221 protein-coding genes, 1 tRNA gene and 1 other RNA gene (2 of these 223 only partly in view) are annotated in these 230,686 nt (G+C 39.4%); 133 read left to right on the forward strand and 90 right to left on the reverse strand.

What is annotated here, in order from left to right:
* From NMG86_RS12940 to grrP, 5 genes are all read right to left on the reverse strand, one after another.
* Positions 1 to 48, reverse strand: partial view of a pentapeptide repeat-containing protein gene (locus tag NMG86_RS12940; protein WP_071783085.1) — the 5' end (the start) only. Its footprint begins 780 nt before the window's first position; only the first 48 of its 828 coding nucleotides appear in the window; it begins with the start codon at positions 46 to 48; its stop codon lies off the left edge, out of view.
* 81 nt (positions 49 to 129) lie between these two features.
* Positions 130 to 2,436: a phosphodiester glycosidase family protein gene (locus tag NMG86_RS12945; RefSeq protein WP_026797801.1), complete on the reverse strand. Its 2,307-nt coding sequence runs from the start codon at positions 2,434 to 2,436 to the stop codon at positions 130 to 132.
* 172 nt (positions 2,437 to 2,608) lie between these two features.
* Positions 2,609 to 2,815 carry a hypothetical protein gene (locus NMG86_RS12950; RefSeq protein WP_026786607.1) on the reverse strand — a complete coding sequence of 69 codons (207 nt, stop codon included), beginning with the start codon at positions 2,813 to 2,815 and terminating at the stop codon, positions 2,609 to 2,611.
* Between the two features lie 102 nt (positions 2,816 to 2,917).
* Complete coding sequence (locus tag NMG86_RS12955; RefSeq protein ID WP_026786606.1) at positions 2,918 to 3,220, reverse strand: HigA family addiction module antitoxin; 303 nt, start codon at positions 3,218 to 3,220, stop codon at positions 2,918 to 2,920.
* Positions 3,221 to 3,343: 123 nt separating this feature from the next.
* Positions 3,344 to 4,240: an extracellular substrate binding-like orphan protein GrrP gene (grrP, locus tag NMG86_RS12960; protein WP_036833627.1), complete on the reverse strand. Its 897-nt coding sequence runs from the start codon at positions 4,238 to 4,240 to the stop codon at positions 3,344 to 3,346.
* Positions 4,241 to 4,348: 108 nt separating this feature from the next.
* On the opposite strand from grrP, the gene grrA (NMG86_RS12965) reads away from it, so the two are divergent.
* The 3 genes from grrA (NMG86_RS12965) (at position 4,349) to grrM (ending at position 6,421) form a co-directional block, all read left to right on the forward strand.
* On the forward strand, positions 4,349 to 4,654 hold the full coding sequence (gene grrA, locus NMG86_RS12965; protein ID WP_043938632.1) for a GrrA/OscA1 family cyclophane-containing rSAM-modified RiPP: 306 nt from the start codon (positions 4,349 to 4,351) through the stop codon (positions 4,652 to 4,654).
* A 140-nt stretch (positions 4,655 to 4,794) separates the two neighbouring features.
* Positions 4,795 to 5,145: a GrrA/OscA1 family cyclophane-containing rSAM-modified RiPP gene (gene grrA, locus NMG86_RS12970; protein ID WP_026786604.1), complete on the forward strand. Its 351-nt coding sequence runs from the start codon at positions 4,795 to 4,797 to the stop codon at positions 5,143 to 5,145.
* Positions 5,146 to 5,245: 100 nt separating this feature from the next.
* Positions 5,246 to 6,421, forward strand: a complete 1,176-nt coding sequence (gene grrM, locus NMG86_RS12975; RefSeq protein WP_026794056.1) for a cyclophane-forming radical SAM/SPASM peptide maturase GrrM/OscB — start codon at positions 5,246 to 5,248, stop codon at positions 6,419 to 6,421.
* A 113-nt stretch (positions 6,422 to 6,534) separates the two neighbouring features.
* On the opposite strand, the gene NMG86_RS12980 is transcribed toward grrM, so the two are convergent.
* Positions 6,535 to 6,837 carry a hypothetical protein gene (locus tag NMG86_RS12980; protein WP_026786602.1) on the reverse strand — a complete coding sequence of 101 codons (303 nt, stop codon included), beginning with the start codon at positions 6,835 to 6,837 and terminating at the stop codon, positions 6,535 to 6,537.
* Positions 6,838 to 7,014: 177 nt separating this feature from the next.
* On the opposite strand from NMG86_RS12980, the gene NMG86_RS12985 reads away from it, so the two are divergent.
* A complete protein-coding gene (locus NMG86_RS12985) occupies positions 7,015 to 7,521 on the forward strand; it encodes a hypothetical protein (protein WP_036842334.1) in 507 nt (168 codons plus the stop codon).
* Between the two features lie 28 nt (positions 7,522 to 7,549).
* On the opposite strand, the gene NMG86_RS12990 is transcribed toward NMG86_RS12985, so the two are convergent.
* The gene (locus NMG86_RS12990; RefSeq protein WP_026794058.1) at positions 7,550 to 8,218 is read right to left on the reverse strand and encodes a hypothetical protein; all 669 of its coding nucleotides are present in this window, start codon (positions 8,216 to 8,218) and stop codon (positions 7,550 to 7,552) included.
* Positions 8,219 to 8,360: 142 nt separating this feature from the next.
* On the opposite strand from NMG86_RS12990, the gene NMG86_RS12995 reads away from it, so the two are divergent.
* The 5 genes from NMG86_RS12995 (at position 8,361) to NMG86_RS13015 (ending at position 13,061) form a co-directional block, all read left to right on the forward strand.
* A complete protein-coding gene (locus NMG86_RS12995; RefSeq protein ID WP_026797802.1) occupies positions 8,361 to 9,245 on the forward strand; it encodes an ABC transporter permease in 885 nt (294 codons plus the stop codon).
* Between the two features lie 4 nt (positions 9,246 to 9,249).
* Positions 9,250 to 10,119, forward strand: a complete 870-nt coding sequence (locus NMG86_RS13000; protein WP_043938630.1) for an ABC transporter permease — start codon at positions 9,250 to 9,252, stop codon at positions 10,117 to 10,119.
* 97 nt (positions 10,120 to 10,216) lie between these two features.
* Positions 10,217 to 11,299, forward strand: a complete 1,083-nt coding sequence (locus NMG86_RS13005; RefSeq protein WP_026797804.1) for an ABC transporter substrate-binding protein — start codon at positions 10,217 to 10,219, stop codon at positions 11,297 to 11,299.
* A 22-nt stretch (positions 11,300 to 11,321) separates the two neighbouring features.
* Positions 11,322 to 12,437 carry an ABC transporter ATP-binding protein gene (locus tag NMG86_RS13010; protein ID WP_026797805.1) on the forward strand — a complete coding sequence of 372 codons (1,116 nt, stop codon included), beginning with the start codon at positions 11,322 to 11,324 and terminating at the stop codon, positions 12,435 to 12,437.
* 195 nt (positions 12,438 to 12,632) lie between these two features.
* Positions 12,633 to 13,061, forward strand: coding sequence for a hypothetical protein (locus tag NMG86_RS13015; protein ID WP_026786596.1), 429 nt, complete (start codon positions 12,633 to 12,635; stop codon positions 13,059 to 13,061).
* Between the two features lie 61 nt (positions 13,062 to 13,122).
* Here the strand turns inward: NMG86_RS13015 and NMG86_RS13020 are convergent, their stop codons facing one another.
* Positions 13,123 to 15,423: a cation:proton antiporter domain-containing protein gene (locus NMG86_RS13020; RefSeq protein WP_026797806.1), complete on the reverse strand. Its 2,301-nt coding sequence runs from the start codon at positions 15,421 to 15,423 to the stop codon at positions 13,123 to 13,125.
* Positions 15,424 to 15,567: 144 nt separating this feature from the next.
* On the opposite strand from NMG86_RS13020, the gene NMG86_RS13025 reads away from it, so the two are divergent.
* From NMG86_RS13025 to NMG86_RS13035, 3 genes are all read left to right on the forward strand, one after another.
* On the forward strand, positions 15,568 to 16,434 hold the full coding sequence (locus NMG86_RS13025) for a M23 family metallopeptidase (protein WP_043938627.1): 867 nt from the start codon (positions 15,568 to 15,570) through the stop codon (positions 16,432 to 16,434).
* 385 nt (positions 16,435 to 16,819) lie between these two features.
* Complete coding sequence (locus tag NMG86_RS13030; RefSeq protein ID WP_141292963.1) at positions 16,820 to 16,981, forward strand: ribbon-helix-helix protein, CopG family; 162 nt, start codon at positions 16,820 to 16,822, stop codon at positions 16,979 to 16,981.
* 240 nt (positions 16,982 to 17,221) lie between these two features.
* Positions 17,222 to 17,758 (forward strand): late competence development ComFB family protein, encoded by a 537-nt coding sequence (locus NMG86_RS13035; protein ID WP_026786593.1) that lies wholly within the window; start codon positions 17,222 to 17,224, stop codon positions 17,756 to 17,758.
* A 277-nt stretch (positions 17,759 to 18,035) separates the two neighbouring features.
* Here the strand turns inward: NMG86_RS13035 and psb29 are convergent, their stop codons facing one another.
* From psb29 to hemF, 4 genes are all read right to left on the reverse strand, one after another.
* Entirely contained in the window at positions 18,036 to 18,734 is a 699-nt protein-coding gene (gene psb29, locus NMG86_RS13040; RefSeq protein ID WP_026786592.1) for a photosystem II biogenesis protein Psp29, read from the reverse strand.
* Positions 18,735 to 18,820: 86 nt separating this feature from the next.
* On the reverse strand, positions 18,821 to 19,987 hold the full coding sequence (locus tag NMG86_RS13045; protein WP_026786591.1) for an RNA-guided endonuclease InsQ/TnpB family protein: 1,167 nt from the start codon (positions 19,985 to 19,987) through the stop codon (positions 18,821 to 18,823).
* Positions 19,988 to 20,295: 308 nt separating this feature from the next.
* The gene (locus tag NMG86_RS13050; RefSeq protein ID WP_026786590.1) at positions 20,296 to 20,658 is read right to left on the reverse strand and encodes an STAS domain-containing protein; all 363 of its coding nucleotides are present in this window, start codon (positions 20,656 to 20,658) and stop codon (positions 20,296 to 20,298) included.
* Between the two features lie 55 nt (positions 20,659 to 20,713).
* A complete protein-coding gene (gene hemF, locus NMG86_RS13055) occupies positions 20,714 to 21,682 on the reverse strand; it encodes an oxygen-dependent coproporphyrinogen oxidase (RefSeq protein WP_425311504.1) in 969 nt (322 codons plus the stop codon).
* Between the two features lie 383 nt (positions 21,683 to 22,065).
* Here hemF and NMG86_RS13060 point away from each other — a divergent pair, with 383 nt between their 5' ends.
* Together NMG86_RS13060 and NMG86_RS13065 are read left to right on the forward strand one after the other, a co-directional pair.
* Positions 22,066 to 23,127 carry an Mrp/NBP35 family ATP-binding protein gene (locus NMG86_RS13060; protein ID WP_026797809.1) on the forward strand — a complete coding sequence of 354 codons (1,062 nt, stop codon included), beginning with the start codon at positions 22,066 to 22,068 and terminating at the stop codon, positions 23,125 to 23,127.
* A gap of 210 nt (positions 23,128 to 23,337) precedes the next feature.
* On the forward strand, positions 23,338 to 23,520 hold the full coding sequence (locus tag NMG86_RS13065) for a hypothetical protein (protein WP_026797810.1): 183 nt from the start codon (positions 23,338 to 23,340) through the stop codon (positions 23,518 to 23,520).
* A gap of 93 nt (positions 23,521 to 23,613) precedes the next feature.
* Here NMG86_RS13065 and NMG86_RS13070 read toward each other — a convergent pair whose 3' ends face one another.
* The 5 genes from NMG86_RS13070 to NMG86_RS13090 form a co-directional block, all read right to left on the reverse strand.
* Positions 23,614 to 24,000, reverse strand: coding sequence for a HEPN domain-containing protein (locus NMG86_RS13070; RefSeq protein WP_026797811.1), 387 nt, complete (start codon positions 23,998 to 24,000; stop codon positions 23,614 to 23,616).
* A gap of 13 nt (positions 24,001 to 24,013) precedes the next feature.
* Positions 24,014 to 24,334 (reverse strand): nucleotidyltransferase domain-containing protein, encoded by a 321-nt coding sequence (locus NMG86_RS13075; protein ID WP_026797812.1) that lies wholly within the window; start codon positions 24,332 to 24,334, stop codon positions 24,014 to 24,016.
* A gap of 47 nt (positions 24,335 to 24,381) precedes the next feature.
* A complete protein-coding gene (locus NMG86_RS13080) occupies positions 24,382 to 24,654 on the reverse strand; it encodes a hypothetical protein (RefSeq protein ID WP_043938623.1) in 273 nt (90 codons plus the stop codon).
* Between the two features lie 50 nt (positions 24,655 to 24,704).
* Entirely contained in the window at positions 24,705 to 24,878 is a 174-nt protein-coding gene (locus NMG86_RS13085; RefSeq protein WP_158442153.1) for a hypothetical protein, read from the reverse strand.
* 146 nt (positions 24,879 to 25,024) lie between these two features.
* Positions 25,025 to 26,422, reverse strand: coding sequence for a helix-turn-helix domain-containing protein (locus NMG86_RS13090; protein WP_026797815.1), 1,398 nt, complete (start codon positions 26,420 to 26,422; stop codon positions 25,025 to 25,027).
* Positions 26,423 to 26,662: 240 nt separating this feature from the next.
* On the opposite strand from NMG86_RS13090, the gene NMG86_RS13095 reads away from it, so the two are divergent.
* Positions 26,663 to 27,958, forward strand: coding sequence for a hypothetical protein (locus NMG86_RS13095; protein ID WP_052338715.1), 1,296 nt, complete (start codon positions 26,663 to 26,665; stop codon positions 27,956 to 27,958).
* A 130-nt stretch (positions 27,959 to 28,088) separates the two neighbouring features.
* The gene (locus NMG86_RS13100; RefSeq protein ID WP_026797816.1) at positions 28,089 to 29,309 is read left to right on the forward strand and encodes a hypothetical protein; all 1,221 of its coding nucleotides are present in this window, start codon (positions 28,089 to 28,091) and stop codon (positions 29,307 to 29,309) included.
* 138 nt (positions 29,310 to 29,447) lie between these two features.
* Here NMG86_RS13100 and NMG86_RS13105 read toward each other — a convergent pair whose 3' ends face one another.
* Entirely contained in the window at positions 29,448 to 30,773 is a 1,326-nt protein-coding gene (locus tag NMG86_RS13105) for a tetratricopeptide repeat protein (protein ID WP_036833685.1), read from the reverse strand.
* A 154-nt stretch (positions 30,774 to 30,927) separates the two neighbouring features.
* Here NMG86_RS13105 and NMG86_RS13110 point away from each other — a divergent pair, with 154 nt between their 5' ends.
* From NMG86_RS13110 to NMG86_RS13130, 5 genes are all read left to right on the forward strand, one after another.
* Positions 30,928 to 32,061, forward strand: coding sequence for an esterase-like activity of phytase family protein (locus NMG86_RS13110; protein ID WP_051319798.1), 1,134 nt, complete (start codon positions 30,928 to 30,930; stop codon positions 32,059 to 32,061).
* Between the two features lie 70 nt (positions 32,062 to 32,131).
* Positions 32,132 to 32,722 (forward strand): chromophore lyase CpcT/CpeT, encoded by a 591-nt coding sequence (locus tag NMG86_RS13115; RefSeq protein ID WP_026786583.1) that lies wholly within the window; start codon positions 32,132 to 32,134, stop codon positions 32,720 to 32,722.
* A gap of 58 nt (positions 32,723 to 32,780) precedes the next feature.
* Complete coding sequence (locus NMG86_RS13120; protein WP_026786582.1) at positions 32,781 to 33,938, forward strand: NAD-dependent epimerase/dehydratase family protein; 1,158 nt, start codon at positions 32,781 to 32,783, stop codon at positions 33,936 to 33,938.
* A gap of 112 nt (positions 33,939 to 34,050) precedes the next feature.
* Entirely contained in the window at positions 34,051 to 34,479 is a 429-nt protein-coding gene (locus tag NMG86_RS13125; protein ID WP_026786581.1) for a hypothetical protein, read from the forward strand.
* Between the two features lie 4 nt (positions 34,480 to 34,483).
* Entirely contained in the window at positions 34,484 to 34,957 is a 474-nt protein-coding gene (locus NMG86_RS13130; RefSeq protein WP_026786580.1) for a DUF6575 domain-containing protein, read from the forward strand.
* A gap of 199 nt (positions 34,958 to 35,156) precedes the next feature.
* Here the strand turns inward: NMG86_RS13130 and NMG86_RS13135 are convergent, their stop codons facing one another.
* Together NMG86_RS13135 and ccsB are read right to left on the reverse strand one after the other, a co-directional pair.
* Positions 35,157 to 35,519, reverse strand: a complete 363-nt coding sequence (locus tag NMG86_RS13135; protein WP_051319797.1) for a KGK domain-containing protein — start codon at positions 35,517 to 35,519, stop codon at positions 35,157 to 35,159.
* Positions 35,520 to 35,563: 44 nt separating this feature from the next.
* Positions 35,564 to 36,592, reverse strand: coding sequence for a c-type cytochrome biogenesis protein CcsB (gene ccsB, locus NMG86_RS13140; protein WP_026786579.1), 1,029 nt, complete (start codon positions 36,590 to 36,592; stop codon positions 35,564 to 35,566).
* Positions 36,593 to 36,777: 185 nt separating this feature from the next.
* On the opposite strand from ccsB, the gene NMG86_RS13145 reads away from it, so the two are divergent.
* Together NMG86_RS13145 and NMG86_RS13150 are read left to right on the forward strand one after the other, a co-directional pair.
* Positions 36,778 to 37,275, forward strand: coding sequence for a 2TM domain-containing protein (locus NMG86_RS13145; RefSeq protein WP_026797817.1), 498 nt, complete (start codon positions 36,778 to 36,780; stop codon positions 37,273 to 37,275).
* A gap of 203 nt (positions 37,276 to 37,478) precedes the next feature.
* Positions 37,479 to 37,628 carry a hypothetical protein gene (locus tag NMG86_RS13150; protein WP_162832328.1) on the forward strand — a complete coding sequence of 50 codons (150 nt, stop codon included), beginning with the start codon at positions 37,479 to 37,481 and terminating at the stop codon, positions 37,626 to 37,628.
* Positions 37,629 to 37,798: 170 nt separating this feature from the next.
* On the opposite strand, the gene NMG86_RS13155 is transcribed toward NMG86_RS13150, so the two are convergent.
* The gene (locus tag NMG86_RS13155) at positions 37,799 to 38,485 is read right to left on the reverse strand and encodes a diacylglycerol/polyprenol kinase family protein (RefSeq protein WP_026797818.1); all 687 of its coding nucleotides are present in this window, start codon (positions 38,483 to 38,485) and stop codon (positions 37,799 to 37,801) included.
* A gap of 268 nt (positions 38,486 to 38,753) precedes the next feature.
* On the opposite strand from NMG86_RS13155, the gene NMG86_RS13160 reads away from it, so the two are divergent.
* Positions 38,754 to 39,212 carry a phosphate-starvation-inducible PsiE family protein gene (locus NMG86_RS13160; protein WP_026786576.1) on the forward strand — a complete coding sequence of 153 codons (459 nt, stop codon included), beginning with the start codon at positions 38,754 to 38,756 and terminating at the stop codon, positions 39,210 to 39,212.
* Positions 39,213 to 39,351: 139 nt separating this feature from the next.
* Positions 39,352 to 42,963: a Yip1 family protein gene (locus NMG86_RS13165; protein WP_026797819.1), complete on the forward strand. Its 3,612-nt coding sequence runs from the start codon at positions 39,352 to 39,354 to the stop codon at positions 42,961 to 42,963.
* Positions 42,964 to 43,189: 226 nt separating this feature from the next.
* On the opposite strand, the gene NMG86_RS13170 is transcribed toward NMG86_RS13165, so the two are convergent.
* The 3 genes from NMG86_RS13170 to NMG86_RS13180 all read right to left on the reverse strand — a co-directional run bounded on the left by NMG86_RS13170 (position 43,190) and on the right by NMG86_RS13180 (position 45,516).
* Positions 43,190 to 43,960 carry an exosortase-dependent surface protein XDP2 gene (locus NMG86_RS13170; RefSeq protein WP_026797820.1) on the reverse strand — a complete coding sequence of 257 codons (771 nt, stop codon included), beginning with the start codon at positions 43,958 to 43,960 and terminating at the stop codon, positions 43,190 to 43,192.
* Positions 43,961 to 44,274: 314 nt separating this feature from the next.
* Entirely contained in the window at positions 44,275 to 45,045 is a 771-nt protein-coding gene (locus tag NMG86_RS13175; protein WP_026798656.1) for an exosortase-dependent surface protein XDP2, read from the reverse strand.
* A gap of 261 nt (positions 45,046 to 45,306) precedes the next feature.
* Positions 45,307 to 45,516: an Hfq-related RNA-binding protein gene (locus tag NMG86_RS13180; protein ID WP_026794080.1), complete on the reverse strand. Its 210-nt coding sequence runs from the start codon at positions 45,514 to 45,516 to the stop codon at positions 45,307 to 45,309.
* 119 nt (positions 45,517 to 45,635) lie between these two features.
* Here NMG86_RS13180 and dapF point away from each other — a divergent pair, with 119 nt between their 5' ends.
* Entirely contained in the window at positions 45,636 to 46,481 is an 846-nt protein-coding gene (dapF, locus tag NMG86_RS13185; protein WP_026797821.1) for a diaminopimelate epimerase, read from the forward strand.
* A gap of 39 nt (positions 46,482 to 46,520) precedes the next feature.
* Entirely contained in the window at positions 46,521 to 47,687 is a 1,167-nt protein-coding gene (locus NMG86_RS13190) for a hypothetical protein (RefSeq protein WP_026797822.1), read from the forward strand.
* A gap of 76 nt (positions 47,688 to 47,763) precedes the next feature.
* On the opposite strand, the gene NMG86_RS13195 is transcribed toward NMG86_RS13190, so the two are convergent.
* Positions 47,764 to 50,397, reverse strand: a complete 2,634-nt coding sequence (locus NMG86_RS13195; RefSeq protein ID WP_499103709.1) for a calcium-binding protein — start codon at positions 50,395 to 50,397, stop codon at positions 47,764 to 47,766.
* A 16-nt stretch (positions 50,398 to 50,413) separates the two neighbouring features.
* Here NMG86_RS13195 and NMG86_RS13200 point away from each other — a divergent pair, with 16 nt between their 5' ends.
* A complete protein-coding gene (locus NMG86_RS13200; protein ID WP_499103710.1) occupies positions 50,414 to 50,635 on the forward strand; it encodes a hypothetical protein in 222 nt (73 codons plus the stop codon).
* A gap of 1,225 nt (positions 50,636 to 51,860) precedes the next feature.
* Here the strand turns inward: NMG86_RS13200 and NMG86_RS13205 are convergent.
* Complete coding sequence (locus NMG86_RS13205) at positions 51,861 to 57,161, reverse strand: DUF4347 domain-containing protein (RefSeq protein ID WP_499103711.1); 5,301 nt, start codon at positions 57,159 to 57,161, stop codon at positions 51,861 to 51,863.
* A 314-nt stretch (positions 57,162 to 57,475) separates the two neighbouring features.
* Here NMG86_RS13205 and NMG86_RS13210 point away from each other — a divergent pair, with 314 nt between their 5' ends.
* From NMG86_RS13210 to groL, 4 genes are all read left to right on the forward strand, one after another.
* Positions 57,476 to 58,465 carry an Rpn family recombination-promoting nuclease/putative transposase gene (locus tag NMG86_RS13210; RefSeq protein ID WP_026798654.1) on the forward strand — a complete coding sequence of 330 codons (990 nt, stop codon included), beginning with the start codon at positions 57,476 to 57,478 and terminating at the stop codon, positions 58,463 to 58,465.
* Positions 58,466 to 58,518: 53 nt separating this feature from the next.
* Positions 58,519 to 59,490 carry an Rpn family recombination-promoting nuclease/putative transposase gene (locus NMG86_RS13215; protein WP_026798653.1) on the forward strand — a complete coding sequence of 324 codons (972 nt, stop codon included), beginning with the start codon at positions 58,519 to 58,521 and terminating at the stop codon, positions 59,488 to 59,490.
* A 426-nt stretch (positions 59,491 to 59,916) separates the two neighbouring features.
* Complete coding sequence (gene groES, locus NMG86_RS13220; RefSeq protein ID WP_026794087.1) at positions 59,917 to 60,228, forward strand: co-chaperone GroES; 312 nt, start codon at positions 59,917 to 59,919, stop codon at positions 60,226 to 60,228.
* Between the two features lie 116 nt (positions 60,229 to 60,344).
* Positions 60,345 to 61,982 (forward strand): chaperonin GroEL, encoded by a 1,638-nt coding sequence (gene groL / locus NMG86_RS13225; RefSeq protein WP_026797824.1) that lies wholly within the window; start codon positions 60,345 to 60,347, stop codon positions 61,980 to 61,982.
* Between the two features lie 171 nt (positions 61,983 to 62,153).
* Here groL and pgsA read toward each other — a convergent pair whose 3' ends face one another.
* From pgsA to NMG86_RS13240, 3 genes are all read right to left on the reverse strand, one after another.
* On the reverse strand, positions 62,154 to 62,690 hold the full coding sequence (pgsA, locus tag NMG86_RS13230; RefSeq protein ID WP_026797825.1) for a CDP-diacylglycerol--glycerol-3-phosphate 3-phosphatidyltransferase: 537 nt from the start codon (positions 62,688 to 62,690) through the stop codon (positions 62,154 to 62,156).
* A gap of 320 nt (positions 62,691 to 63,010) precedes the next feature.
* Entirely contained in the window at positions 63,011 to 64,777 is a 1,767-nt protein-coding gene (locus tag NMG86_RS13235) for an acetate and sugar kinases/Hsc70/actin family protein (protein WP_042152197.1), read from the reverse strand.
* A 30-nt stretch (positions 64,778 to 64,807) separates the two neighbouring features.
* A complete protein-coding gene (locus NMG86_RS13240) occupies positions 64,808 to 67,228 on the reverse strand; it encodes a hypothetical protein (protein WP_026797826.1) in 2,421 nt (806 codons plus the stop codon).
* Positions 67,229 to 67,494: 266 nt separating this feature from the next.
* On the opposite strand from NMG86_RS13240, the gene NMG86_RS13245 reads away from it, so the two are divergent.
* From NMG86_RS13245 to NMG86_RS13270, 6 genes are all read left to right on the forward strand, one after another.
* Positions 67,495 to 68,205 (forward strand): Crp/Fnr family transcriptional regulator, encoded by a 711-nt coding sequence (locus NMG86_RS13245; protein ID WP_026786569.1) that lies wholly within the window; start codon positions 67,495 to 67,497, stop codon positions 68,203 to 68,205.
* A gap of 41 nt (positions 68,206 to 68,246) precedes the next feature.
* The gene (locus NMG86_RS13250; RefSeq protein WP_026797827.1) at positions 68,247 to 68,996 is read left to right on the forward strand and encodes a DUF2232 domain-containing protein; all 750 of its coding nucleotides are present in this window, start codon (positions 68,247 to 68,249) and stop codon (positions 68,994 to 68,996) included.
* Positions 68,997 to 70,109 carry a nicotinate mononucleotide-dependent phosphoribosyltransferase CobT gene (cobT, locus tag NMG86_RS13255; RefSeq protein ID WP_026797828.1) on the forward strand — a complete coding sequence of 371 codons (1,113 nt, stop codon included), beginning with the start codon at positions 68,997 to 68,999 and terminating at the stop codon, positions 70,107 to 70,109.
* Positions 70,110 to 70,157: 48 nt separating this feature from the next.
* Positions 70,158 to 70,240 (forward strand) — tRNA-Leu (locus NMG86_RS13260).
* 680 nt (positions 70,241 to 70,920) lie between these two features.
* Positions 70,921 to 71,265: a hypothetical protein gene (locus NMG86_RS13265; RefSeq protein ID WP_026797829.1), complete on the forward strand. Its 345-nt coding sequence runs from the start codon at positions 70,921 to 70,923 to the stop codon at positions 71,263 to 71,265.
* Positions 71,262 to 71,441, forward strand: a complete 180-nt coding sequence (locus tag NMG86_RS13270) for a hypothetical protein (RefSeq protein WP_026786566.1) — start codon at positions 71,262 to 71,264, stop codon at positions 71,439 to 71,441. The genes NMG86_RS13265 and NMG86_RS13270 overlap by 4 nt, the downstream gene beginning before the upstream one ends.
* 216 nt (positions 71,442 to 71,657) lie before the next feature.
* On the opposite strand, the gene argF is transcribed toward NMG86_RS13270, so the two are convergent.
* Both argF and NMG86_RS13280 read right to left on the reverse strand, forming a co-directional pair.
* Positions 71,658 to 72,581 carry an ornithine carbamoyltransferase gene (gene argF, locus NMG86_RS13275; protein WP_026786565.1) on the reverse strand — a complete coding sequence of 308 codons (924 nt, stop codon included), beginning with the start codon at positions 72,579 to 72,581 and terminating at the stop codon, positions 71,658 to 71,660.
* 473 nt (positions 72,582 to 73,054) lie between these two features.
* Positions 73,055 to 74,188, reverse strand: a complete 1,134-nt coding sequence (locus NMG86_RS13280) for a histidine kinase (protein ID WP_026786564.1) — start codon at positions 74,186 to 74,188, stop codon at positions 73,055 to 73,057.
* 246 nt (positions 74,189 to 74,434) lie between these two features.
* Between NMG86_RS13280 and NMG86_RS13285 the strand changes: the two genes are divergently transcribed.
* A complete protein-coding gene (locus tag NMG86_RS13285; RefSeq protein ID WP_026798652.1) occupies positions 74,435 to 76,117 on the forward strand; it encodes a DUF2079 domain-containing protein in 1,683 nt (560 codons plus the stop codon).
* A gap of 78 nt (positions 76,118 to 76,195) precedes the next feature.
* Here the strand turns inward: NMG86_RS13285 and NMG86_RS13290 are convergent, their stop codons facing one another.
* The 4 genes from NMG86_RS13290 to bchD all read right to left on the reverse strand — a co-directional run bounded on the left by NMG86_RS13290 (position 76,196) and on the right by bchD (position 81,367).
* Positions 76,196 to 77,959, reverse strand: coding sequence for a mechanosensitive ion channel family protein (locus NMG86_RS13290; RefSeq protein WP_026794094.1), 1,764 nt, complete (start codon positions 77,957 to 77,959; stop codon positions 76,196 to 76,198).
* Between the two features lie 222 nt (positions 77,960 to 78,181).
* Positions 78,182 to 78,889: a hypothetical protein gene (locus NMG86_RS13295; RefSeq protein WP_043938618.1), complete on the reverse strand. Its 708-nt coding sequence runs from the start codon at positions 78,887 to 78,889 to the stop codon at positions 78,182 to 78,184.
* A gap of 21 nt (positions 78,890 to 78,910) precedes the next feature.
* Positions 78,911 to 79,348, reverse strand: a complete 438-nt coding sequence (locus tag NMG86_RS13300; RefSeq protein WP_026797830.1) for a deaminase domain-containing protein — start codon at positions 79,346 to 79,348, stop codon at positions 78,911 to 78,913.
* 39 nt (positions 79,349 to 79,387) lie between these two features.
* Entirely contained in the window at positions 79,388 to 81,367 is a 1,980-nt protein-coding gene (bchD, locus tag NMG86_RS13305) for a magnesium chelatase ATPase subunit D (RefSeq protein ID WP_026797831.1), read from the reverse strand.
* A 76-nt stretch (positions 81,368 to 81,443) separates the two neighbouring features.
* On the opposite strand from bchD, the gene NMG86_RS13310 reads away from it, so the two are divergent.
* Complete coding sequence (locus tag NMG86_RS13310) at positions 81,444 to 81,992, forward strand: pentapeptide repeat-containing protein (protein ID WP_233422972.1); 549 nt, start codon at positions 81,444 to 81,446, stop codon at positions 81,990 to 81,992.
* On the opposite strand, the gene NMG86_RS13315 is transcribed toward NMG86_RS13310, so the two are convergent.
* Positions 81,993 to 82,211: a hypothetical protein gene (locus tag NMG86_RS13315; protein ID WP_026786557.1), complete on the reverse strand. Its 219-nt coding sequence runs from the start codon at positions 82,209 to 82,211 to the stop codon at positions 81,993 to 81,995.
* Between the two features lie 208 nt (positions 82,212 to 82,419).
* On the opposite strand from NMG86_RS13315, the gene NMG86_RS13320 reads away from it, so the two are divergent.
* Complete coding sequence (locus NMG86_RS13320; protein ID WP_043938617.1) at positions 82,420 to 82,932, forward strand: DinB family protein; 513 nt, start codon at positions 82,420 to 82,422, stop codon at positions 82,930 to 82,932.
* A gap of 110 nt (positions 82,933 to 83,042) precedes the next feature.
* Here NMG86_RS13320 and NMG86_RS13325 read toward each other — a convergent pair whose 3' ends face one another.
* Positions 83,043 to 83,294, reverse strand: a complete 252-nt coding sequence (locus NMG86_RS13325) for a hypothetical protein (protein ID WP_026797833.1) — start codon at positions 83,292 to 83,294, stop codon at positions 83,043 to 83,045.
* Between the two features lie 67 nt (positions 83,295 to 83,361).
* Positions 83,362 to 83,922 carry a GNAT family N-acetyltransferase gene (locus NMG86_RS13330; RefSeq protein WP_026797834.1) on the reverse strand — a complete coding sequence of 187 codons (561 nt, stop codon included), beginning with the start codon at positions 83,920 to 83,922 and terminating at the stop codon, positions 83,362 to 83,364.
* A 435-nt stretch (positions 83,923 to 84,357) separates the two neighbouring features.
* Here NMG86_RS13330 and NMG86_RS13335 point away from each other — a divergent pair, with 435 nt between their 5' ends.
* The 4 genes from NMG86_RS13335 to NMG86_RS13350 all read left to right on the forward strand — a co-directional run bounded on the left by NMG86_RS13335 (position 84,358) and on the right by NMG86_RS13350 (position 88,949).
* Entirely contained in the window at positions 84,358 to 85,185 is an 828-nt protein-coding gene (locus NMG86_RS13335; protein WP_158442156.1) for a DUF4384 domain-containing protein, read from the forward strand.
* A gap of 81 nt (positions 85,186 to 85,266) precedes the next feature.
* The gene (locus NMG86_RS13340; protein WP_052338720.1) at positions 85,267 to 86,283 is read left to right on the forward strand and encodes a tetratricopeptide repeat protein; all 1,017 of its coding nucleotides are present in this window, start codon (positions 85,267 to 85,269) and stop codon (positions 86,281 to 86,283) included.
* 15 nt (positions 86,284 to 86,298) lie between these two features.
* Positions 86,299 to 88,224 (forward strand): CHAT domain-containing protein, encoded by a 1,926-nt coding sequence (locus NMG86_RS13345; protein WP_026797836.1) that lies wholly within the window; start codon positions 86,299 to 86,301, stop codon positions 88,222 to 88,224.
* A 119-nt stretch (positions 88,225 to 88,343) separates the two neighbouring features.
* A complete protein-coding gene (locus NMG86_RS13350) occupies positions 88,344 to 88,949 on the forward strand; it encodes an SRPBCC family protein (RefSeq protein ID WP_043938615.1) in 606 nt (201 codons plus the stop codon).
* Positions 88,950 to 88,978: 29 nt separating this feature from the next.
* Here NMG86_RS13350 and NMG86_RS13355 read toward each other — a convergent pair whose 3' ends face one another.
* Positions 88,979 to 90,148 (reverse strand): type IV pilus twitching motility protein PilT, encoded by a 1,170-nt coding sequence (locus NMG86_RS13355; RefSeq protein ID WP_237157146.1) that lies wholly within the window; start codon positions 90,146 to 90,148, stop codon positions 88,979 to 88,981.
* A 264-nt stretch (positions 90,149 to 90,412) separates the two neighbouring features.
* On the opposite strand from NMG86_RS13355, the gene NMG86_RS13360 reads away from it, so the two are divergent.
* The 4 genes from NMG86_RS13360 (at position 90,413) to NMG86_RS13375 (ending at position 93,832) form a co-directional block, all read left to right on the forward strand.
* Complete coding sequence (locus NMG86_RS13360) at positions 90,413 to 91,594, forward strand: DUF58 domain-containing protein (protein ID WP_026786550.1); 1,182 nt, start codon at positions 90,413 to 90,415, stop codon at positions 91,592 to 91,594.
* 128 nt (positions 91,595 to 91,722) lie between these two features.
* On the forward strand, positions 91,723 to 92,085 hold the full coding sequence (locus NMG86_RS13365; RefSeq protein ID WP_026786549.1) for a ferredoxin-thioredoxin reductase catalytic domain-containing protein: 363 nt from the start codon (positions 91,723 to 91,725) through the stop codon (positions 92,083 to 92,085).
* 98 nt (positions 92,086 to 92,183) lie between these two features.
* Positions 92,184 to 92,597 carry a DUF309 domain-containing protein gene (locus NMG86_RS13370; RefSeq protein ID WP_026786548.1) on the forward strand — a complete coding sequence of 138 codons (414 nt, stop codon included), beginning with the start codon at positions 92,184 to 92,186 and terminating at the stop codon, positions 92,595 to 92,597.
* Positions 92,598 to 92,758: 161 nt separating this feature from the next.
* Positions 92,759 to 93,832, forward strand: a complete 1,074-nt coding sequence (locus NMG86_RS13375) for a D-alanine--D-alanine ligase family protein (protein ID WP_026797839.1) — start codon at positions 92,759 to 92,761, stop codon at positions 93,830 to 93,832.
* A 56-nt stretch (positions 93,833 to 93,888) separates the two neighbouring features.
* On the opposite strand, the gene hpsU is transcribed toward NMG86_RS13375, so the two are convergent.
* From hpsU to NMG86_RS13400, 5 genes are all read right to left on the reverse strand, one after another.
* Positions 93,889 to 94,455, reverse strand: coding sequence for a hormogonium polysaccharide biosynthesis acetyltransferase HpsU (gene hpsU, locus NMG86_RS13380; protein ID WP_026786546.1), 567 nt, complete (start codon positions 94,453 to 94,455; stop codon positions 93,889 to 93,891).
* Positions 94,456 to 94,458: 3 nt separating this feature from the next.
* A complete protein-coding gene (locus NMG86_RS13385; protein WP_026797840.1) occupies positions 94,459 to 95,385 on the reverse strand; it encodes a glycosyltransferase family 2 protein in 927 nt (308 codons plus the stop codon).
* Positions 95,386 to 95,429: 44 nt separating this feature from the next.
* Positions 95,430 to 96,374, reverse strand: a complete 945-nt coding sequence (locus NMG86_RS13390) for a glycosyltransferase family 2 protein (protein WP_026797841.1) — start codon at positions 96,372 to 96,374, stop codon at positions 95,430 to 95,432.
* A gap of 64 nt (positions 96,375 to 96,438) precedes the next feature.
* Complete coding sequence (locus NMG86_RS13395; protein ID WP_026797842.1) at positions 96,439 to 97,047, reverse strand: DUF3611 family protein; 609 nt, start codon at positions 97,045 to 97,047, stop codon at positions 96,439 to 96,441.
* Between the two features lie 86 nt (positions 97,048 to 97,133).
* Positions 97,134 to 98,171 (reverse strand): AI-2E family transporter, encoded by a 1,038-nt coding sequence (locus NMG86_RS13400; RefSeq protein ID WP_042152227.1) that lies wholly within the window; start codon positions 98,169 to 98,171, stop codon positions 97,134 to 97,136.
* Positions 98,172 to 98,189: 18 nt separating this feature from the next.
* Here NMG86_RS13400 and NMG86_RS13405 point away from each other — a divergent pair, with 18 nt between their 5' ends.
* Positions 98,190 to 99,125, forward strand: coding sequence for a WD40 repeat domain-containing protein (locus NMG86_RS13405; protein ID WP_026797843.1), 936 nt, complete (start codon positions 98,190 to 98,192; stop codon positions 99,123 to 99,125).
* Between the two features lie 68 nt (positions 99,126 to 99,193).
* On the opposite strand, the gene NMG86_RS13410 is transcribed toward NMG86_RS13405, so the two are convergent.
* Both NMG86_RS13410 and pyrG read right to left on the reverse strand, forming a co-directional pair.
* A complete protein-coding gene (locus NMG86_RS13410) occupies positions 99,194 to 99,613 on the reverse strand; it encodes a hypothetical protein (protein ID WP_026786541.1) in 420 nt (139 codons plus the stop codon).
* A 248-nt stretch (positions 99,614 to 99,861) separates the two neighbouring features.
* Positions 99,862 to 101,532, reverse strand: a complete 1,671-nt coding sequence (gene pyrG / locus NMG86_RS13415; RefSeq protein WP_043938614.1) for a CTP synthase — start codon at positions 101,530 to 101,532, stop codon at positions 99,862 to 99,864.
* 272 nt (positions 101,533 to 101,804) lie between these two features.
* Between pyrG and psbP the strand changes: the two genes are divergently transcribed.
* Together psbP and NMG86_RS13425 are read left to right on the forward strand one after the other, a co-directional pair.
* On the forward strand, positions 101,805 to 102,350 hold the full coding sequence (psbP, locus tag NMG86_RS13420; protein ID WP_026786540.1) for a photosystem II reaction center PsbP: 546 nt from the start codon (positions 101,805 to 101,807) through the stop codon (positions 102,348 to 102,350).
* A gap of 9 nt (positions 102,351 to 102,359) precedes the next feature.
* On the forward strand, positions 102,360 to 102,983 hold the full coding sequence (locus NMG86_RS13425) for a Maf family protein (protein ID WP_026797844.1): 624 nt from the start codon (positions 102,360 to 102,362) through the stop codon (positions 102,981 to 102,983).
* Positions 102,984 to 103,108: 125 nt separating this feature from the next.
* Here NMG86_RS13425 and NMG86_RS13430 read toward each other — a convergent pair whose 3' ends face one another.
* The 5 genes from NMG86_RS13430 to NMG86_RS13450 all read right to left on the reverse strand — a co-directional run bounded on the left by NMG86_RS13430 (position 103,109) and on the right by NMG86_RS13450 (position 108,371).
* Positions 103,109 to 104,116, reverse strand: coding sequence for a homogentisate phytyltransferase (locus NMG86_RS13430; RefSeq protein WP_043938612.1), 1,008 nt, complete (start codon positions 104,114 to 104,116; stop codon positions 103,109 to 103,111).
* Positions 104,117 to 104,250: 134 nt separating this feature from the next.
* A complete protein-coding gene (gene glmU / locus NMG86_RS13435; RefSeq protein WP_026797845.1) occupies positions 104,251 to 105,615 on the reverse strand; it encodes a bifunctional UDP-N-acetylglucosamine diphosphorylase/glucosamine-1-phosphate N-acetyltransferase GlmU in 1,365 nt (454 codons plus the stop codon).
* Positions 105,616 to 106,078: 463 nt separating this feature from the next.
* Positions 106,079 to 106,960, reverse strand: a complete 882-nt coding sequence (locus tag NMG86_RS13440) for a tRNA (5-methylaminomethyl-2-thiouridine)(34)-methyltransferase MnmD (RefSeq protein WP_087882162.1) — start codon at positions 106,958 to 106,960, stop codon at positions 106,079 to 106,081.
* A gap of 45 nt (positions 106,961 to 107,005) precedes the next feature.
* Positions 107,006 to 107,191, reverse strand: a complete 186-nt coding sequence (locus NMG86_RS13445; RefSeq protein WP_052338722.1) for a hypothetical protein — start codon at positions 107,189 to 107,191, stop codon at positions 107,006 to 107,008.
* Positions 107,160 to 108,371, reverse strand: a complete 1,212-nt coding sequence (locus NMG86_RS13450) for a CHASE2 domain-containing protein (protein WP_052338723.1) — start codon at positions 108,369 to 108,371, stop codon at positions 107,160 to 107,162. Before NMG86_RS13450 ends, NMG86_RS13445 begins: the two co-directional genes overlap by 32 nt.
* Before the next feature lie 66 nt (positions 108,372 to 108,437).
* On the opposite strand from NMG86_RS13450, the gene rnpB reads away from it, so the two are divergent.
* The 3 genes from rnpB to NMG86_RS13465 all read left to right on the forward strand — a co-directional run bounded on the left by rnpB (position 108,438) and on the right by NMG86_RS13465 (position 110,683).
* An RNA gene (gene rnpB / locus NMG86_RS13455) (RNase P RNA component class A) lies at positions 108,438 to 108,801 on the forward strand.
* A gap of 54 nt (positions 108,802 to 108,855) precedes the next feature.
* Positions 108,856 to 109,587 carry a ribonuclease III gene (gene rnc / locus NMG86_RS13460; protein WP_026786536.1) on the forward strand — a complete coding sequence of 244 codons (732 nt, stop codon included), beginning with the start codon at positions 108,856 to 108,858 and terminating at the stop codon, positions 109,585 to 109,587.
* A gap of 88 nt (positions 109,588 to 109,675) precedes the next feature.
* Positions 109,676 to 110,683: a Gfo/Idh/MocA family protein gene (locus NMG86_RS13465; RefSeq protein WP_026786535.1), complete on the forward strand. Its 1,008-nt coding sequence runs from the start codon at positions 109,676 to 109,678 to the stop codon at positions 110,681 to 110,683.
* Between the two features lie 74 nt (positions 110,684 to 110,757).
* Here NMG86_RS13465 and NMG86_RS13470 read toward each other — a convergent pair whose 3' ends face one another.
* Complete coding sequence (locus tag NMG86_RS13470) at positions 110,758 to 111,588, reverse strand: SulP family inorganic anion transporter (RefSeq protein ID WP_306439070.1); 831 nt, start codon at positions 111,586 to 111,588, stop codon at positions 110,758 to 110,760.
* A complete protein-coding gene (locus NMG86_RS13475; protein WP_199918657.1) occupies positions 111,584 to 112,168 on the reverse strand; it encodes a SulP family inorganic anion transporter in 585 nt (194 codons plus the stop codon). The genes NMG86_RS13470 and NMG86_RS13475 overlap by 5 nt, the downstream gene beginning before the upstream one ends.
* A 241-nt stretch (positions 112,169 to 112,409) precedes the next feature.
* Between NMG86_RS13475 and NMG86_RS13480 the strand changes: the two genes are divergently transcribed.
* Complete coding sequence (locus NMG86_RS13480) at positions 112,410 to 113,774, forward strand: NAD-dependent succinate-semialdehyde dehydrogenase (protein WP_026797847.1); 1,365 nt, start codon at positions 112,410 to 112,412, stop codon at positions 113,772 to 113,774.
* Positions 113,775 to 113,803: 29 nt separating this feature from the next.
* Positions 113,804 to 115,441, forward strand: coding sequence for an acetolactate synthase large subunit (locus NMG86_RS13485; RefSeq protein WP_026797848.1), 1,638 nt, complete (start codon positions 113,804 to 113,806; stop codon positions 115,439 to 115,441).
* Positions 115,442 to 115,452: 11 nt separating this feature from the next.
* Here NMG86_RS13485 and NMG86_RS13490 read toward each other — a convergent pair whose 3' ends face one another.
* Positions 115,453 to 115,575 (reverse strand): hypothetical protein, encoded by a 123-nt coding sequence (locus NMG86_RS13490; RefSeq protein ID WP_272944384.1) that lies wholly within the window; start codon positions 115,573 to 115,575, stop codon positions 115,453 to 115,455.
* 235 nt (positions 115,576 to 115,810) lie between these two features.
* Between NMG86_RS13490 and NMG86_RS13495 the strand changes: the two genes are divergently transcribed.
* The 3 genes from NMG86_RS13495 to rpmF all read left to right on the forward strand — a co-directional run bounded on the left by NMG86_RS13495 (position 115,811) and on the right by rpmF (position 117,540).
* Positions 115,811 to 116,455 (forward strand): hypothetical protein, encoded by a 645-nt coding sequence (locus tag NMG86_RS13495; RefSeq protein ID WP_026797849.1) that lies wholly within the window; start codon positions 115,811 to 115,813, stop codon positions 116,453 to 116,455.
* Between the two features lie 25 nt (positions 116,456 to 116,480).
* The gene (xth, locus tag NMG86_RS13500; RefSeq protein ID WP_026797850.1) at positions 116,481 to 117,266 is read left to right on the forward strand and encodes an exodeoxyribonuclease III; all 786 of its coding nucleotides are present in this window, start codon (positions 116,481 to 116,483) and stop codon (positions 117,264 to 117,266) included.
* Positions 117,267 to 117,360: 94 nt separating this feature from the next.
* A complete protein-coding gene (gene rpmF / locus NMG86_RS13505) occupies positions 117,361 to 117,540 on the forward strand; it encodes a 50S ribosomal protein L32 (protein ID WP_026786530.1) in 180 nt (59 codons plus the stop codon).
* A 182-nt stretch (positions 117,541 to 117,722) separates the two neighbouring features.
* Here rpmF and NMG86_RS13510 read toward each other — a convergent pair whose 3' ends face one another.
* The 3 genes from NMG86_RS13510 to NMG86_RS13520 all read right to left on the reverse strand — a co-directional run bounded on the left by NMG86_RS13510 (position 117,723) and on the right by NMG86_RS13520 (position 122,111).
* Positions 117,723 to 118,934: a HetZ-related protein gene (locus NMG86_RS13510; protein ID WP_026794120.1), complete on the reverse strand. Its 1,212-nt coding sequence runs from the start codon at positions 118,932 to 118,934 to the stop codon at positions 117,723 to 117,725.
* Positions 118,935 to 119,334: 400 nt separating this feature from the next.
* The gene (locus NMG86_RS13515; RefSeq protein ID WP_026796362.1) at positions 119,335 to 120,600 is read right to left on the reverse strand and encodes an IS701 family transposase; all 1,266 of its coding nucleotides are present in this window, start codon (positions 120,598 to 120,600) and stop codon (positions 119,335 to 119,337) included.
* A gap of 419 nt (positions 120,601 to 121,019) precedes the next feature.
* Positions 121,020 to 122,111, reverse strand: coding sequence for an ISAs1-like element ISPlr1 family transposase (locus NMG86_RS13520; protein WP_026795269.1), 1,092 nt, complete (start codon positions 122,109 to 122,111; stop codon positions 121,020 to 121,022).
* 272 nt (positions 122,112 to 122,383) lie between these two features.
* Between NMG86_RS13520 and NMG86_RS13525 the strand changes: the two genes are divergently transcribed.
* On the forward strand, positions 122,384 to 123,802 hold the full coding sequence (locus tag NMG86_RS13525) for a helix-hairpin-helix domain-containing protein (protein ID WP_026797851.1): 1,419 nt from the start codon (positions 122,384 to 122,386) through the stop codon (positions 123,800 to 123,802).
* A gap of 54 nt (positions 123,803 to 123,856) precedes the next feature.
* On the opposite strand, the gene NMG86_RS13530 is transcribed toward NMG86_RS13525, so the two are convergent.
* Complete coding sequence (locus NMG86_RS13530; protein ID WP_052331177.1) at positions 123,857 to 126,268, reverse strand: ATP-dependent helicase; 2,412 nt, start codon at positions 126,266 to 126,268, stop codon at positions 123,857 to 123,859.
* A gap of 50 nt (positions 126,269 to 126,318) precedes the next feature.
* Here NMG86_RS13530 and NMG86_RS13535 point away from each other — a divergent pair, with 50 nt between their 5' ends.
* Positions 126,319 to 127,200: a DUF4349 domain-containing protein gene (locus NMG86_RS13535; RefSeq protein ID WP_043937001.1), complete on the forward strand. Its 882-nt coding sequence runs from the start codon at positions 126,319 to 126,321 to the stop codon at positions 127,198 to 127,200.
* Positions 127,201 to 127,348: 148 nt separating this feature from the next.
* Here NMG86_RS13535 and NMG86_RS13540 read toward each other — a convergent pair whose 3' ends face one another.
* The 4 genes from NMG86_RS13540 to NMG86_RS13555 form a co-directional block, all read right to left on the reverse strand.
* Complete coding sequence (locus NMG86_RS13540) at positions 127,349 to 128,443, reverse strand: RuBisCO accumulation factor 1 (RefSeq protein ID WP_026786526.1); 1,095 nt, start codon at positions 128,441 to 128,443, stop codon at positions 127,349 to 127,351.
* 52 nt (positions 128,444 to 128,495) lie between these two features.
* Complete coding sequence (locus NMG86_RS13545) at positions 128,496 to 129,833, reverse strand: hypothetical protein (protein WP_026786525.1); 1,338 nt, start codon at positions 129,831 to 129,833, stop codon at positions 128,496 to 128,498.
* A 37-nt stretch (positions 129,834 to 129,870) separates the two neighbouring features.
* On the reverse strand, positions 129,871 to 130,650 hold the full coding sequence (locus NMG86_RS13550) for a photosystem II electron transport protein, Sll1252 family (RefSeq protein ID WP_026786524.1): 780 nt from the start codon (positions 130,648 to 130,650) through the stop codon (positions 129,871 to 129,873).
* Between the two features lie 64 nt (positions 130,651 to 130,714).
* Complete coding sequence (locus tag NMG86_RS13555; RefSeq protein ID WP_026786523.1) at positions 130,715 to 131,230, reverse strand: hypothetical protein; 516 nt, start codon at positions 131,228 to 131,230, stop codon at positions 130,715 to 130,717.
* 278 nt (positions 131,231 to 131,508) lie between these two features.
* Here NMG86_RS13555 and serA point away from each other — a divergent pair, with 278 nt between their 5' ends.
* From serA to NMG86_RS13580, 5 genes are all read left to right on the forward strand, one after another.
* Positions 131,509 to 133,092: a phosphoglycerate dehydrogenase gene (serA, locus tag NMG86_RS13560; RefSeq protein WP_026797853.1), complete on the forward strand. Its 1,584-nt coding sequence runs from the start codon at positions 131,509 to 131,511 to the stop codon at positions 133,090 to 133,092.
* A 93-nt stretch (positions 133,093 to 133,185) separates the two neighbouring features.
* A complete protein-coding gene (gene prmA, locus NMG86_RS13565; RefSeq protein WP_026786521.1) occupies positions 133,186 to 134,076 on the forward strand; it encodes a 50S ribosomal protein L11 methyltransferase in 891 nt (296 codons plus the stop codon).
* A gap of 94 nt (positions 134,077 to 134,170) precedes the next feature.
* A complete protein-coding gene (fni, locus tag NMG86_RS13570; protein ID WP_026797854.1) occupies positions 134,171 to 135,208 on the forward strand; it encodes a type 2 isopentenyl-diphosphate Delta-isomerase in 1,038 nt (345 codons plus the stop codon).
* A gap of 46 nt (positions 135,209 to 135,254) precedes the next feature.
* Positions 135,255 to 137,078, forward strand: a complete 1,824-nt coding sequence (gene sppA, locus NMG86_RS13575) for a signal peptide peptidase SppA (RefSeq protein ID WP_026797855.1) — start codon at positions 135,255 to 135,257, stop codon at positions 137,076 to 137,078.
* Positions 137,079 to 137,179: 101 nt separating this feature from the next.
* Positions 137,180 to 138,043, forward strand: coding sequence for a Tab2/Atab2 family RNA-binding protein (locus NMG86_RS13580; protein ID WP_026786518.1), 864 nt, complete (start codon positions 137,180 to 137,182; stop codon positions 138,041 to 138,043).
* A 54-nt stretch (positions 138,044 to 138,097) separates the two neighbouring features.
* Here the strand turns inward: NMG86_RS13580 and NMG86_RS13585 are convergent, their stop codons facing one another.
* Positions 138,098 to 138,259, reverse strand: a complete 162-nt coding sequence (locus tag NMG86_RS13585; protein ID WP_141292963.1) for a ribbon-helix-helix protein, CopG family — start codon at positions 138,257 to 138,259, stop codon at positions 138,098 to 138,100.
* 541 nt (positions 138,260 to 138,800) lie between these two features.
* Here NMG86_RS13585 and NMG86_RS13590 point away from each other — a divergent pair.
* Together NMG86_RS13590 and NMG86_RS13595 are read left to right on the forward strand one after the other, a co-directional pair.
* A complete protein-coding gene (locus NMG86_RS13590; protein WP_026786517.1) occupies positions 138,801 to 139,463 on the forward strand; it encodes a Uma2 family endonuclease in 663 nt (220 codons plus the stop codon).
* A gap of 24 nt (positions 139,464 to 139,487) precedes the next feature.
* Entirely contained in the window at positions 139,488 to 140,159 is a 672-nt protein-coding gene (locus tag NMG86_RS13595; protein ID WP_026786516.1) for a Uma2 family endonuclease, read from the forward strand.
* A gap of 44 nt (positions 140,160 to 140,203) precedes the next feature.
* Here NMG86_RS13595 and NMG86_RS13600 read toward each other — a convergent pair whose 3' ends face one another.
* Positions 140,204 to 142,135 (reverse strand): heavy metal translocating P-type ATPase, encoded by a 1,932-nt coding sequence (locus NMG86_RS13600; RefSeq protein ID WP_306439102.1) that lies wholly within the window; start codon positions 142,133 to 142,135, stop codon positions 140,204 to 140,206.
* Between the two features lie 247 nt (positions 142,136 to 142,382).
* Between NMG86_RS13600 and NMG86_RS13605 the strand changes: the two genes are divergently transcribed.
* The 8 genes from NMG86_RS13605 to secF all read left to right on the forward strand — a co-directional run bounded on the left by NMG86_RS13605 (position 142,383) and on the right by secF (position 151,073).
* Positions 142,383 to 143,333: a metal ABC transporter solute-binding protein, Zn/Mn family gene (locus tag NMG86_RS13605; protein WP_026786514.1), complete on the forward strand. Its 951-nt coding sequence runs from the start codon at positions 142,383 to 142,385 to the stop codon at positions 143,331 to 143,333.
* A 19-nt stretch (positions 143,334 to 143,352) separates the two neighbouring features.
* A complete protein-coding gene (locus NMG86_RS13610) occupies positions 143,353 to 144,147 on the forward strand; it encodes a metal ABC transporter ATP-binding protein (RefSeq protein ID WP_081694481.1) in 795 nt (264 codons plus the stop codon).
* 210 nt (positions 144,148 to 144,357) lie between these two features.
* Positions 144,358 to 144,588, forward strand: coding sequence for a hypothetical protein (locus NMG86_RS13615; protein ID WP_026797856.1), 231 nt, complete (start codon positions 144,358 to 144,360; stop codon positions 144,586 to 144,588).
* Positions 144,585 to 144,857 (forward strand): type II toxin-antitoxin system RelE family toxin, encoded by a 273-nt coding sequence (locus tag NMG86_RS13620; RefSeq protein WP_026797857.1) that lies wholly within the window; start codon positions 144,585 to 144,587, stop codon positions 144,855 to 144,857. The genes NMG86_RS13615 and NMG86_RS13620 overlap by 4 nt, the downstream gene beginning before the upstream one ends.
* Positions 144,858 to 145,283: 426 nt before the next feature.
* Positions 145,284 to 147,272, forward strand: a complete 1,989-nt coding sequence (locus tag NMG86_RS13625; protein ID WP_026797858.1) for a serine/threonine-protein kinase — start codon at positions 145,284 to 145,286, stop codon at positions 147,270 to 147,272.
* A gap of 241 nt (positions 147,273 to 147,513) precedes the next feature.
* Positions 147,514 to 148,494: an alpha-ketoacid dehydrogenase subunit beta gene (locus NMG86_RS13630; protein ID WP_026797859.1), complete on the forward strand. Its 981-nt coding sequence runs from the start codon at positions 147,514 to 147,516 to the stop codon at positions 148,492 to 148,494.
* Between the two features lie 117 nt (positions 148,495 to 148,611).
* Entirely contained in the window at positions 148,612 to 150,018 is a 1,407-nt protein-coding gene (gene secD / locus NMG86_RS13635) for a protein translocase subunit SecD (protein ID WP_026797860.1), read from the forward strand.
* An 86-nt stretch (positions 150,019 to 150,104) separates the two neighbouring features.
* Entirely contained in the window at positions 150,105 to 151,073 is a 969-nt protein-coding gene (gene secF, locus NMG86_RS13640) for a protein translocase subunit SecF (protein WP_026797861.1), read from the forward strand.
* 124 nt (positions 151,074 to 151,197) lie between these two features.
* Here the strand turns inward: secF and aroH are convergent, their stop codons facing one another.
* From aroH to NMG86_RS13670, 6 genes are all read right to left on the reverse strand, one after another.
* A complete protein-coding gene (aroH, locus tag NMG86_RS13645; RefSeq protein ID WP_026786505.1) occupies positions 151,198 to 151,587 on the reverse strand; it encodes a chorismate mutase in 390 nt (129 codons plus the stop codon).
* Between the two features lie 135 nt (positions 151,588 to 151,722).
* Complete coding sequence (locus NMG86_RS13650; protein WP_026786504.1) at positions 151,723 to 153,045, reverse strand: TIGR03279 family radical SAM protein; 1,323 nt, start codon at positions 153,043 to 153,045, stop codon at positions 151,723 to 151,725.
* Between the two features lie 89 nt (positions 153,046 to 153,134).
* Positions 153,135 to 154,079 carry an undecaprenyl-diphosphate phosphatase gene (locus NMG86_RS13655; protein ID WP_043936998.1) on the reverse strand — a complete coding sequence of 315 codons (945 nt, stop codon included), beginning with the start codon at positions 154,077 to 154,079 and terminating at the stop codon, positions 153,135 to 153,137.
* A gap of 21 nt (positions 154,080 to 154,100) precedes the next feature.
* Positions 154,101 to 154,763 (reverse strand): tRNA (adenosine(37)-N6)-threonylcarbamoyltransferase complex dimerization subunit type 1 TsaB, encoded by a 663-nt coding sequence (gene tsaB / locus NMG86_RS13660; protein WP_026786502.1) that lies wholly within the window; start codon positions 154,761 to 154,763, stop codon positions 154,101 to 154,103.
* A 16-nt stretch (positions 154,764 to 154,779) separates the two neighbouring features.
* Complete coding sequence (locus tag NMG86_RS13665; RefSeq protein WP_026786501.1) at positions 154,780 to 156,513, reverse strand: serine/threonine-protein kinase; 1,734 nt, start codon at positions 156,511 to 156,513, stop codon at positions 154,780 to 154,782.
* 126 nt (positions 156,514 to 156,639) lie between these two features.
* Positions 156,640 to 156,891 (reverse strand): Ycf34 family protein, encoded by a 252-nt coding sequence (locus NMG86_RS13670; RefSeq protein WP_026786500.1) that lies wholly within the window; start codon positions 156,889 to 156,891, stop codon positions 156,640 to 156,642.
* 112 nt (positions 156,892 to 157,003) lie between these two features.
* On the opposite strand from NMG86_RS13670, the gene NMG86_RS13675 reads away from it, so the two are divergent.
* Positions 157,004 to 158,248 (forward strand): tRNA nucleotidyltransferase/poly(A) polymerase-related protein, encoded by a 1,245-nt coding sequence (locus tag NMG86_RS13675; RefSeq protein ID WP_026797862.1) that lies wholly within the window; start codon positions 157,004 to 157,006, stop codon positions 158,246 to 158,248.
* Positions 158,249 to 158,373: 125 nt separating this feature from the next.
* On the opposite strand, the gene NMG86_RS13680 is transcribed toward NMG86_RS13675, so the two are convergent.
* From NMG86_RS13680 to NMG86_RS13690, 3 genes are all read right to left on the reverse strand, one after another.
* Positions 158,374 to 160,650, reverse strand: coding sequence for a GumC family protein (locus NMG86_RS13680; protein WP_026797863.1), 2,277 nt, complete (start codon positions 160,648 to 160,650; stop codon positions 158,374 to 158,376).
* A 198-nt stretch (positions 160,651 to 160,848) separates the two neighbouring features.
* The gene (locus NMG86_RS13685) at positions 160,849 to 162,471 is read right to left on the reverse strand and encodes an SLBB domain-containing protein (RefSeq protein WP_052338724.1); all 1,623 of its coding nucleotides are present in this window, start codon (positions 162,469 to 162,471) and stop codon (positions 160,849 to 160,851) included.
* A 61-nt stretch (positions 162,472 to 162,532) separates the two neighbouring features.
* A complete protein-coding gene (locus NMG86_RS13690) occupies positions 162,533 to 162,706 on the reverse strand; it encodes a ribbon-helix-helix protein, CopG family (protein WP_144018150.1) in 174 nt (57 codons plus the stop codon).
* Between the two features lie 404 nt (positions 162,707 to 163,110).
* Here NMG86_RS13690 and NMG86_RS13695 point away from each other — a divergent pair, with 404 nt between their 5' ends.
* The 3 genes from NMG86_RS13695 to NMG86_RS13705 all read left to right on the forward strand — a co-directional run bounded on the left by NMG86_RS13695 (position 163,111) and on the right by NMG86_RS13705 (position 165,550).
* Positions 163,111 to 164,925 carry an FAD-dependent oxidoreductase gene (locus tag NMG86_RS13695; protein ID WP_026786496.1) on the forward strand — a complete coding sequence of 605 codons (1,815 nt, stop codon included), beginning with the start codon at positions 163,111 to 163,113 and terminating at the stop codon, positions 164,923 to 164,925.
* 91 nt (positions 164,926 to 165,016) lie between these two features.
* Positions 165,017 to 165,244 carry a heterocyst-inhibiting protein PatX gene (patX, locus tag NMG86_RS13700; RefSeq protein ID WP_026797864.1) on the forward strand — a complete coding sequence of 76 codons (228 nt, stop codon included), beginning with the start codon at positions 165,017 to 165,019 and terminating at the stop codon, positions 165,242 to 165,244.
* A 63-nt stretch (positions 165,245 to 165,307) separates the two neighbouring features.
* Entirely contained in the window at positions 165,308 to 165,550 is a 243-nt protein-coding gene (locus NMG86_RS13705; protein WP_026794148.1) for a lipopolysaccharide assembly protein LapA domain-containing protein, read from the forward strand.
* A 24-nt stretch (positions 165,551 to 165,574) separates the two neighbouring features.
* Here the strand turns inward: NMG86_RS13705 and NMG86_RS13710 are convergent, their stop codons facing one another.
* Entirely contained in the window at positions 165,575 to 166,366 is a 792-nt protein-coding gene (locus tag NMG86_RS13710) for a Crp/Fnr family transcriptional regulator (RefSeq protein WP_026786494.1), read from the reverse strand.
* 320 nt (positions 166,367 to 166,686) lie between these two features.
* Here NMG86_RS13710 and NMG86_RS13715 point away from each other — a divergent pair, with 320 nt between their 5' ends.
* The 7 genes from NMG86_RS13715 (at position 166,687) to NMG86_RS13745 (ending at position 172,233) form a co-directional block, all read left to right on the forward strand.
* Positions 166,687 to 167,802 (forward strand): sulfate ABC transporter substrate-binding protein, encoded by a 1,116-nt coding sequence (locus tag NMG86_RS13715; protein WP_043936993.1) that lies wholly within the window; start codon positions 166,687 to 166,689, stop codon positions 167,800 to 167,802.
* Positions 167,803 to 167,851: 49 nt separating this feature from the next.
* Positions 167,852 to 168,178, forward strand: a complete 327-nt coding sequence (locus NMG86_RS13720; RefSeq protein WP_081694482.1) for an NIL domain-containing protein — start codon at positions 167,852 to 167,854, stop codon at positions 168,176 to 168,178.
* A 43-nt stretch (positions 168,179 to 168,221) separates the two neighbouring features.
* Positions 168,222 to 169,094, forward strand: a complete 873-nt coding sequence (cysT, locus tag NMG86_RS13725) for a sulfate ABC transporter permease subunit CysT (protein WP_043938609.1) — start codon at positions 168,222 to 168,224, stop codon at positions 169,092 to 169,094.
* A 31-nt stretch (positions 169,095 to 169,125) separates the two neighbouring features.
* Positions 169,126 to 169,962 carry a sulfate ABC transporter permease subunit CysW gene (cysW, locus tag NMG86_RS13730; RefSeq protein WP_026797866.1) on the forward strand — a complete coding sequence of 279 codons (837 nt, stop codon included), beginning with the start codon at positions 169,126 to 169,128 and terminating at the stop codon, positions 169,960 to 169,962.
* Positions 169,963 to 170,074: 112 nt separating this feature from the next.
* Entirely contained in the window at positions 170,075 to 171,100 is a 1,026-nt protein-coding gene (locus NMG86_RS13735) for a sulfate/molybdate ABC transporter ATP-binding protein (RefSeq protein WP_026797867.1), read from the forward strand.
* Between the two features lie 339 nt (positions 171,101 to 171,439).
* A complete protein-coding gene (locus NMG86_RS13740; RefSeq protein ID WP_026797868.1) occupies positions 171,440 to 171,760 on the forward strand; it encodes a hypothetical protein in 321 nt (106 codons plus the stop codon).
* A 269-nt stretch (positions 171,761 to 172,029) separates the two neighbouring features.
* Positions 172,030 to 172,233: a hypothetical protein gene (locus tag NMG86_RS13745; protein ID WP_026786487.1), complete on the forward strand. Its 204-nt coding sequence runs from the start codon at positions 172,030 to 172,032 to the stop codon at positions 172,231 to 172,233.
* Positions 172,234 to 172,847: 614 nt separating this feature from the next.
* Here the strand turns inward: NMG86_RS13745 and NMG86_RS13750 are convergent.
* A complete protein-coding gene (locus NMG86_RS13750; protein ID WP_026797869.1) occupies positions 172,848 to 173,531 on the reverse strand; it encodes a matrixin family metalloprotease in 684 nt (227 codons plus the stop codon).
* Between the two features lie 248 nt (positions 173,532 to 173,779).
* Here NMG86_RS13750 and NMG86_RS13755 point away from each other — a divergent pair, with 248 nt between their 5' ends.
* Positions 173,780 to 175,729 carry a diguanylate cyclase domain-containing protein gene (locus tag NMG86_RS13755; RefSeq protein ID WP_052338725.1) on the forward strand — a complete coding sequence of 650 codons (1,950 nt, stop codon included), beginning with the start codon at positions 173,780 to 173,782 and terminating at the stop codon, positions 175,727 to 175,729.
* A 79-nt stretch (positions 175,730 to 175,808) separates the two neighbouring features.
* Here NMG86_RS13755 and NMG86_RS13760 read toward each other — a convergent pair whose 3' ends face one another.
* Both NMG86_RS13760 and cofH read right to left on the reverse strand, forming a co-directional pair.
* On the reverse strand, positions 175,809 to 176,411 hold the full coding sequence (locus tag NMG86_RS13760; RefSeq protein WP_026786485.1) for a class II aldolase/adducin family protein: 603 nt from the start codon (positions 176,409 to 176,411) through the stop codon (positions 175,809 to 175,811).
* 360 nt (positions 176,412 to 176,771) lie between these two features.
* The gene (gene cofH, locus NMG86_RS13765) at positions 176,772 to 177,920 is read right to left on the reverse strand and encodes a 7,8-didemethyl-8-hydroxy-5-deazariboflavin synthase subunit CofH (RefSeq protein WP_026797870.1); all 1,149 of its coding nucleotides are present in this window, start codon (positions 177,918 to 177,920) and stop codon (positions 176,772 to 176,774) included.
* Between the two features lie 132 nt (positions 177,921 to 178,052).
* On the opposite strand from cofH, the gene NMG86_RS13770 reads away from it, so the two are divergent.
* Positions 178,053 to 179,282: a tetratricopeptide repeat protein gene (locus tag NMG86_RS13770; RefSeq protein ID WP_052338726.1), complete on the forward strand. Its 1,230-nt coding sequence runs from the start codon at positions 178,053 to 178,055 to the stop codon at positions 179,280 to 179,282.
* 698 nt (positions 179,283 to 179,980) lie between these two features.
* On the opposite strand, the gene tgt is transcribed toward NMG86_RS13770, so the two are convergent.
* Positions 179,981 to 181,144, reverse strand: coding sequence for a tRNA guanosine(34) transglycosylase Tgt (gene tgt / locus NMG86_RS13775; RefSeq protein WP_026797872.1), 1,164 nt, complete (start codon positions 181,142 to 181,144; stop codon positions 179,981 to 179,983).
* A 26-nt stretch (positions 181,145 to 181,170) separates the two neighbouring features.
* Positions 181,171 to 181,623: a hypothetical protein gene (locus NMG86_RS13780; protein ID WP_026797873.1), complete on the reverse strand. Its 453-nt coding sequence runs from the start codon at positions 181,621 to 181,623 to the stop codon at positions 181,171 to 181,173.
* 381 nt (positions 181,624 to 182,004) lie between these two features.
* On the opposite strand from NMG86_RS13780, the gene cobS reads away from it, so the two are divergent.
* Both cobS and NMG86_RS13790 read left to right on the forward strand, forming a co-directional pair.
* Positions 182,005 to 182,799 (forward strand): adenosylcobinamide-GDP ribazoletransferase, encoded by a 795-nt coding sequence (gene cobS / locus NMG86_RS13785; RefSeq protein ID WP_026797874.1) that lies wholly within the window; start codon positions 182,005 to 182,007, stop codon positions 182,797 to 182,799.
* Between the two features lie 197 nt (positions 182,800 to 182,996).
* Positions 182,997 to 183,830 carry a HEAT repeat domain-containing protein gene (locus NMG86_RS13790; RefSeq protein WP_052338727.1) on the forward strand — a complete coding sequence of 278 codons (834 nt, stop codon included), beginning with the start codon at positions 182,997 to 182,999 and terminating at the stop codon, positions 183,828 to 183,830.
* A gap of 92 nt (positions 183,831 to 183,922) precedes the next feature.
* Here NMG86_RS13790 and NMG86_RS13795 read toward each other — a convergent pair whose 3' ends face one another.
* Positions 183,923 to 185,146 carry a hypothetical protein gene (locus tag NMG86_RS13795; protein ID WP_026797875.1) on the reverse strand — a complete coding sequence of 408 codons (1,224 nt, stop codon included), beginning with the start codon at positions 185,144 to 185,146 and terminating at the stop codon, positions 183,923 to 183,925.
* Positions 185,147 to 185,378: 232 nt separating this feature from the next.
* Here NMG86_RS13795 and NMG86_RS13800 point away from each other — a divergent pair, with 232 nt between their 5' ends.
* The 8 genes from NMG86_RS13800 to NMG86_RS13835 are packed head-to-tail and all read left to right on the forward strand — an operon-like array spanning position 185,379 to position 191,730.
* Positions 185,379 to 186,020 (forward strand): Uma2 family endonuclease, encoded by a 642-nt coding sequence (locus tag NMG86_RS13800; protein ID WP_026797876.1) that lies wholly within the window; start codon positions 185,379 to 185,381, stop codon positions 186,018 to 186,020.
* Between the two features lie 60 nt (positions 186,021 to 186,080).
* Complete coding sequence (locus tag NMG86_RS13805; protein ID WP_026797877.1) at positions 186,081 to 187,205, forward strand: GNAT family N-acetyltransferase; 1,125 nt, start codon at positions 186,081 to 186,083, stop codon at positions 187,203 to 187,205.
* Positions 187,202 to 188,071 carry a hypothetical protein gene (locus NMG86_RS13810; protein ID WP_026797878.1) on the forward strand — a complete coding sequence of 290 codons (870 nt, stop codon included), beginning with the start codon at positions 187,202 to 187,204 and terminating at the stop codon, positions 188,069 to 188,071. The genes NMG86_RS13805 and NMG86_RS13810 overlap by 4 nt, the downstream gene beginning before the upstream one ends.
* Entirely contained in the window at positions 188,071 to 188,535 is a 465-nt protein-coding gene (locus NMG86_RS13815; protein WP_026786477.1) for an ASCH domain-containing protein, read from the forward strand. Before NMG86_RS13810 ends, NMG86_RS13815 begins: the two co-directional genes overlap by 1 nt.
* 23 nt (positions 188,536 to 188,558) lie before the next feature.
* Positions 188,559 to 190,193, forward strand: a complete 1,635-nt coding sequence (locus NMG86_RS13820) for an McrB family protein (protein WP_043936990.1) — start codon at positions 188,559 to 188,561, stop codon at positions 190,191 to 190,193.
* Positions 190,194 to 190,201: 8 nt separating this feature from the next.
* On the forward strand, positions 190,202 to 190,348 hold the full coding sequence (locus tag NMG86_RS13825) for a hypothetical protein (RefSeq protein WP_498607909.1): 147 nt from the start codon (positions 190,202 to 190,204) through the stop codon (positions 190,346 to 190,348).
* Entirely contained in the window at positions 190,335 to 191,537 is a 1,203-nt protein-coding gene (locus NMG86_RS13830) for an McrC family protein (RefSeq protein ID WP_026786476.1), read from the forward strand. Before NMG86_RS13825 ends, NMG86_RS13830 begins: the two co-directional genes overlap by 14 nt.
* A 4-nt stretch (positions 191,538 to 191,541) precedes the next feature.
* Positions 191,542 to 191,730 (forward strand): zinc-binding metallopeptidase family protein, encoded by a 189-nt coding sequence (locus NMG86_RS13835; RefSeq protein ID WP_043936989.1) that lies wholly within the window; start codon positions 191,542 to 191,544, stop codon positions 191,728 to 191,730.
* Between the two features lie 205 nt (positions 191,731 to 191,935).
* Here the strand turns inward: NMG86_RS13835 and mnmE are convergent, their stop codons facing one another.
* On the reverse strand, positions 191,936 to 193,345 hold the full coding sequence (mnmE, locus tag NMG86_RS13840) for a tRNA uridine-5-carboxymethylaminomethyl(34) synthesis GTPase MnmE (protein WP_026797880.1): 1,410 nt from the start codon (positions 193,343 to 193,345) through the stop codon (positions 191,936 to 191,938).
* A gap of 137 nt (positions 193,346 to 193,482) precedes the next feature.
* Positions 193,483 to 194,301, reverse strand: coding sequence for a squalene/phytoene synthase family protein (locus tag NMG86_RS13845; protein WP_026786474.1), 819 nt, complete (start codon positions 194,299 to 194,301; stop codon positions 193,483 to 193,485).
* A gap of 179 nt (positions 194,302 to 194,480) precedes the next feature.
* Between NMG86_RS13845 and NMG86_RS13850 the strand changes: the two genes are divergently transcribed.
* Positions 194,481 to 195,635, forward strand: a complete 1,155-nt coding sequence (locus NMG86_RS13850; protein WP_026794166.1) for an ABC transporter ATP-binding protein — start codon at positions 194,481 to 194,483, stop codon at positions 195,633 to 195,635.
* A gap of 136 nt (positions 195,636 to 195,771) precedes the next feature.
* Here the strand turns inward: NMG86_RS13850 and NMG86_RS13855 are convergent, their stop codons facing one another.
* Positions 195,772 to 196,392, reverse strand: a complete 621-nt coding sequence (locus NMG86_RS13855; RefSeq protein ID WP_026797881.1) for an aspartyl protease family protein — start codon at positions 196,390 to 196,392, stop codon at positions 195,772 to 195,774.
* Positions 196,393 to 196,582: 190 nt separating this feature from the next.
* On the opposite strand from NMG86_RS13855, the gene NMG86_RS13860 reads away from it, so the two are divergent.
* From NMG86_RS13860 to NMG86_RS13910, 11 genes are all read left to right on the forward strand, one after another.
* Positions 196,583 to 197,512 carry a tetratricopeptide repeat protein gene (locus tag NMG86_RS13860; RefSeq protein WP_026797882.1) on the forward strand — a complete coding sequence of 310 codons (930 nt, stop codon included), beginning with the start codon at positions 196,583 to 196,585 and terminating at the stop codon, positions 197,510 to 197,512.
* 67 nt (positions 197,513 to 197,579) lie between these two features.
* Complete coding sequence (gene pseB / locus NMG86_RS13865; protein WP_026797883.1) at positions 197,580 to 198,569, forward strand: UDP-N-acetylglucosamine 4,6-dehydratase (inverting); 990 nt, start codon at positions 197,580 to 197,582, stop codon at positions 198,567 to 198,569.
* The gene (gene pseC, locus NMG86_RS13870) at positions 198,566 to 199,738 is read left to right on the forward strand and encodes a UDP-4-amino-4,6-dideoxy-N-acetyl-beta-L-altrosamine transaminase (RefSeq protein WP_026797884.1); all 1,173 of its coding nucleotides are present in this window, start codon (positions 198,566 to 198,568) and stop codon (positions 199,736 to 199,738) included. The genes pseB and pseC overlap by 4 nt, the downstream gene beginning before the upstream one ends.
* Before the next feature lie 49 nt (positions 199,739 to 199,787).
* Positions 199,788 to 200,027, forward strand: coding sequence for a UPF0175 family protein (locus NMG86_RS13875; RefSeq protein WP_199918655.1), 240 nt, complete (start codon positions 199,788 to 199,790; stop codon positions 200,025 to 200,027).
* On the forward strand, positions 200,020 to 200,478 hold the full coding sequence (locus NMG86_RS13880; protein ID WP_026797886.1) for a PIN domain-containing protein: 459 nt from the start codon (positions 200,020 to 200,022) through the stop codon (positions 200,476 to 200,478). Before NMG86_RS13875 ends, NMG86_RS13880 begins: the two co-directional genes overlap by 8 nt.
* A 100-nt stretch (positions 200,479 to 200,578) precedes the next feature.
* Complete coding sequence (locus tag NMG86_RS13885) at positions 200,579 to 201,961, forward strand: pseudaminic acid biosynthesis-associated methylase (RefSeq protein ID WP_199918653.1); 1,383 nt, start codon at positions 200,579 to 200,581, stop codon at positions 201,959 to 201,961.
* 13 nt (positions 201,962 to 201,974) lie between these two features.
* Positions 201,975 to 203,129: an N-acetyl sugar amidotransferase gene (locus tag NMG86_RS13890; protein WP_071783086.1), complete on the forward strand. Its 1,155-nt coding sequence runs from the start codon at positions 201,975 to 201,977 to the stop codon at positions 203,127 to 203,129.
* Positions 203,130 to 203,138: 9 nt separating this feature from the next.
* The gene (gene hisH, locus NMG86_RS13895) at positions 203,139 to 203,756 is read left to right on the forward strand and encodes an imidazole glycerol phosphate synthase subunit HisH (RefSeq protein ID WP_026797888.1); all 618 of its coding nucleotides are present in this window, start codon (positions 203,139 to 203,141) and stop codon (positions 203,754 to 203,756) included.
* 6 nt (positions 203,757 to 203,762) lie between these two features.
* The gene (gene wbuZ / locus NMG86_RS13900; protein ID WP_026797889.1) at positions 203,763 to 204,521 is read left to right on the forward strand and encodes a glycosyl amidation-associated protein WbuZ; all 759 of its coding nucleotides are present in this window, start codon (positions 203,763 to 203,765) and stop codon (positions 204,519 to 204,521) included.
* 33 nt (positions 204,522 to 204,554) lie between these two features.
* Entirely contained in the window at positions 204,555 to 204,836 is a 282-nt protein-coding gene (locus NMG86_RS13905; RefSeq protein WP_026797890.1) for a hypothetical protein, read from the forward strand.
* A gap of 180 nt (positions 204,837 to 205,016) precedes the next feature.
* Complete coding sequence (locus tag NMG86_RS13910; protein WP_087882160.1) at positions 205,017 to 205,256, forward strand: hypothetical protein; 240 nt, start codon at positions 205,017 to 205,019, stop codon at positions 205,254 to 205,256.
* A gap of 116 nt (positions 205,257 to 205,372) precedes the next feature.
* Here the strand turns inward: NMG86_RS13910 and NMG86_RS13915 are convergent, their stop codons facing one another.
* Complete coding sequence (locus NMG86_RS13915) at positions 205,373 to 206,284, reverse strand: IS5/IS1182 family transposase (protein ID WP_026788241.1); 912 nt, start codon at positions 206,282 to 206,284, stop codon at positions 205,373 to 205,375.
* Positions 206,285 to 206,383: 99 nt separating this feature from the next.
* Here NMG86_RS13915 and NMG86_RS13920 point away from each other — a divergent pair, with 99 nt between their 5' ends.
* From NMG86_RS13920 to NMG86_RS13960, 9 genes are all read left to right on the forward strand, one after another.
* Positions 206,384 to 207,049, forward strand: coding sequence for a class I SAM-dependent methyltransferase (locus NMG86_RS13920; RefSeq protein ID WP_272944393.1), 666 nt, complete (start codon positions 206,384 to 206,386; stop codon positions 207,047 to 207,049).
* Positions 207,050 to 207,078: 29 nt separating this feature from the next.
* On the forward strand, positions 207,079 to 208,569 hold the full coding sequence (gene pseG, locus NMG86_RS13925) for a UDP-2,4-diacetamido-2,4,6-trideoxy-beta-L-altropyranose hydrolase (RefSeq protein WP_071783087.1): 1,491 nt from the start codon (positions 207,079 to 207,081) through the stop codon (positions 208,567 to 208,569).
* A 9-nt stretch (positions 208,570 to 208,578) separates the two neighbouring features.
* Positions 208,579 to 209,658, forward strand: a complete 1,080-nt coding sequence (gene pseI, locus NMG86_RS13930; protein WP_043938604.1) for a pseudaminic acid synthase — start codon at positions 208,579 to 208,581, stop codon at positions 209,656 to 209,658.
* An 18-nt stretch (positions 209,659 to 209,676) separates the two neighbouring features.
* Positions 209,677 to 210,135, forward strand: coding sequence for a hypothetical protein (locus NMG86_RS13935; protein ID WP_026797893.1), 459 nt, complete (start codon positions 209,677 to 209,679; stop codon positions 210,133 to 210,135).
* 65 nt (positions 210,136 to 210,200) lie between these two features.
* Positions 210,201 to 211,727 (forward strand): tetratricopeptide repeat protein, encoded by a 1,527-nt coding sequence (locus tag NMG86_RS13940; protein ID WP_026797894.1) that lies wholly within the window; start codon positions 210,201 to 210,203, stop codon positions 211,725 to 211,727.
* 211 nt (positions 211,728 to 211,938) lie between these two features.
* On the forward strand, positions 211,939 to 214,194 hold the full coding sequence (locus NMG86_RS13945) for a glycoside hydrolase family 99-like domain-containing protein (protein ID WP_071783088.1): 2,256 nt from the start codon (positions 211,939 to 211,941) through the stop codon (positions 214,192 to 214,194).
* 50 nt (positions 214,195 to 214,244) lie between these two features.
* The gene (locus NMG86_RS13950) at positions 214,245 to 215,120 is read left to right on the forward strand and encodes a glycosyltransferase family 2 protein (RefSeq protein ID WP_026797895.1); all 876 of its coding nucleotides are present in this window, start codon (positions 214,245 to 214,247) and stop codon (positions 215,118 to 215,120) included.
* A 43-nt stretch (positions 215,121 to 215,163) separates the two neighbouring features.
* Positions 215,164 to 216,402, forward strand: a complete 1,239-nt coding sequence (locus NMG86_RS13955) for a class I SAM-dependent methyltransferase (RefSeq protein WP_026797896.1) — start codon at positions 215,164 to 215,166, stop codon at positions 216,400 to 216,402.
* 111 nt (positions 216,403 to 216,513) lie between these two features.
* Positions 216,514 to 217,992, forward strand: coding sequence for a sulfotransferase family 2 domain-containing protein (locus NMG86_RS13960; RefSeq protein ID WP_026797897.1), 1,479 nt, complete (start codon positions 216,514 to 216,516; stop codon positions 217,990 to 217,992).
* 47 nt (positions 217,993 to 218,039) lie between these two features.
* On the opposite strand, the gene NMG86_RS13965 is transcribed toward NMG86_RS13960, so the two are convergent.
* Entirely contained in the window at positions 218,040 to 220,142 is a 2,103-nt protein-coding gene (locus NMG86_RS13965) for a tetratricopeptide repeat protein (protein WP_052338729.1), read from the reverse strand.
* Positions 220,120 to 220,323, reverse strand: a complete 204-nt coding sequence (locus NMG86_RS13970; protein ID WP_026797898.1) for a hypothetical protein — start codon at positions 220,321 to 220,323, stop codon at positions 220,120 to 220,122. The genes NMG86_RS13965 and NMG86_RS13970 overlap by 23 nt, the downstream gene beginning before the upstream one ends.
* Positions 220,324 to 220,780: 457 nt before the next feature.
* Here NMG86_RS13970 and NMG86_RS13975 point away from each other — a divergent pair, with 457 nt between their 5' ends.
* The 10 genes from NMG86_RS13975 to NMG86_RS14020 all read left to right on the forward strand — a co-directional run bounded on the left by NMG86_RS13975 (position 220,781) and on the right by NMG86_RS14020 (position 226,599).
* A complete protein-coding gene (locus tag NMG86_RS13975; RefSeq protein WP_026797899.1) occupies positions 220,781 to 221,080 on the forward strand; it encodes a hypothetical protein in 300 nt (99 codons plus the stop codon).
* A 153-nt stretch (positions 221,081 to 221,233) separates the two neighbouring features.
* On the forward strand, positions 221,234 to 221,635 hold the full coding sequence (locus tag NMG86_RS13980) for a type II toxin-antitoxin system VapC family toxin (RefSeq protein ID WP_026786452.1): 402 nt from the start codon (positions 221,234 to 221,236) through the stop codon (positions 221,633 to 221,635).
* 400 nt (positions 221,636 to 222,035) lie between these two features.
* Positions 222,036 to 222,176, forward strand: coding sequence for a hypothetical protein (locus tag NMG86_RS13985; RefSeq protein WP_227366195.1), 141 nt, complete (start codon positions 222,036 to 222,038; stop codon positions 222,174 to 222,176).
* Position 222,177: 1 nt separating this feature from the next.
* On the forward strand, positions 222,178 to 222,408 hold the full coding sequence (locus tag NMG86_RS13990; protein WP_026786451.1) for a DUF433 domain-containing protein: 231 nt from the start codon (positions 222,178 to 222,180) through the stop codon (positions 222,406 to 222,408).
* Positions 222,405 to 222,740 carry a DUF5615 family PIN-like protein gene (locus tag NMG86_RS13995; protein ID WP_026786450.1) on the forward strand — a complete coding sequence of 112 codons (336 nt, stop codon included), beginning with the start codon at positions 222,405 to 222,407 and terminating at the stop codon, positions 222,738 to 222,740. Before NMG86_RS13990 ends, NMG86_RS13995 begins: the two co-directional genes overlap by 4 nt.
* A gap of 217 nt (positions 222,741 to 222,957) precedes the next feature.
* On the forward strand, positions 222,958 to 223,683 hold the full coding sequence (locus NMG86_RS14000; protein WP_026797900.1) for a Uma2 family endonuclease: 726 nt from the start codon (positions 222,958 to 222,960) through the stop codon (positions 223,681 to 223,683).
* A gap of 345 nt (positions 223,684 to 224,028) precedes the next feature.
* On the forward strand, positions 224,029 to 224,478 hold the full coding sequence (locus NMG86_RS14005; RefSeq protein ID WP_036833930.1) for a DUF29 domain-containing protein: 450 nt from the start codon (positions 224,029 to 224,031) through the stop codon (positions 224,476 to 224,478).
* Entirely contained in the window at positions 224,475 to 224,846 is a 372-nt protein-coding gene (locus NMG86_RS14010; protein WP_026786447.1) for a nucleotidyltransferase family protein, read from the forward strand. Before NMG86_RS14005 ends, NMG86_RS14010 begins: the two co-directional genes overlap by 4 nt.
* Before the next feature lie 213 nt (positions 224,847 to 225,059).
* The gene (locus NMG86_RS14015; protein WP_087882159.1) at positions 225,060 to 226,229 is read left to right on the forward strand and encodes an RNA-guided endonuclease InsQ/TnpB family protein; all 1,170 of its coding nucleotides are present in this window, start codon (positions 225,060 to 225,062) and stop codon (positions 226,227 to 226,229) included.
* A 25-nt stretch (positions 226,230 to 226,254) separates the two neighbouring features.
* The gene (locus NMG86_RS14020) at positions 226,255 to 226,599 is read left to right on the forward strand and encodes a ribonuclease toxin HepT-like protein (RefSeq protein ID WP_329603306.1); all 345 of its coding nucleotides are present in this window, start codon (positions 226,255 to 226,257) and stop codon (positions 226,597 to 226,599) included.
* Positions 226,600 to 226,641: 42 nt separating this feature from the next.
* Here the strand turns inward: NMG86_RS14020 and NMG86_RS14025 are convergent, their stop codons facing one another.
* Positions 226,642 to 227,286 (reverse strand): Uma2 family endonuclease, encoded by a 645-nt coding sequence (locus NMG86_RS14025; protein WP_026786446.1) that lies wholly within the window; start codon positions 227,284 to 227,286, stop codon positions 226,642 to 226,644.
* A 91-nt stretch (positions 227,287 to 227,377) separates the two neighbouring features.
* On the opposite strand from NMG86_RS14025, the gene NMG86_RS14030 reads away from it, so the two are divergent.
* The gene (locus NMG86_RS14030; protein WP_052338731.1) at positions 227,378 to 228,571 is read left to right on the forward strand and encodes an FkbM family methyltransferase; all 1,194 of its coding nucleotides are present in this window, start codon (positions 227,378 to 227,380) and stop codon (positions 228,569 to 228,571) included.
* Between the two features lie 87 nt (positions 228,572 to 228,658).
* Here NMG86_RS14030 and NMG86_RS14035 read toward each other — a convergent pair whose 3' ends face one another.
* A complete protein-coding gene (locus NMG86_RS14035) occupies positions 228,659 to 229,123 on the reverse strand; it encodes a DUF29 domain-containing protein (protein ID WP_026794178.1) in 465 nt (154 codons plus the stop codon).
* A 308-nt stretch (positions 229,124 to 229,431) separates the two neighbouring features.
* Between NMG86_RS14035 and NMG86_RS14040 the strand changes: the two genes are divergently transcribed.
* A complete protein-coding gene (locus NMG86_RS14040) occupies positions 229,432 to 229,710 on the forward strand; it encodes a hypothetical protein (RefSeq protein ID WP_207184698.1) in 279 nt (92 codons plus the stop codon).
* Here the strand turns inward: NMG86_RS14040 and NMG86_RS14045 are convergent.
* Both NMG86_RS14045 and NMG86_RS14050 read right to left on the reverse strand, forming a co-directional pair.
* The gene (locus NMG86_RS14045; RefSeq protein ID WP_042152442.1) at positions 229,707 to 230,570 is read right to left on the reverse strand and encodes an SPFH domain-containing protein; all 864 of its coding nucleotides are present in this window, start codon (positions 230,568 to 230,570) and stop codon (positions 229,707 to 229,709) included. The genes NMG86_RS14040 and NMG86_RS14045 overlap by 4 nt on opposite strands.
* A gap of 93 nt (positions 230,571 to 230,663) precedes the next feature.
* A protein-coding gene (locus tag NMG86_RS14050) for a S9 family peptidase (protein ID WP_026797903.1) crosses the window boundary here: on the reverse strand, positions 230,664 to 230,686 show its 3' end. Its footprint extends 1,858 nt past the window's final position; 23 of the gene's 1,881 nt are visible here — the last part of the coding sequence; the start codon falls outside the window, past its right edge — the gene reads right to left on this strand; the stop codon is at positions 230,664 to 230,666.

Consider the following 230,686-nt stretch of genomic DNA (forward strand, 5'->3'; position numbering starts at 1 on the left):
CAGATCTAACACTTTATAATAGTAATTCAACTCACTGGGAGTGATCATGGCAGGAGTCCGCAATTAAGAATTTAGCTAACAATCTATATTAGTGCTACAGCTTAACATACATTTCTAGCTTGGGTTTTTTTATCGGCGAAATACCCCCAAACCATTGTGAACTGGGGCGGCGGTATCGGGGATGCGGTTTAAAAGTTGACCTCCTAAGACTAAATTCGTCGAACTTCCCCCGTCTAAATTTAACGCATCAGTGGCTCCTAATTGCTGCATTAAGAGTGCCATTTCGGTTAATTTGGCCCCCACCCCTCCGACGCGGTTATGGACGGTGGCAATCAACCATTCCCCCTTGGCGGTGATCCCGACACTACTGCGAATGGCAGACTGATCCGCAAAGGCAGGACTAAACCCTTCAGCGATCGCATCTACCACCACTTGCCCGTTTTGTAATAATAATGGCCCGCCGCCTAAAATATGGGGAAAGGAATTAAAATCTGAAGGGGTAGTTTGAGATTTAATTTCAATAGATGTACCCACAGAAAACGAATTTAAAGCACTACGAAATGATCGCAAGGTTAATAAATAACCGTTTTTAGGAATGGGAATAGCGGCGGTCGTATTTGTTTGTTCGAGTTGTTGTTTAACAATATTATTTTCTACCAGAATCACAATTTCATTCGCGGTTAATGGAGTATAATTTTCTCCCCATTCAGGAGTATAGCGAGCAATTCCCGCTTTCACATATCCGGTATTGAGTAATTCACAGTCTAGGGTCTGTCCCGATGATGGAATTAAGGTTTCTTTTAAAGTTAAACGGGCAAATTTTACCTGTCCCGAGTCATTCCAAGCGATCGCTCCTCGGTTTAAAATTGGCCCCGAAAACCATTTGTTTTCCCGCCGAATTGCTCCTAAAGGGAAAAGATTATTCCGGTTAAAATATCCGGCATTAATTGCCCCTATACATTGACTATTATCAACGGTTTTGGCTAAACTGTCAATGCCTTTCATTCCCGTTTGACTTGCCCAAATTGGTCGTAAAGTCAAGCCAAAATCCGAATTTACAATTAACCAAACTACGGGAAAACGGCTATTATTTAAAGTTATATATTGTTGTCGCCATCGCAATCCTTTTGTCCAAGTAATATCTCTTTCTATTAAGGAATCCTGGCGTAACTCAATTAAAATCCGATTTGGATTATTCAATGTAGAAACTTTCACCCCATAACCATCGGGTAAAGTTCCTTGAATTATAGTTTGATTATTCGTAATTTTTACCAAAGGACGAGATGGTTTTTGAGTTGTTACTGCGGTTTCTCCTTCATTTTGCTGTTCGGAAGTTCCAGAAGTGGGTGTGGGTTGAGTCGGGTCTTGAAAGGGTTTAGCAATTGTCGGATTTGTAATTCCATCGACCACTACTTCCCATTGGGTATTTTGTTGATAAATTTCCCAGGGAGTCGGTTGATTTAATGTTATTGTCATTTGAGAAATATTAGCACGTTCTTCAAAATTTATGGCTTGAATAGTACCTAGTTTAGAAATAATATTAAGGGTATTTTCTTGAATTTCCAAATCCCAGGCTGATAATTCTGCTAATTGATCAATTTTTAGATAACGATATTCGGCATCAAAAAAAGTCCCCGGAGTTGAATGCAAAGCAAACCAATTCAAGGGTTGAAGACTAAATTCCGTTGTATTTAAGGGATTAATTCCTAAAACTTGGATAATTCCTTTATCACTAATTCCGGTATTTGTAGCAATTCCTGAATTCCATTGACTCCAGGGTAATTTCCATTTTCTCCCATTAACAGAAAGATGGGTTCCTGTTTTAATAATTCCGGGGTGAGCTAAGGATATAATATAGGGACAAATAATTGGATTAACTTTTTTTAGTAACACTAAAGCCTGATAGATAATACTAACCACTTCTCCCCGAGTTGCATTAGAATTAGGATTAAAAAGTTGGGGATAGGGGTAATTAACTACCAATTCACAACGAGTGGCTGTAATCATGGCCTGAGTCCCATAGCTAGGAATGGTATCCCCATCTTCATAAATATTTTTTAAGTTTAAACTCTCTCCTTGAGGTAAATTCAAACCCGAAACTAAAGCCAATAAAACCTGTAAGCGAGTCACCGGACTTTGAGGAAGAAACTGTCCATCAGGAAACCCCGAAATAAAGCCAGATTGATAGGCAATTTTAATTGCTTCCGCCGCCCAAAACTCCTTGGGTACATCCTTAAATGGAATATATTCACGTTTAATAGAAGTGGGAAATGCCACTTTTAAAATAGTAGCAAATTCCCCACGGGTTAGATTTTGATTAGGGCGAAATGTGTTATCTTTAAATCCACTAATTAAACCTTGAGCTTGCAAACGTTGAATAAACGGACGCGCCCAATGTTGGCTAATATCTGAAAACAACGGTTGTGAACTGGTCATATTATTAAGGGAATAGGGAATAGGGAATAGGGAGAAAAGATTGTACTATCTAGGTTTAATTAACTGAAAAAACTGTAGGGTTTGGAGACTAAACCCAAAGCACGAATAGGGTTGGAACTCCAAAACCTTACAAGAAGATATTACAACCTATTTTAAGATTACTAAATAACTATCAGGATTCTTGATTTTCCATAACTTTTTGCAGTTTCTCAGCAATATCTTGCCAGTTTTCAGCTAAATCTGTACTGCGATCTTGCCGCAAAAATTCTGCTTCTTTGAAACAATGATTGGCTAAAGAATGGACAAGATTTTTAATCCCATGTTCCTCAATTAATTGATTTAAAGCCCGAGTTAACTTTTCGCTTTTAGGTTCAGTCATATTCTGATCAACTCATAATTCAGTGGTTACAACTTCTATAATACCGCTATTTGTTACCCGATAGATACCCCATAACCCCCTTTTTATAATACAATCAAGAATTTACTGGCTATAGGAATAAGGGTTAATCTGATTTAATTTTTCTCCTAATTTTCGTTTAGCTTCCATAATTTCATAGGTATTTTGTAATCTTAAAAAATATCCTTCTGAAAGTCCAAAATAACGACATAAGCATAAATCTATCTCAGCCGTCACTGGACATTCTCCCTTAATAATAGCATGAATTTTATTAGAATCAACATCAATTGCCGATGCCAAAGTGTTTTGATTAATTCCTAATTCTTCTAAAAATTCATGTTCTAAGATATCTCCAGCATGGGGATTATAGAGTAAAATTTCATTCATGATTTTTATTAGTTGTAAGTAGATGTTTATAATTATTTGAACAGATAAAAAAGTTTGTTGTTGCTGCAAAGCCCCTAACTAGAGAGCGCTAAAGCGCAACAACGAACAGTTATAATCACCTACTTAGTTAAGTTTGATTTGTTCCCTGGAGTTAATCACACCTTGAAAGTAATTTTTGATTAAATCATTATCTATTGTGATCACACCATCTTTTCCAAACCATTGATCGACAATAGCCACTGATTCTTTATCTCCCATGACATAACCTTGCATCAATTTTACGATCGCAAAATTTACCCGATCTAAAAAAGCAGAATTATTTTCAGGGACAATACAAGCAATTCCTTCCCGGGCATAGGGAAGATTAGGAACTACTTCTAAAGCATCACGGTTAGGGAGGGTTTGTCGAGCTCCTTCTAGCAAAACCCCATCGGAACCAAAAGCATCAATTTTACCCTGTTCTAAAGCGGCAATTCCCTCGCCAATAGTCTTAAATTTGACTATTTTGGCTTGGGGTTGTACGACTTGTATAGTTGATTCACTGCTGCCATTTTCTAATACACCAATTTGCCGATTTACTAAGGATTCTGGTGTGCCTAAATTACTTCCTTTTTTAACTAATAACCGGGTTCCTGTAACCCCATAACTCACAGAAAAATCGACATAGCGATCGCGATTCCAGGTAAAAGTCACATCCTCACAGACAATATCAACATCCCGCGATAATACCTTGGGAATCCGATCACCGATGGTAATCGGAACCAGTTCTAAAGTAATTTCCCGTCCTAAATCCTTGGCAAGTTGGGCTTTAATTTGATTCAGAATATCAATGGAATAACCAACTAATTCATCCTGATCATTGACATAGGAAAGGGGAATAAAATCCGTCTGAACTCCGGCGGTTAATACCCCAGTTCGGGCTACTTTTTCCATTACTGTTTCTGCAAATGCAGCACTCGATAGACTTAGGGAAAAAACAGCACCCAAAGCAGCGATCGCAATTTTTTTAGATAAAATCATTTTTTTCCTCACACAACTTTAATCAAGTTTTCTTAAGAAAACCCACCCGATTATATCAAAATTTATGTTATAGTGCAATAAAAATTATCAATAAAAGGATTAACCATTTTGAACATTAGTACAAAAACTGGATTAGTGGGCTTTTTCTTGGCTCTTGGCGCTTTAAATATTCCTACGGCGAATGCTATAGTTAAAACCCCAGTTTCTATAACAATTGAGTCCCGTTTGTCAAGAATTACAGAGACTTTAAGAGAGCGAGAAAACCAATTACAAGAAAAACCGGAAGTCCTAAAACCAGGAGAACAAATTGCCGGAGCCTGGGGGAATGGTAGTGGTGGGTTCGTCAATCGTGGTGGCGGTGGAAACTGGCGCAATGGTTGGGCCGATGGGGGCCGTTTTATCAATTCCCGTTAGTTCTGTTTAGATATTATCCTGATCTTGAAAAAGGTGTTGCGATCGTGACCAACGGTAAATTTTTTATCCTTTTTAAATCAATTGATATCAAAATTTATGCTATAGTGCCATGAAATTTATTAATAAAAGGAGTAACCATTTTGGAAATTAGCACAAAAATAGGATTAGTTGGCTTTTTCTTGGCTCTAAGTGCTTTAAATATTCCGGCGGCTAATGCTACAGTTAAAACCCCTGAATCTACAACTATTGAGTCCCGTTTGTCAAGAATCACAGAGACTTTAAAACAGCGAGAAAATCAATTGCAAGAAAAACCGGAAGCACTACAACCCGGAGAACAAATCGCCAGGGGAGCCTGGGGAAATGGTGGAGGACGGGGAGGCTGGATTAATCGCGGAGGTGGCGGCTCCTGGGGAAATGGGGGTAGTTGGCGCAATGGGAATAACTGGCGCAATGGTTGGGGTGATGGGGGTCGCTTTATTAATTCCCGTTAGTTCTATTTAGATGTTATCATGTTTTAAAAAAGGCGTTGCGATTTCAGGCAGCGCTGATTTTTTTTAACCCTTTTAAATCTATTAAAATCTATTAAAATCAATGACAAATCCAACTTTATTAAATCCTAAAAAGATTGATCTTAGCAAATTTGGCCCGATTAATTTAGTCGTAATTCAAGGCACATCTTTTTGTAATCTCAATTGTGATTATTGTTATTTACCTAACCGAGACTTGAAAAATACCCTATCCTTAGATTTAATAGAACCTATCTTTAAAAATATCTTCACCTCTCCGTTTCTCGGTGATGAATTTACCGTTTGTTGGCACGCTGGAGAGCCTTTGGCGGTTCCGATTTCTTTTTATGAATCGGCATTTCAACTAATTCAAGAAGCCGATCAAAAATATAATCAAAAACAAGCAAAAATTTGGCATTCAGTTCAAACAAATGGCACATATATTAATCAAAAATGGTGTGATTTTATTCAAGAACATAATATTTGTGTTGGGGTGAGTTTAGATGGGCCGGAATTTATCCATGACGCCCATCGCCAAACCCGTAAGGGAACAGGAAGTCACGCCCAAACTATGCGAGGAATTTCTTTCTTACAAAAAAACGATATTCCTTTTTATGTGATTTCCGTTATTACTCAAGATTCGCTTAATTATGCCGATGAAATCTTTAATTTTTTCAGGGAAAATGGAATTTATGATGTGGGATTTAATTTAGAAGAAATTGAAGGTGTGAATCAATCATCTACCTTAGAAGAAATTGGCACACCGGAAAAATATCGTGCGTTTATGCAGCGTTTTTGGGAATTAACCTCAGAAGTGCAGGGAGAATTTAACCTTAGAGAATTTGAAGCTATTTGTGGTTTAATTTATTCTAATACCCGTTTGACCCAAACGGATATGAATAACCCTTTTGTTTTAATTAATATTGATTATCAAGGGAATTTTTCTACCTTTGACCCCGAATTATTATCGGTGAATATTGAACCTTATGGCAATTTTATTTTAGGAAATGTATTAAAAGATAGTTTTGAATCAGTTTGTGATACAGAAAAATTCCAGAAAATTTATGCAGATATGCAGGAAGGAATTAAATTATGTAGTGAAACCTGTGAATATTTTGGAGTTTGTGGGGGCGGTGCGGGAAGTAATAAATATTGGGAAAATGGAACTTTCGCCTGTAGTGAAACCATGGCCTGTCGTTATCGAATTAAAGTTGTAACCGATATTATTTTAGAGCAATTAGAAAACTCTTTAGGGTTATAGTTGAAAACTGTTAAGTTGTTAAGCATCTAAATTATTATAGTGCTACCCATTGGAAAACTTCTGATGTTGTTTTTAATTTCAGTTAACACCAGAAGTAATACAGTTTAGTCAAATTAAACCGTTAACTGACACTGAGGACAATTACATCCTCTAATTGGGCTGTTGCTGTGATCAGTTGTCCAGTTCGAGGCTAAGGTAGGAGAGATTTGATTGAGACTCAAAGATGGTTTAATGATGGTTTGAGAAGGAATTTGAGGGGTTAGAAATACAATTTTAGCGGGAATAATGGGCATAGATTGAGCAATTAACCTATGAGTCTGGCGAGAGGCGAATATCGGTTGTGTAAGTGTCAAAACCGAGATAATAAAAACACTCAATGCTAAAGTAAAAATCGGAAATTTTTTGAGCAATTGCATAGGGAAAATGATCACAATATTGTGTTTTAACCTGTTACCTATTTGGGCAAATTGGATCAGGATGATACATTGATTATAGAACAATTATCAATATTCTATCCTTAAATTGATAATTTAGCTTAAACTGGTTCACATCAACTGATCATAAATTTTGTAAAGATTAAAGGACAACGAATCATGAAAGCAACTGTATCCCGTTTGATCGTCTTAATACTTGCTATTGGTGAAGTGTTTACAAGTCTATCGGCGATCGCCTTAGCAGGTGGCCCTCCTCCTGGGAAACCCTCACGACCCCAAGCCGCCCCTGCAACTACCCAACCCAATTCTAACTCTAATTCAGAAAAAGATGATCTTCCCCCTAGATTTCCCTTACCCAGTGCGAGAGTTGGTGCTGTAAATGGAATAGTCACTATTAAGTTAATTAATAACAGTAATACACCCATTCAATATCAACTAATTGGAGGAACTCGTCAAGAATTATTAGCCAAAAATGCCACAATTCAAGTCCAAGGTTCACCCCCAATTACACTTACCTATCAACGCCAGGATGGAGGTTCTTTATTAGTCATACCTAAGCAAACTTCTCCTGGAGTTTTAGAAGTGCAATTTGAAGTCACAAACAATTTTAGTCTTGATACAAGATCCATGAATATTACAGAAGCAGGATCGGTATTTTTAAATTAATTTAGATTCGGCTACCGCACCTCTAAATTTAAGACTTTAAAATCTGTTGATTGACATCGGGATCTGGGGTAAAAATTGGGCTATTTTCATTGAAATAAATTTCCCGAATATCAGCAGGTAAACTTTCATCTAAGGTGCGATAGCCTCCTTTTAAGAGTTCTTTGACTTCATTCGGAGAAACCAACTCACCTTCAGCTTGTAAATAAGCAGAAATTCGAGTTTCACTCCAATGAAAGGTTTGTGCCATTACCAGAATTAACCTTAATAAAGGTTCCATTCTATCTAACACTAATCCGACATAACACCACAGAGGAGGAGGCGCTGCTGATAAAGAATATTGGATAGATTCCACAGGAGGTAACTCCCCTTGATTAATACAAACTGCGGTAACATTAATTAACCAATTTTGTAGGGTATTTCCCCCCTCTGTGCTGTCTTGTTCTCTTAAATTTAACGGACGCATTTCATAAAAAATATGTCGCCAGGTTTGAGAGAATAAATAATCCGCTTGTACAGGCGATCGCACTGAATGACGAATTAAAGTATAGACAATTAAACCGTAACGGCAGAAAATAGCAACAAAGTATTTCCCCTGATCAGGATAATTCTGAAACAGAGTTAACAATTCCTGGTCTTTATGATGAAATAGGGATTTGACCAGTGGATGACCAGATTCGGGTATTTGAAGCGTTTGCACGGCAACTCACAGCAAATTTTAGCTGGATAGTGTTTTCCGGTTGCATCATAGCTGATCTTGGAGCTAAAATCAACTCTTGAACCTTTATTCGTCATTTGTTGAGGTTATAACCGATTTAATTCAATATTATTGATTTTAATTTATGGATTTTTTACTCAAAAAACAGTCCCCTTCCACCCTAGAAACTCGAAAGACCAGAAACCTATTGATCCTATTACTTCCTGCTACAATTTGGTTACTAATTTTCTTTATTATTCCTCTGATTATTGTCTTAGTTTATAGTTTTTTAGAACGAGGAACCTATGGGGGAGTTACCTGGGAATTTACCTTAAAAAATTATCAACGATTAGTCAATGATTTATACCTGAATATTTTTTGGCGATCGCTAGGACTTGCCTCCTTAACCACCTTAATTTGTTTAATTATTGGTTATCCCTTAGCCTTTTTTATTGCCACTTCTTCGACCCGTTGGCGAAACCTGTTATTATTTTTAGTGATTATTCCTTTCTGGACAAACTTTCTAGTTAGAACCTATGCGTGGATAATTATTCTTCGTTCTGAAGGAATGATTAATACCATTTTACAAAGTTTAAGTTTAATTCAAGAACCTCTGAATTTACTTTTTACTCCCTTTGCCGTTATTGTTGGTTTAATTTATGGTTATTTACCCTTTATGATCCTACCATTATATGCTACCATTGAACGATTAAACTTTTCTTTAGTTGAAGCGGCTCAAGATTTGGGTGCAAACCATATTAGAACGTTTTTTAGAATTATTTTACCCCTAACTTTACCCGGAATTATCGCCGGATCTATTCTGGTTTTTATCCCGGCTTTAGGTGCATTTATTACCCCGGATATTCTAGGAGGCGCAAAAACAGTTATGGTTGGAAATTTAATTCAAAATCAATTTTTACAAGCCCGAGATTGGCCCTTTGGCTCGGCTTTATCAATGGGATTAATGGTATTAGTATTAATTCCTGTTATGATTTATTTTAGAAGTTCTAACACAGATAATTTATCTTAAAACTATGAATATTAAAACCCTAGATAATTTTATTCATACTTGGGGGGAAACCGGATTAAAAATACAGGCTACCCTAGTCTTTTCGTTTCTTTATTTACCGATTTTAATTTTAATCATTTATTCCTTTAATGACTCTCGATTTAATTCAAATTGGACAGGATTTACGTTAAAATGGTATCAAAAGTTATTCAGTGGCTTAACAGAAAGTACCGCCGATATTTCTACCCAAAGTCTCTGGAATTCCTTACAAAATAGTTTAATTATTGCGATCGCTTCCACCTTAATAGCCTCCATTTTAGGAACAATGGTAGCCTTAGCTTTAGAGCGCTTTCGATTTCCAGGATCTAAATTATTAGAAGCATTATTATTATTACCAATTATTATTCCTGAAATTACATTAGGCGTTTCCCTATTAGTCTTTTTTACCTTAGTTTTTAGAATCCTAGAAAATCTTACCGGAATTCACTTGACTTTAGGCTTACCATCGGTAATTATTAGTCATGCCACCTTTAGTATTGCCTTCATTACTATTACGGTTAGGGCGCGTTTATCCGACTTAGATCCAGCTTTAGAAGAAGCAGCATTAGATTTAGGAGCTAATGAATGGAAAACCTTTTGGCGAATTACCTTTCCCTTAATTTTCCCCGCTATTTTAAGTGGTGCATTATTAGCTTTTACAATCTCCTTGGATGATTTTGTTGTCACCTTTTTTACAACTGGAGTAGGTGCAACTACCCTACCTTTATTTGTATATGGAATGATTAAATTATCCGTCAGTCCAGTTATTAATGCGATTTCAACTTTAATGTTACTAGCTTCTCTTTTTTTGGTAATATCATCTTTGAAATTACAAGATGGAGTTAAGGTAAAATAGTAAGGGAGGATACTTGCACTGCTTGTATTTATACCGATTAAGTTTAAAATAAATCAATCCATAACTCACCCTAAACGTTGATATTAATTTATAGAACATGAAACGAATTTTAACCTTAATTCTGCTATTTTGTTTGGGTGTATTTTTACCCTTTGGCTGCACAGCTAATCAGTCCAGCACACCCCCGACTGCGCCTACAGCAAATGTTCTCAATATTTATAACTGGTCAACCTATATTGACCCAGAAGTTATTAAAGCCTTTGAACAAAAATATCAAGTTAAAGTTAATTATGATACTTATGATAGTGCCGAAAGTCTTTATGCTAAATTAAAAGCCGGAAACCCCGGTTATGATGTGGCATTTCCCCCTGACTATATGGTTAAAATTATGGTAAAAGAGCAAATGTTAGAAGAATTAGATTCGGCTAATATTGCTAATATTAAAAATGTCGAACCTAAATTTTTAAATCCTCCTTATGATCCAGGAAACAAATATAGTATTCCCTATCAATGGATCACGTTAGGAATTGGCTATAATCTTAAAAAAACCGGAGAAGAAATTAACAGTTGGTCAGCCTTAATTGATCCCAAATATAAAGGTAAAGTTGCTTTATTAGATGATATGCGCCATACGATGGGAGCAGTTTTAATATATTTGGGATATAGTCCCAATACAAAAAACCCCGAAGAAATCAAAAAAGCCCAAGATTTCCTAATTAAAAATAAAGATAATATTGCCGCTTTTGCCCCCGATACAGGTCAACAATTATTAAATCAAGGAGAAGTTAATTTAACCATGGAATATAGTGGCGATATTTTTCAAGTTATGAAAGAAAATCCCGATTTGCGATATGTTATTCCCAAAGAGGGAAGTATTATTGGGATGGATAATATGGTTATTCCCAAAGGCGCACCCAATAAAAAACTCGCTGAAACCTTTATTAACTTTATTTTGGAACCAGAAAATAGTGCTAAAATCTCTAATTTCATTGATTATGCTTCCCCCAATAAAGTTGCTATTGATCAAAAATTAATTGACGCTGAAAACTTAAAAAATCCTGGGATTTATCCTCCCCCAGAAGTTTTTGAAAAGCTCCAATATCTCCAAGATGTAGGAGAAGCCACCCAATTATATGATCAAGCTTGGACGGAAGTTAAAGCGGGTGTGGGGAATGGGTAATAGGTAATGGGTAATGGGTAACATGAATGCTGCTGTTGAATTATTGAACGTTTCTAAATTATTTAAGGGATTAAATAGCAAGGATTTCTTAGCTGTTAATCAACTTAATTTGCAAATCAAAACCGGAGAATTTTTCTCCTTATTAGGGCCATCTGGTTGTGGAAAAACCACAACATTAAGAATGATTGCTGGATTTGAATATCCCACTTCAGGGGAAATTTTAATTCATCAACAACCGATGAAAAATAGTCCTCCCTTTCATCGTCCAGTTAATACCGTCTTTCAAAATTATGCCTTATTTCCCCATTTAACCATCGCGGAAAATATAGCTTTTGGACTAGAAATGGAAAATTTGCCCCGTCCCCAAATTAAAAGTAGAGTTTTAGAAGCATTATCGTTAGTTAAATTAACCGATTTTCAAACTCGTTATCCCCGTCAACTATCCGGTGGACAACAACAACGAGTCGCTTTAGCTAGAGCATTAGTTAAACAACCAAAAGTATTATTATTTGATGAACCTTTGGGGGCTTTAGATTTAAAATTGCGAAAAGAAATGCAGTTAGAACTCAAAAAAATGCAGCAACTATTAGGGATTACTTTTGTTTACGTTACTCATGATCAAGAAGAAGCTCTAACCCTATCTGATCGAATTGGAATTATGAATCATGGAGAATTATTACAAGTAGGAAACCCGATGGAAATTTATGAATATCCTCAGACTAAATTCGTTGCTGATTTTATTGGAGAAACTAACTTTTTCACGGCAAAAGTAACCGAAACCAAAGCACAACAAATTACTGCTTTAATTGATGAACAAATCCAGATTTATTTGACAGTATCTCAACCGATTATACTAGGACAAATAATTAATTTAGTCATTCGTCCTGAGAAAGTAACTATCTATCCTAAGACCCATGAAAATTTAGGAAATTATCAAAATGTACAAACCTGGGAAGGAACAATAGAAGAATCTGTTTATCTGGGAACAGATACCCGTTATGGAGTGCGTTTAACTGATAAAATTATAATGATTATTCGCCTACAAAATTGGCATCAAGATCAGTTACAACAATTTAAAATTGGCGACCGAGTTAACATAGTTATTTCACCGAATAGTATTAGGATAATTGACAATTAAAAACTCAATTATGATAGATTTCACTCTTACAATATATTTGAAAATAAAAAAACGCCCATCCTAGTGGGCGCTGAATCCGGGTGCAATACTATCAATATTCTAATATGTTATTATAGTTGATTAGAACCATATCGGATCAGGATTTTTAATAAAAATTAACAATAATATTCTCTAAAATTTTTAATTGTTACTCCCATGACTCCAACATTAATCGGACGCTGGCAAACTCGTCTATTCTTATTTGCAACCATTGGTGTTTTAGTAACCTTAGCCTTTTTGGGGCTAAAAATTGGTGATCAACCCCGATCAATTTACTTTTGGGTTTTAGGATATATTACCTGTTTTGGCTTTTTTTGGGACATTCTCTATATCAAAATCCAACAATTTCGCTGGGATCGAGATTGGCCAGGTGCTTTTCAACTATTAGCCGGAATTTGGGAAGCCTTATTTCTAGTAACTCTGATCAAAACAATTAGTTTACCCGGTCTTTCTGCATCAGAATTTAATTTAGGAATATTTATTTCCCACTATAGTTGTGTGTGGATTGCTATTTTTATTACTTCCCAAAGTGTGATGAGAATTTTATTTCCTTACTGGCGTTTTCGAGGGGGACAATTATTTTAAGTTTAGGGTGTATGAGATCTTCTCCCCTACACCCCTTTCAATATCTTAAAATACCCGCCGATCAACCTTCAACTATCTCAATTTCCTTTAAAATTTTCAGAGGAGGAATATTAATTGGAATCATTTCTCTCCGGGCTTGGTTTAAATCATGAAAACTCCCACATAATAATAGGCGATCGCCCGCTTCTAAATCCAAACTTCGATTCGGCCAGCGATAAAATTTATCCTCCCGACGTAGGGCTTGAACTTGTACCCCAAACCGATTTGCTAAATCTAATTTAGATAAAGATTTACCGATCACCTGACTATTTTCTGGAATATTTAACCATTGACAAGAAATACTTTCCGCCGGAATTGTGACTTCCCCTTTCGCCAATTGATCCAAAGTTTCTAAAGCGGCGGCTTCCCCCACCACCAATAACTTATCATCTTTTTCCAAACGAACTTGACCATCGGGATAATCAATTTCTTCTCCCGTAAAGCGTCGAATAGCCATGATACTAATTCCCGTCATCGGACGGATATTGCTTTCTTCCAAAGTCATTCCCATCAAAGGAGAATTAGTAGGTAAAGCATACCATTTACTATTCATTTCTTGGGTAGCTTGCTGTAAATCTCGCGCCACTTCTTGAGCCGATTGTTTTGGACGAAAATCCGAATACTGACTTTGACGAATTTTCTGCATTTCCTGTTGAATTTTATCCCCTCCTAACCCCATTTTTGTTAAGACATGATTTGATAATTCTAAACTGGCTTCAAATTCGGGTTGTACTACTTCTTTCGCCCCTAATTGATATAGTAACTCAATGTCCTTATCCCGATCTGCGATCACAATTACATCTAAATTAGGCGAAAATTCCAATGATCTTTTTAAGCATAATCGGGTACTCATGGGGTCAGGAAGGGCGATCGCCATGGATGCCGCCCGATCCACCCCAGCGGCTTCTAAAACGTGCAAACTAGCTGCATTTCCATATAAATAAGGAATCTGATTATTTCTTAATTCCTGTACGGTTTTTTCCGATTGATCTATGACAATAACCGCATAATTATGACTTTGTAAAAGTTGAACTAAATTACGACCAACCCGACCATATCCACAGACAATAATATGGTTTTGTTGCGGTAAATCTTCAGAAATATTCGTGATTTTTTGACTATTTTCTAAAAGATTAGATAAATCCCATTTTTCCTCAATCCAATCTAATAATTTCGGGGCAAATTGCAAAATAAAAGGGGTAATTATTAAGGTTAAAGCCGTTGTCCCCACAATTAATAAATAAACCCGTCGAGAAACTAACCCTAATCCTTGTCCAGCACTGGCTAAAACAAAAGAAAATTCTCCAATTTGAGCTAATCCTAATCCGGTGATAATTGAAGTTCGCCAAGAATAGCCAAATAATTTAACTATCGGAATAATAATTAAGGTTTTTCCGGCGACAATTAGTAACATTAAACCAATAATTAGTTCTAAATGTTCCCAGAGAAAGATCGGATCAATTAACATCCCTACCGCCACAAAAAATAAAGCAGCAAAAATATCCCTGATCGGTTCAACATAGGTTAAGGTTTGATCGGCATATTCCACTTCAGAAATCATTAACCCAGCTACAAAAGCCCCCATTTCAATTGAAAAACCTAAATGTTCAGTTAACAGTGCAATTCCCAAACATAAGGCGACAACCCCTAATAAAAATAGTTCTTTACTTTCGGTTTTTGCTAAAAATTGTAATAACTTAGGAATTACCCAAATTCCTGCAATAACTGCCCCTAATGCAAATAATCCAATTAATAAAAGCGATCGCCCTACCGCTTCAAAAATCACCCCGCCTTCAGGTTGATTTAAAGCAGGTAATACCGCCAACATTAAGCCCAAGGCTAAATCCTGTACGACTAAAATTCCTAACATGATCTGTCCTTGAGGACTCGCCATTTCATTGCGTTCCATCAAACATTTCAGGACAACAGCCGTTGAAGATAGGGATAAAATTGCTCCTAAAAATATGCCTTGAATTGGAGAAGTATCCCAACCTAAAATCCCCATAGTTAGGGCGGTAATTAATATCGTAAAGACAATTTGTAATCCACCGCCTCCTAAACTAATCCCTTGGACTTTTTTTAACTCAGCAAAAGAAAATTCTACCCCTAAAGCAAATAGCAGAAACGCCACTCCAAATTGGGCTAGGGTTTCAACTTGAATTAACTCTTTAATCACTCCTAATCCACCGGGGCCAACAATGATCCCCCCAATCAAATATCCTAAAATCGCAGGTTGTCGCAGTAAAGAGGCTAAAAGTCCCCCAATAGTTGCAGCGGCAAGGACAAGAACTAAATCTACAATTAAACGAAAGTCTTCGGGCATCGGTTGATTTTAAACTAAACTATTTAATGTAACAGACTGTTACTAATTCTCAGGATAATAAAATTATAGAGATTCTGGCGTAAGTTCCAAGATTTTCCTGCGGTATTTTAAGATTAATCACCAGTCAACCTTAGAGAGATCAAGATGAGAATAAGAGTCCCTGAGTGGATAAAATCCTTGGTTTTAGCCCTGATCACTGTTGGGGTGGTTCTTACCGCGCCAGGAATGGCTGCCCAGGTACGGGTAAATCCTACCTCCCCGGAGTTGGGGAATACCTTGTCTGTGGTCTTGGAGTCCCCCACTTCCGCGACGCCGAAGGTAACTTGGCAGGGCAAAACCTACCCGATGTTTGCCATTGGGCCAAACCGTGTGCGGGCTTTATTACCGACGACACCTTTGGATCAGCCAGGGGCTAAACCCTTACAAATTAATGATGGGACACAGCTACAAAACTTAACGGTACAGTTGCGCGATCGCTCCTTTCCTACCCAGTCCATTTGGCTACCTCCCGATAAAGAAGAACTCAACGGCACGGATAAGGAATTTGATCGGGTGGATGCGTTTAAGGCCTTGGTGACTCCCGAAAAATACTGGAAAGGCCCATTTTTACGTCCCAATGCCGGAGAAATTACTACCATTTATGGCGTGCGTCGCTACTACAATGGCGAGTTTGCCAAAGACTATTACCATCGCGGCGTAGATTATGGTGGGGAAACGGGATCGGCGGTGGTGGCTCCAGCAGCCGGACGAGTGGCCTTAGTGGGACGAGAATCTGACGGATTTGAAATTCATGGCAATGTTATTGGTTTGGATCATGGTCAGGGGGTGGCGGGTATTTTCATGCACCTGAGCCGGATTGATGTTAAGGAAGGGGATTTTGTCCAACCGGGTCAAGTGATTGGGGCGGTGGGGGCAACGGGAGCATCAACTGGGCCGCACCTGCATTGGGGTCTCTATGTCCAGGGCAAAGCGGTTGATCCGGTTCCCTGGCGCTATGCAGCCATTGATTAAGACGATCAATTCCCCTAAATTTACAGAGAAATAGCTACTCTTGACACTCCCACGGGTGAACCGCGTGGGATTCTCCTGTCTAGCCCCAATTGCTCGGTATTCATGGAGTTGCCCCCTACTGTTTCCAGAATTGCTTCACAGCAATATTAGAGGAGAGTACGAGACTCTGAGGAATGCCAAGTACCTCGTCCCAATTGACGGCTACGACTATTACAGTCTTTGGCTCTGCCAAGATTTTTCGGAGCTTTCTGTAGTCAACAGGGATAATCACAGTGGTTGCCTTTTTCTCGCCATTGACAACTTGTTTTTAAGGAGGTCAGAACATCTGACCAGATAAGCGAGGAACATCCTTGCTATACTCTGATAATAGAGTCTTAAATAGAGTATGTCAAGGGAAAAGAAAATTCAGTTTAATGTTAACGAGAAAGAATATGAACGTCTCAAAAGTCATGCTGAATCAGAAGGATTATCAATGGCTGAAGTTCTTAGGGATTACATTAAAACCCTCACACCCCCTAAAGGGGGTCGCACTACATCCCACGACTGAAGTGCGTGGGCTTTGTGCGAGGTTGTTGTAAGTATGGTATTCTTAGGGGGTGTGTCAAAAACTGTAAACTGATTCTGGCTTGGTTTAGGCTAATTCCCTAAGTATTTTAAAATTTAGGAGACTCTCGTTTTCCCTATTTATGCGGTAAATTCCAGTAGTGAAGATACCAAAAAGCTTTTTTTAGGGAATATTGAGGCGCATAGCAGTTAAAAAAACAATGATGCGAAGTGCAACAGCATTATGAGTATTGAAAAGATTGTTGAGCAAGCGTTAGGAGACGGGTATCTGACCCCCTCGATGGAGGCAGAGGTTGGACGAATTTGTAACACCGCTTCAGAACTGTCCATTGAAGAATATATGGCTTTGGATCGGTTGATGGGTGCTTTGTTAACGGGTGAAGTCGTTGTTTTACCCCGCAAGCAATTTATTAATGTCATGGAGGAATTAGTCCTGAGCGAAGCGATCGCTAAGGTGGCAGAAATCGAAGAAAACAGTGATCAAACCCTAGATGTCGGAGATATTGCTGCCTATGCCTTAAACCGTCTTCCTCCCCTTTATGCGACTACCGAAGAAGGGGCGCAATTCCAACGTTCAAGGGCAAAAGAAGAACTGCAAGTCCTGATTTCTGGCCAAATTAAAGCGGCGATTGAACGGAACCTCAACCGGGTTGCCCAAAATCAAACCGTTTTCGGTAAGGCTGGTGGCGACACGGTATTAACCCAAGTGAGTGCCTTGTTACAAACCTATGCCCAAAACTACGAACGCACCAGCAATTAAAGCCGTAGATTAAGACTCCCCCGCTTACCTTCTGGGTACAGAGCAGGGGAGTCCTATTTTTACCCCATTCACAGAGGCTATAAATCTCAGCGCAATTCAGTCTATATAGCAGGGAACACCGGAACAGCCCCCCAAACCCCCCGTGCACGCAGGGCTAGGGGGGAAGGGAACACCGGGGGAAAATACTTCACCGTCTGGGTTCCAAGATCCGTCTGGTGTCCTAACTGCCTTGGCGGTTGCTATATCTTGCTGTAAGGGCTGTAAAATCTGGAAGATATCAGGTATCTTGTTGGGAAGTCCCGACGGCTTGATTGGCACGATTCTCCCGTTTCTTGCGTTCGGCTTGGGTCATTTCTTCCATCATGATCCGAGCTTGGGCGAGTTTTTCCAGATTGCTGCGATAGAGATCTAAATCCTTGAGCAGTTTGTCTTGGGGTAAGTTTAGGACTTCGGCCAGTTGACCTAAGATTTCTTCCCTGGTCGCCTTGTCCTGAATGCTTTTGGGATCAGCCTGTTCTAAAATGGTAAATAAACCAATGGCAAATAAACGACTGTATTTGAACTTGGAATTATTGATAATCCGTTGAAAATGCCCTTGTAACTCCTGATCTGACCCCCCATCATTAGGAGATTTTAAACTGGCAATTAAGTCTTTAATTGATAGATTTTGGGCCAATGCCTGTAAGCGTTCAGCATCACCCCGATACCGTTGGGGGTCATCTTGTTCAGCTTTGATCAGAGCATGATAAATCGATTCTTGATCAGATAAGGGATCATACCCCTGCATGAAGCGATCAAAAGCCGTTACAACACCCAGGGCATAAATGGGGTCATAGCTAAAATCAACATTGACCGAGAGCAAGTGCATTTCCACCATCAACTCCTCAACCACACGACGATAGATCGAGTTGATAGGGCGAGTATGTAGACTGTAAAAAGTGCGCTTTGTATCTGAAACCGTGCGGATGTTGTTCACAAGCCAATCTTAAAAGGGACTGAATATTATTCTAATTTTTGGCGGTCGGATTTTAACGCTTTCCGATCCAAAAAAGCTAACAAATGCTAACTATTGTCCGCTTTTTCTTCCTGTTTCCACCTGGAAGTGTCGGCACTATCCAGTCCACAGGCTAACACGACTAATCTAGCCGCTTCTTGTTTTAAATTAATAGCAGCATTCAAATCTCTATCACACTCAAAACCGCAGTTATTACACTGGAACACTCTTTGAGACAGTGACAGAGATAATTTTTTCTCACCACAACTAGAGCAAGTTTTACTACTGGGATAAAATCTATCCACAATCACTAACTTACTACCATATAGTTGAGTTTTATATTCTAACTGCCGACGGAACTCATAAAAGCCCATGTCAGCTATAGCTTTAGACAACTTACCGTTAGCTAACATTCCTGATACATTCAAATCTTCTATCCCTATAACTGCGTGGTTTTTGCTGATATAAGTGGTGATTTTATGTAATGTATCTTTCCTAATGTTGGCTATTTTTTGGTGTAGTCTCGCTATTTTTATTTGGGCTTTTCTGGAATTATTTGAACCGACTTGTTTGTGCCGATTCAAGTATTGCATTCTTGCTAACTTGTGTTCATACTTTTTATAACTTTTTGCTCCATCAAATACTTCTATTGTTGATAATGTGGCTAAATGATTTATTCCTAAGTCAACTCCGACAAACTCTTGTTTTTTAGGGGTTTGACTGGTTTCTACTTCTATTTTCCAAGAAATAAACCACTTGTCAGCTTGTTTACTGATTGTGACTGATTTGGGTTTATATCCAAACGGTAAAAGTTCATAGGTCTTTATCCATCCAATTATCGGAACTTTTACTTTTCTATGGTCAATATGAACTGCACCATCTAATGTAAAAGAATCATGTCTACCTTTTTTCTTGAAGTTGGGAAATCCTTTAACTTTTTTGAAAAAAGATTGAAAGGCATCTGACAAATATCTTAATGCGTACTGAGGAGCGCATTTAGATACATCATAATACCAAGGATGGATAGATTTAACTGCTGCTACTAACCATTTATGTAAGTCTATGGCTGTGGGAAATTTGATTTTGTCATCAGGATTAAGTTTATTATGTATGAGAACCTGTTCACATAATCCTAAACCTTGATTCCAAGCGTGTCTGGCTACTCCTGCGTGTTGCGCCAGTAGTAGACGTTGTTGCTTGTTGACCTTCAATTGAGTCTTGAATCCTAGTAGCATGATTAGATTTTACACCAGCCCGACATTGTTACAGAAAATCTGACTTTGGCTGCAAGCATAAGTAGGTAATTGTTAGGAATTGTTAGCTTTTTAACTACTGTTAATTTACCCTCCACTCCTGCTGATTAGTCGAAGTCGGGAATTAGATTCGGTTATTTTCAAAAACGCTGTTGTTTTGTGGCAATGTTGCCTTCAAATCCAACTTAAACTCCAAAACCCATTGGTCAGCCCCGGGTAGAGACGCACCTAAGCACGTCCCTACGGCCTAATGGCGACCTTTGGAGTGAGAAAACCAGGATATTTTAACTTCAACTGGCCCTTACTCCACCATCAAGAGCTTCATCTTCTGTCTCAAAAATCTCAAATACAGAATCCATCATGGTCACCTCAAATACCAACTTGGCTTCGGGATGAACATTACAAATTCGGAAACTTCCCTTCACTTTGTCAGCATCTCGCATTCCAGCAACCAGTGAAGTCAGACCTGAACTATCAATAAAGTTCACTTGACCTAGATTTACCACGACATGGCGACTCAATTTAGATATACATTCCTGCAACTTGAGGCGGAATTGCCAAGCTGTTGTGATGTCTAGGCGTCCTGTTGGTGCCAAGACAATGACCTTTGTGCCATCCTGGGTCGTATGTTCTTTTTGATCGATATGAATCACTGACCGTCCCCTCGGAATTTTTGATATTGCTTTGGTTGCTTATCTGATCTGTAGTTTAACTTAGACCTGTGAATTTGGAGCAGTCTGTGTTCACCCAATCTTGAGGCTTCAAGAAAGTATCATACAGTTCTGCTTCTGGAGTCCCTGGTTTTGGTTCATAGCCATATTCCCATCTTACCAGAGGCGGTAAAGACATGAGAATTGACTCAGTGCGACCATTGGTTTGTAAGCCAAAAATCGTTCCGCGATCATAAACCAAGTTGAATTCCACATATCGACCCCGCCGATATAATTGGAACTGCCGTTCTCGATCTCCATAGTCATGAGAACGTCTGCGTTCTACAATCGGGCAATAAGCGGGAAGAAAAGCCCCTCCACAGTCTTTTGCAAAACTGAACAAAGAGTCCCAATCTTTCGGATCAGGAATTCCCACTTTATCACTATACAGGGCGGCTGCTCCTTTCGGATCAGGGCCTTTATAGAGTTGGCTTTGTCCATCTTGATAGTCAAAAAAGATACCGCCTACCCCCCGGGTTTCTTGGCGATGTTTCAAATAGAAATATTCATCGCACCAGGGCTTAAATACAGAATAATACTGTGGATCGTGGCGATCGCAAGTTTCTTTTAAAGTTTGATGGAAATAGTGAGCATCTTCGGCAAAGGGATAATAGGGGGTTAAATCAATACCTCCGCCAAACCACCAGACCGGCCCGGCTTCAAAATAGCGATAATTGAGATGTATCGTGGGAATATAGGGATTGCGAGGATGCAATACCATGGAAGTTCCCGTGGCATAAAATCCAGATCCGGCGGCTTCTGGGCGTTGGGCCAGAATCGAAGGAGGCAACTGTTGGCCCCAAACCTCCGAGAAGTTCACCCCGCCTTGTTCAAAGACATCGCCTTCTTGCATGACACGAGATCGACCTCCACCTCCTTCGGGACGCTCCCAAGCGTCTTCTCTAAATTTGCCAAGGCCATCAAGCTGTTCTAAGCCCTGACAAATTTCATCCTGGAGTTGTTTCATAAACTGACTGACACGGGTTTGAGAGTCAGTCGCAGGGATCAAGTGGGGCGTAGTAGTTTCCGATACCTGAGAAGCTGTCATAATTTTTTTAACCTTTTTCGCGATCGCAAACAATGGGTTGCAATCTTACCAAGCGTTATGATCATGTCTGCATTGTGTCCCTTGAGTCAAGTGGCTAACGGGAATTTCTACAGTCAAACCTGGATACCGTAAACCTTTTTTACTTGAATTTTAAGTGGGTTTAAGTCTGTTTAAGACTGATGATCAAAATACTAACACCCTTTGCATGACCCAATCCTTTAATAATTAAGAGGGGAATAGAGTCTGTTTCTCCTAAAATAGCCCTTTGTCCATCCCTCAAACTGAGAACACTTTGATCCAATATGCTTGATCTCAATAACGTATTAGAGGTATTACGACCTGTACAAGACCCCGAACTTCAAAAGAGTTTGGTGGAGTTAAACATGATTCGTAACATTCAAATCCAAGGAGGGGAGGTTAGTTTTACCCTAGTCCTCACTACCCCCGCCTGTCCCCTGCGGGAATTTATCGTCGAAGATTGTCAGAAAGCGGTTAAACAGCTTCCATGGGTGGAAAGTGTTGTTATTGATGTTACGGCTGAAACCCCTCAACAAAAAGCTTTACCAGACCGTCAAGGCATTGTCGGTGTTAAAAATATTCTGGCTATTTCTAGTGGTAAAGGGGGCGTGGGAAAAAGTACGGTGGCGGTGAATGTGGCCGTTGCCTTAGCCCAAATGGGTGCTAAAGTCGGGTTGATTGATGCGGATATTTATGGCCCTAATGATCCGACCATGTTAGGGTTGGCTGATGCTCAGGTTATGGTGCAGCAAAGTCCCCATGGTGAATTCCTAGAACCGGCTTTTAATCATGGGGTGAAGTTGGTTTCTATGGCGTTTCTGATCGATAAAGATCAGCCTGTAATTTGGCGTGGCCCGATGTTAAATGGGATTATTCGTCAATTTCTCTATCAGGTCAATTGGGGTGAATTAGACTATCTACTGGTGGATATGCCCCCAGGAACCGGAGATGCCCAATTAACCCTCGCCCAAGCTGTTCCTATGTCCGGGGTCGTAATTGTGACAACACCTCAGTTAGTGTCCCTGCTAGACTCCCGTAAGGGGTTAAAAATGTTCCAACAGTTGGGGGTTTCGGTGTTGGGAATTGTGGAAAATATGAGTTATTTTATTCCTCCCGATGCCCCGGAGAAAAAATACGATATCTTTGGTTCCGGGGGAGGGGCAAAAACCGCCCAGGAGTTAGGTGTTCCTTTACTGGGGTCTATTCCTTTGGAAATACCTGTCGGAGAAGGGGGAGACACGGGGGTTCCCATTGTCATTTCTGATCCTAACTGCGCCGCTGCTTTAGAATTAATTGCGATCGCCCAGCGTATCGCCGGAAAAGTCTCTGTCTTCGCCTTAACTTAGGTTTTGATTGTTAATATATAGGGGTGATCCAACCCCTATTACTGTCAATTTATAGACCGTAGGGGCGGGTTTAGAGAGATTATTGGTGTGATGTCAAAGATTGACCCGAATTTTAATTTCGGAAGGTTCAGCCGTTTCAAAAAATAATTCAAGAGCTTCGATTAAATTTAGTCTGGCTTCCTCAACATTATTTCCTTTGGGAGAATAACAATGTATAAAGATCCAATTTTAGAAGAAATCCATAATTATAGAGAGGAGTACGCAAAATCATTTAACTACGACCTCAAGGCTATATTTGATGATTTGCGAAATAAGCAAATGGCTAGTAGCCGAAAATTTGTCAAACTTCCCATCAACCGCTTAACTAATGCACCCCAGCACCCAACAGTGTGATCAGTTAGTAGTTGGGCTTTAGCCCTTATTTTTGCGCTTAAGCGCAACTACATTCGACAAATACCATTTTGATAGAGTTGCTCAAATTTTGTTCTATGTTTTAAAAGAACCAATTTGTTCTTCTGCTAATTCTAAAAACTGGATAGCGCGATTAATTTGCTCAATTGCTTCTTCATTCGTAACAGTATTTAAGCCTCCATAATCTCCCGAATTGCGTAAATTTTGAGCTTCAATTAAAAAGCGGTGGAATTGTACAGGAATTCTTCCTGTATTAGCAAAATCTCGACCCAAGGCTGAAATTACAGCAGAATGTTTTGAAAAAGACATCCCCTCCCCTTCTAAAAAAGCCTCTGCAATATAAAACATTGTGTAGTAAGCACGAGAAGCCGCATAATCGGGAAACCCGTTGTTTAATAAAACTTGAGCCGCATTTAAACTTTCTTGTGCTTTTAAGAGTAATTCAAGTTGATCGTTAGTCATGGTGTGATAAAATCTAAAGTAAAATACCTTCTTTCCGAATATTTCTTAATAAAGGGCCTTGACGATGTAAAAACCGATTTTCTTCCATAAATATACAGTTAATAACTTCATTATTTTGCAAAGATAAATCGGCAATCAATTGACCTGTGCGTTTAATTTCTTGCCCGACTTGAACAGTTCCTTTTAACACCACTAATACATCAATATCTGAACCAATATCTGCATCTCCTCTAGCTTGCGAACCGAATAAAATTAGGGTAACTAAGCGGTTTTGATAGAGTTGCTCAAATTCGGTTTTGAGTTTTTGTATAATCTGTTGGATTTTGGGGTTCATTTTTTTTCTTTATGTAACAAAAATTTAAGCTATTCTTCAAGTTGTCACTATTGTTGTTTAATAATTCTATTGGGCACACCATACAAATAATAATCAATATTTTCCGCAAAATCTTTAGGAAGTTTTTCCCATTCTTCGGGAGGAACTTCTGATATAATTTCATCGATCATATTTAGGATAGAATTATCAAGTTTGGGCGGCGTTAAATCCGTTGTGTTTCTGGTTTTGACTCTGGTTTTCAGGAAAATCAAGAAGTGATAAACTTCCTCAATTACAAAGTCGGGTGTAGTTTCGAGTTCTTGAATAAGTTCTTGTTTCATAATATAGATTAAATTTTGGGGTTGATGTTAACCCAAATATGGGGTTAAAACTAGGAGAATAACTGGCGGAAAAATTGCTTGATTTGACTAAACCAGCGACGGATTTTTTGCCACCGGGTCGGGGATGGCGGAATGGGTGGGGTTTCGAGTTGCTCAAGGGCGCGATCGCATTCTTGGATTTTGTGGTTGTCAATTAGACCGTAGGGGCGGGTTCTAATAGACATAACAAATCCCACCATAAATCTTAATAAACCCGCCCTCTTTGTATTAACATATTTGGGGAAAGAAAGGGCGGGTTTAGAGAGGTTATTGGTGGGATGTCAAAGATTTACGCGAACCCGCCCCTACATTTTGGGATAATTTTAATATTTTAATCACAGCAAGATATAATATAGTTCTGCATCACAGAATCAACTGTAAAAACCATCTCATTATCTAAATTTTGTTTTTCAATTAATCCCCGTCTTTCTAAGGAAAGCAGAACTTTAAATAGTTGATTTGGAGCATCGGAAAATTGTTCTAATAATTGCGATAGTAGAACAGGTTGGGGGTGGGAAGACAGAAAAGTGATCGCCTCTTTTTCTAATTCCGATAATCGCTGATACTGTTGTTGTAAAATTTGGCTTAATTCATCTCCTAAACAGACAGGTTTATAACTGATATATTGATTAATTTTACCTCCAAATAATTGCTTAATCAAATGATTAGCTAATTTTAGATAAAGGGGATTTCCTCGAAATAGATTAATTAATTCTGGGTGATTTTCCTCATCCTGTAATCCTTGATTTTTCAATATTTCCGTTGTTTTTTCTCCTAAACCTGTTAAGGAGAAAATTTGAGTTAAACCACTCTCTCCACTCAAGGTAACGACTTCTAAGGGAGGTTCCCAACTATTGAATAGTAAGCAACTATTATGGGTTAATTCTCCGATCAGTTTAAAGAATTTACTATAGTTTTGATATTCGGGTTGATAATTACCAACCAGTTGACCTTCTTTAAATAGACACTGAACATCATCTAAGATAATTAAACAACGGCGATCGCGTAAACATTCTAATAAAATTGCTAATTGACCATCCAAATCATCAGGAAGATTTAACTCCGTTTGGTTTGATAAAAATTGAATTAACTCTTTTAAGGTTGTTTCTAAACAAGAAAAGCTACGAAGACTCCGCCAAATAATACAATCAAATTCTGTTTTTATCTGTTCAACTAGATGACGGGCGATCGCACTTTTTCCCATTCCGCTTATTCCTAAAATAGCAATCATGCGAGATTGTTTTTCTAGGATTAATTGTTTTAGAGTATTGAGTTCAGACTTGCGATCGTAAAATGTTGTAAGTTCCGGTGCATCCCTTAAATCAATTTGAGGTTTGATTACAGAATATTGTTGATTTTCCGTTGATGTTGGTGGGGCGTTTTGTTTCGCTTTTGGGGGTTTTGTAGAGTTTCCACAAAAACTAATCTTTCCGATTTTAACATCCTTCCAGAATGAATAACTACTATTATTTAATTGTATTCTTCCAAATGTAGAGCGTAAATTAGATTTATTAACAACTTCCCCAACTTCCTCTGATATAACCTGCCATAATTCCGATGCAGCTTTTCTCACATGAGGTTCGGTACAGTTGTATTGGTTAGCAATATCTCCGTATTTTTGACTGTTCAACACCCCCATTAAAATCGCTTCTTGCAGACTACTTAGATGCTTCCCGGTTTTTTCAAATATCACTTGGTCTGCCCATGTCAGCATTTCATCAAAATCCATTTGACTTAAATATTACAAATGATTAAGTATTATCCCACATTTTCCGATTTTTTGCAACTCTTTCCTACAAAATCTTACTTATTATAAATATTTACTGGGGTAAAAATTAAAAAATCCCCTACAAAATCCCACTTTTATTTGTTGCTACAATCATAAAAATGCTCAATAATTAACAGCTATATAAGTTTATAACTTAGACATATCAAACTCACATCATTAGAATCAGGAGAACGTGAAATTATGGTATTAATTCCCAATTCAGCTTTAGGTGTTTTGGTCGGTGATGAATCTTCAGAACTGATCTCCTTAATACCAGGACAATTAGCAGGTTTTCCTCAAGGAATATTAGTTTTAGGTGGTAACGATACCGTACAAGGTTCAGTTGATGGCGAAGTAATAAATGGCAACCAAGGTTTTGATCAAATTTTTGGGGGCGGTGGTAATGATAACCTATTTGGAGGACAAGATGGTGATGTCATTGATGGCGGTGTAGGAGATGATATTCTGTTTGGTAATTTAGGGGCAGATATTATTACTGGCGGAGATGGGAATGATAATCTATTTGGTGGTAAAGATAATGATAATTTGTCAGGTGATTTAGGTAACGATATCCTGTCTGGAGATTTCGGAATTGATACTTTAACAGGAGGTGGAGGAAGCGATATTTTTGTATTAGGAATTGGTGGAGGCGGTGCGGATATAATTACAGATTTTCAAGATGGTGCTGATTTAATGCAATTACCCGCAGGATTAACCTTTAGTAATATTCTGGTACAAGCATCAGGTAATCAAACAGCTATTGTTTTAGCAACCACAGGTGAAGAATTAGTCCGATTAAATGGTATTCAACCTTCTGTTATTACCAGCGCTGATTTTGTCGGAGGTTCGTCACCTAGCACCCCTAGTCCAACTTCATTACTTGTTACCGCTAGCGGACAGTTAAGCAGAGTTAATGTTTTAACAGGTGAGTTAGCCGTACTTGCAAATCTAAATACTATTCTAACCGATATTGCAATTTCCCCTGATGGCCGCATATTCGGAATTTCATTTAGTTCTTTGTATAATATCGATTCTGTAACGGGTGACTTATCAAAAATTGGAGATTTTGTTACAGATAATGGGATGAATTCTCTTGAGTTTTCTTCTAATGGTGAGTTATATGGATCAAGTAATTCTAGCAATTCTGATCTTTATAAAATCAATCTTGAAACTGGACGTGCATCAAGTATTTCTTCGGGGACTAATACTAATTTTATAAGTAGTGGAGATTTAGCTTTTATTCCTAGTAGAAATCATTTTTTTGCCTCATCAAGATCTACTGATAACTCAGGAGATATTTTATATTATTTAGGCTTAGATGGCACTTCTAAAGAAATTGGAAATATTGGGTTTTCCAACGTCTGGGGTTTAAATTTTGAAAACGGTAATCTTTTTGGTTATACAGATAAAAAACAAATTATTATCAACATGGATACTGGAGCAGCAACTTTTGACAAAGATATTCAAGTTACAGGTACAATTATGGGTGCAAGCTAGTTATTAAAAAATAGGCAGTAGAGTAGGTGATATTTATGAACTCAATTAAATTTGATCACCTATTCTACAATTTTGTAAAACCCAAAATCAATATTCTTTAAGCCTTTTAATTATCAAAAAAAGCAAGATAATGGAAGAAAATCCTAGACCAGATAACAACCTTCCTGAACCTACACCCAATAATAACCAAAACTTTCAGAAACTTATTCAGGATTATATTAAATATCTGAATAATCAACGCTCATCAGGAAATTGGTTGCCATATGTTATCAGTATAGCCATCTTTTTAATTTTAATTTATGGGTTGGTTAATGGGGTGCTTTCACTTGTACGTCCCTGGATGATAGCGCAACAAAACTCTCCTCCAGTTACACCTAATAATACCCCGACTACAACTTCCCCAACACCAGAACCAAATACTCCTGCAACCCCTAACCCATTTCAAAGCGTTACATTTCCAAAGGATGTCTGTGGAGATCAACTACCTGATGATGCAACCGCTTATCCAGTGAGTTTATATCCCATTTTTGTTAAATATACAGAAGCGGATTTAGCTAAAGTTAAATCTGACTTTTGCCGAGATGCGTTTAAAAAATTTAGAGATAAAAATAATCGAGATGAAATTCAAGTGGGATCATTTCTAGGAACTGAAAGAGCTAGTCAATTTAAAGAGTTTATATCTCAAAGTTTTGCAGATGTAGAGGTTGGGGAAGCAACAATTATTGAATCCAAAAGGGAAACCCCTACAAAAAAACCATCTCCATCTCCATCTCCTATTGCTGAAAAAACTTTTAGATCAGATCAAAACACCTTTAAAGATTTAGAAATTGGATGTGGTTCTTCCTCAAAAACTATTAGTTTTGGCAATTTAGAAATTACCTGTGACAGACAATTGCACATTAAAAATTATAGTTCAGATTGGTATGAACTGCAAATGAATTCTAGGTTTGCAACAGAACCTCTTGGGATGAGCACACAAGGAACTAAATATCTTCTGATTCCTCCAGGTGGATCAGAAAGAGAAGGCCCTTTTTATAGTAGAGATTTAAACGGTAATACTTACCAATTCAAAGCTCGAAAAATATCACAAAGTATACCTTCCGTGACAATTACCGTAAATTGTAATGATCAGCCTATCCTTTTTTGGAATATAGCAATGAAACCCAGATGCAAATCAGAAGGTGGAACATTTGTAGATTTATATACAGTATTCGGAAATACTACCGTTAGTTTAGATATTGGAAGTGGTAATCCTTTAGTATATGAGCCTTCAATGATTGGTCAAGAGGGATGGATATCTTCTGAGAATTCTAAAATACGCATAACTTTTTATGCAGGTAGAAAACAATGAAAAATTACTAATTAGCCTCAATTATGCTGTGATATACATTTTTTATGATTCTACTATCTACTTATTTAAGTTATAATATTTTTTGAAATTTAATCCTTGTGGTATGGGTAATTCATGAATTGTCCATACTATTAAAATTTAGCGATTCATTTGACGATTAGCAAGATCAATTTTTTTAACAAAATAATCCTCTCGATATTTTAACTGTTGTGCTAATCCTAATCCTTGTTGGAAGGCTGCGATCGCAGATTGATAGGCTTTTTGTGATAAATAAATATCTCCTATTTGATCATAAGCATTCATCATCCCATAATAATTATTAGTCTGTTGATTGACTAAAACTTGGGCTTGATAAATATCTAAAGCCGTTTTAATTTGATTTTGAGATCGATAGAGTTTACCCAGTCTTCCTAATGCTTCACTGGCGTTATCAAACTGTTGAATAGAGGTAGCAATACTGTAGGCTTCTTGATAGGTTGCTCCCGCTTGTTCAAATTGTTCTAATTTTTCATAATTCCCACCAATACCTAATTTAATTTCTGGAATTGGTAATAAATTTTGCTGACTTGCATAATATCCAGCTAATCTTTCTTTAACAGAAATAGCCTTTAAATATTCTCCTATTTGTTCATAAATAAAGCTTAATTGTTGTAGCGATCGCACTTCACTCGCCGGGGGTGTCGGGTTGGGATTTTCGGGGGTAGCGGGTTGGGGTTGAGGCGGTAGAATATCCCCTTTGATGGCGCGGATTTCCTGTTGTAATTCCAATAGTTTCTCATAAGTTTCTGCGGCGTTGGGATAGTCTAACCACATCATATAAATTTGAGCAATTTCATTAAAATATTGTTCTTCTGCTAAACTATCTTGACTTTTATTTGCCGTTTCTAATAATTGTTGATATAGGCTTAAAGCCGAATTTTTTGCCCTAATATTCTTAAATGCTAATCCCAATGATTCCCATAATTTAAGATCATTAATCTTTTCCGTATTAATTTTTTGTACAATTTGATCCAGACGTTCTGTGATAAACTTTATATATAGTCGTTGGCTATTATTCCAAGCAATTAACCCGACTCGATTTAAAGCTGCAATTTCTTGAGATAATCCAAAATAACGCCTAATTCTTAACTCTCGATTCCATAATTCAAACGCACCTGGAATATTTCCAGCAGCTAATAATGCTGTAGCTTCCGCATTTAGTTTAATTAATTCAGGTTCTAATATTTGCTGTTGACTTTGACCTAATACTTGACCATCGGGGGGAGGGGAAGGGAGTAAAGGATCGGGTTCTTTGGTAAATAATGGATTGGGAGAAAAATCATCGAGTAGGGGTTTTTCGGGTTCGGGTTGTTTTTGTTTTTGAGCGATCGCAACTTCCAGATTAACCCCACCTGATAATAGAATAAAAACCGGGATTAAAATAAAGTTTAGTCTTTGAATACTGCGATTCTTTAGATTAATCATAAAATTATAGCCCTAATATTTAAAATATAATCTATTTATTGTATAACTATTTTTCCTATTTTGCAAACCATCAAATCAGTTTTGCTGGGCCGAATTGACCGAAAAAGCAATAATATGGGATAATCAGAATCGGAGCGTTAGGGAGGAGAGAAAGGTGAAAGTTTGGAAAAAATGGGTTAAAAGTCTGATGGTTTTAGGCTGTAGCTTTGTCTTTTTAACAGCTTGTTCCGTTCCCCAAGTATCGGCGGAATCTCGATTTTTTGTTGATTTATCTCTAAACTTTTTAGAGAAGTATGAACTCTCAAAATTCATTCTATTTAATGATCAACCCGGCGGTACTTTTTCATCCCTAACTTACAAAATACCCGGGTATGGAAACCCAACGGATGAAGGAATTAGGTTCTATGGGTTAACCGATGCTTCCGCAAAAATCCAGACTATCAAATTCGATTTAAACCCTTCCGGGTCGATGAATTTACAAGATATCAGCCTAGAAAATTCAACTATTCTCAAAAATCAACAAAATCAACCCCTATCGGACAGCCAACTTTATCCAGATAGTATTGCCTTTTCTCCTCGAAATTCCGTTTTTATTTCCACAAAAACTTTAGAAAAATCCGAGCTTCCTCCGTCTATTGCTGAATATGATTTAACAACCGGACAACTGAAAAATACAGTTCCTCTTTCCTCCTTTTATCTTCCCCAATTCAAAGACTCTGACCAAATTCGAGGAATAGAACCCCAATTCGGCTTTAAAGCCTTAACTATTTCTCCCGATGGCTTTAGTCCCGATGGTCGAGATCCCTTTCGGTTATTTACTGTCACCGAAAAACCATTAATTCAAGATCGAGATCCAGAGGATGAAACTAAATTAAGATTATTACATTATGTAATTGCAGATCGAGCCTCTTTTTTAGTTTCAGAAACCCTATATCTTTTGGATAAAACCTCTCAAAAGTTAGTTAATATTGTAGCAGGTCAAAGCGGAATTTTTCTGAGTTTAGAACAATCGGGAGACAGTGGAAAAATTTATCAATTATTCACCGGAGATGCAACGGATACCTCCCGTATTGCGAGTTTAAAAGGAGACTTAAGCAAAATCCAACCCGTGCGAAAAAAACTATTATTAGATTTACAAGACCTAGGAATAACTGTTCCCAATTTAACCGGAATGACCCTAGGATCTCGTTTACCCGATGGAAGTCAAAGTCTAGTAATTTTAAATCATCAAAATGATGGAACTGAGTTTCTATTATTCAGTTTGAGATCAGATAACATCAGAGATTAGAAATTTTTTCTCTTAATTCCTGATTACGTTGTATCCTAAAAAACGAAGTTGATCAACTTTGATAAAAGTCATGAGTCATTCCACCGATACTATCAAATTAGCACAATTAATGGCGGCGGACTTCAGTAACCAAGCCCAAGCCTTTGAAAACCCACCGTTTTTTGCCCATATTCGGGTGTGTATGCGTCCCCTACCAACAGAATTATTAGATGGGGTGAGCTTGTATTTAGAACAGGCTTATGATATTAACTTAAAACAACCCTATCGAGTGCGGGTATTAAAATTAGTAGCGGTGGAAAATCACATTGAAATTGAGAATTATGTGATTGAAAATGAAGCCGAATTTCATGGTGCATCCCGGGAACCGGAAAGACTTCAAGGGTTAACAAAAGAACGATTAAAAAAAATGGAAAAATGTTCTTTTATTACCCATTGGACAGGACATAGTTTTAAAGGGGAAGTGGAACCAGGGAAAGGATGTATGGTGGAACGCAAAGGAAACGTCACCTATTTAGCGAGTGAATTTGAAATTGATGAACACCACTTTATTAGTCACGACCGAGGACGCGACCCCGAAACCGATGAACAACTTTGGGGAGCTTTAGCAGGGCCATTTCAATTTGTGCGCTGGACAAGTTTTGCTGACGAGGTAAAAATTTGATCCCCTTTCCTGATAAATTTACCGAGTATTGGCACATCAAGATTCAAAAAGTGTATTTATGAAAGTCCTGGTTATTGGTGGTGATGGCTACTGCGGTTGGGCCACAGCGTTGTATTTGTCCAATCGTGGCTATGAAGTCGGTATTCTGGATAGTTTAGTTCGACGTTATTGGGATCAACAACTGTGTATTGATACACTAACTCCGATTGCTCCAATTAAGCAACGGATTCAGCGTTGGCAAGATTTAACCGGAAAATCAATTGACCTATTTATTGGGGATATTAACAACTACGATTTCCTGATCAAAAGTTTGCTAAAGTTTGAACCCGAAGCCATTATTCACTTCGGAGAACAACGTTCTGCACCCTTTTCAATGATTGATAGAGAACACGCTGTTCTCACCCAAGCTAACAACGTAATTGGCAACCTAAATTTATTGTATGCCATGCAGGAACATTTTCCTAATTGTCATTTGGTGAAGTTAGGAACGATGGGAGAATATGGAACCCCCAATATTGATATTGAGGAAGGATATATTACCATCGAACATAACGGTCGTAAGGATACTTTACCCTATCCCAAACAACCGGGCAGTTTCTATCATTTATCCAAAGTTCATGACAGCCATAATATCCATTTTGCTTGTAAAATTTGGGGTCTGCGAGCAACGGATTTAAACCAAGGTGTGGTTTATGGGGTGTTAACAGAAGAAACCGGGATGGATGAGTTGTTAATTAACCGTCTCGACTATGATGGCGTGTTTGGAACGGCTTTGAACCGTTTCTGTATTCAAGCCGCCATTGGTCATCCCTTAACAGTGTATGGAAAAGGCGGACAAACTAGAGCCTTTTTAGATATTCGGGATACGGTACGATGTATCGAATTAGCATTAGAAAATCCGGCGGATTCTGGACAATTCCGGGTGTTTAATCAGTTTACCGAATTGCATAGCGTTGGTGACTTAGCAATGATGGTAAAAAAAGCGGGAATTGCGTTAGGGTTAGATGTGGAAATCGAAAATATTCCTAATCCTCGTGTTGAACTAGAAGAACATTATTTCAACGCTAAGAATACTAATCTATTGGATTTAGGATTACAGCCCCATTTTCTATCTGATTCTCTGTTAGATTCTTTGTTGAATTTTGCCATTAAGTATAAGAATCGGGTTGATAATAGCCAAATTATGCCCAAAGTCTTATGGCGTAATCCTGGTTAATTTAGGATCATGTTTACTGTAGAGAGGTTAAGTTCTCTACAGTAAACCTTGTGTTTTGTAAAGTGTTATGATAGACTGAATGTTATGATCAACTAAATTAGGAGGTTAATGATTGACGTTTAAGTATCAAGAATATATTAATGAACTTTCTAATTGTCCACCTTCAGATTATCAACACATAGAAATGACAGCTTATCGGTTTATATTTGAGGAAAATCATGAACAGTCAAAAAATAGTTTTTTACCTGTTCTGATCATAAAACCTCACCGAAAATTTAATACACCTCAACAATGTTGTCAAGGTTATGCTCTGTCATTATTTGATACTCGAAACCATGCAGAACAACGCTATAACCAACTAATAAAAAACCGACCAAATATCAGTCAAATCTTAGGAACCCACTTGGCAAAAGGAAGTATTGACAAGACTGATGGTATAGCTTCATCAGTAGATCAAAAAGGACATTTTAGTCTTCATGAATATCAACATACAGACTTATCACAGAAATTTAAAATTATTAATCAATTAGAAATAAATTAAGCTGATGAATACTTTAAATGGTTGTCCTTTAAATAAATTTCCCCTTAATCTTCAATATGTGGCTGATCTAATTTATTTTGATGGGCCATTAGTATCGTTATTGGAAAATGAATCTGGAGAAAGCTATCTTTATTGTTGGTCTGATGTTAATTCAGTTGATAATAGATGGCTAGTTTTCCGAGTAACTAAAAATTCTTTGCAGGACTATCTACTCGGTAAAGTTTCTCTAAGAGATTTAATTTTAAATCCTGTTGATGCTTTTCATTATGCGATTGATATTGATAATGATTTAGAAGTTAAAAATACTTTTTGGATACTCCCTGAAAATTTACCTGATTCTTATGTTCCAGAAGAAGACTCTTATCATGATCCTTCCTTATTGAATCCAGAACAAGGCGAAGAAGATATGAAGTTAATTGAGTCAAAAATAAATTATAAAGAAAATAATTTAATTCAAATTGGAGCCAACAATCGTTAAAATCCTCCAAACCAATAATAAAATAGCAGGTATTGATTACAAAGGATTGTGCTATCTTGATTAACATATTTTGTAGTGAGGCGTTCACGCCTCTAATAAGCCCTGAAGGGCTTACTACTACAAAAAAATGTTCAAAATTCAAAATTAAATCTCTTGAACTTTGAACATTAATAAAATTTGTTAAATTTTCAACTAATAACTAACTCCACATTCCGACACTTTTAGTTGGTTGGTTAACAAAAGGTGGTAGGTCAGTATTCGATTCAGAGGGAACCGTAGGAGGAGCATATTCAGAAGTTGGGACACCTCCTTTGGCTTCAGCTTCAACTTCAGGTTCATCGGAACAAAATTCTAAACAAATCCGAAATTTTCCGGTTTTCCAAGATTGGCCCGGACGCAAGATTTGACACTCAATTCCTTCCTTAAATAAATTTTCTTCCTCTAACTTGGATTCCATAATTGACAGAAATTCACTAGCCTTAAAAGTACATTGAAACATCAATGCACTTTCACTGGTATTAATCACATCATCATCACCGAGAATAGAGGTAAAATCGCTCATGTTTATGTCCTGAAAATTGTATTTTGTACTAAGGATTAACTAATTTAGAAAAACCAACCGTAGGAATGTAAACCTTTTCCTAATAGATTAACTCCTAAATAGCATACCCAGACCACCACAAACCCCGTAGCAGCTAAAATAGCAGGTTTTCGACCTTGCCAACCGCGAGTAATTCTGGCGTGTAAATAGGCCGCAAACACTAACCAAGTAATTAACGCCCAAGTTTCTTTCGGGTCCCAACTCCAATAGGAACCCCAGGCTTCATTCGCCCAGACCCCCCCGGAAATAATCCCAATGGTTAAAAGCGGAAATCCTAATCCAATAATCCGATAACTGATATTGTCAATAGTTTCCACTAAGGTTAATCGCTGTGGGGAAAGCCTGGTAACTGATTCTGGGTTGTCGGTTTTGACGAACTCTAACACGGCCGTTGTGCCATTACCATTGGTCGTGAACCCTTTGGGGTGGGACTCCGTAACGATTTCTGGAGTATAATTGATCCCATTGGTAACGGGTTTATGATGATTTCGGGAAATCCGAGTTCCTAGAGAACTTCCACTTAACTCGATTTCCTGTCCCCTAGTCAGAATTAAAAAGGCGATCGCTAATAGAGATCCCACCATTAATGTTGCATAACTCAACATCATGACGCTAACGTGCATCATTAACCAATTAGACTTCAATGCCGGGACAAGGGGTTCAGCGACCCGCATTTGGGGCGGTAACTTTAGGGTGGCAAACGCCGCAATTCCCATCGCTACCGGAGAGGTGACTACCCCGACTAAGCGACTGCGACTCATTTCTTCAGCAATCAGATGAATGGTCGTCAAACCCCAAGTGAGGAAAAACAGGGATTCATAGAGATTACTAATCGGGAAGTAACCCGCTTCAATCCATCTTGCCCCTAATAATGCGACAATGGAGAGATTAGCGATCGCCATGGACGCAGTACCCAACACCGACAAATAGGGAATATTAGGAAACGCCGCCCCCACCCAATACAACAATAGGGTGATAAACAAAATGGCAAAAGAAATATTATCTAATCCATTCTGGAGTACAACCAGATTCATGAACGATTCTCCGGGTAACGTTATTGATGACCGACTTTTTTTAACTTTATCTTAAATCTCGCCCCTAGAACTCGCCCTATACCCTGATAGGATAGGTTAGGCTAGATTAAGATTTCATATTATTAGGGTTGCAGATTACCTGTAAACCTCGTCCTATTCGTATTTTAGCTTGATCAGAAAAAGTTATGACCAACTCAGACATTCAAATTACCCCAACCTATCTACAGGAAGATATACAAGAAATTCTGCATATTGCGATTTGTCGTAAACAAGATAACGAGGAAATGACTCGTCAAGATTTGTTAGACATTGCCAAAGATTTAGGAATTTCTCCCCGGGATTTAGAACTTGCTGAACAGCAATGGAATTTACAAAAACAAGAAGCCGATGAAAAGTTAGTTTTTAACGCTTATCGCCAAAATCGACTGAAACAAAATCTAATTCAATTTGGGATTGTTAACTCTTTCTTGATTTTAATTAACCTAGTAATTTGGCATGGAATCGGATTTGCAGCCTTTGTCTTTTTAACTTGGGGATTGTTTTTAACCCTCAGAGCTTGGAAAACCTATCAACTAGAAGGAGAGGATTATGAAGCAGCTTTTAAAGCCTGGAAATTGAAAAAAAACGTGGGTAAATCAATTAATGCTTTTACCGATAAGGTCTTAAAAGGATTGCAGTCTTAAACCTTAATCGGGTTTGTAGGGGTTGGGCAAGAAGACCAAACCCCGAACCAGGTAAATTAAGTATTTCTGACAATTTTAACAGATTGTATAACTTCAGTAAATACAAAATTGCAAATAAATGTTGCAGATCTGCACACTTTCTAATTTTTTCCGATAGAATGATTAGTATAAAAGCCTGAATAGTAGAGTTGAGGTTAGGAATTATGAATATTTTACGTTCTCTTAAAGAAATGATGACCTATTTAACTGAAGCCGCTGGGCGGATGTTTATTGTTAGCGATGATGTTTACCCATCGGTAGGTACACAACCATTTGAAGGTAATCCTAACAAAGATCCTCGTTGGAAACACTAGAAATAATTGTATTCAAATATTATTATGTGTTTCAAAATAATCATAAATCCCCCATAGGAGTTATGGGGGATTTATGATTATTTAGGTAATAAAATATTGAACATATAGAAGCGTGTTTACAACTTCTTTTTATCTTTGTGGTTAAATTATATAACGACGCAGCCTGTTCCCTAAAGAATTTGATTCAGGAAAAAAGCTAGTGACGCACTCCCTAAAGGAACAGTTAGATTATCAATTCCATACTTTGAAAAGGTTTCTAATCCCGTAGCTATAATTGCTACAGCTATTGAAATACTCCAATTTATTTGATTATTCCCCTCAGTTGCTAATAAAATAAAACTGCAAATCATCAAACTAACAAATAGCATTGTTAAGGAACCTTCCCAGCTTTTACCATTACCAAAAACTTGATATTTATGTTGACCCCATTGTTGACCAATAACCGCCGCTAAACCATCCCCCCAAGCCATAATTAAAATACCCAAAGCCGCATATTGAGGTTGTTTGATTGTCCAAAACCAACCAATTAAAACCCCAATACTAATCGCATAAAAAAACGTTCCTAAACTTTTTCGTCCCACACTATTAATACTAGGAAGAATTGGGGTTTGATGGGAAATAATAGCAATAATTCCTGAAATTACACTCGCTGTAATTCCAACCCATGCTGGAATATTCAGCCACCAAGCCAGTAGAATCACATTTCCCGTGCCAATATGAACAATTTTACGCGAAACTTCCGCATTAACAGCAAAAACCCGATTTAGTCCTTCTGCTACTACTAAAATTAAACCTAACCACCCGGCAACTAATGGGATTTGGAATCCTAAACTATGGATTTCAGTTAAACTCGGCATTTAATTAATGGGATGTAAATTAACCTAAATAATTAGTATACGCTGATTCTTGCATTTTAAGACATTCTACAATATCCTTTTATCTAACCATTCTATTTTTAGGTATGTCAGAAATCAACTACATAGATATGATTGTTAAATTCTGCCCAGAAACCTTTGAAACTGGATTTAGGGAATAGTTAGATTGATTTTAAAGAATAGTCTTGCATTAACTGACTATAAATTATATATTGATATTAGTTTGTTTAACTCCAATTCACGGGTCACTATGTCACGCAAAAGAACTTTTTTTGAATCCCTCACCCATTGGTTTAGCGACGAAAATTTCTTAATAATATTAGAAGAAATTCAAGTGGCGATCGCTAAAACCTTATCAATTGCTATGGTAATCATTATCATAGTTTGCTGTGGTCAACTAATTGTATATTTAGCCCAAAAATTATTAACAGATTCTTCCCTAATATTTAAAGATTCTTTGTTTGAAATTTTCGGATTATTCTTAAATGTTTTGATTGCCTTAGAGATTTTAGAGAATATTTCATCCTACTTGAAAAAGCACGTTATCCAAGTTGAGTTAGTGATTGTTACCTCTTTAATTGCGGTAGGACGAAAAATCATTATTTTTGATCTCGATAAAAAAGGAGGTCAAGATTTGATTGGACTGGCTATTGCGATTTTAGCCCTATCAATCAGTTATTTAATTGTTAGACTACATCACAGTAAGTAAAGGATTAAAATTTATTTAACGGTTGAAAGATAAATTGATTTAACCATAATCCAGACTAAATATTGCTTTTTAGAGTCGTTCAGGTTACACTTGAAACCACTTAAAAACCATTAATTGCATCTTTGTAAATTTTTGTTTTATGGAAACCGCATTTAACCAATTCTGGCATCTGGTTTCAGGGGCATTTGCCCTCAACCCAGAGGTTTTTGATCAAATCAATACCTTACCCGATGGCCTCACCGTAGCATTAATTATTGTTCTGATCGCTGGTTTATCACAAGCCATTGGACAATGTATTGTTTTATTTGCTAATAAAGTTACACCGATTCGTTTTTTTCTCAGCTTAGGAATTTCTGCGATTGTTTTTGCTTTAAGTTATGGATTGTGGGCGGGAAGTATTTGGATTGCAAGTAACTTATTTTTTGATGTTTCTCTCAGTTTTAATCTGATTTTTAAAACATTAGGACTCAGTTATGCCCCCCAAATGTTGGGGTTTTTAATCGCCTTACCTTATATGGGAATTGCGATAGGGGTATTACTTTCAATTTGGAGTTTACTCGCTCAATTTGTAGGATTAGAAAGCGTTGCCGGATTTGAAGATTGGTCTGTCTTTATTTGTACTTTAATTGGCTGGGTCGTCCTCCAAATTGTACAACGAACTATTGGTCGTCCGATTTTAGCCTTTAGTCGTTGGTTATCTAATTCGGTGGCGGGAACTTCATTAATTACTGACCCGAAAAAACTAGAAGAAATGGTCATGTATGACGGGAATGAGCCTCAAATTCTGACCGTTGGCAAGGAAATCTGGTTAGAAGCCGAACAACAAGAAGATATTCCTAAACAAAAAACTTCCTCTACTGTTAAATTTGTCGCCCTAGCATTATTAGGTTTATTATTAGTTTTTATTTTATATCCTAATTCTAATAACCCCTTAACCATAGGTTTTAGTCTACTCAATCATAGCTTTAGATTGGGCTTGAAATTAGTTAATTTTAGTTTAATTGCCTTGTTAATTTCTATTGTCCTAACACCCTTAGAATCCTTAACTTGGTGGGCAGGATGGTATGGAGTTAAACCCTTAGAAAATACTGGAACATTAGTCAAAAATCACAATATTGATACTCCAGTAAATCACTATGTTATGTATTTAGATGGGATCAATCAAGGCTCCTATCAATATTTACCAGAAGTTGAACGTTTTTTAGATGCCCTTGCCATTGCCACTCCCGATAATGTAGCGATTGTTAAAGGGATTATGCCCTATTCTGTTACTAATAAACCCTTAACTGAAAATCGGTTATTATCCTTTTTGTGGCGGATAATTGACTCCATGGTGGTTCAAAATCCTGCTAACCCAATTGGTTTTATCATTAATGCCAGAAATGTCGTCTCCGTAGCAGTTTCAGCCGATCCGCGTTACGGCCCGATTCAAAATCAAGGTCTGGCACAAGTCTTGTATAATAGTTTACTTAGCTATGGTTATCCCGTCGGTAGTGAAATTCCGGTGACATTGGTGGGCTACAGTGGTGGTGGTCAAATGTCCATGGGGGCTGTAACCTTTCTCAAACGTACCATTAAAGCCCCGATCACAGTAATTTCTATTGCTGGTGTGATCAGTGGAAATACGGGGACAATGGTAACAGAACATCTATATCATCTAGTTGGGGATAAGGATAGCGTTGAAAAAGTGGGGGCGATTATTTTCCCTGGACGCTGGCCGTTTTCTCTGTTATCAAACTGGAATTTTGCTAAACGGCGGGGAAAAATCAGTTTTATCTCTCTGGGGCCAGTGGGACATAATATGATGGGTGGCCCGATGGGAGATCATCAACTACCAAATGGCAAAACCCACCTGCAACAAACCGTTGATATTGTGACTGGAATTTTATTAGAAAATTGGGAAATTACTGGCCTAGATCCTAATATTTTCAAAAAATCTAGTAACTATGAACTCTACAAAAAAGCCCCATTTAATCAAGTTGCATATTATCCAGTTAAACAAACTCTTAATCCAGAGTTATATCAACCCGTAGGCAATTGGATAGGTCGATTAATTTTACCTAAATTATCAGAGCGGGAACAGGTGCAGGGCGTATTATTTGAGATTTATCATGCTGATTCATCCCATCAGCATCGAGTCGGACAAATTGTTAATTTAAGATGGGATTTACAGGTTTCTTCTGTCAAGGAAAGAGTTAAATTAGTCACCCAAGATGTTAACTTTATTGATCAGGTAAAAGTTAGTCAATCCCAAGGCAATATTCACCCAGAAAGAATCAATAGTTGGTCAAAAGTTGATCCCTTAGAATCCATGGCTGGAGCTAGACCCCAGGATGATGTGATTGTGGTGTTAAAAGATCCTGTGGTCTTGAAAGATACGGGTTTAGAACGTCCAAGTCTTTATATTCAAAATGATCCAATTGAAATTACTGGCCGATTTTATGCGCTGGTTCGGTTTATTGAAAATTTAGGCAATGACTTCTTTTTGGTACGTCATTATTCTCCCGCCTCTCAACAACTTAACGGCCCTGAAGAAAGGGTCTATTTGCCCTCTGTGATTGCTAACAGGGATGGGGCTTTATCTTCAATAAATCAGGATTTAGAACAATCTCCGGTTAATGCTTCTGGGTGGTATATATTCGGACAAAAAAATATTGATGGTCAGTTTGTAGTACAGGCGATCGCACCCTATCAATTATTTTCTTTAACTCCTGATTTGGTAATTTCAGGACAACAAAAAACCCTGGATTATATTAACTGGGAATACTGGAAAAATCAAGTCACTCCCCAAGGACAAGTTAAGACAATTTTCCTCAATCCAAATCAGAATAATTCGACGGATTCTATTGTGCCGGAATCCATCTGGAAAGAAGGAGATAGAGCCTTATTAATGCACGTTTATGGAGGCATTGGCGGGCCGAATGGAGATAATACTCCCTTTGGGATTTATTTCGGACATTTTGCCTATGGAATCGCTACAGTCGTGCGCGATCGCCTTACCCAAGAATTGCGATTTAACATCGCATATCGCCAAATTTATACCCATAATTGTGATGGAATCATCTCAGGAAGTTTAGACTGGACAAGGTATAGTGGCGATCGTCAATTTGGTTGGTTAGGATCTCGTCCCTTTACCGATATTCTAATTAAATTTGATCCCCTAACCCAAGATTATGATTTTGATAGTTTCAAGTTTTCTCCCTTAGATATTGTTATTAATGAACTCGATATTATGACGGCTCGATATCGGGTTGGAGATGGAACTGGAACTACTTTTGTAAGTGCAATTAATTCCTGTTCTCAAGATTCCAGTCAAGCCTTGTATTTATCCTTAAGAAGAATGCTGGCGCAGTTTGAATTAAATCCTTTATTAATGAAATGGTTGCGGGAAAATCCCCACCACGAACAAACCGAAAGATTTCTTCAATTAGCCACCTTAGTAGCAAGTTTAGAAAGTATTTTAACTGCTGGAGGGAAAGCCCGAAAAGATTGGCGATATGGTTCTCCAACTTTAGGGCGTTTTACTGAAGAAACTCCCTTAAAAACCTTATCTCAATTAGGCTCTAGTTGGCGCTCATTATTACCGCGATTAATTAATGATAAAATTGCCATGATTTTCCTACAATTAGGCGCCTATCTCTGGATTCTCCGCACCCATCAAGTCGGCGGTCACGATCCCACCCTGAAAACCCTAATTCCCACGGATTTTTGGTTCGGGATTCCTAAATTGAAAAACTTTGAATATGATTAAGCTGTTAATCATCTCAAAAGAAACCTATGCTTGTCCGATTTGTCGTTGTGGTCAGTTGTCTAATATTACCTTGATGGATTAGTCTGCTATATCTACTGAGAAGAATCTTGTTCCGGTGTTCCCTGATATCCCTATAAAATCAAATTGCCACCCCATCATGTTTTCACTTCATGGGGCGGCGGTTAATTCAGGGATATCTAATATTAACTAATTCAACAGATATGCTTTATTGAGCTTTTTTGCGACGAGACATTGCTAAAGCAGCACCGACTAAACCTAATCCTAAAACAGTCGCAGGTTCAGGAACAGCCTTATTTAGACCCACCACTTTAAAATCAGGGCCACCATAATTAGATTCGCTGATTAACCGTAGACCACCAAAAGACTTGGAATCGGTCAGTCCTAAATCTAACAAACTGACTCCTAAAGACCCTACTGTTTGAGCACTACCGATTTCTGTGGTATCAAGTCTATAACCCGCGTCCTTCCATCCCGATGAATCTAGTAGAATTGAGTTTCCAGTCAATTCACCTTTTTTATTCAAAGCTTGAACTTGGAGTTTACTGTTTTTGCCCCGTTCAAAGAACAGGAAATTATCAACAGGTTTACCAAAGAACAAGTCTAGGGTAAATTTGCCACCGTCTTCGCTATCAATAATATTGCTGAGATTTAAATTTCCTAGAGAGGCTGCTAAATTACTTCCCGTTGGATTTTCTACCTGAACTCCAGAAGCATTATCCCCTCTGTCGCTACTGGCTGCGCCTGTATTATCACCTGTCCAGAGATCGTTTTGGATGATATTAACATCTTTGACCAGGGAGAAATTGCTGTAGGTCTTACTGCCAATTTCAACCGAACTCAAAGAGATGTCGCTTTTCCACTCACTTGTATCTGATGTGGTGTAGTTGGTTTTGAAGGTAAACGCTTGGGCTGAGGTCGCGCAAATACCGGTTAAAGCTAGGGTTGAGATTAAGGTTGTAAAAAATGTATTTTTCATGGGGACTCCTGTGTGTGAATATCCTACTGGTTACTTTGACCCTGAACTCGTAGCTCTGTTTCCCTGCTTGTCTCCTTAGAGTGGGACATCTCAGCAACCAGAGTGATTACATACAAGCTGTTAATAACTACAATAACAAACTTTATTGGTTTGTCACCCCTGTTTATCAAAAATTCTGGAAGTTTTACAGAACTTTTACAAAGATTAGCTTTTATGTAAAGAATTGATGAAATTCCAATAAAACTGTTGTCTTGTGTCCTGGGGCGGTGGTCAATTTAAAGATGTCTAATGTTGGTTTCTTCAACAGATATGCTTTATTGAGCTTTTTTGCGACGAGACATTGCTAAAGCAGCACCGACTAAACCTAATCCTAAAACAGTCGCAGGTTCAGGAACAGCCTTATTTAGACCCACCACTTTAAAATCAGGGCCCACATAATTAGATTTGCTGATTAACCGTAGACCACCAAAAGATTTGGCATCGGTCAGTCCTAAATCAAACAAACTGACTCCTAAAGACCCTACTGTTTGAGCGCCACTGATTTCTTTGGTATCAAGTCTATAACCCGCGTTCTGCCATTTTGATGAATCTAGTAGAATTGAGTTTCCAGTCAATTCACCTTTTTTATTCAAAGCTTGAACTTGGAGTTTACTGTTTTTGCCCCGTTCAAAGAACAGGAAATTATCAACAGGTTTACCAAAGAACAAGTCTAGGGTAAATTTACCACGGTCTTCGGTATCAATAATATTGCTGAGGTTTAAATTACCCAGGGAAGCTGCTAAATTACTTCCCGTCGGATTTTCTGCCTTAACTCCTGAAGCATTATCCCCTCTATCGCTACTGGCTGCGCCTGTATTACCGCCTGTCCAGAGATCGTTTTGGATAATATTAACATCTTTGACCAGGGAGAAATTGCTGTAGGTCTTACTACCAATTTCAACCGAACTCAAAGATATGTCGCTTTTCCACTGACTTTTATCTGTTGTGGTGTAGTTGGTTTTGAAGGTAAACGCTTGGGCTGAGGTCGCGCAAATACCGGTTAAAGCTAGGGTTGAGATTAAGGTTGTAAAAAATGTATTTTTCATGGGGACTCCTGTGTGTGAATATCCTACTGGTTACTTTGACCCTGAACTCGTAGCTCTGTTTCCCTGCTTGTCTCCTTAGAGTGGGACATTTCAGCAACCAGAGTGATTACATACAAGCTGTTAATAACTACAATAGCAAACTTTATTGGTTTGTCACCCCTGTTTATCAAAAATTCTGGAAGTTTTACAGAAACTTTATAAAGATCGGTCTTTATTTAAAGCATCGACCCAATTCCCTATAAAGAGCGGGGTAAACTTCTATTATTTCGGACGAATAAAAGCAATCGAATGTCGCCAAATCAAGATTTGTAGGTTGTTTGGGTCTTGTAAACAAATACAGTTGGGATCTTGCCAGATAATCGTTCCCAGAAGAAGATCATTCGTTAGCAGTTTAATTTCTACTGAGTTTTTATCCTTGGTATACCCTTGAACTTTGCGAATACTGGGTAAATCGGTATTAAATTCAGACATAAGTAGTTGTTTTTATCAACATTAAAACAATAATATATAAGGTGTAAGGGATTTTGAACTTTTTGATTCACTTTCGCCCAAACGCCTAAATCACACTAACGATAAAAGTGGAGGAATTCATGACCATTACATTTACGAAATATCACGGTTTAGGGAATGATTTCATCCTGATTGATAATCGTCATCAGTCGGAACCCCTAATCACCCCAGAAAAAGCCATAGAAATGTGCGATCGCAATTTTGGTATTGGTGCTGATGGCGTGATATTCGCCCTCGGTGGAACCTCCAACACTGACTATACCATGCGAATTTTCAACTCCGATGGTTCGGAACCTCAGATGTGTGGAAACGGAATTCGCTGTTTAGCTAAATTTATCGCTGAACTGGAAAACCGCGATCCGAGCACCTTCCCCGTAAGCTACAAAATCCATACCCTAGCGGGTGTGATTACCCCGGTATTACAAGCCAATGGCCAAGTTAAAGTAGATATGGGAGTTCCGCGACTTTTAGCCCAGGAAATTCCTACCACCCTCGTCGCCGCCGATGAGAAAATAGTCGATGTTCCCTTGTTAGTAGCTGGACATTCTTGGAATGTTACCTGTGTGAGCATGGGAAACCCCCATTGTATTACCTTTGTGGAGGATGTTGAGGAAATTAAACTCGCAGAAATCGGGCCCTTATTTGAACATCATGCCGTTTTCCCCGAACGCACCAATACCGAATTTATTCAAGTGATTAACCGCAATTATCTCAAAATGCGGGTATGGGAACGGGGGGCTGGAGCAACTCTCGCCTGTGGAACTGGAGCCTGTGCTTCTGTAGTTGCCGGAATTTTAACAGGAAATTGCGATTTTGTTGTTACAGTGGAATTACCCGGAGGTTGTCTTGAAATTGAGTGGTCAAATCAAGATCAACATTTGTATATGACCGGGCCAGCACAACGAGTGTTTACCGGAAATTATTAAGAGAAATCACCTAATTTAAGAGTTAAAAAGGTAAATAATATGGGCGGAGGGATTTATCTGATTCAGGATGATGATCGGCTCGTTGAAATGATGGAACAGCCCTACGATTCTGAAGATCAAATACAGGAATTATTAGAAACTTATCCCAATCTTTTAGCGGGGGATGAAATTGATCGGGTACAGACGCGCCATGGTAAATCTTTACGACGATGGTTATTAATCTCCCGGGACGTAACCCTTCCGGCTGAGGAAGATAATGGGAGTCGTTGGTCAATGGATCATTTATTTCTGGATCAAGATTCTATTCCTACGCTGGTTACAGTTAAACGCAGTCGCAATGTGGAAACTCGACAAAAAATGATTGGTCAAATGTTAGATAATGCGGCAAATTTAGGATTATATTGGCCGATAGAATCTATCATTTCTCAATTTGAAGCTAACTGTCGAGATCAAGGTCGAGATCCTGAACAAGTGTTTGAAGATTTTTTGGGTTCAGATCTAAATGAAGATGGATTTTGGCAAAAAGTTAAAACCAATCTGCAAGCGGGAAAACTGCGTTTAGTCTTTGTGGCGGATGAAATTACCAGTCCATTAAGAAGGGTAGTTGAATTTCTGAATAAACAAACGGATTTAGTCGAGGTTTTGGCTTTAGAAATTAAACAATATGTCAGTCAGGATGGTTTGAAAACCCTTGTTCCGCGATTAATTGGTCAAACCGCCGAAGCCCAACAAAAAAAATCTAGCGCCACGGGAGAACGTCGTCGCTGGGATGAGGTTTCGTTTTTTGAAGAACTCCACTTGCGTCGGGGAGAGGATGAAACACAAATAGCCCAGGAAATTCATAATTGGGCAAAAATTCAGGAACCGGAAGTTATTATACAATGGGGGACAGGAGATGTTTATGGTGGATTTACGGCTTTATTAAACCAAAAAGAAAAAGGTCGAAAACAGTTAAAGTTATTTACCGTTGATATTTCTGGACGTTTAGAAATTTCTTCTAATAAATATGGTTCTCAACCACCTTTTGATCGACAGGAAAAATGGTTAGAACTCAGAAATAAATTGAGTGCGATCGGTTTATCTCTCCCTTTAGAACCTACGGAATATAGAGAGCCAACATTACAGTTATCCAACTTAGAAGATAAAACCGTATTACAACAAGTCCTAAAAACATTTGATTGGGTTATTTCTATAATTAAAGCATGAAGTAGTAAACCCACACCCGGGTAAAAAATGATCAGTATTAGAGACGCGCCGTGGCACGTCTCTACAATAATGACTGTTATCCTAGAACAAAATTACTTTTACCTATCAAGCTGCTATCGACCCCAAACAGTTCAGCCAACTGTTGTTGACTACTGGCTATTTTAATTAGGGTGGAGCCGTTAAAAGAGGTAATTTGTAACTGTTCAAAAGTTAAACCTCCGGTTAAAGCGATAATATCCTCTCCGTTAGTAAAGTCGGTAATTAGGTTATTTCCAAAACTACTAGCCAGATAGAAGCGGTCATTGCCCGCACCACCAGTTAGGGTGTCATCGCCCCCGGCTCCCACTAACCAGTCATTACCCTGACCTCCAGTGAGAATATCGTTGCCTTCTCCGCCATCGAGGGTATCATCACCTTCATCACCCGAGAGCAAATCATTGCCTTCGCTGCCGTCGAGAAGTTCATTGCCCTGACCGCCATAAATCATGTCGTCTCCTGAATTACCCGAAATGATGTCATTGGCTTCGTTACCAAAGAGGAGATCATCACCTTCGTTTCCTTCTATTATGTCTTCTCCTTGGTTTCCAAAGATAATATCATCTCCGTTGTCACCTTTAATTGAGTCATTGTCTTGGCCTCCAAAGATAATATCCTCTCCATCACCTCCATCAATCAGGTCTTCTCCTAGGTTGCCGTTAATCCAATCATTCCCGCCATTACCCGTAATGATGTCGTTACCCAAGTTCCCGTAGAGTTCATCTGCTCCATCATTTCCGATGATTTGGTCGTTATCTTTGCCACCGAGGACGGTATCGTTACCATTGCCCGCATTAATGAAGTCATTCCCTTCATTTCCGTTGATGTAGTCGTTCCCCTCTCCGGTTTCGATGTTGTCGTTAGCTTCTAAGGCAAAGATGACATCGGCTTCTGCTGTATCTGATATGGGTTTATTGTCGGTAACCTTGACTTCTAGGGTAGGAAATTCGATGGTTGTTATAAAATTGGTGGAGTCATAGATATCCACACTGCCATTGAATACCGGAGTTTCGAGAATTCGTTCCGGTGTGGGACTCGGTATTGGTTCCGGTGTTGGAGTTACGGTTGGAACTGGTGTCGGTGCAACTGTTGGAACTGGGGTAGGTGCAACTGTTGGAACTGGGGTAGGTGCAACTGTTGGAACTGGGGTAGGTGCAACTGTTGGAACTGGGGTAGGTGCAACTGTTGGAACTGGGGTAGGTGCAACTGTTGGAACTGGTGTCGGTGCAACTGTTGGAATTGGGGTTGGAGTTACCGTTGGAACTGGGGTCGGTGCAACTGTTGGTTCCGGGGTCGGAGTTACCGTTGGTTCCGGTGTCGGTGCAACTGTTGGAACTGGGGTCGGAGTTACCGTTGGTTCCGGTGTCGGAGTTACCGTTGGAACTGGTGTTGGAGTTACCGTTGGAATTGGGGTTGGAGTTACCGTTGGAACTGGGGTAGGTGCAACTGTTGGAACTGGTGTCGGAGTTACGGTTGGAACTGGTGTCGGAGTTACGGTTGGAATTGGTGTCGGTGCTACGGTTGGAACTGGTGTCGGTGCTACGGTTGGAACTGGTGTCGGTGCTACGGTTGGAATTGGGGTCGGTGCTACGGTTGGAATTGGGGTCGGAGTTACGGTTGGAACTGGTGTCGGAGTTACGGTTGGAACTGGGGTAGGTGCAACTGTTGGAACTGGGGTAGGTGCAACTGTTGGAACTGGGGTAGGTGCAACTGTTGGAACTGGTGTCGGAGTTACGGTTGGAATTGGGGTCGGAGTTACAGTTGGAATTGGGGTCGGAGTTACGGTTGGAACTGGTGTCGGTGCTACGGTTGGAATTGGGGTCGGAGTTACCGTTGGAACTGGTGTGGAAGCTACATTAGTAACTGCGACATCCGTAGCATCAACACCACTGTAATTGGTATCGGTACTGGTAGCCGCCGCAGTAACAATATTGTAGGCAATATTCCCATCATCTACTAAATCATCTACTCCGGTAATGGTGACGGTTTGGGGAGTATTCCAGTTAGCAGTGGTGAAGGTTAAACTGGATTTATCTATCGTACCTTCGGCGGTGTTACTGCTAGTTAATGGGATGGTGACATCGGCTGTGGGTTGACTATTTAGAACTACTGTAAATGTAGCAGTTCCCCCGGCTTCGGTGGTGGTTAAACCTGTGGTGGGTGTAACTGTAATGCCTTTGGTATCGTTATCGGTATTAGTAACTGCAACATCGGTAGCATCAACACCACTGTAATTGGTATCGGTACTGGTAGCTGCCGCAGTAACAATATTGTAGGCAATATCTCCATCAACAACTAAATCATCTACTCCGGTAACGGTGACTGTTTGTGCCACATTCCAGTTAGCTGCTGTGAAGGTTAAACTGGATTTATCTATCGTACCTTCGGCGGTGTTACTGCTAGTTAATGGGATGGTGACATCGGCTGTGGGTTGACTATTTAGAACTACTGTAAAATTAGCCGTACCTCCCGCTTCTGTGGTGGTTAAACCTGTGGTGGGTGTAACTGTAATGCCTTTGGTATCGTTATCAGTATTACTAACTGCAACATCGGTAGCATCAACACCACTATAATTAGTATCGGTACTGGTAGCTGCCGCAGTAACAATATTGTAGGCAATATTCCCATCAACAACTAAATCATCTACTCCGGTAACGGTGACTGTTTGTGCCACATTCCAGTTAGCTGCTGTGAAGGTTAAACTGGATTTATCTATCGTACCTTCGGCGGTATTGCTGCTAGTTAATGGGATGGTGACATTGGCTGTTGGTTGGCTATTTAGAACTACTGTAAAATTAGCCGTACCTCCCGCTTCTGTGGTGGTTAAACCTGTGGTTGGTGTAACTGTAATGCCTTTGGTATCGTTATCAGTATTACTAACTGCAACATCGGTAGCATCAACACCACTATAATTAGTATCGGTACTGGTAGCTGCCGCAGTAACAATATTGTAGGCAATATTCCCATCAACAACTAAATCATCTACTCCGGTAATGGTGACGGTTTGGGGAGTATTCCAGTTAGCAGTGGTGAAGGTTAAACTGGATTTATCTATCGTACCTTCGGCGGTGTTACTGCTAGTTAATGGGATGGTGACATCGGCTGTGGGTTGACTATTTAGAACTACTGTAAATGTAGCAGTTCTCCCGCTTCTGTGGTGGTTAAACCTGTGGTGGGTGTAACTGTAATGCCTTTGGTATCGTTATCAGTATTACTAACTGCAACATCGGTAGCATCAACACCACTATAATTAGTATCGGTACTGGTAGCTGCCGCAGTAACAATATTGTAGGCAATATTCCCATCAACAACTAAATCATCTACTCCGGTAATGGTGACGGTTTGGGGAGTATTCCAGTTAGCAGTGGTGAAGGTTAAACTGGATTTATCTATCGTACCTTCGGCGGTGTTACTGCTAGTTAATGGGATGGTGACATCGGCTGTGGGTTGACTATTTAGAACTACTGTAAATGTAGCAGTTCTCCCGCTTCTGTGGTGGTTAAACCTGTGGTGGGTGTAACTGTAATGCCTTTGGTATCGTTATCAGTATTACTAACTGCAACATCGGTAGCATCAACACCACTATAATTAGTATCGGTACTGGTAGCTGCCGCAGTAACAATATTGTAGGCAATATTCCCATCAACAACTAAATCATCTACTCCGGTAATGGTGACGGTTTGGGGAGTATTCCAGTTAGCAGTGGTGAAGGTTAAACTGGATTTATCTATCGTACCTTCGGCGGTGTTACTGCTAGTTAATGGGATGGTGACATCGGCTGTGGGTTGACTATTTAGAACTACTGTAAATGTAGCAGTTCTCCCGCTTCTGTGGTGGTTAAACCTGTGGTGGGTGTAACTGTAATGCCTTTGGTATCGTTATCAGTATTACTAACTGCAACATCGGTAGCATCAACACCACTATAATTAGTATCGGTACTGGTAGCTGCCGCAGTAACAATATTGTAGGCAATATTCCCATCAACAACTAAATCATCTACTCCGGTAATGGTGACGGTTTGGGGAGTATTCCAGTTAGCAGTGGTGAAGGTTAAACTGGATTTATCTATCGTACCTTCGGCGGTGTTACTGCTAGTTAATGGGATGGTGACATCGGCTGTGGGTTGACTATTTAGAACTACTGTAAATGTAGCAGTTCTCCCGCTTCTGTGGTGGTTAAACCTGTGGTGGGTGTAACTGTAATGCCTTTGGTATCGTTATCAGTATTACTAACTGCAACATCGGTAGCATCAACACCACTATAATTAGTATCGGTACTGGTAGCTGCCGCAGTAACAATATTGTAGGCAATATTCCCATCAACAACTAAATCATCTACTCCGGTAATGGTGACGGTTTGGGGAGTATTCCAGTTAGCTGCTGTGAAGGTTAAACTGGATTTATCTATCGTACCTTCGGCGGTGTTACTGCTAGTTAATGGGATGGTGACATCGGCTGTTGGTTGGCTATTTAGAACTACTGTAAAATTAGCCGTACCTCCCGCTTCTGTTGTGGTTAAACCTGTGGTGGGTGTAACTGTAATGCCTTTCGTATCATTATCAGTATTAGTAACTGCCACATCTGAAGCATCAAAACCACTATAATTAGCATCGGTACTGGTAGCTGCCGCCGTAACAATATTGTAGGCAATATCTCCATCATCTACTAAATCCTCTACTCCGGTAACTGTGACTGTTTGTGCCACATTCCAGTTAGCAGTGGTGAAGGTTAAACTGGATTTATCTATCGTACCTTCGGCGGTGTTACTGCTAGTTAATGGAATGGTGACATTGGCTGTTGGTTGGCTATTTAGAACTACTGTAAATGTGGCATTTCCCCCGGCTTCGGTGGTGGTTAAACCTGTGGTGGGTGTAACTGTAATGCCTTTGGTATCGTTATCAGTATTACTAACTGCAACATCGGTAGCATCAACACCACTATAATTAGTATCGGTACTGGTAGCCGCCGCAGTAACAATATTGTAGGCAATATTCCCATCAACAACTAAATCATCTACTCCGGTAACTGTGACGGTTTGGGGAGTATTCCAGTTAGCAGTGGTGAAGGTTAAACTGGTTTTGTCTATTGTACCTTCGGCGATGTTACTGCTAGTTAATGGGATGGTGACATCGGCTGTGGGTTGGCTATTTAAAACTACTGTAAATGTGGCATTTCCCCCGGCTTCGGTGGTGGTTAAACCTGTGGTGGGTGTAACTGTAATGCCTTTCGTATCATTATCAGTATTAGTAACTGCCACATCTGAAGCATCAAAACCACTATAATTAGCATCGGTACTGGTAGCTGCCGCCGTAACAATATTGTAGGCAATATCTCCATCATCTACTAAATCCTCTACTCCGGTAACTGTGACTGTTTGTGCCACATTCCAGTTAGCAGTGGTGAAGGTTAAACTGGATTTATCTATCGTACCTTCGGCGGTGTTACTGCTAGTTAATGGAATGGTGACATTGGCTGTTGGTTGGCTATTTAGAACTACTGTAAATGTGGCATTTCCCCCGGCTTCGGTGGTGGTTAAACCTGTGGTGGGTGTAACTGTAATGCCTTTGGTATCGTTATCAGTATTACTAACTGCAACATCGGTAGCATCAACACCACTATAATTAGTATCGGTACTGGTAGCCGCCGCAGTAACAATATTGTAGGCAATATTCCCATCAACAACTAAATCATCTACTCCGGTAACTGTGACGGTTTGGGGAGTATTCCAGTTAGCAGTGGTGAAGGTTAAACTGGTTTTGTCTATTGTACCTTCGGCGATGTTACTGCTAGTTAATGGGATGGTGACATCGGCTGTGGGTTGGCTATTTAAAACTACTGTAAATGTGGCATTTCCCCCGGCTTCGGTGGTGGTTAAACCTGTGGTTGGTGTAACTGTAATGCCTTTGGTATCGTTATCAGTATTACTAACTGCGACATCGGTAGCATTAACACCACTATAATTAGTATCGGTACTGGTAGCCGCCGCAGTAACAATATTGTAGGCAATATTCCCATCAACAACTAAATCATCTACTCCGGTAACTGTGACGGTTTGGGGAGTATTCCAGTTAGCTGCTGTGAAGGTTAAACTGGATTTATCTACCGTACCTTCAGCACTGTTACTGCTAGTTAATGGGATGGTGACATCGGCGGTTGGTTGACTATTTAAAACTACTGTAAATGTGGCATTTCCCCCGGCTTCGGTGGTAGTTAAAACTGTGGTGGGAGTGACAGTGATGCCTTTCGTATCATTATCAGTAATCGTCACACTTTGGTTAGTAGTTCCTAATGCTATTCCTGTTGACGGGTTGCTAATTGTTAAGATACCTGTTTCATCACCTTCAGCAATCAAATCATCATTAACTGTGATGGTTACTTGTCCCGTACTATTGCCATCTGGGATGGTTATTTGAGTGGGAATAGCACCAGTAAAGTCAGCCGCACTAGCAGTACCAGTTAATGCTAAATCAATGGTTTGATTGCCGACGACATTACCTTCAGCAGTGGCGGTAAAGGTAATAGCTGTTGTCCCGGCTTCACTAGCAGTAGTTGTGCTGGCAGTAAGGTTAACTTTCGGTGCGGGAACGGTAATATTAAAAGTAGCTGCATCAGAAAGGTCAACATCACCAGTATTCGCCGTACCGCCGTCATCTTGCAGTTGCACACTCACGGTAGCAGTACCGGGTTTACCACTGGGAGTGTAGGTCAGTGTGCCATCGGTTGCTACACTTGGTTGAATGGTAAATAAGGTATTGTCGGTGTTAGTAAGGGTATAGTTGCTAACAGCTTGAGTTGATTCATTCGCGGGGCCGAAGATAACAGTATTTGCCCAGTTGCTAACAGTTTGAACTGTGTTTGTCCAAGCTGTTAGGATCTGGTTGCCAGCGTTACTAAAACTGGGTTTGTCGTTGACAGGATTAACGGTAATACTAAAGTTTTGTACTGTGGAAGTATCAACACCTGGGGTACCGCCGTTATCTTGGACTACAACATCAAAGGTAGAAGTGCCGTTGGCATCGGCGGCGGGGGTATAGGTAAGATTCCCGCTTGCGTCTATTGTTGGCACTGTAGCAAATAAGCTAGGAGTGCTGATATTACTCACAGTATAAGTGGCTGTTTGGGCGGATTCGTTGGTGGGGCCGGCGCTGAATGTTGCCCAATTTGCTACTGTTTGCGCCCCGCTATCTTCGTTAACTGCGGTTGGGTCGGTGGCGGTGAAGCTGGGAATGTCGTTAACGGGGGTAACGATGATGGCTGCGGTGTCGGTGGCGGTGCTGATACCGATTTTGATGTTGGTGTTGGCTGTGCTGCCATTGGTGCCTGCGACTTGATCCCAGGCTTGAAAGGTTATGGCGTTGGTAAGGGTGCCGAAGTAGTTGGTGTTTGGTTGGAAGTATATGCGGGTATTGGCATCTGCAGCTAGCAAGCGAGCGCTGGTACTGGATACTGCTCCTAATGGGTTCCAGGTGGTGCCGCCATCGATCGTGTAGAACCAACTGCCGTTTGTGGTGTCGGCGGCGGTGAGGGCGATGCCGGTGAGGGGTGATGTATTGGGGTCGGTGACGTTCCCGCCTAAACTGACGATTTGGGAAACCAGCGTCCCAACGGCTCCTGTGGGCGCAACCGCATCTTCTAGAACAGAAGTGAGGGTGACAGCCGTATCCGCAAGGGTGGGTGCTGTATTGAGGCTGCCGTAGATATCGTTATTATCTGTAGTAGCGCTTGCGTTCTGAGCAGCACTGTTGCCGCTGCTGCGGAGATAACCAACAACATTGACAGTGGGAAGAGCCGCTGGCATTCCCTGTGTGTTGCCTTGGGTGGTTTGTGCGGTTTGTGCGGCTGCATCCAACACGAAAATCGCACCTGCCAGGGCTTTGCCATTATTCGCTCCTGTGCCGCCTGTCGTGGTGTTGTTGGTGAAGGTTGTGTTTTGTAGCGTTAAAGAGCCTTCTCTGACAAAAATCGCGCCCCCCATTCCGGCACCGCCACCACCAGGCAGCAGAGGGGAATAGTTTGTAGTCCTGCCACCGGCGCCACCGCCAAAGCCGCCTGCGCCTGGGGTGTTAGTGTGAATACTCACGCCGCCGCCGCCGCCAAAGCCACCTCTGCCACCTGAGCCCGCCGCCGCGCCGCCGCCGCCGCCAAAGCCACCCCAACCACCACTTAAAGAGGATTGGTCGCCCGCAGAACCGCCGCCGCCGCCGAATGCACCGTTGCCTCCGTTGGTCCAGTTAAAACCGCCGCCGCCACCGCCGCCGCCAGTGCCATTACCGCCATTCGTGCGATTACCGCCAGCTCCACCGCTACCGCCGAAAGCCCCGCCAGAACCACCATTTCCACCGATGGAGGAGGCGTTAGTGTTACTGCCGCCGTTGCCGCCAAACCCGCCGCCGCCGTTGCCGCCACTAGAGCCAGCCATCCCAACTCCGCTGTTACCACCAAAACCGCCACCGCCGGCTAAGAATCTATTATTATTGGCGCTACTCCCGCCGATCGCCTGGTTACTGGTAAAAATGACATTATCAATTGTCACATCACCGTTATAGATAAATAACGCGCCACCCATACCAGCAGCGCCGCCACCGCCGCCGCTGTTAGTCCCGCTGCCATTTCCGCCTTGTGCCCTGCCTCCGGTAATGGTTAGGTTGGAGAAGCTAACAGTTCCAGACTTGATGAAGAAGGGACGAACATCACCCGCATCATTGCTACTATTGTTATTGACATCCCCGCTAACGGTAAAATTGCCACCAATAAAGGCGATATTGCTGTCAATCAGAACTTGGGGAACTGCCGTAAACCGGACATTTGTAGTAAGGGTAATAGTGTCATCCCCTGCTGCGGTATTCGCATCTAAAATGGCTTTGCTTAATGTGCCTGCTACAGTGCCAGTGCCATCATCCGTTGCCACCGAGACATCAAAGTTAGCCAGTGTATAGTCATAATCTGCCATCGCCTTCTGATTAAAGGGAACGGCGGCTTCTATATTGCCCGTTGCTATTTCTAAATCCCAGTCGCCACCCAAGGCTTGATTTCCGGTTAAGTCATTAGATGCTGCGACATCCGCCCCGGTGATTTCACTCAATTGTTTGATAAAATTCTTGCCAGTTTCTCCGGCGGCTACTTCACATCCATATAATAGGATATCGCCATTTTCTGTTAGAGCATTTCCCCACTGTTGTAGCTGAATGTTGAAATTTTCTATATCAGTCCCATTCAGTACATCAGTACCCAGTTTTAAACTGCCTTGGTTGCCGTGAGAAAGTATTTGTACAGATTCAATATCTTTTTGATTGGCTAAGGTATTGGTAATTTGTTCGATACCGCTCAAACTTTCATTGAGAATGACGATTTGAGTATCATCGGCGTTATTAATTAGGCTTTGATATAGGCTTTGATGGTCTTGTACTGAGGGGTCAACAAAAATGATTTGCTTAGTCATAGTGAATTAGCGGTTTTTTTTGTAAAGGAATTTGATTCTTAGGTATGTAGTTGCGCTGAAGCGCTCTTAAGAAGCGCCCAAGTTCAACTATGTACCTCTTGTTCAATGCGCCAACTGCGTAAGAACCCTAACCATGATATTGTAAATCTATCGAAAGGTAGATGTCAACACCTAAGTATTAGTAATTTTTCCAGGTAATCTTTAGCAAATTTGTCGTGAATAAATTGATTTTATGTGTTTGTGTTATAGTCAAAAAAAGTAAATATAAATAACCATCTGCGTTAATCTTTACTATATTATTTCCAGGTGATACTATGAAATTTATTAATCCCAAAACTGACTATGCCTTTAAAAAAATATTTGGTTCCGATCAAAGTCAAGATATTTTAATTAGTTTCCTGAATGCCATTGTCTATCAAGGTGAGACTTTCATCACTTCTTTAGAAATTATTGATCCCTACGCCCCTGGCAGAATTTCTGGTTTAAAAACTACTTATTTTGATGTCAAAGCTCAACTGAATAATGGGGAAAATGTGTTAATTGAAATGCAGGCGTTTAATGTCCCAGCTTTTGGCAAGAGGATTCTTTATAATACGGCAAAAATGTATGTTAATCAACTAAAATTAGGGGAAGTTTATCCAGAATTAAGAGCAGCAATTGGTGTAGCTGTGACGGATTTTATCATGTTTAATGAACACAATAAAGTGATTTCACAATTTACGCTCAAGGAAGATGAGTTACAAGTAAATTATCAACATAGTCCGTTAAAATTAGTATTTGTGGAGTTACCAAAATTTACTAAAACTCTGGAAGAATTGAGTAATATTACGGATAAATGGCTTTATTTTCTACGCAAAGCACCGGATTTAGAAGTCGTGCCAGAATCTATGTTAATTGTACCGGAAATTGAGAAGGCTTTTGCGATCGCCGATCGGGTAAACTTAAGTTTAGAGGAAGTAGATGATTTGGAGAAGCGGGAACAGTTTGAACGGGAAAGAATAGGTGCTATTGAGTTGGGTAAGGCTGAAGGGCGAACTGAAGGGCGAACTGAAGGGATACAAATTGGTGAACAAATTGGTGAACAAAGAGGTGAACAAAGGGGTGAACAAATTGGTGAGCAAAGGGGTAAAATAAATCTGATTAAACGCCTATTACAACGGCAATTAGGTGAACTAAATCAATCAATAGAAGATAGTTTATCACAACTAACTTCAGAGCAATTATCAGCTTTGGCTGAGGCTATTTTTGACTTTTCTAGTGTAGGTGATTTATCCAGTTGGCTGGAAACTAATTGCCCTAGTTGAACATGACTGAGGTATTACCTAAGTCCCTACCTATATTATTTTCCACTAACACTATGAAATTCATTAACCCCAAAACAGACTACGCCTTTAAAAAAATCTTTGGTTCGGATCAAAGTCAAGATATTTTAATTAGTTTTCTGAATGCTATTGTCTATCAAGGTGAGACTTTTATCACTTCTTTAGAAATTATTGATCCCTACGCACCAGGGAGAATTTCTGGTTTAAAAACTACTTATTTTGATGTTAAGGCTCAACTGAATAACGGCGAAAATGTGTTAATTGAAATGCAGGCGTTTAATGTCCCAGCTTTTGGCAAAAAGATTCTTTATAATACGGCAAAAATGTATGTTAATCAACTAAAATTAGGGGAAGTTTATCCAGAATTAAGAGCAGCAATTGGTGTAGCTGTGACGGATTTTATCATGTTTAATGAACACAATAAAGTGATTTCACAATTTACGCTCAAGGAAGATGAGTTACAAGTAAATTATCAACATAGTCCGTTAAAATTAGTATTTGTGGAGTTACCCAAATTTAATAAAACTCTGGAAGAATTAACAACTATTACGGATAAATGGCTTTATTTTTTACGCAAAGCACCGGATTTAGAAGTAGTGCCAGAATCTATGTTAATTGTACCGGAAATTGAGAAGGCTTTTGCGATCGCTGATCGGGTAAACTTAAGTTTAGAGGAAGTAGATGATTTGGAGAAGCGGGAACAGTTTGAACGGGAAAGAATAGGTGCTATTGAGTTGGGTAAGGCTGAAGGGTTGACTCAAGGGTTGACTCAAGGGTTGACTCAAGGACGGGCTGAAGGTATTGAAATTGGTGAACAAATTGGTGAACAAAGGGGTAAAATAAATCTGATTAAACGCCAATTAAAACGGCAATTAGGTGAACTAAATCAAGAGATAGAAGATAGTTTATCACAGCTATCATCAGAGCAGTTATCGGCTTTGGCTGAAGATATTTTCGACTTTTCTAGTGTAGGTGATTTATCCAGTTGGTTAGAAACTAAATCCTGACTTTGACCTTTAGCCGATAGAAATAAAACAGGAATCCATATCATAACAGTTTTTGAAGCGTACAGGTGTTAGCTGTTGATATGTTGATGAGGGGATTGAGCAAGGTTGGACTGCATCAGGAAAGATCAGTATTAGAGACGCGCCGTTGCACGTCTCTACATTAATGACTGTTATCCGAGAATAAAATTCCTCTTAACTATCAAGCTAATATCAACGCCAAACAGTTCAGCCAACTGTTGTTGACTCCCCCTACTCCCCTACTCCCCCCGCCCCCTTGTTCGGGAACCCGTACAAATTAGACTGTTGCAATGGGGAGGCTTTTTTCGGTAAATTAGCACTCAGGAGTCGAGAGTGCTAATTTGAATTCCTCAAAGGAAATCATAAAACTCTGATCACCGAATATTTACATAAAGTGGAGGCTAATAAATGGCTGCTGTATCTCTAAGCGTATCAACCGTTAAACCCCTCGGTGAGCGCGTTTTCGTTAAAGTAAGTGCGTCCGAAGAAAAAACAGCAGGTGGAATTTTTCTGCCTGATAACGCCAAAGAAAAACCCCAAGTCGGCGAAGTGGTGGCCGTTGGCCCTGGCAAACGTAATGAAGATGGTTCCCGCTCTGAATTAGAAGTCAGCATCGGTGACAAAGTTCTCTACTCCAAATACGCTGGCACTGACATCAAACTTGGTACCGAAGAATATGTTCTGTTAGCAGAAAAAGACATCTTAGCGATCGTCAACTAATCGGCGTTTTTAACCTTAGATCGTAAACCACAAATTTGTTATCTGATCTACCCGGTTAAAACCCCCTCCTTGAGAAATTCATTTCTAATTATCAACCTAAAACCTGAAGACAAAACATGGCTAAACGTATTATTTACAACGAAAATGCTCGTCGCGCCCTAGAGCGTGGTATGGATATCCTGGCGGAAGCCGTTGCCGTTACCCTTGGCCCCAAAGGTCGCAACGTCGTATTAGAAAAAAAATTCGGTGCGCCCCAAATTGTGAATGATGGCGTCACCATTGCTAAAGAAATTGAACTAGAAGATAACATCGAAAATACTGGAGTTGCCTTGATTCGTCAAGCCGCTTCCAAAACCAACGATGCTGCTGGCGACGGAACCACCACTGCAACGGTTCTAGCCCACGCCATGGTCAAAGAAGGTCTGCGGAACGTTGCTGCGGGTGCTAACCCCATTGAACTCAAACGCGGTATTGATAAAGCGACTATCTTTTTGGTAGAAAAAATCGCCGAACACGCTCGCCAAGTGGAAGATTCCAAAGCGATCGCTCAGGTCGGTTCTATCTCTGCCGGAAACGACGAAGAAGTCGGTAAAATGATTGCTTCGGCGATGGATAAAGTCGGTAAAGAAGGCGTGATTTCCTTGGAAGAAGGAAAATCCATGACCACCGAATTAGAAATTACCGAAGGGATGCGCTTTGATAAAGGCTATATTTCCCCCTACTTCGCCACCGATACCGAACGGATGGAAGCAGTTCTGGAAGAACCCTATCTGTTAATTACCGATAAAAAAATCACCTTAGTTCAGGACTTAGTGCCTGTTCTGGAGCAAGTTGCCCGTTCTGGCCGTCCTTTGGTGATTATCGCTGAAGATATTGAAAAAGAAGCCTTAGCAACCCTGGTGGTTAACCGTCTGCGCGGTGTGCTGAATGTGGCTGCGGTGAAAGCGCCTGGTTTTGGCGATCGCCGGAAAGCGATGTTAGAAGATATCGCCGTGTTAACAGGTGGCCAACTGATCACCGAAGATGCTGGTCTGAAACTGGAAAACACCAAGCTGGATATGCTGGGTAAAGCCCGTCGGATCACTCTGACCAAAGATAACACCACCATCGTTGCTGAAGGCAATGAAGCCCCCGTTAAAACTCGTTGTGAGCAAATTCGCCGTCAAATGGAAGAAACCGAATCTTCCTACGACAGGGAAAAACTCCAAGAACGCTTGGCTAAATTAGCTGGTGGTGTGGCTGTGATCAAAGTCGGTGCGGCTACCGAAACCGAAATGAAAGATCGCAAGCTGCGTCTGGAAGATGCCATCAACGCCACGAAAGCGGCCGTTGAAGAAGGTATCGTTCCTGGTGGTGGCACAACTTTAGCCCACTTAGCTCCTCAACTGGAAGAATGGGCTAATGCTAACCTGACCCATGAAGCCTTAACGGGGGCCTTAATTGTGTCCCGTGCCTTGGCTGCGCCTCTGAAACGAATTGCTGAAAACGCAGGCGTTAACGGTGCTGTGGTAGCTGAACGAGTTAAAGAAAAAGACTTTAATGTTGGTTACAACGCGGCTTCTAACGAATTTGTGGATATGTTTGAAGCGGGTATTGTTGACCCTGCCAAAGTTACCCGTTCTGCTCTGCAAAACGCGGCTTCTATTGCTGGAATGGTGTTAACAACTGAGTGTATTGTTGCTGACAAACCTGAACCTAAAGACGGCGCTCCTGCTGGTGCTGGCGCTGGTATGGGCGGCGATTTTGATTACTAATTCCTAGTTTGATATGATATGGGGTGGCTTTTGTCGCCCCATATTTATTGGGGAATAGGGATCACGGATTTAAGAGGATTTCACGGATTTCACGGATTTTAATCTGTGTTAATCTGCGTAATCCTCTGAAATCCGTGATAGGTGATGGGGAAGATTGAGATTTTGGTTGTTTTAGGTTTTGATATTTTCAAGACTTGATTTTACGGAAGGTTGAGGAATTAGATAAATTAAACCTGAAATTAGGGTTAATCCTACGGTTATCCAGAATAGGATTAAGCTGAGGGTTTGCCAAGGTTCAGGTAAAGGTGCTATTAAAAATGCGATCGCTAAAATTTGACTAACTGTTTTTAGTTTACCCCAAATATTCGCTCCAGAAATTTGAGTTTGATTGACTCTCCATCCGGCAATTGTGAGTTCCCGTGCTAGGATTAAGAATACTCCCCAAGCGGGAATTTTTCCTAACTCAATTAAGGCAAGTAAGGGCGCGAAAACTAATAATTTATCGACTAAGGGATCAAGAAATTTTCCTAAATCTGTAACTTGATTGAGTTTTCTAGCTAAATATCCATCTAACCAATCGGTGCTGGCTACTATTAAAAAAATTCCTAAACAAATCCAACGATTAGTAACAGTTGGATCATGTAAATAATAAAGTATAAATGGAACTCCGAACAAACGGGAAATCGTAATCCAATTCGGTAAGTTCATAAATCAGTTATCTGGGATCTTTGCTGGGGTCAAGACTAATTTAACCACAAAGACACAAAGAAGTTTTGCCGATATTTTCAATGTTGACTAAATAGTCAAGAGTATGCCCACACTTGGCATTACAATATTGTCGCATCAGCCGCGGGTTTTGTCAATCCCCCTCGGTACTTTTTATAGCAGGGAGCAGGGAGCAAACCCCCCGTGCACGGGGGGCTAGGGGGGAGGGAACAGGGGGAAAAGAACTTCACCGTCTAGGTTACAACATCCGTCTGGTGTCCTAACTGCCTTGGCGGTTGCTATAACTGATAACTGATAACTGTTTACTGATAACTGATTAATGGTTCTTCCCAATTTTGTAGGGAATGTAGACTTAATTGTGCTAAATATTTTCTGGTCAGGTCGGCGCGGTCTAAACTTATAAAATAATTATTATCGACATCTTGATAAAATAATGCGCCTTCGAGTAAACCTTGATAATCAGGATTTTTTTGAGATTCTAAAGTGAACCAAATCGCATCAGAAGGTGAGGGAATTAAACCAGAAGGTAATTTTCCCTTTAAAATTGCTATAATTCTATCTGAAACAGAACGGGTATTGACCCCGCGATTTTCTAAGAGTTGATGTACTTCTGATAAAGATAAAGGTTGTTCTTTGAACACTCGCAATAGTTCCGCTAAAAGAAAATAATCACTGTATTGATGTCGAGACATATCCAAGACTTGAAAATAAAGGGGTAATACGGCTAAACCCCAAGCCAAGCGACTACAATGGGAATAATTGTTGTCTCGATGATTTTGATCATGGGGACTATCTTGGGTAATCAAAGCATTTGGTAATTTTTGGCGTAACCAACGGCTAAAAGTTGGCCAGGTTCCATTTCCCCCTGTGCAAATGGCTTGACTAATTCTAATCGGAGAAATTCCCTGGGTGCTGAAAAGATGGTTGAGTTCTCGATTTAACTGTTGAATAAAGGGAATAAAAATCTTTTGTTCTAAATCTCGTTGGGAAACTTCCCAAGAATAATTATTTAATGTTAGGGTATAGCGGTGCTTCGCGTCGGTAAGGACATCGCTTTGTTGTAGTTCAAATTTTAAAGTTTCTGCAATTTCTAATAACTTTAATCCCGTAGAATCACTCTGTAAAATTTGTTGTAAACGATAACGTTTGGCTAAATCAGGATGTCCAGGTTCAGGAAATTCCACATCTGGAATATTAAATATGGGGAAGGGTGAACCCTCTGGCTGAATCAAAAGTTGAGTAATAATATCCTGATTTAAGGCATCTCCAGCATAGGCTAAATGATGACAAACCACTTGGGAAGCCATAAATTCAGTTAAATCCTGGGGGAGTTTAGCTAGGGCTATTTCGGTAGTTGTAGCACCAATATTAATAATTAAAATTGTGCTATCGGGATCGGGGGGATGGAGATAAAATTGATATAATAAAGTTGCGATCGCATCCTCAATAATAAAAATTTGTTCAGGACGTTTAATGATTCCTGCTGCTAATACAGCTTCCCTAAGATTAAAACGATAGGCTTCTGTAGAGGCCGTGGAACAGCCTAAAACCACCCCATCTAAACAATTTAATGCTTGCTGAAATTCGATCGTATCGAGTCCCACAGCACCCACAGTATAGACATTAGGTAAAGCCATGATTGGGGGAGTTTCCCGATTAGGCTGCTTTGATGGGGAAATTCTGCGACCAGACAATATTCGATGGGGATGTAAGGTAGATAATAAAGCTGTCCAGGCCTCTCGAAATCCCCCCAAGGGCAGGGACTGTTGTTCTGACCAATGAATCATGGGAAGCCCTGCTAATTCAGGAGAATTAACTGAATGATAAGGAATTCCCAGGTTTAATAAGGATTTAAACCGTTGTATTAGGCCTTGAGTGGTTTTTTCCTGTGGATCTAAATAGTAAATTGACGCCGTTAGCCGAAAGGTAAAGGGAAGATCCTCGATTCCAGAGAGTTCTGTCTGTTCCGCTTGCCAATAAATAGGATAAACTTTTTGGGTTTCGCTCTGCAATAAGGCGGCGGATATTCCCGTTGTTCCTAAGTCAATTCCTAAATACCATTGAGTCATAATCAGTTATCAGTTATCAGTGATCAGTTATCAGTTTTTAAAAAACTCCTGACTCAAGGCTTCAAGACTGAGAGAATCTTCCTCCTGTTCGGTGTCCCAATTTAAGTTTTTTTCCTCCGCCAAGTTCAAACTGTTGAAAACATCATCTAAAGTTAAATCTGATAATCCTTGAGTTGATGCAATATTTTGCTTTTCTGATGCTGGTTTATTTAAGGATTCAAGGGAAACAGAGGGAACTGATTGATCTGAATGAGGTTCCATCCCAATATCTCTAAATAAATCTTCAAAAGTAATTAGTTCTTCAGGTTGAGATACTTTTGAATTCGTTTTTGCTGATGATTTTTGGGTAGAAACTTGAGGCTGGGAATAAGTTGATTTTACGGGATTTTTCTTGGAGATTGGAATGGTTTCAGGTTGTTCTAAATTAAATAGATCTGCCTCTAAATGTTCCAAAGTATTGCGATCAATTAATAAACGAGAATCGACTTGTTCACTATCGTCTTCCAAATTTAGGGGAAGTAAATTTTCATTCGGGGACGCTTGAACATAAGCATCTTTCTCCCAACTAACTGTTGGGCTTTCCATAGGAGAGGGAGATGCCATCGGACTCGTAATTCCGGTGAGTTCTTGTTGGGTTCTTGCCGAGATCACATCAGAATTTGGGGAGGAAACCTCCTCAAAGGTGAGTTCCTCAAAAACATCACTTAAATCTGCTAAGGTTTCCTCAAAGGGATTCGGTGCAGAAGTAAAAGACAAATCCACAATTTCATCGGTTAGAGGAGACACCAATTCTGCTTCAGATCCTGGTGTAAATAAGTTCTCAGACTCTAAGAATACAGGATCGATAGCATCTGCGGTTAAGGATAAATCAGATTCTATCGGAACATTTTGATCCGGTTGACTGAATATATCTAAACTATTTAAGCTCAAGAAATCAGCCGTTTCCTCGAAGGATTCGGTGTCAATATTTTCCGATTCTATGGCTGTGATTTTCGGTGTTGACCCATCCCCAAATAAATCTTCGGTGTCTAAATGGATTTCTGATTCATTCTCGACCGTTGAAGGACTTGGAACATCGGTTTCCTCATCTAGCAATAAGGTTTCTATCTCTTCAGAAACATCATCTTCATCTAGTACCTGAATGACATCAAAATCATCCTCAAATAAATCAGTATTTTGTGTTTGAGGCACCGCAGTCACAGCCGAGGATTCTGGCTCCGTCGCCAGATTAAACAAACTTTCTAATTCTGAATCGGCATCGGGTAGGGACTGTTCTACAATTGACTCATCCCAATCGAGGGAAAGAGAGCTTTCTGGCGTTCTATCTAACCCATCTTCGATAGGGGGAGTAGGTAATCCCTCAATGGTCTCAAACGCAACCTCGAATTCATCTTCATCGGTAATTTTTAGCTGTTCTTCGTTATCCTCATCATTAGAAGTAACAGAAGGAGTCGATTGTCTAGGAACTTCTGCCCCCGCATAGGGAAAGAGTCCCTCAAAAGCGGAGGAAAAATCCTGGGGAGGAGAAACCACAGACTCAGGAGAAGGTAAATTATCCGTGTTCGAGGCGGTTTCCGATTGAGTTAATTGTAATGAAGATTGTAAATAGGAAGACGTTTCTTGACCGACCTGCTGGGCTAATTGGTTGACTAAGGTGGTAAACATGACCTCCCCCTGTTTACCCAGACTGTGCATCCTTTCTAAGCTTTGGGAAAGGGAATCAGAATAGGTTTGGAGGTTTCGTTGCAAGGCCTCAAAAATCACACTCAGACTGGAATCGAGGGTCATCAGTAAATGATCAGATTGCGCTTGTAACTGTCGCATCTGTTCCAGGCGTTGGGCTGGAGTCAGGGGGTCGAGGGCTGTTTGGGGTCTGTCCACAGCTTCAGAAACCAGGGCGGGCAGCGAGTTGGATTCAGTTAATAATACCGAATCTAAAAATCGGGTTTCAATATGGTTCAGGGTTTGGGTCACATTATGAATCAGACTGTCCTGTAATCTGGTCATGAACTCTTGCAAAAATTCACGACTGAGTTGTTGTTGATAGGGTTGAGGAGGGACTTGTCCTATAGCTTGGGCTTTTCGGGCTTCTAATTGTTGAATTTCTTGAATTAAATTGCGTTGTTCGGTACGCAAACGATCGATCTCATCCTGAAGGGGTTGAGTCAAATTACTCCGCAAATAAATCATTTCCCGTCGGATTGCCTGCCACAGAGGTTCGCGCGTTCCGGGGGATATAGAAGGTTGATGGGCTTCCAAGGTAACACCGAGAGCCTGCTCGTCTGTATGTTCCTGAAGAAAGACCAAATACCTACGGACACGCTCTAGGACTTGACGGGAGCGTGTGACAGTTTCGCCAAAAACGACCCAGGGCAAACGTAAGCTGGGCTGACTAAGAACCTCGTCAATTTCGGTGATGAGTGCTTGAATCTGACCTTTCTGAACATTCAAGGCTGAACCCCCTCAATAATCGTTATGTTAATGGCACTCTATAATTGCTTAATCTCAAGGATTTCCTTGATTAAAGCAGTTGTGATCTACATAATATGTTAGGCTTGGCACGAAGGACTCAAACGGCTGACTTTGAATTTATTGGCTAATCACCCACCGAAGGCAATAGGGTTAGAAACTAAACCATTTTAACTTTTTTATGTCCTGATAGCTCTAAAATATGAAATTGCCTAGTAATTACTAACTCATAATTTTATCACAGCCTCATGGAAGATCGGTATTTCTCCCGTGACAATCACTCTGATATTCACAAGATGATCTGCTCAACGCCTTTCTTTCAAGGCTTGCCACCGGATGCGGCGGATAAAGCAACCTCTCATATTGTGGGTCGAAACCATCCAGCCAACCAAGTGATTTTATTAGAAAATGACTGGGGAAGTTCCGTTTATTTTATTCTGGACGGTTGGGTTAAAATTCGTACCTATAATTTGGATGGTAAAGAAGTAACGCTGAATATTTTGGGTAAGGGTGAACTATTTGGAGAAATGGCAGCACTCGATGAAGTCCCCCGCTCCACCGATGTTATTACATTAGCGCCAACCTTAATTGGGAATATGCCGGCTCAGGATTTTGTGGAGTTGATTACCACCGAACCCAAGGCGGGAATGCGACTAGCTCAATTGATGGGACGGCGTTTACGCCAGGTGAATCGACGTCTGAGATTGCGCGAATCTGATAGTACATCCCGGGTTGCCGATATTCTCCTATTTCTGGCAGAGGGCCAAGGTACAACTTCAGATCAAGGCGGAACACAAATTCCTAATCTTCCCCATCGGGAGTTAAGTGGTTTGAGTGGTCTGGCTCGGGAAACCGTAACTCGGGTTCTGAGTAAGTTAGAGAAAAAAGGATTAATTCATCGGGAACGGGATATTTTGAGTATTCCCGATGTCCATGCCCTAGAACGGATATTAGTCTGAATGGTACTATTGCCCATTGCCCATTGCCCATTCCCTATTAAATGAGTGATTCTTCTCCATCAAGTTCCTCTGTTAACCCCTGTGAATCTGAAACTCAGGAATGGGTATCTGTTGATGCAGATATCCCACGTTCTGAAGCTTCGGGTCATCTGGCGAAACTATCCCATGCCCATAGAAACTCCCTGATTCTAGTAGAAACGGCTTTTTTAGCCAGTGCCGGAAGTTTAATATGGTTTGTTAATTATTATTTTCCCATGGGGCCAGTGCTGCGGCTGTTTTTCGCCTTACCGATGGCTTTATTATATTTACGATGGGGAAAACGGGCTGCGGTTATGGGGGCGGTAGCTTCATTTTTATTGTTATCGGTGTTAATGGGGCCAACTCGCAGTATTGTGTTTTTAATTCCTTATGGTTGGTTAGGAGTAGTTTTAGGGGGAATGTGGAAACGCAAATCTCCTTGGTGGATGTCCATTGGGACGGGTTCTTTGATTGTTGCTATTGGTTTTTTCTTTAAATATTGGTTACTTTCCATCCTGCTAGGGCGGAATTTGTGGGCCTACGCCACGATCCAAATGACTGCGGTGGCGGACTGGATTTTTATTAAGTTGGGGATTTTGGCTCAACCCAGTTTAGTTTTTGTGCAGGTGCTTGCTGTTCTGATGATTTTAATTAATAGTATTGTCTATTTATTTGTGGTTCATCTAGTCTCTTTATTATTATTAGATCGTCTCAATAGTCCCATTCCTCGCCCGCCCAAATGGGTACAAGTTTTATTAGATTACGAAGGTTAAATGGCTGTTAAGGTTTATACCCAGTTTGCTGAGGGGAATCGGTGGTTACATCACTATCACGGGACTAAACCTGTGTTTGCTTGTGTGTTGGGATTTACAGCAACGGCCTTAATTCCAGGGATTTCCGCCGCTGGAGCTACCAGCGACTCCCGACAATATACGGCCGTTGCGGATGCTGAGTTTCTTCATAATGGGCCCCAACCCCTTCCCCAGTATCCCTTACCGCCACTGGATGCGGGAGCTTCTCCGGTGTTAATTTCCCGGGCTGTGGTGGAATCCTTAAAATGTCCTTTGTATCTGTTTAATGCCGGATTATCCGTTGCTCCTTCGGTTCCTACGATTGATTTGGGGGGGGGTGCAGCCCGATGTATAACATCCGGTGCGGCCATGACTTTAGGGACTGTCAAGCATCTGTTTGAGCAGGGGTTAATTTGGGGTGAACGGATGGCGCGGGATGCCCAAAATAGTTATCTAATTTTATCGGAATGCGTGGTGGGGGGAACCACTACGGCCTTAGCGGTGTTGCTGGGTTTGGGAATTTCTGCCATGGATAAGGTGAATAGTAGTCATCCCCGTTGCAATCATGGCCAAAAATTAGCGATCGCCACCACGGGATTACAGCAAGCCGGGTTTTGGCCGTTATCGGGAATCGGGATTGATCCGTTCGAGTTGGTGGCCGCGGTGGGTGATCCGATGCAAATTGTGGTGGCGGGGATGACTTTGGCGGCTAGTCGTACCGTAGGGGTGCTGTTAGCGGGTGGAACTCAGATGTTAGCGGTTTATGGTTTGGTAGAGGCGATCGCGACTCAATATGATATTCCTTGGGGTGCTGATCGGGTGGTGGTGGGAACGACCCGTTGGGTGGCTGAAGATACCACGGGGGACACGGTTGGTTTAGCGGAAATGGTGGGAAATGTCCCCCTATTAGCCACGCAACTTAATTTTTCTACCTCGGTTTATCCGCAACTGCGGGCCTATGAACAGGGTTATGTTAAGGAAGGGGTGGGGGCTGGAGGGGCTGCGATCGCTGCTGATCTGGCGCTGGGTTGGAATAATACCCAACTTCTGCAAGCTATTGAAGCAGTAGCTGATCGGATGAAATCAAATTATTAGTGTTCAATTCTGCGGATCTGTGCTACGATAAAAAGTTGAACAATAAACGCGGACATGGCGGAATTGGTAGACGCGCTAGATTTAGGTTCTAGTATCGTAAAGATGTGAAGGTTCAAGTCCTTTTGTCCGCATCATGGGTAAAGAGTGAACAAAAATGCTCACCGAAAGGGGGGCTAGGGGTTGATCCCCCCAAATCCCCATTGAGAAGGGGGGCTTTAAGAAAATGCGATCGCCTCTCCTATTCCCAAAAAGCGATCGCCCTCCGCTGCCGAGCTATGGCACGGAAACATTGATATAATAGATAGAGAAGCCTTAGCAGAAAGCAAAATAACTATGTCAGAGGTAATTCTCAAACAAATCTTTAATCAGCTTGAAGTGCTGGAAATTTTCGAGCTACATCAGCTTCGTATCTGCTGATAACGAGTTGAATGCAGCAGCAGCTAGGCAAGGTTTGAGAGTTGAAAATCCTAATAATTACCCCTAATTGTGATCGCCATTCCTATCCCCAAAAAGCGATCGCTCTCTTTAACACAAATTACCATCAACATCTTATCCCTCCTCAACTTAACTTATAATTCCTACTAACATCTTGTCCCCCATTTTTAAGGGAGGCTAGGGGGGATCTTCTTCGGATAATCTAAGTGGAGATCCCCCCAAACCCCATTAAAAATGGGGGGGGATAAGAGTGGAGTATGATCGCTCTGATTTGAGAAAAAGAAATACATATTTACTTTTCTCAACGGTAAATAAAACAATCAGTAAGTTACAATTAGACTTACAATAATTAAGGAGTTATGAGGAATGTGTAAATATGGCAAAATTTCCGAACGAACTTGCGGAAATTATCTGGAATTTAAAACGCCAGTTACTAGAGATTATTGATGCAGCAACAGTAGGAGAATTGACTCTGTTTGAATTGTTTGGAGAAACGAGTGATACGATGCCACTTCTGGATGAATTGAAAAGTGTGGCTGAACGTGCTGCACCTTGGTTTTCTCGGTTGTCTAATTTTCAGTTACGCATAGCTGAGTCTCAACCCACGATTTCGGCTGATATGCTAAACTTAGTAAACCAATCTATTGAACGCATCCAGATGGAAATTCCGGCAATGGAACGGAGTATTCAAGAAGTGAAAACGGAGTGGAATTTGCCATGAATAGCCAACCGCGTATTCCTGACCCTGAAACAGCCAAGAGATTATTGGCTAATTTGCGCCGCAGTCGTTTAGCAATGGAAGCAGCGACCCTGGAATTAGAAGACATTACGATGCAGTTGGAAAATGATAGTAGACAAAGGCGTTTGGTGAGATTAAGGCAGGCAATTAAGGATTAAGAAACAGGTAAGCGATCGCTCTCTTTAACACAAATTACCATCAACATCTTATTCCCCCCTCAACTTAACTTATAATTCCTACTAACATCTTGTCCCCCTTTTTTAATGGGGCTAGGGGGGATCTTCTTTGGGTAATATAAGTGGAGATCCCTCCAAACCCTTTGATAAGGAGGGCTTTAAGAAAATGCGATCGCTTATTTTTTCAGAATTTAAAGGTTAATCATCTCCTAATAATACGGCTAATAATGCTTTTTGAACGTGCATTCTGTTTTCCGCTTCATCCCAAACTTTTGAACGAGATCCCTCGATGACTTCATCGGTAATTTCCTCATCTCGGTGGGCGGGTAAACAATGCAAAACAATTGAATTATCGGCGGTTTTTTCGATTAATTTACTATTAACTTGATAGGGTTGAAACAGAGGAATTCTAGCTCTGGCTTCTTCTTCCTGTCCCATACTTGCCCAAACATCTGTATAAACAACATTTGCATCTTTTGCCGCTTTAATAGGATCTTCGGTAACAATTACCTCGGTTTTTCCCTTAGCAATATCTTTGGCTTGTTCAACAATATCTGCATCGGGTAAATAGTTAGCCGGGGTAGCAATTCTAACGTTCATTCCCACCATGGCACAGCCTAATAATAAGGAATGAGCCATATTATTAGCCCCATCGCCAAAATAACTTAAAGTTAAACCTTCTAAGGTTCCAAAACATTCTTGAACTGTCATTAAATCCGCTAAAACTTGACAGGGATGTTCTCGATCTGTTAAAGCATTAATTACTGGAATTTCCGCATAATTAGCAAAGGTTTCTAAATCCTTTTGTTCAAAAGTACGAATTGCGGTAATATCCAAATATCGATCTAATACCCTAGCCGTATCTATTAATGGTTCTCCGCGACTTACTTGGGTAACATTCGGGTTTAAATCAATCACTTGACCCCCCAATTGATACATGGCAACGGTAAAACTAACCCGAGTTCGGGTTGAAGCTTTAGAAAATATTAATCCTAATACTTTATTGCGACGCAATTTGACCATTCCTGATTTTAATTTTGTCGCCAAATCTAATAAGAAATAGAGTTCATCAATACTCACATCCGCCAAACTTAAAAAATCCCGTCCTTTTAATGTTTCCATAATTCTTCCTAAACTACTAACAATTATGTTGATTTCATAACCCCACCCCCCTAACCTCCAGGGCTGTTTCAAAATCGGGAGTGAAATAGTAAAGAAAGAGCGACCGCTTGATGATAAAATCGGGGGCGAGCGCATTCTTTCATAAAAAAACAATGATGAACAGTCTAATATAATATCTGAAAAAAGTCAAGGATTTCCAAAAATCTCAAGGGGAAATATATCCGATATGGTGGGTATTATTCGTAGTGATACTAGCGCAAATATCTTGATATCAAGGATATCGAGAAATCGGATATTTTGTAAAGACTAACCATCAAAGTTTGAATAAAACTTTCAATATTGCTCCAGCTAAAATGCCACCTTATTCAACAATAAGAAAGGTAATAATGGGGGTAAATTGGGAGAAATTACTGGCTATCTCTCAATCCGAAAGTTAAAAATGAAAAAATAGAGCAATACCGCTTTGGAGATATCTAATTATAAACCGGTAAGGTAAAGTGAAAACAACTGCCTCGGGTTGAATTAGAATCGACCCAGATATTTCCGTAGTGGGCGACAATAATTTTTTTACACAACGATAAACCAATACCATAACCATCTTGAGCTTGATCCCGGGCGAGGCGAAAACCTTCTTGAAAAATGCGATCGCGGTTTTCTTGGGGAATTCCTGGCCCACTATCGGCAATACTCACCTGTACTTTTTGACTGGTGCGGTGTAACACAATCACTTCTAGGGTTCCACCTCGGGGAGTATATTTAATTGCATTATCTAATAAATTAACAATCACTTGCCTAATCCGTTCTGGATCGGCATAAACCCAAGGGGTATCATGGGGAATATCTGTTTTCAGATTCAACGATTTAGACTGAAATTGTGAGTCTAACTGCGCTAAAATTTGATGTAGAAATACCGTTAATTCTAACTGATTTGGTTGAATTTGTAAACGAATATTAGGACTATTTGATGTTTCTAAAATATCCGTAATCATCCGATCAATAATATGAATTTGAGCGCGAGCTTGTTGAATCAAACGCACTTTCAAAGCGGGAGTAATTTGATCTGAAGATAACGTTTCCATGGCTAGGGAAGTCGCTGTTAAAGGACTCCGCAAATCATGGGCTAAAATTTCTATAATTCGATCTTTAAACTGTAATTGTTGTTGTAAAAGTTCCTTTTCTTGTTGGAGGTGAAATATCTGATCACTGAGTTGAATTAATTCAGCAACATGGGCCACCGAATTAGCTGCATGAGTAGCGGGGGCACCTGAATTTTGTTCATTTAACTCCAATAACTCCGTCGTTTGTTTCCAACGGGGCCACCAGTGTTCCAGTTGAGCCACTAAATCACTTCCGGCGAGAACCTGTCGAGGTTCGGGGTGGATTTTGATTAGGGTGGGTGTGGCCATCAGCTTAAAATGTTCAGCCAAATAGGGCTGTTCACCGACATCAATAATCTGAAGTTCAAATTCATTCTGAGTCTTTAACTCCTCTAGGAAATCACGAATTCGCCGAATTCGATCTTGGGAGCTAGGACGCTGATCAACAAATAAAAGAAGTTGTAAGGGGACTTCTGGGGACAAGGACTGTTTTTCTGGAAAAGCCTGCATTTCATGGGTTTTGAGCAGGTGCGGTAAACTATTTTCACTGTCTCTGAACGAAGAAGGATAGTACATGGGCAACTGCATTTATTTATAGTTTAATTTAACATCTTCTTTAGATTTGATTTTTTTGAATCAGGGAAACTGGAAAGCCGAGAGAGAATGGTAGACTATTGCGTGATTGTGATTTGGCCTCCCTCACCTCTGTTGAGTGTATGGGGTGATAGCTGTTGAAAAAATTTAGGTAGATCCCAAATGTTCCTAAGCGGGCAAAACTGGCAGAAAAATTCGTCGTTGAGATTGGTCGTAGGAGTTGCGATCGCATTTTTTATCATTTGTTTAAGCCTAACTCTACACCGTTACTTTAGTTTTTATGCCTCCTATGACCAAGGCATTTTTAATCAAGTGTTTTGGAATGGCGCACACGGGCGGTTATTTCAAAGTTCTCTGTCTTCCGCCCTATCCACCAATGTTGTCCACCAGGGGGAGTTTCCCAGCGTTAGTTACCATCGTTTAGGACAGCATTTTACCCCAGCTTTATTACTTTGGTTACCTCTTTACGCCCTGTTTCCTTCCCCCGTTACCCTCTCGGTATTACAGGTAACATTAATTACCCTCGCGGGACTGGTGCTTTATCTCCTAGCTCGTCAGCATTTGGAACCCCCCTTAGCTGCTTTAATCAGTGTCAGTTTTTATGCGGCTAATGCGGTTATTGGCCCCACCTTAAGCAATTTCCATGATATCTGTCAAATTCCATTATTTATGTTTACTGCGCTACTAGCGATGGAAAAACGCTGGTGGTGGCTATTTTGGATCTGTGCGGTTTTAATTTTAATGGTGCGGGAGGATTCGGGGGTTATTTTATTTGGGGTTGGGGTTTACCTAATTTTGAGTAAACGTCATCCAATTCAAGGTGTGATGGTTTGTATTCTTAGTTTTGGTTATATTTTAGCCCTAACTAATTTGATTATGCCCTTATTTTCGGCTGATATTTCCGAACGGTTTATGATGGAAAGGTTTGGTCAATATGCCGATGGAGATAAAGCCTCAACCTTAGAAATTATTTGGGGAATTATTAGTAATCCCGGCAGATTAATTATGGAAATTTTTACTCCTTTTGGTGGAACATTAAAATATTTATTAGGTCAATGGTTGCCCTTGGCTTTTATTCCGGCGATCGCTCCAGCGTCTTGGATGATAGCGGGTTTTCCTTTATTAAAACTATTTATGGCAAAGGGAGAATCGGTATTATCAATTACGATTCGTTATGCCTTAACGGTGGTTCCTGGGTTGTTTTATGGCACAATTTTATGGTGGTCAAATCGACAAAAACAGTTACAAGAACAGTCTGACCTGCAATTAAACCCCGAATCAGGAGAAATTTCGGGAGCAAAGGTGGCTTTACCCTCGGTTAAATTCCGTCGATTTTGGTTATTTTGTATTGGGTTATCATTATTCTTTAGTTTCACATCCAATCCCCATCGTAGCCTCTATTTTATTATTCCCGATTCGGTTGATCCTTGGGTTTATATTCCCGTCACCACTCAATGGTCGCACGTTGCCCAATTTAGACCGTTAATAGATGCAATTCCTGCCGATGCCAGTGTTGCCACCACGACTTATATTGTACCGCATTTATCCAGTCGCCGAGAAATATTAAGGTTTCCATTATATCAGTTAAGAAATGATGCGGGAGAGGTAATTTCTGTTGACTATATTCTAGCGGATTTATGGCAATTAAAAAAATATGGTATTGCATTTTCAGGCGATCGCGATGCCTTAAAAGAAATCACTCAACGGATTGAACAATTAACCTCTAATAAAGAATACGGGATTATTGATTTTAGAGATGGAGTAATTTTAATCAAAAAAGGTGTTCCCTCCGAACCCAAAGCTGTTAAAAACTACACCTTATTTATCAGTCATCAGTTAGATTGATATAGAGAGAACTTTACGACTTCTATTTTCTAGCAATAACAGTGTTTAAACTCAATTTTACTAAGAAATATTCTGAGTTTACTGATTAATAATTTGCCGACTCAGCAATTGAGAAACTTCCGGGAGAAATACAGTTTGTTCAAATCTACCAAATTTAATTTCTTGTTGATCAAAAGCAAGTTTTAATCGGCGACGATATTCGCGAGCGATTTTCCACTGTGTACCAGGACTGGTTTTAATTCGGATTTCTAATTCAACTCCCGTATCGAGAATATCACTAACACCACTGGACATAACGGGGGTTAAAATCGACTTTTTCCAGTCGGTTTCCTGGAACATTTCCTCAATTACTTTTTGCATCACATCCAATGCCAAATCAATATTTGAATCATAAGTAATAGTTGTTTTAAAATCAATTCTTGCCCATTCTTTCGTTTGATTATGAACAATATTAATACTCCCATTTGTAAGTGTTGTTAACCGTCCTTCTTTTCCTCGAACTTGAGTAATGCGTAAGTTCATATATTCTACATAGCCTGATGTATCACCAACCGCAATATAATCTCCTACAGAATAGTGATCTTCTAACAGAATAAAAATTCCATTCAAGACATCTCGAATCAAATTTTGAGAACCAAAGGAGAGAGCTATACCAATAATCCCAACACCCGCTACAACTGGCGCAACAGGAATTTCTAGACTATCTAAAGCGACAATCAAACCTAGAATAATCCAGATAACTTTGCTAACTCCTTTTAAAACAATACCATAAGTTACAAAGCGTAATTCTTGTCGATTAAGAGCAATTTGGTTAAGGTTATAGTGATCTTGAAGCGATTGTAAGAAAGCGTCAATTGCTAAGGTACTGATGCGAATTGCCAACAGCACAAACAGGAAAATGATTAATAGAACAAATGGATCGTGACTCAACCAAACAGATAAGAATCGAGTCTGAGGAAAAAATTTGGTAATTTTCCAGAGAACCCACACCCAAATTAAAAGTTGAACCAGTTTTAAAACAAGACGTCGATATTGATTGTTACTGAGTTTTTTATCCCAACGTTGCTGTTGTTCAGTAGCTTCATGAATTTGCGCCTGATTATTGAGATCATTAGGGTCACTATTGTGGCTATTTTCTGCTATATTAAATTCCGGTTTTTGCTGAATGAGAATCAGTTTTTGTTGATATAACCGTTTTTGAAGTATATGAACTCCAAAACTCAATATACTGGAGACTAAAATTATACCCAATACCCATAAACTCCCTTGATATAAATAGGCAGGTTGGCGTTGTTCATAGCCTTTCATTAAAGCTTTCTTGATCAGAATAGTTAATTTTTTAGCCCAGATATCAGGGGAATAACCATTGAATTCCGCATCAATAGGCGTAACGGTCATAATTGCTCGTTCTCGAAGTTCATCCTGATCGGACGCAAAAATGACGATATTTTCTTTTTCTTTTTTTACCGTTAGGGTCAATGTATTGGGTTCAAAACCTTTAGCAAATAATCCCCCATACAGTTGATTATCTAAAATTGCATCTAACTCATTTTCAATTAATTTTGCTCGTTGTTTAATGGAAATATTGTTATCTTTTTTATCAGTGTCAAGGAGAATATTGGATGCAACTCGAAACAGTTCCTCTCCATCAATATGTACGGGTTCAGAAATCATATTTCCCACCCGAATCACGGAAGTTACCGGGTTAATATCACTGGGTAATGGCTGTTCTGCTAGGGTTGGGGGGATACTCGCATTCAAGCTGATTACCAATAGAGCAATTGCCAATGCTAAGATCAGTTGATGGAAGTGGCGAAGGCGCAATATAATGGTTCTGGACATAGGTACAATTGATGAAAAATTCTGAATCTGGGTTATTCATGTTCAACCAATGATTATAACTGTTACGAGACAGAATCAAAATATTGAAGTCAAGATTTTTAGATTATTTTAGAGGCTAACAATATTAATCCCTGTTTAACTCGATAATTTTTGCTTTTTTATAACTGACTAAACCGCCTCGATTAAATGCGGTTCGTGTTTGTTTATTTGAGATGCTAATAATTAGATTTCAAAAAATTGCTCCGAGCTAAACCGTTTTAATCCCTTAATTGTGTAGATTTTTTTAGGACATTTAAAACACCATATCGCCGGAACTACATCTAAAAGCCACCAGTTAAATAAATCTCGTCTGTGTTGTGAACCCGGAAAAATTGCATAGCCTTCCAAACAATCGTCTAATATTTCTAAAATAGCTGTTTTTGCTTGATAAGGATCAATTAATTTTAGCAAATTTTGAAATACATCTAACGCTTCATCCAGTGCTTGTGTTCCTTCTGATAGTTGAGAAAATAGCTGTTTATGAAATTGATTAATATTGGGGTAAAATTCAATGTTTTCTTTAAAATTAAAATTTTTATAATATTTAATTTGATTTTTTGTTCTTATAAAATGAGATAAAGCTAAATTTAAAATTAGTTCAGATCTAGGATCATTTGGCAAATAAGCTGTTAGAGTCGGTTGAACCGATGATCCTAAAATTAAACCCATCCACATCAAATATAGATAGGATGAATTAGAATTATAACTGATCAAATGATCAAGAATATTTTCACAACTTTGTTCAAGAGAAACAGGTGCATCTGCATGATCTTCATACAGTTCTTGATAGCGATATTGCCAAACACTATAAATTAAATCACGCAATTGTTCGGGAATTTGTGCAGAATAACTCAGTTTAAATTCTGGATAAACAGAAACTAATCCTGTCATAAATGATTTCTCCTGTTAAGATCAGGGTGGATAAGGAAAATCCCAAAACAAGGTGATTTCAAGATTGGGAAACTTTTGTTTAAACTGTGTAATCACGCCCTGGCAACTCTCACAGGGATTTCTTTCACTATATAAATAAAGTTTTCCCTCAATTTGGGGATTATCAAACATTTCTAAAGTTTCTGCTAGGGCTGAAAGAGCTTTATATTCAGCATCCGTATCCATGAGATAACCGGAATAAGAATCAACAATCGGTTTAAATTGACCTCCTTTTGATTTAGGTTTAGGTTTGGGAACTGGACTCTTGGCTTTAGATTTAGATGTTGCACCGACACTCAAAGATATCTGATCAGCCAGATGAACTTCAATAATAGCAACATTATTTTTAGGAAAGGGTTTATTCAGATATTGTTCTCGAATCAATTGAGCATTTGACCTGAGACGTTCCTCAATACACACTTAAGCAGTATTTCCTAGCATTTCTACCATTATGCCACTTTAAGAACCGATCGCATCTCTTAAAGCATTTTGGGTCATGGCGGCGATCGCTTGATCCGTTGCTTTAGGAAGGTGATAATATTTCCCCCCAGCCGTTTTTGCTAACTCCTTCGCAAACCCGGTAGAAATGAATTTACTTTCGGTATCAATCACTAACAATTGCATCTTTAACCCGCGAATTTTTGCAGCAATTTCTAATATTTCTTTCTTAATATCCGGCTTTTCTCCTTCAATTTGGGGCTCTCCCAAAGACCGAGATAAAGAAATATTCCCCCGTCCGTCGGTAATGGCCACAATCACCACCTGACCAATATCCCCCGACTGTTTAGCATTCACCCCGACTCTCACCGCCTGCGTTAACCCATGGGCTAAGGGCGACCCACCCCCACAGGGTAAGCGTTCCAGCCGTTTTCGGGCCGCAGCAATCGAACGGGTCGGCGGTAACAACACCTCCGCCTGTTCCCCTCGGAAGGGAATCAAGGACACCTGATCTCGACTTTGGTAGGCTTCCGTCAACAGTTGTAACACAGCCCCCTTAGCCGACTGCATCCGGTTTAGGGCCATTGAACCCGACGCATCCACTACAAATACTACTAACGCCCCGGACTTGCGGGCCAACCGTTTGGCGCGAATATCCCCCTGTTCCACAATCACTTTCCGCCCCGGTTCCCGTAGACGTCGGGCCTGTTGATAGGGTGCGGCTGCGCGTAACGTGGCATCAACGGCAATTCTTTGGACTTTCCCCTTGGGTAAAACGGGCTTAATGTACCGCCCCCTGTCATCGGAAAAAATCACGCTGCGGCTGCCAGATTTCCCTTGACGGTTCGCCATTTGGGTAAAATACAAGACGCTATCATCCAGGAGCACGCCTTCCGGGTCAAAAATAAATTCTTCGGGGATAGTGGCTTCTTCTTCTTCGGGCTGGTCTTCCTCGTCGTCCTCGTCCTCGTCTTCTTCCTCCTCCTGATCTTCGGGGGACTGATCTTGAGGCGGTGGGGGTGGAGGCGGTTGCTGTTGCTGTTGTTCTTCGGGAGGTGGCATAATTTTGGCCCGGGGAACAATAACTAATTCCACCGCCCGACGTAAATCATCGGCGTTGACGGTAGTGCGTCCTTCCAAGGCGGCGGAGGCTTTAGCCACTCGCACGGCAAATAATTCCGCCCGATGACCCATGACACCGCCCCGCAGCGCTTCTTGAACTAAATATAAGATTTGTTCCGGGGTAATAATCACATCTTTTAACCATTCCCGGGCTAAAATAATCTGGGTTTTTAGATCATCTAATTCTTGGTTATATTGAGTTAAGAAATCCTGGGGTGATTTCGCATAATCCATCACTTGATCTACTGCTTGCACCCGTTCATCTAAACTCAGAACCCCATCGGCGGATAGGGCGATCGCAATTCTATCTAATAAATGATCTCTTAAAGAACCTTCTTCCGGGTTAAATGTGGCGATAAATAAAGGTTTACAGGGATGTTCAAAACTAATGCCTTCCCGTTCAATTAAATTCCGGCCTTCGGTTAGAACTGTTAATAATAAATTAGAAATATTATCATCTAACAAATTAATTTCATCCACATATAAAACCCCTCGGTTCGCTGTAGCTAAAAGTCCGGGTTGAAATACGGTTTGTCCCTGTTTAACGGACTGTTCTAAATCCACCGAACCCACTAATCTATCTTCGGTGATCCCTAACGGAATTTGCACAAAGGCTGTGGGGACAATTTCGGTAGGTTGAGTCTGATCAAAGGGCTCGGCGTTAGCAATTGATCCTTTAACAATTTCTATCGGGGGCAATAAAGCGTGTAATGCCCTCGCCATAACGGATTTAGCCGTTCCCCGTCTTCCGGCAATCACAACACCACCCAAACCAGGGTCAACCGCCGCAAGTAAGAGAGCCAGCTTAATGGCACCTTGTCCAATCACTGCGGTTAATGGAAAGGAGGTAATCACAGGGGCGCTAACGGGCGCAGACATAGCTTTAGAAATGACAGAACAATATCTTATAATAGCAAATAATGGTACTTTTGTTAATTGGTTTTCCTAAAAAGTTATGAGAATTATCAATTTCCGATTATTTCAAGGGCTAAAAAACGATACTAATACTTCTGGGAGAAAAGCCCAATTGCGATTAATAATTGTTACGGGTTTAATTAGTTTAGGGGTGGGATTTCCGGTTTTAGCAGAACGCCAAAGGGATGTAGAAAGATTAATCAGTACCAATCAATGTCAACAATGTGATTTGAGTCAGGCTAATTTGGCAGATGCAAAGTTAGAAGGGGCGGATTTATTAGGAGCAAATTTGCAAAAAGCCAACCTGAGAGGAGCTAATTTAAAAGGTGCTGATTTAAGTTCAGCTAATTTAATCGAAGCGGATTTATCAGGGGCAGATTTACGCGATACAAAACTCCATAGCACCACTTTAATAAAGGCTAATTTAGAGGATGCTGACCTGTCTTGGTCTGATCTTTATCAAGCATTTTTAGAAGATGCTCAATTTAATAATGCTAATTTATTAAATGCTAACCTGAATAATGCTAAATTACAAGGAACTAATTTCTGTGGGGCAATTATGCCCGATGGACAAAAAGGAAAATGTTAATTATCGTAAATTAGAGAATTCATCCACAATTTTAATTTTTCCGCGAGAGACTCCTCTGAGTAATCGATCTACACAGCGTCTTTCTTCTTCTGAGAGAGATTCATCTAAAATCGCTGCCATCAGTCCATAACGATCCGCAAGGGTTAAATGACCTGTGGCGTTCACTTGAGCGAATAAATCACCCAGGGCAGATTGTAAGAGTTGAACTTTAGGAACCATAAATATTTATCTTAACCCAATAGTTTAATCTTTACAGATTTTTTATATAATGGACGTGATTTTACATCAGCTTTACTTGTGATTCCTAAGAGTAAGATTTGTGATTTAGGTAGAGTTTATTTGTGATTTTATGGTGCAATAAATGTGATCAAGATCACTGCCATATAAAATATTTTTGACTCTGTTTAATTAAAAAATACTCAATCCTATGACTCATCCTTTAATTGCCCATTTTCAACTTTTAGCTCGTTATAATATCTTAGCAAATCAACGAATATATTCAGCCTGTGCAGAATTAACCGATGCAGAACGTAAACAAATTAGACCTGCTTTTTTTCAGAGTATTCATAACACATTAAATCATATTATGGTCGGCGATCGCATCTGGATGACCAGGTTTTCAGGAAGTGAAATGACCTCGACAGGTTTGGATACAATTCTCTATGAAGATTTTGATCAACTATGGGAAAATCGTCAAATTGAAGATACTAAAATTGAAGATTTTTTTCAACAATTTGACCAAACTCGATTTGATCAAACCATTCGTTATTGTAATAGTGCTGGAAATATTCATGATGATCCAATTGATATATTAATCATGCACTTTTTCAACCATCAAACCCATCATCGCGGACAAATTCACGATATGTTAACCCAAACTATTGTTAAACCCCCCAGTTTAGATATGCACCGCATTCTTAGACCTAATTCCACTGTATAGGATGGGCGACAACATCAGAATAGATATTGAGATAATTGTCTTTCTGGTGTCACCCATCCTACGATTAGAAAAATTAGCGATGGTATTATTCAAAAAACCGAGTTTCTGCGTTAGGGATTATTGCTATCAACATACTCAAGTTGTAACTCAGAATCAGATTTTGATCCAGAATAACGTACTTCTACAATAGCATTAACTGTCCAAACCATTAACACTAAACTCAGAACTAACCAGAATAGATTACCCCAATCTTGATTATAGCTATAATCTCGTTGAGGGCAAGGATAGGAATAGGGGCAAGTTCTGTTTTGAGAACAGGGGGAAGGACTACAGTGATAATTATTGTTCAAATTGCAAGACATAATTTTTTTCCTCTAAATTAATCATTGAAAAAGGGGGATAGGTTGAAATATCCCCCAATGGGTTAAGTTAAGATGCTTGACGAATTCCTAACATTTGGAAATAGCGTTCTTGAGTCAAGCTATATTGGCAATAGTCCCGATTATCAAACCACAAATTATCGTTGTCGCAGCGAAAACCCACTTTTTCTAAAATTCGCCGTGAAGGGTGGTTTTGAACTCGTGCATAAGCTGATAATTGGGGTTGGTTTAAGATTTCAAAGGCAATATCAATGGCGGTTTTAGCAAATTTTGTCCCTAACCCACGACCTTGATAGGGAGTATCAACGGCATAACCAATTTGGGGAAACTCTGATCTGGGGCTATTGTAAATTTTGATAAAACCTAACAAGGTTTTTTCCTGTTTATCGGTAACAAAATAGTTACCATAGCCGTATTTTTGCCACTGTTTCTGCCACTGTTGCAAATCGTTTTGTGCCTGTTCGGGAGACAGTGCGCCTGCTAAAACCCATCTCATAATTTTGGGATTTTCCAACAGTTTAGAGGCAGGATTCCACCAAGTTTCATCACAGCACGTTTTAAGGGTAAAGGAATCTAGGGTTAGTTTTTTAGGGGCTTTTTTCAGAAGCATTGTTTTGTCCTCAAGTGGTCTATATCCCTAATTTATTCGTTTTAAACTGACCTGTAAATCGAAGGAAATAGAGTTAAGTAGAAAGCTAGAATTAATAGAATTAACTAGACTCAAATAGAACGAACTAGAATCAAATAGAATAATCAATTAAACCTATTGATTAATTTTAAAATATGCTCTATATTGAGAGTTTAGAAACCGGGTTTTTCCCCAGGGTTTAGATAAAAAATCAGAGTCTTTGCTAAAAAGTTTAGAAACCGGGTTTTTCCCCAGGGTTTAGATAAAAAATCAGAGTCTTTGCTAAAAACCCGGTTTCTATAGGTTGTAAACTGAGAGTTCAGAAACCGGGTTTTTCCCCAGGGTTTAGATGAAAAATCAGAGTCTTTGCTAAAAACCCGGTTTCTATATTGTAAAATCAGGAGATGGATGGAATTTATGCTTTCTACCCAATATCAAGATAATGAACAACAATTCCTTGAAGAAATAGCCGAGGAATGGAATTTTAACGAGAGAACTCAATTAGTATTTGTTCAACGATTTATCAGCAGTAATCAAGATTTAGAAAATAATGATCTGGCTGATGTTTTAGAAGCTAATTTAAAAAAGGATAACTCTGATGTTGATCATCAAAACGTTTTAAAGGACTGTCTCAGCAAAACCATTTGGAAAAAAATGGTAGAAAAAGGTTGTGATTTTAATGGGGCGCATAAAGATAAATGTCCAATTGCTAAACAGTGGTTAGAAAAAACCGTTTATCCTCAATGGTTAAAACAAACTCTTTGGAAGCAATTAAAAACAAAAACAACGGCTAGGAATAAAGTTGGGCCAGTTTCAGCAGGGTCTGTGGGAAATTTGGGAATGCGACATCAAAAACCCTTTCTCGATAAAGTTCCCCTGAATAGTGATATTTTGTTTAAAGTTAATTTAGATCAACCCGGACATTTGATATTATTAGAACGGGAACCATCGGGGGTCATGTGTTGTGTGTGTCCCTCGGAATATGCTCCAGAATTTCAGGTGAAAGGAGGAGAGATTACTTTACCACAATATCCCCCGTCTCCTCATCCGGCTTTTACCGCAACAGAGGAGGGACAAGAACAAATTTTAGCGGTTATTACTCCCGATAAACCGTCTTTAAATTGGTTAGCAGAAAGTCAAAAGGAAGCCTTAGAACTGGATCATGAACATCTCTTTGAATTGTTAAGTTATTTAGAGGAATGTTCAACCTCCCAGATATTTTATACAGAATATCAGGTTGTTTAAATCATTCGGAGTGAGCTTATTCTATTTCTAATTAAGAGCATTAATCACCTTTCCTAACCTTTAATAATATTTAGGTGCAAGATGAAACACAACAGCGAAGAATTATGGAACCAACTCAACGCACAAGTTTTTCAACTTTATCAACAGTGTCAGTTTAATCAAGCAGTTACTCTTGCAGAACAAGCCTTAAAATTAGCACAATCTGTCTATCAAGGCGACCACCCTAATATTGCATCAAGCCTGAATAATTTAGCAGCACTCTACAAGTCCCAAGGCAAGCTAAGTCAAGCTGAACCTTTATACCAGCAAGCTTTAGCCATGTGGCAACGACTGTTTAAAGGCGACCACCCTAGTATTGCATTAAGCCTGAATAATTTAGCAGCACTCTACGACTCCCAAGGCAAGCTGAGTCAAGCTGAACCTTTATACCAGCAAGCCTTAGCCATGCGGCAACGACTGTTTGAAGGCGACCACCCTGACATTGCACAAAGCCTGAATAATTTAGCAGCACTCTACGACTCCCAAGGCAAGCTGAGTCAAGCTGAACCTTTATACCAGCAAGCCTTAGCCATGTTGCAACGACTGTTTGAAGGCGACCACCCTGACGTTGCACAAAGCCTGAATAATTTAGCAGCACTCTACCATTCCCAAGGCAAGATGAGTCAAGCTGAACCTTTACTACAGCAAGCCTTAGCCATATTGCAACGACTGTTTGAAGGTGACCACCCTAATATTGTATTAAGTCTGAATAATTTAGCAATCTTATTGATTAAAAGCGATCGCCCAACAGAAGCTTTAGCATTAATGCAGCAAGCGATCGCAATGGATGATCGCCTTTTGCGTGCCAGTTTTGCCTATAGTTCAGAACGCGATCGCCTCATTTATATCGACAATATTAGATATCGGTTTGATCACTTTCTTTCTCTAATTTCAACTTATTTTTCCGACTCTCCTGAAGTTGTAAAAATCGCTTTAGATGTTGTTCTTCAACGTAAATGTATCACCGCCACTGCCTTAGCTGCGTTTAATTTTGCCATTTATAGTGAACGCTATTCCCACCTGCAACCAGAATTTCAACGGTTACGATCCTTGCGATAACAGTTAACCCATCTAATGTTTGATCCGCCTTTTATCCAACCCCAAGAACCCCAAGAACAGTATCGCCTCCGCCGCCGTGAACATCAAAAATTAGTCACAGAATTACAACAGGAATGTGAACAAATCGAAAAACAACTCGCTTCCCAAGTGCCAGAAATTCAACTCCAAGACCAAGAAACCGATAGACGGGCGGTAGCGTTGGCATTACCCGAAGGTTCTGCATTAGTGGAGTTTGTGCGGTTTGATGTCTGTGATTTTAAAGCCGAAAAATTGCAACCTGCTCAATATTTGGCGTTTGTTTTACCTGCTCAACAACCCGATGCAGTGCAGATGATTTTATTAGGAGATGCGGAACCCATTGAACGGTTAATTAAGGTATTTCGAGAAACGATATCTGAACTGAGATTAAAAGATTTAGGGGTACGCCAAAAAGCAAAACCTCCTCAACAGAAATCTTATCAAGAAGCGGGGATGAAATTACGAGAGGCGATTTATAATCCTATTTTAGAACAGGTGAATTTAGCCGAATATTCCCATTTAATTATTGCCCCAGATTATGAATTATGTATCGTTCCCTTTGGGATTTTACCAGAGGAGGGGCGGCTATTAATTGATCGTTATCAAATTAGTTATTTGAGTACGGGGCGAGATATTCTCCGGGGAACTATTGAAACAGAACGCCCTGCATCTCCTCCTTTTATTATGGCTGATCCTGACTTTAACTTATCTCGTAGTGAGGGCTTCAGCCCTCAGAAAAGCCCTGAAGGGCTTACTACGAATGGGGATGAAAGCCCTGAAGGGCTTACTACGAATGATGTGATTAAACGCTTGGGTGGGGAATATTTTGATCCGCTTCCAGAAACGGGAATATTAGCGGAAACTGTAGCCCAAAAATTAGGCGTTAAACCCTATTTGCAACAACAAGCTTTAGAACCTTTGTTCGGTCGAGTGAATTGTCCTAATATTTTGTTAATTGCTACTCACGGTTATTTTAACTCTGGGGATAATCCCTATTTTAAGTTAATTGAATCGCTGTTACAGTGTCCCCAGGGAGAGGAACAGGAAATTTTACAAAATCACCCCAATTTGTTAAATCAAACGCTGATTAATTGCCTAGAAACGGTTATTGATAGTGTGAATAAACAAGGAGAGACAAATAAAGCCACTTGGTTACAGAATTTGATTCCTATTGTTCAGATCATGGTTGATCAAACCCTGAAGTTGACCCCCCCTAGCCCCCCATTATCAAGGGAGGGGATCGGAGGTTCTTTGATTTCTAATTCTACTTATTCTACTTCTACACAGCTAATAGCAAATTCTAGTTCCCCCCATTACCAAGGGGGGGTTAGGGGGGGTAGCGATCGCTTTTCTACTCCTACTATTGATAACTCTCTCATGCGTTCTGGTTTAGCCTTAGCAGGGGCAAATACTTGGAAAATTGGCGGAGATTTACCCCCCGAAGCTGGGAAAGGATTTTTATTCGCCCAAGATGTCGCCGTATTAGATTTATGGGCAAATGAATTAACAATATTAATTGCTTGTGAAAGTGGGTTAGGAGATGTTAAAATTGGTGAGGGAGTATTAGGATTACGTCGAGCATTTGCCGTCTCCGGTTGCAAAACTTTAGTCATGAGTTTATGGTCTGTTCCGACGAGATCCAGTATTTTATTAATGGATAAATTCTTAGATTTATTAAAATCCGGTTATGGTCGGTATGATGCTTTAATTAGAGCTCAAGAGTATATTCGTTCTGTTAAAATTGAAGAATTACAACAATTTCCCATCGGTGAAGAAATCCTAGCAGAATTAGTTGAACTCAGATCATTAACATTAGATGATATTAAAAATTCTCCTAATTTTCAACCATTAGCTCATCCCTGTTTTTGGGCGGCTTGGGTTTGTCAAGGAAACACAAATCCATTCCCTCCAGGGATATTATAGCCGAATATAAATTATATTTTAAAGATAATGGTTTTATTGATGTTTTTCTGTTATAATAAACATAACCTGTGGAAACGTGAAATTTTGCGTCTCTCCTCAATAACTAATTTAAAATACTAATGCCTCTTAATTCTAATCCCCATAAATCTAATCCAGTTTTGACAACATTCGTTTCTGTCTTAGGTTTAGGTTTAACCTTGATTAATAGCCCTCTAGCTATTGGTGAAATTGTTAATCCTACCTTAATAGCTAGTCAACCTCAAGCAGCAACGGTAACGGGGAAAGATGGTCAATATATCGCTAAAATTGTTGTTAATAGTTCTGCGGATAAAACTTGGAAAGTCTTAACAGATTATAACAATTTTTATCAATTTTTGCCGAATGTTATCAGCAGTAAAGTCTTAAAAACTCAAGGAAATCAGAAAATATTTGAACAAATTTATCAAGTTCAAGCCCTTATTTTTAAACAACAAACTAGAGTTCGGATCGCTAGTACGGAAACCTATCCCAAAGAAATTGATTTTAAGCTGGTTGATGGGGACTTAAAGGCATTACAAGGAAGTTGGAAAATTCAACCAATTTCGGCTCAACAAATTTTAATTGAGCATCAAGTTAAGGTTGACCCGGGTTCTACTCCAAGTCTATCTTTGTTTTATAGTATCTATGAAAATAGCTTAAAACAAACCCTAGAAGCAATTAAAAAAGAAACTGAACATCGAAATTAGTGAAAATTTGACACTCAGACTTGAGGATTCTAACTAAAGGGGGATTTACCTTCTTTAAACTGGCGGGTGATACCCCCAGCGTCGATCCCAGCAATACGGAAGCGACGGTCTAAGTCCGTGGCGTCGGGAGAGGTTTTTTCGGCTTCTTCCATGGTGACTCGGGCAGCAATTACCTGTTCAAATAGGGCTTGGTTAATCAGTTGCATTCCTTCATAGGTATCGGATTCCATTAACTGTAGGGCGCTTTCCTCATCGCCTTTGAGCAGATAATCTCGCATGGCTGGGGTATTAACTAAAACATCGTGAACCGCCGTCCGTTTATTATCCACGGTGGGAACTAATAATTGAGCAATCACCGCCACTAAGGAATCACAAATCTGAATCCGTACCGCCGGCTGTTCGTCTACATTAAACAGGTTTAACAGACGATTAACCGCATTTAAAGCGTTGCGGGTATGGAGAGTTCCTAAAACTAAGTGACCCGTTTGAGAGGCTTGTAAAGCGGTATTAACAGTGGTGCGATCGCGCATTTCCCCAATTAAAATCACATCGGGATCTTCCCTCAAAACTGCGCGTAATGCGTTATTAAATTCTAAGGTATGTAACCCCACTTCCCGTTGACTAATTAAACACATTTTTGAGGGGTGAACAAATTCAATCGGGTCTTCAATTGTGACAATATGTTTTTTAGCTGTTTCATTCAAGTGACGAATCATCGCCGCTAGGGTCGAAGATTTCCCTGAACCCGTTGGCCCTGTAATTAAGATTAAACCCTGGGGAGAAGCAATAATATTTTTCAGAACTTGAGGTAATCCTAATTCATCAATAGAGGGAATTTGCAGATGAATTAAACGTAAAACCATCGCGCCTCCGGTCAGGGAATCAAAACAATTCACCCGACAGCGCACCAACCCCGGATAAAATACGGCTGTGTCTAGTTCCTTTGTGTCCGCGAACTGTTTGCGCTGATGGGGAGTCAGAACCTCATCCAAATAATGTTCAAATAGTTCAGGAGTGACCTTAGCTTGATCCTTGGCTCTAGTCATTTGACCCTGAATCCTAAATCGAGGCGTATGTCCGACCCGAATATGAATATCTGAGGCTTTTTTGCTATAAGCATCTTTAACCATCATTTTGATCGAAGATGCAGGATTGATAGCCACGGATGAAGGCTCCAATGCACTAGGAGGTGGAGGCATTTTGGGGGCGGGCTTGGGGGAAGCGGAATGGGTCATGGTTATTTGGCTGACTTCAACACAGTTTGGCATTAAGTGAATTATAAAGAATATATAGCAATCCTATTTGAGTTGTCATATTTTTTCAAATTTAACCCTGACGGTAGGGGTAATTCATGAATTACCCCTACCGCGATTGATTTAGGATTGCTATATATCTCCCCTGTCGGCTTTGTAAAAATTTTGTAACCCAACCCTAATCTCCTTTGTCCTCAATTACTTTTGATCATGAAAAAAAATCGGTTTAAATTACAACGTTGGTTAGAATCTCATGCGGTAACTCCTGATTATAGTGGTGGATTACTGATCGGATTATCTATATTTTTCTTTGGCTCCGCTACTAATACCATGGCGGGATGGTTATATGTGATTAGTGGAATTAGTTTTGCTTTATTAGCGATCGCCGCAATTTTACCCCAACGTTCCCTATCAGCCCTAAACATTAAACGAGAAACCATTCACCCCGTGAGTGTGGGAGATGATTTAACCCTGGAATTAACGATTGAAAATTCTAGCCATCAAGCGAGAACGCTGATTCAAGTTCAGGATTTATTACCCCCCAATTTAGGAAAATCTACCACAGTTATTGAACATTTACCTCCCCATGAATCTCGTCCTTATGTAACTTATATTCCCACCCAGAAACGCGGAATTTATCATTGGCTGGGAGTGCAATTAAGAACCGCCACACCCCTAGGATTATTCTGGTGTAGTCGGGAACGAGAAGCCCCAGCAACGGCAATTGTTTATCCGTTAGTTTTGCCCTTAACCACCTGTCCTATAATTGATGAAATGGGACAGGATTATAACCCGAATGTCTATGAAAATCGTCAATTTCAAATGGCAACCGAAGGCATTACCCGCACCTTAAGACCCTATCGTTATGGTGATGCTACCCGTTTAATTCATTGGCGTTCTAGTGCGCGTTATGGAGAATTACGGGTCAGGGAATTGGAAACTTCTAATGGCGGTCAAGAAGTTATTATTGGTTTAGATAGTAGTTTTTTCTGGCAACCCGATGATTTTGAACAAGCTGTAATTGCCGCCGCTTCTTTATATTTTTATGCGTCTCACAGTCAATTAAATGTGCAGTTATGGACGGCAAAAACTGGACTGGTTTCTGGTAATCGAGTGGTTCTGTATACCTTAGCAGATGTTCAGTATGGGGAAGATAGAGTTATAGAAAATTTCCCTAACTTGCCGATAATTTGGTTAACTCAAAATCCTGAATCTTTAGAAAAATTGCCCAGGGCAAGTCGTTGGTTGCTTTGGCCAAATTCTTCTGCCCCATTGCCTCAGAAAAAAAACGATAACCCCGGCCAAAAGTTAGCTAATTTGGGATTAGAAATTATTCCCGATCAACCTCTAAAATCTCAACTGCAATCTTCCTTGAGAAAATCAAATTTTTAGTCTATTAATCAGGATGAATTAATTTTTTTTTCTGTAATTTCATTGATCCTGTATCCTGTTATTTTCCAAATTGACACCCCTTGCGGTAGAATTAAAATAGTATTGTTATACAAATTACACGCCGATCCATGACCCCAGAAACTAACGATAAATTATCCACTCAAAAGAGCTTAATGGCGATGAAGCAGTTCTCCGAACAGTATGCCGTACGCACGGGAACTTACTTCTGCGCCGATCCTTCGGTAACTGCTGTGGTAATTGAAGGTTTAGCTAAACATAAAGATGAGTTGGGGGCGCCTCTTTGTCCCTGTCGTCATTATGAAGATAAGGAGGCTGAAGTTAAAAATACCTTTTGGAATTGTCCATGTGTTCCCATGCGAGAACGCAAGGAATGTCATTGTATGTTATTCCTAACCTCTGATAATGATTTTGCTGGAGATCAACAAAAAATTTCCCTAGAAGAAATTGAAAAAGTTCGCTCCACCTTGTAATAATTTTATCTAGTTTTGGTGTTAGGTCTTTGATTGTAGGGGGGATAGAGTTAGTAAATTCTGACTCATATCTAGTTTTAGGTTAGGAGTTTAAATCCATGCAAGAGGAAATTCCCAAGGCGTTTTGGCAAGGAGTTGAAGAATTTAATCAACAACAATTCTATGCTTGTCACGACACTTTAGAGGCTTTGTGGATGGAAGCACCACAACTGGAGAAAAAATTCTATCAAGGAGTTTTACAAATCGCTGTCGGGTTGTATCATTTAAGCCAAAAAAATTGGAAAGGATCTGTTATTTTGATGGGGGAAGGATTGGCAAAGCTAGACTATTATTATCCTGATTATAGTGGGATTGATGTAGAACAGTTGATGGATGAAACAAGCCAACTTTTAAAAGCATTACAAATAGCTGGATCTGAAAAAGTAGAGGAGTTTTTACCCTTGATAGAGCCTCAAGGTATTGTCCAGGGTTTGAAATTACCGAAAATTCAAAAAATTAGACATAGGGAATAGGGATCACGGATTTAACAGGATTTCACGGATTTCACGGATTTTAATCTGTGTTAATTTGCGTAATTCTATTGAATCCGTGATCGATAATGGGTTAATAAATCAACTATTAACTCTTAAACTGATAACTGATAACTGTTTACTGATCACTGATTCCGATGGCTATGACTAAATTACGGGTGGGATTATTATTTGGTGGGTGTTCTGGTGAACATGAAGTTTCGATTAGTTCTGCTAGAGCGATCGCCAAAGCCTTAACAACTGGTGAAAATACAACTCGATACGAACTGATACTCGTATATATTCAAAAAAATGGGGTTTGGAAAGATAGCGATATTGCTCAACAGGTTTTAGAGTCAGGAAAACCTCTATTAATTACCGATGAAGCTCAACGTCGCGATCGCATTCCTCAAGATATTAATTTATCAGAAATTGACCTTTGGTTTCCGATTTTACACGGCCCCAATGGAGAGGATGGAACTATTCAAGGGTTATTAACTTTAATGCAGGTTCCCTTTGTGGGGTCTGGGGTATTGGGTTCGGCGATTGGGATGGATAAAATTGCGATGAAAATGGCATTTTCTCAAGCGGGTTTACCTCAAGTTAAATATAAACTGGTGATGCGATCGCAAATTTATTCAAACCCCTGTATTTTCCCAAAATTATGTGATGAATTAGAAGCGGAATTAGGTTATCCGTGTTTTGTGAAACCTGCTAATTTAGGTTCATCCGTTGGCATTTCTAAAGTCAGAAATCGTCAAGAATTAGAAACTGCTTTAGATAACGCAGCCAGTTATGATCGACGGATTATTGTAGAAGCGGGAGTCATTGCTAGGGAAGTAGAATGTGCCGTATTAGGAACAGATAGACCCAAGGCTTCTGTAGTTGGAGAAATTACCTTTAATAGTGATTTCTACGATTATGAAACCAAATATACCGAAGGCAAAGCCGATCTATTTATCCCAGCAAAAATTAGCGATGAAATTGCTAATAAAATTAAAGAAATGGCTGTTGAAGCATTTTTAGCCGTCGATGCAGCCGGGTTAGGACGGGTTGACTTTTTCTATGTGGAAAAAACTGGAGAAATTTTAATTAATGAAATTAATACTCTCCCTGGTTTTACGGCTACGAGTATGTATCCTCAACTGTGGGCTGCAACGGGGGTTTCTTTCCCTGAATTGGTGCATCAATTAATCCAATTTGCCTTAGAAAGACATTCAGAAATTAAACGGGATTAAAACTAAAACTAGGAGAAAAACAGACCTCTTAATTCCCTATTCCCTATTCCCTTAAATTAGTGCATCGGTCTGGGATAACAGGGACGACAGGGAGAACCGATACAAACTTGGTCGGAGGGCATAGTTTTAAATACACTACTACGCGCTCCAATCACTGAATTTGAACCGATTTTAACCCCTGGCCCAACAAAACAATCCATACCTACCCAAACCCCATTTTCAATATCAATGGGGGCTGTTTTTAATTCAAACTTAGGATCTTTAATATCATGACCTCCGGTGCATAAATAGCTTTTTTGGGAAATAACGCAATGTTCTCCCACGGTAATTTCATCTAAACTATAAAACACCACATCATCCCCAATCCAACTATAATTCCCGACGGTGACTTTCCAAGGATAGGTAAATCGGGCTGTGGGACGGACTATCACCCCCTGACCAACTTTACCGCCAAATAATCGTAGGATTTGACAGCGAATTCCATTAAAAGGATGTAAAGTGAGGGGAAATGCGATCGCTTGTACTAACCACCATAACAACACAAACCAACCCGGTTTTCCCCGATCAAAATTAGATTGATCATATTGGCGTAAATCCACAAAAGTTGTTTCTTCTTGCAACATAAATCAATGGGAAATGGGAGGTTTATCAGGTTTTGGGGTGACATTTAATTGACCGCCAAATGTACGCAATTCAAATAATTTCACCCCGATTTGATATTCATATTGACTTAAAAGACGGCCATAAATATATCCGGCTTTGCCATCTAAGAATCCCAAGCGGATGACATAAAATATAATAAACCTTAATAGGGGTTTAAAGGGTAATCTCACCCAAATTTTCTTTAAGAATCGTTTGCGTTGAACCGAATCCCCAAATAGATCAGCACCAATAGTTTTGCTGTCATCTGTCCCCATCAAAGTATTATAATAAACCCGAGCTTCCCAATTAGAATAACGATTATGGCGTTCAATCCAGTGGAATAAATCTCGAAAATCTTCATGGAGCATATCATTTTTCAGATATCCCACTTGACCGGAAGACATGACAACGTGCTCATGAACTTCATTATCCCCAGTATTGGGAACATCTTCCGTATTTAAGTTTTCATAACGGCCTAATTTATGCTTAAATAAACGTAAATTCCAGTCGGGATATTTGCCCCCATGACGCACCCAAGTTCCTAAAAAGAAGACCCGACGATTAATATAATATCCTGTATATTCTGGGTTTTTGATTACTTCGGCAATTTCATCCCAAGACTCAGGAGTAATTCTTTCATCACCATCTACAATTAACACCCATTCATTTCTAAAGGGTAAGGTTTCTAATGACCAATTTTTCTTTTTCGGCCATCCTCCTTTAAAATAAAATTGAACCACCTTAGCCCCATAATCTTCGGCGATTTCTACACTGCGATCGCTACTTTGGGAATCAACAACAAAAATCTCATCAGCCCGGGCTACACTAGCTAAACAGGCAGGTAAATTAGACTGTTCATTTCTAGCAGGAATCAATACAGAAACCGGAAGTTTGGAGGGATTAGAATTCATAATTAAACTTAACAATAGATAAAATGATTGACCACGATTGCGATTTATTTTTGAGAATTCTCTCGTTTAGATTCAGAATGAACTAAACCACAAATTGCAGCACCCAAATAGCCGATTTGACCATAAGCATACACGAAATTATCAAATCGTAAGGCAGGATTACGAAAATATTTAAGGGTTTTGTATAACCCTCGGATAATGCGCTCCCCACCTCGTCCGAGTTGTACCATTCCATCCCGCCCTGCTAACTGTTCCCGATAACATTCGCTAATGCCTTGCCACCATCCCCGCTCCATAAACCAAGCTCTGTTGACCCGTTCCGGTGCAACATGGTGGGCAACTAACGCTTCAGGAACATAAGCGACTTGCCAACCTTGTTGGAGGGCGAGTTCAGTCATCTGTAATTCTTCGTTAGATAATAACCGTTTTCCCACCCGACCCAAATTGACATCAAAACCGCCAATTTTCTCTAAGAAACTGCGACGGATGGAATAATTTAACCCTCTGGGTGTCAAACCAGGATTTTTAATTTCAACCCACTGGTCTCCCAAATTGTATTCACCCAAATTTCCGGCTAAATTATCAGACAACCAAGGTGGGGGAATGATTCCCTCTGGCCAAATCAATGTGACTTTCCCCCCAGCGATCGCCAGTTTCGGGTGATTTTCATAAGCCGAATATAACACTCTTAACCATTGAGGTGTAGCAATAGCATCATCATCTAAATAGGCAATAATGGGGCTTTGGGAGTTTTTTGCCCCTGTATTACGAGCAACGGATAACCCCGGAACTGGTTCATAGATATATCGCAGTTCAGGATTCGGAAGACGGCTTTCAACTACTTGACGAGTTCTATCCGTTGAAGCATTATCAACAACAATAATTTCAAAATCACTAAAATCTTGTTGCAGTAGACTATCAATCGCTAAACCCAAATATTGTTCTCGATTGTGAGTACAAATAATCGCAGAAATAAGGGATTGTGACATAAATTATACTCCATTATATTGCTTAAAAACAAGGTGCAATCGGTTAATAAATACAGAGTATGTATTAGCAATTAGACTGATGGGAACCGACGCGAGTTAATAACCACAAACTCACGATAATTCCGATTACCTCCGCAGCCATGGCACTTAGCATAGCCTGAATTGCAATTAGATTGAACGGAGTGACAATAGAACCCGGATTCAAAACCGTTGTCCCCGGAGTTGGAGTCAGAATTTTAGACCCTCCTGGGGGTAAGGTTAGCATCCGATACAATAAGGTTCCCACAATTAAGAAACCTACTAAAATTACACAGATCATACCGATAAGATTAATCACAATTCCAATCCATAGGGCATGAACTACTTCTGCTTTCGGGGGGCGTTCATTCGGGTCTTCTAATTTACCGCCAATTTGAGTGTATCGGAAACACCAATAAATTGTAAAAATTAAAGCAAATAAACAGCCATATCCTAAAACTATAACCAAGGCCGAATTTTGCGAATTAGAAGGAGAAGCCGGTCTCAAAAACAGCACAAAAATTAAAAGCAATATGGGAATGATTGCTAAGATAGATTGCACCCAAAACCCCAGATAACCCAAACGACGAAAATCTTGGGCAATTTCATGAATATTAGGAGAATTTGAGTCATAGTTTAGATAGGGGTCAACCATTTTTTTCCTTGGGTAATTTAAAAAGAGGGAATAGGGAATAGGGAATAGGGAATAGGGAATAGGGAATAGGTAAGAGTTGACCTCCTCTAATCACCTAATTTCCATTGATCTAATAAATCATTGAGTAAAAGTTCTTGAATCCAAATTTTACTAACTACGGTTAAGGGTAAAGCTAAAACTAAGCCTAACACGCCGAAAAAGGTGGCAAAAAAGATTTGGGCTATTAAGGTGATCGCGGGTAACAGATCGACCTGTTTTTGCATGACTAGGGGACTAAACCAATAGCTTTCTAAGTTTTGAATAATAACGTATAAGATAATCACTGCCAAGGCTTTCCAGGGTGTATCTAATAAGGCAACCGCAACGGGAAAAACTACGCTAGCTGTTGGCCCAATATTAGGAACAAAGTTAAAGATTCCCGCTAATAGGGCGTGGGCAAAAACAAAGGGAACCCCCAAAATTAATAGACCAATGGCACTTAAAACTGCCACAAAGGTGGAAGTAATCACAATACCCCCCATCCATTGCAACAGGACTATTTCACATTGAGATAGAATATAATCTGTCCGATTGCGATAAAATGAGGGAAATAGACGCACAAATCCTTGACGATAGGACAAAGGATCTGCTAATAACATTAAGGTAAATATTAATACTAATACAAACTGTAAAAAATTGCCAATCGAGTTAGAAAAGAACGCAAAGAAATTTCCCAATAGCTTTTGAGCTAGGGGCCCAACTTGTTGCGCTATTTGAGTAACATTCGGCAGTTCAATATTCAGATTCGGAAGCCAAGTTGGAGGATTCTTAATCAGATTATTCAGCCAAATCAGAAATTTATCGTATCCGACGGGAACCAGTTTAATTAGTTCTTGAAATTGACCCCAAAATGGAGGTAAGACTACACTAATCAACACCGCACCCATGATCGTAATTAAAGTCAGTGACAACAGAACAGCCCACCCTCGCTTGAGTCCAAGCCGTTGTATCCGACGGACTAAACTATTAATTGCAATTGAGAAAACAACCGAGGTAAAGACCAGCAGTAAGATCTGCCTAAACTGCCATAGAATAATTAAAGCAATAATTAAACAAAGAAACCCGATCCAGTCTGCTAGTTTCAAGAGATTAACTCCTTCAATATGCTACAGCCTCAACTTTCAAATTGGGAATGTTACAATACCCTTCCTATCCATTCCGATGCAGTCCGAGTGGTGGCGATTAGTTATGATGGCCAAATTCTTGCCAGTCGTAGTGATGATACCACTTTACAACTCTATAACTTAAAAACCCCCTGCCAGCCTATCATTCTAGCTGATAATTTAGAGCGAGAATATCAGGGTTATGGGTTAACATTCAGTCCAAATTCTCCCATACTAGCGATTGAATCTGACAAAAATGTTCATCTTTGGAATGTAATTACCCGTCAAAATCAAGTATTGGACTTAGGATTATCGGTTCCGATTTGTTCCTTAGCCTTTAGTCCTAATGGTCAACTTCTAGCTGCGGGAAGTTTTGATGGTATGATTGGGTTTTGGGATTTAACCTCTAATCAACCCCTCCCCCCTTTAAAAGCCCATTTCTTTCCGATTTGGTCATTAGCTTTCAGTCCCGATGGTTTGACTTTGGCTAGTGGGAGTGGAGATGGCACAGTAGGATTATGGAGTTTAGATCACCGACATTCCGATGCTCTTTTAGTCGGTCATTCCTTCCCCGTTTGGTCGGTGGCTTTTAGTCCCGATGGTTTAACTTTGGCTACGGGGAGTGAGGACAAAACCATTAAACTCTGGTGGCTGGAAATTGGCCAGGAGTTAGTAACTTTCCTTGGTCACACGGGTACTGTGGAATCCCTGATTTTTTCCCCAAACGGTAAAATTTTAGTCAGTGCTAGTCAAGATCAAACCTTAAAGCTATGGCAAATTAGCCCAAATTTACAGGTCGGAAACCAATCAGACCCGATTCAGACCCTCACTGGTCATACAGGTGGGATTGGGACGGTGGCTTATAGTCCTTCTGAAGATTTAATTGTCAGTGGAAGTACGGATGGAACAATTAAACTTTGGCGACAAAGGGGTTGAGGGGAGACAAGGAATTTAAACTCCTTCTATTACCCATTCGTAATTCGTAATTCGTAATTCGTAATTATTTATAGCAAAGAATGTCCGGTTTTGTTATGAATAAAATCTAAAATTTTAGAATAGGCTTCAGCATTGGTTTGAGGGTTAATAATAACGGGTTCTTTACCATCGGGAAGCCAAAATGTAATCCGTTGGCTGGTATCAATTACAAAGGTATTAAGACGATTCAAGTCAATAATATATTCATGACGATCATAAATAATTTTAACCCAATAGTTCGTTGGGCAATGGGTTGTAATTCTTTGAATATACCCCAAAATATCCTCATAGGTTTTGGGATTAATTTGATGGTTAATAATCATTTGTTTGCCATTAGCTGGCAACCAAAACGCAATCCGTTTGTTAAATCCAGACGCAAACGCACTTACACTATCGAGATCAACGAGATAGGTTTCTCGCTCATAATTCATTTTGATCCAGTACGCCACAAAACCTCCTCAGACCTGTGAATCCTTCCCGGGACTCAACTCACTTGTAAATCGGATCAACAGACTAGAGGACAATGATCGCTTACCCATTCTGTATCATTATAGAATAATTAACGGTCAGATAGGATCAAAATCTCCCCTGAAATTAGAAATTGATGCCCCTGCTCTTTCTTTCTGACTAAGTTAACAATTCTAGGATAATTCAGCCTAAGAATTAAACAGGGAATTAGAATGCAACCCGGTCGGGTCTAATTTTCCATGGGTAGGGTGCTGTCCTTTAGGTTGGGCTGAGATTCTAATAAATGGGTTGCTGCGGCCACAAATCCTTGAAATAGCGGGTGAGGACTATTTGGCCGGGATTGAAATTCGGGGTGAAATTGGGTAGCCACGAAAAAGGGATGGTTGGATAATTCAATAATTTCTACTAAACGGCCATCGGGAGAAGTTCCACTAATCAGATATCCAGATTCTAAGAATAGTGTTCGGTAGGCATTATTGAATTCATAACGATGACGATGGCGTTCATAAATAACTTCCTGTTGATACAGTTTAAACGCTAAAGTATCCGGTTGTAAGCGGCAGGGATATAATCCTAAACGCATGGTTCCTCCCAAGTCTACTACATCCTGTTGTTCTGGTAATAAATGAATTACAGGATTAGGGGTTTGGGGATCAAATTCAGCACTATGCGCCCGCTCTAGTTTAGCAATATGACGCGCCCATTCAATCACAGAACATTGCATTCCTAAACATAACCCCAGGAAGGGTATTTTATGTTTTCTGGCATATTCAATCGCCATAATTTTACCATCGGTTCCTCGCTGTCCAAACCCGCCAGGAACGACAATTCCTTGCACATTTTTGAGATAATTTTCGGGATTATTCCCCTCAATATCTTCGGAATTAATCCACTCTAAATGTAATTCTACTCCCTCCTGAATGGCCGCATGACGCAGGGATTCTACCACCGATAAATAGGCATCGCTCAACTGGATATATTTGCCCACAATGGCGATTTTAATTTGAGGATGGGGGAGGGGACATTTTGTATTTATATCCCGATGATAAAGCCGATCAACTAAAGTTTGCCATGCGGTTAAATTCGGTTGTCGTTGTTCTAATTGTAACAGTTTTAAACTCTGTTCGGCAAGTCCTTCTTTCTCTAAAAGTAAGGGGACTTCATAAATACTATCTGCATCGGGGGAAGTAATAATACAATCAGCTTCTACATCACAAAAACCAGCAATTTTTTCTTTAATTCCGAGGGGGATTTGGCGTTCACAACGACAGACTAAAATATCCGGTTGAATCCCAATTGATCGTAATTCTTTAACCGAATGTTGGGTCGGTTTGGTTTTCATTTCCCCCGCCACACCAATCCAAGGAATTAAAGTAACGTGCAGATAAATAACATTTTTCCGACCCACATCCTTCCTAAATTGACGAATTGCTTCTAAAAAAGGTAGGGATTCAATATCACCAACGGTTCCCCCAACTTCCGTAATTACCACATCAGGATTCGTGTTTTTTGCCACTCGATGAATCCGTTCTTTGCATTCATTAGTAATATGAGGAATGACTTGAACCGTACCTCCTTGATAGTCTCCCCGACGTTCTTTATTAATCACCGCTTGATAAATAGCCCCGGCCGTGACACTATTAAGACGGGACATGGAGGTATCGGTGAAACGTTCATAATGTCCTAAGTCCAAGTCCGTCTCCGCCCCATCTTCGGTCACAAAGACTTCGCCATGTTGAAATGGACTCATGGTTCCAGGGTCAACATTAATATAGGGATCGAGTTTAAGAATGGATACGGAATAGTTCCGCGACTTGAGCAGACGTCCTAAACTAGCGGCAACAATTCCTTTACCAATACTCGATACTACCCCACCCGTGATAAAAACAAACTTAGTCATAAAAAATTACCTGAGCGTCTCCAATGCTCTATCAATTGTGCCATAAAACCTGACAAAAATTTGAGATAAACTACCAAAAGTAGTAAGCCCTTCAGGGCTTATTAATTCTTGATCTATAAACCCATAATTAATCATAAATTATCCGATAATTCTAACTCCAAATTAATAAAAATTGAAACCAAAAGCCCGAATAATGAGAAAATAGGAAAATTGGGATCACCCTGATCACAACAAAATGCACTCATTCACGATTTTATGAGGAAAAAGATCAAATGTTCAAACGAATTTTAGCAATAGCTTTAGTCTGTTTTAGCCTGAGCTTAACAGGTTGTATATCCGTTGGCGCGGGATTAAATAGTTTTGTGGATACCGGAGATGGCTATGAATTTATCTATCCTAACGGATGGACACAGGTGAGTGTTGCTAACGGCCCCGATACGGTACTACACGATATGATTGAACAAGGTGAAAATGTTAGTGTGGTAATCAATCCGGTTTCTAATCCGAATCAAACCCTCGCAGAAATTGGCACTCCCACTGAGGTAGGATATACATTGAGTAAAAAAGCGATCGCCCCGGAAGGTTCAGGACGTACCGCAGAACTAATTAATGCAGAATCCTTTGAAAAAGGATCAAATCTTTATTATTGGTTAGAATACGCGGTACAACTTCCGAATGAACAAAAACGGCATGACTTTGCTAGTGTTACTATTAGTCGTGGAAACCTATTTACATTAAATGTTTCCACTACTGAAAAACGTTGGGAAAAAACTCAACAACTTTTAAAACAAGTGGTGCAATCTTTTAAAGTTTATTAATTGAGTTTCATGAATCAGCCCAATCGAATCACATTTATTTTAGCTTCTGCTTCCCCGGCGCGTAAACGGTTATTAGAAACCATTGGGATTCAGCCGATTATTCTCAAAAGTGATTTTGATGAATCCCAAATCGCAGATTCTAACCCTGTAGAATTAGTCCAAAAACTTGCCAAATGTAAAGCAGAAGTTATCACCCAAAGATTAATGAATCAACCTAAAAATGATGGGGAAATTCTATTGGTTTTGGGGTGTGATTCGGTTTTGGCTGTTGGGGGAGAAATTTATGGCAAACCTGCTAATATTGAGGAAGCGATCGCCCGTTGGCAAACCATGCGGGGTCAATTGGGACAACTGTATACGGGTCATGCTTTAATTAATGTTTCTACTGATCAAATATTAGTCTATTCTCAAACCACTAATGTCTATTTTGCTAATATTTCCGATAGTGAAATTAAGGATTATGTTGATACCGGAGAACCTTTAAATTGCGCTGGATGTTTTGCGATTGAAGGCAAGGGCGGTTTATTTATTGAAAAATTAGAAGGATGCCATACCAATGTGATTGGATTAAGTCTACCTTTATTAAGAAAAATGATCCAAGAATTAGGATATAATATTACTAACTTCTGGTAGCAACGCCCGCGCCAAATTATTAAACCACAAAGACACAAAGACATTAAAAGGATGATCCGCCCATCACTACACAAGGGTAATGATAGGCGATCGCTATTTAACCTATTGTCGCGCCATCATGATCTTCAAACGATCTTCAGGTTTAATGAAATGGTCGTGGTAAGCACCGAAAGGGGAAAGATTAAATATTCTAGGAAAAACAGTTTCCAAATAAATTGATAAAATCCGGTAATTGATTGTTTATCGCTTAAATCAATTGTTTGACTGCGCCACCATAATACTGTTAATAATATTAAATGACTGAATCCTAAAAATATGGGATTTAAGGAAGATTGTAATAGAAAACTCCCTAGAATCATTCCTAAATAACAAACAGTGATTATCCATAGAGATAAATTAAATACTGTTACGGTTCCTAATTTGATGGTTAATGTGTTAATCTGGAATTGGCGATCGCCTTCTAAATCAGGAATATCTTTGAAAATTGCGATCGCAACGGTAAATACTAAAACAAATAAGGTTAACGCCCAAACTGAAGGGGGAATTATCGGAATTGATGATATTGATTTTGCTGATAAAATCCAACTTAGGTGTAAATATAACCCTAAATTAACGATAATTCCTCTAACGGTAAAAATACAAAATGCCGCCCAAAATGGAAACCGTTTTAAACGAATTGGAGGTAAGGAGTAAGCTGTCCCCAATAGCAAACTAATTGTCACCATTCCCAATAAATAATAGCCTTGAAACGCTGCAATAGTTAAAGCTAAAATTCCGGTTATTCCGACAATCATTTGAGCTTGAAACTTGGAATATTCCCCCGATGCTAAGGGTAAATTGGGTTTATTAATCTGATCAATTTCAATATCTTCAAGTTGATTTAATCCAACAATATAAATATTACCAAAAATACAAGCTAACCAACTCCAAAATAAAGCTAGTAAACTGAAATTAAAACCAGGAAATTGCCTAAACTCACTAATAGCAATTAAATACATCCCCAACACACTTAAAGTTGTGCCAATAATGGTATGGGGACGGGAAAATTTCCAAAAATAGTATAACCCTGGAAAATTTTGTTGTATCAAATTAGGGGAAGAAATCATCACAGAGGGAGAAGAAGTTTTAGTCATATTAAAGCAGGGAACAGGGAATGGGCGATCTTAAACCCCCCGTGCACGAGGGGTTTGGGGGGGAGGGAACAAAGAATAGGATATCTAATGCCATCCTATTCTTTGGTAATTTCTCCTCCCTAATTCAATTAATATTATTCCGGTGATTCTAGTCGCCAACCGGGTTTAATTATTTGACGTTCCCGGGCAATGGCTAAACTATCATCAGGGATATCATCCGTAATAGTAGAACCTGCTGCCACAGTAACATCATTTCCCAAGGTTAGAGGGGCAACTAAAACACTATTTGCTCCGGTTTTTGTCCGGTCTCCGATTGTTGTTCGGTGCTTTTTCACCCCATCATAATTAGCGGTAATTGTTCCCGCCCCAATATTAACCTTATCTCCTAATGTGGCATCTCCTATATAAGATAAATGGGAAATATTAGTCCGATTTCCTACTTCGGTATTTTTTAATTCTACAAAATTCCCAACCCGACATTGTTCACCAACTTTTGCATGACCTCTTAAATGGGCATAGGGGCCAATACGGGTTCTATCAGCAACAACACTATCAGAAACGACGGAAAACTGCACCGTAACATTTTTTCCAATCTGACTATTTTCAATTAAACTTCCTGGGCCAATTCGACTTCCAGTTTGAATAATTGTATTTCCCCGTAGGTGAGTTTGGGGTTCAATAATCACATCGGTTTCTAACTTGACCGTATCATCAATGGTGACACTATCGGGGTCAATAATTGTTACCCCCGCCGCCATCCAATCGGTTTTCACCCAATCTTGCAAAACCCTATAGGAATTAGCCAGATGTTTGCGACTATTAACCCCTAAAATTTCTCGATAATCTGCGACATCCACCGCCATCACTTTATCTAAATGATGCACCGTATCGGTGAGATAATATTCCTGTTGATCATTATCGGCTTTCAGGTCGGGTAAAATTTTGGCTAACTGCGGCCAATTAAAACAATAAACCCCGGCATTAATTCGATGATTTTGCCGTTGAGCATCGGTACAATCCCGTTCTTCAACAATTTGATTAACTAAATTTTGACTATCACAAAATACCCGACCATATCCGGTAGGATTAGGAAAATGGGCAGCTAATAATGTCGCCCCGTTTCCATTTTCTTTGTGGATTTTAATTAACTGTTCTAAAGTGTCAGGACGTAATAAGGGAACATCCCCATTTAAAACGAGTAAATCTCCGGTAAAGTCTTTTAAATAGGGCAGTAATTGTTGAATTGCATGACCTGTCCCTAATTGTTCGGTTTGTTCAACAAATTCTAAACCAGGTTGCGTATCCGTTTTTTGCAGACTATCACGAACTAAATCGGCCCCATAGCCTACAATTATTAATCTACGGGAGGGTTGCAACTGGACACAACTCTCTAAAACCCGTTGAACTAAAGTGCGTCCTCCCAACTGATGCAGAACCTTGGGAAGATCAGATTTCATGCGAGTTCCGCGTCCCGCCGCTAAAATTGCTACCGCTACCATTTACTGTTTGGGTGTCAATTGTAAGTAACAGACACAATCATCGCATCCTCAAGTATCTTTTCACCAAAAAACGAGCGAGAAGCCCCTGGCTTTAGACATGGGGAGGAAAGTGGCTGCGGTTTCAACCGCCTTCAATATTTCCTGATCTAACTGATTGAAAAGTTGAGTTAGAATAGATCGTAAGTAAAACAACCATCTGCGTGTTGAAACACTCTAGTATCGGAGAAATCCCGGCACAGTGAGCCACCACACTCCTTGAGGAGTAGTAAGCCTGTATAACTGACAAGTAATGGCAGAGTGTGAAGCGTACCTATCTGGCGTTGTGATGGTCTATGAAAACAAACACAATTTAAAAGTAAGCGCAATTGCAATATCTTTTATAAGGGTAGTTGTTTTGAGCGTGTAGAGGTGATTTGATAGCGCCTTTGAGAGTTTTCGGATTCATTCAAGAATCCCCGTGGCTTCAGCCCTGGGGAGTATCAATGCGCCATCGTTTCTTCCAATGGGAGGTGGGTTCCAGGGTACAGGTGTCTTGTTCAGCTTGACGTCGCAGGATAATCACTTCTGCAATATCGGATAAACTGGGATCTCGATAGGGGACGGCGGCGCGCGTTTTGAGGTGTTCTAGTTCTTTGGGAGACAGGGGGGGTAAATCCCTAGGGTCGAAACTGGCCATTGTCCCGGGTGTGCGTCGCCCCACCGGAGGGGTGGAACCAATCTGTAGTCCCGCTTGGATTAAGGCACTTCTAGCCGTCGCCGAACAGGAATAAGTAGCCAAATGTCCCTGGGGTTTGAGACATTGGGCGACTATGGTTAAAAATTCTACTGTCCACAGTTGGGGACAATGGGCGGGAGAAAAGGGGTCAAGGAAAATTGCATCGGCTTTAAACCCGGAATTGTAAACGGTTGAAATAGTATTTCTAGCATCGCCAATTATTAAATTAGCGTTAAATAATTCTGTTTTTAGATGCTGATTTTGGGCAATTTCTTTTAATATATCTTGAATGTAATTAGGATAGGCATTGAGTAAATTATATTCTAAGGCTGATTGGGGAATCCGTTGATCAAATTCTAAGCCAATCCATTCAATTTTACAGTTAGGATTGACTTCCCAAATTGCGGTTAATGCTGCTGCTGTATTATAACCTAAACCATAACAAATATCAAGTAAATATAGGGGGGAAATGGAGGCTTTTTTTCTGAGTTTTAAGGGTTCTACAAACTTGCATTCTGCTTCCTGTTTTGCGCCAAAATGACTATGAAATAATTCTCCAAATTCCGAGGAAAAAAAGGTAAAGGAGCCATCGGCAGTTAATTGGGGGGTTAATTTTTCCTGTTCGATCATTTTTTTATCCTCTGATTTGTCATTTATATAATTAATTTAGATTTGCTATTTTTTCCAGCCAATAACTAGATAAATATCAACCATTTGATGTTTTCCTTTTAGTGGAATTAGTCCCCAAGATTCCACCTCAAAACTATCCGCAACATATTCTAAAGTTTGAGCAGCAATTAAAATTCGACAAATGCCCGATTGTCGATCTTTAAGCTGCCATAATTCCGTTAACAGTACCACTGGTAAATATAAGGGCTAAACCAGGAGTTGTGGTGGGCACCCAACGGTTATGTAAAAATAGGAAAAAGCTTAATCCAAATAAAACACCAACTAAAAATGGATTTCCTAGGGTAATAATTAAAGGATTTCGACTTGACCAAGCTAAGGTTGCTCCGATTAAACCCCAACTACAAATCCATAAAAATTCTCCCCATTGTTCCCAAAAAATAAATAAATCGCGCTGACCTAAAACCGCATCTAAAATTTGACTCACCATTTGGGCATGAACTAAAACTCCTGGCATTTTAAAGGCATTTTTTTCGGCCGGACTATAGGGAGTTAGAAATACATCTTTGCCACTAGGAGCTAATGTACCAATTAAAACAATTTTATCTTTAATCCAACTTTCGGGAATGGTTTGATCTAAGAATTGTGTTAAACTAATCATCCTGGCAATATTATTGGGAGCGCGATAATTTAATAGAATTTGATAACCTTGATCATCAATGGTTTGATAACCACCGGAATTTCGAGATAACGGCACAAATTCAGCCTTTCCCCAGGTAATAAAATTAGGATCTATCTCACTATTATTTGGTGTAATTCCTTGATTAAATAAATAATGTAATGCCATTCTTAAAGAGAATGAATAAAAAGTCCCATCTGGGGTACTAGCAAACATCAAATTTCGACGAACAACATTATCGGGGTCAAGCAATAAATCATTAAAACCGACTCGTTCATCAGAAATATTAGGCGGTGCCGGGATTCTTTTAATTTCACTATATCCTAAATTACTAATCACAATCACATTATCGGAAATTTGAAGTTGTTTCTGAAATTTATCATATCCTGGTTCATATCTAATGTCACGATAAATATCTAAACCAATAACTTTAGGTTGATATTTGGATAGTTTTTCTAATAATCGTGCAATCACTTCATCGGACAGGGGCCAACGCTCAAGTTTTTGAATATCTTCTTCGGTAATTCCGATTACTACTAATCGAGGATCAGCGGCTAAAGCCGGACGTAATCTGACCATTTGATCATAAGCGACTAATTCTAAGGGTTGTAACCAACCTAAATAATAAATTCCCAAGAGTATGGATAACACAAGAATTGTGGCGATAATTACGGCAGAAATCTCCGATAGATCAAGCCATTTATTACTCAATTTATTAATTCTTAAAATACTCACAATAATCAGTTATCAGTAAACAGTTAACTGATCACTGATTTTGCAGTAGTATGGGAGAGGGGGGTTCATAGTGAGCGTAGGTGATTACGGACTCGATAGAGTCTGAGGAAAGTCCGGGCTCCCGAAAGACCAAACTTGCTGGGTAACGCCCAGTGCGAGCGATCGTGAGGATAGTGCCACAGAAAAATACCGCCTTCGGGTAAGGGTGCAAAGGTGCGGTAAGAGCGCACCAGCAACGTCGTGAGGCGTTGGCTCGGTAAACCCCGGTTGGGAGCAAGGTCGGAGGAACTAGGGTTGGTCTTTTTCCCGTTCCGTGAATAGTGGTACCGCTAGAGGTGTTTGGTAACAGACATCCCAGATAGATAATCGCCGTTGGTGTGCTAATTTTAGCCACCGATAACAGAACCCGGCTTATGTCTGACTCTGAACTCCCCTTGATTTGATGCCCCTACAGTGAGTCCCATTTTCTATTGACCCAAAATCTATGACTATTGGCTATCCAAATCGAAAACGCCAGTTACAAAAGCTGATTCAACGTTTGGGACTCTCGGATCATGTCCAGATTCGATGGGATTTGTTAGATTTAGCCTTAACTCACCCGACACTCTCAGCCGAGGCTAATTATGAACAATTAGAGTTTGTCGGGGATTCCGTGGTGAGATTAGCAGCATCTGAGTTACTCTACGAAGTTTATCCTGACTGTCCGGTGGGAGAATTTGCCGCGATTCGTTCGATTTTAGTGAGCGATCGCACTTTGGCTGAAATTGCTGATCAGTATGGATTTGGTACATTTTTACTCGCAGCCGGGAGCGCGATCCGGGACAAAGCGGGGGAAGAATCCCGTCTGGCGGACTGTTTTGAAGCGGTCTTGGCCAGTTTATATCTGAGTAGTCAAAATTTAACCTTAATTCGTCCCTGGTTAGATTCCCATTTTTGCGATCGCGCTGCCAAAATTATTCGTGATCCAGCCCGAAATAATTATAAGGCGGCTCTACAGGAATGGACACAAAGCCATTATAAAGTTTTACCTGAATATAAAGTCCAGCAAAATCGCCAAATTCATAACGATGAGGGGCGTTTTACTGCGGTGGTTTGGTTACAAGGTCGTCAACTGGGGGAGGGAACCGGACGTTCAATTAAAGCGGCGGAACAGGCGGCGGCGGAAGTGGCTTTTCTTTCTGTGGTAGAAACTCAAAAAACTGCCGGGATTAAATGATTATTGCTCCTATGATCAAAATCAAAAAATAAATTACTATTCCCTATTGCCCATTCCCTATTCCCTATTGCCCATCTTTTAATTTCTTATGATTAATATTGCTATTTTTGGTGCGGGTCGTTGGGGAGTTCATTTAATTCGTAATTTCCATCAACACCCTAATTCTAAAGTTGTGGCGATCGCCGATCCTAATCCCGATCGTTTACAAACAGCAAAAGAACGGTTTCAACTTCCCGATGATATTATTTTAACGACCGATGGTTCAACCATTTGGAATTTACCTAATATAGATGCAGTTGCGATCGCCACTCCTGCGGCTACACATTTTGCTTTAATTTCTGCCGCCTTAAAACAGGGTTATCATGTTTTTACCGAAAAACCCTTAACCCTGAGTGTGACTGAATCATTAGAATTATGCGAACTCGCGCAACAAAAACAGCTACAACTTTTTGTTGATCATACTTATTTATTTCATCCGGCGGTAGAACGGGGAAAAACCGTAATTGAATCGGGGAAATTAGGGGAATTAAGATATGGTTACGCCACCCGAACCCATTTAGAACCAGTGCGACAAGATGTGGATGCGTTATGGGATTTAGCGATTCATGATATTGTGATTCTTAATAGTTGGTTAGGGGAAAAACCGATTCAAGTGAAAGCAACGGGAACGGTTTGGTTACAGCCTGCATCGGGATTATCGGATTTAGTGATTGCTAATTTAACCTATCCCAGTGGGTTTGAAGCCTTTCTACATTTGTGTTGGTTAAACCCAGACAAACAACGACGTTTAGCCGTGGTTGGAAGTCAGGGAACTTTAATTTTTGATGAACTACAATCGGAATCTCCTCTGATAATTCAACAGGGTTATTTTGATGTTATTGATAACAGTTGGAAAGCCGCCGGAATCAATCGAGAAGTGATTGAGATTGAACCCAGAGAACCCCTAGCTCAAGTTTGTGATAATTTTCTGAATTCTATTCAAAATCATCAACCTTCCCCAATTTCATCCGGTTGGGTGGGTGCAGAATTAGTTAATATTTTGTGCGGGTTGAGTGAATCTTTAAAACAGGGGGGACAACCTATCCATCTTCTGTAACTGGTAAACCGAAGAAAATTGTGGGCAATCTTTCTGGATTAAGAAAACTGAGTTTCCATACTCCCATCCTTTTCTTATGAAGATGGGCGCATAAATTCCGACACACCATCAGTAATCCGTTCATAAAAATTGTGTTCACCGATTTCCTTCGTTAATCCCGCCCGATACATCCTCTGATACAGGGGATCACGCAACCTCGCCCAAGCTAAAACAATATTATTCTTCATGAGTTCCAGACGTAATTTATGCAACATTTCCAAGGCCGTGCTATCAATTAAATTAATGGTTTCCGCATCGATCAGCACCATTTGAGTGGGTGTCGAAGCTTCCCGAATCTTCTTCTTAAGTTCCGTGCGAAAATAGCTACTGTTCGCAAAAATTAGGTTGTTACTAAAGCGGAAAATTAATAACCCAGGAGTTGTAATCGCTTCGGGGTGAAGGTTAATATCCCGATACATCTCCGTTTGGGGGATACAGCCTAAAACGTCGGTGTGGGGATGGCTGGCCCGATAGATCAGAAAAACAATTGATGTAATCACCCCTAAACTAATACCTTGAAGTACCCCGAAGACTAAGACTCCAGTAAAAGCCAATAGAGCGATCGCAAATTCGTTTTTATTAATGTAACTTAACTGTTTAAAGTAGCTTAAATTCACCAGACCGAGCATCGCCTCAATCACAATTGCAGCTAGAGTAGCATCGGAGAGATTTTGAAACAAAGGCAACAAAAATAACAGGGTTAATAACACCAAAACCCCAAGCACCAAAGAGGATAACTGAGTTTTTCCCCCCGCCCTAACAGCAACAGAAGTTTTCGAGAGGCTGCCCACCACTAGAAAGCCAGAACTCAGCCCCGCCGCGATATTAGCTGGCCCTAGACTGATTAATTCCTGATTGGGATCAATTTCTTCTCAACGCAGTTAGGGGATGAAGGTCGGGTAATTGTTCCAGAATCTGAATTAACTTTTGTAAAAAACCGCCTGAGATCGGGTGCAGACCGAGAAGTTTAGGAATTTGCCCCACAATAGTTACCCAAACTAAGCCTTGGACAAATGCCTTCATTACAGGTGTTGGGATAAAGTCTGCGACCCAGCCCATTTTTAAACTGCCAAAGAGCAGAAAACAGAAGCCCACTATGACAGCCATCGCCGAAGTCAACACCAAATAATCTTGAGAGCCCGACGCAGCTAAAGCCGATACCGTCACACCAGAAATTAAAGCTGTCGCTGAGTCTGGCCCTACAACCATTAACCGAGAAGTTCCCAAGAGTGCGTACAAAAATAGAGGAAAGGGTACGGTGTAAAGCCCGATTAAAGGGGGTACTCCGGCAATCCCGGCATAGGCCATTGCTTGTGGGATCATGACCGCCCAAACCGTTAACCCAGCAATCAGATCCGCCCGTAACCAATCCCGTTGATAATTGGGTAACCAGGTCAAGATTGGGAAAAATCGGGCAAGCGGGGATGATAGGCGAAAATGCTTCATATATTTTTTTTGTTGAGGAGTAATGATGGGTTAGACGGTTTGCTTGATTATTTTATGTCCATTTTTATTTTCTCTATTAACTTTTTATTCCCTTTGTTAAGTATTTTAAATTTAGTTGTACTATTGTACAGATTTGTATCAAGTAATCAATCAGTGATCCCTTCAGTGAGAATAGAGAGTTTTTAAGCGTTACGATAAAAAAGTAAATCCTTAATTTTAACTTAAAACTAAAAAATCAATTATGGGCATTGCTACAATTAACCCGGCCACTGGGGAAACGGTGAAAACCTTTACTGCTTTGACTGATGCCGAAATTGAGAACGCTTTAGCACTCGCAGATCGGGCTTTTCGAGACTATCGGCGAGTCTCCTTTGATACTCGTTCGCAATGGATGCAAAACGCGGCTAATCTATTAGAAGAAAACGCCGAAACCTACGCCAAAATCATGACATTGGAAATGGGAAAACCCATTACTGCCGCGATCGCAGAAGTCAAAAAAAGTGCCGCCGTTTGTCGCTTTTATGCGGAAAATGCGGCTCAATTTCTTGCCGATGTTCCCGCAGAAAGCGACGCCAGTAATAGCTTTATTGCTTACGAACCTCTGGGGGCAATTTTAGCGGTCATGCCTTGGAATTTTCCCTTCTGGCAAGTCTTCCGCTTTGCCGCACCCGCATTAATGGCCGGAAATGTTGGTTTACTCAAACACGCTTCCAACGTACCTCAATGCGCCTTAGCCATTGGGGAAATTTTTCAAAAAGCTGGATTTCCTGAAGGGGTGTTTCAAACTTTATTAGTAGGTTCTAATAAAGTCGCTCAAATTATTACCGATGATCGGGTTAAAGCTGGAACTTTAACCGGAAGTGAACCCGCAGGCGCTAGTTTAGCCTCTTTAGCTGGTCAAAATATTAAAAAAACCGTCCTAGAATTAGGTGGAAGTGATCCGTTTATTGTGTTAGAAACGGCGGATATAAATGCAGCAGTAGAAGCCGCCGTTACAGCACGAATGTTAAATAATGGACAGTCCTGTATTGCAGCAAAACGGTTTATTTTGATATCTAGTATTGCCGATGAATTTGAAAGTCGTATGGCGGAAAAATTTGCGGCTTTAAAAATCGGTGATCCAATGTTACCCGATACCGAAGTGGGGCCCTTAGCAACCCCCGATATTTTAACGGAATTACACCAACAAGTTCAAATCTGTGTTGAAGCTGGAGCCAAAGTATTAACCGGAGGTCAACTCTTGGAACAACCGGGCAATTTTTATCCGCCAACAATTTTGACTCAAATTCCTGAAGGAACCCCTGCTTACAGTGAAGAATTCTTTGGGCCGGTGGCGTTAATCTTCCGGGTTAATTCTTTAGATGAAGCCATTACCCTTGCTAATAGTACCATCTTTGGTTTGGGTGCCAGTGGGTGGACAACAAATCAAGCCGAACAAGAGCGTTTAATTCGAGAATTAGAAGCGGGTGCTGTCTTTATTAACGGTTTAGTTAAATCCGATCCTCGCTTACCCTTTGGAGGGATCAAACGTTCCGGTTACGGACGGGAATTGAGTAGCCAAGGGATTCACGAATTTGTGAATATTAAAACCGTTTGGATTAAATAGGGTAAAAGAAACCATTCTTATTAAAAATTATGAACACAGCACAACTGTTAGTTAAATGTTTGGAAAATGAAGGAGTCGAGTATATTTTTGGTGTTCCAGGGGAAGAAAATATGCAAATCCTGGAATGCTTAAAAACCTCCTCGATCAAATTTATTACAACTCGTCATGAACAAGGGGCTGCATTTATGGCCGATGTTTATGGTCGCTTAACCGGACGGGCGGGAGTTTGTTTATCAACATTAGGCCCCGGAGCAACGAATTTAATGACCGGGGTTGCTGATGCGAATTTAGATGGAGCACCGTTAGTTGCAATTACAGGTCAAGTGGGAACTGATCGAATGCACATTGAATCCCATCAATATTTGGATTTAGTGGCAATGTTTGCCCCAGTTACTAAATGGAATGCCCAAATTGTTCGCCCTAGTATTACGCCAGAAATTGTCAGAAAAGCGTTTAAAATAGCTCAATCTGAAAAACCTGGGGCAGTGCATATTGATCTCCCGGAAAATATTGCTAGTATGGAGGTCGAAGGCTATCCTCTCAAACAAGATAAGCGAGAAAAAGTTTATTCTGCTTATCAAAGTATGAATGAAGCAGCGATCGCAATTTCTAAAGCCAATAATCCCTTAATATTAGTAGGAAATGGAGCAATTCGGGGGAATGCCAGTGCCGCTTTAACAGAATTTGCTACCCAACTGAATATCCCCGTTGTTAATACATTTATGGGCAAAGGAATGATTCCTTATACCCATCCCTTAGCGTTATGGACAACCGGATTACAACTGCGAGATTATATTAGTTGTGGTTTTGATAAATCCGATTTAATCATTGCCGTTGGTTATGATTTAATTGAATATTCCCCGAAAAAATGGAATCCCCAAGGCAAAATTCCGATTGTTCATATTGGTGAAACTTCCGCCGAAGTCGATAGTAGTTATATTCCGATTGCTGAAATTATTGGGGATATTTCTGACTCTCTCCAAGAGATTTTAAGACGTTCAGACCGTACCGGAAAACCCGAACCCTATGCTTTAAAATTAAAAACAGATATTCGTAATAATTACGAATTTTATGCCAAGGACGATGCCTTCCCGATTAAACCGCAAAAAATTATTTATGATTTGCGTCAAGTTATGGGCCCAGAAGATATTGTGATTTCAGATGTTGGCGCTCATAAAATGTGGATGGCGAGACATTATCATTGTGAAACGCCGAATACCTGTTTAATTTCCAATGGATTTGCAGCCATGGGAATTGCGATTCCGGGTGCAGTTGCCGCTAAATTAGTTTATCCTAATCGGAAGGTGGTAGCGGTCACAGGAGATGGTGGATTTATGATGAATAATCAGGAACTTGAAACCGCTTTACGGGTAGGAACTCCTTTTGTTACCTTAATCTTTAATGATGGCGGTTATGGATTAATTGAATGGAAACAAAACGACCAATTTGGGTCATCTTCGTTTATTAAATTTGGCAATCCTGATTTTGTTAAATTTGCCGAAAGTATGGGGTTAAAAGGATATCGGGTGGAAGCCACAACCGATTTAATTCCGATTCTCAAAGAAGCCCTAAATCAAGACGTTCCCGTCGTGATTGATTGTCCCGTAGACTATCGAGAAAATGCTCTATTTAGTCAACGGGCGGGCGGTTTATGTTGTCCTATCTAACCCCAGTTGTTTTACCGTTGTTGTGCTTCAGCACCCAATAGTTGTTGTGCTTCAGCACCCAATAGTTGTTGTGCTTCAGCACCCAATAGTTGTTGTGCTTCAGCACCCAATAGTTGTTGTGCTTCAGCACCCAATAGTTGTTGTGCTTTAGCACTATCATTTCTAACTCAAACACGATAAAAATAGCTTTGGGCGATGCTTCACCAAGATATGTGCAAAGCTATTTTTATAAATCTATTGTTGTATAATGTAATTAATGCAGCCCTAATCGTACTTTGGATGAAGCATTAGAAGCAATTTTGTCTCAAGAAGATTATGAATTACCCTGTTTAGTTTATCATTTGTAATTTTGTTTTTCTAGTGATTAAGATGTCTCCAACAGCCATTACTAAAAGAATTACTACCATTAGCAAAGCAGAAAAGCAATTTAATTTAGTTCGTACTGCGGATGTTAATTTTTTCCTAGAATGGACGGAAGATTCAATTAATTTAACTGACTCTGAGAAAGCAGTATTAGATAGAATTAAAGCCCGATATCGCTATCATCGAGCCAATAGACATCTAGCTGAAGGGTTAGTTAATCTCGTAGTTTTATCGCCATTGCTGGAATTAGCTGGTTTTTATGATCCTCCATTTCAGATGCAAGGAGAAGTTGCTGTTGAAGTTAATACATCGGTAGCTACGAATGAAGTATCAGAGGAAATTTTGCGAGGAAGAATTGATTTTTTAGTGGTATCAAGAGAATTTTGGATAGTGGTATTAGAATCTAAGGGAACTGAAATTAATCTCGATATGGCAATTCCTCAAACTTTAGCTTATATGATGGCTAATTATGATGTTAAAAAACCTGTATTTGGTATGGTAACTAATGGGGGAGAGTTCTTTTTTATTAAGCTAAATTGTCAAGGAACACCCCAATATGATATTTCTCGTATTTTTTCCCATTTACCTTTACAGAATGAGCTTTATGATGTACTAAGAATTTTGAAACAACTAAGAAATAATATTATATAACAACAAATTTAATTAGGAGTTTAGAATGAAAATTGCAACTTGGAATGTTAATTCAATTAGAACTAGAAAAGATCAGGTATGGCAATGGTTACAAACCAATGAAATTGATATTCTGTGTTTACAAGAAACTAAAGTAATTGATAAAGATTTTCCTCGTTCTGGTTTTGAAGAATTGGGTTATAATCTTTATATTTATGGTCAAAAATCCTATAATGGGGTGGCAATTTTTAGTAAAACTCCCTTAGAAGCGGTTCATTTTGGATTCTCTGATATTTTAAATACAGAACCCTCTCAAATATTTGATGAACAAAAACGGGTTTTAACCGGAATTATTGATGGAGTTGCTATAGTTAATTTATACGTTCCCAATGGTTCCAGTATTGATAGCGACAAATATCACTATAAATTAAACTGGTTAAACCATCTCAAAGACTATTTAAAACTGCTATTCACTCAAACTGAAAAGATTTGTATTTGCGGTGACTTTAATATTGCTTTAGAAGATATTGATATTCATAATCCCAAAGGTCGAGAAAATCATATTATGGCGAGTGATGCTGAACGTCAAGCCTTAGAATCAATATTAGAATTAGGCTTTAAAGACGCCTTTCGCAAGTTCACCACTGAAGGGGGACATTTTAGTTGGTGGGACTATCGCCAAGGCTCCTTCCGACGGAATACCGGATGGCGCATTGATACCCATTATTTGACCTTACCCCTGTATGAAGTCGCCAGTAGTTCTATCATTGATAAAACTCCTAGAACCTGGGAACAACCCAGCGACCACACCCCCGTTATTATAACTCTCTAGTCCCCTTTCTCAACTTTCGGGAAAAAAATATTTAGCAAAGGGTACAAATAGGGTACTATAATAGTTTGTGCAAAATCTTCATTAATCTAGGCTCATGGCTGTACCCAAGAAGAAAATGTCCAGGTCGAGACGCGATATGCGGAAGGCGACTTGGAAACGGAAAGCAAGACTACAAGCTGAAAAAGCTTTATCCCTCGGTAAGTCAGTTCTCACAGGTCGTTCAACAGGATTTTACTATCCCACTGACGACGCAGAAGCAGGCGACGAAGAATAAACGATTGGACTGTGCGAAACTACATAAAGATGGGGGCGAGAAAGTCTCTCTGTTCGGGAGAGGAAAACTCGCCCTTATTGTTTGGAGATTCAGATATATAAAACCCATATTCCGCACGATAAAATGTAATAAATTATTATTCAAAAATTTCTCTCTTGTGAATACCCTTAACTCACAATATATTACATTTTGTCGGGGGAAATTTGGGCTGAGGCCTCGTTGTTACGGTAGTTGAAAGCCAGGTCGAGGATTTTAGCCCAACGTTTTTGGACTTGTTTGGGGGTGCATTTGAGGATAGAGGCGATCGCTTTATCGCTTTCTTCTTGGTCTTTGAGTTGTAATAACTGTTGCTGATCGACGGATAATTGGGCTTGAAAGGCTTGCCATTGTTCGCTATTCATCCCCAATTTTTGGTTAATATCAGCCCCTAACCATTCATGGACGAGTTTCCAGTTGTTAGACCGGGCAAATTTTTCGACGTGGTATTTAAACCGTTGTTGCAGATAGTCCCGTTCACGGGTGGTTAACCCCAGGGCTTTATCAATATCGCAGGCTTGTAGATCTTGCATTTTCAGCTTTAAATATTTAACACAATCGGTTTGTCCTTGGGATTCTAAATATTGAATTAGTTCATTAATCACCCGATCTCGTAAAACACTTTCTGCGGGGTCAACGGTTTCAGATACCATTTTTTCCCGAATTTGCTGCATCGCGGATGTCCGACTTTGAGCTTCAGCTTCTTCGGTTTTGCCACCTTCAACGGCTAATTCAATATCCATAGAGGTTTCAGGGGGTTGACCTTTAGCAAACCCTTGGGCGCGTAAGACAATTAACCGTTGACGGTTACGACCGGGTAAACCAATCTGACGTTTAGCATACTGTTCGGTAAAGGCCATATATTCCGCTAATTCTAACCGGGTATGGGGAGTATAGTTAGCTTCCAGGCTGTGTTCCCGACGAAAGGCCCGCAGAGACTCAACATAAAATCCTTGTAAAAAGTCTTCAATTAAGTTGTAACGAGCTTGGAAACTCAACTGAGACTCAAAGGAAGCAACGTGACGGTAGACCATCGCGGCTAAGTGGGAGTGGAGTTCTACCCTACCTTGACGAGAGCCAAGTTTGTAATATTCTAAGCACTTTTGTAAGCGATGACGGGCCAAACTTAACTGCCAGGTTTCCACATCGCCAGAGGTTTGAATCCGGTTGCTTTTTTCACAAATGCGTTCTACTTCTAGGGCCATCCGTAGCGTCACTGTCCGACCACTGGCGGGGAGGGTTTTGACGGCTGTTTGCAATTCTTGTAATAAGAGTTGAGCTAAGGCTTGGGGATCAATAGAATTAAGAGAATTAAGAGTAACTTCAGAATCTTGAATCGAAATATCTTGTGCAAACATGATGGGTTTCCTTGGGTAAAGCACTGTGTACAGAAGGCGAGAGTTAAAGGCGGTTTGGTGTTTCGGTGATTCAACTCTCTACACTTTGAATAGTAGAAGTAGCCCCTTTGGAGTAGTGACATCAATGTTCCACTCTCTGATGTAACTAATTAGATGCGGTGGGTTTATCCTCTACATTCGGCCCTTGTGCATCACCCTGAAAGTCTTATGTAATCAGCATTACAACCCTATTTTATTTCTCTTGATCACAGCAAATTTTACCTAGGGTTGTTCATATTATCCCTAGACCAGTTTCACAACTGGCTGTGAATTGACAGATATAGCAGGGAACACCGGAACCGTGGTGGGGTATGTAGGGGTAATTCATGAATTACCCCTACTATTGGGACTTAAACAAAAATCAAGCCCAAATCAAGCCTAAACTTGCTTTGTAGGCTGCAAATACATCCCTATTATTCTGGAGCCACTCCACAAATCGAAAGGAAATCGCTGTGCGGAAGGCTTCAAGGGCATCAGCAAATGTGTTTAAAGGTTTGTTAGCCCATCGACGTCTTAACCCTCCAGTTAAACTATGCCAGAGAATAAAAGTATAGGCACAAAATACCAAAATCCAATGTCTGATTAGACTTCTTTTATCTCGGACTTGATATTCTTTCAGCCCCAACCAACCCTTAGCTTCCCTGTAAAAAACTTCTATCCAATTTCTTTGTGAATAGGTCGTTACTATCCATTCTCCTGTGGCTTTTGATGCCTCAACATTAGTCATTAAATAATCAATATCACTGGCTTGGTCGAAAGTGGCAGCATTCATGACGATGGCTATTACTTTCTTCCCTGCATACTTTGATAATTCAATTTCTTTTGTTGCTACCCACACAGTTCTGGGTTTTTCTAGTTGGAGTTGAATTTCACTAAAAGCTCCTTGGGGCAACGATTTGGCTAAATTATCTAATCGAGTTTCCTCTGTTTTATCTTCCCCCTTTTTGAGGATTACCTTTCGATTCTTGGCGACTCCCCCTATATATTTTAATCTTTTTTTCTCTAACTCTTGTAAAAAATTTGTGTTATTTCCATACCCGGCATCTGTTAGCACAATTCCCGGTTGATATCCTCTCTCTAAGCTCCTTTCTATTAATTCTAATGCTATTTCCGGTTTCTTTTTAAATTCCGGGTCAGCTTTTCCTGACGGTAATGACTCGGCTTTTTGATATAATTCTATATCTAATGGTAGGCTTTTTTTGCCATCGTATAGATGGCTCGTTACTGCTACGATTCCATTGTCGGTTTTTCCGATTTCTCCGATGTATTGTCGTCCCACTCCATCAGTAAAGTTCCCGCTTTTTCGATGTCCTGAATCATCAATAATTAGGGCAAATCCCCGACTAATCTGGGTTTGCTTACACTGATTCATCACCTCCAGGCGACGCTGATTCAGTTTCATTGCTAACCAGGGAGCTTCGGTTAAAAAGTGGTGTAATCGGTGGTAAGCTACTCCTACGGAGTTATTCGCCATTTGCGACAGGTTTTTTCGCTCACTTTCTCCCAATAATCCCCCTAAATAGTTCCTAAATTCCCGTTTTTGGGCAAGATGACCAAATATATCGTCAAATCTTTGACACCATCGGTCAAAGCAGGGGGGCATCGCTGCCGGGGTTGTCTCTTTCATTCGTTATTCTTGAATGTTATGTGCTTGCTACATAATCATTATCATCTATTTCTTCCCTTATTTTTGTTTAAGTCCCACTATAGAAGTATTATCCGGTGTTCCCTTTTAAGTCTAAATTTTAGATAAGTACCTAAACAAAATTAATTACACATCCTCCACCCTGTTCCCTCCCCCCCTAGCCCCCAGGGCTGTTTCATGTTTGAAAATTATAGCCTACTTTTGGGTCATAATTCTCAAACATGATAGCTATTTTCCGAATAATTAATATTTCATATAATTGCTATATTAATATTAATTATAGGAGGTATTATCTAAGCAGCATAAATATTCTTATTCCCTATGGAGTAAGACTTACATTCCCGATTTTTATCTATTTTTCCTAAATTAATTGCTCTATTTTTTCATTTTTAACCTTCGGATTAAGAGATAGCCACTAATTTCTCCCAATGATTTCCTAACCACCTTCTTCCCTCTGTTATTGACAAAAATCCTAAACCTCTGAAAATATTCAATCCTAGGGTGTTGAGCAGTGCCCAATTAGTCGCGGCTTGTACTTGATGAATTTTCATACTATCCTCTTTAAATAACACATCTTTTACCCAATGAACTTGATTCTCAATCCCCCAATGCCCTTTAATTTTTTTGGAAAAAAAATCCGCCTTTTCCCAGATACTACTTATATAATAAACCGTTTCTCTATAAGGCTTTTTTCCTCTGTATCCCCACCTTTCTACCTGAATTATACTTTGAATATGTTCCCAAGGGCTTTCAATTTTTATCGAATTTTTAAACACTGATACCCGACGAGTTATTTCTCGTCCATGACCCCTCTCTTTTTGAGTATCTATACTTTCAGCTTTCGTCGTTTTTGTAATTTTTTCAATTTGATTATACAGTTTGATTTGATTCTTTTTAACCGCGATTAAATAATCGTTTTCACTCTCGATAATCTTTCGGACTGTGGTGACATTACAATGTAACGCATCCGCAGTTATTAACTTTCCTTTTAGACCACATTCTTCTATTATCCCTTGGGCTACAGCTTGTTCTGAACCGGTTTTACTCTCGAACTTTTCCGTCGCTAATACTAATCCGGTTTCTTGACTAAATAGAGATACCATTATTACCATGTTTTGCTGCTGATTGCCTGGGTCTTTTACCGTACTTCTTAAACTTTTTCCATCTATTGCTAATCCCTCTATTCCCTTTAATTTAGGAGAATTCTCTCTTGACCATTCTTTTACTATTTTGCTTAAATCCTTCTCGTCTACTCCTCTCATCACCCTCCTTATTGTTGAATAAGATGGCATTCCTTGGCTATAGATATTGAATGTTCTTTTCAGGATAACTTCGTTGGCTTTGACAAAATATTCCATCTCTCGATATCCTTGATGCCCTGACATCACCCCTAAAACTACTACTAATAGCACTTCCCATAAACTATACCTTTTTCCCTGATTTTTTCGGAAATCCTTGACTTCTTTTAAATTTTCTATTAAACTTGTTAGCATCTTTATTTTAGAAAAAAATGGTGATCGCTCTCCATTTTATCAGGTGGCGATCGCTCTTTCTTTACTCTTTTTCACCTGACTTTGAAACAGCCCTGCCCTAGCCCCCCGTGCACGGGGGGTTTGGGGGGGCTGTTCCGTCAACTAGGTAATTTATTTTGTGTAACTACTTACAACTCAAATAGGATTGCTATATAATTTAATTGATCAATATCCAAATTTAGGATTGCAACATAAGAAGTTAAAAATTGAGCAAATTTTAGGGAGTTATAAAAATGGTTAAAATTATTAGTCGAAAATCTTTAGGAACTCAACCCGTTTATGATATTGGCGTACAAGAAGATCATAACTTTCTTCTCAACAACGGTTTAGTGGCTTCTAATTGCTTTAATAAATCCCATTCCATGGCCTATGCCTATGTTACCTATGAAACCGCCTATTTAAAAGCTAATTATCCCGTTGAATATATGGCGGCTTTATTAAGTGCTAATAGTGGAGATACGGATAAAATTCAAAAATATATTGAATCTTGTCAAAAGTCCCTGGGAATTAAGGTGATTCCGCCCGATATAAACCTTTCGGGGATGGATTTTACCCCCTCGGATAAGAGTATTATTTTCGGACTTTCTGCGATTAAAAATGTTGGGGAAGGAGCGATCGAACATTTATTAGAAATTCGTCAAGAAGGGGGAGAATTTAAGAGTTTTCCTGATTTATGCGATCGCATTAACTTACAAATGGTGAATAGTCGCGCCTTAGAAGCATTAATTAAATGTGGTGCTTTAGATAAACTTAACCCCAACCGTCGCCAAGCTATTGATCATTTAGATAAATTAATTTCTTGGGCGCAAAGTAAAGCCAAAGATCGAGCCGTGGGTCAACAAAGTATATTCGATATTTTAGGGGGTGGAACTAATACAAAAGATACCCATGAAGATGCACCAAAACCCGCAAAACTTGAGGATTTCAAAGTTCAGGAAAAACTCCAATTTGAAAAAGAATTATTAGGATTTTATGTTTCTGAACATCCTTTACAATCCATCTTAAGATCGATTTCTGTAGATGAAAGAGTGACTTTATCAGAATCAACGGATAAAAAATCTAAGATTAAAGTAGTTGTTGTAATCACTGCTATTAAACTACATACCACCAAAAAAGGCGATCGGATGGCGTTTTTACAAATCGAAGATTTAACCGGACAAATGGAAGCAATTATTTTTCCTAAAACCTATCAAGAAATCAAGACTTTTCCGAAGGAAAATGATGTGGTTTTAATCACGGGTAAAACTGACAAACAGGAAGATAAACTTCAGCTTATTATTGATGAGTTACAATCGGCGGATACTCTCCCTCGGATTGATAAAATTCCGGCTCTTTTATTGGAAGATTTGGAAATAGAGGAATCAAATTCAATGGTACTTTTACACCTAAAACTTGAGGAAATTTATGATTTATCCCGACTTCAAAAACTTCATGCACTGCTAAAAGAACAATCTTCGGGTAATCAAAAACAAGCTAATATTCCAATTGTTGCTACGGTTAAAGGAGAATTTAAACCTAGTAATAAAGGGATTTGTTTAGGTCGTGATTTCTGGATACAGAACGCCGAAGCAACAATTGATTCCTTAAAAAACGCTGGATTTGATGCTGAAATTCAACCAAAATTAGAGATATTAATGTCAATTCAAGCCTAAAAAAATTAGTTGTTGGGCTTTAGCCCCCCAATCTAAAGGGCTAAAGCCCAACAACTAAAATTTCTCGAAAAAATGTTGAGGAAATTGTTGTTTTAACGCAATAAAAACCGGACAGGCTTTTTGTTCTTGCTGATTTTCAGGTTTATGCCAACTGTAGGGAGAAAAACGAGACACAGACATCCATAAAAAACGTTTAGCTCTGGTCATGGCGACATAGAGTAATCGGTATTCTTCTGCGGTTTTTAAATCCTTAGCTTGCTCCCAAGCAGTGGCGATATCAGGAATTAATTCTTCTCCGTGAGCAGCGGCTCGAATTTGGGCACGGGCGACTTCCGAAAGGGTAAATTCTCCTAGAAATTTGGCTTGGGGTAAAACTCTTAAACTCCCCGGAATTGTAGACTCTTGTAAGAAGGGAATAAACACATAATCCCAATCTAATCCTTTGGCTTTGTGCATGGTAATTAATGTTAATTGACCTTCCCGGGTATAGGGACTGTCTTTAGAGGTTGATTCCTGATCAATATCCACGGGTTCAAACTTTTCTGAACTGACAATATCATTTAAAACATCTAAAATTGTTCCCATGGAATGGTTACCAAAGGTTTTTTGACCGATGCGTTCTGATAATTTATCCGCCGTGGCTAATTCCGTTTTTTCATATTGCAAGGATAGGGCTAAAAAGGAAATCAATTGATAGGGAGGAAGTTCTAAACGGGCTTGCAATAATTGACAACAAAAATAACGACATTGACGAATTTCTTCTGATTGTGGGGGGTCAAGGGGGCCGGGATAAAGAAATTCTTCGGGATGAATTGCAATTTTATTATAATCTAAATTCGGAATTAAATTGCGATCGCCTAATACTTTTAATGCTAATTTTAAATAATCTGGTGAATGGGGACGATCCAAAAATTGAAATAAAGATAAAATTTCTGCTGGAATTTGAGAATTTCTAGCCTGCTGAGAGGCATCATAAACCCGAATTTTGCTTTTAAAATCTTCGGAAATTTTAATATTATATAATTGGGGATGATTAAAAACATTAGAAATAAATTCTCCCTGTTTATTCTCTCTTAGTAAAATCGCAAATTTTCCTTGGGGATCGTCTTCAATAATAGTAACAATTTTTTGGACAATTAACTCAACGGTCTGATAAATGTCCGCCATTTCCCAGAGTTCTAAACCTCGACCATAAGCCGGGGGATTAGCATTAGATTGATGATCACTAAATCCCACTAATTTAATCATTTGCTCTCGAAAAGGTTGTTCATTTCCAGCTAATTTTGAACGATTAACCCAGGATAACATATAGTTAGCTGCGTCAATAATAATACAACTACTGCGTCCGGCTTGATCCATGGTAGCTAATCGTTTTAACTGTTCACAATCATTACAAAAACGACGAAAATAAATAGGATCAGCCGTAGTAAATGTGGAGTTAATCGCTTGATTTGGATCGCCGACTCTAACTAAATTTAAAGTATCTAAATCATCAGTAATTGACTTAGAAGAACTGGCTAAAATTCTCAAGAGTTTACTTTGTAGGGGAGTGGAATCTTGAGCTTCATCTTCAAAAACAGCAAATACTTGATTTTGCCAAACTTGACGAACCGTTGGATTGTCTAAAACTCGCAATGCGGCTAAAATCATCTCATCATAGTCAATTAAATTCAGCGATCGCAATATATTTTGATAATTTTCATATAATCCGGCGGCTATTTCTAAGGTTTCATAATCATCAGGAATTTGTTCCGAAATATTGGTTAAATCCTGCGGTTGTAGTCCTGAACTTTTAGCTTCTTGAATCACTTTCCAAGCTAAGTTCGGTAAAACTTCTGTTCTTAAAACCGATTGACGTCTTAATCTTTCTGTTTCTTCTCCATCAAATTTAACTCCTTCAATTAATCGTTGATAATGGCGAGGATTAGCAGCAATCCACTGTTCAACACAGGTACGGGTAATTCTATTACTAGGAGTAGGTAAAATTAAAGTAAAATTTTCTAAATTTAATTCTGATAATTCTGGATGTTTTAAGGCAATATTTAGGGCTAAACCATGCAATGTATAAACAAAAAATCCCCCTAAAGGTAATCGCATTTGTTTGAGTTCTTGACTGACTTTTGCCCGAATATTAGCGGCGGCGGAACGGGTGAAGGTGACAATCACTAATTGATGCTGGGAATGGAGTTGATGGCGGGCGCTCGCCAATGCCGCAGCAAAGGCCATTCCTGTTGATTTTCCCGCCCCTGGAACCGCAGAAATAGCTAGGGGCCCCCCATTCCAATCGGCCATTTGTTGTTGACCCGGACGTAAACTTTGGTAAATTTCTTTAATTTTCTGCTCTCGGAATGCACGAATTTGATCAATATTTTCTAATGGATTTATTGTCAGATCAGAAAAGACTATTTCCGAAGTTAGGATAGGATTAACGGAGGAAACTGAATCGAGATCAAGATCGTCTGTCATGCTAGGCTCAATATTAAGTGGATAATGAACGATAATAGGAATATAACACTATGAATTATGATCAAATTCGCTCTCAGACTGGATTAAAACCCAGATTTTTTTTATGGTTAATGGTATCAATTTTAGCTTTATCGAGTTGCGCTCAGGCGAATAAAGCTAAACAGATGTCTCCCGCCAGCGCACCTTTAGCCACAGCAGATAGTCTGGAAATGGCTAATTCTGCACCGCCACCAACGACCACGGAACCCAAAAAACAATCCCAACTGATTAAACGCGCTCAATTAACATTAATAGTACAATCAATTCATCAAACTACAGAATCTATTACAGAAATTATTAAAAAACAGCAAGGGGATATTTTAAAATTTGAGGCTCAAAAATCCCCTGATAATAGTCAGCGTCAAACGGCTTATATCCAATTCAGAGTTCCCCAACAGCACTTAGAAACCACCTTAAATGCGTTAGCAAAGTTGGGAACAGTAGAAAATCAAATGATTACGGCGGAGGATGTTTCGGATCAATTAGTCGATGTCCAGGCGCGACTGCGAAATTTACGGAAATCGGAAGAAATGGTGTTAAAAATTATGGAGCGTTCGGGTTCCGTTGGGGATGTTTTGAAAGCAGCAAATGAATTAAGTACAATTCGAGAATCAATTGAACGGATTGATGCTCAGTTAAGAAATTTACAAAATCAAGTCGCTTATTCTACTATTGATTTAACAATTGAATCGTCGGTTTCTGTGTCTCCTGCTCAAGAAAATCTGGGTTTAAGAGTCCAAGAAACTTGGGGAAAAGCAACTCATACCATGGGTGAATTTACCTGGCTATTAGTAGGATTGATTTTATGGTTATTGGCTTTTAGTCCCTATTTATTAATCATTGGAGGGGGAATTTATGGTTATCGTTGGTATCGTCATAATAGAATAAGATAGGTAATGGGTAATGGGTAATGGGTAATGGGTAAAAGTTATTAAGTACCTAAACAAAATTAATTACACATCCCCTACCCTGTTCCCTCCCCCCCTAGCCCCCCGTGCACGGGGGGTTTGGGGGGCTGTTCCGGTGTTCCCTCTCTTTTTTCTACTCATCAATTTGCCAAACATCATGAATTTGATCCTCATCTAATACCTTTTTAGGACGCATAATTAAAATTAATTTTCCTAGTAAATGAATATCGGGAGTTTCATCGAACCATTGCAGTTCTAAATTTTCAGATTTTTCAACTAAGAAATAAGAATCAATATCCCATTCCCGTTGAGCGCGATCAATCAGGATTAAAACGGGTTCTGATTTACCGGGTAAGGGATTCGGTAAATTAGCGCTATTTCCTAAAACAGCAATTGGATCTTCTGACTTTCTGACCACTTGCCAGCCAGGAACCGCTACCCAAGCTGCATTTCCCGATGATTTAACAATGGAAAATGCTCCTAATTCTTCAATCAAAGGAACGGCTTTAAAATCCGATGGAGTTAAGGGAAATTTCCCCACGACTGGAATTAAACGGGGTAGATCTTCTTCCGTTTCTAAACGATACATTGGTAAACGAGGCGCTGATTTTTTGGCGGTAATCGAAAAATCTGTTAATAGTTGTTCTATGGTTTCTCGTGCGGTTTGGGAGTGAGCATATTTTAATCCTTTAGCAATTAAACGCGATCGCTGTTGTAAATCATGTTGTTGTCGGGCAGCTTTCCAGGCTTGATAGGCTAAAGCATCTCCAGGATGATCAGAAAAACCCGGGGGGAGAACCGAAAACCGAGAGAATTCTTTGATGGCTTTGGCTAATTCTCTAGCTTCATCGGCATCTAATTTGCGCTGATCGGAAAACTCCGTCGCCATCACCCTTTCTGCTTGATTTAGGATACGAAATTCATATAAAATATCGCTTCCCCGTTGTTGAAAACGGGATCGAATTTCCTCGGATAAATTGCCTTTTACTAAGGAAGTAAAGACTTGTCCTGCTACAATGATTTGATTTTGTTGAATGGGTTCAAAACCCGTTTCTTCAAAAATTTGTTGGGGGTTATAACCAGATTTTTGTAATTGAGCACAGGCGTCGCCCCATTCCACCCAATTTCTTTCTTTCCGCCGTAATAATTGTATTAATTTAGCCGTATCTACTGATGGATCGGGTGTTGAGGAAATAAATGGGGAAAAATCTTCTGGTGTTTGAGTCATAATTATATAGAATTAATCAGTTTTAAGGACGGAATGGTTTCAAAATATCAAGTTAGTTCATATATAATTTATCACGAGTATGTCGTGCTGATCCTAATAATTTTTGGGCTTCTGCGCTAACTGTTGTCCCTGCGGGAACCTGTTCTAATATACTAATAATATCGGTTAATTGACCAATTAAGGAACCAATATTAGGCTCTTTAGAACGGGCTGAGGTTTGCCATTGAGCAATCTCGGCTTTTGCCTGTTTAAGTGATTCTACCGCGTCTTTTTCCGCTTCTAACCGACTTTCGGAAACTCCTAAATTTGATTGATATTCAGCTAATTTTTTCTGAGCATCCAAATAACTAGGATTATCCGTTGGAACTTGTTCTAAGCGACGAATTGCTTCTTGCCATAATTTGATTACTTGTTCCCATTGTTTGGCGGTGTGAGGGGGATTTTTAGCGGCTTTTGCAGCTTGAATTCCAAACTGCATCCCGGCATCAATTAAGGTATTTCCTTTCAGGGTTCCCGCAACAAATCCTAGTTGTTGTTGAAAATCTCGTTTAGCGGTTTCTAACTGTTTTTCAGCTAATTTTCCGGCTAAGGTTTCGGAGGAAATTTTATCTAATTGATCAATCGCTTTTTGCCAAAGGTTAATCATCTGTTGTTGTTCATTGCCCGGAGGAGTTTTAGAGAAATTGTTTTGAGATTCCTTAATTAATTGTTCGGCTTTTGTATATTCTTGATAAGCATTTTGTTCTTGAAAAATTTTAGATTCCATCCGGCCAATATTCTTTCTAGCACCTTCATATTCATCGAAGGTAAATCGCCAAACACAACCCGTAAATGAACAGTAGGCTTGAGGATAATAACCTAAAAACCAAACTGGGAGTTTATCCAGATGCTGTTGAGCTTTTCCAACTTTTTCAACTCCTAATTCAATATCAGTAATTGCCGTAGCTTGATTAATTAATTGATCGGATTGTTCTACTAAAGATACGGCTTGTCGATAGTTATAATCCATACTAATATAACTGGGAATTAATAAAATAGGGACGGTTTTTGAAACAGGAAACCGAATCATGGGATAGGGTAAATTAGCTAGAGCCACAAGTCCCACAAATCCCCCTAAAATAGCTGTACCTAAAGCCAGCTTTTGCCCAATTCCGGGTGGATGATTTGCTTTTGCAGCTTTCTGTAAAACTACTTCATCAAACTCATAAAACTGATCGGAAACTAAGTTTTTTAATTCATATAAAGTTAGAGATTCTCCCGATTGCGATCGCATTTTTTCTAAGCGTTTAAGAACAATTTTTTCTCCAACTTCCCCAACTAAATCTTTTTCAGCGCATTTTTTTAACTCGGTTTTTAAAATTTCAAAAGATTGATTATAGAGTCTTACCATTACTAATATTCTCCTTAAATTATTCAGTACAAACTGATTATTGATAGCGAGTTAATTCAACTCTATATCTTTGTTTTTTAGTAATAGCCATATCTTTAACTTCTAAACGTCCTTTTCCCCGAATGGCGATTAAATCTCCCGATTTTAATTGATAACTAGCTTGGGTAATTTCCTTCCAATTAACCCGCACATCTCCCCCATCAATTAAACTCACCATCTTACTACGAGACATTCCAAATCCAGCAGATGCGATCGCATCTAACCGCATGGAAGCCTCTACAGTTGTTAACTCTTTCTTTTTGGGTTCTCTAACTTTTAATTCCCCCGGATCAATCCGTCGTGTTTTCACCGGAACAGATCGAACTTGAGTCAGATTTAACTCTAGGAAATCCGCCAATTCTAGGGTGACAATGGTTTGGGCTCCACGCTCTCCTAAAACAATAATATCCCCGGTTTTATCTCTGACAATTCCCGTCCCTAACATCGACCCTAAAAAGTCTCGATGGGTAGCGGGATCAAAGAGAAAATTACCGGAAATTTCTAAAACAATAACGCTGACTTGAGAAGTATCAAGAGGAAGTTCAGATCGGGCAATTCCTAACCGTTGGCGTTCCGCTTGGGGATAGCCTCCCCATGGGATCATTTGTACTTCTGTTAAGCGGCTAAAGACCTTTTCAGATTCAGCTAATTCAGGGGGAGAAAGGAAATCTGTTAGGGTAATTTCCCAGGTTTTCAGGGCTTGTTCTGCCAGATCTATAACCCGTGCTATAGTATCTCGATTTTCGATACCTTTTAGGAGTTCTTCTCTTGGTAACATTAAGGGATTTTAGGTTAAGGAAGATGAAAATTTATGCTAAAATTATGATAACATTCTATTTTAATTATTCATTTTCACCAACGGTATAACCCTGAATATTTTCCGGTTCTAAGTCTCTTAAAATCCGATTAGCTTTCCGCATTAAGGTTTCCGAACCCGTGACCACGACTAAATATTTCCCAGCATTCAGGCGGTTACGGTAGGGTAAAGCATCGCCGCCACCAACAATTAATCCGACTCCACCCCCGGCCAAGATGCTCCCTAACCCCCCGGAAATTCCACCGAGAACCGCACCGATTAAATGATTTCCCAAAACTCCAGCCCAGGCAAAGGTATCTAATCCCGTAATTAAACTAAAACCAAAACCCGAAACAAATCCAAAGGGAATTAACCAAGTTGCCATTAATTTCACTTGTTTAATAGCGCTTTCATTCGGGTCAATTAAGCCAAATTCATCGGCGGTTTTATACCCTTTTCCTAAAATACTGATTTGAGGGGTCGGGACACCTTCTTTTTCTAATTCAACATAGGCTGTTTCTGCTTGAAAGCGATCGGAGAGGACGGTGACAAGATAGTTCATAATTATCGTTGAGAATAGGCAATCAATCTATTGTTAGTCTACACTTCCCCGGTGCCCATCTTTATCGCCCCCGCCCCAGCCAAGCTAAATTTTTTCCAAAAATTCTCAGTGAATATACCCATTAAGAGTTAGAATAACCTACTGCGGTATTAATACAGACCGTTAATTTGGGAGGGAGAATATAATCTAATCAAGACTCTCCTGAACTTCCCCCTAGCTGATTTTGTCGGGGGGTGATGTTTCGCTTCCAGAAAAATTGCAACCCATTTTCCTAAATCATGTCTAAGGTTCTCGTATCCGATTCTATTGATCAAGTTGGTATAGACATCCTGTCTCAAGTCGCTCAGGTGGATGTCAAAATAGGTTTACCCCCAGAAGAACTGGTGCGGATTATTCCAGAGTATGATGCTTTGATGATCCGGTCTGGAACTCGTGTAACCCAAGAAATTATTGAAGCCGCCAATAACTTAAAAATTATTGGTCGGGCGGGTGTCGGTGTGGATAATGTGGACATTCCCGCCGCTACCCGTAAAGGGATTGTTGTGGTTAATTCTCCACAAGGGAACACCATTGCCGCCGCCGAACACGCCCTGACGATGATGCTGTCCATGTCTCGCTACGTCCCCGATGCTAACCAATCGGTTAAAACTGGACAGTGGGATCGCAAAAGCTTCGTTGGTGTAGAAGTTTATAAGAAAACCCTGGGTATTGTGGGTTTGGGTAAAATTGGTTCCCATGTTGCGGCGGTGGCGAAAGCAATGGGGATGAAACTTTTGGCCTATGATCCTTTTATATCCCAAGAACGAGCGGATCAAATTGGTTGTCGGTTAGTGGACTTGGATCTGTTGATTCAGGAGTCCGATTATATTACGCTGCATATCCCCAAAACCAAAGAAACTTATCATCTGTTTAATGCGGAAGTCTTCGCTAAGATGAAGCCCACCGCCCGCCTAATTAACTGTGCTAGGGGCGGTGTGATTGATGAAACAGCCTTAGCCGATGCCCTGCGAACTGGCCAAATTGCCGGGGCTGCCTTAGATGTATTTGAAAATGAACCCCTAGAAGCCGATTCTCCTCTGCGGGAATTGGGGTCTAAAATTGTTCTGACTCCTCACCTGGGAGCCTCTACAGAAGAAGCTCAAGTCAATGTGGCGATCGATGTCGCTGAACAAATTCGGGATGTCTTACTGGGCCTGCCAGCCCGTTCTGCGGTGAATATTCCCGGGTTATATCCCGATGTCTTGGAAAAACTCAAACCCTATCTGCAACTGGCAGAAACTCTGGGTAATTTGGTCGGTCAGTTAGCCGGGGGACGGGTGGACTTCCTGGATGTGCGTTTGCAAGGGGAACTAGCCGGAACCAGTAGCCAAGCAGTGGTTGTGGCTTCTCTGAAGGGGTTACTGTCCCAAGCATTACGCGAGCGGGTGAACTATGTTAACGCAGGTATTGAAGCCAAGGAACGGGGGATCAGAGTAATTGAAACCCGTGATGCTTCGGTGACGGACTACACCGGATCACTACATTTAGAAGCTAAGGGCAGTTTAGGCACTCATTCTGTGACCGGGGCGTTATTAGGGGATCACGAAATTCGGATCACCAGTGTGGACGATTTTCCGATTAATGTTCCTCCCACCCGCTATATGTTGTTTACTCTCCACCGGGATGTACCGGGAATTATTGGTAACATTGGCTCGCTTTTGGGCAGATTTAATGTCAATATTGCCAGTATGCAAGTCGGACGCAAAATTGTTCGGGGTGAGGCTGTCATGGTTTTAAGTCTTGATGATCCTTTACCTGAAGGTATTCTTGCAGAAATTATCAAAGTGTCTGGCATCCGCGATGCCTATACTGTAACGCTTTAATCAGTTATCAGTTATCAGTGTAGAGTAATAACTGATAACTGATGACTAATAACTGATGACTGATAACTGATTACTGATAACTGATGACTGATTATGGCTAATAGCTGGTGGGAAATTAAAGTATTGTGTGATCCGATGCTAGAAGATGCGGTCTTTTGGCGCATGGAAGCGTTTGGTTGTCGGGGAACCGCGAGTCAAATTAAAAATAATTCCTGCTTGTTATCAGCTTATTTACCCGAAGAAAAAGCCCATTTACTAGATTTAGCAGCCCTGGCTTTATTGTTACGTCAAGATGCTTTGTGTTTAGAAATGCCAATTCCGGCGGTGACTTGGGATTTGATTGATGAACAGGACTGGTCAAGTAGTTGGAAACAATATTGGGAACCGACACCAATTGGCGATCGCTTTTTAGTTTATCCGGCTTGGTTAGCATTACCTGAAAATCCCGATCGTATTCTATTACGTTTAGATCCAGGGGTTGCTTTTGGAACCGGAACCCACGCCACAACTCAACTGTGTTTAGAATCTTTGGAAATGCGCTTAGGTGGAGAAAACACCCATGGGGTAATTGCAGATATTGGTTGCGGTTCTGGTATTTTATCAATTGGGGCAATTTTATTAGGAGCTTCTAAGGTTTATGCGGTGGATAATGATCCTTTAGCGACTCGTTCAACTTACGAAAATTGCGAATTAAATCAAATTTCACCCGAAAGAATTAATATTCAAGATGGCAGTATTGAGCAGGTAATTCAAGCAGTAGAGCAACCTGTAGATGGAATTGTTTGTAATATTTTAGCAGAAGTAATTATTGATTTAATTCCTCAATTTAATGCCATATCCAAGAAAAATACTTGGGCGATTTTAAGCGGGATTTTAATGGATCAAGCTAAACCAATTGCAGATGCTTTAGAACAACAGGGTTGGGTTGTTGCTACCCTCTGGCGTCGTCAAGATTGGTGTTGTTTTAATATTCGACGATCCTAATTCAGTCATCAGTCATCAGTGTAGAGACGTGCCATGGCGCGTCTGTATCAGTTATTAGTTAACTGTTCCGGTGTTCCCTAGCGCTATAACTAATATGGTATTTCCCAATCAAATTGAAAACCGCAAAGCTGATCATCTAAGAATTTGTTTAGAAGAAGATGTGCAGTTTCGACAAACAACAACGGGGTTAGAACGTTATGACTTTACCCATTGTTGTTTACCCAATTTAAACCGTAGTGAAATTGATATTACCACATCATTTTTAGGTAAAATATTAGGAGCACCCCTATTAATTTCCTCCATGACCGGAGGCACAGAACAGGCAAAATTAATTAATTGTCGGTTAGCCGCTGTGGCTGAACATTATCATATTGCCATGGGAGTCGGTTCCCAACGAGTAGCCGTGGAAAATCCCGATGTGGCTGATACCTTTGCTGTGCGATCGCTCGCCCCAAATATTTTACTTTTTGCCAATTTAGGCGCCGTTCAATTAAACTATAAATATGGTTTAGAACAGTGTTTAAAAACCATTGATTTATTAGAAGCCGATGCCTTAATTTTACACCTCAATCCTTTACAAGAATGTATTCAAACCGAAGGGGATACTAATTTTAAAGGATTATTCCATAAAATAGAACAATTATGTACCCAACTTCCGGTTCCAGTGATTGCCAAAGAAGTCGGAAATGGGATTGATGCAGTCATGGCCAAACGATTAATTGAGGCAGGAGTGGCCGCTATTGACGTGGCAGGCGCGGGGGGAACCTCCTGGGCTAAAATCGAAGGAGAACGCGCCCAAGACCCCCTACAGCGTCGTCTAGGGGAAACCTTTGCCAATTGGGGCATACCCACGGCCAACTGTATTACCAGTATTCGAGAAGTGTCTCCCGATATTCCCTTAATTGCTTCGGGGGGGTTACGCAGTGGTTTAGATGCGGCCAAAGCGATCGCCCTCGGTGCCAATTTAGCCGGGTTTGCCTGGCCATTTTTGCAAGCCGCAGCCGAATCGGAAGCAGCAGTCTATAATTTAGTAGAGATTTTAAAAGCAGAATTGATCACCGTGCTATTTTGTACAAATAACCGTACCCTAAATCATTTACAAACATCAGGAGTATTGAAACCAAAACCCTAAACCCCGCGCCGGATTAAGTTAGATTATCCCATTTATTAATAATAATATGAAAGATTTTCTCAAATTTACATTTGCCAGTTTATTAGGAAACTTAATTGGACTGGTTTTAACTACCACCCTAGGAATTGGAGGATTAATTTTCCTGGTGATTATGGTGGCAAGTCAAGATTCTGGGCCCTTAGTTAAGGATAAATCAGTATTAGTTTTTGATTTAGCATTAAGTGTAAGTGATACTGGGCCTAATCCCTCAACTTCTGAAGCCTTACAGGAACTTTTATCAGAAGATAGTCCAACTTCAATTCAGTTAAGAACCTTAGTTCAAACAATTGATCAAGCCAGTAAAGATGATAAAATTGTCGCCCTTTATTTGCAAGGAACTAATACTCCCATTTCTACAGGATTAGCTAATTTAAAAGAAATTCGCCAAGCCTTACAACGGTTTAAAGATAGCGGAAAAACTATTATTGCCTATGATATTGATTGGACAGCACCCGAATATTATTTAGCTTCCGTTGCTAATCAAGTGGTGATTAATCCCTTGGGTTCTTTAGATATTAAAGGGTTAAGTTCTCAAGTCATGTTTTTAACCGGAGCTTTAGAAAAATATGGTATTGGGGTGCAGGTGATTCGGGTGGGAAAATATAAGGCAGCCGTTGAACCATTTTTACTGAAAAAATTAAGTCCAGAAAATCGAGAACAAACTCAAAAACTATTAGGAGATTTATGGGGAGAATGGTTAAGAACCATTGCACCCAGTCGCAAAGTCACACCCCAACAGTTACAGGCATTTTCTAATACTGAAGGTATTTTATTAGCAGATACGGCTTTAAAAGGAAAATTAGTTGATCGGGTTGCTTATGGTGATGAAGTGATTACAGATTTCAAAAAAATGACCGGGGAATCCAAGGAAAAAAGTCAACAATTTCGCCAAATTAGTATTAATTCTTATTCAAGAATCCCTGAAGTTGCTGATATTAATAATGGTAATCAGAATAGTAAAAATAAGATTGCAATTGTCTATGCCGAAGGTGAAATTGTTGATGGTAGCGGAACTTCTAGCCAAATTGGAGGCGATCGGTTAGCTAAAGAATTAAGAAAATTACGATTAGATGAAAAGGTAAAAGCGGTGGTTTTACGGGTTAATAGTCCTGGGGGCAGTGCCACCGCTTCGGAAGTGATTGGGCGGGAAGTGGATCTGATCAGAAAACAGAAACCTGTAATAGTTTCTATGGGAAATTTTGCCGCTTCCGGGGGATATTGGATTGCTATGGGTGCGGATCAAATTTTTGCCCAAGCTAATACCGTGACCGGATCAATTGGGGTGTTTGGATTACTGTTTAATATTCAAGATATTGCCAGTAAAAATGGGATTACCTGGGATATTGTCAAAACCAGTAAGTTTGCAGATATTCAAACCAATAGTCGGCCGAAAAGTCCCGAAGAATTAGCTCGGTTACAAAAGGTGGTTAACTTAATTTATGATCGCTTTATTTCTAACGTAGCCACCCATCGTAAGTTATCTAAAAATCAAGTTCAAGAAATTGCTCAAGGGCGAGTTTGGTCGGGCGCACAGGCTAAACAGTTAGGGTTAGTTGATGAAATTGGCGGTTTAGATGCGGCGATCGCGGCGGCGGCAAAAAAAGCGAATTTGGGAGAGGATTGGACACTCAAAGAACCTGCTAAACCTCGGACATTAGAAGAACGAATTTTAGAGAATTTAGCCGGAGATAACCTCACAAAAATACCGACTCCCGTTGATCCCCTCACCCGTGAATTTATCAGACTTCAAGAGGAATTATTGATGATTAAAGAAATGAATGATCCGAAAGGAATTTATACCCGTTTACCGTTTAATTTAAAGATAGAATAAGTGAGTTGATCCCTGAAAAATCAATCATTAGGTGCAGCTTAACCCTAATTGCTGGTAGGATTTATTTTTAGACGTTAATTATCAACAGAATCCAGTCATTGATGAAATCAACTATTTGGGAACTCGATTTTTATAGCCGCCCCCTGCGGGACGAAGAAGGGAAAAAAGTTTGGGAAGTCTTAATCTGTGAAACCCCGCTCAATATTGAAGATAGCACCGAGACGATGTTTCGCTACACCCAATTTTGCCCTAGTAACGAAGTTAACTCTATTTGGTTAAAACAGGCGATTGAAAATGCGATCGCCACTGCCCCCACGCCCCCCTCTAGGATTCGCTTTTTCCGCCGTCCGATGGCAAATATGATTTCTAAATCCTGTAAAGAATTAGCGATTCCTGCTTCTGCAAGCCGTCGTACCTATGCCCTTTATCAATGGTTAAACCAACGCATAGAAACCTATTATCCCACCTTGGAAAATTATCAAGCGGGGGCTAATCCTTCGGTTCAATTTATGGAGTCTCAACCCCAGCCCCTTCCTGATGCTTTGCAGGGGGATAAATGGGCTTTTGTAACTTTAGAAGCCAGTGCCTTTTCCGACCTATCAGAATGGGATATTAGCTTTGGTGAAGCCTTCGGATTACCGATGGTTGGGTTAACACCAGAAACCCCAATTCCTGGGTTAATTATTTACTCCTCCCGGGCTACTCCTTTAGCGGCTTGGATGTCGGGATTAGAGTTAGCTTATTTACGATTAAATAAAGATTCCCGTCCTAATTTATTATTAGAAACTGGGGAAAATGAAAGTTGGATTTTAGCTAATTTACCCGATAGTAAAACCCAAACAGAAGCCCAAAATTTTGAACTCACCAAAGAAAAAGCCAAAAATGTACATTTTTTAGCTGTTCAATCTGACCCCAATTCTGAATCTTTTGCCGGATTTTGGTTATTACAAGAACTACAGTTCTAATTCGTAGGGTGCGTGTGCTGGGCTTACAACAACCTCGCACAAAGCCCACGCACTTCAGTCGTGGGATGTAGTGCGACCCCCTTTAGGGGGTGTGAGGGTTTTAATGTAATCCCTAAGAACTTCAGCCATTGATAATCCTTCTGATTCAGCATGACTTTTGAGACGTTCATATTCTTTCTCGTTAACATTAAACTGAATTTTCTTTTCCCTTGACATACTCTATTTAAGACTCTATTATCAGAGTATAGCAAGGATGTTCCTCGCTTATCTGGTCAGATGTTCTGACCTCCTTAAAAACAAGTTGTCAATGGCGAGAAAAAGGCAACCACTGTGATTATCCCTATTGACTACAGAAAGCTCCGAAAAATCTTGGCAGAGCCAAAGACTGTAATAGTCGTGTGCCGTCAATTGGGACGAGGTACTTGGCATTCCTCAGAGTCTCGTACTCTCCTCTAATATTGCTGTGAAGCAATTCTGGAAACAGTAGGGGGCAACTCCATGAATACCGAGCAATCGGGGCTAGACAGGAGAATCCCACGCGGTTCACCCGTGGGAGTGTCAAGCACCATCTTTAATTCTATGTTAAAATAGTATATCAGGGAACAGGGAACAGCCCCCCAAACCCCCCGTGCACGGGGGGTTTGGGGGGGAGGAAACAGGGGGGAAAATACTTCACCGTCTGGGTTCTAAGATCCGTCTGGTGTCCTAACTGCCTTGGCGGTTGCTATATATACTTTTTTTTAGTTAGGATGAAACCATGACAACTCTAGTTTCTATTCCTGAATCTGCTCAAAAAAACCAAGGTCAATCTGCTACTTGGGAGGATTATTTAGCTTATGTTAATAATCCCAATTTAGAAAAATATAATATTAGTTTTAATCAAGGCTATTTGTGGATTGATATGGGTAACGAAGGAATCAATCACGCTCGATTTAATGAATTATTAACTTTGATTTTTGGGTTTTGGTTTGCCCGTCAACCCGATCTGTTAGTTGATCTTTTAGGAGGATGTGTGATTGAAAAACCCAACCAACGGGCAGCCGCACCCGATAAAGTATTATATATTGGTGAAAATTCCCCTAAATGGCAAGAAGGAGAACCCCGCAGAATTAATTTAGAACAATGGCGAGTTCCTGATTTAGTTGGAGAAATTTCCGATACAACTTTAGCAATTGATTTAGATGAGAAAAAACAACTTTATGCTGGCTTAGGAGTTCCCGAATATTGGGTAATTGATATTAGAGGAAAACGGGCGATCGCCTTTCGTTTACAAGAGAATGGAAAGTATCAAGAAATCAATACTTCTATTGCTTTAAATGGATTGCCGATCGCTTTATTAGAATTAACCTTAGAACAATTAGAAAAAACCAATAATTTTAACGCCGCTTTCTGGTTTTCCCAACAAATTATTAATCTATAAAATCCCTAACAAAAAGATGAAACCATGACAACTTTAGTTTCTATTCCTGAATCTGCTCAAAAAACCCAAGGTCAACCTGCTACTTGGGAAGATTATTTAGCTTATGTTAATAATCCCAATTTAGAAGACTTTAATGTTAGTTTTAATCAAGGATATTTGTGGATTGATATGGGTAACGAAGGAATTAATCACTCTAATGTGAACGATTTGTTGAGTTTTTTATTATATATTTGGTTTTCTCGTGAACCTGGGATATTAGCAAACTCTTTTAGTGGATGTGTGATCGAAAAACCCAACCAACGGGCAGCCGCACCCGATAAAGTATTATATATTGGTGAAAATTCCCCCAAATGGCAAGAAGGAGAACCCCGCAGAATTAATTTAGAACAATGGCGAGTTCCTGATTTAGTTGGAGAAATTTCCGATACCACTTTAGCAATTGATTTAGATGAGAAAAAACAACTCTATGCTGGCTTAGGAGTTCCCGAATATTGGGTAATTGATATTAGAGGAAAACGAGCGATCGCCTTTCGCTTACAAGAGAATGGAAAGTATCAAGAAATCAATACTTCTATTGCTTTAAATGGATTGCCGATCGCTTTATTAGAATTAACCTTAGAGCAATTAGAAAAAACCAATAATTTTAACGCCGCCTTCTGGTTTTCCCAACAAATTGTTAATCTACAAAATCCCTAACAGAAACCGAGTTTCTTCAATAAAACAGGTTTCTGTTGGTTTCTCTAACTTTTTAATAACCGTAAACCACTTAATGTTACTAATAACATTGATCCTTCATGTCCGATTATCGCCGTGGGCATATTAATCAAACCGAAAAAATTAGATATTAATAATAATACCATAAACGAAAGGGAAAAAGCAATATTTTGTTTGATAACTCGATTAGCCCGATGACCTAATTTAATCGCTTTGAATATTTTTCCTAATTGCTCGGTCATTAACACAACATCTGCGGTTTCTAAGGCTACATCATTTCCCGCCCCACCCATGGCTATTCCCACATCAGCTAATCCTAAAGCTGGAGCATCATTAATCCCATCTCCCACCATTGCTACCCCTTGATACCGATTTTTCAATTGTCGAATAATGGTTAATTTATCCTCCGGTAATAAATTAGCATAAACCAGATCAATATTTAACTGTTTTGCCACACTATCGGCTGTTCTTTGATGATCTCCTGTTAACATTACCACTTGTTCAATGCCAAATTTTTTCAGATTTTTAATTAAGGTTTTCGCTTCTAAACGCACCGTATCCGTCACAGCAATTAATCCTAATGTTTGATGATTTTGTGTCACCCAAACCACGGTTTTACCATCGGTTTCTAAATGGTCACTAATTTCTACCAATTCAGGACTAACATAAATATTATGTTGATGAATCCACTCTAGTTTCCCTACAAAAATCTGGTTATGATTCACTTCTCCAATAATCCCTTCCCCGATTTGAGTGGCGACATTAACTGCGGCAATTCTGGGAATATTTTTTTCCAGGGCAAATTGAGAAATTGCCTGTCCGATAGGATGTTCAGAAAGTGACTCTACCGCTAGGGCAACTCCTAATAATTCTGTATCTAATATACCCGCCACCGGAATGATATCAACAATATTTAATTTTCCCGTGGTTAAGGTTCCAGTTTTATCAAATGCGATCGCATTAATTCGGCCAATTTTTTCTAATTGCGCCCCATTTTTAAATAGGATTCCATATCTTGCCCCATTTGCTATTCCTGATAATAAGGTAGGCATAATTGATGCTAATAAAGCAGAGGGAGAGGCAACCACCAAAAAAACTAAAGCCCGATAAATGGCTGTTTCCCAATTCCAACCCAGGAATACGGGCGGTAAAATGGCTAATCCTATACCTGTTACAATAATAAATTTAGTATAATTACGTTCAAATTTTTCCATAAATTGTTGAGAGGGAGATGCCTCGGTTTTAGCTTGTTTAACTAACTGAATCACCCGATGAATTAAACTACTTTCAGGAGATTGATGAACCTTTAATTGTAGTACCCCATTTTCGTTTAATGTTCCGGCAAATACTTGATCACCAATGGTTTTATCGACCGAAATTGATTCTCCCGTAATTGCAGCTTGATTAATGGAACTATTTCCAGATATAATCACCCCATCCGTCGGAATTATTTCCCCAGGCTTGACTAAAATAATATCCCCAATTTTTAATTGATTAATTGGGATTTGTTGCTCCTGTTGATCGGTAATTACCCAAGCTGTATCCGAGGTTAACTGCATTAAATTTGTGATATTGCTTTCTGTCTGTTCCATCGCTATACTTTCTAAAGCACTACTCAAAGCAAAAATTAAAATTAGGATTCCACCATCTATGATTAAAAAATAATTTTGCTTCCAAATTCCTAAAGTCGCAGTCCCCAATGCTGCTACAATCATTAATAAATCAACATCAAATTGTTTGTCGTCTACAAGCGTCGTTAACCCATCTTTAGCAATGCCATAACCCCCGATAACATAAGCAATCGGTAGGGCTAAAAATGCTAACCCTAGCCAACCTATTTGTAAGCACACCCAACCTATAAATACTAAAACAGCACAAACTATCGCCGCCATCATTTCAGAATAGTGCTGCAAAAATGCCCGCACAGAAATTAGAGAATTAGAATGTTGAGTCATCATCAGAAAATACAAAATACTTTGTTTAGCATAAACCGCGACTAAGAATTTTGTACTGTAGATTTTGGATCAGAGGTGTTCCCTGCTATATCTCTTAACCTGATCGATTTTGGAAAAGACACCGCCACTAAAATCTACCCTCCTAGTCAAAAGTTTTGAAAACGATTATCATTATAGTTAAGCCCTCAAGATCCCTATGCTGGGACTGTGTTGGGCCAATGAGGTGCAAAACTACATTGAGGACATCAAGATGAGATTGTCGGTTGAAGCCCGAATAGTAATGCTGTTATGGGTTATGAGTATAATTAGTGGTTGTAACACCATTTCCACACCAAAAAATTCAGTTGAAAATAATTCTTCTGAAGCCAAACAAATAGTAAATGAAACTGTTAATAATGCTGTTGATATTACGGTTAGTATTATGCCCCAGAAATATTTTGTGGAAAAAATTGGGGGCAAGAATGTTAAAGTGAATGTTATGATTCCTCCTGGTGTTGATTTACATAATTATGAACCCAAACCTCAACAGTTACAATCTTTGAATGATGCTAAAGCTTATATTACCACGGGGATTGCTTTTGAAACAGCTTGGATAGATAGAATTAAAGCTGCTAATCAAAAAATGTTAATTATAGATTCAACTCAAGGGATTGAGAGAATTCCAATGGTAGAACATCACCACGAAGGAGCAGAAAATTATCCCTCAGAAGAAACTTTAGACCCTCATATTTGGTTATCTCCTAAATTAGTTAAAATTCAAGCTCAAAATATTTATGATGGCTTAGTCAAAATTGACCCAAAACGCCAAGCTGAATATCAAGCCAACCTAAATAATTTTATCACAGAACTTGACCAACTGGATCAACAAATTAGTCAGAAATTAACCCCGCTCAAAAACCGTAAATTTATCGTTTTTCATCCCGCTTGGGGCTATTTTGCCAAGGATTATAACTTAGAACAGGAATCAATTGAAGTCGGGGGACAGGAACCTAGTGCAGCCGAGTTAGCTAAGTTAATTTCTGAAGCTAAACAAGAGAATATTAAGGTAATTTTTGCTCAACCAGAATTTAATCCCAGTTCTGCGGAAACCATAGCTAAAGAAATCGGGGGAAAAGTTATTTTTGTTAGTGATTTAGATGAAAATTGGTCTGATAATTTACTTCAAGTTTCTGAACTGTTATCACAAACTTTAAAACCATAAACTAATTTGATTTTTTACTATGATTTTACTTCCTAACTTTACATTTACATCCGTGAAAAATCCTCAAGAATTATCTCCAAAAAATTATCCAAAAAATGAAGTCATCCGCTTAAAAGAAGTCTGGGCGGGTTATGATTCCCAGGAACCTATTTTAGAAGATATTAATTTGACGGTTAATGAATTAGATTTTATCGGATTAATTGGCCCTAATGGGGGAGGAAAAACCACATTAATTAAAGTGCTTTTAGGACTGCTAAAACCCTTAAAAGGAGATGTAAAAATTATGGGTAATTCTGTGACTAAAGGACGGCGTTATTTGGGTTATGTCCCGCAAATTTTAGAATTTGATCGCAATTTTCCCGTCCGGGTAGATGAAGTGGTAAGAATGGGACGGTTAGGAAATCGTCATTTATTTCAACCCTATACAAAAAAAGATGAAGAAATTGTGATTCAATCTTTAGAAAAAGTCGAAATGTTAGAATTAAAAAATCGCGCCATTGGTGAACTTTCAGGGGGACAACGACAACGAGTTTTTATTGCTAGAGCTTTAGCCAGTGAACCCCAAATTTTACTCTTAGATGAACCTACGGCTAGTGTTGACCCCAAAATGTGCGCGAATATCTATGAGTTATTGTTAAAATTAAATGAATATATGACAATTGTAATGATTACCCATGATATTAATACCATGTCTTCCTATGTCAAAACCATTGGCTGTTTGAATCGACGCTTACACTATCATGGAGAACAACAAATTACCCAAAAAATGTTAGAACAAACCTACAACAAGTCATTGGAGCAGACAGGGTTGTGATATTTTGGTTGAAAGCGAAAGTTATTTTCTGCCACTCAATAGGAACGTTAGAGGGAAATTGAGGTGCGATGGTTGTTTTAAGGGGAGTTGGTGGTGCGATCGCTTATTATAAGGTATTTTTGGTTAGTATTATTATTGGGGGGTCTTTATGGCTCACCTACTCAATGCTAAATCAGATAGAATAGGGTGATATCTCTATTGCCTGGAATCATGACTGAACTACTCAAGCAAGTCATTGCAGAAATCCAAGAACTTCCTGCCGACCAGCAAGATGCGATCGCATTGCGTCTTATGGCTGAACTGAAAGATGAACAGAAATGGACAAAGCAGTTTGAATCAACCACAGACGAGCAGTGGGATCGATTGGCTGACATGGTTCGGCAGGAAATCTCAGACGGTGACACCGTTTCATTGGATGAAGTCTTTCCGGTCAAGTCATGAAATCGAGTGCCACAAAAGCGTTTCGTAAATGCCTCGATCGACTTCCCGCATCAGTGCAAGAGCAGGCTGATAAAGCTTATGAACTTTGGTGCGAAGATCCGTACCACAACAGTTTGCAGTTCAAGCGGGTAAGTCAACGCCAACCGATTTATTCTGCTCGTGTCAGCATCGACTATCGAGTTCTAGGGTTGCTGGAGGTAGACGACCACATTTATTGGTTCTGGATTGGGGCGCACGATGAGTACGATGAGTTGCTGAAAAGACTGTAGTTTCTAGTCACTCCGTTGGTGCACGGTCTAACAACGCTCATGCACCCGACCGTTGAGAGGTGATCGGTGAGGTTCGAGAAGTGATCTGCGGCGGGTGATGGGCACCGTTAGGGGGAAATTGAGGTGCGATCGCTTGTTTGAGAATGTAGGGGGGATGGTAGTGCGATCGCTTTTGTGGGGAAATTTAGGTCCGATCGCTTATTAAGTAGGTGGTCATAATTAAAGTTAAAACAATAAAGGCTGTAAGTCTTTCAGGATAAGGGTTTTACTTTTTGTTTTGTTGACGTTATTTATGCCCACCTACTTATAAGGTATTTTTGGATGCTTGTCTTGCTAAACATCAACCAAAAATAAATTACATTACTATAATTTTAGACAAGAATTTTATTAGAGCTAATTTTCAAATATTAATGGATTAATTTTACTATGAACTACTGTTTAAATCCTTTTTGTAGAAATCCCCAGAATCCTGATGGAACAATTGTTTGTTTATCTTGTCAGAAAACTATTTTACTGGATAATCGTTATCTTCCAATTTCTTTTTTAGGTAGTGGAGGACAAGGGAGAAATTATTTAGCAATAGATGAAAAAACTCCTACTAAAAAACGTTGTGTAATTAAACAATTTTGTCCTCATCCTAATATAGCAAATGATCCTAATAATTTACAAAAAGCGACTGAATTATTTAACCGTGAAGCAACGGTTTTAGATCAATTAGGGGATGAATCTCCACAAATTCCTCGTTTACTAGCACATTTACAACAGGAAGGTTTTTTATATTTAGTTCAAGAATTTATTGATGGTGAAAATTTGTTACAAGAATTAAATCAAAAAGGTAGTTTTTCTGAATGGGAAATTAATGAATTTTTACATGATATTTTACCTGTCTTAAAATTTATTCATAAAAAAGGGGTAATTCACCGAGATATTAAGCCAGAAAATATAATGAGGAGAAAAGATGGTTTATTAGTATTAATTGATTTTGGTTTATCAAAAGATTTAAGTCAAACTGTCATGGCTGTGGGTACAATTGGCGGTACAATGGGTTATGCACCACAAGAACAATTACTCTATGGTGAGGCTTATTTTGCCAGTGATTTATATGCTTTAGGTGCTACTTGTATTCATTTATTAACAGGAATACCTCCTCATCAATTATATAATCCAATGAAAAAATGTTGGTTATGGCAAGATATTTTAAGTCAAAAAGGGATACAAGTTAGTAATAATCTAAGTCAAATTTTAGATAAGATGTTAAAGATTGATGTTAGTAAGAGATATCAGTCTGTTGATGAGGTTTTAGAGATTTTACAACCTGTTAAAACTGTGGTTGTGGGTGTTGTAAATAAACCTAAGCCAAATATTGTTAACAAGTTATTGAATATTTTTGGTGTTTATCCTTATTTAAAATCTAGTCAAACTCTTGATATTAATTTAGACAAAAAAAACAGTAATTCATATCAAAAAACACCTTATAAGATTGAATTTCATCCTGACGGTCAAAGTTTAGCAATTTCTTATCATACGGGAATTGATCTATGGAATTGGAGAACAGGTAATTTAATTACTACTTATAAAGGAGGACATTATTTTGCTCTACATCCTAATGGAAAAATGATTGCTACAATAGATGGATCGTTTGGCCACAAAATTAATATTTTGGAAACAGATACAGGTAATCAAATAAAAACTTTAACATTAGGTCATTATGGTTATTTAGATGATTCTCTTGTAATTAGTCCTGATGGCAAATTAATTGTTACTGTTATTTCAGGTACATTTGTTCGGGATCAAGATAATTTATCATACGATGGTAAACACATTGTAATATGGAATATTCAATCAGAAGAAAAAGTATATTATTTAGGATGTCATTATTTTCTTGAAAATTCATGTTTATCATTTAGCCCTAATAGTCAAATTTTGGCTAGTTCAGGTGGTGATGGACTTATTAATTTATGGGATATGAAAACAGGAAATTTAATTATAACAATAAAAGATTCTACATGGAATTTAGGCTTATTGAAAGATGCTTATTTTGGGATGAAAAACTCTTATAAGGTTGGAATTGCTATAAATAAAAGTATCTCATTTAACCCACAAGAAAGTATTTTAGCAAGTGGAGGATGGGATAATTTAATTAAACTTTGGAATCCTAAAAATGGTCAATTAATAAAAACCTTATCAGGACATCAAGACGCGATTAATTCTATTGCTTTTAGTCCCGATGGTCAATTATTAGCTAGTGGAAGTAATGACAATACCGTTAAAATTTGGGATGTACAAACAGGAGAAATATTATATAGTTTAAATGAACATACAGGTTATGTTAATTGTGTGGCTTTTAGTCCTGATGGTCAAGTTTTAGCAAGTGCAAGTAATGATCAAACTATTAAAATCTGGCAGTTAAATTAGAATATTTTAGCTTTTTGATGTGTAGAGGCGTTTAAGGTGCGATCGCTTTTTTAAGGGGAGTTGGTGGTGCGATCGCCCATATTGAGAATCAATAATCATGACTGGGATAGGTAGTTCCGAGGAAAGTTCCAAAATCCTAGTGGGACTCAGACCTAAAAAGCATAATTTGGAATAAGGGGGCTTTGAACTCAATCTTTTGCTAAGATTAGCTGTGATCCACGCTCGCTTATCAACAATTGCAATGGCACCAACCCTACTTTTTAACGCCCTGAAACAAGCAACCGATGAAGAAATGGCTCGTGACCCCAGAGTGTTCGTGTTGGGGGAAGATGTGGGTCAATATGGCGGTTCCTATAAAGTTACTAAGGATCTTTATGAAAAATACGGGGATTTGCGGGTTTTAGATACTCCGATTGCCGAAAATAGTTTTACAGGAATGGCTGTTGGTGCTGCAATGACTGGGTTGCGGCCGATTATTGAAGGCATGAATATGGGATTTTTGTTACTCGCCTTCAACCAAATTGCTAACAACGGCGGAATGCTGCGCTATACTTCCGGGGGAAATTTTAAAATGCCCCTGGTGATTCGTGGCCCTGGAGGTGTGGGCCGTCAACTGGGGGCGGAACACTCCCAACGCTTAGAATCCTATTTCCAGTCTGTTCCCGGCTTAAAAATGGTCGCCTGTTCGACTCCCTATAATGCTAAGGGATTAATGAAAGCGGCGATTAGAGATGATAACCCGGTGCTATTTTTTGAGCACGTTCTGTTATACAACCTCAAGGAAGAAATCCCCGACGAGGAATATATTGTTCCTATTGATAAGGCGGAAATAGTCAGACGGGGGAAAGATGTAACAATTCTGACCTATTCTCGGATGCGCCATCATGTCATGCAAGCGGTTCCTACTCTGGTCAAACAGGGTTATGATCCAGAAGTGATTGATTTAATTTCTCTTAAACCTCTCGATTTTGACACGATTGGGGAATCTATTCGCAAAACCCATCGGGTAGTTATCGTGGAAGAATGTATGAAAACCGGGGGACTGGGGGCGGAAATTACGGCTTCAATTAATGATCGTCTATTTGATGAATTGGATGCACCTGTATTAAGATTGGCGTCTCAAGATATTCCTACACCTTATAACGGTGCTTTAGAACGACTGACTATTGTGCAACCGGAACAAATTGTTGAGGGAGTTAAATCAATTATCAGTTATCAGTAATCAGTGATCAGTGCAAGAGTTAAAAGTTAAGAGTTACTCAACTGTTCACTGTTCAATGATTACTGTTACGGGCGAGGAGACCTCGCCCCTACGATTGATTACTAATTATTGATAAAAATGCGAAAACAACGTTCGGCTTTAATTCTGATTTTGGTGATGGTGATCGGCTCTATTATTGTGTTAACTAATGTTCCCTTTCGATTGGGTTTAGATTTACGGGGAGGTTCCCAGCTTACTGTTCAATTAAAACCTTCGGAAGCGGTTCCTGTGATTGATGAACGGGTTTTGACCTCGGTTCAAAGTGTGATTGAAAATCGGGTGAATGAACTGGGGGTATCGGAATCTGTGGTACAAACGGTGGGAGAGAATCAGATTATCGTGCAGTTACCTGGGGTGAATGACCCAGGGGAAGCCGAACGAGTCTTAGGAGGAACGGCGCAGTTAGATTTCCGGGAACAAAAATCGGGAACTGAACAACAGTTAGCTGTGGAATTTCAAGTCCAACAGGAAATTAAACAACAAATTGAAGCTGCTAAAAAACAGGGAAATTCTAAAGATTTAGCCGCTGCCATAGAATCTTTAAATAGAAGTAATGATGCGATTTCTCAACTCTATAATAGTCCTCTTTTGAGGGGTCAAGATTTAAAAGACGCCTATCCTGAACCCGTACAAGGAGGAGGGAACTGGAATATTGGTTTAGTTTTTAGTTCTGAAGGGGGGGACAAGTTCGCTGAACTGACTAAAAATTTAGCGGGAACTGGTCGAACTATTGGGATTTTTCTGGATAATAGTTTATTAAGTTCTCCGTCGGTTCCGGTGGATTTTGCGGATACGGGAATTGTCGGGGGTCGGGCGGTAATTACGGGCAGATTTAGCGCCGAAGAAGCTAGTTCTTTGGCCGTACAATTGCGCGGGGGAGCTTTACCTGTTCCGGTGGAAATTGTCGAAAACCGCACCGTTGGGGCTACCCTGGGACGGGATAGTATTCAACGCAGTATTTATGCTGGGGTGACGGGTTTAATTCTAGTCCTGATTTTCATGATTGTTTATTATCGCTTACCCGGATTAATTGCGGATTTTTCTTTAATTATTTACGCCTTATTAAGTTTAGCCCTATTTAATTTATTGGGTGTAACTTTGACCTTACCAGGAATTGCGGGATTTATTCTAAGTATTGGGATGGCGGTGGATGCTAATGTTTTAATCTTTGAACGCACCCGTGAGGAATTGAGGGCGGGAAAAACCTTATATCGTTCTGTGGAATCGGGTTTTTATCGGGCATTTGGTAGTATTTTAGATGGTAACGTGACAACAGTTATTGCTTGTGTTGCCCTGTTTTGGTTCGGAACCGGGTTAGTCAAAGGTTTTGCTTTAACCTTGGGATTAGGGGTGGTGGTGAGTATGTTTACTGCTATTACTTGTAGTCGTAGTTTCCTATTTATAGCTATTGATTTCCCAGAGTTAAGAAAACCCGAATTGTTTTGTCCAAATTTGAAAAAGAATTTATCAGTAATCAGTTATTAGATTACTCTGACGGGCGAGAAAACCTCGCCCCTACAACTGATTACTGATTACTCTTAAACTGATAACTGATAACTGATAACTGATTTATGGCTTTTAGTGTTATTAAACAACGCAACTTATGGTGGGCGATTTCCAGTGCGATTATTCTAGCGGGAATTATCGCCATGGGGATTTCTTGGAGTCGGCCAGATATTGGCGCTCCGTTACGTCCGGCTTTGGATTTTGTGGGTGGAACTCGTCTACAATTAGAACTAGATTGTTCGGTTCCAAATAATTGTGACGGCCCGATTGATATTGCTCAAGTTCGGGAAGTTTTAGCAACTCAAGGTTTAGCAAATAGTTCGATTCAACTGTTAGATAAAGATTCGGGTAAAAAAGATAAACAAATTGTTTCAATTCGCACGAAAACTTTAAACGTTGATGAAAGAAGCAATTTACAATCGGCTTTAAGTCAAAAAATTGGAGCATTTGACCCGAAAGGAATTCAAATTGATACCGTTGGCCCCACCGTGGGTCGTCAAATTTTTATATCGGGATTAACCGCCTTATTATTAGCTTTTGCCGGAATCACGGTTTATTTAACCTTTCGGTTTAAGTTTGATTATGCCTTTTTTGCCTTTGTTGCTTTATTCCATGATGTTCTGATTACCGTGGGAATTTTTTCAATTTTAGGCTTAGTTTTAGGGGTAGAAGTTGATAGTTTATTTCTGGTTTCTCTCTTGACAATTGTGGGATTTTCTGTTAACGATACGGTGGTGATTTATGACCGGGTTCGGGAAGTGATTGCCCGAAATCCTGATCTGCATATTAATCAAGTGGTTGATGATGCCGTAGACCAAACTTTAACCCGGTCTATTAATACCACTTTAACCACTCTATTGCCCTTAACTTGTATTTTCTTGTTTGGTGGTGATACCCTGAAATATTTTGCTTTAGCCTTATTAGTGGGATTTATTGCTGGAGCTTATTCTAGTATTTTTATTGCTAGTACCATGTTAGCTTGGTGGCGCGATCGCAAATCCGATCCAGTTACCTTAGCTACTGAAAAAGAATAAATTGATGATTCTTTTCCCAGTATCATTGTCATGCTATTAATATTAGCTTTAAGAAGGGATAGGGAATAGAAAATAAGGGATAAAACACTTTACCATTTCCCATTGCCTATTCCCTATGGCCTATTTAAGAAGAATGAATTGGGCTTAAATTCCAGTCGGGACGGAGGTTTTCTGCACCTCTTAAATAGGGGTGATAAACTTGGGTTTTATCGCTGGATAAGTTAACATGAACTAAGAAGCGAATACATTTTTCTAAACTGCCTGCGACGTGCATTTGTTGAACATCTAATAAAGGAACATTGTGCCAAAGAGGACGTTCCCTGGCAATGGCAGCGGGAAAAATTACATCTAAATCTTTAGTAACAGAAAACGTCATACTAATAATTTCATTAGGATCAAGTTGGTTGCGGGTTTCCAATTCGTCTAATAATTCTATGACCGCTTCTCGAATGGCGGTAACTGAATTTTCTGAAACCGTCGTTGCGCCACGAATTGCTCGAACTCGCCAGTTCACAAATAGAATCCTCCGCGATTAAAATATTGATTTCTCCCAGTTTAGCAATACCAGGAGACAAGAAGAAAATTTCAACCCAATTCTTTTTGTTTAAACTGGTCTAGGGTCAAACGGATTAATTTTCGTTTCTATCGGTTAATCCCCCATGGCCGTTGAGAGCAATTCCTGAACATTACTGACGGGAAAAATGGGAATTTGCAGTTGTTCAGCGAGTTCTGCCACGGTCATATCATCGAGAAATATGGCTTCTCCCTGTTTGAGCATCACTGAGGGTAATAAAATTCCATCTCCTAATATTTTTCCGGTTAATTTTTGTCGTAAATCCTGTCCGGTTAATAGACCAGTTACGGTGATTTCTTGACCCCAATATTGACTAGCTAAGGCAACTAAATTTACCGTTAGTCCTGAAATTTCATTTAAGGATTTTACCAGAGGTTGAAAGGCTTTTTCCACCGCATTTCCCACCACCCAAGTAAATTGACGGGGGGTAGAACAAGATTGAATTGGATAGTCTTTTACCGTTTGTTCAAATTCTTTGATAAATTTGCGAATCGAACCCACACCATTACCAATTTGAGGATAATCTTGATAATGGGATTCGGGGGGTAATTCTGCCCCGGCAATTAAAAAGAGTTCATCGGCAATCCAAACACAGGTTGACCCTAATTCCTGTTGAAATTTTTGTTGTAAATTCTGAACTTGGGTAATAATTTCTTGGGCTTTTTCTGGGGTGACGGGAATTAATTCATCTTGATTTGGACGAAAGCGAGTTAACCCCACCGGAACCACGGCAACGGAGGCAACGGTGGGGATTCTTCCGCGATGAAATTGGGCTAAATCTAAAATCGTTTTTTCGAGGTGTTTTCCATCATTAATTCCGGGGCAAACGACGACTTGAGCATGAATTTGTAAGCGATTTTTTTTAAACCATTTGAGTTGATCTAAAATCTGTCCTGCCCGGTTATTTTTTAATAACTTAATTCTGATCTCTGGTTCGGTGGCATGAACGGAAACGTACAGGGGAGAAAGGCGCATTTGAGCAATTCTATCCCATTCTTTTGGCGATAAATTAGTTAAGGTTAAATAGGAACCATAAAGAAAACTTAGGCGATAATCGTCATCTTTGAGATAGAGGGTTTCCCGTTTTCCTGGGGGTTGTTGATCGATAAAACAAAAGGGACAACGATTATTACATTGAATTAATCTATCAAATAAAGCGGATTGAAATTCTAATCCTAAATTCTGATCATAGTCTTTTTCTATTTCGATTTTATGGGTTTTTCCTTGGGTATCTAATACTTCTAATTCTAAAAATTCATCGGCACACAAAAATTGATAATCAATTAAATCACGGGGTTGTTGTCCGTTGATAGAAATAATTGCATCTCCGGCTTCAAAGCCAATTTCTGCGGCGATGGAATCGGGTAATACTGTTGTAATTTTAGCGGGATTAATCATAGGGAATTACGAATTACGAATTACGAATTACGAATTACGAATTACGAACAGAAAGACGCGCCGTGGCACGTCTCTACGGAATTGTGATTCTAAATATTTTTTAATGCACCTCCTAATACCGCCGTTAGAATAGCAACTCCAAAGGCGAGACGATACCAAACAAAAATCCAGGTGCTTTTGCTTTGTAAATATCGAATTAACCAAGCAATTGATAGATAGGAAAAAATCGTGGCGGAAATTAAACCCACCAACAGAGGCAAGATTTCTATATTTCCAATGCCATCAACAAACACCGATTTTAATTCCACAATTCCCGCTAAGGTAATGGCTGGAATTCCTAATAAAAAGGAAAATCGGGCGGCGGTTGCCCGTTCCAAACCTAGGAATAATCCGGCGGTAATGGTAGAACCTGAACGAGATACCCCTGGAATTAAAGCTAAGGTTTGCGCTAATCCCATTAATATTCCATCTCGCGGTGTTAGATGTTCAAAATCGCGCTTTCTGGTTCCTATTTTTTCCGCTAATCCTAATAAAAATGCCATCACAATAGAAGCGATCGCAATCACTTCCAAACTCCGCAATGGAGAGTTATCATAATCGGGAATAAAGATTTTAATTAAAAGCCCAAAAAACACAATTGGAATCGTACCCAAACCAATGCCCAAAGCTAAACGAAAGTCTACGGAATCATAATCTTTTTTTTGAATCGCCTGCCATGAGCCTGTAACAACTTGAGTTAAATCTTGCCAAAAAAACCAAACCACCGCCGCAATACTGCCTAACTGAATAATCGCCGTAAATTCAATACCCGGATCTCCCCAACCTAAGATCACGGGAATTACTTTTAAATGGGCGGTACTGCTAATCGGTAAAAATTCCGTTAATCCTTGAATTAATCCCAAGAAAAATGCCTGTAATATATTGATTTGGGTTGTCACTTCTGGAGCAGATGGAGCTTGAATTAGGAGATTGTTTATGGCTAAGTTACGGAATAAATCAGTCAAATACTCAGAGGAATCAATTATGCTCAACATGACATTTTTCCAGAATTTTTTTTAGAGGTCTACGGGATGTTGTCCGTAATAGGGTAGAGCTTCTGACCAATGGGGTTGTTTTCCTGATTTCCAATCTAAATACCCTAATTCTAGTAATTGGATTGCAGTTTCTCCTAACCCTGATTCTATCTGCACCCGATGATAGGAATTGTCATAAGAGGCTAAGGTTTGTTCCCACTGTTTAGGGGACATAACCTGATCGGTTAATAGGGGAACTAAACCAAAATCGGTTGCTCTATTTTTACCATAAATTGCTACAAAAAGTTGACCTCTTTGCGCCCGCATTTCTAAGGCAATGACTGAATGTTTATCTTGATTTTGTATCAAGTTAAGCTGTTCTTTTTGAGCGATCGCTGCTAAACTAGAAATCGCAAAAATAGGAATATTCAACTGTTGGGCTAAGGTGCGGGCCGTAACTACCCCAATCCGAGTTCCGGTAAAACTTCCTGGCCCTTTAGCCACCGCAATCCATCCCAAATCTAACCAAGTTTGAGGCTGAATAAACTCTAACAAATACTGGTGTAGTTGGGTAGATAAATCCCGTCCTAACGCCCAGGATTGACAGCGTTTAACGTCCTGAAAATTACTGATGGCTAATCCCAAATCAGGACTACTGGTATGGATGGCTAAACCGTAACAGGTTTGGGCGGAAATAGATGGCACGTTGTTTAAACTTAGGTTAAGAGGAATGACGGGAAAAGAAAATAGGCATGGACATAAATAAGCCCGCTAAGATTATACCAAAAGATCCGTGCACCCAAATTCTTAAGTCTAACCAGCCAAATACTAAAAACAAAGTAGTGATCGTAATAAATAGTTGATTGAGATTCAGGGGATGGGTACGATTAACCTGATATTTAACCCCCCAAAATCCTGCCGCAATTAATAACGAAATGATAGGTTTTAAGATAATAATTTTATCGGTAAAAATAAAAACAATCATTGCCATCATTAAGGCATCCATCCAAAATTCTCGCCTTTGAATTTGGTCAATCCAAAATAAGGGAGATTTGAGTTGGGATAATTTATATTTAAACAGTGCAATATTATTTTTAAATCTAATAACTTTATTCTGAAACTTAGTTTTTTTGTCTACTTTTAACCAAAATTCCCATTCAGGAATACCACGATTATTGACTCGTCCCAAAAGTTTAACTTTCTCAATATTATTTAGTTGAAAATTAGTCAATTCATAACCAATAATAGGGACTAATTTTTGATAATCAATCTCTTTATATTGATCTCTATTTAAAACAATTGTTAACTGATTAATCTGGGTTTTATTCACCTGTACTTGAACAATTCCATCGGGTTCTAAACGCTTTTTAATTGCCTCTTGAATTTGAGTGATTTTATCAATAAATTTTGCTGAAGGAATTTCGGCTATTTCAGGGGTTTTATCAACAGGAATCGCAGGAGAAGGGTTAATTAATTCCGGCTGTTCTAATAAAGGTTTAAACCCAATTTCAGGATTAATTGTTAATCCGGGCATCGGCTGCACATAATCTGGTTTGGGATTAATTTGTTGTAATATTGCTGCCGCCGAATGGTAACGGTGACGGGTTGCACCGTGCAACATTTTATCTAAAATAGAACCTAATTGATCACTAACCGGAGTTTTTAAATAATCTCGCCAAACCCAATTTCCTTCCGCACTATCAAATAAATCAAAGGGCGGAACATCTGTCAGTAAATGAATACAAGTCACTCCTAAACTATATAAATCACTGGCAAAAACCGCTTTTCCCATTAATTGTTCGGGGGCGGTATAGGCCGCACTACCAATTACAGTTCCAGTTTTTGGCAACATTCCCCCTGTGACTAATTTAGCTGCCCCAAAATCGACTAAAACTAGATTTCCAGTAGTTTTTTTAATATTAAATCGACGAATAATATTTTCAGGTTTAATATCTCTATGAATAACTTTATGCTCTTGAATAAACTGTAAAACTGGTAATAAATTCTTTAAAATAATCATAATTTTTTCTTGATCAAAGGCTCCTTTTTCTTGCAACTCCTGAGCTAAATTTTTACCTTCTATAAACTCTTGAACTAAATATTGATAGCCTTCTTGTTGAAAATAACCTAAACCCTGGGGAATTTGGGGATGCTGTCCCAAGGTTTGTAATCGTTCGGCTTCCTGTTGAAATAGTTCTGTAGATTTTTCCGTATTTCTACTTTGGGGGAAAAATTGCTTAATCACACAATCGAAGGTTCCGGTTTGACTCTGATCAACCGCTAAAAATGTCCGACCAAATCCCCCCTGTCCAATTAATTTTATCCCTCGATAAATGACAGATTCACCCTGATCAGACACAGAATTAAGTAACAATTTAGATCCACAATTCTGACAAAACTTGCCATCATCAGAATTCTGTGGATTAGAACAATTGGGATTAAAACAATAACTCATTATTAATACCGCGATTAAAGCTATTAACTGTTAACTGTTAACTCTTAATTGGTACGGGCGGGTTCTTTTAGATCTTTGTTAATTACCGCGCATCTTGATGAACCCGCCCCTACAACTGATGACTGATTAAGTCGGAATTAATTCCCCTGGTCTTAATTTCGCCCATTTACCGTTTTCTGCTGTAAAACTCAGACATCCGACTACATCCCATTCTATTTCAATATCTTGGTTATTAGGGGTACGAATATTGACGTTAATGGTGGGTTCGGTCGGTTCAAAGGTGGGATTTTCAGTCAAATGACGTTCTTGATGCTGGATTTCTACTGCGTGGTAGGTGGTACAGTCATCAACATAATAACAATTCACACAAATACACATAATTTTCTCCTCTGTATTTGTCCAGGGCGGAAACAATTGCCCATCCCTTTGATGTTAATTTAACTTAGGTAGCCTGAAACTGGCTGGATTATGAACGTTGATTTTTATTGCTATGTCTAAAGCTTTACCTGATGTCTTCTCTCCCGCCCGTTGGCCGTTTGAACTGAGTCAGTTACCCCAACCCGCTTATTTAGTCGGGGGTGCTGTGCGAGATGGGTTAGTCGGTCGCACCGTGACGGATTTGGATTTGGATTTTGTCCTGTTACAAGATGCGGTTCAAACAGCACGAACCCTAGCTAAATATTATGGCGCTGGTTTTGTGTTATTGGATGCGGAACGGCAAATTGCCCGGGTTGTCTTTAAAAACATAACGGTTGACTTTGCTCAAGCTGAAGGCAATAGTTTAGAACAGGATTTACGTCGCCGGGATTTTACTGTAAATGCGATCGCTTTTGATCCCTTTACAAAAACCTTTATTGATCCTAACAAGGGTCAAGAAGATTTACAACGGCGTTTAATTAAAATGATTTCTCCTGACAATTTGCAAGATGATCCCTTACGATTATTAAGGGGATATCGTCAAGCGGCTCAATTAGGATTTGAAATTGAGGCTGAAACAAAGGCTGCAATTCAAGTATTTTCCCCGTTGTTAAGTCAAGTTGCAGTTGAGCGCATTCGCACGGAATTAGTCTATTTATTAAATACCCCCAACGCCACGAATATAATACAACAATCTTGGGAAGTGGGCTTAATTTCTCCTTGGTTTAATAACGCAAATCAACAGTTTCAGCAATTATTACAGATGGATTTATCGGCGAAAAAATTAGGAAAAATTTATCCCCAATTATCCCAGGAATTATCCCAAGGATTACGGGAAACTTTAAAAATATCGCTTTTGGGAATAGCAAAATTAAGTTGTTTATGCAATCAAAATACAACTCTAGCTGAAGCGGAATTATTAAAGTTGAAGTTTAGTAAAATAGAATTAAAAAGTGTTTTAGCAATTCTCAAGGGTCAATCGCAAATCAATCTTTTGAAAACCAGAGCATTATCTTTAAGAGAACAATATTTTCTATTCCAAGGGTTAGGAATATTATTTCCGGCTTTAATTGTTAGTGCGATGGCGGCTGGATTTTCCTTAGATAGTCTTTCCCCTTTAATTAATCGTTATCTCAATTCTGATGATCCTGTCGCCTATCCGCAATTATTATTAACTGGGAATGAATTAATGGAAGCATTAAACTTACGTCCGAGTCCTAAAATTGGAGAACTTTTATTAGAAATTCAGTTAGGACAAATTGAAGGGAAAGTCACAACGATTGAAGAAGCGATCGCTTTTGCTCAAAAATTATTATAAGATGGCATCGGACTTTTTCCCCCGTCCTGCTAATCCCCCCACTACCAATAAACTAAATAGTCCAAACCAGCCGAATTTCATGCAATATTTCACTCAAATAAATCAACCCGAATTCAACAACTTTTTTAATAATCCCGATAATAATGGGTTTCCTGTTTATCCCCGTTAGCAACCATTCCTAATACGGGAACCCCGGCGGTGTTAATTTCTCTCAAGGCTAAACTAAAGGCTTCTCGGTCGGTTTTTCCTAAACCTACAACCATCATTAACCCATCGGTATGAGGGGCTAATAAATTGGCATCGGCTAACCCTAAAATTGGGGCGGTATCGTAGATAATTAAATCGTAGGATTCCTGCAATTGTTTCATTAACTCCTGCATCGGTTTTGAGGATAATAACCGAGTCGGGTCGGGATAGAATTGTCCGGCGGTTAACACTGATAAATTCGCCTCTGAAGTGACCTGTTTAATCACGGTTTTAAAATCTAATTTTTGAGTTAAAATATTAGTTAATCCCAATTGATTTGTGATTTCTAATAGGGTATGAATCCGAGGACAACGCAGGTCAGCATCGACTAATAAAACCCGTTGACCCATGGCGGCGGCTCCCTGGGCTAAATTCATAGCAATGGTTGATTTTCCATCGGCGGGAGTGGCGGAAGTAATCACACAAGAGCGCACAGAACCTTCAGGGTTTAAGAGACGTAAATTAGTATTTAAAGCTCGGAATGCCTCTTGGAATGGACTACAAGCGGGGTAGGTGAGATCAGAAATATCAATAATTGGTGCAACTGAACCGGGAAGGATTAAGGCTTCATTACTAGCTGGAATTACCCCTAATAATGGTAAAGAAATCCTATCGGTAACTTCGTGGGTTGTACGATAAACATTGTTAAATCGTTCTAGGATTTGAGCCGTAATTACCCCTAAAAATAACCCAGCTAATCCCCCTAGAGCTAGATTTAAAGGAACATTAGGAGAAACCGTAATTAATTCTCCATTTATATTACTGGGAATCCGAGGATGGGCAATTAATTCCCAAGGTTCCGACTTGACTTTAGGAACAACTTGGAGTTGCATTTCTTGAGATTTATTATTCAGTTCTGTTAATTGATTTGTAGTATTTTTTAACTGTTGTTGTAAATCATTATATCGACCCAAAACCCCTGGAAATACTTGAGAATATTGGTTAAATTGTTGAGTGGCTTTTTCTAAAACTTGATTTCTCACCTTCAGCATTTCAATATTATTCGCCGCCAAAATTAACTGCTGAATTAGTCCCATGCGGATCGAATCTTGAAACCGAATAATATTAGGATCGACTTGATTGGTATTTGAGCCTAATACATTTTTAGCTTCTTTTTCTAATAAGGGAAGTATTTGCGATCGCTGATCCAATAAGGCTTGAATTTGCGGTGCTGTTCCTTTAAAACGGGCGGATTCAATCGCTATTTGTGTTTCTAATTTTAATAACTCTTGAAGTAACCCTTGATATTGGGGAGATTGAGTTAAGGCGGATGCAAGTAACGCTTGTTCTGGTTTTAATCCCAATTGTTTTTGTAAATATTGATATTGAGATTCTTGTTCAACAAGTTGGGATTGAGCTTCTAATTTTTGAGCTTGTAATTCACTCTTTTGTTTGAATAAATATTCAGTTTGTAGTTTCGGGTCAATAAAATTATATTGTTGTTGGAGTTTCTCAATTCCTTGTTTAATTTGGGGTAGTTTTTTCTCTAAGGTAGCAATTTGCGCCTGAATTAATTTTAATTGCTGTTCTTTTTGTTGATCTTTTACATCTTTAGGATGACTATATTTCAAGTAACCTTCAGCTATTTTTTCTAAAACAAATTGGACTTTTTGAGGTTCGGAATCTTGATAACTGACTTCAAAAATTCGGGTTTGTTTTAAGGGTTTAATCGCCAGGTTATCATTTCCCCAAAATGTTTGTCCAGTTTTTTGATTAAATAGAGAATCATAAGTAACTTCAGGATAGCGGGTTTGAATCCCTTTGAGAATTCCCGACATTAATTTGGGACTTTGTAAAATTTCCAGTTGGGAATAATAATCGAGGTCTGAATTTTTTTCTGAATTCGAGTCTAAGCTCCCCTCGTTTTCGGAGGGTTGGGGGGGGGAAGTTTGGGGATTAGTTTCAACTAAAATTTGAAATGACCCTTTATATTCCGGGGTTAGATTAATTGTCCACAGATAAACTCCAGCAGTAACGGCCGTTGTCACCCCTAAAACAGCAATCGCTCGTTTCCATAAAACCTGAAAAAAATTAGATTTTTCTTCATCATATCCAGGGTATAAATCAGGATCATAATATAAAATTTCTCCCGATGGATGTAAGGTTTTTCTAGTATTTTTATCAACAGAGAGTTGAGATAATTTTTTATTTTTCATATTAATTTTTGGGGTAATTTCAACAATTTCAGTTTTGTATAGCAGTCGCCATAAGTTTAGAATCTGGATTCTCGCCAAAGCGGGAATGACATCCCATTTTCACACCGGATATAATATAGCTTATAAATCTTGTCCTCCTGTTCCCTCCCACCCTAGCCCCCCGTGCACGGGGGGTTTGGGAGGCTGTTCCCTCTCCTATTAAAAAATATTCACAAATCGAAAAAGCCCTAAAAAGTTGTTAATCGGACTTAACGAATTTAACACAGTTCCTAAACCCTCTCGGAAAGCCGCCCCCCCAGAACGACCAACGACAATAACATCATTATTTCTCAGGGTTGGGTTAGTTTCCTCATTCACTTGCGCCGATAGATTAATCGAAATTTGGCGCCGAGAAACCGTCCCATTCGGATGAATACGAATTAATTCCACTTGTTTTTTATTCGCCCGGGATTCATTAAATCCCCCCGCTTCCACCAAAGCTTGATTCAAAGCAGTATTGGGAGGGAGACTTTTCGCCCCTGGAGACACCACCTCACCCACCAGACTAATTTTCAGGGTATCGGGAGAAAAAGAAGCAGCCAATACCTCAGCATTTTGTTGACTTTCGGCCGTTGTCGCCGTTGGAACTACAATCGTATCGCCCTGTTGTAACATCGCATCTTGGCTCAAATCTCCTTCTTGTAACAGTTTCCATAAATCTACAGTAATCTTTTGTTCGGTTCCAGTGCGGGTCAGACGTCGTACCTGAATATTACGGATATCCGCGCCCGGAGTAATTCCCCCCGCCATTTTCAGTGCTTTCGTCACCGTAAACAGTCCCCCAGTCGTCGCCACTGAACCTTCAGAGGGTTGACCGGGTTCAGAGGGAATTCTGGGAACCGTTTCTAAGGTTAGGGTATGGGTTCCGGGGCGATTTACCGCACCAACCACAGCAACATTTATGGGTTGATTATTATTACTAGCAAAATTAGCCGTAATTAATTGGGAAGATTCCGCCGCATTATGTTCGGTATTGGTGGGAATATAAATCGTATCCCCGTCCCGCAGGGTAATATCCTGACGTAAATCTCCCGTTTGTAGGAGTTCCCACAAATCCAAATTGATAATTTTTTCCCCCCCAGTTCCACTTGAGCGCCGAATTTTTACCTGTCGCATATCCGCGCTAGGGGTAATTCCTCCAGCCATTTGTAATACCCTTGTAATTGTGGGTAAACGTCCCCCTGTACCCGATACTTCTGGGGTTCCCATCATAGGGTTATTCGGGGTCGTAGCTGCGGACGGAGAGACAATATAAGACCCCGGACGTTGAACTTCTCCCGTCACCGCCACTTGTAGAGGACGGGCGGCGATTAATTTAAGAGCTAAAATCGGCCGTTGTAAATATTCTCCATAGCGCTGTTGAATTATTGCCGTTACTTGGTCTACCGTCATTCCTTGAACTGAAATATTACCAATTAAAGGCAAATTCACAGAACCATCAATCGAGACTTGATGATGACCATTATTACCACTATATTCAGGAACATTAAAAATATCGAGTTGCAGCAAATCTCCTGGGCCTAGGGTATAACTCGTATCACTTGGAGGAATATTAACTATCGGTTGAGGAACTGGCCCTTGGGCTTGGGCGATGGGAATATGTCCCAAAATGACAGCAACCGGAAGCCAAACCCCCCATAAACCCAAGAAATTAGCAGTTATTTTAGATTTTGAAGATAGAATCTTTACCATTATATCCCAATAAAATAAAAGTAGTAAGCCCTTCAGGGCTTCTTCCCAAAGTAGTAAGCCCTTTAGGGCTTCTTCCCAAGGATTATGCAAAAAACATAAGTTAGATAGATGCCGTCGGTAATTACTTTTAGCGGATTAAGCCCTGAAGGGCTTACAACAACCTCGCACAAAGCCCACGCACTTCAGTCGTGGGATGTAGTGTGAGGGTTTTAATGTAATCCCTAAGAACTTCAGCCATTGATAATCCTTCTGATTCAGCATGACTTTTGAGACGTTCATATTCTTTCTCGTTAACATTAAACTGAATTTTCTTTTCCCTTGACATACTCTATTTAAGACTCTATTATCAGAGTATAGCAAGGATGTTCCTCGCTTATCTGGTCAGATGTTCTGACCTCCTTAAAAACAAGTTGTCAATGGCGAGAAAAAGGCAACCACTGTGATTATCCCTATTGACTACAGAAAGCTCCGAAAAATCTTGGCAGAGCCAAAGACTGTAATAGTCGTGTGCCGTCAATTGGGACGAGGTACTTGGCATTCCTCAGAGTCTCGTACTCTCCTCTAATATTGCTGTGAAGCAATTCTGGAAACAGTAGGGGGCAACTCCATGAATACCGAGCAATCGGGGCTAGACAGGAGAATCCCACGCGGTTCACCCGTGGGAGTGTCAATACTGGGTTCTATTTTAGTCGATAATTTTTGGATTGTTTTTTTTGTTAACAAATAGCTATGAATCAGTTACAAGCAGATGTTTTAGTTGTTGGAGGCGGAACTGGAGGGACAGCCGCCGCATTGCAAGCCGCCCGTCGGGGGGCAAAAACAATTTTAGTTAGTCAATGGCCGATGTTAGGAGGAATGTTAACTTCTGCGGGCGTTGTTGCACCAGATGGTAATGAATTAGCAGCATTTCAAACTGGAATTTGGGGGGCATTTTTACGCGAATTAAACCACCGTCAACCCCAAGGTTTAGATAATGCTTGGGTGAGTTTCTTTACCTATCATCCCCAAATAGGAGCTAATATTTTTGCCGATTGGGTTAAAGCAGAACCTAATTTATTATGGATACCTGAACAAGAACCTTTAGAAGTTATTAAACAAGGGAATAAAATTACAGAGGTTAGATTTAATTCCTGTACTATTCATGCTAAAATTATATTAGATGGGACGGAATTAGGCGACCTTTTAGAACTCGCAGAAATTCCCTATCGTTGGGGATGGGAACCCAAAGACCAATGGCAAGAACCCAGCGCCCCAATTGAGCTATCAACATTAATGAAAACTACCCCCCCTAAGCCCCCCGTGCACGGGGGGTTTGGGGGGGTTCAAGCTCCAACCTGGGTTTTTATCATGCAGGATTTTGGAGAAGGTAACATAGCACCAGAAATTGATATTCCCCCCATTAATACCCCGGAATTATTTACTAATGCTTGGCAAAATTATGATATAGAATCATTCCTAAATTATGGTAGATTACCCGACAATAAGTTTATGATTAACTGGCCGATACAGGGCAATGATTATGATCAAAATTTAGATAGGTTAATCGGTTCAAACTCTGAGCGTTTGCAATTCTGGCAAGAAAGTTTTTACCATAGCCTGAGTTTTGCCCGATTTATTCAAATAAAATTAGGACGCAGATATGGATTAGCAACGGGAACTTTTCCTATAGAAAATCGACCTAATTTTAATATTAATCCTGATATTTTATCGGCTTTTGCTCTCCATCCTTACTATCGAGAAAGTCGCCGAATTGAAGGATTAAAAACAATTATAGAACAAGATATTTTACCGATTGAAAATGGTTATACTGCTCCCTTACCTTTAAATGAAGCCGGAGAATGTGAAGCGATCGCGATCGGAAATTACGCTAATGATCATCATTATACCCAATTTCAATTAACCCTACAACCTAAAAGTTTACGTTGGGGTGGACGGTGGACAGGAACCCCTTTTACTATTCCCTATCGAGCTTCAATTCCGATTAATACCGACAATTTATTAGTCTGTGAAAAAAATATTTGCGTTTCCCATATTGCTAATGGTGCAACCCGTTTACAACCTGTGGTTTTAGGCATTGGACAAGCCGCGGGAATGGCCGCAGCTTTATGTATTGAACAGGGAATACAACCCCAAGAATTATCAGTGAGAACCTTACAAAATGCCCTATTAACTGATATAATTGCCCCCCAAGCAGTAATTCCTTTATTTAATTTACCACCCGATCATCCCGATTGGTTGCACTGGCAATATTATTATTTAGAGCATCCCGAATTATATCCCATTGATGGTAATTGTCCGGCATCCTCAAACCCTCGTTATCCTGCTAAAAATAGTCACGCCTTCGAGGGTATTTTCCAGCGTCAGAGTCACCAAGACTATCGTTTTACCCTAACTCAAGGACAGTTTACAGGTCAAACCTGGAAATTAGTCACCCTATACCCAGAAATCAACGAACAATTACAAAATATTCCCACTCCTTCCTTCCTAAAAGTTTTCGGGCGTTTAAATTTTTCCGGTAACTGGTTAATTTTAGAGGGGTTATAGCCGGATTTAACAAAAACTTTTGACAGTTATCCCGATCTAAATATTAACGGTTTGTATAAGGAAGTGGACAGACTTAAAGGGACACTTTATTATGCAAACCTATACATCTTTAGTTTTATCAGTTTGTTTATCCGTTGGTCTTACTACTAACGCTTTAGCCGCTGGTTCTGCTTCTAATAAATTATCAGATGTTCTGAGCACCTCACAATTACTTTCCGCCCGTACAGGACTCAATGGCCCCTACGAACCAGACAGAGGCGGCGGACGTCGGGATTTCCAAGATACAACCCACTCTAATGATGTTAATGTTCAACTCTAATTATTGATTATGATTGAATATGATTGAAAATAAGTTCTTTCCTAAGATAGATTGTTATTATTTATGCCTAATGCCCCTGCCATTGTCACCAGTTTTATCCTAGCTTTCTGGATTAGTACGATTGCCATTCTTGCAGTCCAAAACGCTACACCGATTTCTCTGAGGTTCCTATTTTTAGAATCTGTGCAACTTCCAGTCGGTGTGATTCTTGCCTTTAGTGTTGCCCTCGGACTCCTGGGTGCAGCGCTATTCAAGCCCATTGCACAATTAGGACTCACAACTCAAAACCCAAGAATCAGGAGTTAATTATTTCTCTCCCCTAATCCTTACCTACTTCAACGGCCACCAGGAAACCTTATCCCGGGTGGCACTATAGGTTTCTTTTAATCCTTCGGGGTCAATAACTCGAATCGTATCTTCCGAGGAATCACTGGATTTCGCGGCTTCAATTAATTTGACTTTCTGCATTCCTTTGAGAACCTGTTCAACGGTGCGGTGGTTTAACTGACAGGAACGAGCGATCACATCAATAGGCAAATCGAAGGTATAAACTCCGTCGGACTGGGGTTGATTTCCTAGACTGCGTTCTTGATAGACCAATGCCCTGAATAGTGCAGCCACGGCTTGAGGAGGATAGGAACTGCAATTAAGTAGATGATACTGAAATTTTTCCCGCAGTTCAAAGAATTTATCATAGCGTTCCCGCACCACTGGACTATCCTGATAAATTTCTTTCAGGGTATCTAGGGGCAGTTTAATTATATCGGTGGTTTTGTAGGCTTCGACTAAACTGGGAAACGCCCGACTCATCTGGCCAAAACCAAAGGGAAGATTTCTCATCCCAAAACATCCCCCCGGATAACTGATGGCAATAATTCGGTCTAGGGGTGTACTCCGAGTAATAATTGGCCCGCCACTGAGAATAATATAGAGAACATCTAAAAAGATATTGGGACGAAAGGCTGTATAGACAGGACGATTAGAATACAGTTTTTCTATAGTCAGGTCTGGAGAAAGATACTGAGCCAGCCAGTTAATCTCTAAGTCTCGGAAAAGATAGTTAGTCTGAATCAAAAGTTTTGCTAACTCGGCTTCAGGTGATGAAGGTGCTTGTGCTGTCATATTTTACTTCCCTATTGGGACTCCACCAAATTTATAGTTTATAGCTGGCCTAGGGTAGCGATGCTGGGAGTGCAGTTCCTAGAACCGCATTGCGGGGCTGAACACCAGGGGAGGATAACTGGATTGGACTGCCTCTGACTACATAACTGGGTCAGCCTATATGTATTTTGACATGGTAAAAGCATTGATTGATAAATTTAAGTTTTTAATTTTGTAATGCAGATGTATTGAAATTCAAACTAACTTAGTATAGAATCCAAAGGCAGTCAAAAACAAAAGACTGTGTAAATAAATTCCAGATGGATTTCAGGAGTGTGATAATGCGAATCAGTTCACCGTTACCCCCAAAACGTTTCTCTGCTAAGTCTATTGGTTATGTCTTGACTGGACTTGCACTCAACTGCATGGTGGTAGCTTGCTCCTCACCTAACAATAACGCCAACAATCCATCTCCTACCGCCACGAATACTCCTGCACCCCAAGCCGCCCAAACGGACAAACCGATTAAACTCACCCTCGTATCTTACGCAGTCACTAAAACGGCTTATGAAAACATTATTCCTAAGTTCGTGGAACAGTGGAAAGCCCAAACCGGGCAAACTGTAGAGTTTGAACAAAGTTATGGTGGCTCAGGCTCCCAAACCCGTGCGGTTATTGATGGACTCAATGCCGATGTGGTGGCTTTGGCCTTAGCCGGAGATACCGCAAAAATAGAAAAAGCTGGACTCATCCAACCGGGTTGGGAACAGGAACTTCCTAATGAGTCGATTGTCCATAAATCCGTCGCGGCTTTGGTATTCAGAGATGCCAATACCAACGTTAAGGGATGGTCTGATTTGACCCGTGATGATGTTCAGGTGATTACAGCTAACCCCAAAACCTCTGGCGGAGCGAAGTGGAACGTCCTGGCCTTGTGGGGTTCCGTCACCCAAGCCGGAGGCACCCCGGAAGAAGCTCAAACCTTTGTAGAAAGTGTCTTTCGTCGAGTTCCGGTGCTACCAAAAGATGCCAGGGAAGCCAGTGATGTTTTCTATAAACAGGGTCAAGGCAATGTCTTAATTAATTATGAAAACGAGGTGATTTTAGCGGCTCAAAAAGGAGATAAACAACCCTATATTGTGCCCACGGATTATAACATTTCCATTGATAACCCGGTTGCCGTTGTTGATAAAAATGTAGACAAACATGGAACCCGTCAAGTAGCAGAAGCTTTTACCAAGTTCTTGTTTACACCGGAAGCTCAAAAAGAGTTTGCCAAAGTCGGATTCCGACCCGTTGAACCCACGGTTGAAGCCGAATTTGCCAGCCAATTTCCTAAAGTTGAAAAACTGTTCACTATTAAGGATTTAGGTGGATGGAAAGAGGTAGATACTCAATTTTTTGCTGATGGAGCAATTTTTGATCAAATCCAAGCCCAAATTGCCCAATCTAAATAGAGATTGATTCAGTCCCCAAAATTCTAGTCATTTATTTGAGGAGATTAAAATGTCTTTGAATTCTCCAAATATTGATCAAGAAAATACAGATTTATCTGGATTAAATGCCAGAGAAAAGTATCAATCTGATTCTCGAATTAGAGTCAGAATTCCCAAGGAATACCACCAAGAACCCGTGATTTCTCGCCTAGCTTCCGATTATGGTTTACAAGTTAACATTATCGGAGCAATTTTAGGTCAGAATGCCCGGGAAGATGGTTGGTTTGATTTACTCCTGAAAGGAACTCCCCAACAAATTGATAGCGCCCTGATTTATCTTTCCGATTTGGATGTTGAAATTTGGCGGGATTCAAAATCAGAAGTAGATGGTTGGTAAACAATCAATTCAATTCCTATTCCCCGTAGAGTATTAAACATTAATGGTGACTTCTGTAGACCAGTTTAAAACCCAGAAACCAGCTTCTAATAACCCATTAAAAGAACTTTGGGGGAGGCTTTCTTTCCCCTGGGTTTTTACCTTTTCCTATCTGATTTTTATGTTAATTCTGCCCTTTGCAGCATTAATTACAAAATCCTTAACCATATCCCCCCAGGAATTTTGGAAAATTGCCTTTAGTCCCGTTGCCATGAGCGCTTATAACGTTACTTTTGTAACTGGTTTAGCTGCCGGGGCAATTAATGGAATCATGGGAACTTTAATCGCTTGGGTGTTAGTTCGTTATAGCTTTCCTGGGAAAAAATTAATTGATGCCGCCGTTGATTTACCCTTTGCCTTACCCACTTCCGTTGCTGGTTTAGTCTTAGCAACGGTTTATAGTAATAACGGTTGGATTGGACAATTTTTTGCTCCATTTGGGATTAAAATAGCCTTCACCCGTTTAGGGGTTTTTGTTGCCATGTTGTTTATTTCTCTGCCCTTTGTGGTGCGAACTTTACAACCAGTTATGCAAGAAATGGAACGGGAAACGGAGGAAGCAGCTTGGTCATTAGGTGCATCTCAATTCCAAACTTTTATCAGGGTTTTACTCCCCCCCTTAATGCCGCCAATTTTAACCGGAATTGCCCTGGGTTTTTCCCGGGCTGTGGGAGAATATGGTTCGGTAGTAATTATTTCTTCTAGTATTCCCTTTAAAGATTTAATTGCCCCGATTTTAGTGTTTCAGCGCTTAGAACAATATGACTATGTAGGTGCGACGGTCGTGGGTACAGTCCTCTTAATTATCTCATTGTGCTTATTAGTATTAATCAATGCGCTGCAACAGTGGGGCCGCCGTTATTCTCTGAAAAGTTAAGAATTTTTAACCAGTTAATTGTTTACCTTTTATGGCATCTTCCCCAACAAATCCCGCTCAATCTCAGTCATTCCCTTGGGTTAAATGGCTGCTGATTGGCATTGCTTTACTCTATCTGGCTCTGGTTTTATTTATTCCAGCAATAGCAGTTTTTTATGAAGCCTTTCATAAAGGAACCCAAGAGTTTGTGATTGCTATTAATACCAGTGACTTTCAAAGAGCAATGCAACTGACCTTAATTATTGCTTTAATTGTCGTTCCGATTAATACGGTTTTTGGACTCTGCGCCGCTTGGGTAATTGCTAGAAATCAATTTAGAGGTCGTACCTTATTAATTAGTATTATCGACCTACCTTTTGCTGTTTCTCCTGTGGTAGCTGGGTTAATGATTGTGCTGTTATATGGTCGTAATGGTTGGTTTGGGCCAGCATTAGAAAACCTGGATATTAAAGTGTTATTTTCTCTCCCAGGAATGGTACTAGCAACACTATTTGTTTCTTTACCTTTTGTAGCCAGAGAAGTGATTCCGGTTTTAGAAGAATTGGGTTCAGAACAGGAAGAAGCCGCCCGCACTTTAGGCGCTCAGGATTTCCAAATTTTCTGGCGTGTGATTCTGCCGAATATTAAATGGGGTTTGCTCTATGGTGTTCTATTAACTAATGCTAGAGCAATGGGTGAATTTGGAGCGGTGGCGGTTGTTTCTGGATTAATTGCAGGTCGAACTTTAACCTTACCAACTTTTGTGGAACAAGCCTACAAAAACTATCAAACCGAAGCCGCTTTTGGCGCAGCCACTATTTTAGCTTTACTCGCCTTAGTTACTTTAGTTCTCAAGGAGATATTAGAAAGAAAAACCAGTCACGGATAAATTAATTAATTACCAATTAGAGATCACGAATTGTTTTAATTATTCCTCAATTCGTAATTCGTAATTGTTTTAATCATTCCTCAATTCGTAATTCGTAATTCTTAGAGGTACTATGGGTATTATCATTAACAACGTTTCTCAAGTATTCGGTAATTTTCAAGCCTTAGATCAGATTAACTTGGAAATTAAAGATGGAACTTTAGTCGCTTTATTAGGGCCTTCCGGTTCAGGAAAGTCTACTTTATTAAGAGCAATAGCTGGATTAGAACCCCCTACCAGTGGACAAATTATTATCAACGGTCAAGATACCACTTATTTAGATGTCAGAAAGCGTAATATTGGATTTGTCTTCCAACATTATGCCCTGTTTAAACATCTTACCGTCCGTCAAAATATCGCCTTTGGTTTAGAAATTCGCAAACATCCTCAGCAAAAAATTAAAGCTAGAGTCGAAGAATTATTAGACTTAATTCAGTTAACCGGATTAGGAAATCGTTATCCCTCCCAACTTTCTGGCGGTCAACGTCAACGGGTGGCTTTAGCCCGAGCTTTAGCCGTGCAACCCCAGGTTTTATTACTCGATGAACCCTTTGGGGCCTTAGATGCCAAAGTTCGCTTAGAATTACGCAGTTGGTTACGTCAACTACACGATGAAGTTCACGTTACCAGTGTATTTGTCACCCATGATCAAGAAGAAGCCATGGCTGTCGCGGATGAAATTGTGGTGATGAATCAGGGCAAAATTGAACAGGTGGGAACCCCCTCAGAAATTTATGATCACCCGGCGACCCCCTTTGTTATGCAGTTTATCGGTAGCGTGAATCTGTTACCCCGTCATACAACACTATTTCAAGATTTTGATTTAGATTCTACTGCTACTAATATTTTTGTTCGTCCCCATGATCTGGAATTACATACCAGTAATTATCAACAACTTAGTGCTGTTGCAGACGTGAAACGGGTGACTCATTTAGGCTGGGATATTCAAGTGGATTTAACCCTAGCCGATGGGCGTGAAATTGTTGCCCATTTAAGCAAAGAACAGTTGAACAAACTGGAACTACAAGCGGGTGATCAAGTTTTTGTTCAACCCAAACGAGGATATAACGGTGATACCTGCGAAATTATATTAGAATAAACCGCCGTAGCAGTCCGTTAAAATCCCTATTCCCTATTCCCTATTCCCTTCTCAGTCCCAGAGAGGGGTTTTTTTATTCAAGAAAGAATAATCAAAAACCGGAAATTTTACAAAAAGTAACGACAATGGCAAAACCACTTGCTCAACTGTCACATCCGTTACATAATGGATTTCGTCTTTTGTGTATGGGGAGCAAAGATTTTGGGGACGCGCCAAGAACTGGAACAATCTTCCCTATCAGAACCGACTTCACCAGAGATAGTAGCAATATCAACATCATTCTAATCCGACTCGCACCCAACAATTCAATGTAATCATTACCCATAAGGAAAGGTTGACATGAAAATCATTCAAGGATACAACCCATCAAAAACAATTTCCCCGATGAAGATTCGTAAAGTTAAAGGGGTAACAATTGTGGAGAAATACGGAGACAATCTCTATGTATTACCCGATGAAAATAATAATAAAACTGTACCAGAATTTAATAAAACTGACTCGTTTGATATTAATAATTGGGCAGAACAAGCAACGGATTTAGATGGATTCTACTTTGTTAATGCTATTACTATGACTGGAAACTATTTAGGTTCCGAATGGAATGATATTATTTTAGGGCTTAAATTCAGAGGATTAGCAACTTACGTTTCTAATCATTAATTTCTACTACAATTGATTTAAGTATAGCAGGGAACAGCCCCCCTAGCCCCCCGTGCACGGGGGGTTTGGGGGGGAGGGAACACCGGGGGAAAACACTTTACCGTCTGGGTTCCAAGATCCGTCTGGTGTCTTAACTGCCTTGGCGGTTGCTATATAATGTTGATATTGTAGTGCTTAATCGATCTGATTTTGAACCTATTTTCTAATTTATCCTGATTCTGAGTCAATAGGTCTGTATAGATTACAAATTGACCTGACCGGGTGAAAGCATGAACAAGGTATTATCGGGAACATCTATTGATATTCAGCATATCGTCAGCAAAATTTACGCTACAGGTAAAATTACCCGCGCCGACCAAAACGGGTTAATGGCTTTAGTTTTTTCTGACCAAGTTTTAGGGTTACGCGAATGTAAACAAATCAGTGAAATTATTAATCGTTTAAACAACGGATGGTTAAAAGTGATTGATTAAAACTTTATTTATACTAATTGAAATTGCTCTTATTAATTATTGCAAAATATTAAACTGTGTAAATTTTCGTAAATTTGGGGTAGGCGATCGCAAAAGTCATGCTAACTTAATAGTTATAGGACACCGCTCAACAAAACGCAACTGTTGATAACAACCCCACCGGATTAAATGCTCGTGTCCGTTCTGCTTTAATCCCCTTGCAACACCGTCAGTGGCACTGTGAACTACCAAACTGTTGATATTGTAGAGGGTCAAGGACTCGCCTGGAGCTTCAAAACGATAAGGATTTAGTTGGCTTTGGGGTCAATATCGGAACAAAGGTCTGTATCGACTTTCCTAGTGCAATACTTCTGATTGGAAAAGTTGCAATCTGTTGTCCACCTTAGTTTAGTGTTTTGCTTTTTTCGTTAACTTATCTGAAATTTGCTTGAGTCAACTTAGTTTGTTTTATAGTGATTAAGGTCTGGTCATTCTGTACCAGACCTTAATCGTTTTGACTGGATTTTTGCGTTATAGTAGTCGCGCTTTTGGTGGTATTTGATCAAGACTAATCCAGCAAACCCGACTGTAAATTCTTTCCCTCCCAAAACCCATTACCCATTACCCATTACCTACTACAATACAGGCCAGCCTAAACGAGTCGGTTGTTGATAAATCCGTTTTAAAGTATTAATATCTCTAGCAGAAATAGGCGGGGGTTCTCGAACTTGGGAAAAATACATGACGTCTGTGGGTTCAGGACTATGACCCCAAATTCCTAAAGCATGACCAAATTCATGAAGGACGGCGGCTTGAATATATTTTCCAGTTTGGGTGGGACTTAACCAAATCGTAAAGCGGTGGGATAAATAGGGAAACCCTTGGGGAGTATATTTAACCGAAACTTGATAACGGGTTTCTGCGGAACTGGCGCGTTTTTTCTGAGGGTCTAGGGGAGGATTTTTTCTAATAATTTCAATATCAGCATTTTCAGGTTCTTCAACTAGATTTAAGGGTAAATAATTATGCCATTTAAAAATAGCCGATGAAATACTTTGCTTCCAGTTTTGATCGGAAACGGGATTTTCAATATAAACTTTGATCGGAAAATCAGAAAAAATTAAATGACCAAAATTAGGAGCTTCAATTTTATCAAAATAATCACCTTGATTGTTTGGATCTTGCCAATGTGCTAAACTTTCTGGTAAAGGGTGAGGTTGAAATGGAATTTTATCATCGGTGGCAATAGTTGGGATTTGACCGATTAAAATTATAAAAAATGTTGTTAAAATTAGCCCTATTAAATAATGACGCTTCATTTTAAATGGAGAGTGTTACAATGCTGGCAGGAACTGAGTTTCAAATTTTGTGCTTGTCCACAGCATCATATTTTACAAGAACTCAGCCCAAAAAATGTGTTATAGATATTTTAAGATCGAATCCCAATCAAGTTCTTAGATTCTTAGCCTTTCAACCCACTTGTATCAATTGCATCCCAATTCACCATCAACCTCTGTGCTAATCCAAACCAGATATAATCGGTAGTTATTCTAGGTAACCTCAAGGTATGTCTCTATCTCCGAGTGTTGAGGAAAATCAACGATTAAAAGCACTTTATCATTACAACATCCTAGATACGGCTTCTGAAGCTGCATTTGACCGAATTACGCTTTTAGCGTCTCGGTTGCTAGGGGTTCCGATTTCCTTGGTCAGTTTAGTTGAGCAGGATCGAATTTGGTTTAAATCCCGCCTGGGACTCGATTGTCCTGAAGTTGATCGAGAAGGCAGTTTCTGCGGTTTTGCCATGTATAATCAGGGCGTTTACTGCATCAATGACACCCTAATCGATCCCCAATGGTGTGATCATCCCTTAGTCGCGGGAGAATTTGGTCTACGGTTTTATGCGGCGGCTCCTTTGTGTACGTCCGATGGACAACGCTTAGGAACCCTTTGTGTGATGGATCATCAACCCCATGAATTAAGTGAATTAGAAGTGCAAACCCTGCAATCTCTAGGGGAATTGGTGATCGAACAGTTGGATTTACGTCTGGCGTCCCAACGGTTACAGCAAACAGAAATCGCCCTGATACAAAGTGAAACTCGTTTTCGAGCCTTAGTGGAACAGGCGGCGGATGGATTTCTGTTGCATGATTTTAATGGCCGGATTTTGGATGTGAATGAATTTGCTTGTCAGAGTTTGGGCTATACCAGAAAAGAACTTTTAAGTTTATCCCTTGAACAGATAGAAGTTGATCCGCTTCCGCTAGTATTTTTTCAAAGTTTAGTCCAGGGTCAACCCATCACCCTACAACGAATTTACCGTCGCCAAGATCAAACCACTTTTCCGGTGGAAGTGCGTCTGGGATTAATTCAAGTTGGGGGACAACAATTAATTCATACTTTAGCGCGGGATATTAGCGATCGCTTAGAAATTGAACAACAACTAAAACAGCAAGCGGAACGGGAACAACTGAATACCCGACTGACACAACGCATCCATGAATCCCTAGAATTAAGTCAAATTATCAACACCACCGTCACGGAAGTTCGTCAAGCTCTACAGAATGAACGGGTGATTATTTTTCGTTTTGATAGCGATAAAGAAGGAGAAGTCTTAACAGAATCCTGTGCTCAGGGGTGTTTCTCTATGTTAGGTAATCGATATAAAGATTGTTGCATCAAGGAAACTTTGAGTCTGGAAAAGATCGATCAAGTTAAATCCGTTGCTGATATTTACACAAGTAATTTAAGTCGTTGTCATCAAAAACTATTAATTAAACTTCAAATTCGAGCTTATTTAGTCACTCCGATTTGGCATGGACAGAAAATGTGGGGGTTGCTAGTCGCTCATCAATGTTCTAGTCCTCGAAAATGGCAGGCTTGGGAACAGGAATTATTGTTTTCTTTGGCGGCACAATTGGCGATCGCTATTCAACAATCAGAACTTTATCATCAGTTACAAATTGTTAATCATGAATTAAAATATTTGGCAACTTCTGATAGTTTAACCGGAATTGCTAACCGTCGTTATTTTGATGAATATTTACAAAGTCAATGGGATCAATTATCTCAAGAACAAGCCCCCTTATCAGTGATTATCTGCGATTTAGATTTCTTTAAACCCTATAATGATACCTATGGACATTTAGCCGGGGATCAGGCTTTGCGAGAGGTAGCTCAGGCTATTTGTAAAGCCATGAGATATCCTACGGATCTCGTCGCCCGATATGGGGGGGAAGAATTTGCCATTATTTTACCTAAAACCGGGATAGATGAAGCTATTTTAATCGCCCAAAATATTCAAACCCAGATTAAAAAATTAAAAATTATTCACTCAGGTTCATCGGTGGGTTATTATATGACTTGTAGCTTAGGAATTGGCATGGTTATTCCCTCGAAAAAGATCAATTATAAACAATTGATCGAGATCGCGGATCAAGGACTATATCAAGCCAAAGCTCAAGGACGTAATCAATATGTTGTGTCTTCATTATCCCATTCTATGTCCTTAAATTAGGCTTGATATTGTTATCCCTATTCGTAATTCGTAATTCGTAATTCCCTATTCCCTCTTAATCTTAAATTTTGGATACAACTCAAATAGGATTGCTATAGTTCAATAATATTTCTCCTGCTTCATCCAAATCTTTTCCAAAGGTTAAAAATCCATCTTCATGTCCAGCCATCACTAATATTTTTTGCTGACTTAAATTTTCTTGATCAAACAATCTAAACATTTCTTTTGCCATTTCTGGGGTTCCATATTGAACTTGTTTCCGGGTAGTCGGAACTTGATATAATAGATCGCGCCAAAGTTGGGGGTGATGAACATGAATAATGGCATTAATATCGGGTTGATAACTATAAATTGCAGCATGGGTTAGGGATTCAGAGGAGGCTTGAATTGGCCCGCAACAGGTGAGATGATTGTGTTGAATGTCAAAATCCGTCACAACGGTATAATGTTCCGGTTCTAATTGAGCTAAATGTCCGGTTTGACTTCCAGAAATAATAAATTGTAAAGTATGAGGAATACGGATACTAATATTTCCAAATCCAATACCATTATCATAAACTCCAATTAATCCTAATTTATGAATGTGATTTCGCCATTGGATTAAAGATTTGATCGATTCCAGAGCAACTCTTTCCCCCAAAACCCATTCACAGGAATATTTAACAACGCCTTCATCAATCATTGTCCACCTCTGAATTTGAAACCGTAACTGGCTTGATTATTTTACAGATAATTGTTACCAGGAGCCAGAATACACCCAGCAATTTTAAGACAAATAGACCAATAAGATGTGATTCTATAAGAAAATTTTCAACTGGAGTGGCTCTTTACCCAGTCTTTACAGAAATTCCCATAATGATGGTTCAACTGAAGAATTAACTGAAGAATTAAATGACAGTTCTGTCGCCTGAAAATCAAAGTTTCTGTTTTGTCCTTTCGACTCGTCAAGATGATTTAATCTTCATCCGGGCGAGTCAATCACGGATTTAAGAGGATTTCACGGATTTCACGGATTTTAATTTGTGTTAATCCCCATTACCGATTACCGATTACCGATTCGTAATTCGTAATTATACAGCGTATCCCGTTGTTGATGAGGACGTCCCAGGGAGGCGATCGCATTTTTCAAGGTTTCGGGTTCCATACAAGTGCCACCTTTAGCACCCGCCATGGTAGTAATGTGTTCCTCCATTAAAGTGCCACCAATATCATTACAACCCCATCGCAGGGCTTCTGTAGCCCCTTCTAACCCTAATTTCACCCAACTGGGTTGGTGGTTAGAGATCCAATTTCCCAGGAAAATTCGAGCCACCGCCGTTAATAACAAAGTATCCGCTAAAATCGGTTGATCCCGTCCTACCCGTCGCCGCAAAGGGGCTGGAGCCATTTCTCCCACAAACGGTAAGACAATAAATTCCGTAATTCTAGCCGGATAATTCTGGGCTTTTTGTTGTAGCGATCGCAACTGCTGTAAATGGTGCATTTGCTGTTGGGGTGTTTCAATATGACCCGATAACATCGTACTCGTGGTCGGAACCCCCAAACTATGGGCTGTTTCAACAATTTCTAACCAAGTGGCGGTATTAATTTTTTCAGGACAAATAATATTTCGGACTGAATCTGCTAAAATTTCCGCAGCAGTTCCCGGCATCGAACCCACTCCCCCATCTTTTAAAGCCATAATCACATCCGCATAACTAAGATCATCTTCTCTGGCGATAAATTGGACTTCTTGAGGTGAAAAGCCATGAAAATGCAGGTGAGGGAATTTAGTCTTAATAGCTTGGACTAAATTTAGATAATAGGGTAAGGATTTTCCTTGAATTTTCGCTTCTAAGTTTAACCCCCCCTGCATACAAATTTCCGTCGCCCCCCTGGTAACTGCATCGGCTGTTTTTTCCAAAATTTGCTGAATGTCTAACCAAAAAGCTCCTTCCTCCCCCGCATCTCGACGAAAGGCACAAAAACTGCAATGCTGTTCACAAATATTCGTAAAATTGATATTGCGATTAATAATATAAGTCACCGTCTCCCCGGCTTGTTGCGATCGCAAGGTATCACTCACCAGCCGAATATTCTCCCGAATCACCGGATCAGTTTGTTCGAGCAAAATCACCCCATCCTCTGGGGATAGGTCATCACCTGCTACAGCACGGTTAAGAATAGTATCAACAGTTAAATTTAGGAGCATTTTGATCAATATTAATATAGAGGTGAACTTAATCGCGGGTGGGACAGGAGAAATCACCGAATATCAATTCTTTGTGTTTCCCCATTCCGTTATTTTTTCTCTCATATCCGGTGTTTATTCTTAAATCTTGCCATGAATAATTCGTTATTGTTTCAAAAGCAGTTATTTCTATTAAAACCCCTGGGTATTTTAACGGCTAGTGCTAGAGTTTTGCCCGTTTCCCTGGGTTTAGTAATCAGTTGGTTTTTGCTCCATACACCCCCTTTCAATTTTATTGGGGGACAATCAACAATAATTCTAGCTCAAACTCCAGCAAAACCTGATATTAATGCTTTATTTAAAATCGGGGTTGAACAATTTCGTCAAGGGTTATTTCCTGAAGCCTTAGCCACATTTAAAAAGGTTTTGGAACAACAACAAAAACAAGGTAAACCCGAAGAAATTGCCGAAACCCTAACTTATATTGGAGAAGTTTATAGTAATTTAGGCAACGATACAGAAGCATTAAAAGTCCTACAACAAGCTCTCACGTCCTATCGACAATTAAATCAACAAGCAGAAAATAAAAATCCAGAGTATCAAATAGGAATCAGTCGGAGTTTAAATTTAATCGGATTTTCCTATCGCAATCAAAACAAAATCTCAGAAGCCTTGAAACTCCATCAAGAAGCTTTACAAATTGCTCAGTCTATTAATGATCGACCTAATATTGCTGAATCTTTACATAATTTAGCCTCCGATTATAGCAGTTTAAAACAATATGATCAAGCCTTAAAATTCTATCAAGACGCTCGAAAAGTTAGGGAAGAAGTGGGGGATAAACGGGATCTGAGTCGCACCTTAAATAATTTAGGGGCGTTATATTTAGTTCAAGGAGATACCCAAAAAGCCTTAGAAATTTATCAACAAGCCCTAGCCCTGCGGCGTCAAATTGGTGATCAAGCTGGAGTCGGACGACTATTAGGTAATATGGCGTTATTATATCGTCAATTAGGAGATGATACCCAGGCTTTAGTTTATTTAAAACAAGCCTCAGAATTCATGACTCGAATTGCGGATAATACGGGGGCGGCAAAAATTCATAATTTGATTGGAGAAATTCAGGAAAAATTAAAACAACCAGATCAGGCTTTAATCTCCTATCAAAAAGCAATTGAATTGGCAAAATTAGCCAATGATCAAAATAATTTAACCGCAGCTTTAAATAATTTAGCAACGCTTTATTATGCTCAAGGAGAATATTCCCAAGCCCTCCAAACCTGGAAAGAAGCCTTAGCCATTCTGGAAAAAACCGGAAATCAAAAAGCAGCCCAGGAAACCCAACTCAGAATTGACGAATTAGAGAAAAAACAGGGGGGTTAGATATAGAAAATCATCCCCTATCCAACGGCCACGGCAGGGTCTTCTCCCCTAGCCCGTCAATTATCGAACCGAACAAACTCCCCAGAGTCGAGGATAGATGTTGCAATGGAAGGAGAAATTTTCTGCCCGAAAGTTTTATCTGTTATGGATTTGGGCGTCTTCAAACGGTGAGGACTATCAGGGATTGAAATGTTTAAGTTTTATTTCTTTACCCTTAAAAACCTTGTTGAAATAGCTTATAATTCCTTAATTAAATTACATGGTTAAGTATCATGAAAGTACCCGATAAGGATAGAAAACCACCTAATGATAGAAAACCACCGGAGAAAATCACGAGAACGAACATAATAGCTTCGGCGTTTCTGCTTTGGTTTATCATATATTTCTTTACTAACTGCACTCCAGAGGCTCGGGAGAGAGAGGCAGAGAAAGAAAAACACGAAAATCTGTGTTACACAGCTAAGAAATATCTTGGTTACAAACCTGCTGATTGCAACTAAGGTCTCGACCGGGTAAAGCAAAAGATCCTAACTTCAAAATTATCCGCTAAATTATACAGTTTAAACCCTTAACAGCTTATCGCAATGGGCATAAGCGCGTGTTTACAACTTCTTTGTGTCTTTGTGGTTAAATTAAACCTTGCCATTGTTAAGATACTAAAAATGTCAAAAATCAATGAAGAAGCCCTGAAGGGCTTACTACGGGTGATCGGAACGTTTATCGATTTCGTCATCCTCTAGGGTTGCTGACGCATCCGTTGAGGTGAGCCAAAATTCAAACTCATCGGCAAACCGATTATTTAAAATCGACTCTCGAATTCTTTGGGTAAAACGAATTAATTCGGTAACATTATGAATGGCAATTAGGGTATAACTCAAAACTTCCTTCGCCCGTACCAAATGACTCAGATAAGCCCGACTAAAATTTTGACAGGTATAACAGGGACAAGTGGCATCTAAGGGGCGATAATCCTCCCGAAATTGAGCATTCTTTAAATTCCACCGTTCTCCTTGAACCAAGGCCGCCCCGTGACGGCCCAAACGAGTGGGAATGACACAATCAAATAAATCCACCCCAGCCGCGATCGCTTGGGCCATTTCTCGATAGGTTCCGATGCCCATGAGATAACGGGGTTTATTAAACGGTAAAATGGGGGTTGTCACCTGCACAATCTTTTCAATTAAAGCTGAAGGTTCCCCCACACTCACCCCGCCAATGGCATATCCAGGGAGATCAAATTCTACTAAATCTCGCGCAGCCTGTTGTCGTAAATCCGCATGAACGCCCCCCTGAACAATTCCAAATAACGCTTGATCAGACCGTTTATGAGCTTTAATACAGCGTTCTAACCAGCGTTTTGTCCGTTCGGTGGCCTTGACAACCGCCTCCCGCGTCGCTGGATAGGGAGGACATTCATCAAAGGCCATAATCACATCCGCCCCTAATTCGTTTTGAATTTGGATCGAAAGTTCTGGGGTAAAGTTAATCAGTCGTCCATCATGGGGGGAACGAAAGGTAACACCTTCCTCGGTAATGGTGTTGATTTTACTTAAACTAAATACTTGAAATCCCCCGGAGTCCGTCAGCATTGGGCCGTCCCAGCCCATAAACCGATGGAGTCCCCCCGCCCCGGCGACAATCTTTTCTCCTGGTTGTAAATGTAGGTGATAGGTATTGGATAACACCATCTGGGCGCCCGCATCCTTGAGATGTGCTGGAGTCAGAGTTTTGACATTGGCGAGGGTTCCCACGGGCATAAATCGTGGGGTTTCTACCCAACCATGGGGAGTATGAAATAAGCCGACACGGGCTTTAGTTTGACTACAGCACGCCTGAACTTCAAAGGAAAAAGGATGTGACATAAAACAATAGAAAACGGCTTAATTACTTAGAATGGGCAGTCTTCATCATCAAGGGGATTCTCCCAATTTGATGACAAAACTTGATCCATAACTGCATCAAGAGCCGCTGTATTAAAATTACGATTAAATTGTTCTTGTAAGGGATTTGTTAAGGGAATTAATCGTAATAATCTCCCTCCTTCTTGAACTAGATCAAAATAAGTTTCTTGCTCAGAAGATTGCTTGAGTTCTAAGTAATCGAAACTATAAACATTCAAATACAAAGAATGATTGGCAACTAAAGTCGCCTGTTGCGGATTAGCAAAAACTTCTAGGATGTATCCTTCTGCTTCGCTGCATACCTGTCCGTCTTGAATACTAATATAACGGACACGACCCAAATCAACAAGCAGTTTTTGCATATCCCGCTTGTTAACAATGATCCCCGTATCAATAATGCAAGGAGCAGACACCCTGTAGTCTAGTTGATCATAACTCATGGAACAAAAGCCTCAGATGTAATCTGTGAATTACAGAATGGCAATGATTCTGTTAAATGAAATTTGTAGTTGTGAAGTTTTTCCATCCCTAGGTTTTGAGGAATTACGAATAAAGGTATCTGGCTGTACAGGTAGCTAACTACCATACACCTTACAATTAGGAAACCTTAAATCTTTTGTTCCTCTATTCCTTCTCTAATCTTTGATGATCGGAAGCAATCAAAAAGGATGGATTTGTTTTTGGAACTGCGATTTAACAACCCTGGAGTTGGTAAACTCCGATTGAAGTGTTTTGACTTTCAGACAAAACCTGAGTTCCTATTTCAATTCTGGCATACCCTAGAAAATATTCATACATCTATGCAAATTTAATTTTTTACCATGTCAGAGGATTACTTTCGATCGCTCTCCAAATTTTTCCAGCGCCAGGGGGCTGCATTAGCAGCAGCGATCGCTTTTTATACCTGTTTTCCCATTCCCCTCTCTTGGACTTTGGAGTTTCGCGGTATCGCTCGTTTTGCTCCGGTGATTGGGATATTGATTGGGGGTATTTTAGGATTGATGGATGGGGGACTATCTCTTTTAGGGTGTCCGGTCTTGACACGCTCGGTATTGGTGATTGTGACCGGAATTGGAATTACTGGAGGATTGCATTTAGATGGAGCGATGGATGCGGCCGATGGTTTGGCTGTGGCTGACCCAAATCGACGCCTGGAAGTGATGGCGGATAGCGTTACAGGAGCCTTTGGGGTGATGGCCGCGATCGCGATCGTTTTGTTGAAAGTCGCGGCTTTAAGGGATATGACAGCCGACCGAGGATTGATTTTAATGGCCGTAGCAGGTTGGGGACGGTGGGGACAGTTGGTGGCGATCGCCCGTTATCCCTATTTGAAAGCTACGGGAAAAGGGGCTTTTCATAAAGATACCCCCTATTCTTCCTGGGATTTAATTCCCGGTCTGCTGATGCTGATGGGTTTAAGTGGGATATTAATGATTCTCCATCCCCAACGTTGGTTAGTGGCCGTGGGTCTGGCTTTAGGGGGAAGTGCGATCGCGATTTTAATTGGGGCTTGGTTTAACGCCCGTTTGGGAGGACACACTGGAGATACCTATGGGGCTGTTGTTGAATGGACAGAAGCCTTTTTATTAGTGTTAGTTGTGGCACTTCAGGGGTAGCAGGGGAGGTAAACTCTTTTTATTACCCATTACCTATCAAAGATTTAAGCGGATTACACAAATTAAAATCCGTGAAATCCGTGAAATCCTCTTAAATCCGTGATCCCTATTACCCATTACCTATTACGTCTGCATCCTATCCTAGATTGCAACCTATTGAGTAGGATGGCTATATCAACTTTTGAACTTTTATTATCATGAGTGTTGAATCCTATAAACATCCAGTCAGTCAGTTATTAAGCTATGGCGACTGTAATAAAATGAATTCGGATGAGTGGCCTAACTATGTCGAAGAACTGGGTTTTGGGGAAGAACATATTAGTGAATTGATCCGAATGGCAACGGATAAAACTTTTTTCGATATTGGGGAAGAAACAGACCGTTTAGACATCTGGGCTCCTGTTCATGCTTGGCGAACACTGGCACAACTAAAAGCAGAAGCGGCGATTGAAGGGTTAAATCCAATTTTCCATCTTGATGATGATTGGGTTATGTCTGAACTGCCACAGGTTTATAGCTTAATTGGGCCCGCCGCAATTCCCTTTCTTATAGCCCATTTAGGTGACTCTGATGCAGAAATCTACTCTCGTGCGATCGCTATTGATGCCTTGGAAAAAATAGGTAATTTTCATCCAGATTTCCGTGATCAATGTGTTGCTATTCTGACGAAACAGTTAAGTAAGTTTACCGAACAAGACCGAGATTTTAATGGAATATTAGTCGGGGGTTTAGTAGGTTTAAAAGCAGTAGAATCTGCAAGGGTGATTGAGCGAGCCTTTGCAACTGATCGGGTTGAACCCTTTATAGTAGGAGATTGGTGGGATGTACAAGTGGAATTCGGTTTGAAATCAAAAGATGAAGTTCGCCCAGAATCTGAAAACAACTATTTCAGAAGTTTCCCTAACCGAATAGATATCTCAGAAGAAAGTTCGACCTCTAATTATAATCTTGGTAAGCTCGATCAGAAAACAAAAGCAAAACGAAAACAGGCGCAGGAATCTCGCAAGAAAAATCGGAAAAAACGTAAATAGGCAATGGGGAATAGGCAATAGGCAATAGGTGAAATCTGATAATTAAGGATGTGATGACTCATAGCATTTCCCTATTGCCCATTTATTGCCTTTTATTTAGCTTCAATCCAAATTTTCATCCCTTCAATTCTTAACCCTTGACCCTTGGTGCCGCAGTATTCGCCGTTAGTGCAAACGGGAACATCCCCTTTATTTTGGATGTGGGCGGTATAAAAAACCGTGTAGTTAGGGGCTTGAGGGCCGATCAATTCAATAGCTAATCCTTCGATTTGTCGGTTTTTGCCACGCTCTCCCACCAGTTGACCTTCGGGAGTTAGGGGTGTGTCACCAATGGCTGCAATATGAGCCATATAGCGCAAACTTAAACCCGCAATAGCTGGATCAATATTAATTTGAAAGGCTTCTAAACGCCGTCCCTGTCCCCGAGTTCCGGCGTATTCCCTGGCGGCAAAAGTGCGATCGCCTAATCCCTGTAAATGGACTAAAATCTTTAAGTTAATATTAGAAAGAGTCGCTTTTTCTTGAGTTTTACCTACTAGGGGAGCATTGCCAAAAAAGATATTTTTACCATCAATAGTTGGCGGTAATTTCGTAACATCAATACTGGGAACAATAATTAATTCCGGGCCTCGAGATCCTTGAGGTTCATCCAAAATTACAATATCAGGAATTGGAGGTTTCGGAGCAGTAACAGCAGAAACAACAGTGGTTTTAACGGTAAAATTAATTTTTACCCTAGAAATTGCCACACCCAAAGATTTACCAAAGGCGCTAGTAATTTGTTCTTCTAAAATCGCCCATTGATTATCGTCTAAACTGTCTTGTTTTTCGACTAAATTAACTAAGGCTACCAAGGGATGATTTCCGGTTGCTAAGGCTTCCGCCCCGGAATGCAGTTGGTTAGTTTGTTGAGAAATTGCGGTTTGCAATTCCCGCGCCTGATTTTGAGCCGTTTGTAAGGGGGGAAAATCTTTTTGTTCGTTGTGGGTTAGGGATAGGACTCGCTCTAAAATTTGTAACGCCTGTTGGTGCGTCTTTTGATGGGTTGGAGCAGGTTTTAGATTTGGCAATAAATTCTCTAACTGTTGTACAGAAGTGGCTTGGCTGGCCGTTGGCTGTCCTTGGCCCAGTAGTGTTTTTTGAATATTGCTAAAGTCTTGAGAGTAGGCTATCAGTTCATCGACTAAGGTTTTGGCCGCCGGAGTTCCTGCGGTTTTGAGTTTTTGTGCGGTTTCAGCCAGACGGTTGCCTAAATCGGGATAGCGTTGGGATAGGGCACTGAGTTGTTGTTTTAAGATTTCGTGAGTCTGTTCCATAAATAATAATCCTCCTAGTTCACAAAAAAAATGGGTCTAAAGCCACTCGGTTATCCTTGGGCTTTTTGTTATTGATATTTATTGTATGATACCATCCAATTAAGTTAAATTCTGGTAAAATCTTATTATTATAAACTCCCTTAGCTGGGGTGTAAAAAATTATTTAACAACACTTGGTAAGTTATGTTTGAATTTGTTAAAATAAAAGCGATCGCTCATCAATGATACCGTTATGAGTCCTGTGCACACTTTACTCCCGACCGATACCTGGGTAACAGCAACCTGGGATGAATACCTGACCGCATTGGATGATCCCATCTATTCTAACGCCAGAGGTTACTATTTTAATGGACGCATGAGGTTAGAAATGTCACCCCTAGGAAATCCCCATTCTCGTGATCATTTTATTATTTCTTTGGCCATTGGTTTATTTGCCAGTCTGCGAGGCATTGATTTAGATGGCCATGATAACTGCACCTACCGTAAAACAGGTTTTGACGAAGCCCAACCCGATGCTTCTTTTTATATTGGTGAGAATGCAGAAATTATCCCTTGGGAAACCACAATTATTGATTTAGATCAGTTTCCCGCGCCTGATTTAGTCATAGAAGTTGCCTATTCTTCATTAGCAGATGATAAAGGGGAAAAACGGTTACTTTATGAATCTTTAGGGGTACAAGAATATTGGATTATTGATGTTCAAGCGGTTAAATTAATTGCGTTTGAGGTTAAAAATCAAGGTAGTTATAGAATTAAACAATCTCAAGTTTTACCTGGGTTACAAATGGGGATATTAGAGGAAGCATTTCGTCGTAGTCGTCAAACCAATCATGGGAAAGTTAGTGCTTGGTTGTTATCGGAATTTCAAGGTTAGTTATTACAACTTTAACTAACCATACCAAAGATAAATTAAAAATCAGAGGAAAGTAGCCCAATGAAAGATACAGATGATATCTATACTGAAATAATTGATCAAAATTCTCCATATTTAGAGACTGTAATCAATTTAGGTGATGCAAATAAAAAAACATTGAGTTTTTTTAAAAGAGGCGCATTTATTGAGCACGCTGTCCAAAAGAAGATCATTGTTGCTGTTTCGTCAGAAAAAGAATGTATTGGTTATCTTTTATATGCTACTTCAAAAATGTATAATCGAGTTACGATTGTTCATTTGTGTATTAGTAAAAGCTGGCGAAAAAAAGGAATCCCTCAAAAATTAGTTGATCATTTAAAAAAAATCACTGATAAACAATATGAAGGTATCGGTTTAACTTGTCGCAGAGACTTTAATTTAGATCAGTTTTGGCAAAAGTTAGGTTTTCTCCCTCGGTTTGATAAAGCTGCGAAAACAGAAGGAAAAGAAAACACATATTGGTGGTTTGATTACGGACATCCTAATTTACTATCCATACTAAACGAAACCAATAGAGAATCTAAATTATCTGTTGTTATAGATGCACCAATCTTTTTTGAAATAGCTGAAGAACAAGATAATCCAGAAAATGAAGATTCAAAATCTCTTATGTCAGATTGGTTGCAATTAGAATTAGATTTGTCTTTGGTTGATGAAATCAGGAATCAAATAAATAATATTACTAATTCTGAACAAAGAAAAAAATTGATGACTTTTCATACACATTTTAGTTTACTTGATATCAGTCAGAAAAATAATGAAACTCAAAATGAATTGGAGATTTTTTTAAAAAGTAAAAATATTGATTTGGATAAATACAATTTATGTTATCTTCAAAAGATATTGGCTTCTGAAACTTATGTTTTTGTCACCAAAAATCAGCAAATATTAAACTTCAAAGATGAATTTTATGATCAATTTAAACTATCTATTATTTCTCCTTTAGAATTGATTTTTCAAATAGATGAGATTCGGAGCAAAACAGAGTATCAACCTATTCGTATGGCAGGAATATCAATTACAAAAGTTCCTGTTCACTGGGGAGAAGAAGATTTACAAACAATATTTTTATCAAAAGCAAACAAAGAAAAGAAAGCAGAGTTTATGATGATAACCCTATTGCTGATACTATTATTAGCCATTTGATTTATAATTCTATCCTTGATAACCTTAAAGAAGGGCGGAATTTTACGAGGATTACAGATTCTTGCCTATCCGAAAAAACTACTAAAGCTATTAAAAAAGATTCTACTTTTATACAAGTCTCTAACGGTTGGTTAAGAGCTAATCTATTTATAGCTGATACAGCTTTACAGTTATCTGATCACTTAAATATAATTGCTCAAACATCTTCAGAAGATTTTAATTTCTGTGTTAAGATTGCCAATTTACTATCATCTGATAATATACTTCAAGAAACAAAGACCCTATTTGAAATAGAAAAACTCCTTTTTCCAGCTAAAATTTTTGATGCTGATATTCATACATTTATTATTCCTATTAAACCTGAATGGGCGAAAAATTTATTTGATTATAATTTGGCAAATCAAGCCTTATTTGGTGCTAGTAAAATTGACTTAGCTCTTAATACAGAAGCTGTTTATTATAAATCTAAATCTGCTCCTAAAACTCTTAAACCAGGAGTTTCAGGAAGAATTATATGGTATGTAAGTAAAGATAAAGATAAAGGTTATCAGGATATAAGCTCTATTCGTGCTGTATCTCGTCTTGATGAAGTAGTATTAGGAAAACCTCAAGAACTATTTCGTAGATTTCAAAATTTAGGTATATATCAATGGAATGATGTGTTAGATGTAGCTGGCGGAGATCCTGAAAAAGAAATTATGGCAATTAAATTTAGTCATACAGAACTACTGAAATTACCTATTCCATTAAATGAGGTTCAAGAAGTTTTAGAGAATAAATTTACAATGCAGTCTCCGTACTATGTTTCTAAGGAAAAGTTTGCTATACTATATTGCCGAGGAAATCAATTAAACACTAAAGAATAATGCCAAATAATATATTGTTACTTTCAATAAAGCCAGAATATGCCGATAAAATTTTAGCGGGTAAAAAAACCGTAGAACTGCGTCGAGTTCGTACCCGTCTTGAAGCGGGAGATTTAGTTTTGGTATATGTTACATCTCCTCAGCAAAATTTAGTTGCTTCTTTAGAAGTAGAACGGGTAATTACAGAAAATTTACCTCAAAAAAAGAAATATTTCTGGGAACAGGTCAAAGATAAAGCGGGGATTACAGATCAAGATTTTAAACAGTATTATCAAGGTGCATCATTAGGTGTTGCTATTTTTTTTAGTAGTATCAATATCTTTGATAAACCTATTGAGTTAACCACTCTTAAAAAAAAATTACCGACAATAAATCCTCCTCAAAGTTATCGTTATATTACAGATTATGAATTTAAAGTAATTACTAATCTTGCAGATAACCCCATCTTAAAAATAACAAACTGACCTCAATCAAATTTAAACTAAATATGAGTAATATTCAAGATCAATTTACTGAATTATTTTTAGAATTTATAGACTCCTATCCTTATTCTGGGGATGGTTTAAGACATATAGCAGCATACAACCAACAGCGTCAACAAGGTTGTCGAAATTTTAAAGCGATTATTTCTGCGGCTGATGCGGGAGAAGATGTAACTGATTCTATATTATTACAACTACTTCCCTATACTGATTCTTCTGCTAACCGGGAAAGAGGAGCATGGATACATATTGCACCTGCGCTTGCTACAGATGTTAGAAATAAATATTCAAAATGGACAAAAGCAGAACAATGGCCTGATATTGCTCAAGCAATTCTTAATTTTGTTCGTTATTGTAATGATCACCCAAATAAACTTATTAATGCTTGCAATAATTTTTCTAATTCACCTTACTCTAAAGGGTTCCAGTCTGGGATAATTTCCCCAATTCTGAATGCACTTCGACCCGATAATTTTATTTTGATTAATAATAAATCAAGAATAGTTATTAACTATTTTGCTCAAACTTCTTATACTCAGAAGTTAATTGATTATCCATATATTAATAAGACAGGAATAAAACTTATCAAAAATCTCGCTCCCGAAATGCGTCAGCCCGGTAGACCTGCTTTACGAGATGATGATCTGTTTGATATGTTTTCTCATTGGTTAGTAGCTGTTAAAAAATATTTTAATTCTCTTGAACTCCCATTATTGAATGAAATTATGACTGATATTAAATTAGATATTGAAGAAGAAAACTTACAACCTGAATATACTTTAGATCAATGTTCTAAAGAAACAGGAATTAATGAAACTGAACTTCTCAGATGGATAAACAATATTAACCGCAAAGGACAAATTATTTTACAAGGGCCACCGGGAACCGGAAAAACCTTTATTGCAAAAAAATTAGCTGAACATTTAACTAGAGGTAAAGATGGTTTTTCAGAAATAATTCAATTTCATCCTTCCTATAGTTATGAAGACTTTATTCAAGGGATACGTCCTCGGACTGAAAACGGACAATTAACTTATGATCTCGTCCCTGGTCGGTTTTTAGAATTTTGTAAAAAAGCCGAATCTTATGATGATATTTGTGTTTTGATTATTGATGAAATCAATCGGGCAAATTTATCTAATGTGTTTGGGGAATTAATGTATTTATTAGAATATCGAGATCAAGAAATCTGTTTAGCGGGTAGTAATGAATCTTTTAAGATTCCTGAAAATGTTAGAATTATTGGAACTATGAACACAGCAGATCGTTCCATTGCGTTAGTTGATCATGCGTTGCGTCGTCGTTTTGCTTTTATTAAAATTGCTCCAAATTATACAATTTTAAAACGTTATTATAAAGACGATGAAATTAACTTTTTAATAGATCAATTAATTCAAGTTCTTCAAGACATCAATAAAATGATTAATGATCCGAATTATGAAATCGGGATATCCTTCTTTATGATACCGAATATTGAGCATAATATTCAGGATATCTGGGAAATGGAAATCGAGCCCTATTTAGAAGAATATTTTTATAATGCACTGGATAAAATAGAACAATTTCGGTGGAATCAGGTTAAAGTTAAACTGGATTTTGATTTTTTAAATGAAGATGAGGATGCTTATGATGATTTCTGATACCCAATATTGAGGATAATCTTCAAGATATCTGGGAAATGGAAATCGAACCCTATTTAGAAGAATATTTTTATAATGCACTGGATAAAATAGATCAATTTCGATGGAATCAGGTTAAAATTAAACTGGGTTTAAATGCTGATGAAAATAATTGAACTGATAGAATATAAACCTAAATTCTTTAAACTAGAGGAATTAGAAGAAGCGATCGCAGATCTCATTTATCATAAATATTCTAAAGATTCTAAATATATTGAGATTGAGTATCCATCCCCGAAAACCCAGAAACAATATAAACTCACCGCTAAAAGTTATGTGGGTTTCATTCCGTTAACGCCTGATATTCAGATTTTCCTAAAACCTAAAGTTCCCATTGCTAATTTATTTAGGATGTTGGAATATACTTATGATCTCAAAAGTTTTCAACTGCTAGACGGATCTGTTCATTGTGATACTATCCCAGAATTTTATAATAGATTAGCTGATATTTTAATACAAAAAATATTAGCACAAAGCCGCAAAGGATTTTATAGAACTTATGTTAAAAATACTGAACTTTTACCTTATGTTCGGGGAAAAGTTGATTTTAAATATCAGTTTAAACATCCTGGGACAGTTAAACTCAATTGCGAATATAATCAGTATACGGCTGATATTGAAGATAATCAAATCTTGTTATGGACATTATATATTATTGGTCGCAGTGGGTTATGTTCAGAACAGCTATCAACAACCGTTAGAAAAGCCTATCATACCTTACAAGGTTTAGCGACTCAACGACCTTTTAAGGGGGATGATTGTATTAATAGATCCTATAATAGATTAAATCAAGATTATCAGACTTTACACAGTTTATGTCGATTTTTCTTAGATAATTGTGGGGTAGCGCATCAAGTCGGAAATTATCAGATGTTTCCTTTTTTAGTTAGAACTGATATACTCTATGAAAAATTTGTTTATGCTTGGTTAAAATCCCATCTTCCCGCTAATTTTGAAATTAAAGATCAAGAAAGTGTTAATTTTTGTAAAATTGTAGACTCTAAGATTGATTTAGTTATTTATGATAAAAATACAAAGCAAGTTATCTTTATTCTCGATACTAAATATAAAATTCCTGATTCTAAACCGTCAAATCAAGACATTTATCAAGCGATCGCCTATGCTACTTTAAAAAATAGCCAAAATGCTATTTTAGTTTATCCAAAACCTTTAAATCAACCTCTAAATGGTCTATTTCCTAATAGTTCAATCCGTTTACAGAGTCTCACCTTTTCTTTAGAAGATGATTTAGAACAGTCTGGTCAAAGGTTTTTAAAAGCATTGTTAAATCAGTACAATAATTAATAAAATGCTACCTAATTTGATTAATACAGAAGCAGAAAATGAACAATTTTTAGCTATTGTGGAAGCACTCTTAGCTTGTCCTAGTCTAACTCCTGAACAGGAGATATTGCTAGAACTTTTAGTTAAATTAATTGAAGATTTTGAAGAAAAACATTATGGGTTGAATGCTTCAACTCCACAGTCTAAAGTGTAAAAACTTACACATCCAAGGGTAGATATCTGCCATAGCACTTCTCTATCGTTTTATTCCTTAAGCAGTGCGAGTGTCCTCACTCGCTAGTTATTATTCTAATTATTATTCTGTTTATTATTTTGTTTATTATTCCACTGTTTATTATTCCACTGTTTATTATTCTAGCCAGCGAGGACGCTGGCACTGCTATTAAATTGAATTAATACTATTTACCAATACAAAAACGACTAAAAATTCGATCTAAAACCGATTCTGTGACTTCCTCTCCCGTGACTTCTCCTAACGCATGAATCGCACCTCGGAGATCAATTGTCCAGAAATCAAAGGGAAGTTGATCATTAATGGTTGTTTCCACTTCTTCTAAACAAACTTTAGCACGGGTTAGGGCGGCGGCTTGACGTTGATTAATCGCAAATTCTAAATTAGCAGCTTGAATATTTTCGCCGTAAACTGAATTTAATATGGCTATTTCTAAATCTGGAATCCCTTGATTTAACCCTGCTGACATAGAAACTATCTGAATATTTTCTATCATTAAACTGTCAATTATGGTTTGTTTTAACTCCTCTAATTGCTCTGACTTAACCCGATCTATTTTATTAATGATAACAATAAAATGACGATGTTTTACCTGTTGATAAATCTCTAAATCTGCTTCAGTTAAACCCACAACAGCATCTAAGGTAAATAACACTAAATCGGCAGATTGGGCAGCTTGATGCGATCGCTCAATTCCAATTTTTTCCACCTGATCATCGGAGTTACGAATTCCCGCCGTATCTAATACTTGAATCGGGATTCCACCCACCACTAATTGCGATTCTACCACATCCCGCGTGGTTCCTGGTAAGTCCGTAACAATGGCGCGATCGCTCCGACTCCAAGCATTTAATAAACTCGATTTTCCCACATTCGGACGACCGACAATCGCTACTTTTAACCCAGTTCTTAATAGTTCTCCGGTGTCAGCAGTTGCTAAAAATTGAGATAATTGTTCTAAAACTTGATGAATTTGGGCAATAATTTCTGACTCATTTAAGGGTGGTAAATCTTCCTCAAAATCTACCCTGGCTTCAATTTCAGCTAAAATATCTAAACAGGTTGCCCGTAATTCTCGAATCGGATTAGCTAACTTTCCTTGTAATCCTGCTAAAGCCGTTTGTGCCGCCGCAATTGATTGAGATCCGACTAATTCCGCTACACTTTCGGCTTGAGTTAAATCTAATCTGCCATTTAAAAAAGCTCGTAGGGTAAATTCTCCCGGTTGTGCTAATCTTGCCCCTAATTCTATACACAATTGCAGCACCTGTTGAACCGCAATAATCCCCCCATGACAGTGAAATTCTACCACATCTTCACGGGTATAGGAACGGGGAGATAACATTAGTAATAACAACGCTTCATCAATGGTTTTTTGGGTTTGGGGATGGCGAATATAGCCATATAAAATTCGGTGACTTTCCCAAGTTTGGCGTCCGGGAGTATAAAACAACTGTTGAGCAATCAATTGAGCTTCACCCCCCGACATCCGAACAATTCCCACACTTCCCTGTTGCGGTACAATAGCCGTGGCGATCGCCACAATTGTCCCCCCAATTCCCAAAAATTCAGCCATTTTTTCCTATTATCATAAAAAAGTTCGTCCGTTGTTGGGCTTTAGCCCTTACTCTTAGCGCTAAAGCGCAACAACTTTTAGCGCTAAAGCGCAACAACGTGCAACAACGCGCAACAACGCGCAACTACAAACTCCTATTATTTACCACCACAAACCTGTTCAATCAACTCCACAACGGCACTGCGAGTTAGTTTGTCCTGACCATCTGCTAATACATTTAAAGTAGCATGGGCCAAAGCTAGAGGAATTCGGCAAAAATCCAAGGCTGGGCCAGAGGGTAAGGCCCCCGTGTAGGCATCTGCTAAGGCTAAATTCCGTTTTGCATAGCTGTGCATTTGTTCCGATGTCCAACCTTCGGGAAAAAAATCCACCCCTCGACTGCCATCATCCCGGTAATTCCGCAGAATATTCACCGCCTGTAACCCTCGACCAAACCCAATGGCGTAAACTCGGTGCGTTTGTGTACCATCATACCAAGCCCACAAATCCGATAACAACAGCCCCACAGCCCCAGCCACACCGAAGGTATATTGATCTAACTCAGCCTCCGTTTCAATCCGCCAATTGCGTTCGGCCCAAAACGCCATCCGGTCAGCCATCGCCGCCGTTGCATCCCAAATCCGAGGGCCAATCCGTTCCGGGGCTAATTTGGCCCATTCTCCCACCCGTAGGGTGACTTCTTCCAAGGTTTCAATATCGGAAAATTCCGCAAACCAATCATCAGCAATGGTTTCTCGACACACCGCCGCTTGAAAATTTTGGCTCATCCTATGCAGCAATCGCGCTTTTGTCGCATTATCCAAACCGGGATGATCTTCAACTTCATCAATCGCCCGCATACACAAATACGCAGATGCCACTGCTTCTTGGAGTAAAGGAGGTAAACGACTAATGGGTATATAAAACGTTCGACTCGTATCTTGCAGGACGGACAGGGGATCTTTTTGCCAATTCATTCGTTTAACTCCTCATACCAAGTTAGCCCTTTAATTGCTGCGCTTTCGCGCTCGATATTTTACACCGGAATCGGTCTCATGCCCCAAAGTGCAATCTGGACTTCCCTAGGCTATCATCTTGTCAGTAAGACTGTTGATCGGATAAGCTGTAATCAGGGTAAATCTCCAAACGTAACACTATGCTGCAAGCGGCTACGCAGAATCAAGGTGCTATTGGGGCACCAGCGAAGTTTGATGTTGAACTTCGTAAAGTGTTCAAGGTTTTTAATGGGGAAACGGCCGTTCGTGGCGTGGATCTCGATATTCGTCGAGGAGAATTTTTTAGTATTTTGGGGCCATCAGGTTGCGGTAAAACAACAACACTGCGACTGATAGCTGGGTTTGAAATGCCTTCGGCTGGAGAAGTCTTAATTCGAGGTCAGTCCGTTACCCAAACTCCCGCCTATCTGCGTCCAGTAAATACGGTATTTCAAAGTTATGCCCTGTTTAACCATTTGACGGTTTGGGAAAATATCGCCTTTGGACTCCGGCTAAAACGTCTCATCAAGCCGGAAGTTGAGGAAAAAGTTCGGGAAGCGTTAGCTTTGGTCAAAATGGAATCCTTTGCTAACCGTTATCCCTCTCAACTGTCCGGGGGTCAACAGCAACGGGTTGCTTTAGCTAGGGCTTTAGTTAATCGTCCAGCCGTATTATTATTGGATGAACCTTTAGGGGCTTTGGATTTAAAACTGCGGAAACAAATGCAGGTGGAACTTACCAATCTCCATCGCAATTTGGGTTTAACTTTTATTATGGTCACCCACGACCAAGAGGAAGCCATGAGTCTGTCTGATCGAATTGCAGTTATGCACGATGGCAGAATTGAACAAATTGGCAGTCCTAACGAGATTTATGAATATCCTCAAACTCCTTTTGTCGCCGATTTTATTGGGGATACAAACCTATTTCGGGGGACGGTGGAAAGTGTCGATGCCAGCCGTTTATTTATTGTTACGGAAACGGGATTGAGTATTGAAATTCAACAGATTGAAATTCCGGGTATTCAACTCCCCCAACAGGATTTAAGAAATGGTGCATCGGCGGTGGTGAGTGTGCGTCCAGAGAAGGTGATCTTGAGTTTTTATCCTGTTAGTGGTTCTGTGAACTGTTTTGAAGGCCGTTTATTAAATACAATGTATTTGGGAACCCATATTCAATATGTGGTGAAATTATTATCAGGGGAAAATGTGATGGTTCGTCAACCCAAAACTGGGGAAAGTTTACCGGATAGCAATACCCCCGTTTATGTGTGTTGGGGAACAACAGATTGTTTAGCACTACCCGACCAGAAATAAACCCGTAGTGGGGTGTTCACGCCTCTCTCTTTACCAGTTAAAGCATGAGTTATTATCTGAATACCCGAAAGTGGAAACAAAGATTAGAACTCTCGATATTATTCATTGAATCACCTCAATTTTTATTATTAACTGCTTATGCTTGACCGCCACGCCATTTAAAAATGATCGTCTCATCAGCCTGCTTAAATTCTATATCAAACAAATCAAACACCACCTCTCTGCCTAACAAAATTTCTTCACAAAAATCGCTTTGTATCCACGCTACAGGAGCCGTAAAACGATGACCTTCTATCTCTATTTCCACCTGTCTTAATAGATATTCAATACTACCACCAATTCCCTCACCACTACCCAGGTTTTCTCCCTCTCCTTTGGTATAACCTAAATCTTCCCCCATTTTTTTAGTAATTAAGCTAAAATCTGCCCCTGAGTCTACTAGCATTTTTACTTTTTCAGTATGCTCTTGATATTTAAGTAATAATTCATATTTGGGTTGCCAATCATGAGCTTTTAGCGATCGCATTCTCACCGGATAAAACTTAACAGGCTCAATAAACTCGCTTTCATATATCCGCTCAATTGTATAACTCAATTTAGCTGTATCTGGGGGAATTCCATCTTTCATTTTTCGATAATCTCGATCATGACTAATCACGCCTGTATTCGTATAAGCGATCCATTGGCCCCGATATATTTTTAATTTAGGACGATTGGCTTTATACCAATCATTAGTTGTTGCATATTCCGGTTCCATTATTAATATTCTCCCTTGAATAATATCGAGAAAAAGTTGAATACTTGAAGATGATAAACTAAGATTAGCATATGATTAGGATAAACTGGCAGGAATCACTTGGTTTCAGACAACTTTGGACTTGAGTAGAGGACTTGACAAGAAGACCAATTAATCGTAACCTAGATTTCAGTCACCAGTAACGAATACTATGCAGCCGGACACTTCTACAACCTATCTTAAACAAGGTCAGCATTTTCAACGGGAAGGCTTACTGAGTGAAGCGGAAGTCGCCTATCGTCAGGCTATTGAACTAAATCCCATTTTCTATGGCAGTTTTCGATATTTAGGGGAAGTTCTGGCACTTGAGGGAAAGTTGGATCAGGCGGTTGAGGCGTATCAACGGGCTAAGGAACTCAACCCTAAAGCCTTATGGGTGCATCAAGGTTTAGGTGAGGTATTTCTACAACTGAATAAATTAGAGGATGCGATCGCTTGTTTTCAAACTGTTATTGAGATTAACCCCGATTTTAGTTGGGCTTACAATGGTTTAGGGGAATGTTGGAGTTTGAAGGAAAATAGGGAAAATGCGATCGCAGCTTATCAAAAAGCGGTTGAATTGAATCCTGATTCTGAGACATTTTGTCACAATTTGGAGAAAGTATTAGCTGAACAAAACTTTGCTTCTGAAGAAGAAATAATAGAAACCCTAGAAGATTCTAATCAAGCCAGTGTTTACTTTCATCTAGGTCAAAGTCAAGAACAAGAAGGGAATATTGAAGAAGCGATCGCATCTTACCTAGAAGCTGTAAAGTTATATCCAAAAACTTTTGATTATTGTCATCGTTTGGGAGAAGTTCTAGCCAGTCTCAATCAACCCCTACTTATAGAAAAAGCGATTAGTATATACGAAGCCATTATTACTGAAACCCCAGATTCCAGTCAGGCTTATCGTTTTTTAGGAGATTTTTTTAAACATCTACAACAGTGGGAAAAAGCGCAAACATCTTATTCTCGTTCTCTTGAATTATGCCCCGATGCCGAGGTATATTATAATTTAGGGGAAGTTTTAGAGAAAGTAGACCAGCTAGAAAATGCGCTGTCTTCTTATCGACAAGCTTTTGCTTTCATAGGAAAATAGGAGAGTTAGACTTTAATAACTCATTAAACTGAATTAATTGATTGTATAGATGTTAAAAAGGACTTGAATGTTTAACGATAAAGCAATTTTAATTACAGGTGGTACGGGTTCATTCGGGAAACAATGTGTTGAAACCCTACTCAATCACCACCAACCTAAAAAAATCATCGTTTACTCCAGAGATGAACTTAAGCAATATGAAATGGCGCAAAAATTTGACTCTCCAATTATGCGCTACTTCATCGGAGATGTCAGGGATGAACAGCGTTTAGGAATGGCTATGCGGGAAGTCGATTATGTCATCCATGCAGCAGCCCTTAAGCACATTCCGGTGGCAGAATATAACCCGATGGAGTGTATTAAGACCAACATTAATGGGGCTGATAATGTAATTAATGTCGCTCTCGAACAAGGGGTTGAGAAAGTTATTGCTTTATCTACCGATAAAGCTGTTAATCCGATTAACCTTTATGGAGCGACCAAGCTAGCTGCCGATAAGTTATTTGTTGCAGCTAATAACATAGTTGGAGATCGCAGGACTCGCTTTTCTGTTGTCCGCTATGGTAATGTTTTGGGTTCAAGGGGTTCTGTTGTCCCTTTTTTCCAGCAATTGATTCAAGAGGGCGCGACTGAAATCCCAATTACAGACCCAAGGATGACTCGGTTTTGGATTACCCTCAATCAAGGTATTGATTTTGTTCTCAAAAATTTTGCTCGTATGCAGGGAGGAGAAATTTTTGTACCTAAAATCCCTTCTATGAAAATGACCGATATGGCAGAAGCCTTAGCACCTGGTGTTCCTCATAAAATTGTGGGGATTAGACCGGGTGAAAAACTCCATGAAGTCATGTGTCCCGTTGAGTCCTCCCACTTAACTTTAGAGTTTGATGACCATTATGTAATTAAGCCCACCATTGAATATTCCTACAGCCTTGATTATACTAATAATGCTTTAGGCGAGCAGGGGATTCCTGTGGCTCCAGATTTTGTTTATAGTTCAGATGTAAATCAAGAATGGTTAACTGCTCCCCAGTTATTGGATCTCCTTAAGCTATGAATCAGTTTATCCCATACGGTCGCCAAGATATATCTCAAGCCGATATTGATGCTGTGGTTGAGGTGTTGCGCTCGGACTGGATTACTCAAGGCCCGGCGATAGAAAGATTCGAGAAATTAGTCGCCGACTATTGCGGGGCTAAATATGCGGTGGCGGTTTCCAGCGCCACGGCTGCCTTACATATCGCCTGTTTAGCTGCCGGATTGGGGATCGGAGATATCCTCTGGACTTCTCCGAATACCTTTGTAGCCTCAGCTAACTGTGGGTTATACTGCGGTGCTGATGTCGATTTTGTCGATATTGACCCCCATACTTACAATCTGAGTGTGGAAGTGCTAGAGCAGAAACTCACTCATGCTGAACTAGAGGGAAAACTGCCGAAAGTGGTGGTTCCCGTTCATTTTGCGGGACAGTCTTGCGAGATGGAACGGATTTTAGCCCTGTCCCGAAAGTATGGTTTCACTATTCTGGAGGATGGGTCTCATGCTATTGGGGCCAGATATCAGGATAATCCTGTCGGAAGTTGTTTATTTTCCGATATGGCCGTGTTCAGCTTTCATCCTGTAAAAATTATCACCACAGGGGAAGGGGGAATGGTAGTGACCAATCGAGAGGATTTGTACGAAAAGCTGATTCGGTTACGGACGCACGGAATTACCCGTAACCCTGAGTTAATGCAAGGGGAGTCCCACGGGTTGTGGTACTACCAACAGCTAGAGTTGGGGTTTAATTACCGAATGACAGACATTCAGGCAGCATTGGGCGCGAGTCAGATGCAGCGTTTAGATGAATTTGTGTCCCGTCGTAGGCATTTAGCCGCCCGTTACAATCAGTTATTGTCAGATTTTCCCCTAGTTCTACCTTGGCAACATCCTGATACTGAGTCGAGTTGGCATCTGTATGTAATTCGGCTGAAACTAGATGAAATTGGTAAAACTCACCGACAAGTCTTTGAGGAATTACGGCAGGCTGAGATAGGCGTTAACTTGCACTATATTCCTGTTCATACTCAACCCTATTATCAAAACCTAGGGTTTAAATGGGGAGATTTTCCACAGGCTGAACAATATTATCAAGAAGCGATTAGTTTACCAATTTACTATGGTTTAAGTGATGAAAATCAAGATCAAGTTGGGGCTGTTTTGAGAAATATTCTAAGTGAAAAGTGATGAGTAAAAAGTAAAAAGTAAAAAGTAAAAAGTAAAGAAGGGGGAAAATATGACCATAAATCTGCGAACTTTACAACTCAATTTTCCTAACACGATTGAACAAAGCGACGATGAATTGCGGTTATTGATAGCAGCTAAATTATATGAAAATGGCACCTTAACATCAGGTCAATCTGCGGAATTAGCAGGCTTAAGTAAGCGTGAATTTATTCAAGTCATTGGCAATTACAATGTTTCAGTTTTTAGTACGTTGGTTGAAGATTTAGAAGCGGATATTGCCAATGCCTAAAGTAGTCATTTCCGATGCCAGTTGCTTGATTATATTAAGTAAAATTGGAGAGTTAGACCTTTTACATTTACTTTATTCTCAGGTTTATATTACTCCTGAAATAAAAAGCGAATTTGGAGAAAGTTTGCCGAATTGGATTATTGTTGAGACAGTTAGAGATAAGGAATATCAAAAAAGTCTCGAAACAAAATTAGATATTGGAGAAGCATCGGCAATTGCTTTGGCCATAGAAAAAATTGATTCATTGGTCATTTTAGATGATTTAAAAGCTAGAAAAGTCGCAACGGAGCTTAATCTGGTTTTTACAGGGACTCTGGGGGTGATTAGTAAGGCCAAAGAGCAGGGGTATTGCGACAAAATTAAGCCAATTATTCAGAAAATTTTGCAAACCAATTTCCGAATTTCTCAGCAGGTGCTCAATGCTTTGTTATCAAGATATGGAGAAAATTGACACTCTCACCCCTAAGCGCGTAGCATAGGGGTGGGGTTTTCGTATCTAGTCCAGTCAAACAAAGACAATTGGATGTACTCTTTGTAAGGGATATGCTTAAATGAAAACTGTGATAATTGTTCAAGCAAGAATGACCTCTACCCGTTTACCAGGAAAGGTGATGAAGCGGGTATTAGGAAAACCCTTGCTCGAGTATCAACTCGAAAGACTGCAACGAGTAAAATTAGCCGATGAAATCGTCATTGCAACTACGACTAATCAAACGGATGAACCCATTGTTGAGCTATGTAACTCTCTCTCAGTTGCTTGCTTTCGCGGGTCTGAAGACGATGTTTTAAGTCGATATTATGGTGCAGCAACAGCACACAAAGCAGATTTAGTGGTTCGGGTGACTTCTGATTGTCCTTTAATTGACCCTCAAGTGATTGATAGTGTGATTGATTATTGCCTACAAAATCAGTCACACTATGATTATGTGTCTAACTCCTTAGAACGCACTTATCCCAGAGGAATGGATACTGAAGTTTTTTCGTTCTTAGTGTTACAAGAGGCTTTCAGAGAGGCTACCGCACAACCAGACCGCGAGCACGTTACTCCTTTTATTTATCGACAACCAACCCGCTATCGTTTGGGTGATGTAGTTTACAGAGAAGATTGTGGTCACCATCGATGGACAGTAGATACGTCCGAAGATTTTGAGTTGATTCAGAAAATAATCGAAGAAATTTATCCGAAAAAACCTAATTTTACGTTAGAAGATTGCTTGAGTTTACTAAAAAAGCATCCAGAGTGGTACATTATTAATAGTCATGTAACTCAAAAAGATATGATAAATAAATCAACACAACCCGAAGATGAGAATTTCGTGACGGAACAGGAAAAATTTTGGAGCCAGGGGTTTGGTGATGAATATACTCATCGAAATCAAGGAGATAGCTTAATTGCTAGGAACTTAGCCCTATTTAGTAAAATTTTTTCTCACACTCAAAAAATAAATTCATTGATTGAATTTGGAGCCAATAGAGGGCTCAATATAGAAGCCATAAAAAAGCTCTTACCTGAGTTAGAAATATCTGCGGTTGAGATTAACAATTTAGCAGTTGAAGAACTCAGAAAAATCGAAGGGAGGGAGGTTGAAATCTACCCTCAATCAATTTTGGATTTCAACCCAATACGGGTTTGGGATTTTGTACTAATCAAAGGGGTACTAATTCATATTAACCCTAATTGTTTAGAACAAGTTTATAATCGATTGTACGAAAGCAGCGATCGCTATATTTGTCTTGTTGAATACTATAATCCTACTCCCGTTGAGATAACTTACAGGGGTCATCAAGGCAAGTTATTTAAGCGAGATTTTGCAGGGGAACTGCTGGATAGGTTTAAAAATTTGCAACTTTTGGATTATGGATTCGTCTATCACCGGGATATCCACTTTCCTCAAGACGATTTAACTTGGTTTTTGCTGGAAAAAACTTCCTAAAGGAGATACTTCAATGATTCGATATTGTAATTGTTGCGTGATGCCAGAAACTAAGCCCGATTTGTTCATTGATGAAGAGGGAGTTTGTAGTGCCTGCCGTAATATGGAGAAGCGGCAAGCGGTTGATTGGGAATCTCGAAAACAAGAGTTACTAAAGGTACTTGATCGCTATCGGTCAAAAGATGGAAGTAACTACGACTGTATTGTTCCAGTTAGTGGTGGCAAGGATAGCCATTTTCAAGTAATCAGGATGCTGGAACTTGGCATGAATCCTCTATGTGTAACTGCCACAACCGATAAATTGTCGGATATCGGAAGGCGTAATATTGAGAACTTGAAAAACTTGGGAGTTGACTACATTGAGGTGACAGTCAACCCATCAGTGCGACGAACCATTAATAAGTTAGCCCTAACTCAGATTGGTGATATTTCTTGGCCTGAACACGTTGTTATCTTTACTATTCCTGTGCGGATTGCTGTACAATTCAATATTCCTTTAATCATTTGGGGAGAAAATCCTCAGAATGAATATGGGGGGCCTGCTAGTGCCACAGAAAACAATACGCTGACAAGAAGATGGTTGGAAGAGTTTGGAGGATTGTTAGGACTGCGCGTTTCCGATTTGATTGGCCAGGAAGGAATTGAACGAAAACATCTGATTCAATATAGTTATCCTTCAGATGAAGATTTGCAAAGGGTAGGATTAACTGGCTTGTTTTTAGGTTACTACTTGCCTTGGGATGGTTATCAGAATGCTCTGTATGCACAAGCTCATGGTTTTGAGACTTATCACAAGCCAGTAGAAGGTTCTTTGGTTAATTACGAAAATCTTGACAATTATCAAACGGGAATTCACGATTATTTCAAATTCTTGAAATATGGCTTTGGGCGGGCAACTGATTTAGCTTGTTTGCATATTCGGAGGGGGCGATTGTCGAGACAAGATGCTATTAAGTTACTAAGAATGCACGATGGTAAGTTTCCTTGGGTATATCTTGGTTGTCCTATTGAGGAAATATTGAAAGATGTTGATATGACTTTAGATGAGTTTATCCATATTTGCGATCGCTTCACAAATAAAAAGTTGTTTGTTTGTGATTCTCGTGGAAATCTCGTAAAAGATAAGGACGGCAATCTGACCAAGATTAACTACGATAATCTGGATTAAGTAATCTCTATGAAAAAGGTAGTAATTACTGACTACGGAATGGGCAATCTAGATTCTGTGGCACGCGCGGTGCAAGAATGTGGGGGCGACCCTCTGATTAGCCACAAAGCGGAAGATTTTGAAGAAGCCCACTATATTATTCTTCCTGGTGTTGGAGCTTTTACTACTGGGATGAACCATCTCAGTGCTTCCGGCTTAAATGAAATCTTACAGGAACAAGTCATCAATCAAGGTATCCCTTTTTTGGGGATTTGCTTAGGGATGCAGATTTTAGCAACAAAGGGTCTGGAAGGAGGCGAAACTCAAGGGCTAGGCTGGATTGAGGGAGAAGTTAAACGGTTAGAACCTGATACACCGGATATTCGCATTCCCCATGTTGGCTGGAATGAAGTGATGTTTAATAAACCTTCAGCCTTGTTTGACGGAATTACTACAGGTAAAGATTTTTATTTTGTCCATAGCTATCACTTTTTATGTAAACATCCCCAAGAGGCGATCGCCCATACCCCTTACTGTGGTAACTTTGTCTCTGCCGTAAACAAAGACAATATATTTGGTGTTCAGTTTCACCCGGAAAAGAGCCAACGTTTAGGATTTCAAGTCCTCAAAAATTTTCTCTCCCTTTAGAGTTTTATGCTAAAAATCCGTGTAATGCCCACCCTATTGTTTAAAAATTTTGGTCTAGTTAAGAGTGTGCAGTTCGATAGCTGGCGGCGAATTGGCAGCGTTATGCAAGCCGTCAAAGTTTATAATCTGCGCGAAGTGGATGAATTGGTATTTTTAGACATTAGCGCAACGCCAGAAGGTCATCCCCCTGATTTTGAGACCGTTGATGAAATAGCAGATGAATGCTTTATGCCTCTAACCGTAGGGGGAGGAGTTAAGTCAGTAGCGGATGTTAGACGCTTATTGCAAGTCGGTGCTGACAAAGTTGCTATCAATACTGCCGCAGTACAAAACCCAGAACTGATTCAGCTAGCCGCTCAACACTTTGGTTCCCAGTGTGTTGTGATTTCGATTGATGTCAAGAAACACTCAAATGGTACTTATGAAGTATTTACTCATGCTGGAACTCAACCGACAGGGAAAGACCCAGTAATGTGGGCAAAGGAAGTGGAGTCTTTGGGTGCGGGGGAAATCCTCTTGACATCCATCGATCAGGATGGAACGATGACTGGCTATGATATAGAGTTAACTAGAAAGGTTAGTCATGCCGTCTCGATTCCAGTTATTGCATCGGGGGGGGCTGGTAGTTATCAAGATATGGCTTCAGTTTTGCTAGAAGGAAGAGCCTCGGCTATTGCTGCTGCTAGTATTTTCCACTTTACTCAGCAGACTCCTTTGGAAGCCAAGCATTTTTTAAACGGTCTGGGATTAAACGTCCGGCTATAATTTTTTATAATCGAGTAATCGAGGTTTTTTTTCATGCACTCAGAACACATTTGTCCTGCTTTAATTGGCTTTAGCTTTTCCAGTCCTAGGATGTTGGAATATAAGACTCTAATTACTCAGGAAATGCTGAAAAAAGGGTACTTGGCTGCTACCAGTGTTTATGTCTGTACAGAACATACACAGCAGGTGGTAGATGCTTATTTTGATGCTCTCGACCCCGTATTTGGTTTAATTGCAGAATGTGAAGCAGGTCGAGATGTGACAACCTTGCTCAAGAGTCCTGTTTGTCATAGTGGATTTAAGCGATTGAATTAAATGAATTTAGTCGTTCGCGCCAGCTTCTATTAACATAGGTTCAGGGTCTCTCATGGTCAGTTTGGTGTTGGCACGCAGAAAACTTGATCTTTTTTCTGAAATAAACAGTATTTAAGCGAGGTATATACGGTGACGAGTAATACGGAAAATACAGATAGATTGAGAACGCTCATTCAAAAAATGAGACTAGCCTATCAGCGCGGTGAGAATGCTATGGCGTGTGCTAGGGAAATCCTTGGCGAATCGGAAAACTCTTTAATTGCTACACTAATTTCGTATGATTTGCAAGCAGGCTCCTACATTTCTGCGGTTAAAAATAATCCAGAATTTCAAGAACGTTGGTGTCACCAAGTTGCGAGCATTGTCAACCCATTAGATATCTCCGAAAATCCCCAAATGCCATCTATCGCTAATTTTTGAACCTCTAGCACTCCTGTGCCGGGTTCTCCCAAAGTAACGGATTTATAGGCTTTTTCAGTTACATTAATAATAATTAATGAATTTTATCTCTGATATTCAATCATTTTTTACAAGAATTATGGGCAATTCTTAGATGATAATACAATCGCTCCTATTCGCCATCTTATTAGTCCACATACTGTCAAGATTACTGCTTCATAATTTTCCCTCTTTAACCGAAATCTTTCTGAAGCAACTCGATAAATTTTTATCAGTCTTATTAAATGTTCGACTACAATCCTTTGTTTGGCTTTTAACCGATTTTCTTCTCGATGTTCAAGCGATATTTCTTGATTTCTCGGTTTCTTATGTGGTGTATTAATTGCTGTTTCCCCTACATAAGCTTTATCCCCTCTGTATTTTTGATTGTTCCCCAATTCCTCGCTTCTTTCTCTCCACAATTTTAGATCGCTTGTTGCTCCGGTATAACCCACTACTACATCCACTATTTCTTTCCCATTTGGCATGACAATCACTTGATTTTTAAACGTATGTGTTTTTTTCTTTCCTGAGTAATATTTTTTCTGCTCTTCATTGTCTGTTGGTCTTTGCATGGGCTGTTCATAGCTATCTACTATTAACTCAAATTCCAGCAGAATTTTTTCTACCCACTCCCAATCACTCTCGTTTTTTTTTACTTGCTCAACTAAACTCGCTGGTAGTAATTCTCTGAAGATTTTTATCCAGTTATGGAAAATATCATTCGCTGTTGATTCACTCACTTCAAACTGTAACCCTAACATTTGAAATGTGGGCATCTGATGCAGATAAATTAGAGTTAGTAATATTTGTTCATCCACAGATAATTTCTGGCGACGACCCCCACCTGCTTTAATCAACCTGATTTTAGTTTTTTCTTGTTCCTGTCGTTTTTCTTGTTCTAATAACTCCGCAGCTTGAATGAGTTCTATCAACTGTTCATATTCCATCCCTAATAGCCTTTTTGCTTGCTGGGGATTCTTGTCCAGATACTCTCTTAAGTTACTCATCTCTTATTGGGGTAAAATCCAATTTTACCATCTTGCTATCCTTCCCAATTTATATTTTGGAGATGTCTATTAATTAAAGACAAAAAACAATTTACATTGTTGGAAGTTGGTTGTGGTGAGGCTACCACCTTGCGTGGTGTAATTGAAAAACTTTCCCATGTGCCCGAGTATTCTCTTGGTTTTGATTTAAGCTGGTCAAGGGTCGCCCATGGCTTGCATTATCTCTCGGAGAAACAGATACAGGCATCTTTATTTGTAGCAGATCTGTTTAATATACCCCTGGCAGATGATAGCATTGATATTGTTTATACTTCTCATTCCTTAGAACCTAATGGTGGTCGAGAGAAGGAGGCAATTAAAGAGCTACTTAGAGTCGCCCGCCATGCAGTAGTGTTAATTGAGCCAATTTATGAACTGGCTTCCCCAGAAGCTCAAGAGCGTATGCGTTACCACGGCTACATTCGGGGACTCAAAGACGTGGCGACTCAATTGGGTGCTGTAGTAACAAACTACAAATTACTGGATTTCACCCCCAATCCTCTTAATCCTAGTGGACTGTTGCTACTGGAAAAAGCTACAACTGTCAATTCCACTGTCGGAATTTCCTGGTCTTGTCCTTTAACTCGTACAAGACTAGAAGATATCGGTGATGTATTTGAGTCTAAGGAGACTGGCTTGGTTTATCCAGTATTGCGAGGTATCCCTATGTTGAACGCCTCAAATGCCATTGTTGCTTCAGGAATAACTGACGGTACTATAAACTGATTTTCGTAGCTGTTAGGAGGCAGTCGTTAATGCAAGTCGTTTTTCGGGTCGATGCTTCTACACAAATAGGCACAGGCCATGTCATGCGCTGCTTGGCTCTGGCTCAAGCATGGCATGACACCCAGGGACAACCGATTTTTGTAATGACAACTTCGGTACCAGCCTTGGAGGAACGCCTGAAGTCAGAAGGAATGCAAGTTGTCCACTTGACAACAGAGCCAGGAAGCTTGGATGATGCCGAGCAAACCACGACACTGGCTCATCAGTTTGGGGCAACTTGGGTTGTGGTTGACGGGTATCACTTCGGAGGTGAATATCAGCAAATCCTCAAACAGTCTAAATTGCATCTATTATTTATCGATGATTACGGACACGCGGAACATTATTATGCTGATTTTGTCCTCAATCAAAATATCTCTGCTGACGAGCAATGGTATAACAACCGAGAAGCGTATACTCAGCTATTGCTGGACACTCGTTATGCCTTATTGCGACGGGAGTTCTGGCAGTGGCAGGGTTGGCAGCGAACAGTCCCACCAGTGGCTAAAAAAGTTTTGGTGAGTTTGGGAGGTGCAGACCCTGATAATATTACACTGAAAGTCATTCAGTCTTTGCAGATTGTGGAAGTGGAGGAACTAGAGGCAGTGGTCGTTGTCGGGGGAAGTAACCCACACTATGAGAATCTAAAAAGGGCTGTGCAGGATTCACGTTATCCCATCCAGTTGCAACAGAATGTAACCAATATGCCGGAGTTGATGGCTTGGGCAGATGTGGCTATTTCCGCTGGAGGTACTACTTGCTGGGAATTAGCTTTTATGGGTTTGGCGAGTATTTTGCTGATTTTGGCGGAGAATCAGAGGGCGATCGCTGAAAAACTAGCAACTCTCAACCTAGCAGTTAATCTGGGTTGGCATCAAGATGTTAAAGAGCAAGAAATTGCCTCTACACTCTCTCAAATTTTGCAATCACCAGAACAGAGATCAAAAATGATTAAAGTTAGCCAACAAATAGTAGATGGAGAAGGAAGCTCGAAAATTGTGCGGAATTTAGAAGCCAATTCTATTCAACTAAGACCCGTAATAGAAGACGATTGCGAAATTCTGTGGCATTGGGCTAATGATCCAGTTATTCGTTCTGTATCGTTTTCCTCAGAGTATATCTCTTGGTCAGATCATGTTCAGTGGTTTGCATCCAAGCTGGGCGATCAAAATTGCGTTTTTTATATTGCCCTTAACCCAGATAATGTACCCATTGGACAAGTGCGCTATGAAATTACCGATAAAGAAGCAACTATTTCTTTGGCACTGGCAGAATCTTTTCGAGGACAAGGTTATGGTGGTAACTTAATTTTATTAGGCTGCAAAAAACTGGGTCAAAACTCAGGCATTGAAATAATTAATGCTTATATAAAACCCAATAATTTAGCATCTATAAGAGCTTTTTTAAAATCTGGTTTCAGAGAAGTAGGAAAAAAAATAGTTTACGATCAACAAGCCTTACATTTAATTAAAAATTTATAATCTAAATTAATGATGCAAAAACCGATTCTAATTGCAGATAAAAAAGTAGGTAATACTTTCCCCCCATTTATTATTGCCGAAATGTCTGGCAACCATAATCACTCCTTGGAAAGAGCCTTAGAAATCGTAGAAGCGGCTGCCAAAACAGGGGCGCACGCCCTCAAGCTCCAAACCTACACTGCTGATACGATGACCTTAGACATTAAGGAAGGGGAGTTTTTCATTGATGACCCCAACAGCTTATGGTATGGTCACTCCCTCTATGAACTTTACCAGCAAGCGCATACCCCTTGGGAATGGCACGAACCCATCCTGAAACGCTGCAAAGAACTTGGCATCATCGGATTTAGTACCCCTTTTGATGCCACCGCCGTTGATTTTCTGGAATCCTTAGATGTCCCTTGTTACAAAATAGCCTCTTTTGAAAATACCGATTTGCCTCTGATTCGCAAAGTTGCCAGTACGGGCAAGCCTATGATAATTTCAACGGGTATGGCAACGGTTGCTGAGTTAGATGAAACGGTGCGAACCGCAAGGGAGGCTGGATGTCAGGACTTAGTTTTACTCAAGTGTACAAGTACCTATCCCGCCACTCCAGAAAACAGCAATCTTTTGACGATTCCACATCTGGAGGAACTGTTTGGCGTGGAAGTGGGTCTGTCTGACCACACAATGGGAGTAGGGGTAGCTGTTGCCAGTGTTGCTCTCGGTGCTACAGTCATTGAAAAGCACTTTACCCTGCGTCGTGCTGATGGTGGCGTGGATTCCGCTTTTTCAATGGAACCTGCTGAAATGACACAACTTGTGGTAGAGTCTGAAAGAGCTTGGCAAGCGTTAGGTCAAATTCAGTATGGTTTCACTGATGCTGAGAAAAAATCTTTGATGTTTCGTCGCAGTTTGTATGTGGCTAAAGACATGAAAGCTGGAGAGGTTTTTACACCGGAGAATCTGAAAGCTGTACGTCCTGGATTGGGATTGCCACCTAAATATTATGATGTTCTAGTGGGGCAAGCAGTTAAGCAGGATATTCAAAGGGGTAAACCTGTAACATGGGATTGCCTACAACAGCCAGATCGAGTACAACGATGAGATTCTAGGAGACTTCGGATGGGTGTTTATGATTCACTGAATAATTGTGAAAGGGGTAAAACTCTTTTTATTATTGGTGCGGGACCTCAAATTAATAAATTGTCAGATGAACAGATAAACTTTCTGGAAAATCAAGCTGCAATAGGCGTTAATCGTGTTCAATATAAAATCAAGACTCGCTATTTTATATCAGCTTACCCCTCTGAAATCCTATTAGCCTTAAAAAAGATACCAGACTCATCTATTTTGATCCATATAAGACCTATAATGGAATATCTGTTTTTTAAACCCAATATTCTAACAATAAAACGAGAAGTTTTTGATAAAAACGTGGGATTGAATCGCTTTTTAGATGAAACCAATCCAGTAATTTTTACCAAAATGAATGTTGCTTTAGCTGCAACACATTTGGCTTTTATTTTAGGTGCTGCTTTGGTTAGAACAAGTAAAGTTAGATTTAGAAGCATACAAATCTAATCAACCTTTTCTAGACGGATCAAGTTAATCAATCTATCATGAACATTAAGGATTAGTAGTAAAGTATGGAAATCAGTAAATTAGGCTTGAATGTATTTTATGGTCACTCTGAAATTATAAGAAATTATTGTGGCTATCCTGAAGAATTACCTTTACCCTTAGTGATTCAGCATGGAGGTTCAGCATATTATAACCTTTTTGAAATAACAAACGAGTATTTATTTGATTATTGGGTGTGGAATGAAGAGGTTAAGGAAATGAATATCAAAGATCACGCCATTCCTCCTTATACGCTTCATGTTTTAGGAGCACCTTTTATTTATTTAGCCGATGAATTAAAACTCTCATTTACAGATATTGAAAGAAAAGGAACAATCGTATTTCCTGGTCACTCTACACCCTGTTGCCCACTAATCAAAGACTTTGAAGAGTACGCGAACCAATTGGAAATCTTGCCAGATCAATTTCATCCTATTACTGTTTGTCTTCACCCTTATGATATATTTCAAAGCTTACATATCCCTTTTGAAAATAAGGGATTTACAGTTGTATCTTGTGTCCCCGATGTCATTACATATCACCAAGAAATTGTTAACAATATAAATCTATTTTGGCAAATATATGAACAGTCTTATACATCTTCTTATTTAACGAATTTTATTCATTATTGTGCAGGAAAAAAATATGCTACATCCAATAGTTGGTCAACAGGTGCTTACTACTCTATGTACCTGGGTCTTCAATTTTTCTTTTATGGACAAAAGAACCAGTATGGACGAGGTGAGTATCCAGGCGCAACATCTGCAGATCTAGAATATTACCAAAAAATGGAAGCCCTTTTCAGTCTTAGCAATGATGGTCAAGTTGTAGATATTGAAACTCAATGGGAAATTGCCTCAAAACGATTAGGGGTTGATCAAAAAATGGGAAGTAATGAGTTATATTCCTATTTAACTAACTTATATCAATCTCGACCCTATGTAGAAGGATTAAGGCATAAATTTACGCTTCTGGCTGAAACTGAAGCACAGGTGCAAAACTTGCAAGCTCAACTTCAGGAATCTAGTGTTCAAATACAAGAAGTTAAAACCCAATTGCAGAGCATTGAATCCGAAAATAAACATTTAAAATCTCAACTGAATCAAGTTAAAACCTTGACAGAAATCTGCGAATTTCAACTTAAGAATTCTCAATTAAAAAGTGATGAATATTATGCTTTTCTTTCTAAAACTAGAAATGAATTAGGAAAACTGCAAAGTCTTTTAGATGTCAGCAGCGAGTTAGATATAGGTCTTGATAGCCAAGCCTTGGAACAATTACTATCGAATTACAAAGACTCTTTAGAGAAAGATTCAGGCAATCCTTTACATTATTATCAATTAGGTAAAATTTGGATGCAAGCCAATTGTTTTGAAAACGCTATATCCTGTTATCGTAATGCTATTTTATTGGATAATAACCAACCCTCTTTTTATTCAGAATTAGCTGAATCTTTAATTCAGTTAGGAGAGTTAAATGAGGCAGTTAGTTATTATCGTCATGCCATTCATCTAAAGTGGAGTTTAACTAAAAATCAACCTCACATTCCATAAAAATAAAATATTAGATGAATCGAAGGGAGATTTTTTCTCTTTGCGAAATAGGAAGGAAAATAGTTAAATTAGCTCAAGTTTACTCAATTAGTTATCGCTCGGCTAATCTGTTGTAGATTTTAGTTCCAGAATATGCTAATCTTTTATAGGCTAGTAAAGCCTTTAACTTAGACTTCATCACTCCTTGTTCTCAACTCAACTCAGCTAAATTATGACGGTTAGCAATTTTCAGCAAGCCAATCAACTTCTCCGAGATGGAAAGTTAGAGGATGCCGTGGCCATTTATCAAAAAGCAATCGATCAGAATCCTAACTTTTACCTGTCCCATCATAATTTAGGGGAAGTTCTCTGGAAATTTGGACGCTTAGAGGAGGCAGCTACAGCCTTTCAGAAGGCTATTGAGTTAAAACCGTCCGCAGCTTGGTCTTATTTTAACTTGGCACAGGTGTTAGAGCAGTTAGGGAGGAAAGAGGAATCGATCGCATCTTACGAAAAAGCAAGTGAGTTAAATCCACAACTGCTCAGTCTGCGACAAAAGTTAGAGGCTTCGCTGATTAACGATCAACCTGTAATACCTGATGAAGATATTGCCCTACTTTACCCCCTGGCTGAATATCAAAAATTAGAACTAACTCAATTAACAATTCAGCCGAGAAACAAGCCCAAACTTACCAATGATGTTCGTTTAATTGCTTATTATCTTCCACAATTTCACCCAATTCCAGAAAATGATTTATGGTGGGGTAAAGGTTTTACGGAATGGACAAATGTTAGCCGTGCAAAACCCTTATTTGAAGGTCATTATCAGCCCCACATTCCTGCAGAATTGGGTTTTTATGATTTACGTCTTCCTGAAGTTCGAGAAGCTCAAGCTGAACTAGCCAAAAAATATGGAATTTATGGCTTCTGTTATTATTACTATTGGTTTGCAGGAAAGCGCCTATTACATCGACCGATTGATGAAGTTGTTGCCAGTAAAAAACCTGACTTTCCCTTCTGCATCTGCTGGGCTAATGAAAATTGGACAAGACGATGGGATGGACTAGCCCATGAAGTCTTGATTGCACAAGATCACTCATTAGAACAAAATCAAGTTTTTGCTGAAAGCATTGTTCATATTTTAAGAGATGAGCGATATATTCGCATCAATGGTGCTCCTTTACTGATTGTTTATCGAAGCGATATTTTACCAGATCCGATTCGCACAACAGAACTCTGGAGAAAGATATTTAAACAACAGGGAGTTGGAGAAGTTCATTTAGCGATTGCGATTACTTGTTTTTCAGGAATAGTTGATCCAACTCAATTGGGCTTTGACTCTGCTGTGCAGTTTCCCCCTCATGGAATACCGGCAAAGGAATTGACACCACCTGAAACCATAGTTTCAGATTTTTCAGGTCATTTCTATGATTATCCAGATGCAGTCATCAATGCCGTTGCAGATGCAATGCCTGATTTTAAATTTTTTCCAGGAGCAATGACATCTTGGGATAACACAGCCAGACGGAAAAGTGGAGCCCATGCTTTTTTAAATTTCCATCCAGATTGGTATGAATTATGGTTACGCGGTTCTATTGAAAAAGCCAAACATTGTTCTTCAGGTGATGAACAATTAGTATTTATTAATGCTTGGAATGAATGGGCAGAAGGAGCGCATCTTGAGCCTGATACGAAGTTTGGACATGGCTATCTGATGGCAACCTCTAGGGCTTTAGAGGGGAACACGGGTTGGAAAACAATTCTGAATTTATTGAGGTATTTTCCCTATAAAACACCTGATTGGATCAATCAATATCTTGATCAATTAGAAGACAGGATTTTCTCACAAGACAGGTCATTAAAAGCCCTTGCTAAAATTGTAGAAACAGTAGGTGTACCTCAAGAAATTATTTCTTTTTCAGTTCCTTCAGGACTGTATTGGAATATAGAGTCATTTCCTCTTGATGTAGATGTTTATATGACTTCTATCATTTTTAAGGGCTGGATATTGAATGAAAAGATCCCTATTAAGTGTGTTGAAATTTTATCAAAAGATCGTTTGGTGCAAAGAACTCCCGTTGATCAACAGCGCCTAGACGTAGCAAAAGTTCACTCAACCATTCCAGGAGCAGAAAATAGCGGTTTTCTCACCAAGGTTAAAAACCCCGAATTTAAATCTGACACAGAGTTTAAATTACAGGCTGTTTTAGAAGATAATACTTGTATTCCTTTGGCACTGATTCCCTTTAAATCCGGTTTCCAACTCCTAGGAATTGACAACCTTGAACAAACCTTGTTAGAATCCGAAGATTGGCAACTTGTATTAAATCTGCTGCGAAGGATAACGATTGAAAGTGATGTTTATCGTTGGCATCTTTTAGAGGAGTTAGAAAAGAATATTCAAGCTAAGGAAGATTTAATTAAGGTAATGTCGGATTTTTTAGGTAAAATTTCTTCTGAATGTTTGATTGATTGGGGTATAGACTAAAACTCTGGCTACAATAAAATGTTGATTGTAAATCTTTGGTGATAATTCCCATGCAGAAAATTTCTCAAAATCCACTGATTTCTGTTATTATTCCTTGCTACAAACATGAAAAGTTTGTTGAAAGGTGTCTTAACTCAGTTGCTGCTCAAACTTATGACAATATAGAGGTGATCATTGTTGATGATTGTTCTCCTGATAATTCTGTCAAAAAAATTGAGCAGGTTATTAACAGTAAAAGCTGGATTGCTAAGTTTGATAATCGCACAAAATTTTACCCATTTAATCAGAATCAAGGTGCTCATAATGCCATTAATCACGGGATCAAACAATCTACTGGTGAATTAATTGCAATTCTGAACTCAGATGATTTGTATCATCAGGACAGACTTTCACGCATTGTTGAGGTTATGCAAAATCAAGACCATCAATTTGTTTTTAGTCGGGTTCAATATATTGATGATAATGATACAATTATCACTGACTCTCATGACATGGCTCAATCTTACTTCCGAGCACAAAAAAATATCAAGCTGAAGCAATTTCCTTCCTTGGGATTTGCTTGCTTATCATTTAGCATCAGTATATCGACAGGAAACTTTGTTTTTAGTAAAGCCCTTTATAATGCTTTGGGTGCTTTTAAAGATTATCGATATTGCCATGATTGGGATTTTTTACTTCGAGCTTTAGTTCATACTGAACCATTCTTTTTAGAGGAAGATCTATATTACTATCGGTTTCACGGCAAGAACACCTTTGAATCTTTGCAAGCTATTGGCCCGATAGAATCAGCCGAACTTCTCAGAAACTTTTTTTCCCAAGTCCAATTAAAACCTACTCCTAACCCTATTGCGCCGTCACCTTTAAACTGGCCAGGTTTCTTTGAGCTTTTTGTTCGATGGTATGGTTTAGAGCGTTTTTTACAGTAGTTGAGAGAGTTTTATTAATTCAATCTAAAATGGAGGTATAGCAATGTTTACAGTAATCAAGAAAATAATCAATTTCCCAAACAAATTTGAGAGAAAAATCTTTGGATATAATATCGAAAGTCCCAATTTAGAATATTCTACCAATGTTGCAGAAGTGTTCTTATCGGGCTGGGTGTTACCGAGAGAGGAGAAAGAAGCACAGATTGTAGTTGAAGGCATCGGTGTCATGAAAACCTTCCCTTGCGATCTCCAGAGAGACGATGTTACAAAAACTATTCTAGGAGAAATAAATCCAAATATAAAATGTGGTTTTCAGATCAAGTGGATTCACACAGGGATATTTAACATATCTTTTGTAATCGAAGGTGAAAAAATGTTGGTAGCTGAGATTGAAATTAAGTCTGCGTTTATAGACATCGTAAATCAAGAGTTATACAAAATAGAAAATTCACTTAGGTATTCCACTTCACGAGATGAATTATTTCAGCAACTGCGCTACTGTCTTGGCTTAGATGATTTCGGTATGCTTCTTTGGTCTATGCCAAATATGGCCTACCCAAAAATGTCAAAGATTCTTCCCAAAATGGCGACGAATGAAGTCCAGTTAAGCTGGACAGGGAGTTCGGGAATAGACTTGCTAACACAAACCACAGCTTTCGTTCGCTCAGTCGCTCATAACTTTTGTAAATTTTATGGAAATACTTTAGATAATCAATCAATTTTAGACTTTGGTTGCGGATATGGGCGCATTGCCCGTTTAATGTATTATTTCACCAATTCTGAAAACTTTTTTGGGGTTGATCCTTGGGACAGGTCGATAGAGATATGTCGCTCGGATGGACTTGAGAGAAATTTCTTCTTATCCGATTATCTTCCGGTGGGTCTTCCAACGGGTTCGAGGAAATTTTCTCTTATTTACGCATTTTCTGTATTTACGCATCTTTCTGAGCGGGCAACTGTTAGAGCAATTGAAACACTGCTTCAACATTTAGAATCAAGCGGACTTTTGGTTATAACAATTAGGCCTGTTGAATACTGGAATATCGACCAAAATGCTCGACGGCTTAGTGTGGTTGACCAACTAATTTCCTCACACAAACAAAATGGATTTTCTTTTTTACCTCATCCTAGACCAGCAGTTGATGGCGACATTACCTATGGGGACACATCAATGAGCTTGAATTGGATCAAAGCAACATTCCCGAAAGCAGAGATTGTGGGAGTTGATCGTTCCCTTTCTGACCCGTTCCAACTTTATGTTTTTCTTCGGCACTTGAGTTAGCGAAAAGTCACTTAGGCTTTAAAATGCGTGATCTGAACACATCATTATCGCCTAAGTCGATTTAGAGGAATATCTATATTACTATCGGTCTGCTATAGCGGGATATAACTAATGGCAATTTTATGTGAAGAAATAAATTTACTGTTTATCTGTGTTCCAAAAGCAGGAAGTTCATCCCTTGAAAATTTTTTGATTAGTAACTTTGGTGGGAAACAGGTTCTCACAGATCATATTTGGGATGATGATGGTAAGACCATTTTGGTGGACTATAGACATATTAATATCAAAGAGATAATATCACATAGATTATTAACCTTAGCTCAACTTGAGCAAATGAAGATATTAGTAGTCACGAGAAATCCTTTTGATTGGGTTGTGTCACGTTATGTATTTATTGTGAACTGCTATCAGAGACTTAAACAAGAGGGAGAAAAAGCACCCGATTGGATTACTGCTAGAGAACATAGGCTAACCGAAATAGCTAGTATGAATTTTGATGAATATGTTGCCCATGATTTCAATAACCAAAATAGATCAGTATATGGTCTATTCATTGAAGGTATAGATGAAGGGAAAGTAGAAGTTGTCAAACTTGAGCAATTAGATATTGAGGTTGAAAGAATTTTTCAAGAATTAGGAGTTGAATTATTTCACCACATACCACACTATAATAAGACAGAAGGCAAAAAAACGGATTTTAGATTATATTACAGCAATAAATCAAGGCAAATTATAGAACAATCTTTTGCTAGGGATTTTGAGCGTCTCGGTTATTCTTTTGATGATATAACAATGTTTACAATAATCAAGAAAATAATCAATTTCCCAAACAAATTTGAGAGAAAAATCTTTGGATATAATATTGACAGTCCCAATTCAGAATATTCTACCAATGTTGCAAAAGTGTTCTTAGCGGGCTGGGTGTTACCGAGAGAGGGGAAAGAAGCACAGATTGTGGTTGAAGGCAGTGGTGTTATGGAAACCTTCCCTTGCGATGTCCAGAGAGACGATGTTACAAAAACTATTCTAGGAGAAATAAATCCCAATATAAAATGTGGTTTTCAGATCAAGTGGATTCACACAGGGATATTTAACATATCTTTTGTAATCGAATGTGAAAAAATGTTGATGGCTGAAATTCATATCCAGCCTGAGATTGATTCAAGTGACTTGTCAATAGATGATATAACAATGTTTACAATAATCAAGAAAATAATCAATTTCCCAAACAAATTTGAGAGGAAAATCTTTGGATATAATATTGACAGTCCCAATTCAGAATATTCTACCAATGTCACAGAAGTGTTCTTAACGGGCTGGGTTTTACCGAGAGAGGAGAAAGAAGCACAGATTGTGGTTGAAGGTAGTGGTGTTATGGAAACCTTCCCTTGCGATGTCCAGAGAGACGATGTTACAAAAACTATTCTAGGAGAAATAAATCCCAATATAAAATGTGGTTTTCAGATCAAGTGGATTCACACAGGGATATTTAACATATCTTTTGTAATCGAAGGTGAAAAAATGTTGATGGCTGAAATTCATATCCACCCTGAGATTGATTCAAGTGACTCGTCCCTGCATAAGTTATAATTCAAGTCGATCTAATCCCCTAGATATAAGGCTCAAAAAGACAAAAATTACTGCTTCTCTGCCGCTACTACCTGAAACTGAACTTTTTTGAGTAGAATACAGCTTTTATTTGAACAAACAGCTTGTATTAGTAACTCTCCCTGCTCTACAAGTTCACCTATATCAACAATGGTTTCAAATCCACTCATCTCGGCATCAGGTACATGGGAATAAACCTGAGCAACATCTGGACGGGGAAAATCAATCAAAACTTGTTTAACTACTACATGATTGTAGATGATTTCTATAGCCTCCACCTTCGATTTTTTTCCTAACACCCAACCTAATAACATAAGTTTAATTCCATTACTGTTACTGGTATTAGTTTGTTGTACTCTATCCACATTAAACCCCCAAAGTGCTTCTGGGTCATCTTGTGAACATGAAATTATTGTTGCAGTTATCGTGTAGCTGCTAGTCTCTGATGATGCACGTTCTAAGCTGTCGTTTTTATCAAGATATACAGACTCTAAAGCATATTGGATTCCATTAAAATTATTTGAGCATAATGCTACAAAGTACACTGGATCATCTAATGAGCAATTTTTCCTCAGAACTTCTTGATCATTGCTAGTATAATGGGTTATATAGTATTTATCATTATCATTCAAGGAATAAACAAAAGAACCCATACAAATTTTTTGTCCGTATAAGGTAAAATATAGAAAATATTTATTAAGTAAATCTACAAATTCCTGGTGATACAGTTCTTTAACATGAAACGGATTATGGTAATTAGGCAAATCTGAATAAACTAGGCGATTTGGAGAAGAAATAACTAATATCCCATCCTTTTTGAGAACCCTTTGAATTTCCTGCATCATTTCCTCATGTTGATCATGATGTTCTATAGTTTCAAATGAAACAACAACATCTATAGATTCATTGGGTAAAGGAATTGAATTGCACTGACCAACCATAAACTTTAAATTCGATTTGTCTTGATATTTATCCCCAGCAAATTTAACAGACTCTATATCAATATCAACACCTACCACTGAACTCGCTGTTTTAGACAATATAGCCGAACCATAACCTTCTCCAGAGGCTATATCTAAAACGGACTTACCGCGCACGATTTCCAGACATAGCCCATACCGATGTAAATGTTCGTACCTAATTTGACCTTTAACCCTAGGGATATACCTTTCACCTGTAAATGCCATCTCAAGACTGTCTTTTGGAGGTGAAACGATATTATTAGATTTTTTGCTATCGTTTGATAGTTGTGGATTCAGCCTGATCGCTTTCTGGTAATATGAACTAGCTAAAGATAACTTATCTTGTTTTGATAATACTTGACTTAAATTATAATAACCCCAACAAGAATCTGGTTTTAATTCTATTGCTTTCTGAAAACAATTAACAGCCAAGTCATATTTTTCTTTTCCAATCAAAGCCAAGCCCAGACTATTATAATATTTATGGGATTTAGGCTGAATCTCTATCGCTCGATCAAAATAAAAAATTGCTTCATCAAATAATTTTTGTTTGATCGCAACCTCTCCCAAGTAACTATGAGACAATGCGGAACGAGGATTTAATTCAAGAGCTTTTTTTAATTCTAAAACTGCTTCTTCCAGTAATCCTTTTTGTGCCAAAGTATCCCCTAAATTTTGATACAAAATGAACGAATTAGGACTGAGCTTTATTGCACGACGGTATTTAGTGATCGCTTCATTGAGTTTACCCTCTCGCTTTTGTTGATTAGCTTTTCTAATCAAATCTTCTGGGAGTATTAGTCTATCTTTCTGTGTATAGGTTTTGCCCAATTTCAATTTCATAATTATTTGTTGATCTAATTTTTTATTTCGATTTGAACATATTATCATATCCCTGTTTCTAGTTGCAATAGGGCTAAAGGAATCAAGGGTGTAGCATTGGCAACAACTTTCATGAAGCGTAGCTACATTTAGCCCGGCGGCAGACCAATCAGAAAGCAAAAACTCCCCATCCAGTAAAGATGCAGTTCTGCTCGTTAGGGGTACGATCAAAATATCTTGAGAGGGGTGTGGCGTACTCACCACAACCGCAGGTCTGACCTTTGAACTTAACAAGTCTGAAAACGGATAGCGAACCAAAATGATCTCATTTTTTGAGTAATTCGGCATAAATATCATCCTCAGCGTTGTCCCAAACTGCATTTAATGAAACTTGACTGGTTTGCAGCCAAAACTCAGCTTCATCATTGGCAATCAAAGTCACCAACACCTGTGTTCCTTCTACTAAATCTGTTGAATCAAGTAATTCAATTTTTCCTTGTCTAACAGTAACCCAAAATTTTCTCTGCATATTTACAACTCAACAACTTGTTGTTACTTAATCATAGATTAAAACAAGGATTTATTTCCCTATTTTAAAGATTTATTCGGCTGTTAAATTCAGTTCTGGGAAAGCGATCGCATCCCCACCCTACAATTGTTCACCGATGCTCCAGGCTGTGGTTATGAGGAATTGGGACGAGAGATGGTTTACCCCCCCTAGCCCCCCGTGCACGGGGGGTTTGGGGGGAAGGGGGACTTTCGGGGTCTTTAGATTCGGTTTCACAGGATAAAACGTTCGGTTATCCGTACTTGACAAATATTATTTTATGTTTGTTTATCGGTGCGGGTGCTGCGATGGAGTATCCTAGGATTTAACCGCCGGGTAATTAAAAGGCGATCGCACTTCAACCCGCGCACCATCCGGGTTTTGTTTGTGTAGACGCGGTTTCAACCGCCTTTGTTTAAATCTTCTCAAGGAGTTAATTATGCTGATCAAATTTGAAGAAGTTTGTCAAGATATTGACACTTTACCGGAAGAAGCTCAACTTTTAATACTGGATTTCATTCAGTTACTAAAAAAGCGTTATCCATCAACAGAATTAGAAAATAAAATTAGGGAAAATGATGTACCATCTACTCTAAGTCCAAAACCACATCCACTAGACACATTCATCGAGAAATATGGTGCTTGGGAAGATGAACTTACAGCAGAAGAAATAGTGAAAGAAATTTATGATAGCCGTACTGTTAGCAACTATGATATAGCAATCCTAAATAGGTTGTAACATTTCAATACTGATATGAAACGGCCAGAAGTATTACCCCAGATCCCTACCCCCCAAACCCCCCGTGCACGGGGGGTTTGGGGGGGCTGTTCCGGTGTTCCCTTTTGATCAGGGATTTTAAACACAACTCAAATAGGATTGCTATATTAGTTTATGAATTATTTATTAGATACCGACATTTGCATTTACTGGATGAAAAATATTAATTCAGTCAGGAGCAAAATTGAGGAGATAGGATGGAGCCAGATTTATATTTGCCATATTACTGTGGCTGAATTGTATTTTGGTGCTTATAATTCTCAACGAGTAACAGAAAACTTAAGTCGCGTAGATAACTTTGTTCAAGATATTGAAGTTATATCTCTAGACGATCGGGCTGGAAAAATGTTTGGAGAATTAAAAGCAAGACTTAGGAAAATAGGACAACCCGTTGCAGATTTTGATTTACTGATTGCGAGTATGGCTCTGACTAGAAACCATATTTTAGTAACAAATAACACCAGGCATTATAGCCGAATTTCCGCGCTTAAATTAGAAAACTGGATTTCAGCTTAATGCAGAAGTTGTCTTCAATATTCACTATTAAATTCAGTTCTAAGAAAGTCAGCGATCGCACGCCGGGTAATTAAAAGGCGATTGAAATCTTCAACCCGCGTCGGCAGGTTTTGTTTGTGTAGACGCGGTTTCAACCGCCTTTGTTTAAATCTTTAATTATTCCCAAAGCATCTTGTATAATCAATCAATGTCCAACTCATTGAACATTTATGTCGCCAACACTGGGGTACTGGGCGTTTAGAGGATGTGATCGTGAATTCTATAGAGGAGAATCTACAGAAAATGCTTTATAAGATTCCATTGCTGCTCTCACCACAACCTGAAGGGGGATTTACGGTGACATCCCCATTATTGCCAGAACTTCTGACCGAGGGTGACACCGTTGAGGAAGCTCTGACCAATGTTCACCGATGCTCTAGCTGCTGTGGTTGAGATTTATGAGGATTTAGGACGAGCTTTACCGCTAAATCTGTGCGTTGCTGATGCTAACCATTCCCTGTGGCTAGAAACTCTGGTGGTAGAAAGGAATAAATGTAACTAAAATGACTGCAAAAAGCTTGCTTAATCGAATTACTTATAACCCCAGGCAATGTGGAGGGAGACCTTGCATTCGAGGGATGCGAATTCGCGTTTCTGATATTTTAGAGATGCTGGCAGAAAATGTTAGTAGTGGGGAAATTTTAGAAGATTTCCCCGACTTGGAGGCGGAGGATATTCAAGCTTGTTTGTTGTTTGCTGCCCGACGAACTAATATTCCTAAATTAACAGTATGAATTTTTGGATTGATGCCCAACTTCCTCCAAGTTTAGCTAATTGGTTGGTCGAAACTTTTAATGTTAATGCTACGGCTATTAGAGATTTGGGGTTACGAGATGCTGAAGATATAGAGATTTTCAATGCTGCCAGGAACCCAGGGACGGTTATTGTTAGTAAAGACAGCGATTTTGTGGAGTTAGTTACTCGTTTAGGAACTCCTCCTCAAATTCTCTGGTTGACTTGTGGGAATGTTACTAACCGAAACCTGCGACTGATTTTGAGCAATACTTTTGCCGAAGCATTACCAATGCTAGAAGCTGGAGAAGCGATTGTGGAAATTAGCGATTAGGGGAATGGATAGAACAAAAAAACGATATCCGTGCACCATCAGGACAAAGATGGTATTTGGGGATGAAAAGAAAAATCCGACCGGTGAAATCTTCAACCCGCGTCGGCGGGTTTTGTTTGTGTAGATGCGGTTTCAACCGCCTTTGTTTGAAGCTTGTCTGGTGAAATGGTGAATATGTTACCCTAGTCTTAAGATCGGGTTTTATGGGGTCTCAATTATGACAACTTCCCTCAGATATTCACTTTTTGATGTTACTTATCCTGATAGTGATGGCTTGCCAATGGCTGAGAGTGATGCAACTAGAGATTACTTGATTTATGGTGTCGAAGCCTTAGACAGTTATTTTCAAGAAAATGCTAATGTTTATGTTTCTGGAAATTTATTTATCTATTACGAACAGGGCAACCCCAAAGCAGTCGTAGCCCCCGATGTGTTTGTGGTGTTTGGCGTTGAGAAAAAAAAGCGCCCTTCCTACAAGACATGGGAGGAACAGGGCAAAATCCCTGACTTTGTACTGGAAATTACTTCAAAAAGTACGAAGAGTGAAGATCGTGGTACGAAAAGAGGTTTATATGCTTATTTGGGAGTGGAAGAATATTTTCAATATGATCCGACTGCTGACTATTTGAAGCCATCTTTGCAAGGATTTCGTTTGATTGAAGGCAATTATTTACCAATTTCAGAGCAAATTCATGGCGATCGCCTCTGGGTTTATTCTGAAACACTGGGCTTAGAGCTATGGTTAGAGGCAAATGGTGAGATGCGTTTTTATGCACCCAAGTCAGGAGCTAAATTACTTAGCCCAAGAGAGATGGAACAAGCCAAGCATCAAGCTGAACAAGCCCAACATCAGGCTGAACAGGCTCAACATCAAGCTGAACAAAGGGCGGCTAAGTTGGCGGCTAAGTTGCGTGAGCTAGGGATTGATCCAGACTTGATTTAAGGAAATTCTTGAAGATTGTTATCAAGACGGACGAGAAATTGCCTCAAGGCGATCACAACTTCCCCTAGTGCACTTTTCGTTGAAAAGTGGTAGAAAGGAATAAAGCCGGGTAATTAAAAGGCGATTGAAATCGCGGCTACACAAACGATGTCCGCCTTCGCGGACAAAGATGGTATTTGGGGTTGAAAAGAAAAATCCGACCGGTGAAATCTTCAACCCGTGTCGGCGGGTCTTGTTTGTGTAGATGCGGTTTCAACCGCCTTTGTTTAAATCTTTGGATTAAGATAGAGATGGTTGAAATCCCTATTCAAGCAATGAGATTAGCCTATCAGCAAAACAGAAAATATGATTCAACATAATCTTTACGAGAATGATTTTTATACTTGGTCTTGTCAACAGGCTCAATTACTGCGGGAAAAAAAATTTGATCAAGTGGATTGGAGCAATATTATTGAGGAGATTGAAGACTTGGGACGCAGTGAATATCGAGCGTTTGTATCTGCAATTGAACAGCTAACCTTGCATTTGTTGAAATGGCAATATCAGAAAGAACGTCGCTCCCCAAGTTGGCGACATTCTATTGACAAGCAAAGAATTCAAATAGAACGTATCCTTGAGGATAATCCTGGATTGCAAACTCGAATCCAAGAAGCCGTTAGTAAGGGGTATAAGTATGGACGCAAAGGAGCGAGTAAAGAGACTTTTCTGGACGAGAAGGTTTTTCCTCAAGGTTGCCCTTATACTTGGGAAGAGTTGGTAGATGAGGATTTTTTTCCCGAAGGACATCAAGTATGAAATTAACTACTCCCTTTGAGACGTCTAAGTTAGATCAAATTATTCGCGATCGCTATGAACAAAATGAGAGAGAACGTCAAAAATTGTTGCAAAAAGTTGTGGAATGGCTAGATGAACATGGATTGCAGTATGGTATTCAAACAGCCTATATTTTTGGCTCGCTAACACAACCCCAAAGATTTCATCAAAACTCTGATATTTATATCGCTGTTGAGCAAATTAATCCCGATGATTTTTTTGCTGTAATTGGCTTTATTTCTGAGACTATGGGGCGTGATGTGGATGTAATTGAACTTTACAAATGTCACTTTGGCGATCGGATTAGACAAACAGGTATTCCATGGACAGCAATAAACTCATCCTTTTAAAAGTTGACTTAGAGGGTCAGATGAATGATATACAAAGAATTCATCAAAAACTACTAGATAGGGTTGCGAAGTTGGCAGTAGATGATGACGTAATCTTAGAAAGTATTGCCTATCAAATTCATCGAAAAATTGGGTAGAAACCCCGTCGTTCTACGACGGCTTTGATATTTTTAATTTAACACATTCACAAAAAGATATACTATAATGTGAGGTATGGAAAAAGCATTCAATTACCGATTTTACCCAAGTCCAGAGCAAGAGTCGCTATTGCGACGCACTTTGGGTTGTGTAAGGTTGGTTTACAACAAGGCTCTCCATGAGAGAACTCAAGGATGGTACGAAAGACAAGAAAAAATTGGATATAACCAAACATCCTCTATGCTGACCAAATGGAAAAAACAAGAAGACTTGGATTTTCTTAATCAAGTTAGCTGTGTACCAATACAACAAGGGTTGAGACATCTTCAATCGGCATTTGCTAATTTCTTTGCAGGAAGGGCAAAATATCCCAACTTCAAGAAAAAAAGGAATGGTGGTAGTGCTGAATTTACAAAGTCGGCATTTAAGTTTAAAGATGGAAAAATCTACCTGGCGAAAAGTGTTGAGCCTTTAGATATTCGATGGTCTAGGCAGATTCCAAAAGGATGTGAGCCGTCCTCTGTAACCGTTAAGATGCACCCGTCGGGACGTTGGCATATTTCCATTCGTTTCGATGATCCAACAATTAAGCCATTGCCTGTTAATGATAATGCGATTGGGATTGACTTGGGTATTACAAGCCTGATTGCTACCAGCAACGGTGAAAAAGTGTCTAACCCCAAACAATTTAAGAAGCATTACAAAAGATTGAAACGGGCGCAAAAGAATCTTTCTCGTAAACAAAAAGGTTCCAAGAATAGGGAAAAAGCGAGGATTAAGGTAGCAAAAGTTCACCTTAAAATTGCAGATTCCCGTAAAGATTTCTTGCATAAGCTGACGACTAACTTGGTACGCGAAAATCAAACGATTGCCGTTGAGTCGTTAGCAGTTAAGAATATGGTCAAAAACCACAAGCTCGCACTGGCTATTTCTGATAGCGGATGGAGTGAGTTGATTCGGCAATTAGATTACAAGTGTCTTTGGTATGGGCGTAATCTAGTTAAGATTGACCAATGGTTCCCTACTAAACGCTGCGGGAACTGTGGTCACACAATGGATAAATTGCCGCTAAATATTCGTGAATGGAAATGCCCTAAGTGTGAGGTAATCCATGACCGAGATCTCAACGCGAGTAAAAATATTTTGGCTGCGGGACTCGCAGTGTCAGTCTGTGGAGCGACTGTAAGACCTGAACAGAGTAAATCTGTAAAGGCGGGTGCTATGAAGCAGAAACCTAAATCGTGAGGTTTGGGAATCCCCGCCCGTTTTACTGCGGGGTGGATGTCAAAACCTATACTGTGCCACTGAGGACTTACTGAAAATAGTGGCTAGTTGCTTTGAAAATAATATTAGTAACTCTAGCCAATGGCATAGTTTATTACTCCAGAGAATGACCATCGAAATTCCTGATATCCGTCCGGCATTTTTATCTTATAATACCCATGCTATTTTGAATAATTTGCGAGGCTTCTGTCACTTTTTTCGTCATGCCTATAGTGCAACCATTGAGTATGAACAACTTAAAATCAATTTGGATAAAGCATTAAAATTAAAAGAAAATCTTGAGACTGACATTCATCAATTTTTACTAAGGTTAGACAATGAAAATCATTGAGATTAAAGTTTTTGTTACTTAATTATAGATTATAATAGGGGTTTATTGCCCGATTTGAAATATCTGTTCGGTCGTTAAATTAAGTTCTGGGAAAGTAAGCGATCGCACTATATCTTTACCCCTAAATAAATTTACCATATATTCTCCTTCCACCAAACTACAAACCGAAATAGTCGGTTGTTTGGGATCACCAATATAGCGCCGACCTCCTAAACCCAAATAATCAACAATCCAATACTCACCTATACCTAATTTTTCATATTCTCCTAGTTTCATTAAATAATCATCTTGCCAATTGGTACTCACGACTTCTATCGCTAATTTAATGCTTGTTCCTTGAGTAATCGTCGATCGCTTTTTCCACATAGATTCATTCATAATAGCATTAAAATCTAATACCATCACATCAGGAATATAAGCTGATTTATCAGAGTCTATTGCTTTAACAAGCCCTTGTCTGGGGATAAAAAATGGCAAATTTAAACGTTTAATTTCCACACCCAGTTCCAAAGCTAAAAAGCCCGCTACTTGTTCATGAGTTCCTGTCGGTTGCATTTTAACAATAACTCCATTATGTAATTCAAAGCGACCATGACCATCAGGATACCATTCAAAAAACTCCTCTAAATTCATTAATTGAATATCTTTATCTTCAACATTAGTAGTCACTTTTTCTTCTGTAAACATATTGGTACTCCTAGCAATGGACGTTATAAATAAGGATAGGATCAGTTATTAATGGTTTGTTTCCGTTAATTCAATTCTACTACCTGATACAATGGAAACTCAAATCATTAGACCTCAAGCAACCCTCTCCATGAAACTCAACTTTCCCGACCTCTGCCAACACCACAACATCACCCCACGCGGCATTATCTTGATTGGTGCTTACGATGGCAAAACCCTCAAACGTCTCAACCTCCCCAATACTGTTAAAATCCTAGTCATTGATGCCAACCAAGGCGCCGTTGAACGACTGCAAGAGAATTTTGCCAATAGTCCCAATATCCAGGTGGTTCAGGCTGCTATTGCCAACCATAACGACACCGTTACTCTGCACCTAACTTCCCTTGAGTCTAGCAGTTCTATTTTGCCCTGGAAACAGTACAGCGAAATTTACCCCAATATTAAAGAAATTCAACAACTCACCCTTTCCTCGCACACTCTGGATACTCTCCTGGAAGAACTGAACCTATCTCCTAGTGATTTTAATATTCTGATTCTCGATATCCAAGGCGCTGAACTTTTGGCCTTGGAAGGTGCTACCCAACTCCTGAATAACCTAGATGCTATTTACACCAATGTTCATTATCAAGAACTATTTGAAGGAGGTGCCTTAGCCGAAGAAGTTAATCAGTTTCTCACCGACTATCAATTTGATATTGTTGCCGAGGATACTCCTTACCATCCCGCTTGGGGAGAAGCATTTTATGTGCGTCAAACTGTTAGGACTGAGGACGGAATTCATCCGGTTAAACCCCTATCTCCAATTGCCAAGCAACTTCAAGAAACCAAACAGGAGTTAGAAATTTTACAGTCCCAATACCAAGAGGTTTTGTTAATATTAGAACAATCTCAAGTTCAACTGGATGAAGGTACAGAAATTTTAGTTAAGTTAGAATCTCAACGGGATCAAATATTACAGGAATTAGAACAATCTCAAACCAACCTTAAACAAACCCAGAAACAATTTGACCAGTCTCGCTCAGAACTGCATGAAGTTCGAGAAGAATTAGAATTAACTCAATTTCAACTGGATGAAGTGCAGGTCGAGTTAGAACAATATGTTTCCCAGTTTCATCAACAAAAAGAGGAAATCACCAAACTAAAAACCGAACTAGAACAAGCGAAAACTCAATTAACTCAAGTTCAATATCAACCGGAAATCACCGTTAGTAAAAAATCAAAATCCGATAATGCAGCAATAGTTAAATTATTAGCAAAAGTTCTAGCTGAAACAATGGAAGATTAGGGAGGATATATTGTCAGCAACCGCCAAAGAGTTTGGTTTAGGCTATATTCCTGACGTGAAACTTAATTCTCAAGGCACTCTCGGTGTTCAATATTCCCAATCTTGGCTAGTATCGCAGATAAAACCATCTGCGATCGCTTCCTCAAAATTGTATGGACATTTTTCGGGAAAAGTTCTTAATGGCAAGTTTGTTTCTCGTAGTGCCAAATCAACTCCTGCTTCAAAGCCATCTTCTAAAGCGTCAATTATGCGAGACTTTAAGCTAGGATTACGATAAAAATGGCGACTAATGGCACGGCGTTGTTCTCTGATGGTCAGAAACCAACTGCGAGAACGGTTTTCTGGTTGATATTGCCACTTGAGGAGATGCCCTAACAAGACAGTAATACGACTGACTAATTCTCGGTATTCCTGTCTTCCCAAGGCTTGTACCTCCTCCTGTAAGTTTTGCCAATCTAATTCTGATACTTGTCTGTTGGCTATTACCTGTACTTGCCACTGTGTCCAGCCATAAAAATCTTGTTCGTATTGTGAAACTATTTTAGAATTCATGGTATTAATAGTTAACTTTAACCCTAAAAAATTTTACTATAGCAATCTTAAATGATTTGTGATAGAAATATATAACCTCACCCTAGCCCTCCCCTTACTAAGGGGAGGGTTGGGAGGGGTAAATATAGATGGAAATATTACAACTGATTTAGGATGGCTATATTATGTATTATATCTAAAACTCTCATAAGATGTCGAAGCCAAGTTCTAACAGAAACCATTGAAGATTAGTGAGGATATATTATGATAGCGACCCCTTTATCAATTTCTCCCAATATCCAACCCTCGTTAAATCTAACAATATTCCGGTGATTAATGGAAGTCAATTAATTACCGCTATTCATCAAAATCACGATTATAACCATCTATCAGGACGGCGTTTAGAAGCCTTTCAAGGAATAGAAGCACAACAAAATCAAACCTTCCTCCAGGGTCATTTGGCGGGAAATAGTGCGGATGCAACGGTCTACTTAACTCCTCTGTCTCCTAACCATACCCCTAAAGTTAGTGTGATTATTTCTATGACATCTGCGGAGGAGGAGACGCGCCGTGGCTCGTCTGTTCCCTGCTATAAAGGCATAGTCTAGGTTTTTTGAATATTAGGATTAGGTTGAATTTTAGTTACTTCTTCTAAATTGGGTAAAATAATTGGATTGTTCAAATTTTCCGTATTGGTTTCCATTAGATTAGTAATGGATTCTGTTAATTGACTAGGGTTCATAAAGATAATTTTTGAATTAGCACTTTGACTTAACTGTTGGTTAGCTTCAACATATTGTTTTGTAATTAAAAATTTTAAAAATTCTTGACTATTGGTTTTTAATCCTAAAGTATCTGCTAACACTCGAATCGATTGAGCTTGTCCTTGAGCTTCTAAAATTTCTGCCTGTTTTTGACTTTCAGCAACCCGTTTGCGTTCCATTGACTCTTGGATAGATTTAGGAGGAGTAATATTTTGAATATCAACCCGAATTATAGTAATTCCCCAGGTCTTGGTTCCTTCTGCTAAGGCATATAATAATCTTCTGTTAATGTCTTTAATTTTAGCTAATAATTCTTCCAGATTCGTCAACCCGATTTCTGCCCTAAGTGTGGTTAAAACTAAATTAGAAATCGCTTCTTTGGTTTTATCGGTTTCAACGTTATAATAAAAATTTTGTAAATCTTCAATTTTCCAAAAAACCGCCGCATTAATTCTGAGGGTGATTTGATCTTTTGTAATCACTTCTTGAGGGTCAATATCTAATAAACGTTCACGGTTGGTATCATAATAAACAATTTTCTCCGCCACAGGAATAATAAATTGGAGTCCTGGTTTTAGAGTCCGTTTATATTTACCTAATCTTTCAACAATAGCTTGGTCACTGGTACTAACCACTTTCACCGAAGAATTTAGTGTAAATCCAATGATAATGGGAAATAAAATACCGAGAATATATTGGAACATAAACAGTAAAGTTTGGGGTAATTAACGGGTTAATCAAATCATCAATACCTCTAGAGACGTTGTATACAACGTCTCTACAGCCCTGGGTTAATTTCAGGATTTAATCACACCAGAAT

The sequence above is a fragment of the Planktothrix rubescens CCAP 1459/22 genome (assembly GCA_904830895.1).
Taxonomy (GTDB): Bacteria; Cyanobacteriota; Cyanobacteriia; order Cyanobacteriales; family Microcoleaceae; genus Planktothrix; species Planktothrix agardhii.

What these genes read in the sequence shown, in the direction of transcription:
- NMG86_RS12945 (WP_026797801.1), bottom strand. Translation starts at nt 2,436, where the DNA reads ATGACCAGTTCACAACCGTTGTTTTCAGATATTAGCCAACATTGGGCG.
- NMG86_RS12950 (WP_026786607.1), bottom strand. Translation starts at nt 2,815, where the DNA reads ATGACTGAACCTAAAAGCGAAAAGTTAACTCGGGCTTTAAATCAATTA.
- NMG86_RS12955 (WP_026786606.1), bottom strand. Translation starts at nt 3,220, where the DNA reads ATGAATGAAATTTTACTCTATAATCCCCATGCTGGAGATATCTTAGAA.
- grrP (WP_036833627.1), bottom strand. Translation starts at nt 4,240, where the DNA reads ATGATTTTATCTAAAAAAATTGCGATCGCTGCTTTGGGTGCTGTTTTT.
- grrM (WP_026794056.1), top strand. Translation starts at nt 5,246, where the DNA reads ATGACAAATCCAACTTTATTAAATCCTAAAAAGATTGATCTTAGCAAA.
- NMG86_RS12980 (WP_026786602.1), bottom strand. Translation starts at nt 6,837, where the DNA reads ATGCAATTGCTCAAAAAATTTCCGATTTTTACTTTAGCATTGAGTGTT.
- NMG86_RS12985 (WP_036842334.1), top strand. Translation starts at nt 7,015, where the DNA reads ATGAAAGCAACTGTATCCCGTTTGATCGTCTTAATACTTGCTATTGGT.
- NMG86_RS12995 (WP_026797802.1), top strand. Translation starts at nt 8,361, where the DNA reads ATGGATTTTTTACTCAAAAAACAGTCCCCTTCCACCCTAGAAACTCGA.
- NMG86_RS13000 (WP_043938630.1), top strand. Translation starts at nt 9,250, where the DNA reads ATGAATATTAAAACCCTAGATAATTTTATTCATACTTGGGGGGAAACC.
- NMG86_RS13005 (WP_026797804.1), top strand. Translation starts at nt 10,217, where the DNA reads ATGAAACGAATTTTAACCTTAATTCTGCTATTTTGTTTGGGTGTATTT.
- NMG86_RS13010 (WP_026797805.1), top strand. Translation starts at nt 11,322, where the DNA reads ATGAATGCTGCTGTTGAATTATTGAACGTTTCTAAATTATTTAAGGGA.
- NMG86_RS13015 (WP_026786596.1), top strand. Translation starts at nt 12,633, where the DNA reads ATGACTCCAACATTAATCGGACGCTGGCAAACTCGTCTATTCTTATTT.
- NMG86_RS13020 (WP_026797806.1), bottom strand. Translation starts at nt 15,423, where the DNA reads ATGCCCGAAGACTTTCGTTTAATTGTAGATTTAGTTCTTGTCCTTGCC.
- NMG86_RS13025 (WP_043938627.1), top strand. Translation starts at nt 15,568, where the DNA reads ATGAGAATAAGAGTCCCTGAGTGGATAAAATCCTTGGTTTTAGCCCTG.
- NMG86_RS13030 (WP_141292963.1), top strand. Translation starts at nt 16,820, where the DNA reads ATGTCAAGGGAAAAGAAAATTCAGTTTAATGTTAACGAGAAAGAATAT.
- NMG86_RS13035 (WP_026786593.1), top strand. Translation starts at nt 17,222, where the DNA reads ATGAGTATTGAAAAGATTGTTGAGCAAGCGTTAGGAGACGGGTATCTG.
- NMG86_RS13045 (WP_026786591.1), bottom strand. Translation starts at nt 19,987, where the DNA reads ATGCTACTAGGATTCAAGACTCAATTGAAGGTCAACAAGCAACAACGT.
- hemF (WP_425311504.1), bottom strand. Translation starts at nt 21,682, where the DNA reads ATGAAACAACTCCAGGATGAAATTTGTCAGGGCTTAGAACAGCTTGAT.
- NMG86_RS13060 (WP_026797809.1), top strand. Translation starts at nt 22,066, where the DNA reads ATGCTTGATCTCAATAACGTATTAGAGGTATTACGACCTGTACAAGAC.
- NMG86_RS13065 (WP_026797810.1), top strand. Translation starts at nt 23,338, where the DNA reads ATGTATAAAGATCCAATTTTAGAAGAAATCCATAATTATAGAGAGGAG.
- NMG86_RS13070 (WP_026797811.1), bottom strand. Translation starts at nt 24,000, where the DNA reads ATGACTAACGATCAACTTGAATTACTCTTAAAAGCACAAGAAAGTTTA.
- NMG86_RS13075 (WP_026797812.1), bottom strand. Translation starts at nt 24,334, where the DNA reads ATGAACCCCAAAATCCAACAGATTATACAAAAACTCAAAACCGAATTT.
- NMG86_RS13080 (WP_043938623.1), bottom strand. Translation starts at nt 24,654, where the DNA reads ATGAAACAAGAACTTATTCAAGAACTCGAAACTACACCCGACTTTGTA.
- NMG86_RS13085 (WP_158442153.1), bottom strand. Translation starts at nt 24,878, where the DNA reads ATGTCTATTAGAACCCGCCCCTACGGTCTAATTGACAACCACAAAATC.
- NMG86_RS13090 (WP_026797815.1), bottom strand. Translation starts at nt 26,422, where the DNA reads ATGGATTTTGATGAAATGCTGACATGGGCAGACCAAGTGATATTTGAA.
- NMG86_RS13095 (WP_052338715.1), top strand. Translation starts at nt 26,663, where the DNA reads ATGGTATTAATTCCCAATTCAGCTTTAGGTGTTTTGGTCGGTGATGAA.
- NMG86_RS13100 (WP_026797816.1), top strand. Translation starts at nt 28,089, where the DNA reads ATGGAAGAAAATCCTAGACCAGATAACAACCTTCCTGAACCTACACCC.
- NMG86_RS13105 (WP_036833685.1), bottom strand. Translation starts at nt 30,773, where the DNA reads ATGATTAATCTAAAGAATCGCAGTATTCAAAGACTAAACTTTATTTTA.
- NMG86_RS13115 (WP_026786583.1), top strand. Translation starts at nt 32,132, where the DNA reads ATGAGTCATTCCACCGATACTATCAAATTAGCACAATTAATGGCGGCG.
- NMG86_RS13120 (WP_026786582.1), top strand. Translation starts at nt 32,781, where the DNA reads ATGAAAGTCCTGGTTATTGGTGGTGATGGCTACTGCGGTTGGGCCACA.
- NMG86_RS13130 (WP_026786580.1), top strand. Translation starts at nt 34,484, where the DNA reads ATGAATACTTTAAATGGTTGTCCTTTAAATAAATTTCCCCTTAATCTT.
- NMG86_RS13135 (WP_051319797.1), bottom strand. Translation starts at nt 35,519, where the DNA reads ATGAGCGATTTTACCTCTATTCTCGGTGATGATGATGTGATTAATACC.
- ccsB (WP_026786579.1), bottom strand. Translation starts at nt 36,592, where the DNA reads ATGAATCTGGTTGTACTCCAGAATGGATTAGATAATATTTCTTTTGCC.
- NMG86_RS13145 (WP_026797817.1), top strand. Translation starts at nt 36,778, where the DNA reads ATGACCAACTCAGACATTCAAATTACCCCAACCTATCTACAGGAAGAT.
- NMG86_RS13150 (WP_162832328.1), top strand. Translation starts at nt 37,479, where the DNA reads ATGAATATTTTACGTTCTCTTAAAGAAATGATGACCTATTTAACTGAA.
- NMG86_RS13155 (WP_026797818.1), bottom strand. Translation starts at nt 38,485, where the DNA reads ATGCCGAGTTTAACTGAAATCCATAGTTTAGGATTCCAAATCCCATTA.
- NMG86_RS13160 (WP_026786576.1), top strand. Translation starts at nt 38,754, where the DNA reads ATGTCACGCAAAAGAACTTTTTTTGAATCCCTCACCCATTGGTTTAGC.
- NMG86_RS13165 (WP_026797819.1), top strand. Translation starts at nt 39,352, where the DNA reads ATGGAAACCGCATTTAACCAATTCTGGCATCTGGTTTCAGGGGCATTT.
- NMG86_RS13170 (WP_026797820.1), bottom strand. Translation starts at nt 43,960, where the DNA reads ATGAAAAATACATTTTTTACAACCTTAATCTCAACCCTAGCTTTAACC.
- NMG86_RS13175 (WP_026798656.1), bottom strand. Translation starts at nt 45,045, where the DNA reads ATGAAAAATACATTTTTTACAACCTTAATCTCAACCCTAGCTTTAACC.
- NMG86_RS13180 (WP_026794080.1), bottom strand. Translation starts at nt 45,516, where the DNA reads ATGTCTGAATTTAATACCGATTTACCCAGTATTCGCAAAGTTCAAGGG.
- dapF (WP_026797821.1), top strand. Translation starts at nt 45,636, where the DNA reads ATGACCATTACATTTACGAAATATCACGGTTTAGGGAATGATTTCATC.
- NMG86_RS13190 (WP_026797822.1), top strand. Translation starts at nt 46,521, where the DNA reads ATGGGCGGAGGGATTTATCTGATTCAGGATGATGATCGGCTCGTTGAA.
- NMG86_RS13205 (WP_499103711.1), bottom strand. Translation starts at nt 57,161, where the DNA reads ATGACTAAGCAAATCATTTTTGTTGACCCCTCAGTACAAGACCATCAA.
- NMG86_RS13210 (WP_026798654.1), top strand. Translation starts at nt 57,476, where the DNA reads ATGAAATTTATTAATCCCAAAACTGACTATGCCTTTAAAAAAATATTT.
- NMG86_RS13215 (WP_026798653.1), top strand. Translation starts at nt 58,519, where the DNA reads ATGAAATTCATTAACCCCAAAACAGACTACGCCTTTAAAAAAATCTTT.
- groES (WP_026794087.1), top strand. Translation starts at nt 59,917, where the DNA reads ATGGCTGCTGTATCTCTAAGCGTATCAACCGTTAAACCCCTCGGTGAG.
- groL (WP_026797824.1), top strand. Translation starts at nt 60,345, where the DNA reads ATGGCTAAACGTATTATTTACAACGAAAATGCTCGTCGCGCCCTAGAG.
- pgsA (WP_026797825.1), bottom strand. Translation starts at nt 62,690, where the DNA reads ATGAACTTACCGAATTGGATTACGATTTCCCGTTTGTTCGGAGTTCCA.
- NMG86_RS13235 (WP_042152197.1), bottom strand. Translation starts at nt 64,777, where the DNA reads ATGACTCAATGGTATTTAGGAATTGACTTAGGAACAACGGGAATATCC.
- NMG86_RS13245 (WP_026786569.1), top strand. Translation starts at nt 67,495, where the DNA reads ATGGAAGATCGGTATTTCTCCCGTGACAATCACTCTGATATTCACAAG.
- NMG86_RS13250 (WP_026797827.1), top strand. Translation starts at nt 68,247, where the DNA reads ATGAGTGATTCTTCTCCATCAAGTTCCTCTGTTAACCCCTGTGAATCT.
- cobT (WP_026797828.1), top strand. Translation starts at nt 68,997, where the DNA reads ATGGCTGTTAAGGTTTATACCCAGTTTGCTGAGGGGAATCGGTGGTTA.
- NMG86_RS13265 (WP_026797829.1), top strand. Translation starts at nt 70,921, where the DNA reads ATGGCAAAATTTCCGAACGAACTTGCGGAAATTATCTGGAATTTAAAA.
- NMG86_RS13270 (WP_026786566.1), top strand. Translation starts at nt 71,262, where the DNA reads ATGAATAGCCAACCGCGTATTCCTGACCCTGAAACAGCCAAGAGATTA.
- argF (WP_026786565.1), bottom strand. Translation starts at nt 72,581, where the DNA reads ATGGAAACATTAAAAGGACGGGATTTTTTAAGTTTGGCGGATGTGAGT.
- NMG86_RS13280 (WP_026786564.1), bottom strand. Translation starts at nt 74,188, where the DNA reads ATGCAGGCTTTTCCAGAAAAACAGTCCTTGTCCCCAGAAGTCCCCTTA.
- NMG86_RS13285 (WP_026798652.1), top strand. Translation starts at nt 74,435, where the DNA reads ATGTTCCTAAGCGGGCAAAACTGGCAGAAAAATTCGTCGTTGAGATTG.
- NMG86_RS13290 (WP_026794094.1), bottom strand. Translation starts at nt 77,959, where the DNA reads ATGTCCAGAACCATTATATTGCGCCTTCGCCACTTCCATCAACTGATC.
- NMG86_RS13295 (WP_043938618.1), bottom strand. Translation starts at nt 78,889, where the DNA reads ATGACAGGATTAGTTTCTGTTTATCCAGAATTTAAACTGAGTTATTCT.
- bchD (WP_026797831.1), bottom strand. Translation starts at nt 81,367, where the DNA reads ATGTCTGCGCCCGTTAGCGCCCCTGTGATTACCTCCTTTCCATTAACC.
- NMG86_RS13310 (WP_233422972.1), top strand. Translation starts at nt 81,444, where the DNA reads ATGAGAATTATCAATTTCCGATTATTTCAAGGGCTAAAAAACGATACT.
- NMG86_RS13315 (WP_026786557.1), bottom strand. Translation starts at nt 82,211, where the DNA reads ATGGTTCCTAAAGTTCAACTCTTACAATCTGCCCTGGGTGATTTATTC.
- NMG86_RS13320 (WP_043938617.1), top strand. Translation starts at nt 82,420, where the DNA reads ATGACTCATCCTTTAATTGCCCATTTTCAACTTTTAGCTCGTTATAAT.
- NMG86_RS13325 (WP_026797833.1), bottom strand. Translation starts at nt 83,294, where the DNA reads ATGTCTTGCAATTTGAACAATAATTATCACTGTAGTCCTTCCCCCTGT.
- NMG86_RS13330 (WP_026797834.1), bottom strand. Translation starts at nt 83,922, where the DNA reads ATGCTTCTGAAAAAAGCCCCTAAAAAACTAACCCTAGATTCCTTTACC.
- NMG86_RS13335 (WP_158442156.1), top strand. Translation starts at nt 84,358, where the DNA reads ATGCTTTCTACCCAATATCAAGATAATGAACAACAATTCCTTGAAGAA.
- NMG86_RS13340 (WP_052338720.1), top strand. Translation starts at nt 85,267, where the DNA reads ATGAAACACAACAGCGAAGAATTATGGAACCAACTCAACGCACAAGTT.
- NMG86_RS13345 (WP_026797836.1), top strand. Translation starts at nt 86,299, where the DNA reads ATGTTTGATCCGCCTTTTATCCAACCCCAAGAACCCCAAGAACAGTAT.
- NMG86_RS13350 (WP_043938615.1), top strand. Translation starts at nt 88,344, where the DNA reads ATGCCTCTTAATTCTAATCCCCATAAATCTAATCCAGTTTTGACAACA.
- NMG86_RS13355 (WP_237157146.1), bottom strand. Translation starts at nt 90,148, where the DNA reads ATGCCTCCACCTCCTAGTGCATTGGAGCCTTCATCCGTGGCTATCAAT.
- NMG86_RS13360 (WP_026786550.1), top strand. Translation starts at nt 90,413, where the DNA reads ATGAAAAAAAATCGGTTTAAATTACAACGTTGGTTAGAATCTCATGCG.
- NMG86_RS13365 (WP_026786549.1), top strand. Translation starts at nt 91,723, where the DNA reads ATGACCCCAGAAACTAACGATAAATTATCCACTCAAAAGAGCTTAATG.
- NMG86_RS13370 (WP_026786548.1), top strand. Translation starts at nt 92,184, where the DNA reads ATGCAAGAGGAAATTCCCAAGGCGTTTTGGCAAGGAGTTGAAGAATTT.
- NMG86_RS13375 (WP_026797839.1), top strand. Translation starts at nt 92,759, where the DNA reads ATGACTAAATTACGGGTGGGATTATTATTTGGTGGGTGTTCTGGTGAA.
- hpsU (WP_026786546.1), bottom strand. Translation starts at nt 94,455, where the DNA reads ATGTTGCAAGAAGAAACAACTTTTGTGGATTTACGCCAATATGATCAA.
- NMG86_RS13385 (WP_026797840.1), bottom strand. Translation starts at nt 95,385, where the DNA reads ATGAATTCTAATCCCTCCAAACTTCCGGTTTCTGTATTGATTCCTGCT.
- NMG86_RS13390 (WP_026797841.1), bottom strand. Translation starts at nt 96,374, where the DNA reads ATGTCACAATCCCTTATTTCTGCGATTATTTGTACTCACAATCGAGAA.
- NMG86_RS13395 (WP_026797842.1), bottom strand. Translation starts at nt 97,047, where the DNA reads ATGGTTGACCCCTATCTAAACTATGACTCAAATTCTCCTAATATTCAT.
- NMG86_RS13405 (WP_026797843.1), top strand. Translation starts at nt 98,190, where the DNA reads ATGCTACAGCCTCAACTTTCAAATTGGGAATGTTACAATACCCTTCCT.
- pyrG (WP_043938614.1), bottom strand. Translation starts at nt 101,532, where the DNA reads ATGACTAAGTTTGTTTTTATCACGGGTGGGGTAGTATCGAGTATTGGT.
- psbP (WP_026786540.1), top strand. Translation starts at nt 101,805, where the DNA reads ATGTTCAAACGAATTTTAGCAATAGCTTTAGTCTGTTTTAGCCTGAGC.
- NMG86_RS13425 (WP_026797844.1), top strand. Translation starts at nt 102,360, where the DNA reads ATGAATCAGCCCAATCGAATCACATTTATTTTAGCTTCTGCTTCCCCG.
- NMG86_RS13430 (WP_043938612.1), bottom strand. Translation starts at nt 104,116, where the DNA reads ATGACTAAAACTTCTTCTCCCTCTGTGATGATTTCTTCCCCTAATTTG.
- glmU (WP_026797845.1), bottom strand. Translation starts at nt 105,615, where the DNA reads ATGGTAGCGGTAGCAATTTTAGCGGCGGGACGCGGAACTCGCATGAAA.
- NMG86_RS13440 (WP_087882162.1), bottom strand. Translation starts at nt 106,960, where the DNA reads ATGATCGAACAGGAAAAATTAACCCCCCAATTAACTGCCGATGGCTCC.
- rnc (WP_026786536.1), top strand. Translation starts at nt 108,856, where the DNA reads ATGACTATTGGCTATCCAAATCGAAAACGCCAGTTACAAAAGCTGATT.
- NMG86_RS13465 (WP_026786535.1), top strand. Translation starts at nt 109,676, where the DNA reads ATGATTAATATTGCTATTTTTGGTGCGGGTCGTTGGGGAGTTCATTTA.
- NMG86_RS13475 (WP_199918657.1), bottom strand. Translation starts at nt 112,168, where the DNA reads ATGAAGCATTTTCGCCTATCATCCCCGCTTGCCCGATTTTTCCCAATC.
- NMG86_RS13480 (WP_026797847.1), top strand. Translation starts at nt 112,410, where the DNA reads ATGGGCATTGCTACAATTAACCCGGCCACTGGGGAAACGGTGAAAACC.
- NMG86_RS13485 (WP_026797848.1), top strand. Translation starts at nt 113,804, where the DNA reads ATGAACACAGCACAACTGTTAGTTAAATGTTTGGAAAATGAAGGAGTC.
- NMG86_RS13495 (WP_026797849.1), top strand. Translation starts at nt 115,811, where the DNA reads ATGTCTCCAACAGCCATTACTAAAAGAATTACTACCATTAGCAAAGCA.
- xth (WP_026797850.1), top strand. Translation starts at nt 116,481, where the DNA reads ATGAAAATTGCAACTTGGAATGTTAATTCAATTAGAACTAGAAAAGAT.
- rpmF (WP_026786530.1), top strand. Translation starts at nt 117,361, where the DNA reads ATGGCTGTACCCAAGAAGAAAATGTCCAGGTCGAGACGCGATATGCGG.
- NMG86_RS13510 (WP_026794120.1), bottom strand. Translation starts at nt 118,934, where the DNA reads ATGTTTGCACAAGATATTTCGATTCAAGATTCTGAAGTTACTCTTAAT.
- NMG86_RS13515 (WP_026796362.1), bottom strand. Translation starts at nt 120,600, where the DNA reads ATGAAAGAGACAACCCCGGCAGCGATGCCCCCCTGCTTTGACCGATGG.
- NMG86_RS13520 (WP_026795269.1), bottom strand. Translation starts at nt 122,111, where the DNA reads ATGCTAACAAGTTTAATAGAAAATTTAAAAGAAGTCAAGGATTTCCGA.
- NMG86_RS13525 (WP_026797851.1), top strand. Translation starts at nt 122,384, where the DNA reads ATGGTTAAAATTATTAGTCGAAAATCTTTAGGAACTCAACCCGTTTAT.
- NMG86_RS13530 (WP_052331177.1), bottom strand. Translation starts at nt 126,268, where the DNA reads ATGACAGACGATCTTGATCTCGATTCAGTTTCCTCCGTTAATCCTATC.
- NMG86_RS13535 (WP_043937001.1), top strand. Translation starts at nt 126,319, where the DNA reads ATGAATTATGATCAAATTCGCTCTCAGACTGGATTAAAACCCAGATTT.
- NMG86_RS13540 (WP_026786526.1), bottom strand. Translation starts at nt 128,443, where the DNA reads ATGACTCAAACACCAGAAGATTTTTCCCCATTTATTTCCTCAACACCC.
- NMG86_RS13545 (WP_026786525.1), bottom strand. Translation starts at nt 129,833, where the DNA reads ATGGTAAGACTCTATAATCAATCTTTTGAAATTTTAAAAACCGAGTTA.
- NMG86_RS13550 (WP_026786524.1), bottom strand. Translation starts at nt 130,650, where the DNA reads ATGTTACCAAGAGAAGAACTCCTAAAAGGTATCGAAAATCGAGATACT.
- NMG86_RS13555 (WP_026786523.1), bottom strand. Translation starts at nt 131,230, where the DNA reads ATGAACTATCTTGTCACCGTCCTCTCCGATCGCTTTCAAGCAGAAACA.
- serA (WP_026797853.1), top strand. Translation starts at nt 131,509, where the DNA reads ATGTCTAAGGTTCTCGTATCCGATTCTATTGATCAAGTTGGTATAGAC.
- prmA (WP_026786521.1), top strand. Translation starts at nt 133,186, where the DNA reads ATGGCTAATAGCTGGTGGGAAATTAAAGTATTGTGTGATCCGATGCTA.
- fni (WP_026797854.1), top strand. Translation starts at nt 134,171, where the DNA reads ATGGTATTTCCCAATCAAATTGAAAACCGCAAAGCTGATCATCTAAGA.
- sppA (WP_026797855.1), top strand. Translation starts at nt 135,255, where the DNA reads ATGAAAGATTTTCTCAAATTTACATTTGCCAGTTTATTAGGAAACTTA.
- NMG86_RS13580 (WP_026786518.1), top strand. Translation starts at nt 137,180, where the DNA reads ATGAAATCAACTATTTGGGAACTCGATTTTTATAGCCGCCCCCTGCGG.
- NMG86_RS13585 (WP_141292963.1), bottom strand. Translation starts at nt 138,259, where the DNA reads ATGTCAAGGGAAAAGAAAATTCAGTTTAATGTTAACGAGAAAGAATAT.
- NMG86_RS13590 (WP_026786517.1), top strand. Translation starts at nt 138,801, where the DNA reads ATGACAACTCTAGTTTCTATTCCTGAATCTGCTCAAAAAAACCAAGGT.
- NMG86_RS13595 (WP_026786516.1), top strand. Translation starts at nt 139,488, where the DNA reads ATGACAACTTTAGTTTCTATTCCTGAATCTGCTCAAAAAACCCAAGGT.
- NMG86_RS13600 (WP_306439102.1), bottom strand. Translation starts at nt 142,135, where the DNA reads ATGATGACTCAACATTCTAATTCTCTAATTTCTGTGCGGGCATTTTTG.
- NMG86_RS13605 (WP_026786514.1), top strand. Translation starts at nt 142,383, where the DNA reads ATGAGATTGTCGGTTGAAGCCCGAATAGTAATGCTGTTATGGGTTATG.
- NMG86_RS13610 (WP_081694481.1), top strand. Translation starts at nt 143,353, where the DNA reads ATGATTTTACTTCCTAACTTTACATTTACATCCGTGAAAAATCCTCAA.
- NMG86_RS13615 (WP_026797856.1), top strand. Translation starts at nt 144,358, where the DNA reads ATGACTGAACTACTCAAGCAAGTCATTGCAGAAATCCAAGAACTTCCT.
- NMG86_RS13620 (WP_026797857.1), top strand. Translation starts at nt 144,585, where the DNA reads ATGAAATCGAGTGCCACAAAAGCGTTTCGTAAATGCCTCGATCGACTT.
- NMG86_RS13625 (WP_026797858.1), top strand. Translation starts at nt 145,284, where the DNA reads ATGAACTACTGTTTAAATCCTTTTTGTAGAAATCCCCAGAATCCTGAT.
- NMG86_RS13630 (WP_026797859.1), top strand. Translation starts at nt 147,514, where the DNA reads ATGGCACCAACCCTACTTTTTAACGCCCTGAAACAAGCAACCGATGAA.
- secD (WP_026797860.1), top strand. Translation starts at nt 148,612, where the DNA reads ATGCGAAAACAACGTTCGGCTTTAATTCTGATTTTGGTGATGGTGATC.
- secF (WP_026797861.1), top strand. Translation starts at nt 150,105, where the DNA reads ATGGCTTTTAGTGTTATTAAACAACGCAACTTATGGTGGGCGATTTCC.
- NMG86_RS13650 (WP_026786504.1), bottom strand. Translation starts at nt 153,045, where the DNA reads ATGATTAATCCCGCTAAAATTACAACAGTATTACCCGATTCCATCGCC.
- NMG86_RS13655 (WP_043936998.1), bottom strand. Translation starts at nt 154,079, where the DNA reads ATGTTGAGCATAATTGATTCCTCTGAGTATTTGACTGATTTATTCCGT.
- NMG86_RS13665 (WP_026786501.1), bottom strand. Translation starts at nt 156,513, where the DNA reads ATGAGTTATTGTTTTAATCCCAATTGTTCTAATCCACAGAATTCTGAT.
- NMG86_RS13670 (WP_026786500.1), bottom strand. Translation starts at nt 156,891, where the DNA reads ATGTGTATTTGTGTGAATTGTTATTATGTTGATGACTGTACCACCTAC.
- NMG86_RS13675 (WP_026797862.1), top strand. Translation starts at nt 157,004, where the DNA reads ATGTCTAAAGCTTTACCTGATGTCTTCTCTCCCGCCCGTTGGCCGTTT.
- NMG86_RS13680 (WP_026797863.1), bottom strand. Translation starts at nt 160,650, where the DNA reads ATGAAAAATAAAAAATTATCTCAACTCTCTGTTGATAAAAATACTAGA.
- NMG86_RS13690 (WP_144018150.1), bottom strand. Translation starts at nt 162,706, where the DNA reads ATGTCAAGGGAAAAGAAAATTCAGTTTAATGTTAACGAGAAAGAATAT.
- NMG86_RS13695 (WP_026786496.1), top strand. Translation starts at nt 163,111, where the DNA reads ATGAATCAGTTACAAGCAGATGTTTTAGTTGTTGGAGGCGGAACTGGA.
- patX (WP_026797864.1), top strand. Translation starts at nt 165,017, where the DNA reads ATGCAAACCTATACATCTTTAGTTTTATCAGTTTGTTTATCCGTTGGT.
- NMG86_RS13705 (WP_026794148.1), top strand. Translation starts at nt 165,308, where the DNA reads ATGCCTAATGCCCCTGCCATTGTCACCAGTTTTATCCTAGCTTTCTGG.
- NMG86_RS13710 (WP_026786494.1), bottom strand. Translation starts at nt 166,366, where the DNA reads ATGACAGCACAAGCACCTTCATCACCTGAAGCCGAGTTAGCAAAACTT.
- NMG86_RS13715 (WP_043936993.1), top strand. Translation starts at nt 166,687, where the DNA reads ATGCGAATCAGTTCACCGTTACCCCCAAAACGTTTCTCTGCTAAGTCT.
- NMG86_RS13720 (WP_081694482.1), top strand. Translation starts at nt 167,852, where the DNA reads ATGTCTTTGAATTCTCCAAATATTGATCAAGAAAATACAGATTTATCT.
- cysT (WP_043938609.1), top strand. Translation starts at nt 168,222, where the DNA reads ATGGTGACTTCTGTAGACCAGTTTAAAACCCAGAAACCAGCTTCTAAT.
- cysW (WP_026797866.1), top strand. Translation starts at nt 169,126, where the DNA reads ATGGCATCTTCCCCAACAAATCCCGCTCAATCTCAGTCATTCCCTTGG.
- NMG86_RS13735 (WP_026797867.1), top strand. Translation starts at nt 170,075, where the DNA reads ATGGGTATTATCATTAACAACGTTTCTCAAGTATTCGGTAATTTTCAA.
- NMG86_RS13740 (WP_026797868.1), top strand. Translation starts at nt 171,440, where the DNA reads ATGAAAATCATTCAAGGATACAACCCATCAAAAACAATTTCCCCGATG.
- NMG86_RS13745 (WP_026786487.1), top strand. Translation starts at nt 172,030, where the DNA reads ATGAACAAGGTATTATCGGGAACATCTATTGATATTCAGCATATCGTC.
- NMG86_RS13750 (WP_026797869.1), bottom strand. Translation starts at nt 173,531, where the DNA reads ATGAAGCGTCATTATTTAATAGGGCTAATTTTAACAACATTTTTTATA.
- NMG86_RS13755 (WP_052338725.1), top strand. Translation starts at nt 173,780, where the DNA reads ATGTCTCTATCTCCGAGTGTTGAGGAAAATCAACGATTAAAAGCACTT.
- NMG86_RS13760 (WP_026786485.1), bottom strand. Translation starts at nt 176,411, where the DNA reads ATGATTGATGAAGGCGTTGTTAAATATTCCTGTGAATGGGTTTTGGGG.
- cofH (WP_026797870.1), bottom strand. Translation starts at nt 177,920, where the DNA reads ATGCTCCTAAATTTAACTGTTGATACTATTCTTAACCGTGCTGTAGCA.
- NMG86_RS13770 (WP_052338726.1), top strand. Translation starts at nt 178,053, where the DNA reads ATGAATAATTCGTTATTGTTTCAAAAGCAGTTATTTCTATTAAAACCC.
- tgt (WP_026797872.1), bottom strand. Translation starts at nt 181,144, where the DNA reads ATGTCACATCCTTTTTCCTTTGAAGTTCAGGCGTGCTGTAGTCAAACT.
- NMG86_RS13780 (WP_026797873.1), bottom strand. Translation starts at nt 181,623, where the DNA reads ATGAGTTATGATCAACTAGACTACAGGGTGTCTGCTCCTTGCATTATT.
- cobS (WP_026797874.1), top strand. Translation starts at nt 182,005, where the DNA reads ATGTCAGAGGATTACTTTCGATCGCTCTCCAAATTTTTCCAGCGCCAG.
- NMG86_RS13790 (WP_052338727.1), top strand. Translation starts at nt 182,997, where the DNA reads ATGAGTGTTGAATCCTATAAACATCCAGTCAGTCAGTTATTAAGCTAT.
- NMG86_RS13795 (WP_026797875.1), bottom strand. Translation starts at nt 185,146, where the DNA reads ATGGAACAGACTCACGAAATCTTAAAACAACAACTCAGTGCCCTATCC.
- NMG86_RS13800 (WP_026797876.1), top strand. Translation starts at nt 185,379, where the DNA reads ATGAGTCCTGTGCACACTTTACTCCCGACCGATACCTGGGTAACAGCA.
- NMG86_RS13805 (WP_026797877.1), top strand. Translation starts at nt 186,081, where the DNA reads ATGAAAGATACAGATGATATCTATACTGAAATAATTGATCAAAATTCT.
- NMG86_RS13815 (WP_026786477.1), top strand. Translation starts at nt 188,071, where the DNA reads ATGCCAAATAATATATTGTTACTTTCAATAAAGCCAGAATATGCCGAT.
- NMG86_RS13820 (WP_043936990.1), top strand. Translation starts at nt 188,559, where the DNA reads ATGAGTAATATTCAAGATCAATTTACTGAATTATTTTTAGAATTTATA.
- NMG86_RS13830 (WP_026786476.1), top strand. Translation starts at nt 190,335, where the DNA reads ATGAAAATAATTGAACTGATAGAATATAAACCTAAATTCTTTAAACTA.
- NMG86_RS13835 (WP_043936989.1), top strand. Translation starts at nt 191,542, where the DNA reads ATGCTACCTAATTTGATTAATACAGAAGCAGAAAATGAACAATTTTTA.
- mnmE (WP_026797880.1), bottom strand. Translation starts at nt 193,345, where the DNA reads ATGGCTGAATTTTTGGGAATTGGGGGGACAATTGTGGCGATCGCCACG.
- NMG86_RS13845 (WP_026786474.1), bottom strand. Translation starts at nt 194,301, where the DNA reads ATGAATTGGCAAAAAGATCCCCTGTCCGTCCTGCAAGATACGAGTCGA.
- NMG86_RS13850 (WP_026794166.1), top strand. Translation starts at nt 194,481, where the DNA reads ATGCTGCAAGCGGCTACGCAGAATCAAGGTGCTATTGGGGCACCAGCG.
- NMG86_RS13855 (WP_026797881.1), bottom strand. Translation starts at nt 196,392, where the DNA reads ATGGAACCGGAATATGCAACAACTAATGATTGGTATAAAGCCAATCGT.
- NMG86_RS13860 (WP_026797882.1), top strand. Translation starts at nt 196,583, where the DNA reads ATGCAGCCGGACACTTCTACAACCTATCTTAAACAAGGTCAGCATTTT.
- pseB (WP_026797883.1), top strand. Translation starts at nt 197,580, where the DNA reads ATGTTTAACGATAAAGCAATTTTAATTACAGGTGGTACGGGTTCATTC.
- pseC (WP_026797884.1), top strand. Translation starts at nt 198,566, where the DNA reads ATGAATCAGTTTATCCCATACGGTCGCCAAGATATATCTCAAGCCGAT.
- NMG86_RS13875 (WP_199918655.1), top strand. Translation starts at nt 199,788, where the DNA reads ATGACCATAAATCTGCGAACTTTACAACTCAATTTTCCTAACACGATT.
- NMG86_RS13880 (WP_026797886.1), top strand. Translation starts at nt 200,020, where the DNA reads ATGCCTAAAGTAGTCATTTCCGATGCCAGTTGCTTGATTATATTAAGT.
- NMG86_RS13885 (WP_199918653.1), top strand. Translation starts at nt 200,579, where the DNA reads ATGAAAACTGTGATAATTGTTCAAGCAAGAATGACCTCTACCCGTTTA.
- NMG86_RS13890 (WP_071783086.1), top strand. Translation starts at nt 201,975, where the DNA reads ATGATTCGATATTGTAATTGTTGCGTGATGCCAGAAACTAAGCCCGAT.
- hisH (WP_026797888.1), top strand. Translation starts at nt 203,139, where the DNA reads ATGAAAAAGGTAGTAATTACTGACTACGGAATGGGCAATCTAGATTCT.
- wbuZ (WP_026797889.1), top strand. Translation starts at nt 203,763, where the DNA reads ATGCTAAAAATCCGTGTAATGCCCACCCTATTGTTTAAAAATTTTGGT.
- NMG86_RS13905 (WP_026797890.1), top strand. Translation starts at nt 204,555, where the DNA reads ATGCACTCAGAACACATTTGTCCTGCTTTAATTGGCTTTAGCTTTTCC.
- NMG86_RS13910 (WP_087882160.1), top strand. Translation starts at nt 205,017, where the DNA reads ATGAGACTAGCCTATCAGCGCGGTGAGAATGCTATGGCGTGTGCTAGG.
- NMG86_RS13915 (WP_026788241.1), bottom strand. Translation starts at nt 206,284, where the DNA reads ATGAGTAACTTAAGAGAGTATCTGGACAAGAATCCCCAGCAAGCAAAA.
- pseG (WP_071783087.1), top strand. Translation starts at nt 207,079, where the DNA reads ATGCAAGTCGTTTTTCGGGTCGATGCTTCTACACAAATAGGCACAGGC.
- pseI (WP_043938604.1), top strand. Translation starts at nt 208,579, where the DNA reads ATGATGCAAAAACCGATTCTAATTGCAGATAAAAAAGTAGGTAATACT.
- NMG86_RS13935 (WP_026797893.1), top strand. Translation starts at nt 209,677, where the DNA reads ATGGGTGTTTATGATTCACTGAATAATTGTGAAAGGGGTAAAACTCTT.
- NMG86_RS13940 (WP_026797894.1), top strand. Translation starts at nt 210,201, where the DNA reads ATGGAAATCAGTAAATTAGGCTTGAATGTATTTTATGGTCACTCTGAA.
- NMG86_RS13945 (WP_071783088.1), top strand. Translation starts at nt 211,939, where the DNA reads ATGACGGTTAGCAATTTTCAGCAAGCCAATCAACTTCTCCGAGATGGA.
- NMG86_RS13950 (WP_026797895.1), top strand. Translation starts at nt 214,245, where the DNA reads ATGCAGAAAATTTCTCAAAATCCACTGATTTCTGTTATTATTCCTTGC.
- NMG86_RS13955 (WP_026797896.1), top strand. Translation starts at nt 215,164, where the DNA reads ATGTTTACAGTAATCAAGAAAATAATCAATTTCCCAAACAAATTTGAG.
- NMG86_RS13960 (WP_026797897.1), top strand. Translation starts at nt 216,514, where the DNA reads ATGGCAATTTTATGTGAAGAAATAAATTTACTGTTTATCTGTGTTCCA.
- NMG86_RS13965 (WP_052338729.1), bottom strand. Translation starts at nt 220,142, where the DNA reads ATGCCGAATTACTCAAAAAATGAGATCATTTTGGTTCGCTATCCGTTT.
- NMG86_RS13970 (WP_026797898.1), bottom strand. Translation starts at nt 220,323, where the DNA reads ATGCAGAGAAAATTTTGGGTTACTGTTAGACAAGGAAAAATTGAATTA.
- NMG86_RS13975 (WP_026797899.1), top strand. Translation starts at nt 220,781, where the DNA reads ATGCTGATCAAATTTGAAGAAGTTTGTCAAGATATTGACACTTTACCG.
- NMG86_RS13980 (WP_026786452.1), top strand. Translation starts at nt 221,234, where the DNA reads ATGAATTATTTATTAGATACCGACATTTGCATTTACTGGATGAAAAAT.
- NMG86_RS13985 (WP_227366195.1), top strand. Translation starts at nt 222,036, where the DNA reads ATGTTCACCGATGCTCTAGCTGCTGTGGTTGAGATTTATGAGGATTTA.
- NMG86_RS13990 (WP_026786451.1), top strand. Translation starts at nt 222,178, where the DNA reads ATGACTGCAAAAAGCTTGCTTAATCGAATTACTTATAACCCCAGGCAA.
- NMG86_RS13995 (WP_026786450.1), top strand. Translation starts at nt 222,405, where the DNA reads ATGAATTTTTGGATTGATGCCCAACTTCCTCCAAGTTTAGCTAATTGG.
- NMG86_RS14000 (WP_026797900.1), top strand. Translation starts at nt 222,958, where the DNA reads ATGACAACTTCCCTCAGATATTCACTTTTTGATGTTACTTATCCTGAT.
- NMG86_RS14005 (WP_036833930.1), top strand. Translation starts at nt 224,029, where the DNA reads ATGATTCAACATAATCTTTACGAGAATGATTTTTATACTTGGTCTTGT.
- NMG86_RS14010 (WP_026786447.1), top strand. Translation starts at nt 224,475, where the DNA reads ATGAAATTAACTACTCCCTTTGAGACGTCTAAGTTAGATCAAATTATT.
- NMG86_RS14015 (WP_087882159.1), top strand. Translation starts at nt 225,060, where the DNA reads ATGGAAAAAGCATTCAATTACCGATTTTACCCAAGTCCAGAGCAAGAG.
- NMG86_RS14025 (WP_026786446.1), bottom strand. Translation starts at nt 227,286, where the DNA reads ATGTTTACAGAAGAAAAAGTGACTACTAATGTTGAAGATAAAGATATT.
- NMG86_RS14030 (WP_052338731.1), top strand. Translation starts at nt 227,378, where the DNA reads ATGGAAACTCAAATCATTAGACCTCAAGCAACCCTCTCCATGAAACTC.
- NMG86_RS14035 (WP_026794178.1), bottom strand. Translation starts at nt 229,123, where the DNA reads ATGAATTCTAAAATAGTTTCACAATACGAACAAGATTTTTATGGCTGG.
- NMG86_RS14045 (WP_042152442.1), bottom strand. Translation starts at nt 230,570, where the DNA reads ATGTTCCAATATATTCTCGGTATTTTATTTCCCATTATCATTGGATTT.